184 protein-coding genes, 1 tRNA gene and 2 riboswitches (1 of these 187 running past the window's edge) are annotated in these 208000 nt (G+C 43.4%); of the genes, 78 read left to right on the top strand and 107 right to left on the bottom strand.

From position 1 onward, the window contains the following. Nucleotides 1–185: 185 nt before the first annotated feature. From B4Q04_RS16540 to B4Q04_RS16530, 3 genes are all read right to left on the bottom strand, one after another. Entirely contained in the window at nucleotides 186–779 is a 594-nt protein-coding gene (locus B4Q04_RS16540) for a hypothetical protein (RefSeq protein ID WP_013992078.1), read from the bottom strand. Between the two features lie 295 nt (nucleotides 780–1074). Further along, a complete protein-coding gene (locus B4Q04_RS16535; RefSeq protein ID WP_013992079.1) occupies nucleotides 1075–1644 on the bottom strand; it encodes a TetR/AcrR family transcriptional regulator in 570 nt (189 codons plus the stop codon). Nucleotides 1645–1874: 230 nt separating this feature from the next. After that, a complete protein-coding gene (locus B4Q04_RS16530; protein WP_088697460.1) occupies nucleotides 1875–4505 on the bottom strand; it encodes a valine--tRNA ligase in 2631 nt (876 codons plus the stop codon). A gap of 199 nt (nucleotides 4506–4704) precedes the next feature. Here B4Q04_RS16530 and B4Q04_RS16525 point away from each other — a divergent pair, with 199 nt between their 5' ends. Next, entirely contained in the window at nucleotides 4705–5079 is a 375-nt protein-coding gene (locus tag B4Q04_RS16525) for a DUF1573 domain-containing protein (RefSeq protein WP_013992081.1), read from the top strand. Between the two features lie 61 nt (nucleotides 5080–5140). Here the strand turns inward: B4Q04_RS16525 and B4Q04_RS16520 are convergent, their stop codons facing one another. Continuing rightward, nucleotides 5141–6472, bottom strand: coding sequence for a PDZ domain-containing protein (locus tag B4Q04_RS16520; RefSeq protein ID WP_013992082.1), 1332 nt, complete (start codon nucleotides 6470–6472; stop codon nucleotides 5141–5143). 142 nt (nucleotides 6473–6614) lie between these two features. Between B4Q04_RS16520 and B4Q04_RS16515 the strand changes: the two genes are divergently transcribed. The 9 genes from B4Q04_RS16515 to B4Q04_RS16475 all read left to right on the top strand — a co-directional run bounded on the left by B4Q04_RS16515 (nucleotide 6615) and on the right by B4Q04_RS16475 (nucleotide 15564). Next, nucleotides 6615–7805 (top strand): pyridoxal phosphate-dependent aminotransferase, encoded by a 1191-nt coding sequence (locus B4Q04_RS16515; RefSeq protein ID WP_046287726.1) that lies wholly within the window; start codon nucleotides 6615–6617, stop codon nucleotides 7803–7805. Continuing rightward, entirely contained in the window at nucleotides 7805–8821 is a 1017-nt protein-coding gene (gene murB / locus B4Q04_RS16510) for a UDP-N-acetylmuramate dehydrogenase (RefSeq protein WP_088697459.1), read from the top strand. Before B4Q04_RS16515 ends, murB begins: the two co-directional genes overlap by 1 nt. 202 nt (nucleotides 8822–9023) lie before the next feature. Next, a complete protein-coding gene (locus B4Q04_RS16505) occupies nucleotides 9024–9590 on the top strand; it encodes an RNA polymerase sigma factor (RefSeq protein WP_013992085.1) in 567 nt (188 codons plus the stop codon). A gap of 4 nt (nucleotides 9591–9594) precedes the next feature. After that, nucleotides 9595–10353 (top strand): anti-sigma factor, encoded by a 759-nt coding sequence (locus B4Q04_RS16500; protein WP_013992086.1) that lies wholly within the window; start codon nucleotides 9595–9597, stop codon nucleotides 10351–10353. A gap of 85 nt (nucleotides 10354–10438) precedes the next feature. Next, on the top strand, nucleotides 10439–10657 hold the full coding sequence (locus B4Q04_RS16495; RefSeq protein ID WP_013992087.1) for a hypothetical protein: 219 nt from the start codon (nucleotides 10439–10441) through the stop codon (nucleotides 10655–10657). A 25-nt stretch (nucleotides 10658–10682) separates the two neighbouring features. Beyond that, nucleotides 10683–11237, top strand: a complete 555-nt coding sequence (locus B4Q04_RS16490; RefSeq protein ID WP_013992088.1) for an RNA polymerase sigma factor — start codon at nucleotides 10683–10685, stop codon at nucleotides 11235–11237. A 121-nt stretch (nucleotides 11238–11358) separates the two neighbouring features. Next, nucleotides 11359–12234: a lipoyl synthase gene (gene lipA, locus B4Q04_RS16485; protein ID WP_013992089.1), complete on the top strand. Its 876-nt coding sequence runs from the start codon at nucleotides 11359–11361 to the stop codon at nucleotides 12232–12234. A gap of 94 nt (nucleotides 12235–12328) precedes the next feature. Further along, on the top strand, nucleotides 12329–13339 hold the full coding sequence (gene gap, locus B4Q04_RS16480; protein ID WP_088697458.1) for a type I glyceraldehyde-3-phosphate dehydrogenase: 1011 nt from the start codon (nucleotides 12329–12331) through the stop codon (nucleotides 13337–13339). Next, nucleotides 13336–15564 carry an ATP-binding protein gene (locus B4Q04_RS16475; RefSeq protein ID WP_013992091.1) on the top strand — a complete coding sequence of 743 codons (2229 nt, stop codon included), beginning with the start codon at nucleotides 13336–13338 and terminating at the stop codon, nucleotides 15562–15564. Before gap ends, B4Q04_RS16475 begins: the two co-directional genes overlap by 4 nt. Here B4Q04_RS16475 and lpxK read toward each other — a convergent pair. Next, entirely contained in the window at nucleotides 15557–16552 is a 996-nt protein-coding gene (gene lpxK, locus B4Q04_RS16470) for a tetraacyldisaccharide 4'-kinase (protein WP_088697457.1), read from the bottom strand. The genes B4Q04_RS16475 and lpxK overlap by 8 nt on opposite strands. A 48-nt stretch (nucleotides 16553–16600) precedes the next feature. Between lpxK and B4Q04_RS16465 the strand changes: the two genes are divergently transcribed. Together B4Q04_RS16465 and B4Q04_RS16460 are read left to right on the top strand one after the other, a co-directional pair. Continuing rightward, a complete protein-coding gene (locus B4Q04_RS16465; protein WP_088697456.1) occupies nucleotides 16601–17695 on the top strand; it encodes a Nif3-like dinuclear metal center hexameric protein in 1095 nt (364 codons plus the stop codon). Nucleotides 17696–17700: 5 nt separating this feature from the next. Next, nucleotides 17701–18480 carry a zinc ribbon domain-containing protein gene (locus tag B4Q04_RS16460; protein ID WP_088697455.1) on the top strand — a complete coding sequence of 260 codons (780 nt, stop codon included), beginning with the start codon at nucleotides 17701–17703 and terminating at the stop codon, nucleotides 18478–18480. A gap of 66 nt (nucleotides 18481–18546) precedes the next feature. Here the strand turns inward: B4Q04_RS16460 and B4Q04_RS16455 are convergent, their stop codons facing one another. Both B4Q04_RS16455 and B4Q04_RS16450 read right to left on the bottom strand, forming a co-directional pair. After that, nucleotides 18547–19887, bottom strand: a complete 1341-nt coding sequence (locus tag B4Q04_RS16455) for an FAD-dependent oxidoreductase (RefSeq protein ID WP_013992095.1) — start codon at nucleotides 19885–19887, stop codon at nucleotides 18547–18549. 326 nt (nucleotides 19888–20213) lie between these two features. Then, nucleotides 20214–20762, bottom strand: coding sequence for a ClpP family protease (locus tag B4Q04_RS16450; protein WP_046287315.1), 549 nt, complete (start codon nucleotides 20760–20762; stop codon nucleotides 20214–20216). Nucleotides 20763–20971: 209 nt separating this feature from the next. Between B4Q04_RS16450 and B4Q04_RS16445 the strand changes: the two genes are divergently transcribed. After that, nucleotides 20972–21652 carry a hypothetical protein gene (locus B4Q04_RS16445; protein ID WP_046287727.1) on the top strand — a complete coding sequence of 227 codons (681 nt, stop codon included), beginning with the start codon at nucleotides 20972–20974 and terminating at the stop codon, nucleotides 21650–21652. A gap of 12 nt (nucleotides 21653–21664) precedes the next feature. Here B4Q04_RS16445 and B4Q04_RS16440 read toward each other — a convergent pair whose 3' ends face one another. The 4 genes from B4Q04_RS16440 to B4Q04_RS16425 form a co-directional block, all read right to left on the bottom strand. Further along, nucleotides 21665–22810 (bottom strand): MFS transporter, encoded by a 1146-nt coding sequence (locus B4Q04_RS16440; protein WP_088697454.1) that lies wholly within the window; start codon nucleotides 22808–22810, stop codon nucleotides 21665–21667. Nucleotides 22811–22947: 137 nt separating this feature from the next. Beyond that, complete coding sequence (locus B4Q04_RS16435; protein ID WP_161496084.1) at nucleotides 22948–23997, bottom strand: M12 family metallopeptidase; 1050 nt, start codon at nucleotides 23995–23997, stop codon at nucleotides 22948–22950. A gap of 203 nt (nucleotides 23998–24200) precedes the next feature. Beyond that, the gene (kynU, locus tag B4Q04_RS16430) at nucleotides 24201–25472 is read right to left on the bottom strand and encodes a kynureninase (RefSeq protein WP_088697470.1); all 1272 of its coding nucleotides are present in this window, start codon (nucleotides 25470–25472) and stop codon (nucleotides 24201–24203) included. A 48-nt stretch (nucleotides 25473–25520) separates the two neighbouring features. Next, nucleotides 25521–25988, bottom strand: a complete 468-nt coding sequence (locus B4Q04_RS16425) for a GNAT family N-acetyltransferase (RefSeq protein WP_088697452.1) — start codon at nucleotides 25986–25988, stop codon at nucleotides 25521–25523. 68 nt (nucleotides 25989–26056) lie between these two features. Here B4Q04_RS16425 and B4Q04_RS16420 point away from each other — a divergent pair, with 68 nt between their 5' ends. Next, nucleotides 26057–26698, top strand: a complete 642-nt coding sequence (locus tag B4Q04_RS16420; RefSeq protein WP_088697451.1) for an O-methyltransferase — start codon at nucleotides 26057–26059, stop codon at nucleotides 26696–26698. On the opposite strand, the gene B4Q04_RS16415 is transcribed toward B4Q04_RS16420, so the two are convergent. The 8 genes from B4Q04_RS16415 to B4Q04_RS16380 form a co-directional block, all read right to left on the bottom strand. Next, on the bottom strand, nucleotides 26664–27236 hold the full coding sequence (locus B4Q04_RS16415; protein ID WP_088697450.1) for a phosphatase PAP2 family protein: 573 nt from the start codon (nucleotides 27234–27236) through the stop codon (nucleotides 26664–26666). The two genes, B4Q04_RS16420 and B4Q04_RS16415, sit on opposite strands and share 35 nt — an antisense overlap. Before the next feature lie 2 nt (nucleotides 27237–27238). Then, complete coding sequence (locus B4Q04_RS16410) at nucleotides 27239–27577, bottom strand: twin-arginine translocase TatA/TatE family subunit (RefSeq protein ID WP_013992104.1); 339 nt, start codon at nucleotides 27575–27577, stop codon at nucleotides 27239–27241. Between the two features lie 82 nt (nucleotides 27578–27659). Then, complete coding sequence (locus tag B4Q04_RS16405; protein ID WP_088697449.1) at nucleotides 27660–29972, bottom strand: M1 family metallopeptidase; 2313 nt, start codon at nucleotides 29970–29972, stop codon at nucleotides 27660–27662. A 60-nt stretch (nucleotides 29973–30032) separates the two neighbouring features. Further along, entirely contained in the window at nucleotides 30033–30539 is a 507-nt protein-coding gene (locus tag B4Q04_RS16400) for a DUF6702 family protein (protein WP_013992106.1), read from the bottom strand. A gap of 50 nt (nucleotides 30540–30589) precedes the next feature. Further along, nucleotides 30590–31411, bottom strand: a complete 822-nt coding sequence (locus tag B4Q04_RS16395; RefSeq protein ID WP_088697448.1) for a hypothetical protein — start codon at nucleotides 31409–31411, stop codon at nucleotides 30590–30592. 60 nt (nucleotides 31412–31471) lie between these two features. Further along, the gene (locus B4Q04_RS16390) at nucleotides 31472–32302 is read right to left on the bottom strand and encodes a carboxypeptidase-like regulatory domain-containing protein (protein WP_236631037.1); all 831 of its coding nucleotides are present in this window, start codon (nucleotides 32300–32302) and stop codon (nucleotides 31472–31474) included. Nucleotides 32303–32359: 57 nt separating this feature from the next. Continuing rightward, nucleotides 32360–33142 (bottom strand): carboxypeptidase-like regulatory domain-containing protein, encoded by a 783-nt coding sequence (locus B4Q04_RS16385; RefSeq protein WP_013992109.1) that lies wholly within the window; start codon nucleotides 33140–33142, stop codon nucleotides 32360–32362. Next, nucleotides 33129–33878 (bottom strand): hypothetical protein, encoded by a 750-nt coding sequence (locus B4Q04_RS16380; protein ID WP_088697447.1) that lies wholly within the window; start codon nucleotides 33876–33878, stop codon nucleotides 33129–33131. The genes B4Q04_RS16385 and B4Q04_RS16380 overlap by 14 nt, the downstream gene beginning before the upstream one ends. 361 nt (nucleotides 33879–34239) lie before the next feature. Here B4Q04_RS16380 and B4Q04_RS16375 point away from each other — a divergent pair, with 361 nt between their 5' ends. The 5 genes from B4Q04_RS16375 (at nucleotide 34240) to B4Q04_RS23130 (ending at nucleotide 41341) form a co-directional block, all read left to right on the top strand. Then, the gene (locus B4Q04_RS16375; protein ID WP_123772391.1) at nucleotides 34240–37857 is read left to right on the top strand and encodes a beta strand repeat-containing protein; all 3618 of its coding nucleotides are present in this window, start codon (nucleotides 34240–34242) and stop codon (nucleotides 37855–37857) included. Between the two features lie 24 nt (nucleotides 37858–37881). Next, nucleotides 37882–39033, top strand: coding sequence for a gliding motility-associated C-terminal domain-containing protein (locus B4Q04_RS16370; protein ID WP_013992112.1), 1152 nt, complete (start codon nucleotides 37882–37884; stop codon nucleotides 39031–39033). A gap of 365 nt (nucleotides 39034–39398) precedes the next feature. Continuing rightward, a complete protein-coding gene (locus tag B4Q04_RS16365; protein ID WP_013992113.1) occupies nucleotides 39399–40133 on the top strand; it encodes a M15 family metallopeptidase in 735 nt (244 codons plus the stop codon). A 37-nt stretch (nucleotides 40134–40170) separates the two neighbouring features. Next, the gene (locus B4Q04_RS16360; protein WP_013992114.1) at nucleotides 40171–40935 is read left to right on the top strand and encodes a M48 family metalloprotease; all 765 of its coding nucleotides are present in this window, start codon (nucleotides 40171–40173) and stop codon (nucleotides 40933–40935) included. A gap of 238 nt (nucleotides 40936–41173) precedes the next feature. Then, nucleotides 41174–41341, top strand: a complete 168-nt coding sequence (locus B4Q04_RS23130) for a DUF6747 family protein (protein WP_316932901.1) — start codon at nucleotides 41174–41176, stop codon at nucleotides 41339–41341. A gap of 107 nt (nucleotides 41342–41448) precedes the next feature. Here B4Q04_RS23130 and B4Q04_RS16355 read toward each other — a convergent pair whose 3' ends face one another. After that, nucleotides 41449–41841 carry an ankyrin repeat domain-containing protein gene (locus tag B4Q04_RS16355; protein WP_088697445.1) on the bottom strand — a complete coding sequence of 131 codons (393 nt, stop codon included), beginning with the start codon at nucleotides 41839–41841 and terminating at the stop codon, nucleotides 41449–41451. Between the two features lie 342 nt (nucleotides 41842–42183). Here B4Q04_RS16355 and gpmI point away from each other — a divergent pair, with 342 nt between their 5' ends. From gpmI to B4Q04_RS16340, 3 genes are read left to right on the top strand one after another with little or no spacing between them, the layout of a single operon-like run. Then, nucleotides 42184–43701: a 2,3-bisphosphoglycerate-independent phosphoglycerate mutase gene (gpmI, locus tag B4Q04_RS16350; RefSeq protein ID WP_088697444.1), complete on the top strand. Its 1518-nt coding sequence runs from the start codon at nucleotides 42184–42186 to the stop codon at nucleotides 43699–43701. Nucleotides 43702–43734: 33 nt separating this feature from the next. Next, nucleotides 43735–44553 (top strand): type I methionyl aminopeptidase, encoded by an 819-nt coding sequence (gene map, locus B4Q04_RS16345; protein ID WP_013992117.1) that lies wholly within the window; start codon nucleotides 43735–43737, stop codon nucleotides 44551–44553. Nucleotides 44554–44595: 42 nt separating this feature from the next. After that, nucleotides 44596–45366, top strand: coding sequence for a class I SAM-dependent methyltransferase (locus B4Q04_RS16340; protein WP_013992118.1), 771 nt, complete (start codon nucleotides 44596–44598; stop codon nucleotides 45364–45366). Here B4Q04_RS16340 and B4Q04_RS16335 read toward each other — a convergent pair. From B4Q04_RS16335 to B4Q04_RS16300, 8 genes are all read right to left on the bottom strand, one after another. Then, nucleotides 45363–46370 (bottom strand): FAD:protein FMN transferase, encoded by a 1008-nt coding sequence (locus B4Q04_RS16335; RefSeq protein WP_088697443.1) that lies wholly within the window; start codon nucleotides 46368–46370, stop codon nucleotides 45363–45365. The two genes, B4Q04_RS16340 and B4Q04_RS16335, sit on opposite strands and share 4 nt — an antisense overlap. Beyond that, a complete protein-coding gene (locus tag B4Q04_RS16330; protein WP_013992120.1) occupies nucleotides 46363–46731 on the bottom strand; it encodes a hypothetical protein in 369 nt (122 codons plus the stop codon). Before B4Q04_RS16330 ends, B4Q04_RS16335 begins: the two co-directional genes overlap by 8 nt. A 113-nt stretch (nucleotides 46732–46844) precedes the next feature. Further along, complete coding sequence (gene nqrF, locus B4Q04_RS16325) at nucleotides 46845–48152, bottom strand: NADH:ubiquinone reductase (Na(+)-transporting) subunit F (RefSeq protein WP_013992121.1); 1308 nt, start codon at nucleotides 48150–48152, stop codon at nucleotides 46845–46847. A gap of 2 nt (nucleotides 48153–48154) precedes the next feature. After that, nucleotides 48155–48907: an NADH:ubiquinone reductase (Na(+)-transporting) subunit E gene (gene nqrE, locus B4Q04_RS16320; RefSeq protein ID WP_013992122.1), complete on the bottom strand. Its 753-nt coding sequence runs from the start codon at nucleotides 48905–48907 to the stop codon at nucleotides 48155–48157. A gap of 21 nt (nucleotides 48908–48928) precedes the next feature. After that, nucleotides 48929–49576 carry an NADH:ubiquinone reductase (Na(+)-transporting) subunit D gene (locus B4Q04_RS16315; protein WP_013992123.1) on the bottom strand — a complete coding sequence of 216 codons (648 nt, stop codon included), beginning with the start codon at nucleotides 49574–49576 and terminating at the stop codon, nucleotides 48929–48931. A 1-nt stretch (nucleotide 49577) separates the two neighbouring features. Then, nucleotides 49578–50327 (bottom strand): Na(+)-translocating NADH-quinone reductase subunit C, encoded by a 750-nt coding sequence (locus B4Q04_RS16310; RefSeq protein ID WP_013992124.1) that lies wholly within the window; start codon nucleotides 50325–50327, stop codon nucleotides 49578–49580. 2 nt (nucleotides 50328–50329) lie between these two features. Next, nucleotides 50330–51604 (bottom strand): NADH:ubiquinone reductase (Na(+)-transporting) subunit B, encoded by a 1275-nt coding sequence (locus B4Q04_RS16305; protein ID WP_088697442.1) that lies wholly within the window; start codon nucleotides 51602–51604, stop codon nucleotides 50330–50332. Nucleotides 51605–51607: 3 nt separating this feature from the next. Further along, a complete protein-coding gene (locus B4Q04_RS16300) occupies nucleotides 51608–52960 on the bottom strand; it encodes a Na(+)-translocating NADH-quinone reductase subunit A (protein WP_013992126.1) in 1353 nt (450 codons plus the stop codon). Between the two features lie 152 nt (nucleotides 52961–53112). On the opposite strand from B4Q04_RS16300, the gene B4Q04_RS16295 reads away from it, so the two are divergent. From B4Q04_RS16295 to B4Q04_RS16275, 5 genes are all read left to right on the top strand, one after another. Beyond that, nucleotides 53113–54357, top strand: a complete 1245-nt coding sequence (locus B4Q04_RS16295; protein ID WP_013992127.1) for a DUF5103 domain-containing protein — start codon at nucleotides 53113–53115, stop codon at nucleotides 54355–54357. 36 nt (nucleotides 54358–54393) lie between these two features. Further along, complete coding sequence (locus tag B4Q04_RS16290) at nucleotides 54394–55521, top strand: DUF3667 domain-containing protein (protein WP_088697441.1); 1128 nt, start codon at nucleotides 54394–54396, stop codon at nucleotides 55519–55521. A gap of 12 nt (nucleotides 55522–55533) precedes the next feature. Continuing rightward, on the top strand, nucleotides 55534–55920 hold the full coding sequence (gene apaG / locus B4Q04_RS16285; protein ID WP_013992129.1) for a Co2+/Mg2+ efflux protein ApaG: 387 nt from the start codon (nucleotides 55534–55536) through the stop codon (nucleotides 55918–55920). Nucleotides 55921–56122: 202 nt separating this feature from the next. After that, entirely contained in the window at nucleotides 56123–57751 is a 1629-nt protein-coding gene (pruA, locus tag B4Q04_RS16280) for an L-glutamate gamma-semialdehyde dehydrogenase (protein WP_088697440.1), read from the top strand. Nucleotides 57752–57872: 121 nt separating this feature from the next. Further along, nucleotides 57873–58385: a DinB family protein gene (locus B4Q04_RS16275; RefSeq protein ID WP_013992131.1), complete on the top strand. Its 513-nt coding sequence runs from the start codon at nucleotides 57873–57875 to the stop codon at nucleotides 58383–58385. A gap of 544 nt (nucleotides 58386–58929) precedes the next feature. Here the strand turns inward: B4Q04_RS16275 and rsmG are convergent. Further along, entirely contained in the window at nucleotides 58930–59565 is a 636-nt protein-coding gene (gene rsmG, locus B4Q04_RS16270; RefSeq protein WP_013992132.1) for a 16S rRNA (guanine(527)-N(7))-methyltransferase RsmG, read from the bottom strand. A gap of 107 nt (nucleotides 59566–59672) precedes the next feature. Between rsmG and B4Q04_RS16265 the strand changes: the two genes are divergently transcribed. Further along, nucleotides 59673–60776 carry a fatty acid desaturase family protein gene (locus tag B4Q04_RS16265; protein WP_013992133.1) on the top strand — a complete coding sequence of 368 codons (1104 nt, stop codon included), beginning with the start codon at nucleotides 59673–59675 and terminating at the stop codon, nucleotides 60774–60776. Between the two features lie 63 nt (nucleotides 60777–60839). Beyond that, entirely contained in the window at nucleotides 60840–62051 is a 1212-nt protein-coding gene (locus B4Q04_RS16260; protein ID WP_088697439.1) for a pyridoxal phosphate-dependent aminotransferase, read from the top strand. A gap of 85 nt (nucleotides 62052–62136) precedes the next feature. Here B4Q04_RS16260 and B4Q04_RS16255 read toward each other — a convergent pair whose 3' ends face one another. The 3 genes from B4Q04_RS16255 to trkA all read right to left on the bottom strand — a co-directional run bounded on the left by B4Q04_RS16255 (nucleotide 62137) and on the right by trkA (nucleotide 67469). Beyond that, nucleotides 62137–64287: a reprolysin-like metallopeptidase gene (locus B4Q04_RS16255; protein WP_088697438.1), complete on the bottom strand. Its 2151-nt coding sequence runs from the start codon at nucleotides 64285–64287 to the stop codon at nucleotides 62137–62139. A gap of 342 nt (nucleotides 64288–64629) precedes the next feature. Continuing rightward, nucleotides 64630–66120: a TrkH family potassium uptake protein gene (locus B4Q04_RS16250; RefSeq protein ID WP_046287317.1), complete on the bottom strand. Its 1491-nt coding sequence runs from the start codon at nucleotides 66118–66120 to the stop codon at nucleotides 64630–64632. Beyond that, nucleotides 66120–67469, bottom strand: coding sequence for a Trk system potassium transporter TrkA (trkA, locus tag B4Q04_RS16245; protein ID WP_013992137.1), 1350 nt, complete (start codon nucleotides 67467–67469; stop codon nucleotides 66120–66122). Before trkA ends, B4Q04_RS16250 begins: the two co-directional genes overlap by 1 nt. Nucleotides 67470–67682: 213 nt before the next feature. On the opposite strand from trkA, the gene ubiE reads away from it, so the two are divergent. Together ubiE and B4Q04_RS16235 are read left to right on the top strand one after the other, a co-directional pair. Next, on the top strand, nucleotides 67683–68414 hold the full coding sequence (ubiE, locus tag B4Q04_RS16240; RefSeq protein ID WP_013992138.1) for a bifunctional demethylmenaquinone methyltransferase/2-methoxy-6-polyprenyl-1,4-benzoquinol methylase UbiE: 732 nt from the start codon (nucleotides 67683–67685) through the stop codon (nucleotides 68412–68414). A gap of 75 nt (nucleotides 68415–68489) precedes the next feature. Further along, nucleotides 68490–69209, top strand: coding sequence for a porin family protein (locus tag B4Q04_RS16235; protein WP_013992139.1), 720 nt, complete (start codon nucleotides 68490–68492; stop codon nucleotides 69207–69209). Nucleotides 69210–69216: 7 nt separating this feature from the next. Here the strand turns inward: B4Q04_RS16235 and B4Q04_RS16230 are convergent, their stop codons facing one another. Next, nucleotides 69217–69939 carry a TrmH family RNA methyltransferase gene (locus tag B4Q04_RS16230; RefSeq protein WP_088697437.1) on the bottom strand — a complete coding sequence of 241 codons (723 nt, stop codon included), beginning with the start codon at nucleotides 69937–69939 and terminating at the stop codon, nucleotides 69217–69219. Nucleotides 69940–70127: 188 nt separating this feature from the next. Here B4Q04_RS16230 and B4Q04_RS16225 point away from each other — a divergent pair, with 188 nt between their 5' ends. The 15 genes from B4Q04_RS16225 to B4Q04_RS16155 all read left to right on the top strand — a co-directional run bounded on the left by B4Q04_RS16225 (nucleotide 70128) and on the right by B4Q04_RS16155 (nucleotide 86277). After that, nucleotides 70128–72740, top strand: a complete 2613-nt coding sequence (locus tag B4Q04_RS16225) for a BamA/TamA family outer membrane protein (RefSeq protein WP_088697436.1) — start codon at nucleotides 70128–70130, stop codon at nucleotides 72738–72740. A 208-nt stretch (nucleotides 72741–72948) separates the two neighbouring features. Continuing rightward, complete coding sequence (gene fbaA / locus B4Q04_RS16220; RefSeq protein ID WP_088697435.1) at nucleotides 72949–74016, top strand: class II fructose-bisphosphate aldolase; 1068 nt, start codon at nucleotides 72949–72951, stop codon at nucleotides 74014–74016. A 36-nt stretch (nucleotides 74017–74052) separates the two neighbouring features. Further along, the gene (gene accD / locus B4Q04_RS16215; RefSeq protein ID WP_046287318.1) at nucleotides 74053–74928 is read left to right on the top strand and encodes an acetyl-CoA carboxylase, carboxyltransferase subunit beta; all 876 of its coding nucleotides are present in this window, start codon (nucleotides 74053–74055) and stop codon (nucleotides 74926–74928) included. Then, nucleotides 74925–75410: a hypothetical protein gene (locus B4Q04_RS16210; RefSeq protein ID WP_013992144.1), complete on the top strand. Its 486-nt coding sequence runs from the start codon at nucleotides 74925–74927 to the stop codon at nucleotides 75408–75410. The genes accD and B4Q04_RS16210 overlap by 4 nt, the downstream gene beginning before the upstream one ends. Before the next feature lie 106 nt (nucleotides 75411–75516). After that, nucleotides 75517–75786, top strand: a complete 270-nt coding sequence (gene rpsO, locus B4Q04_RS16205) for a 30S ribosomal protein S15 (protein ID WP_013992145.1) — start codon at nucleotides 75517–75519, stop codon at nucleotides 75784–75786. Nucleotides 75787–75981: 195 nt separating this feature from the next. Next, entirely contained in the window at nucleotides 75982–78204 is a 2223-nt protein-coding gene (locus B4Q04_RS16200; RefSeq protein WP_013992146.1) for a polyribonucleotide nucleotidyltransferase, read from the top strand. 163 nt (nucleotides 78205–78367) lie between these two features. Beyond that, complete coding sequence (locus B4Q04_RS16195) at nucleotides 78368–79231, top strand: RNA polymerase sigma factor RpoD/SigA (RefSeq protein ID WP_013992147.1); 864 nt, start codon at nucleotides 78368–78370, stop codon at nucleotides 79229–79231. A 237-nt stretch (nucleotides 79232–79468) separates the two neighbouring features. Further along, nucleotides 79469–79711 carry a VF530 family DNA-binding protein gene (locus B4Q04_RS16190; protein ID WP_013992148.1) on the top strand — a complete coding sequence of 81 codons (243 nt, stop codon included), beginning with the start codon at nucleotides 79469–79471 and terminating at the stop codon, nucleotides 79709–79711. Nucleotides 79712–79714: 3 nt separating this feature from the next. Then, nucleotides 79715–80164 carry a tRNA (cytidine(34)-2'-O)-methyltransferase gene (locus tag B4Q04_RS16185; protein ID WP_088697434.1) on the top strand — a complete coding sequence of 150 codons (450 nt, stop codon included), beginning with the start codon at nucleotides 79715–79717 and terminating at the stop codon, nucleotides 80162–80164. Between the two features lie 129 nt (nucleotides 80165–80293). Next, the gene (locus B4Q04_RS16180; RefSeq protein ID WP_088697433.1) at nucleotides 80294–81313 is read left to right on the top strand and encodes an adenosine deaminase; all 1020 of its coding nucleotides are present in this window, start codon (nucleotides 80294–80296) and stop codon (nucleotides 81311–81313) included. Between the two features lie 96 nt (nucleotides 81314–81409). Then, nucleotides 81410–82090, top strand: a complete 681-nt coding sequence (gene rpe / locus B4Q04_RS16175; protein WP_013992151.1) for a ribulose-phosphate 3-epimerase — start codon at nucleotides 81410–81412, stop codon at nucleotides 82088–82090. Continuing rightward, entirely contained in the window at nucleotides 82069–83049 is a 981-nt protein-coding gene (locus B4Q04_RS16170; RefSeq protein WP_088697432.1) for a YpdA family putative bacillithiol disulfide reductase, read from the top strand. The genes rpe and B4Q04_RS16170 overlap by 22 nt, the downstream gene beginning before the upstream one ends. 100 nt (nucleotides 83050–83149) lie before the next feature. Further along, complete coding sequence (locus tag B4Q04_RS16165; protein WP_088697431.1) at nucleotides 83150–83644, top strand: hypothetical protein; 495 nt, start codon at nucleotides 83150–83152, stop codon at nucleotides 83642–83644. A gap of 82 nt (nucleotides 83645–83726) precedes the next feature. Beyond that, a complete protein-coding gene (locus tag B4Q04_RS16160) occupies nucleotides 83727–85643 on the top strand; it encodes a sensor histidine kinase (RefSeq protein WP_236631036.1) in 1917 nt (638 codons plus the stop codon). Beyond that, nucleotides 85633–86277 carry a response regulator gene (locus tag B4Q04_RS16155; protein WP_013992155.1) on the top strand — a complete coding sequence of 215 codons (645 nt, stop codon included), beginning with the start codon at nucleotides 85633–85635 and terminating at the stop codon, nucleotides 86275–86277. Before B4Q04_RS16160 ends, B4Q04_RS16155 begins: the two co-directional genes overlap by 11 nt. Here the strand turns inward: B4Q04_RS16155 and B4Q04_RS16150 are convergent, their stop codons facing one another. The 7 genes from B4Q04_RS16150 to B4Q04_RS16125 form a co-directional block, all read right to left on the bottom strand. Continuing rightward, the gene (locus B4Q04_RS16150; RefSeq protein WP_088697429.1) at nucleotides 86278–86787 is read right to left on the bottom strand and encodes a hypothetical protein; all 510 of its coding nucleotides are present in this window, start codon (nucleotides 86785–86787) and stop codon (nucleotides 86278–86280) included. It lies immediately after the preceding gene. A 22-nt stretch (nucleotides 86788–86809) separates the two neighbouring features. Next, nucleotides 86810–89191 (bottom strand): outer membrane beta-barrel family protein, encoded by a 2382-nt coding sequence (locus tag B4Q04_RS16145; protein ID WP_088697428.1) that lies wholly within the window; start codon nucleotides 89189–89191, stop codon nucleotides 86810–86812. 134 nt (nucleotides 89192–89325) lie between these two features. After that, nucleotides 89326–91320: a heavy metal translocating P-type ATPase gene (locus tag B4Q04_RS16140; RefSeq protein WP_088697468.1), complete on the bottom strand. Its 1995-nt coding sequence runs from the start codon at nucleotides 91318–91320 to the stop codon at nucleotides 89326–89328. A gap of 313 nt (nucleotides 91321–91633) precedes the next feature. Continuing rightward, complete coding sequence (locus B4Q04_RS16135) at nucleotides 91634–91936, bottom strand: hypothetical protein (RefSeq protein WP_088697427.1); 303 nt, start codon at nucleotides 91934–91936, stop codon at nucleotides 91634–91636. 127 nt (nucleotides 91937–92063) lie between these two features. Continuing rightward, entirely contained in the window at nucleotides 92064–92231 is a 168-nt protein-coding gene (locus tag B4Q04_RS23180) for a DUF6660 family protein (protein WP_410543976.1), read from the bottom strand. Nucleotides 92232–92236: 5 nt separating this feature from the next. Then, the gene (locus B4Q04_RS23090) at nucleotides 92237–92371 is read right to left on the bottom strand and encodes a DUF6660 family protein (RefSeq protein ID WP_262508240.1); all 135 of its coding nucleotides are present in this window, start codon (nucleotides 92369–92371) and stop codon (nucleotides 92237–92239) included. 159 nt (nucleotides 92372–92530) lie between these two features. Further along, on the bottom strand, nucleotides 92531–93709 hold the full coding sequence (locus tag B4Q04_RS16125) for a DUF1624 domain-containing protein (protein ID WP_088697425.1): 1179 nt from the start codon (nucleotides 93707–93709) through the stop codon (nucleotides 92531–92533). A gap of 374 nt (nucleotides 93710–94083) precedes the next feature. Here B4Q04_RS16125 and B4Q04_RS16120 point away from each other — a divergent pair, with 374 nt between their 5' ends. The 3 genes from B4Q04_RS16120 (at nucleotide 94084) to B4Q04_RS16110 (ending at nucleotide 96481) form a co-directional block, all read left to right on the top strand. Beyond that, nucleotides 94084–95001 carry a ketopantoate reductase family protein gene (locus B4Q04_RS16120; protein ID WP_088697424.1) on the top strand — a complete coding sequence of 306 codons (918 nt, stop codon included), beginning with the start codon at nucleotides 94084–94086 and terminating at the stop codon, nucleotides 94999–95001. Between the two features lie 8 nt (nucleotides 95002–95009). Beyond that, nucleotides 95010–95351, top strand: coding sequence for a hypothetical protein (locus B4Q04_RS16115; protein WP_013992163.1), 342 nt, complete (start codon nucleotides 95010–95012; stop codon nucleotides 95349–95351). A 167-nt stretch (nucleotides 95352–95518) separates the two neighbouring features. Beyond that, on the top strand, nucleotides 95519–96481 hold the full coding sequence (locus tag B4Q04_RS16110; protein WP_013992164.1) for a tRNA dihydrouridine synthase: 963 nt from the start codon (nucleotides 95519–95521) through the stop codon (nucleotides 96479–96481). A 158-nt stretch (nucleotides 96482–96639) separates the two neighbouring features. Here B4Q04_RS16110 and B4Q04_RS16105 read toward each other — a convergent pair whose 3' ends face one another. From B4Q04_RS16105 to B4Q04_RS16075, 7 genes are all read right to left on the bottom strand, one after another. Continuing rightward, on the bottom strand, nucleotides 96640–96963 hold the full coding sequence (locus B4Q04_RS16105; RefSeq protein WP_013992165.1) for a hypothetical protein: 324 nt from the start codon (nucleotides 96961–96963) through the stop codon (nucleotides 96640–96642). Between the two features lie 199 nt (nucleotides 96964–97162). After that, nucleotides 97163–98953, bottom strand: a complete 1791-nt coding sequence (locus tag B4Q04_RS16100) for a sodium:solute symporter family protein (RefSeq protein ID WP_088697423.1) — start codon at nucleotides 98951–98953, stop codon at nucleotides 97163–97165. Nucleotides 98954–98958: 5 nt separating this feature from the next. After that, a complete protein-coding gene (locus B4Q04_RS16095) occupies nucleotides 98959–100680 on the bottom strand; it encodes an N-acetylmuramic acid 6-phosphate etherase (RefSeq protein ID WP_088697422.1) in 1722 nt (573 codons plus the stop codon). Nucleotides 100681–100785: 105 nt separating this feature from the next. After that, entirely contained in the window at nucleotides 100786–103086 is a 2301-nt protein-coding gene (locus B4Q04_RS16090) for a family 20 glycosylhydrolase (RefSeq protein ID WP_088697421.1), read from the bottom strand. Between the two features lie 66 nt (nucleotides 103087–103152). Next, nucleotides 103153–105183, bottom strand: coding sequence for a family 20 glycosylhydrolase (locus B4Q04_RS16085; protein WP_088697420.1), 2031 nt, complete (start codon nucleotides 105181–105183; stop codon nucleotides 103153–103155). 109 nt (nucleotides 105184–105292) lie between these two features. Next, nucleotides 105293–107053, bottom strand: coding sequence for a RagB/SusD family nutrient uptake outer membrane protein (locus B4Q04_RS16080; protein ID WP_088697467.1), 1761 nt, complete (start codon nucleotides 107051–107053; stop codon nucleotides 105293–105295). 27 nt (nucleotides 107054–107080) lie between these two features. Further along, the gene (locus tag B4Q04_RS16075; protein ID WP_236631034.1) at nucleotides 107081–110380 is read right to left on the bottom strand and encodes a SusC/RagA family TonB-linked outer membrane protein; all 3300 of its coding nucleotides are present in this window, start codon (nucleotides 110378–110380) and stop codon (nucleotides 107081–107083) included. A gap of 343 nt (nucleotides 110381–110723) precedes the next feature. Here B4Q04_RS16075 and B4Q04_RS16070 point away from each other — a divergent pair, with 343 nt between their 5' ends. Beyond that, on the top strand, nucleotides 110724–111521 hold the full coding sequence (locus B4Q04_RS16070; protein WP_088697419.1) for an AraC family transcriptional regulator: 798 nt from the start codon (nucleotides 110724–110726) through the stop codon (nucleotides 111519–111521). A 327-nt stretch (nucleotides 111522–111848) separates the two neighbouring features. Here B4Q04_RS16070 and B4Q04_RS16065 read toward each other — a convergent pair. The 15 genes from B4Q04_RS16065 to mraZ form a co-directional block, all read right to left on the bottom strand. Next, a tRNA-Arg gene (locus B4Q04_RS16065) sits at nucleotides 111849–111922 on the bottom strand. 4 nt (nucleotides 111923–111926) lie between these two features. Beyond that, the gene (locus B4Q04_RS16060; RefSeq protein WP_013992166.1) at nucleotides 111927–112373 is read right to left on the bottom strand and encodes a GatB/YqeY domain-containing protein; all 447 of its coding nucleotides are present in this window, start codon (nucleotides 112371–112373) and stop codon (nucleotides 111927–111929) included. 97 nt (nucleotides 112374–112470) lie between these two features. Next, the gene (gene ftsZ / locus B4Q04_RS16055) at nucleotides 112471–114432 is read right to left on the bottom strand and encodes a cell division protein FtsZ (RefSeq protein ID WP_013992167.1); all 1962 of its coding nucleotides are present in this window, start codon (nucleotides 114430–114432) and stop codon (nucleotides 112471–112473) included. A gap of 38 nt (nucleotides 114433–114470) precedes the next feature. Next, the gene (gene ftsA, locus B4Q04_RS16050; protein ID WP_013992168.1) at nucleotides 114471–115808 is read right to left on the bottom strand and encodes a cell division protein FtsA; all 1338 of its coding nucleotides are present in this window, start codon (nucleotides 115806–115808) and stop codon (nucleotides 114471–114473) included. Nucleotides 115809–115811: 3 nt separating this feature from the next. Then, entirely contained in the window at nucleotides 115812–116531 is a 720-nt protein-coding gene (locus B4Q04_RS16045; RefSeq protein ID WP_013992169.1) for a cell division protein FtsQ/DivIB, read from the bottom strand. After that, on the bottom strand, nucleotides 116521–117873 hold the full coding sequence (gene murC, locus B4Q04_RS16040; RefSeq protein ID WP_088697465.1) for a UDP-N-acetylmuramate--L-alanine ligase: 1353 nt from the start codon (nucleotides 117871–117873) through the stop codon (nucleotides 116521–116523). Before murC ends, B4Q04_RS16045 begins: the two co-directional genes overlap by 11 nt. 20 nt (nucleotides 117874–117893) lie before the next feature. Further along, the gene (gene murG / locus B4Q04_RS16035; protein WP_013992171.1) at nucleotides 117894–118997 is read right to left on the bottom strand and encodes an undecaprenyldiphospho-muramoylpentapeptide beta-N-acetylglucosaminyltransferase; all 1104 of its coding nucleotides are present in this window, start codon (nucleotides 118995–118997) and stop codon (nucleotides 117894–117896) included. Further along, a complete protein-coding gene (locus B4Q04_RS16030) occupies nucleotides 118984–120183 on the bottom strand; it encodes an FtsW/RodA/SpoVE family cell cycle protein (RefSeq protein ID WP_088697418.1) in 1200 nt (399 codons plus the stop codon). The genes murG and B4Q04_RS16030 overlap by 14 nt, the downstream gene beginning before the upstream one ends. 12 nt (nucleotides 120184–120195) lie before the next feature. Beyond that, nucleotides 120196–121530: a UDP-N-acetylmuramoyl-L-alanine--D-glutamate ligase gene (gene murD, locus B4Q04_RS16025; RefSeq protein ID WP_088697417.1), complete on the bottom strand. Its 1335-nt coding sequence runs from the start codon at nucleotides 121528–121530 to the stop codon at nucleotides 120196–120198. Between the two features lies 1 nt (nucleotide 121531). Further along, on the bottom strand, nucleotides 121532–122752 hold the full coding sequence (gene mraY / locus B4Q04_RS16020; RefSeq protein WP_013992174.1) for a phospho-N-acetylmuramoyl-pentapeptide-transferase: 1221 nt from the start codon (nucleotides 122750–122752) through the stop codon (nucleotides 121532–121534). A 39-nt stretch (nucleotides 122753–122791) separates the two neighbouring features. Then, the gene (locus tag B4Q04_RS16015) at nucleotides 122792–124255 is read right to left on the bottom strand and encodes a UDP-N-acetylmuramoyl-L-alanyl-D-glutamate--2,6-diaminopimelate ligase (RefSeq protein WP_046287319.1); all 1464 of its coding nucleotides are present in this window, start codon (nucleotides 124253–124255) and stop codon (nucleotides 122792–122794) included. Continuing rightward, nucleotides 124252–126258 (bottom strand): penicillin-binding protein, encoded by a 2007-nt coding sequence (locus tag B4Q04_RS16010; RefSeq protein WP_088697416.1) that lies wholly within the window; start codon nucleotides 126256–126258, stop codon nucleotides 124252–124254. The genes B4Q04_RS16015 and B4Q04_RS16010 overlap by 4 nt, the downstream gene beginning before the upstream one ends. Next, on the bottom strand, nucleotides 126258–126587 hold the full coding sequence (locus B4Q04_RS16005) for an FtsL-like putative cell division protein (protein ID WP_088697415.1): 330 nt from the start codon (nucleotides 126585–126587) through the stop codon (nucleotides 126258–126260). Before B4Q04_RS16005 ends, B4Q04_RS16010 begins: the two co-directional genes overlap by 1 nt. A gap of 28 nt (nucleotides 126588–126615) precedes the next feature. Further along, a complete protein-coding gene (gene rsmH / locus B4Q04_RS16000) occupies nucleotides 126616–127515 on the bottom strand; it encodes a 16S rRNA (cytosine(1402)-N(4))-methyltransferase RsmH (RefSeq protein WP_013992178.1) in 900 nt (299 codons plus the stop codon). Continuing rightward, nucleotides 127505–127978: a division/cell wall cluster transcriptional repressor MraZ gene (gene mraZ / locus B4Q04_RS15995; RefSeq protein WP_013992179.1), complete on the bottom strand. Its 474-nt coding sequence runs from the start codon at nucleotides 127976–127978 to the stop codon at nucleotides 127505–127507. Before mraZ ends, rsmH begins: the two co-directional genes overlap by 11 nt. A 254-nt stretch (nucleotides 127979–128232) precedes the next feature. Between mraZ and B4Q04_RS15990 the strand changes: the two genes are divergently transcribed. Together B4Q04_RS15990 and yihA are read left to right on the top strand one after the other, a co-directional pair. Next, entirely contained in the window at nucleotides 128233–128997 is a 765-nt protein-coding gene (locus B4Q04_RS15990; RefSeq protein ID WP_088697414.1) for an alpha/beta fold hydrolase, read from the top strand. Nucleotides 128998–129029: 32 nt separating this feature from the next. Further along, nucleotides 129030–129647 carry a ribosome biogenesis GTP-binding protein YihA/YsxC gene (gene yihA, locus B4Q04_RS15985; RefSeq protein WP_013992181.1) on the top strand — a complete coding sequence of 206 codons (618 nt, stop codon included), beginning with the start codon at nucleotides 129030–129032 and terminating at the stop codon, nucleotides 129645–129647. On the opposite strand, the gene B4Q04_RS15980 is transcribed toward yihA, so the two are convergent. Next, entirely contained in the window at nucleotides 129644–130024 is a 381-nt protein-coding gene (locus B4Q04_RS15980; RefSeq protein WP_088697413.1) for a GTPase, read from the bottom strand. The genes yihA and B4Q04_RS15980 overlap by 4 nt on opposite strands. A gap of 43 nt (nucleotides 130025–130067) precedes the next feature. Here B4Q04_RS15980 and bla point away from each other — a divergent pair, with 43 nt between their 5' ends. Further along, complete coding sequence (gene bla, locus B4Q04_RS15975) at nucleotides 130068–130811, top strand: subclass B1 metallo-beta-lactamase (protein ID WP_088697412.1); 744 nt, start codon at nucleotides 130068–130070, stop codon at nucleotides 130809–130811. A 29-nt stretch (nucleotides 130812–130840) separates the two neighbouring features. Further along, nucleotides 130841–131554 carry a pirin family protein gene (locus tag B4Q04_RS15970; RefSeq protein WP_013992184.1) on the top strand — a complete coding sequence of 238 codons (714 nt, stop codon included), beginning with the start codon at nucleotides 130841–130843 and terminating at the stop codon, nucleotides 131552–131554. An 8-nt stretch (nucleotides 131555–131562) separates the two neighbouring features. Here the strand turns inward: B4Q04_RS15970 and gldC are convergent, their stop codons facing one another. Together gldC and gldB are read right to left on the bottom strand one after the other, a co-directional pair. Further along, complete coding sequence (gldC, locus tag B4Q04_RS15965) at nucleotides 131563–131895, bottom strand: gliding motility protein GldC (RefSeq protein WP_013992185.1); 333 nt, start codon at nucleotides 131893–131895, stop codon at nucleotides 131563–131565. A gap of 1 nt (nucleotide 131896) precedes the next feature. Next, nucleotides 131897–132898 (bottom strand): gliding motility lipoprotein GldB, encoded by a 1002-nt coding sequence (gene gldB, locus B4Q04_RS15960; protein ID WP_317042124.1) that lies wholly within the window; start codon nucleotides 132896–132898, stop codon nucleotides 131897–131899. Nucleotides 132899–132950: 52 nt separating this feature from the next. Here gldB and nadE point away from each other — a divergent pair, with 52 nt between their 5' ends. Together nadE and B4Q04_RS15950 are read left to right on the top strand one after the other, a co-directional pair. Beyond that, complete coding sequence (gene nadE, locus B4Q04_RS15955) at nucleotides 132951–133739, top strand: NAD(+) synthase (protein WP_088697411.1); 789 nt, start codon at nucleotides 132951–132953, stop codon at nucleotides 133737–133739. 171 nt (nucleotides 133740–133910) lie between these two features. Continuing rightward, nucleotides 133911–134540: a response regulator transcription factor gene (locus B4Q04_RS15950; RefSeq protein WP_013992188.1), complete on the top strand. Its 630-nt coding sequence runs from the start codon at nucleotides 133911–133913 to the stop codon at nucleotides 134538–134540. An 87-nt stretch (nucleotides 134541–134627) separates the two neighbouring features. Here B4Q04_RS15950 and dnaG read toward each other — a convergent pair whose 3' ends face one another. Further along, on the bottom strand, nucleotides 134628–136607 hold the full coding sequence (gene dnaG, locus B4Q04_RS15945) for a DNA primase (RefSeq protein WP_088697410.1): 1980 nt from the start codon (nucleotides 136605–136607) through the stop codon (nucleotides 134628–134630). 171 nt (nucleotides 136608–136778) lie between these two features. Between dnaG and B4Q04_RS15940 the strand changes: the two genes are divergently transcribed. Both B4Q04_RS15940 and B4Q04_RS15935 read left to right on the top strand, forming a co-directional pair. Then, nucleotides 136779–137204, top strand: a complete 426-nt coding sequence (locus B4Q04_RS15940; protein WP_013992191.1) for a hypothetical protein — start codon at nucleotides 136779–136781, stop codon at nucleotides 137202–137204. Nucleotides 137205–137317: 113 nt separating this feature from the next. Then, a complete protein-coding gene (locus tag B4Q04_RS15935; protein ID WP_013992192.1) occupies nucleotides 137318–137881 on the top strand; it encodes an SIMPL domain-containing protein in 564 nt (187 codons plus the stop codon). Between the two features lie 100 nt (nucleotides 137882–137981). On the opposite strand, the gene B4Q04_RS15930 is transcribed toward B4Q04_RS15935, so the two are convergent. The 7 genes from B4Q04_RS15930 to rsgA all read right to left on the bottom strand — a co-directional run bounded on the left by B4Q04_RS15930 (nucleotide 137982) and on the right by rsgA (nucleotide 144591). Further along, the gene (locus tag B4Q04_RS15930; RefSeq protein ID WP_076456346.1) at nucleotides 137982–138959 is read right to left on the bottom strand and encodes a polyprenyl synthetase family protein; all 978 of its coding nucleotides are present in this window, start codon (nucleotides 138957–138959) and stop codon (nucleotides 137982–137984) included. A 179-nt stretch (nucleotides 138960–139138) separates the two neighbouring features. Beyond that, a complete protein-coding gene (rlmN, locus tag B4Q04_RS15925; RefSeq protein ID WP_088697409.1) occupies nucleotides 139139–140179 on the bottom strand; it encodes a 23S rRNA (adenine(2503)-C(2))-methyltransferase RlmN in 1041 nt (346 codons plus the stop codon). Nucleotides 140180–140262: 83 nt separating this feature from the next. Then, nucleotides 140263–141312: a tRNA preQ1(34) S-adenosylmethionine ribosyltransferase-isomerase QueA gene (gene queA, locus B4Q04_RS15920; RefSeq protein ID WP_088697408.1), complete on the bottom strand. Its 1050-nt coding sequence runs from the start codon at nucleotides 141310–141312 to the stop codon at nucleotides 140263–140265. A gap of 171 nt (nucleotides 141313–141483) precedes the next feature. Next, nucleotides 141484–142713 carry a 3-phosphoshikimate 1-carboxyvinyltransferase gene (locus B4Q04_RS15915; RefSeq protein WP_013992196.1) on the bottom strand — a complete coding sequence of 410 codons (1230 nt, stop codon included), beginning with the start codon at nucleotides 142711–142713 and terminating at the stop codon, nucleotides 141484–141486. A gap of 102 nt (nucleotides 142714–142815) precedes the next feature. Next, complete coding sequence (locus B4Q04_RS15910; protein WP_088697407.1) at nucleotides 142816–143142, bottom strand: nucleotide pyrophosphohydrolase; 327 nt, start codon at nucleotides 143140–143142, stop codon at nucleotides 142816–142818. Next, nucleotides 143142–143594 (bottom strand): D-aminoacyl-tRNA deacylase, encoded by a 453-nt coding sequence (gene dtd, locus B4Q04_RS15905; RefSeq protein ID WP_013992200.1) that lies wholly within the window; start codon nucleotides 143592–143594, stop codon nucleotides 143142–143144. Before dtd ends, B4Q04_RS15910 begins: the two co-directional genes overlap by 1 nt. Before the next feature lie 43 nt (nucleotides 143595–143637). After that, nucleotides 143638–144591: a ribosome small subunit-dependent GTPase A gene (gene rsgA, locus B4Q04_RS15900; RefSeq protein ID WP_046287736.1), complete on the bottom strand. Its 954-nt coding sequence runs from the start codon at nucleotides 144589–144591 to the stop codon at nucleotides 143638–143640. 176 nt (nucleotides 144592–144767) lie between these two features. Here rsgA and B4Q04_RS15895 point away from each other — a divergent pair, with 176 nt between their 5' ends. Continuing rightward, complete coding sequence (locus tag B4Q04_RS15895; protein ID WP_013992202.1) at nucleotides 144768–145211, top strand: hypothetical protein; 444 nt, start codon at nucleotides 144768–144770, stop codon at nucleotides 145209–145211. 63 nt (nucleotides 145212–145274) lie between these two features. On the opposite strand, the gene B4Q04_RS15890 is transcribed toward B4Q04_RS15895, so the two are convergent. The 4 genes from B4Q04_RS15890 to B4Q04_RS15875 are packed head-to-tail and all read right to left on the bottom strand — an operon-like array spanning nucleotide 145275 to nucleotide 149210. Next, nucleotides 145275–146357 carry a bifunctional 3-deoxy-7-phosphoheptulonate synthase/chorismate mutase type II gene (locus tag B4Q04_RS15890; RefSeq protein WP_013992203.1) on the bottom strand — a complete coding sequence of 361 codons (1083 nt, stop codon included), beginning with the start codon at nucleotides 146355–146357 and terminating at the stop codon, nucleotides 145275–145277. After that, nucleotides 146357–147217: a prephenate dehydrogenase gene (locus B4Q04_RS15885; protein ID WP_013992204.1), complete on the bottom strand. Its 861-nt coding sequence runs from the start codon at nucleotides 147215–147217 to the stop codon at nucleotides 146357–146359. Before B4Q04_RS15885 ends, B4Q04_RS15890 begins: the two co-directional genes overlap by 1 nt. 23 nt (nucleotides 147218–147240) lie before the next feature. Further along, nucleotides 147241–148386 carry a pyridoxal phosphate-dependent aminotransferase gene (locus tag B4Q04_RS15880; RefSeq protein WP_088697406.1) on the bottom strand — a complete coding sequence of 382 codons (1146 nt, stop codon included), beginning with the start codon at nucleotides 148384–148386 and terminating at the stop codon, nucleotides 147241–147243. Beyond that, nucleotides 148383–149210, bottom strand: a complete 828-nt coding sequence (locus B4Q04_RS15875; RefSeq protein ID WP_013992206.1) for a prephenate dehydratase — start codon at nucleotides 149208–149210, stop codon at nucleotides 148383–148385. The genes B4Q04_RS15880 and B4Q04_RS15875 overlap by 4 nt, the downstream gene beginning before the upstream one ends. A 439-nt stretch (nucleotides 149211–149649) precedes the next feature. Between B4Q04_RS15875 and gldA the strand changes: the two genes are divergently transcribed. Beyond that, a complete protein-coding gene (gldA, locus tag B4Q04_RS15870) occupies nucleotides 149650–150546 on the top strand; it encodes a gliding motility-associated ABC transporter ATP-binding subunit GldA (protein ID WP_013992207.1) in 897 nt (298 codons plus the stop codon). A gap of 57 nt (nucleotides 150547–150603) precedes the next feature. On the opposite strand, the gene B4Q04_RS15865 is transcribed toward gldA, so the two are convergent. From B4Q04_RS15865 to B4Q04_RS15795, 15 genes are all read right to left on the bottom strand, one after another. Then, the gene (locus B4Q04_RS15865) at nucleotides 150604–151071 is read right to left on the bottom strand and encodes a hypothetical protein (protein ID WP_088697405.1); all 468 of its coding nucleotides are present in this window, start codon (nucleotides 151069–151071) and stop codon (nucleotides 150604–150606) included. A gap of 101 nt (nucleotides 151072–151172) precedes the next feature. After that, on the bottom strand, nucleotides 151173–152261 hold the full coding sequence (locus B4Q04_RS15860; protein ID WP_088697404.1) for a serine hydrolase domain-containing protein: 1089 nt from the start codon (nucleotides 152259–152261) through the stop codon (nucleotides 151173–151175). Nucleotides 152262–152347: 86 nt separating this feature from the next. Then, entirely contained in the window at nucleotides 152348–153166 is an 819-nt protein-coding gene (locus B4Q04_RS15855; protein WP_231854794.1) for a head GIN domain-containing protein, read from the bottom strand. Between the two features lie 17 nt (nucleotides 153167–153183). Further along, nucleotides 153184–154278, bottom strand: coding sequence for an acyloxyacyl hydrolase (locus B4Q04_RS15850; protein ID WP_088697403.1), 1095 nt, complete (start codon nucleotides 154276–154278; stop codon nucleotides 153184–153186). 72 nt (nucleotides 154279–154350) lie between these two features. After that, the gene (gene metF / locus B4Q04_RS15845) at nucleotides 154351–155304 is read right to left on the bottom strand and encodes a methylenetetrahydrofolate reductase [NAD(P)H] (protein WP_013992212.1); all 954 of its coding nucleotides are present in this window, start codon (nucleotides 155302–155304) and stop codon (nucleotides 154351–154353) included. A gap of 192 nt (nucleotides 155305–155496) precedes the next feature. Continuing rightward, the gene (metH, locus tag B4Q04_RS15840) at nucleotides 155497–158235 is read right to left on the bottom strand and encodes a methionine synthase (RefSeq protein ID WP_013992213.1); all 2739 of its coding nucleotides are present in this window, start codon (nucleotides 158233–158235) and stop codon (nucleotides 155497–155499) included. Between the two features lie 44 nt (nucleotides 158236–158279). Continuing rightward, nucleotides 158280–159281 carry a homocysteine S-methyltransferase family protein gene (locus B4Q04_RS15835; protein ID WP_013992214.1) on the bottom strand — a complete coding sequence of 334 codons (1002 nt, stop codon included), beginning with the start codon at nucleotides 159279–159281 and terminating at the stop codon, nucleotides 158280–158282. A 108-nt stretch (nucleotides 159282–159389) separates the two neighbouring features. Further along, nucleotides 159390–159496: riboswitch (SAM riboswitch) on the bottom strand. 153 nt (nucleotides 159497–159649) lie between these two features. Next, nucleotides 159650–160711 (bottom strand): NAD(P)/FAD-dependent oxidoreductase, encoded by a 1062-nt coding sequence (locus B4Q04_RS15830; protein ID WP_013992216.1) that lies wholly within the window; start codon nucleotides 160709–160711, stop codon nucleotides 159650–159652. Nucleotides 160712–160713: 2 nt separating this feature from the next. Continuing rightward, a complete protein-coding gene (gene cobA / locus B4Q04_RS15825; RefSeq protein ID WP_201723408.1) occupies nucleotides 160714–161511 on the bottom strand; it encodes a uroporphyrinogen-III C-methyltransferase in 798 nt (265 codons plus the stop codon). Between the two features lie 2 nt (nucleotides 161512–161513). Next, nucleotides 161514–163604, bottom strand: coding sequence for a HEPN domain-containing protein (locus B4Q04_RS15820; RefSeq protein WP_088697402.1), 2091 nt, complete (start codon nucleotides 163602–163604; stop codon nucleotides 161514–161516). Between the two features lie 122 nt (nucleotides 163605–163726). After that, nucleotides 163727–164977 carry a sulfate adenylyltransferase subunit 1 gene (locus B4Q04_RS15815; protein ID WP_013992219.1) on the bottom strand — a complete coding sequence of 417 codons (1251 nt, stop codon included), beginning with the start codon at nucleotides 164975–164977 and terminating at the stop codon, nucleotides 163727–163729. Nucleotides 164978–165034: 57 nt separating this feature from the next. Next, the gene (cysD, locus tag B4Q04_RS15810; protein WP_316932907.1) at nucleotides 165035–165949 is read right to left on the bottom strand and encodes a sulfate adenylyltransferase subunit CysD; all 915 of its coding nucleotides are present in this window, start codon (nucleotides 165947–165949) and stop codon (nucleotides 165035–165037) included. 54 nt (nucleotides 165950–166003) lie between these two features. After that, a complete protein-coding gene (locus B4Q04_RS15805; RefSeq protein WP_013992221.1) occupies nucleotides 166004–166627 on the bottom strand; it encodes a phosphoadenosine phosphosulfate reductase family protein in 624 nt (207 codons plus the stop codon). Nucleotides 166628–166633: 6 nt separating this feature from the next. Next, nucleotides 166634–166897, bottom strand: coding sequence for a DUF2061 domain-containing protein (locus tag B4Q04_RS15800; protein WP_013992222.1), 264 nt, complete (start codon nucleotides 166895–166897; stop codon nucleotides 166634–166636). A 179-nt stretch (nucleotides 166898–167076) separates the two neighbouring features. Beyond that, complete coding sequence (locus B4Q04_RS15795) at nucleotides 167077–167487, bottom strand: RrF2 family transcriptional regulator (protein WP_013992223.1); 411 nt, start codon at nucleotides 167485–167487, stop codon at nucleotides 167077–167079. A gap of 208 nt (nucleotides 167488–167695) precedes the next feature. Here B4Q04_RS15795 and B4Q04_RS15790 point away from each other — a divergent pair, with 208 nt between their 5' ends. The 6 genes from B4Q04_RS15790 (at nucleotide 167696) to B4Q04_RS15765 (ending at nucleotide 174259) form a co-directional block, all read left to right on the top strand. Continuing rightward, nucleotides 167696–168352, top strand: coding sequence for a hypothetical protein (locus B4Q04_RS15790; RefSeq protein WP_088697401.1), 657 nt, complete (start codon nucleotides 167696–167698; stop codon nucleotides 168350–168352). 136 nt (nucleotides 168353–168488) lie between these two features. Continuing rightward, the gene (locus B4Q04_RS15785; protein ID WP_013992225.1) at nucleotides 168489–169070 is read left to right on the top strand and encodes a Crp/Fnr family transcriptional regulator; all 582 of its coding nucleotides are present in this window, start codon (nucleotides 168489–168491) and stop codon (nucleotides 169068–169070) included. 136 nt (nucleotides 169071–169206) lie between these two features. Next, nucleotides 169207–170046, top strand: a complete 840-nt coding sequence (locus B4Q04_RS15780; protein WP_236631032.1) for an MBL fold metallo-hydrolase — start codon at nucleotides 169207–169209, stop codon at nucleotides 170044–170046. A 68-nt stretch (nucleotides 170047–170114) separates the two neighbouring features. Continuing rightward, entirely contained in the window at nucleotides 170115–170507 is a 393-nt protein-coding gene (locus B4Q04_RS15775) for a nuclear transport factor 2 family protein (protein WP_088697399.1), read from the top strand. Nucleotides 170508–170804: 297 nt separating this feature from the next. Then, on the top strand, nucleotides 170805–173552 hold the full coding sequence (locus B4Q04_RS15770) for a right-handed parallel beta-helix repeat-containing protein (RefSeq protein WP_088697398.1): 2748 nt from the start codon (nucleotides 170805–170807) through the stop codon (nucleotides 173550–173552). Further along, on the top strand, nucleotides 173549–174259 hold the full coding sequence (locus tag B4Q04_RS15765; protein ID WP_088697397.1) for a hypothetical protein: 711 nt from the start codon (nucleotides 173549–173551) through the stop codon (nucleotides 174257–174259). The genes B4Q04_RS15770 and B4Q04_RS15765 overlap by 4 nt, the downstream gene beginning before the upstream one ends. A 74-nt stretch (nucleotides 174260–174333) precedes the next feature. On the opposite strand, the gene B4Q04_RS15760 is transcribed toward B4Q04_RS15765, so the two are convergent. From B4Q04_RS15760 to B4Q04_RS15735, 6 genes are all read right to left on the bottom strand, one after another. Further along, a complete protein-coding gene (locus tag B4Q04_RS15760; RefSeq protein WP_046287327.1) occupies nucleotides 174334–175497 on the bottom strand; it encodes a trans-sulfuration enzyme family protein in 1164 nt (387 codons plus the stop codon). Between the two features lie 34 nt (nucleotides 175498–175531). Continuing rightward, nucleotides 175532–178924: a bifunctional aspartate kinase/homoserine dehydrogenase I gene (gene thrA / locus B4Q04_RS15755; RefSeq protein ID WP_088697396.1), complete on the bottom strand. Its 3393-nt coding sequence runs from the start codon at nucleotides 178922–178924 to the stop codon at nucleotides 175532–175534. 68 nt (nucleotides 178925–178992) lie between these two features. Continuing rightward, nucleotides 178993–180267: an O-acetylhomoserine aminocarboxypropyltransferase/cysteine synthase family protein gene (locus tag B4Q04_RS15750; protein ID WP_013992232.1), complete on the bottom strand. Its 1275-nt coding sequence runs from the start codon at nucleotides 180265–180267 to the stop codon at nucleotides 178993–178995. Between the two features lie 123 nt (nucleotides 180268–180390). Beyond that, nucleotides 180391–180505: riboswitch (SAM riboswitch) on the bottom strand. 76 nt (nucleotides 180506–180581) lie between these two features. Then, on the bottom strand, nucleotides 180582–181838 hold the full coding sequence (gene metK, locus B4Q04_RS15745) for a methionine adenosyltransferase (protein ID WP_013992233.1): 1257 nt from the start codon (nucleotides 181836–181838) through the stop codon (nucleotides 180582–180584). Between the two features lie 269 nt (nucleotides 181839–182107). Next, nucleotides 182108–184786, bottom strand: a complete 2679-nt coding sequence (locus B4Q04_RS15740; protein WP_088697395.1) for a carboxypeptidase-like regulatory domain-containing protein — start codon at nucleotides 184784–184786, stop codon at nucleotides 182108–182110. Nucleotides 184787–184840: 54 nt separating this feature from the next. Beyond that, nucleotides 184841–185704, bottom strand: a complete 864-nt coding sequence (locus tag B4Q04_RS15735; protein WP_088697394.1) for a GLPGLI family protein — start codon at nucleotides 185702–185704, stop codon at nucleotides 184841–184843. 195 nt (nucleotides 185705–185899) lie between these two features. On the opposite strand from B4Q04_RS15735, the gene B4Q04_RS15730 reads away from it, so the two are divergent. Continuing rightward, nucleotides 185900–186514 (top strand): deoxynucleoside kinase, encoded by a 615-nt coding sequence (locus B4Q04_RS15730; protein WP_046287740.1) that lies wholly within the window; start codon nucleotides 185900–185902, stop codon nucleotides 186512–186514. 7 nt (nucleotides 186515–186521) lie between these two features. Here B4Q04_RS15730 and B4Q04_RS15725 read toward each other — a convergent pair whose 3' ends face one another. Beyond that, nucleotides 186522–187529, bottom strand: coding sequence for an App1 family protein (locus B4Q04_RS15725; protein ID WP_088697462.1), 1008 nt, complete (start codon nucleotides 187527–187529; stop codon nucleotides 186522–186524). A gap of 185 nt (nucleotides 187530–187714) precedes the next feature. Between B4Q04_RS15725 and B4Q04_RS15720 the strand changes: the two genes are divergently transcribed. Beyond that, nucleotides 187715–188419: an energy transducer TonB gene (locus B4Q04_RS15720; protein WP_013992238.1), complete on the top strand. Its 705-nt coding sequence runs from the start codon at nucleotides 187715–187717 to the stop codon at nucleotides 188417–188419. Nucleotides 188420–188477: 58 nt separating this feature from the next. Here the strand turns inward: B4Q04_RS15720 and B4Q04_RS15715 are convergent, their stop codons facing one another. The 4 genes from B4Q04_RS15715 to B4Q04_RS15700 all read right to left on the bottom strand — a co-directional run bounded on the left by B4Q04_RS15715 (nucleotide 188478) and on the right by B4Q04_RS15700 (nucleotide 195390). Further along, entirely contained in the window at nucleotides 188478–190853 is a 2376-nt protein-coding gene (locus tag B4Q04_RS15715) for a sodium-translocating pyrophosphatase (RefSeq protein ID WP_013992239.1), read from the bottom strand. A gap of 108 nt (nucleotides 190854–190961) precedes the next feature. Beyond that, on the bottom strand, nucleotides 190962–191489 hold the full coding sequence (locus tag B4Q04_RS15710) for an inorganic diphosphatase (protein ID WP_013992240.1): 528 nt from the start codon (nucleotides 191487–191489) through the stop codon (nucleotides 190962–190964). 207 nt (nucleotides 191490–191696) lie between these two features. Further along, the gene (locus B4Q04_RS15705) at nucleotides 191697–194198 is read right to left on the bottom strand and encodes a DUF5686 family protein (protein WP_013992241.1); all 2502 of its coding nucleotides are present in this window, start codon (nucleotides 194196–194198) and stop codon (nucleotides 191697–191699) included. Nucleotides 194199–194412: 214 nt separating this feature from the next. Further along, the gene (locus tag B4Q04_RS15700) at nucleotides 194413–195390 is read right to left on the bottom strand and encodes a pyruvate dehydrogenase complex E1 component subunit beta (protein WP_013992242.1); all 978 of its coding nucleotides are present in this window, start codon (nucleotides 195388–195390) and stop codon (nucleotides 194413–194415) included. A gap of 174 nt (nucleotides 195391–195564) precedes the next feature. Between B4Q04_RS15700 and B4Q04_RS15695 the strand changes: the two genes are divergently transcribed. From B4Q04_RS15695 to B4Q04_RS15660, 8 genes are all read left to right on the top strand, one after another. After that, complete coding sequence (locus tag B4Q04_RS15695; protein ID WP_088697393.1) at nucleotides 195565–196305, top strand: electron transfer flavoprotein subunit beta/FixA family protein; 741 nt, start codon at nucleotides 195565–195567, stop codon at nucleotides 196303–196305. Between the two features lie 87 nt (nucleotides 196306–196392). Next, nucleotides 196393–197361: an electron transfer flavoprotein subunit alpha/FixB family protein gene (locus B4Q04_RS15690; RefSeq protein ID WP_088697392.1), complete on the top strand. Its 969-nt coding sequence runs from the start codon at nucleotides 196393–196395 to the stop codon at nucleotides 197359–197361. An 84-nt stretch (nucleotides 197362–197445) separates the two neighbouring features. After that, nucleotides 197446–198075: a bifunctional nuclease family protein gene (locus tag B4Q04_RS15685; protein WP_046287741.1), complete on the top strand. Its 630-nt coding sequence runs from the start codon at nucleotides 197446–197448 to the stop codon at nucleotides 198073–198075. Nucleotides 198076–198092: 17 nt separating this feature from the next. Then, complete coding sequence (locus tag B4Q04_RS15680) at nucleotides 198093–199541, top strand: NupC/NupG family nucleoside CNT transporter (protein ID WP_013992246.1); 1449 nt, start codon at nucleotides 198093–198095, stop codon at nucleotides 199539–199541. Nucleotides 199542–199648: 107 nt separating this feature from the next. Beyond that, nucleotides 199649–200473, top strand: a complete 825-nt coding sequence (locus B4Q04_RS15675) for a thymidylate synthase (protein ID WP_088697391.1) — start codon at nucleotides 199649–199651, stop codon at nucleotides 200471–200473. Nucleotides 200474–200549: 76 nt separating this feature from the next. After that, nucleotides 200550–201716, top strand: a complete 1167-nt coding sequence (gene egtB, locus B4Q04_RS15670) for an ergothioneine biosynthesis protein EgtB (protein ID WP_088697461.1) — start codon at nucleotides 200550–200552, stop codon at nucleotides 201714–201716. A 43-nt stretch (nucleotides 201717–201759) separates the two neighbouring features. After that, entirely contained in the window at nucleotides 201760–202731 is a 972-nt protein-coding gene (gene egtD / locus B4Q04_RS15665; RefSeq protein WP_088697390.1) for an L-histidine N(alpha)-methyltransferase, read from the top strand. 67 nt (nucleotides 202732–202798) lie between these two features. After that, the gene (locus B4Q04_RS15660) at nucleotides 202799–203080 is read left to right on the top strand and encodes a DUF427 domain-containing protein (RefSeq protein ID WP_013992250.1); all 282 of its coding nucleotides are present in this window, start codon (nucleotides 202799–202801) and stop codon (nucleotides 203078–203080) included. Between the two features lie 97 nt (nucleotides 203081–203177). Here B4Q04_RS15660 and B4Q04_RS15655 read toward each other — a convergent pair whose 3' ends face one another. Both B4Q04_RS15655 and B4Q04_RS15650 read right to left on the bottom strand, forming a co-directional pair. Further along, nucleotides 203178–203477 (bottom strand): isoamylase early set domain-containing protein, encoded by a 300-nt coding sequence (locus B4Q04_RS15655; protein ID WP_013992251.1) that lies wholly within the window; start codon nucleotides 203475–203477, stop codon nucleotides 203178–203180. A gap of 167 nt (nucleotides 203478–203644) precedes the next feature. Further along, a complete protein-coding gene (locus B4Q04_RS15650; RefSeq protein WP_088697389.1) occupies nucleotides 203645–204733 on the bottom strand; it encodes an aminotransferase class V-fold PLP-dependent enzyme in 1089 nt (362 codons plus the stop codon). 58 nt (nucleotides 204734–204791) lie between these two features. Here B4Q04_RS15650 and B4Q04_RS15645 point away from each other — a divergent pair, with 58 nt between their 5' ends. Both B4Q04_RS15645 and B4Q04_RS15640 read left to right on the top strand, forming a co-directional pair. After that, the gene (locus B4Q04_RS15645) at nucleotides 204792–205181 is read left to right on the top strand and encodes a 2TM domain-containing protein (RefSeq protein WP_088697388.1); all 390 of its coding nucleotides are present in this window, start codon (nucleotides 204792–204794) and stop codon (nucleotides 205179–205181) included. Next, complete coding sequence (locus B4Q04_RS15640; RefSeq protein ID WP_088697387.1) at nucleotides 205178–205675, top strand: dihydrofolate reductase; 498 nt, start codon at nucleotides 205178–205180, stop codon at nucleotides 205673–205675. The genes B4Q04_RS15645 and B4Q04_RS15640 overlap by 4 nt, the downstream gene beginning before the upstream one ends. Here B4Q04_RS15640 and murI read toward each other — a convergent pair. Then, nucleotides 205664–206452, bottom strand: a complete 789-nt coding sequence (gene murI, locus B4Q04_RS15635; protein ID WP_088697386.1) for a glutamate racemase — start codon at nucleotides 206450–206452, stop codon at nucleotides 205664–205666. The two genes, B4Q04_RS15640 and murI, sit on opposite strands and share 12 nt — an antisense overlap. Before the next feature lie 12 nt (nucleotides 206453–206464). Then, nucleotides 206465–208000, bottom strand: partial view of an alkaline phosphatase PafA gene (pafA, locus tag B4Q04_RS15630; RefSeq protein WP_088697385.1) — the 3' portion only. The gene runs 126 nt beyond the window's last position; the window shows 1536 of its 1662 coding nt (coding positions 127–1662); the start codon falls outside the window, past its right edge; its stop codon occupies nucleotides 206465–206467.

Below are 208000 nucleotides of genomic sequence, written 5' to 3'. Positions count from 1 at the left end.
AACCCCTTTTCGGTAAAGGTATATGTGGGACTATCTCCAATTCTATGGTATCTTTGTCAAGTACTTTGTACATGGGCTATGGTATTTGCGTGTGGTAACACAAATGTCCGTAGCCCTATCTTTCGATCCAAAAAAAGTTTAAATCACTTCCATTTAAAACAATTTACACATCAACAGAACGCGGTTCAATTAAAAGGGCCTACCATTATATGCGCCCGAAAAGTACCGGGATCCATAAGCCAAGGCATACCCTTCGCATGGGGTTTTGAAGGCAAACCTGTAGATTCTACTGTAGCAAAAGGGGTATAAATTACATAACGAAACTGTCCGTCTGCCAATTCTCCGGTTTTCTTATCGTAGGCTTCGTCGCTCCCGTAATAAATATAGAGCATACTGGGCACAAGGGGCATCTGCCATTTCCCCGCCGCAACCTCGGCACCTTGAATCTCTCTTTTCTCCTTAGTGTTCTTCCCTTCGGCGGTAAGCTCCCTACCGCGTTTCATAAAAGGTTCCAAGGCCTTTGAATAACAAGCTACGCTTATCCCCTCTTTCGCAGGATCGTCTCCTATGCAAACCAAATTATTGGTACCTTCCCTCAATACCGTCAGATTTCCCGAACTATCATACCCATACACCATGGCCCCATCCTTATCCGCTTCGGGAGCGGGCAAGGTCGCCGTTTTGATCTGTATTTCAGAAGGAAGAACTTCACTACTTTTATCTTGCGATTTGGCAAAGCACACTGAGAACAAAGCTACTAGCAATAAGGTATTTTTCATAATATCAAGGTTTTACCTAAATATAGACACGAAAAATGAATTTTTAATGGATAAGGGACAAAAATTGGGAAGGAAGTCGTAAAAGAAGGACCCCTAAAGCCATAAAGTGGGGGAACACAGAACTTATGACAAATGGGGCCTCCAATGACTTAAGCAGATCAGACGAATCTCAAATAAATGTATTCCAGTAAGAATATGGAGCTATTACAAACTAATTTTCGATGCCAATCAACTGTTAAGACGATACAATATACGGTTATAAATGAATACAAATTCATTTATGAATGTTAAAATATCATGATTTTATGGCATCCCAACACAAGTGGAAGGTTTGGTCGATAATCGCATCCGTAATTTCTACCTCATCCATAGCCATTTGCCTGGCCAGATTATTGGCATAACCGTAAAACAAGGGAATGATCAAGTCACTGTCAATGTTCTTAATGATCAACTCCTCCTTTCCCTGCCCCAATAAGTTTTTGATAAAGCCCACAAATTGGTCGTCAAGCTTATGGGTTTCTTCGGAAGCATAGACAGAATACCGAAACTGGTGCATGAATATCACCTCTGAACTATTGGTTACACGAAACCACAGCACCTTTGCCCAGATGATGGAAAGTTGCTTTTTTAAAGGCAAATGCCCAATAGAAGGAAGTATGGAAAGGGTGCTACCGACAAATAGGTGCATATACAGCTCGTTCAGCAACCGCTCTTTACTATCGAAGTAAATATAAAGGGTTCCGCAGGCCATTTTGGCCCTTTGGGCAATAGATGACATCGTGAGCCGGTTCAGCCCCACTTCTGAGGTCAATGCGGTCGTTGCCTCAAAAATGGTATTGATCTTGGTATCGTCCCTTACTCTCACATTACTAATATAGCAATTAAAGTGAATCTAAATTCATTTCCCATTTATTAACCATAATAAAATAACATTCATAATTCACTGAGTACAGGTACAATGCCCCAAAAGAAACCAAAATCACCCTGCGCCCTGAATAACCAACGGTTATTGCAACACCCAAGATAACCGAAAAACAAAACGGCCGGACATCCTTCAAATAAGGATATCCGACCGCACTTATATTATAAAAAGGACTAGCCTAAACTGGCCAGACTTTTTTCCAAGGTTTCTATCTTAGCCTCGGCATCGGCCTGCTTTTGGCGTTCTATAGCAATGACTTTCTCGGGTGCATTGTTTACAAAACGCTCATTTGAAAGTTTCTTTTGAACCGACAACAAGAAGCCCTTGGTGTATTTCAACTCCTCTTCAATCTTTTTGATTTCGGCCTCAACATCGATAGCGCCGCTCATCGGCACAAAGTACTCATTGTTCTTTACACGGAACGACAACGCGCCGTCTACGGTAGCATCGACATAAGAGACTTCCGAAACATTGGTCAATTTCTCTATGACCACATCCCATGTTTTGGCCAAACCGCCCTCGTTGAGCACCAAAAGCTCCAAGTGCTCTTTCATTGGAATATTCTTTTCCTTACGGATATTTCGAACCCCAGAGACCACTTCCGCAGCAGTTTCAAAGCTTTCAATAAGAGCTTCATCCACTTTCTCCATCTTCGGCCATTGTGCCACCACTAAGGCCTCTTCAGGCTTACGTTCCGTAATGTGTTGCCAAACCTCTTCGGTCAAGAAAGGCATAAATGGATGTAACAATTTAAGGTTCTGTTCAAACAAATCGATGACCGCCTCATAGGTGACTCTATCAATAGGCTTCTGGTAATCGGGTTTTATAATTTCCAACAACCACGAACTATAGTCATCCCAAACCAATTTATAAATTGCCATTAGGGCATCTGAGATACGATACTTGCTAAAATGATCTTCAATCTCAAGCAAGGTTTTATTGAATTTGGCCTTGTACCATTCAATACCCAATCTTGACGCTTCCGGTTGTGGCAGATCGGCTATTTCCCAACCTTTCAACAATCGGAAACCGTTCCATATCTTATTGGCAAAGTTCTTTCCTTGTTGGCATAGATCTTCATCGAACATCAAATCGTTCCCCGCGGCAGAACTCAATAAAAGTCCGACACGAACACCATCTGCCCCGTAATCTTCTATCAATTTAAGCGCATCGGGCGAATTCCCTAGCGACTTAGACATTTTTCTACGTTGCTTATCGCGTACCAAGCCTGTGAAATACACATTTTGGAAAGGACGTTCATCACGGTACTCATACCCGGAAATAATCATTCGGGCCACCCAAAAGAAAATAATATCCGGCCCCGTGACCAGGTCGTTGGTAGGATAGTAGTAGTTCACCTCCTCGTTTTCGGGCTCCAAAATACCGTTAAAGACACTAATAGGCCACAACCAAGATGAAAACCAAGTATCTAGGGCATCTTCGTCTTGTTTAAGGTCGCCTACTGTCAAATTGGCGTTACCTGACTTTTCCTTGGCCAATTTCAAGGCATCTTCAACCGTTTCGGCCACGACAAAATCTTCTTGACCATCACCGAAATAATAAGCGGGTATCTGTTGTCCCCACCATAACTGGCGTGAAATATTCCAGTCGCGGATGTTTTCCATCCAATGGCGATAGGTATTCTCGAATTTTTTAGGGAAGAATTTCACCTCCTCGGTTTCAAGTACCGCCTTAATTGCAGGTTTGACCAAATCTTCCATTTTCAAGAACCACTGATCGCTCAACCTTGGCTCTATAACCGCCTTGGTCCGTTCCGACGTCCCTACTTTATTGACGTAGTTCTCCTTTTTGACCAAAAAGCCCTTTTCTTCAAGCTCTTTGGTTATTTCCTTACGGACCACAAAGCGATCCTTTCCTTCATAATGAAGTCCAAAAGAATTCAATGTAGCATCGGCGTTGAAGATATCGATGGTTTCAAGGTGGTGTTTTTCACCCAAGGCCTTATCGTTCACATCGTGTGCCGGGGTAATCTTTAAACAGCCGGTACCGAACTCGATATCTACGTATTCGTCTTCTATAATGGGGATTACCCTACCCGAAATGGGCACTATGGCTTTCTTCCCTTTCAAATGTCGGTAGCGCTCATCATTGGGATTGATACAAATGGCCGTATCACCCAAAATAGTCTCAGGTCGCGTAGTAGCAATGGTTACCCGCTCGTCGGACCCTTCTATGGGATATGAAAGATAGTAAAGAAGGCCTTGCTTTTCTTCATAGATCACCTCTTCATCGGAGAGTGTGGTCTGAGCCTCGGGATCCCAGTTGACCATACGGTAGCCCCTATATATCAATCCTTTGTTGAACAAATCGACAAAAACCTTGATGACCGATTTATACATATCGTCGTCCATGGTAAACTTGGTACGTTTCCAATCGCAGGATGCCCCTAATTTTTTCAGCTGGTCTAAAATAACCCCACCGTATTCGTCCGTCCAATCCCAAGCGTGCTTTAGGAATTCTTCGCGGCTTAAATCGGCCTTATCGATGCCTTCGGACTTCAATTTTGCAACAACTTTAGCCTCCGTAGCAATGGAGGCGTGGTCCATTCCCGGCACCCAACATGCATTTTTCCCCATTAAACGGGCCCTTCTGATCAATACATCTTGAATGGTATTGTTCAACATATGCCCCATATGAAGTACTCCGGTTACGTTTGGCGGAGGAATTACAATGGTGTAAGGCTCCCTTTCATCTGGAGTGGAAGAAAAGAAATCATGCTGCATCCAGTAATCATACCAATGGTTTTCAGCTTTTTGGGGGTCATATTTAGAAGGGATATCCATATTTTTGGAACGGTTTTTGACTAGAGTATGTCGGTCATCACAATAAAGACCGAAACATGAAGTTACATTGTTAATAAATTATGGCAATTTTGCCGCGTTTTAAATACGAAACAAAAATAAGTAACGTTAAGAGATAACAAAAGAATTTTGGAGGTTCATCTGAAAAGATTTATTTTTGAGATTCCCTAAATTTAACAAAATGAAAAAACTAGTACTTGTATTATTTGTTGGGCTAATGGGTTTTACCCTTACGGCACAAGACAAATCAGCAAAAATCGAATTCAAATCAGAGACCGTAGATTACGGTGAAATACAAAAAGGCGCCGACGGCGTTCGCGTATTTGAATTTACGAACACGGGCGAGGCACCGCTTATCATAAGCAAAGTTAGCTCTAGTTGCGGATGTACTATCCCAAAGAAACCTGAAGACCCGATTTTACCAGGTAAGACCGGTGAGATCCAGGTAAAATATGACACCAATCGTGTCGGCCCGATCAGAAAGGCCATTACCGTAATATCGAATGCCGATACACCTACAAAGGTTCTTAAGATAAAAGGTGAAGTTAAAGCCTAGGAAGGCAAACAAACCTCGAAAATAATATTGCTAAAAACCCTGCTCTAAAAGGCAGGGTTTTTTATTTGAGCATATTTTTCAGCACAAAGGAGAAGATCAAATCGGAATTGTAACGTTCTATAAGCAGTTTTACACGCTTCCCTTCGCGTTCATTGACCATTTCCAAAATATCCTGTAGTTTATAACGGTGGACCTTTTTTCCGTTTACCGCCAAAATTACATCCCCCTCTTTCAATCCCGCTTCATGGGCAGGACTACCCGCCCTGATAGCCGATACCACAATTTCAGGAACTACGCTCAATCGGGTCTGCTCCTCAAACAGTATCTGCACGTTACCAAATTCCTTTTTAGCATCATGCACCACCCCTCGGGAATCGGAAATGCTCTCGGCTATGTACCGAATACCATCGTGCTGCAGGTCTAGACCACTTAGGTTATACTGAAAGGGCTTGCCGAAATTGGAATTTTTTCTAAGTGTAATCCGGTTTTTACTATAGTCGAAGATTACGTTAAAGCGTTTGAGTACGGCCCCACCGATGCTTCCGTTGCGGTCGGTCAGGTTTTTTAATTCGCGGAAGGATTCCTTATCGGGAAAAGCCGCCTTGGCATCACTTAGGGTAAAACGACCGATGGTCAAAGCATCGACCTTAGTTCGTTTCCCGTAAATATTCCCGTTAAGGCCCCTTCCCAAGAAATCGTCATAATGCTTATCGGGCACATTAATGGTGTCGCTCTCGAACAACCATAGCGCATCGCTACTACCGGTATCGAGCAACAAGCGGACAGGAAACTCCTCTCCGTTCTTCAACGATAGACCACTATTGACATAAGCTTTTTTTGCGTTGATATACAAAGGCAAGGCCTCATACTTTCTGCCTTTGCGGTATACGTATTTCCCAGGATCATATAAACGGATGGTCTGGCTCGTATAATTGATATCCACAACAAAATCACGAAACAGGTCATAACCGATTATACCGTGTACGGGAATACCCAAGGAGGTAGAAAAATTGACGCTCTTGTCCATGACCACGAACAATCTTTGCCGGGGGTTTACAATAGACTTTATACGAAAGGCGTTTTCCCGGGAGACCAAGGCCTTTATGGGCACGTCATCGCCAAACCCCTTTATGGTAATTTCGGAAACATTGTTGATCTGCACCGAATCACGCTCCGAGATATTGAACAATATAGGCGTTCCCACCCCGGAATCCAGCAAAAACGAGAGTTCGGTACCGTTCACCTCGATAGGCACTATGATCAGATTGTTGATCAGTTGAAATTTTAGCTTTTCAAACTTTTTTCCCTCGGGCAAACTAAAGCCCTGGGCCGTCGACACCAATGCGGACAACAGCAACAAAAAGAGGACGATATGAGTTCGGACGCCATTCAACTTTTTTCATATTTACCTCTTTAATTTACGATTTTTATAGATGCACCCCCTCTTTTTTAACAAAAGACAAACAAACGAATTCGCTATGAATCATGGTTTTGTCGTTTGGTTTCCTCATTTTTGTGCCAAAATTGTAATTAACATGCCTTCAATATCACAAAAAGGGCAATTGATGCCCGAGTCCCCTATAAGAAAATTGGTCCCCTATGCCGAAGAAGCAAAGAAAAAAGGGGTCAAGGTCATTCACTTGAACATCGGCCAACCTGATATCAAAACACCACAGGTAGCCCTTGATGCAGTAAAGAACAACACTTTGGAAGTACTGGCCTACAGCCGTACCGAAGGCTCGGAGACCTATCGCGAAAAACTTGCGGCCTACTACGCCAAAAACGACATCCACGTGAGCGCAAAAGACATCATAGTCACCACCGGCGGTTCAGAGGCCTTGGCCTTTACCATGAGTACCGTTGCCGACAACGATGATGAAATTATCATTCCCGAACCGTTTTACGCCAATTACAATGGCTTTGCAACGGCCGTTGGGGTCAAGGTAGTTCCTGTTATTTCACATATCGACTCCAATTTCGCCCTTCCCCCTATCGAAGAGTTCGAAAAACTGATTACCCCACGCACAAAGGCCATCCTTATATGCAATCCGGGCAACCCTACGGGCTACCTGTACACTAGGGAAGAAATTAAGAAATTGGCAGAAATCGTCAAAAAACACGACCTTTTCCTCATTGCCGATGAAGTCTATAGGGAGTTTACCTATGACGGCAAGGAACACTATTCCATTTTACAGGAAGAAGGCCTCGAAAACCACGCCATTGTCGTTGACTCGGTCAGTAAAAGATATAGCATGTGCGGCGCCCGCATCGGTTGTTTGGTATCAAAAAACGAGACCCTAACAAAAACCGCCCTGAAATTCGCCCAGGCCCGGCTATCGCCTCCGACCTATGCCCAAATTGCCAGTGAAGCGGCCTTGGAAACGCCACAGAGCTACTTCGACCAAGTCAAGGAAGAATATGTCGGCCGGCGTGACCTTCTGATCCAAGAATTGAAAAAAATAGAAGGTGTAAAAATAGGGGTGCCCCAGGGGGCGTTTTATTGTATCGTTGAATTGCCCATAGACGACTCCGATGCTTTTGCCCAATGGCTGTTAGAGGAATTCCGACTAGACAACGAAACCGTAATGGTAGCCCCTGCTGCAGGCTTCTATGCGTCTGAAGGCCACGGAAAGAACCAGATAAGAATTGCCTACGTTCTCGACAAAGAAAACTTAAAGAAAGCTGTTCATATACTAAAGGAAGGACTAGCCAGTTATATAGGTTAATGGAAGTCAATAAAGATATATCCCTTAAAACCTATAACACCTTTGGCATTGATGCCAAGGCAAAGTTTTTTGTTGAAGTCAATAGTTTAAACGATTTAAAATCGGCACTTCAGCTAAAAGGCTACCCTGAAAAATTCATCCTCAGCGGCGGAAGCAATATGCTTATCACCAACGACCTGAACGCCCTGGTATTGCACATCAACCTCAAAGGAAAGGAGGTTGTTTCGGAAAACGACGATACCGTTAGGTTAAAGGTCATGGCCGGTGAAAACTGGCACCAAATGGTGCTGTACACCCTTGAGCGGAATTACGGGGGGCTCGAAAACATGTCGCTCATTCCGGGCAATACAGGCACCGCCCCCATTCAAAATATAGGGGCCTACGGTGTAGAACTGAAAGATACTTTTGTTTCGTGCGAGGCCATGCATATTGAGACACAGACCTTGAAAACCTTTTCCAAAGAAGAGTGTCGCTTCGGTTATCGCGATTCTTTTTTTAAAAATGAAGGCAAAGGTCGGTACGTTATTGTTTCGGTTACCTTTGAGCTCACAAAGCGCAACCATAAAAAAAATACATCTTATGGCGCAATCGAGGCCGAACTTGAAAAAAAGGGGATTACGGACCCCACGATAAAGGATATTTCAAATGCGGTTATTGCCATACGGCAAAGCAAACTGCCAGACCCAAAGGTTTTGGGCAATAGTGGCAGCTTTTTTAAAAACCCGGTAATCAGTGCCGAAGCATATCGGAAATTTTCACAGCAGCACCCCGATGCCCCATCGTACAAGGTTTCGGAAGAAGCCTATAAAATACCTGCCGGATGGCTTATTGAGCAATGTGGGTTTAAGGGGAAAAAATTCGGTGATGCCGGTGTCCATAAAAACCAGGCATTGGTTCTTGTCAACTACGGAAATGCAAGCGGAGACGAAATTTTAAACTTGGCATATAAAATTATAGAAGAAGTAGACCATAGATTCGGAATACGGATTTCACCCGAAGTCAATATCATAAAATAACCCCCGAAAAAGAATTCCGGGGGCTATACCAAACCAAACTAACCAAAAATTAAATGTGCAGTTACCAAGTGCACATTTACATTATTAATATTAACGCGGCGATATAAAAAATCTATTTTATAAATTAGCGTCAAACCATATACGGTACAATCTATCGGATTGGATGCCATAAGGTCGATTTTTTTTCGCCCCATACAGAAAAATGAGTACTTTACTTGAAAAGCACATTGTAGAACTACTGCGAGAACGAAACGATAAAGCGATTTCCCTCTTGTACGAACATTATGGCGACACCCTATTGGGAGTTGCCAATAAAGTGGTACGTGACGAGGAACTGGCCCAAGATGTCTTACAGGAAAGTTTTGTGAAAATCTGGAAAAAATCGGACTCATACGACGCTTCAAAAGCGAAACTTTTTACATGGTTATTCCGGATTACACGAAATACTGCAATAGATAAATTAAGGAGTGTCAATACAAAAAGCGACAAAGAAATCCAAATCGATGTTTCTGACGTATATAATTTAGGCGTCAACAGTACACGACCCGAGTTTATGGACGTCCGTGAGAATCTCGAAAAGATAGAGACCAAATACCAAATTGTGTTAGACGCCTTGTTTTTTCAAGGAATGACACAACAGGAAGCAAGTGATGAGCTTGACATTCCGCTGGGAACTATAAAATCGAGATTAAAGATCGGTCTGAGGGAACTCAAGAAAATTTACGGCCCTACCCTACTGTTGGTGTTATCGATTAACTTGATACCTTAAAACCATGAAAGAAAAGATAAAATTATTTTTAGACTCCGATTTACTCGAGAGCTATCTTTTAGGCACAACCACTACAGAGGAAACATTGCGTGTAGAACGCTATATCTCAATGTATCCCGAAGTAAGGGAGACCTATGAAGAACTACAGGACAATTTAGAGACCTATGCCAAGATGCATGCCGTCAAGGCCCCTGAGCAATTGAAAGACCGTATCCTTAAAAGTATTCGCAAGGAAACGGGAATGAAAAGGAATTTTTACCGAATGGCCATTGCGGCCAGTTTCACCGTGTTGCTATCGGTGGGCGCCTCATATTTCTTCTGGGACCAAAACCAGAGCCTTCAAGAAGAAAACACCATCGTTAACAATAAGATCGACGATTTAGAGGAGACCATGCGTGCCCAACTTGAAGACGTAAGAAACCAGTTTATCGTACTTCAGAACCCCGAGACCAAAAAATACACGGTCAAAGGGAACAAAAAGGCAAAAGAACTCAAAGCGGTGGCCTATATCAACCCCGTAAAACGTCTTTCTTATATAAACGTAAGCAAATTGCCACACCTACCTGAAAACCAATGTTACCAGATGTGGGCAGAGGTAAACGGGGAAATGGTAAACTTGGGCATTATCAAGGAAGCCAATAGCCAAGAGAAATTATTGGCCCTACCCTATGCGGATGATGCCATTAGCTATATCACCATAGAACCAAAGGGAGGTAACCAAAGTCCAACGGTTGAAAACATTGTTGCGAACATCGCATATTAAACCGTATCACATTTAAGATATCATTAAGCCCCGAAACTTCCGTTTCGGGGCTTAATTTTATATCTTTGCCCCAAAATAACTTAATATGAAACTTGTATTATTGACCATTGGGTTATTGGCTTTGGCATTTGCAGGAATAGCCATCAAAATATGGTCTAAAAAAGATGGCAAGTTTGCCGGAACTTGTGCCAGTCAGAGTCCTTTCCTGAATAAAGACGGGGAGGCCTGCGGTATGTGCGGAAAACTTCCTAGCGAACAAGATTGTAGAAAAGACGACAATGTAAACCTTCAGTCTTCCATATAAACTTTTATCTCAAACTTATATTCTTTTGGCAAGAGCCGGCGACCATATCCAAACTACCATTAAAAAAGCTCTTGCGGGTAGCCAAATAGCCTATAGCACGCTTTTAGATACCTTTTGGAACGAAGTCTACGGTTTTCAACTGAAGCGCACCGAGAACGAGAACGATGCCGAAGATATCACCGTTCAAACCTTCTCAAAAGCCTTCGATAAACTGAACACCTACAATGCCGATTATGAATTCAAGACATGGCTCATTGCCATTTCCAAGAACATTCATGTAGACCTCATCCGTAAGCGCAAAAAAAACCTTGAGACCGGTGGCCACCAAGACGTGGTAAAGAAAGTACTTGACGACGCCCCATCGGCGGAAGACCAATTGATCCGCGAACAGAACCTGGCCAGTCTTTTACTGCACATCAAAAAACTAAAGCCCCACTATCAAGAGGTCATCAACCTAAGGTATTTTAAAGAGTTAAGCTATGCCGACATTGCGAAAGAGCTCAATGAGCCCATAAACAACGTAAAAGTGAAGCTATTGCGCGCAAAAAAACTATTGGCAGAGGTCATTCAAAAAAAATAGCGTTCCCCCTAAAGATCTATCGCACCTTAGGTGCCCCCATAATGGCATGCCATCAAAAACCATTGGCGACCGCATGTTACTGCACGCCTAAATCGTATATTTGTATAAAATTGCACAAGCTATGAGTACGGAAACCATAACCAATGTACATCCGCCCAAGGGAAAACCCAAATGGTTAAGAGTGAAATTGCCGACCGGCAAAAAATACACCCAGCTAAGGGGACTGGTCGACAAGTACGACCTACATACCATCTGTACTTCGGGCAGTTGTCCGAATATGGGCGAATGTTGGGGAGAAGGCACCGCTACCTTTATGATATTAGGGAATGTCTGTACCCGATCGTGCGGTTTTTGTGGTGTAAAGACGGGACGACCCGACACCGTTGATTGGGCCGAACCCGAAAAAGTGGCCCGTTCGATCAAGATTATGGGCATTAAACACGCCGTAATCACCTCCGTAGACAGGGATGACCTCAAAGATATGGGCTCCATTATCTGGGCGGAAACGGTAAAGGCCATTCGCAGAATGAACCCTGAAACCACTTTAGAGACCCTAATTCCCGATTTTCAGGGAATAGAAAGACACCTAGATCGGATCGTAGCCGTAGGTCCGGAAGTGGTATCGCATAATATGGAAACCGTAAAACGACTTACACGTGAGGTACGTATCCAAGCCAAGTACGAGCGTAGTTTAGAAGTATTACGTTATTTACACGACAAGGGCGTAAACCGTACAAAGTCTGGAATAATGCTCGGTTTGGGCGAACTTGAAGAAGAGGTCATAGAGACCATGAAAGACCTAAGAAATGCAAATGTTGATGTAGTAACCATTGGACAATACCTACAACCCTCGAAAAAACATTTGCCCGTTAAAGAATTTATTCTTCCGGAACAGTTCAAGAAGTATGAAGAAATCGGTTTGGAAATGGGATTCAGACATGTTGAAAGCGGGGCGCTGGTACGATCTTCGTACAAGGCACACAAACACATTAACTAGGTTTTTGTGGGATAATCGGCTACCGTTCTAAGCATACCAAAGAAAAAACACAGAGTTAAGTAGATCATATTATTGATAAGCCCGTCCCTTTAAGATGAAAAAAACCAAGATTGGCATAAACGGATTTGGCCGTATTGGCCGTACGCTATTTAGACTGCTAGATGGCCACCCCAACTTAAACGTAGTTGCCATTAACGATTTGGCCGATGCGCGAACACTGTCCCATTTATTGAAATACGATAGTATCCACGGGGTTTTTGGAGCCGAAGTCGGCTACGAAAAAAATCAAATCCTTGTCAACGGAAACCGCATAAACCTGACCAACCATACAAGTCCGGCCGAAATCCAGTGGTCAGATTATGAGGTTGACCTTGTTGTAGAGTGTACGGGCAAGTTTAAGACCAAGGAAAGTCTAGCGCCCCATCTGGCCAATGGCGCAAAAAAAGTTATTTTATCGGCTCCCCCGGCGGACGAGGATATCAAGATGGTAGTCTTGGGAATCAACGAAGACATCTTGAACAAAGAGGATACCATTATTTCGAACGCCTCTTGCACGACCAACAATGCCGCTCCGATGATCAAGATTATCGATGAGCTATGCGGTATAGAGCAAGCCTACATTACCACCATACATTCGTATACCTCCGACCAGAGCCTGCACGACCAGCCCCATCACGACCTGAGAAGGGCCAGGGCGGCCGCTCAATCGATCGTTCCCACAACAACAGGTGCCGCAAAGGCCCTGACCAAGATTTTTCCACATTTGGCAGAGGTTATCGGCGGATGCGGAATTCGGGTACCCGTACCCAACGGTTCTTTAACCGATATCACCTTTAATGTTAAGAATGAAACATCTATAGATGAAATAAACTCTATTTTCAAGGAAAAAGCCCATAAAGAACTCAAAAACATACTATTATACACCGAAGACCCCATTGTATCCATCGATATAAACAATAGTTACCACTCTTGTACGTTTGACTCTATGATGACCTCGGTGATTGGAAAAATGGTTAAAATCATCGGTTGGTACGATAACGAAACCGGCTATAGTAGCAGGCTCGTCGACCTAATGCAATTACTGGTTCAAAAAAAATACATTTGAGGTTCAACCTACAACATATAAAACTCACGCGAATACTACTGGTATTCATCCTTATCCTGACTGCCCAAACCGGACATTCACAGGACACCCTTCACTTAAAAAACAAGGATGTCCGCATTTATTTTGAAGCCGCCCGGGCCCATCGCAACAGGGACGAGACCGACCTGGCATTGGAAGCCCTTGAAAAGGCCGCAGAGGTCGCAGAAGCCAATGCCGACGTAAAGGCCTTGGTAGACTGCTACCATAAATTCGCCTTGGTATACCTCAAACTAAAGAAGGAAGAGACCACGTATTTTTACTGGGACAGGGCCAAAGCCCTGCTAAAAGACATAGAATACCCCTATGGCCATGCCATGCAAAAGTACATCGAAGCCATATTACTCTTTCACGACGACAAGAATTTTCAGGCCATTTTTATGCTCAATGAGGCCAAGCAACTGAACAACGACCGAAACTTCTTCAATAACATATTGCTCGCTGAAGGTAATATCTACCTAAAACTGGAAAAATTCGATAGCGCGGCAAAGAATTTCAATTCACTTATTGTCAATACGGACATATACGAAAGTGACTATCTGGCGACCAGGGCACATTTGGGCCTCGCACAATTACATTTTCAAACGGAAAAGTTTAACGAAGCTGCCATAAATGCCGAGAACGCCCTCAAGCTTGCCAAGAAAAATAATTTTTTCAAGGAAATTTGGGAAGCCAATGAAATGCTCACCAACACTTACGAGCAACTGGCCCAATACCCTAAATCTTTAGAGCACAACAAAAATTTACTGCATATACGCGACTCGCTTTTCAATATTGCCAAAATGAAAACCGAGGCTAAGACTGCCGAAAAAATCCAGTTCGATTTTATGAGCGACGAGATAAAACGTCAAGAAGCCAAAATAGAAGAACTGAACGAATCAAAGAACAAATCGGACATTACGGCCATACTCACCTCCGCCCTATTGACGATCATTACCCTTTTGGCCGTTTCCCTTTTTAGGAACAACCAGATCAAACTGAAGACCAACGAGCTCTTACAGACCAAGAACAATGAACTTAAGGCCGCAAGGGATGCCGCCGTAACGGCCATGGAAGCCAAGACCAATTTCTTGTCTACCGTAAGCCATGAACTAAGAACACCGCTGTATGCCGTAACGGGCCTTACCCATTTACTCTTGGAGGAAAACCCGAGCAAGAACCAAAAAGAACACCTAAAAGCCTTAAAGTTTTCAGGTGATTATTTGTTGAATTTCATTAACGACATTCTTCAGATCAACAAGATCGATGCCGATAAGCTGGAACCCCTGAACGTACAGTTCAATCTAAAAAAGGTACTTCAAGAAGTTATCGATTCGCTCAAACAGAGCGCACAGAACAACAAAACCGAATTAATTCTCGACTACGATCCCGAGATACCTTACCACATACTAAGCGACCCCTTGAAGCTTTCGCAGGTTTTCTTGAACCTCGTAGGCAACGCCCTTAAGTTTACAAAAAACGGAGAGGTACGGGTCATTGCCAAGTTATTGAAGAAAAACGACGAAGACATTACCCTCTACTTTGAGGTTAAGGATACGGGAATAGGTATAGCCAAAGAGCAGCAGGAAAATATTTTTGACGGCTTTGAACAGGGATCCATACAGATCAACAGGGAATACGGCGGTACCGGTTTGGGCCTTACCATCGTAAAAAGCCTATTGGGCCTATTCGGAAGTAAAATCCAACTACAAAGTGAACTCGGTGTGGGAAGCTCCTTCTTCTTTGAACTGGAAGCGAAAAGCAAGGAAAGCTTGGTTGACGATATTCCATTTGCCATCACCGAGCAGGAATACGACTTTAAGGGCTTGAACATTTTAATTGTTGAAGACAACAAGATCAACCAGGTCATCACCAAAAAAATGTTGAGCAAAAAAGAGATTACGAGCGACATTGCCAACAATGGTGCCGAAGCGATCGATTTGGCCCGTGAAAATTATTACGACGCCATTTTAATGGATATCCACATGCCCGGAATCGGCGGTGAAGAAGCGACCGTTGAAATACGCAAGTTCGATATCGTTACGCCTATTATTGCCTTGACGGCTATTTCTTTAGACGATAGTTTAGAGAGTTTTTATGCGGCCGGCTGTAACGACGTAATTACCAAACCGTTCAAACCCGAGGTCTTCTACCAAAAAATCGGCGAGAACATTTTCAACCGAAAAGAACTCAAGAATTCGATTACATAAATTCTTCTAGACTTTGCTTTAGCACAGCCTCGCCATCCGCAAGGAACTTATGCCGTACGGGTATAAAATAAAGCTGGTCGACCTTATCCTTTAAGCGAACAAAATCCTTTTCGGTAGTAAGGATACACTGTTTTTGTCTCAGCATTTCCAGTTCGGTTCCAGAAAAACTATGATGATCCTTGAACTTCAGGTGTTCGAACTTCACCCCCATTTTTTCCAAATAGACCAGTAAGGGTTTCGGATTCGCAATACCTGTCACCAATGTAACGTTTTGCCCACGCAAATCTTCGAAACCTATACTGCCCTCGTTTCCTATGAGCCGGTTTCCGTAGGCCAGATAAGAGAATACAAGTCGTTGGCGGGCTTTCGGGCGAAGCTTGTTTTGTAACTCCTGTTGTGCCGCAAGACTTAAATCTTGGGGACATTTGGTCACTACGATAACTTGGGCCCGCCCCGCTTCCTTTTTACTATCCCTCAAATTTCCCGTAGGCAAATACCAATCATCTACATAAAGGTTATCGAAAGAGGTAAGGAGTATCGAAAACCCACACTTTACCTTACGGTGTTGATAGGCATCGTCCAAGAGAATAACATCGGGGCGTATTTTCTCTTCCAAAATAGTGATGCCATTGCGTCGGTCGGCATCTACGGCCAAGGCCAGATCGGTATACTTTGAAAATATCTGATAGGGCTCATCCCCTAGTGTTTCTACCGTGGCCTGGGCATCGGCCAGAACAAAGCCTTTTGATTTTCTACGATAGCCCCTGCTCAACACCGCCACTTTATGTCGATCTTTCAATAGGGCGACCAACAGCTCTACCATAGGTGTTTTTCCAGTACCGCCGGCACTCAGGTTTCCAACGCAAATGGTAGGTGTTTCAAAGCGCTTGGAACTAAAAATCCCTTGATCATATAAAAAATTACGGAGGTAGACCACCAAGGCATACACCAAGGATACGGGAAACAATATTTTTCTAAGTAGTTGCACAAAGGCGAAAATATAATATTTTATCTTTAGACCTAATAAAAAATAGACATGACCGTAAAAGAAGTCACCGAAATACTCGAAGATCTAGCTCCTCTACCCTATGCCGAAGGCTTTGACAATGTAGGCCTTTTGGTAGGCGATTCCACCTCCGAAGTTAGGGGTATTCTCGTAACCTTGGACACTATGGAAAACGTAATCGACGAGGCCATCGAAAAGAAGTGCAACCTTATCGTCAGCTTCCACCCTATCATTTTTGGGGGATTAAAAAAGATTACGGGCAAATCGTACGTTGAACGCGTAGTCATCAAGGCCATTAAAAACGATATCGCCATTTACAGCATGCACACTGCTTTGGACAATGTACCGAACGGGGTCAACGCAAAAATATGTGACGTTTTGGGCATCAAAAACACCAAAGCCTTGATTCCCCAAAAGGGGAGCATTAAAAAACTGACGACTTATGTCCCCCTAAAAGATGCGGATGCCGTTAGGGAAGCCATATTCAATGCCGGAGCAGGAAATATCGGGAATTACAGCAACTGTAGTTTTAATGTCAACGGACTGGGTAGCTATAAAGCCGGGGAAAATGCCAAGCCCACCTTGGGAGAAATAGGCAAGACCCATTATGAAGAAGAAACCCAACTGAACGTGACCTTTTCAAAGGCACACCAATCTAAAATAATGAAAGCCTTGTTTGCCACCCACCCCTATGAAGAAGTGGCCTATGAGATAAGCACGCTCGAGAACAATGACCAAAACCTGGGTATGGGCATGATAGGGACACTCGATTCGCCCATGGGGGAATTGGATTTTTTAAAACAAGTAAAGCAAACGATGTCGGCCGGAGGCATTCGGCATTCCAAACTATTAGGAAGGGAAATTCGGCGCGTTGCGGTTCTGGGGGGCAGTGGGGCCTTTGCCATCGATGCCGCCAAAGCTGCCGGCGCCGATATTTTGATCACCGCAGACATTAAATACCACGAGTTTTACAAAGCGGAAGACAAAATAGTGATCGCGGATATCGGACACTATGAAAGCGAGCAGTTTACAAAAAACCTTTTAGTTGACTATCTTACAAAAAAAATCCCTAATTTTGCAATCCGTTTATCGGAAAGTAAAACCAATCCCATCAAGTATTTATAAAGTATATGGCAAAAAAATCAGAAGCAACGGTAGAGGAAAAGTTAAGGGCATTGTACGACTTGCAATTGATTGATTCAAGAGTCGATGAAATACGCAACGTACGTGGCGAACTTCCTTTAGAAGTAGAAGATTTGGAAGATGACGTTCTTGGTCTAAAAACGAGATTGGACAAGTTAAAGACAGATATTGAGACCATCAATTTTGAGATTGGTGCCAAAAAGAACCTCATAGAAGAGGCAAAAGCGCTTATAAAGAAATACGCGGAACAACAAAAGAACGTTCGTAACAGTAGGGAATTCAACTCTATCAGTAAAGAATTAGAGTTTCAAGAACTCGAAATTCAACTTGCCGAAAAGAACATTAAAGAGTTCAAGGCACAGATAGAGCAGAAGAAAGAAGTTATTTCCGAAACCAAGGAACGTTTGGCCGAGCGTGAATCGCATTTGAAGCACAAGAAAAGTGAGCTTGACGCTATTTTGGCAGAGACCGAAAAAGAAGAAAAGGCACTTATCGAGCATTCCGAAAAATTCCAAAACGAAATAGAAGAGCGATTGGTGAAGGCGTACAAACGTATTCGCCATAATGTTAAGAACGGTTTGGCCGTTGTGCCGATCGAAAGAGGTGCCTCAGGGGGATCTTTCTTTACCATACCTCCACAGGTACAGGTAGAAATTGCCTCACGCAAGAAAATCATTACCGACGAACACAGTGGAAGAATCTTGGTAGACCCTGTTCTAGCTGAAGAAGAAGCTGAAAAAATGCAAAAAATGTTCGCCAAATTATAGTCGAACTATACCGATACAAAAAAAGCCATCATAAAAATGATGGCTTTTTTTTTGTGTTCAAGGGAACTACAACAGACTCAAAATCTTTTGCTCGACCTCGTCACTGTCCCACAGGCTTTCAATATCGGGCATTTGCATTACCTCTTTCATAATTTCCTCTTGGGCATCGCCCATGGCCAAAGCCTCGGCGTAGGGCTTATTTGAAAAAGTAACCCGCGAATAGGCCGGTATCCATTTATCAGGATGCAATTCGGCAAAACGTTTCTCTATTTTTTTCTGCAACAAAAATTTGGCATCGGCCGTTTTGCTGCTCATTTCCATAAAATTGCGATAACTCAGTTCCGCTATGGCATCGGCATTGGGCTTACGCTCCTTTTGGTAGGTTTCAAAAATAGTTCCCCAGTCATCACCGTGTTTTTCGATAATCTGCTTCAAGGCAAAAATATCTTCAAAGCCGGCGTTCATACCTTGACCATAAAAGGGCACTATAGCGTGCGCTGAATCACCTACCAAGGCTACCTTGTCCCAATAGGTCCAAGGATAACATTTGATCGTTACCATGGCGCTTGTAGGGTTTTTAAAGAAATCCCCGGTCAGGTTCTCTATCTCTTTTCGAACATTCGGGAAATAGGTCTTAAAAAAGGACGTGGCCTGTTCCTTGGTCTTAATACTTTCAAAAGACACCTCCCCTTCAAAGGGCATAAACAGGGTACAGGTAAAGCTCCCGTCAATATTCGGCATAGCGATCAGCATAAAAGTGCCCCTAGGCCAAATATGAAATGAATTTTTGTCCAGTTTATGGCTTCCGTCCTCATTGGCCGGAATCGAAAGCTCTTTATAACCTACATCAATAAAGTCTTGCGAATAATCAAATCGGCTACGGCGTTGCATTTTGTGGCGCACCCTTGAGAATGCCCCATCACAACCGAAGATAATGTCGTAATTATACGCTTTCCACTCCCCTTTTTCCGACTCTCCCGTATACAAGGTAGCCTCGGGCAAGTCTACGTTCCAGACCTTCTCATTAAAACGAAATTCCACTCCTGCCTCTTCGGCCAAGTCGATCATCTTTCGGTTCAGCACCCCTCGCGAAATAGACCATATGGCCTCGCCGTCCTTCCCGTACTTCTGAAAATACATCGGCTTCCCGATAACGTGCATGGCCCGTTTGTCTAAGGGTATGGCTATTTTCTTTATCTCATCTTCAATTCCGACTTCCCGTAACGACTGCCATCCCCGATTGCTCATCGCCAGATTAATGGATCGTCCTGAAAATTCAACATTACGTATATCGGGCCTCCTATCGAAAACGGTAATCGTATGCCCCATTTTTTTGAGGTAGATGGACAACAGCGAACCAACAAGACCGGAGCCTATTATGGCAATGTTCCTAGAACTTTGTTTCATATAAATTTCAGATAATGAGAAAGTGGTAAATGTACTAAATTCTATAAGAGTCTCTAAATACAGGACCTTAGTCCACAGAAAACTCCTACTTTGTTACGCTTGGCCATTTGCGCCCTTCGGTATCGACCGATTTAAACAGAATTCAAAACCATCTGGCCTCAGATTTGAGTTTAATATTTTTTTAACGTAAATAAAAAATCCTTGATTTGCCTTTCTTTCGTAAATACTTATGAAAATTCCGCGCAAGCGTCTATATATATCCAAAAAAAAGTCCTTCATAATTTTTAATTACGAAGGACTTTTTTCTTTTCGATACTCAAGAAGGATTATTCTAAAATGCCGTCTACGATACCGTATGCTACCGATTCTTCAGCGTTCATCCAGTAATCCCTATCAAAATCTTTCAACACCTTTTCATAGTCTTGGCCGCAATTGTCGGCAAGAATACGAGCGCTTAGTTCTTTAGTTTTGATAATTTCCTTGGCCTGGATCTCTATATTGGAAGCCTGACCTCTTGCTCCACCACTAGGCTGATGTATCATCACCTGTGCGTGAGGCTGAATAAACCTACGGCCTTTCTTTCCTACAGAAAGTAAAATAGACCCCATAGAGGCCGCAAGACCGGTACAAATAGTTGAAACGGGACTCTTTAACGACTTTATGGTATCGTACATGGCAAAGCCAGAGGTAACATACCCGCCCGGACTATTGATGAACAATTGTATCTCCTTATTATTCTGCATATCTAAATACAATAAACGGTCTATGACATGCTTGGCAGAATCATCATCTACCATGCCCCACAAGAAGACTTTGCGTTCTTCTAGTAATTTCTCGTCTATCGCTTCTTGAACTTTTCCTTTTTTAGAACTCATTTGTGATTGTTTATACCACTCAAAATTAAACAATTTATCCGTACTAAAATAGTGTATGGACATTATCGCGGAAATTACCATCCACCGCCCTATTTAACGATGGCCCCCACTTCTAACCCTGCCCTTGTTTAAAAGAGCCTTCCTATGATTTTTCAAGTATGTCCGCCCCCTTAGTACAAAAGCCATTATCTTTGACCAAAAACAGAGTCATGGCAAAGTACCTTTCCGCATATATCTTATTCACCTTCCTTTTTATCGGCTGTAAAGAAAACAAAAAGGCAGAGCCCTCCCCACCCGAAAAAGAGCTGACCGTTCTTGAAAAAATAGCCTATGCCAACGGCTATAAAAATTGGAACAAAGTCGAAGAGCTAAAATTCACTTTTAACGTCGACAGGGATACCGCCCACTTTGAGCGCAGTTGGATATGGAAACCCAAAACTAACCAAGTAACCGCCATATCGGCAAACGACACCTTGACCTATAACCGAAAGGATATGGACAGTACGGCCTATAAAACCAACGGCGGATTCATAAACGACAAATACTGGTTGATAGCCCCCATTAATATTTTATGGGACAAAAACGGAAGCACCAACGAGCTTAGTCTTAAAGCCGAAGCCCCGATCAGCAAGGAAAGTATGCAGAAATTGACCGTCGTTTACAAACAAGAAGGCGGTTACACCCCTGGTGACGCCTATGACTTTTATTTTGGCGACGACTACTTGATCAAAGAATGGGTATTCAGAAAAGGCAACCAGGCAGAACCTTCAATGACCACCACTTGGGAAGATTACAGTGAGGTTGGCGGACTAAAAATTGCAAAAATGCACCAAAACGAAGACGGCAGCTTTAAGCTCTACTTCACCGGCCTAGAGGTAAAAACAAATTGACCGAGCCCTTTCTTACCGCTTACGGTTGAGCTTAAACGTGGCGGCAAGGACCAAAAGCGCACAGGCGAACAACACTAGAAAACAAGTCTTTAAGGAAGAACTATCGGCAATATATCCTAAAATGGGCGGGGCCGTTAAAAAGCCGGCGTAGCCCGTACCCGCAATAAACGAAACCCCTTGGGAAGAATCGACCCCTTTGACCTTTCCTCCGATACGAAAGAGTTCGGGCACCATTACCGAAAAACCGAGTCCGCTTAGCGCAAAACCGGAAATGGCCCAAAAGGTATCTGCGGTCAGTACCATAAGGTAACCCGTTAACACGACCAGGGCAGCCAAGGTTACCATTTTTACCGAACCGATGTTTTCACTGAGGGCATCGCCTAGAAACCTTCCTAAGGTCATGGTAATCTGAAACCCTAAGAATCCGGCGCCCCAGAGTACTTCCGGAGCCAGACTCACCTCTTTCAAATAGAGTCCGCTCCAATCGACTATAGCCCCCTCGCTTCCCATGGAAACGAATGAAATAAGCCCCAAAAACAACATCGGTTTAAAAAGCTTTAGACTAAAGGCTTCCTTTCCTTCAGAGACGGCAACCACGTTTTTATACTTTCCATGAAATATAAAATTGACCGTAAAGACAAGAAGTACCGCAAGCCCCATGTGTAAAGGCGGATTATCGAGCGGACCGATCAAAAAGCTACCCAATCCTGCCAAAACACCGCCTAGGCTAAAAAATCCGTGGGACGCACTCATAAAACTCTTCTTATCTTCCTTTTCAAGTTCCGTTACCAAGGTATTCATGGCGATATCGGTAATACCATTGGAAGCCCCGAACAGAAACAATGCGGCCATAAGTGTATAGTAGTTGGGAGCCAACAAGGGCATAAGCGCCGCTACACAGCTCATAACGACCCCGTACCACGTAGCCCTTCCCACACCGATTCTATTGATAATCGACGATGCCATGGGGAATACCGTAAACACCCCTAGCGATAGAAAAAATATGGCCAAGCCCAATTGCGACTTATCGATTTGAAGTTGCTCCTTTACCGCCGGGATATAAATCGCCCAGGTGCCAAATAGGATATTTATACTGGCAAAGACCCAGGCAGCCCCAAAATAGCGCGAATTGGTAAGTATTAGGCGTAAAGACTTCATACAAGATATTTGACCGCGAAGGTAATTCAAAAAGCGTTTTCCAGAAATGAAAAAAGGCCATCTTATGCAGATGGCCCTTGATCACTTAATATGTATAACGGACAGTAAACCTGTCTTTGCTTTAACCCCGGTTAGAATTAATTACAAGTCTTGATATAATTCCAACGGGTATAATCCCTTTGGTACAATCTGCCATAATAGGTTACGTAGTCACCAACACTGTAAGCTTTATTCGATGAAAACTCTTCGGCAGTATCGCACAGATCCGCTCCCGGTTCAGGACTACCTCCACCATCGGTAGATGGGTAGGCCACATTGGTTCCTTCAATATCCAAAGGAGAAAGACTGGCCTGTCTTTGAGGCAAAATATTTCCGTTCAAATCGGTAATCGTAGGTTGACCGTTTTTACTGAACGTATAGCTACCGTACATCATGGTAGAGTTGATATCGAAATCACCGGTAAGATAAATAGCCGAAGTATTCTTGTAGAATTGATCAACGGCATCAGGTTGTATATTCTCTATATTGATGATGATATGATCGTCCCTATCGGCACGGTTTTGCTCATGAATATAACCCAAAGTGTGACCTAACTCATGAATGATCACCACGGCAGTCGCACGGGTACCCAGTTTGATATAACCACTGGAACCGTACATACCTAAGGTAGCAACACCTGAATTACTATTAGAACCTGAAGATGATATAGTTACGTAATTAGATTGGTTGGTACGCTCCTTAAAACGGACATTGGTCTTGCTCGTCCATTCGTCAAAGGACTTTTGCAATTCTGACCGAACACTTGAACTCAATCCGTTTATTACATAATACACGGTGTTATCGGGCCACTTTCTGATACTACCGTGCTGGGCTAAACCTGAAAGCTCTTCCCCGGGGACAGGGTTGGGATCATAAGCATCAGGAGAATCGGAAAGCTGGTCTTCGAACAATCGGATATCCGTACCCGCCAAGCTGTACGTACCATCTTCTTCCAGTTCCACCTTTACGGCATCACCCAAGAAATATTTAGTAACGAATTGAGATTCCTGTTGAGCCTCAACTTCCGCTTTGGGACGGACGGAAGTTTCGGCCTCAGGTTCCACGGCATCTTCAGTACAGGATCCTAAAACCAATGCACAGGTCGCCATAAAAAGCATAAATCGCGTAGGGAACGTTTTATTGTTCATTTTTTCATTTTTAGTTTTCATGTTCATTTTAATATTTGGGGTTAAAACTTACATTTAATGTACGGAAACAACCACTCAATTAGCCGACAAGACCCCTATAAATTCGATGAACTACACGCTTAAAAAAAACGGAAAGGGCAATAAAAACCAGTCTTAGCCCCGATAGGTCGGGGCAAGGCGATGGTTGTGAAGAAAAAATAAAATTATACGGTTTGTATTCCTTTTTTTAAGATTTGACCGAAGCGGTACATATCTTCGTAGGAACAGTAAAACGGTGCAGGAGCAAGACGGATGACATTGGGTTCCCTCCAATCGGTAATAACCCCGTTTTTCATCAAGTAATCAAAAAGGGATTTCCCCTGGCCGTGAAGAAAAACGGAAAGCTGGGTCCCCCTATCCTTGGGTGTAATGATTTCAAAGGTAGCCTTGTCGGTTTCCTTGTCTATTTCATGAAGTACAAATTCCAAATAGGCCACTATACGATCTCTTTTCTCGATCAAGGCCTCCATACCTACTTCCTCGAACATTTCCAAGGAGGCCAGATAAGGTGCTAACGACAGCACCGGTGGGTTGCTCAATTGCCAAGCGTCGGCATTGGCCATAGGTTCAAACTCGGGTTTCATCAAAAACCGTGTTTCCTTTTTGGTACCCCACCATCCTTCTAAACGAGGTATATCCTTTTTATTCAGGTGGCGTTCGTGTATAAACACGCCCGAAGCATTGCCCGGACCACTGTTCATATATTTATAACTGCACCATGCCGCAAAATCGGCATCCCAATCGTGCAATTTGAGCTCTATATTACCGGCGCCATGGGCCAAATCCCAACCAACGTTAGCACCTACGGCCTTTCCGGCCTGGGTTATGGTTTCCATATCGAACACCTGCCCATTGTAATAATTGACCCCACCGATCAGCACCAGGGCCAATTCATCACCTACTTCATTGATTTTTTGAAGTACGTCTTCGGTCCGCCAAAAATTTTCACCTTCCCTTTTTTTCACCTCTACCAATGCATCGTCAGGATCAAGTCCGTGATTGCGTACCTGACTTTGCAGCATATACTGATCCGAAGGAAAAGCCTTTTCCTCACAAATAATTTTATAACGTTTGGCAGTGGGTCTGTAAAAGGTAACCATCAAAAGGTGCAGGTTTACCGTAAGGGTATTCATCACCGACACCTCTTCGGTCTTGGCCCCGACCACTTTGGCCAAGGGGGCGGCCAATCGCTCATGGTAATCCCACCAAGGCTTATCGGAATGAAAATGGCCTTCTACGGCCAGTTCTTTCCAATCGGTCATTACCTCATCAACAAACTTTTGGGCACGCTTAGGCTGCAATCCGAGGGAGTTTCCTGTAAAATAGATGACCTCTTTTCCGTCTACCTTGGGGAAATAAAATTGATTACGATAGTTTCGCAATGGATCTTGACCATCTAGTTTTTGGGCAAAACCCAAAGTATTCTCGAACTTCATATCGGCGTTTTTTTTATAAAAATACAATTTCACAAACGATATTGGCCCCTACTCTGGCCCAACCATTCGCATCTCGATAATATGTTTTTTAAATCCTGCTTTTTCGTAGGCCTTGATGGCCCCAGTATTATCGCTATAGACGGAAAGGCGTACCTCGGAAATACCCCTTGAATCGGACCATTTTTTTAGGGCATCGATAACCATTTTGTTCAATCCTTTTCCCCTATAATCGATATGGGTATACATAAAGCCTAGATATGAATACATCCCATGGTCTAGAAACGCCTGGGCCTTTTTGATTTTGGCATAGCCCGAAGCCACAATACTTCCTTCGTGCTCGACCACTACCACCTCGGCATCATCACTATTGATCAATTCCCCCAGATCGTAATAACTGATACGACCGGCCCTAAGGGTAGGGTCATAAGGTCTTTCGGCCGCGATAATACCCTGCTCAAATTCCAACAAGGTTTCCAAATCGCTTAGAATTGCCGTTCGAATTTTAAATGTATCCATAGCTTGATCTCTTCCAATTTGAACTTCTGGAGTTCTAAAATACTATATATTTGCAGAAATTACAGCTCATGCATTTCCTATCTTCGGATTTAGAGGATTATATCCAAAACCATTCAGAGGACGAACCCCAACTACTTCAAGAACTTACCCGGGAAACGCACTTAAAAGTAGTCCGCCCCCGTATGCTCACCGGGCATTTTCAGGGAAGGGTCTTAAGCGTGCTTTCAAAGATCATCTACCCCAAGAACATCCTTGAAATCGGCACCTATACGGGCTATTCCGCCCTATGTTTGGCGGAAGGCATGCAAAAGGACGGCCAGCTACATACCATAGACATCAACGAAGAGCTGCAAGACATTCAAGAACGCTATTTTTCACGCAGTGCCTACAAAGACCAAATCGTACAGCATATTGGAGATGCCAAAACCATCATCCCCCAACTTGAAGCTACTTTTGACCTCGTCTTTATCGATGCCGAAAAAAGGGACTACCCCGATTATTTTGAACTTGCCATACAGAAGACCCGTCCGGGCAGCGTTATTTTATCTGACAACGTACTATGGTCAGGAAAAGTAGTGGAACCCGTGGAGAAAAAAGACAAGGTAACCCCCATTCTTTTGGAGTTCAACAAAAAACTAAAGGAAGACCCACGGGTAGAAACGGTATTGCTACCGATCAGGGACGGCTTAACCCTAAGTAGGGTACTATAAGCCTGAGGTAGAGCATATAAAAAAGCCAGGCCGACAAAACACCGACCAAAGAACCAACAATAATATCGGTAGGAAAATGTACCCCTATAAAAATACGGCTGCTTACGAACAATAGGGGCCATATATAGAATAGCCAGCACCATTTAAAACGCCTTCTTAAAAAGAGTACCACAATAGTGGTCGCCGAAAACGAACTTGACGAGTGGCCGGAAAAAAAACTATAGGATGAGGAAGGCTTAAGAATCCGTATAAGTGTATTCATCGTTTCATCGTTATTGGGCCGCAAACGGGCCACGACCTCTTTGGTCAAATCGGTAAGGGTGACGACGAAAAACAGCATCAAGATTATGGTAAGCACCACAAAAATGGCCTCTCTCTTGGGATATTTTATAAAAATAAGAATAAAGAATAGGGCAAAAAGGGGAATCCAAGTGGAGAAGTGCGTAACGATAATCCAAAATTGGTCGTAGTCTTCAATGCCCAGATTGTTCAGGTAGATAAAGGTTTCCCTATCCCATTCTAAAATCTTTTCGAGCAAAACTAGCTTCTTTTGATGGTTCCCGTAACATCATCGACGGTCTTTTTGACCCCGTCCATTTCTTTTTTGATGTCGGTACCGATCCCTGAGGTAATATTGTTCTTGACATCATCGATGTCTTTTTTGATATCGGTTATAAAACTCGTATCAACACCTTGTTTTTCGGCGCTCTTCTGAATTTCTTGCTTGATATCTTCCGTGGCGTCTTTCAATTGGCGCATACCCTTGCCCAGCCCCTTGGCTATGCCGGGTATCTTATCGGCGCCGAAAACCATCACCACGATAAACATGATAAAGAAGATTTCGCCCCCGCTAATAAATAAGAAGTGCAGTGAATACATACCACAAATATAATGAAGTTTACATAGAAAGACCTGTCAGGTATAGAAAACCTGACAGGTCTTTTTGTGATATTAACAAAATTTATTTGCCCTTGACAGCATTTTCCTTCATCTTCTCGAAATCGGACTTTTCCTCTTTCTTGGGCCATGCATTGTTAGACGTGTCTATATCGGCCGTTTCCGCCTTTGGGTCGACAACGATTCCGGTAAGTTCGCTCTGTGATGATATCACTACACTTACCTCTTTATCGTTCTTACGCCAAATTTCAGGTGGGTAGGTAACATTTTTGGTAGAACCGTCGGCATAGGTGTACTCCACGATCAACGGCATTGGTATGCCCCCTGGCTTATCGTAAGTAACCTCGTAGATATATTTAGGCTCTTTTACGGCGGCGCGTTCTTCGGCCGTCATATTGTCCATCATAAATTCTTTCAAAGACTGCGAACTTTCGGAAGGCGTCTTGCCTTTTAGGTTCGGATCGAGGTCGTCACTACCTTCTTCCGCCAAATACACCAAAGGAGGTAAGTCGGCCTCGGTGATGCCGCGCACCGCCATATACTCTTGCATTTTCTTGCTAGGCTTGTCGGTAACGTAGTATTTTTTGATGCCTTTGACACCTATATCCACAAAATCGGTAGTATAGAACCATCCTCTCCAATACCAGTCTAAATCGACCGCAGAGGCATCTTCCATAGTCCTAAAGAAATCTTCGGGTGTCGGGTGCTTAAACATCCAGCGTTGTGCATATGTTTTAAAGGCATGGTCGAAAAGTTCGCGGCCCATTACGGTCTCACGAAGAATATTCAAGGCCGTTGCCGGTTTACCATAGGCATTCGGGCCTAACTGGTATACGTTTTCAGGGTTCGACATGATCGGTGCAATGCTGCTTTGATCCCCTGCCATATAGGGTACGATTTTGGAAGGCTCTCCCCTTCTCGATGGGTATTTGCTATTAGGGGCAATGGCTTCAGGATATTTTTCCCCGAATTCTTGCTCCGCCATATATTGCATAAAGGTATCAAGACCTTCATCCATCCATCCCCACTGACGCTCGTCTGAATTTACGATCATCGGGAAAAAGTTGTGGCCTACCTCGTGAATGATCACACTGATCATACCGAATTTTACACGGTCTGAATACGTACCGTCTTCGTTAGGGCGACCGTAGTTCCAACAAATCATCGGATACTCCATTCCCTGTTGCTTGGCATGTACCGAAATGGCTTTAGGGTAAGGATAATCGAAGGTATGCGATGAATACGATTTAAGCGTATGTGCCACGGCTTTGGTAGAATATTCCTCCCATAGCGGGTTTCCTTCTTTTGGATAAAGCGAAACGGCCATAACGTCTTTGCTGCCCACTTTAACGGCCTGCATGTCCCAAATGAATTTTCTTGATGTAGCGAAGGCGTAATCCCTTACGTTCTCTGCCTTGAACTTCCATGTTTTTTTCTTTTTGGAAAACCCTTTTTCCGCCTTTTCGGCTTCCTCTTGGGTAACGATCACTACCGGCTTGTCATACGACTTCTTCGCCTTTTCGTAGCGCGCTATCATCTCCTTTGTAAATACATCTTTTCGGTTCTGCAAGGTTCCCGTAGCATCAAGAACGTGATCGGCAGGTACGGTAATGTTTACGTCGTAGTCACCAAAGGTAAGGGCAAACTCGCCACTACCCCAGAACTGGTGGTTCTGCCAACCTTCTACATCGCTATATACGGCCATTCTTGGAAAGAACTGCGCAATAACATAGGCCCTGTTACCATCTTTAGGGAAATATTCATAACCCGAACGTGCCCTGTTTACGGTGTGGTCTGGAATATTGTAGTCCCACTTGATGGAAAAGGAAATCTTCTCTTTACTTTTTAAAGGTTTTGGAATATCGATACGCATCATGGTCTGATTGATGGTATACTTCAACGGTTTTCCGCTGGCATCTTTCACGTACTCTATATTGAAGCCCCCGTCAAAAGGCTCGGTCATGTATTTTTGTGCGAATGACCCCACTTGTTCGGCCATGGGTACGCCTCCCCCGTCACGCAAAGGCGATTTTGAAGTCTTTGCCCTTACGTTTTGATCCAACTGAAGCCAAAGGTATTCAAGGTCATCGGGCGAATTATTGGTATAGGTAATGGTTTCCGTACCAAATATTTTCGCATTTTTATCATCAAGCTCGATATCCATTTTGTAATCGGCCTGTTGTTGGTAATAATCGGGTCCGGGTGCTCCCGAGGCGGAACGATAATTGTTCGGGGTGGCGAACTCTTCGTATAACTGTTTGAATTTACTCTGGTTGTAATGCCCTGGTTCCTTGTCCGCATTAACGCCATCTTGTGCCATCAGAACGCTGGCGAACACAAAAAATAACGATGCAAGACAATACTTCAATTTGTTCATATGTCTGTGTGGTTTTAATCCGTGAAAAATAAAATATTTTAAGGAATAGTTCCCTATATGTTACAAGTTTAACATTCCTTTAGTACGAGATTTGACCAAAACAAAGCTTTTTTTCTGGTCACCTATCTTAAAATGTACTACATTTTGTTGCTCGTCAAAGAGGTCGGTCAAGATTTCGTTCTCGATTTGCACCGATTTCAAGGTAGCCTTATCGACGTTAGGAACCTCGATATAGAAAATCACCACATCGGCGTCGTACTTCTTACCGATATAGGTATAATCGACATTGTTGCCGTTGACCTCTATTACAAATTTGGCCCTTAGGTATTTTTCTAGATAGGCGTCGGCCAATGGCGATTCTTCCCCGGTTGCCAATTGCGCCTTTAAATCGTAGCGTTCAAGCAGCAATTTGTCTAGGTCATCGATAAAAATACGGGAGGTAATCTGTAGGGCCTTATCCTTTTCGGAATAGTTTACGTTGGTTACGCTTACGTAAAACTTGTGGGCGGCCGTAAAGGCCATCAAAGGAAGCAGTAATAGTACAAGCAACTTTTTCAAAGACTTCATAATCTCATTTTCTATCGCAAAAATAGGCAAATGTTATGCCAAAAACCGCATTATTCCAAGCCGTTATTTTTTCTATACCCTGGGGCCTTTGCTTCCATCAGCCCATATACAGAAGCCATGTCGTCGGCCTTCGCACCTTCCTTAAACCCTTTATCGACCATACAGTAGTTCAAAAAATCGTTTATATGGGCTTCGGGAATTTTTAAGGTGCTTACAAAAACGAAGTCGGTAAAGAACAATCGTATCGCCTCAATTTGGTTAAGCTCGTTCTCAAGGGTTTTATACTTTTCCAAATCCTTGGTCCGCCCCGATATATCGTCGGCCAGCCTAACGATCTTTAAATCGAGACGAATATCGGGCGTTAAGGTAAGGGTATCATATCCCGTAACCAGGTTGAGGTATTTGTTCAATCGCAGGGTTTCCCCCACGCCCTTAGGCTTAAGCCTTACCTTTTTGTTCAGCAGTCCCAAGGAGTGCGATGTAATTACCGAAGTGACCGGCACCCGATCTAGGTCCCTCCCCATGTCGCCGGTCAAGTTATACGGGGTTACCACTACCTCTTCCAACTGGGTCAAGACTTCCTGCAGGGGCACTATGAGCAATTTACTTTCCATAACCGATTGGGTAACCACTACTTCCTTCCTTTTAAATTGCACGGCCGAGAAGACCAGGGTATCATTCAGGTGAACTACGATATCAAAAAAACCATCGACCGTTGTTATAGTCGCCTTTTTGCTTGTGGTGTTCAATACGTGGGTGGCGGAAACATCCATGTTCTCGCTGTACACACGGCCTTCCAAAGAAATCGGTTCTTGGGCGTATGAAGCATGAGCCACCAAGCTTATGGCAACATAAAAGCTAATTTCAGCCATGGCTTCATATGTTCTTTTTTAATCTATTCCCCAAAAGAAAAAACCACCTCAACCCTAGTGTCAATCTTCCCCTTCTTCGTACGCTTCATAATTTTTACGATAGACCACACTTTTCCGCTTCATAAAAGCCCAAATTTTCAATCGGTCGCGACCATCCACTACTTGCTGAAAATCGGCATCGACCTCACAGAAGTACAGAAAATCATCTATTTTATCTTGGGGGATCTTTAATTCGGTGCTATAGAGCGAATCTACATAAAACGCCCTTACCCTTTCGGTTCTCGAATAGGCTCGATCGCGTTTTACACGTTTCTTGAGCATTTTGGTACGGCCGGTAATTCCGTTTATAATAGGATTCAAGGAAACCGCCCCGCCCGCACCCAGGCCCGATGTGGTTCCGGTCACCGACATGGCCGAAGCCTCCCGGAGCAAACGCTCACTTTGGGTCCATCTTTTGGCATTGGCGTTGGGCAGCCCCAAGGTAGAAGCCGTCACCACCGGATCAATTTCCAGGTTTTTCAGGTCGCTCGCCATATGGCCCGATAAACTGTATGGCGTTACGACTACCTCTTCCAATTCGTTCAGGGCCTCTTTCAAGGGAACCAATAACAACTTGCTTTCAAGAACACTTTCAGAAACCACGATTTCCTTGCGTTTGTACTGTACGGCGGAAAACACCAAGGTATCATTAAGCCTTACCACAATATCAAAAAAGCCGTTGGCATCGGTTATCGTAGCCCTATTGGTCGTCGTATTCAACACATGGGTTCCCGACACATCGTTGTTATCGCTGTACACACGCCCCTCTAAAGTTTCGGAACTCTGGGCCTTTCCCACGGTAGAAACCACTAGCATTACACTTGTAAAAAGAAGTCCTTTTAAAGGTTTCATATCCGAAAGGTTTTAGCCCCACACTATTGAAGCATGACTTTTTACCAGCCAAGCCATTTACTCTTCTTCCCTATGGTTCCTGCGGTATATTACACTTTTCCGCTTCATAAAGTCCCATATCCGCAATCGGTCATGGGTATCCACAATTTGTTGGAAGGCCGAATCGACCTCACAGAAATACAGAAAATCATCGATTTTATCTTGGGCAATCTTTAGTTCTACGGTATAGAGCGAATCTACATAAAACTCGCGTACACGCTGGGTCCGTTCGTATTTCTCATTGCGTTTAACGCGGGCCTTCAACATCTTCTTGCGCCCGGTAATGGTATTGATCAAGGGATCTAAACTCATATAGGGATTTGCCGTGGCCGCCCGAAGCTCGCGTTCGGCCTTATCCATCGGCACCACAAAGGCATTGGGCAGGCCCAAGGTAGAAGCCGTTACCACGGGTTCGATTTCCAAGGTCTGAAGGTCGCTCGCCATATGTCCCGACAGGCTGTAGGGCGTTACGATTACCTCATCCAATTCGGTCAGGGCCTCTTCTAGGGGAATCATCAGGAACTTGCTTTCCAAAATGCTCATGGAAACCACAATTTCCTTACGCTTGTACTGTACGGCGGAAAACACCAAGGTATCGTTCAATTTAACGGCTATATCAAAAAAACCGTCAATATCGGTAATGGTGGCCTTTTTCGTGGTGGTATTGAGAACATGGGTAGCGGCCACGTCGCCGTCTTTACTGTAAACGCGACCCTCAAGTTCAACGGAAATAAGGTCTTGGGCAGCAAGGCGTGCCAAGACCGTAAAAAAAATAGCAAAAAGAAAACTATTTCTCTTCATTTATTTGTTCTCGATAGGCCTTACTCTTATTGACCAGAAAATCGATCAATTCAAATTCGTTCTTTTTCAAGAGCAGGGCATATTCGGGTTCGTGAGTATCTATATATTGTAAAAAATCGTCAATAGCCGCCTGTGGTAATTTAAGGTCGGCCACAAAAAACTCGTCGTCATACACCTGTCTTAGCACTTCGCTCATCTTCATACGGGGCCGACTCTCGGCGTTGTCGCCTTTCCCTGATTTGGCCAATGCCTTAAAGATGTTGACAAAATTGAGGCCATTTTTCATTCCCCTATCCGCCTGGCTCAAGGCTATATTTTCAACTTCGGTAGAGCGGTCGATATCGTACTCCACTTTTTTAAACTCTTCGTTCTGCAGCTGTATGAACTTTTCTTGGTTTTCGGGGCTTACCACCACTTCGTCGAGTTCGGTCACCTTTTCGGTCACTTCCACTACAAGGCGTCCTTTCTTTATGATCTCTTCGGTGACCTTAATCACTTCCATCTGATAGTTGATAGCGGTAAAGGCCAACTCGTCCCCAGCCTTGGCCATAATGGCAAACTGCCCTTTTTCATCTGAAATGACGGCATTCTCGGCCGTAATATTGATAACATTCTCATTAGGGACACTAATACTTCGGTAAAGCACCGTACCTCGCAACAAGGATCGATCATCGTCTTGGGCCGATATGTTTAAAAAGGCAAAAAGTATGAAAACCAGGGTAGGGATATTTTTCATTTGGTTGTTTTAATTGTAAGCGTTCTATAATTGGGTCAAAGTATTGGTCGGTTTAAAAATAGATTCGGGGCAACTTTATTCATAGTACTTTCGTACAATAGTTAAGAACAAGTTCCGTGTCGATTCCTTTTTAAACGAGTTTATAAAGAAAATACATGTTTCGGTCTTAAAAAAACCATGCCCTCTAAACTTTTGTTAATTCGTAATCGCAGCCAAAACCATGTTATCGATGACCTTTTACTACCCATTGTAATCCTTTTAGCCTGACGAACAAGTAGTTTGTCTTGTTAAATTAGATAAATTATTAGATAAGTTTATTTTTGTTGACCCTAATATGCTTAACACCTTAAATCGTAATTGTATGCAAAAGCGCATTTCAATACCCTTATTCTTAATTGGTTTCTTTATCATAGGTTTTGCCCAAGCCCAGGTAAAAATTGGCGATAACCCGCAAACCATAGACCCATCCTCTATTTTAGAGCTAGAAAGTTCGAACAAGGTTCTGGTCATAACTCGGGTAGACGAGTCGCAAATGGCCAGCATTGTACCCAATCGCGGAGCCATGGTCTACAACACCACGGCCGATTGTATTTATTATTACGACGGCACCGCCTGGATCAGCATGTGCGAAGCCGGGGGCGGCCTGATTACCGACCCGGAACTGAACGCCGAAAGTACTATAGCCATTACGCCTACGGCAAACGGGAACACGATAGAGATCGCTCCGAACAGCATCAACAGCGAACAGATCCGTGATGGGGGCATTAATGGAATAGATATTCAAGACGGTTCGATCGGCCAGGGCAAGCTTCAGGACAATTCGGTTACTCAGAACAAACTAGCGGAAAACTCCGTAGGGGCCTTTGCCCTCGATAACGACAACATCAACCTCAGCGATTTTACCAACGACCAAGGTTTTATCACAAGTGCCGATATCGTCAGTGCCAATGCAGGCAACAGCATTACGCCCGATGCCAATGGGGCGGCCTTTTTCGACGCCTCTACCTTGGAAAACAATATTGCCGCCAACACAACGGCCATTGCGGCTGACTTGGACCAAAGCATCACCAACGAACTACAGACCCTTTCCATTTCAGGAGACCAACTAACGATTACCAATGGGAATACCATCACCATACCGACCTCCAGCGGTTCGGACACCAAGATCATAGACGGGACCAACACCACCGTTAGCGGTACTGGGGTCGTAGGGGACGAATACAGGATCAACGTAGCCAACGAAGTTGACGGAAGCATTACCAATGAACTTATCACAAGTGCCGTTCTGAATGCCGCCAATGAATTGGTGATTACGGAACCGGGCAACCTTACCACGGTCGATTTAAGTCCCTTGGCCGGAGGTGGAGACGACGACCAAACGGCTGCCGAAGTACCCTTCACCGCCACAGGCAACACCACCAGTACGAACGTTCAGGATGCCATTGTAGAAATCCAGACCGAGGTTGATGGCCTTAGTGCAGGAGGTGAAGCGAATACGGCCTCTAACGCAGGTATCGGCGGGGTAGGAATAACCTTGACCAAAAGCGGTACAGACCTACCTTTTAAGAGCATAAATGCAGGTGATGCCGGAATTATTTCGGTAACGGACGATGCCGCCAACAACGAAATTGATATCGACATCGTACCCGCAACTGCCTTGCCAACACCGGCCGACCAAATGTTGATTACCAACAGCATAACCAACCAAGTGGAATGGGCCGAGATACCCTCGGGAACCACCACGCCTACCCTCGCCGAAGTATTGGCTACGGCCGGGGGCAATAGCGCAGGAAACTTGCAAATCACAGATCTGGGCGACCCGACGGCAGCCCAAGACGCCGCCACCAAAAAATATGTAGACGACAACAATGCCCTGCCCGACACCCAAATATTCGTGGGCGATGCCGCAGGCGTAAAACAGGCGGTAGCCCTAAGCGGCGACGCCACCATCGATAATGCCGGAGTGCTTACCATAGAAGAGGAAGCTGTTGACTCCGACAAAATAGCAAACGCCACGATCAAGCTAGAGGACTTAAGCGATATGGGGGCGACCGCCGATGGCCAGGTTATGCGATGGAACAACACGGCCGGAAACTGGGAAATCGCTTCCGCCGCAAGTCATTCGGGCCAATCAAAATCCCTATTCTTTGCCGATGAGAACGGTGACCCCGTCCAGGCATTTCACCCTGAGAATGGAAACCCTAGCCTTGTTTGGGATTATGATGCTCGAACAGTGGGCACCACGTCCTATGGAGCACTTGGTATCGGCCTCGATGGAGGCACCATTAACAACAACGTGAAAGTACATATTGCCGAACAAGTATTTAATAATCTTGCCTTTCCCCTAATGATTCAAAACCGCACGGGAGGCGATAATACCGGATCCGCCGTTGGTATGTTATTTGCTGTAGAAACGAATAACTTTGGTAAAGGGGCTCTTGTTTACGACCGACAAGAATCATGGGCCAGAGGCGACTTCCACTTCTTACAAGAACAAAGTGGCAATACCGACCTCCCCACCCTCGCCGACAAAGCTTTTACCGTTAAAAATAACAAGGACATTGTTCTTTACGGAGGTATTGATATCAATGGTATAGGTACCGGTACTGCCGGAGAAGTACTTAAATCTACCGGTACGGGAGTGGAATGGGGTGACGGAGGCGGACTCAGCGCTGTTACCGTTACGGCAGGTACTTTTACCGGGGACGGTACATCAGGTTCAGCCCTCGATATTGCCGACGATGCCATCGGTAGCGCCGAATTGGCCGTAAATGCCGTAATTACCGAGAACATCCTTAATGAAGCGGTCACTACCGAAAAGATCGCCAACAACACCATCCTTGCCGAAGACCTGTCCGATATGGGCGCTACGAACGATCAAGTACTCAAATGGAACGGCACCGCCTGGGCACCCGCAGACGACGATACCAGTAGCACACCCTATACCGACGGAGCTGGACTAACCCTCGCGACCGACACCTTCAGTGTCAATGTTGACGATGCCACTATTGCCGTTTCTGGTGCAGATCAATTGGAAGTAAAGGATGATGGTATCACTACGGCCAAGATTCTAGATGGCCAAGTTCAGACCGATGATATTGCGGACAACAACGTTACCATCGAAAAAATAAAGGAAAGTACCACCGACGGCCAGGTATTGACCACCAACGGTAGCGATGTGGTTTGGGCCGATGCTCAGAATATTGGCAATTCAAATCTAACTTTGACCGCTGAAAGAACTTTAAGTTTAGGGGGTAACAATTTACTTTTTAGCACAAGTGGCGGCGGCAAAATCGGTATTGGAGACCTACCCGCAGCTCCACAAGTTCAGTTGGATGTCAATGGCTCGATAAGAACCAGAGAAGGTTTTGAAGCTACGGGTGGTACTGCCGGAAGCCCTGGTTATGGTTTTTATACAAGCGGCGATACAAACACAGGAATGTTTCGAGCAGCAGCTGACCAACTGGCATTTTCTACAGGGGGATTTGAAGCCTTGCGTATCGATGCCAGCCAAAACGTAGGTATTGGAACAGCTACTCCTGTCGAAAAGCTTCATGTAGCCGGAAATGTTCAAGTAGATGGTACTGTAAGCACAACTGCTGACATAAGCTCGGGTGGTGACATACTATTGAACGGCAACACTGTTGTCCCCGACTACGTTTTCCAAAAATACTTTTTAGGAAGTTCAGACTTAAAAGAAGACTACCACTTCAATAATTTAAAGGAAATAGAAGCGTTTATAAAAAAGAACCATCACCTGCCCGGTGTTACCTCGGCCGCAAAAGCCCAAGAAGAAGGGCATTGGAACTTGAGCGAATCGAACTTGCAGAACCTCGAAAAAATAGAGGAACTTTTTCTGTACACCATTGAACAAGAAAAAGAGATCCACAAGCTAAAGACCGAAAAAGAGGCCATGGCCCAAGAATTGAAATCCATTAAAAACGACCTGGAAGAGATCAAGGCCCTTTTAAAGAAGTAATCAACGGAGTACCATCAGCAGCACATGAAGAAATACCTATACATAGCGGCACTCATTTTGGCATCGGGCGTACAGGCCCAATCGGCCCTGTACAATGCCGGCAACCTGCGTGTTCACGACGGAGGGCGAATAGGCTTTCATACCGACCTGATCAACGACGGTAGTTTTGACGAAAACCTCGGCCTGGTCGGTTTTTATGGCGATAACCTCCGCACCATTAGCGGCAGCCTGCCCGCCACCCTTTACGATGTTGAGTTCGTAACCGGTTCGGGTGCCATATTACAGACCGGCTTGAACGTATTGAACAATGCCAACTTCGTAAGCGGGGATGTCATCACCGATCGGGCACAGACCTTCAATTCCCTTAACTTTTTGAACAATGCCTTTCCTAACGGCCAAAGCGATATCAGTAAGGTAGATGGCTATGCCAGCGTAAGTGGTCAGTCCGATTTTATGTTCCCCGTAGGCGACACCCAACAGTTTCGCCCCTTGCGCTTAATTTCCGAAAGTCCGAATACCCTGGCCCGATGCGCCTATTATTTAGAAGACCCGAACAGCCCGAGCATTATACCGGGTTCGTTCAATACCGATAACAAGGCTGCCGAGATCGGCCGGATCAGCACCGTGGAATTCTGGCATTTAGAAGGCTCGGTGCCTTCTACCGTACAACTGCTTTGGAACGAAAGGAGCAACATCAGCCTTTTGACCAACGACGTTAACGAAGTGGTCATTGTCGGCTACAGCAAGTCGGAAAACCGATGGGTAAGCCTCGGAGGGCCCGTCTCTTCAGGATCCCTTAGCCAAGGGATTGCCGCTACGGGCACGATTGTCCCCGATGACTACGCCGTACTTACCTTTGCGGCCGCAGGCGAGCCCCGTGACTATCTCGACCTCGAAAATTACTTCGTCTCCCCCAATGGTGACGGAATCAACGATTTTCTCGAGATTCCCGAATTGGCGTTATCGCCCAACAACTTTATGCAGATCTTTAACCGGGAAGGACTCAAGGTTTTTGAAAAAAGAAATTACACCAATGAATTCAACGGACACTCTACACAGAACAACTTTGTGGTATCGCGCGATAAGGGACTTCCCTCGGGCGTATACTTTTACATCGTTACCCTAGATGATCTAGATCTTGAATTTCAAGGATTTTTGTATTTGGCGAACGACTGATAAAAAAAGGGGCTTAAAGGCCCTTTTTTTATGCGCCCTATTTTGCCGCACCACATAAAGCCCGGACATAGTGATACCCCTGGAACGTGCCTTTTCTTTTTTTTGTAGGATGTTGAACCTACCTCCCCTATTTCACTTTTGCCCTACTACTGTTTTCATGCCCCCAACGAGCGGCACAAATCGGCCTTAAAGCCATAGGAATCATTCCGATAGCGGGAAGCCTTAGGTTTTTTTCTTATTTACCACCGTCATTTTACACGATAATTGCTAGTTCAAACGTTATGAATTCGGTCGCGATCTATTCTTGGCATCAAATTTGGGTATCTTTGTCTAGATTGCGAACACGATTAAAACAAAATGGTAGTATGGAACGACGAGCATTCATAAAAAAGAGTGGGGTTGCAGGCCTGGCATTGGCCGCACTGCCCAATTTGGCATTCTCAAAAGATTTTGAGTACAGCATTTTAGAACTGATGGGCAAGACCGATATCAAACTCTACGGTAAGGGCATCAATTTAAGAAAAGAGGCACATGACGCCTTTGTTGAAATGAAAAAAGCCGCTTACGGCGATGGCATAGATTTAAAAGTTGTCTCCAGCTACCGCAGTTTTGAACGTCAACGTTCTATCTGGGAACGCAAATTCCTAAAATACACCGACGACGGCAACATGGCCCCGCTAAAGGCCATTGACAAGATCATAGAATATTCCACCATACCCGGCACAAGCCGACACCATTGGGGTACCGACATCGACATTGTTGACGGTAATCGCAAGGTAGAGGGCGATATGCTGGTACCTTCGAAATTCGGGGAAGGCGAACCCTATGCCGATTTCAAGAAATGGATGGATGAAAATGCCAAGGACTTCGATTTTCACTTGGTCTATACCGACACCCCCGGCCGTAGAGGCTTTAAATACGAGCCATGGCACTATAGCTATGCCCCATTATCGGTTCCTATGTTGACCGAGTTCAGAAGAAAGAACATCATGCAATTGCTAAAAAACGAAGATTTCTACGGTACCGAACATTTTACCGAAGGCTTCTTGACCAACTACATACAAGATAATATCCTGGATATCAATACCGAACTTCTTTAGGTCTTTTGTATATTGAGGTACAAAAGAACACTAAACCATGCGAAGAGGAAGTTGGAAAATTAGGATATTCATCGGCTTGGCCATTGTGGCGTTTGCCTTTATCAAGCGTTGGAGCAGCAAAGAGGAAAACCCCTATACCGGAAGGGTACAGACCATTAACATGAGTACCGAGCAAGAGATTGCCATCGGCCTGAACAGTGCCCCTGAAATTGCCCAACAATACGGAGGGCTATACCCCGATGAGAAGCTACAATCTTACGTAGACCAAATAGGGCATAAACTCGTACAGAACAGCATTGCCCGGGAAACTCCTTATAAATACGACTTTCACTTATTGGCCGACGACCAAACGATCAATGCCTTTGCATTGCCCGGCGGTCCGGTCTTTATCACCTATGCCCTGTTCAAACAACTGAACGAGGCCCAGCTCGCCGGGGTTTTAGGCCACGAGATAGGCCATGTGATCGGCCGACATTCAGCAGAACGCATTGCCGAGGGCGAATTTTGGCAAACCCTATCGACCGGAGCTTCCGTCGGTGGCGATATGGGCGGATTGGTCGGTGGAATCGGCCAAAACACCTTGCTTAAAAACGGTCGTGGCGATGAACTTGAAAGTGATGACCTGGGCGTACTCTTTATGATAAAATCGGGCTATCGCCCCGAAGAAATGATCAAGGTAATGGAAATCTTAAAAGCGGCGGCCGGCCCGAACCGGACCCCTGAATTCCAAAGCACCCATCCCGACCCTGAAAACCGGATCGAGAAAATACAGGAATCCATAGAAAAATACCGAAATCAGTAAGGCCCGACCCACTTCATACGGCTTCCCCCACAAAATCCTATCCATTGTCTCCCAATAGGTTACGATTTATTTTATAAATTCCGTGAAGAGTTGTTAAATTCGATGAACTGCAAAGGCACCGCCGTTTAATTGGCTATCTTTACACCTCCCAAAGACTACCATTGCCAGAGCACTGATTTAACCCTTATAGCTTTACAATAACCAATGCCCCTAGACAAGGCATTAAAAGAGAAACTATATGGGAACACTATTGCACTTTAAAAATTTGTACGTCCAAGCATTCGAAAATTGCAAGCCTGAAATCGTTGTATTTCTTTTAAAGGCCTATTCGGTGTTTTGTGGATTAATGTTGTTTATGGCCGTTTACGCGTTTATGCATAGGGCCTTACACGGATTTGAATTCTGATCCGTATCGTTTTACCGCTCTTTTACGAGTCACTATATGAAAAGAAACCCGGCCATAGCAATATGGTCGGGTTTTAGTTTTCATAGCAATCGGGCCAATTCAAGCTTTTAGCTTCCCATGGCCGAATCAATGACCCTTAGGGCATCGACCGCATTGGATAGCTCTGCGTATTTTTTTATGGAATACCCCTTATCGCTCTTGATCTTTAGGCTTGCCCCATTTGCAATCAACAATTCTAGGATTTCGGCCCTGTTATAGCGTGCGGCAAAAATGGCCGGTGTCATTCCCAAAGACTTTTGGTTGACGTCTTCGCCCAGTTCTATCAATTTTTTTACGGTGTCAAAATCGCCCTGCATAATTGCCTTGCAGAAAGAATTTACTTCTAAAGTCCGGTACATTTCAAATGCCGGTGCATTGTTCGTAGTAGTGTTGTCATTGGCCATTAAGGCTGTAGATCCGACCAAACAGGCCATAGCGAAAGTGAATACTGTTTTTTTCATGATGAGTGATTTTAATTGATGAATTTTTATTGATTGTACTAGATAGACTTGATTTTCGCCATCTTGTTACAAGATTTGGGGCATAATAACAGAATTTTAACAATTGGGCTTCCTACAACCCTTGATCTGCAATAGGGCTTATCGGCCCTTTACATCCATTTTCAAGCGTCTTGCCCTCGGTAGCGCTGTAATGCCGTCCTTCCCCAGAAATTTAAAAAATACTATTTCGAACAGTAAAATGTGGTATCTCTAACAATGTTGAAATCACCGTAAAAAAGCCCCGTCATAATTGGTATTTCCTCATAGATCACAGTACTTTTGAAAATCTAATTTTCAGAACCCATGAACAAGAAAGTAATACTTATGATTCTTGACGGTTGGGGCAAATCGCCCGACCCCAAGGTCTCCGCAATAGACAATGCCAATACTCCCTTTGTCGACTCCCTTTACAAAAACTACCCGAACGCCAACCTTCTTACCGATGGTATGAACGTAGGTTTGCCCGAAGGTCAAATGGGAAACAGCGAAGTGGGCCATATGAACCTTGGTGCCGGACGTATCGTATACCAAGATTTGGCAAAGATCAACTTGGCCGTAAAAGAGAACACCTTGAAAGACGAAAAGGTCTTACAAGATGCCTTTGCCTATGCCAAGGCGAACGACAAACCCGTACACTTTTTAGGCTTGTTGAGCAATGGTGGGGTACACAGCCACATCAACCACATCAAAGGACTTATTGAGGCCGGTAACGCCAGTGGCGTAAAAAATATGTTCGTTCACGCCTTTACCGATGGTAGGGACGTAGACCCCAAAAGCGGAAAAGGTTTCTTGACGGACCTGAGCGATTTCTGTAGCGATAAAAATACCAAACTGGCTTCCGTAATCGGAAGGTATTTTGCCATGGACCGCGACAAACGATGGGAGCGCGTAAAGAAAGCCTATGACCTTATGGTAAATGCCGAAGGTGATAAAACCGCCGATATTGCCGCAAAAATGCAGGAGAACTATGACAAGGGCGTAACCGATGAGTTTATCGAGCCCATTGTAATGACCGACAGTAAGGGAAGCCCCGTTGCCAAAATCTCAAATGACGATGTGGTCATCTTCTTCAATTTCAGGACCGACCGTGGACGCGAGCTTACCGAAGTCTTGAGCCAGAACGATATGCATGAACAGAACATGCACAAACTCAACCTGTATTACGTAACCCTTACCAATTACGACGATTCGTACACCGGGGTTCACGTGGTTTACGACAAAGACAATATCAAGGACACCTTGGGCGAAGTCTTGGAAAGGGCGAATAAAAAGCAAATTCGTATTGCCGAGACCGAAAAGTATCCGCACGTTACCTTTTTCTTCAATGGTGGCCGTGAAAAGCCCTTCAATGGCGAGCAACGTTTGCTATGTCCTTCCCCAAAGGTAGCCACCTACGACTTACAGCCGGAAATGAGCGCCTATGACATTAGGGACGCCATCATTCCCGAATTGAAAAAAGGAGAGGTCGATTTTGTCTGCCTAAACTTTGCCAACCCTGATATGGTAGGCCATACGGGAGTTATGTCTGCCGCTATCAAAGCGTGTGAAGTGGTCGATGAATGTGCCAAGGATGTAGTAACGGCAGGACTGGAGAACGGCTATACTTCCATAGTCATTGCCGACCACGGTAACTGTGACACCATGGTAAATCCTGACGGTAGTCCGAATACCGCACATACCACCAACCCCGTACCATTGATCTTGGTCGACAAGGAAATCAAAGAGATCAAAGACGGTGTTCTGGGTGATATCGCCCCTACCATTTTAAAACTGATGGGCGTTCCCCAACCCGAATTAATGACAAGAAAGGCTCTTGTTTAGTCAATAACATCAAATATTTTTACCTTTGCCGCTATGATCAAATTAAAAACACCCGAGGAAATAGAACTAATGCGTGAAAGCGCCTTGGTGGTATCAAGAACTTTGGGCATGCTGGCATCGGAGATAAAACCAGGTGTCACCGCCCTATATCTTGATAAATTAGCAGAAGATTTTATCAGGGAGCAGGGCGCTGAACCAGGTTTCTTGGGCATGTACGATTTTCCGAATACGTTGAACATGAGTCCGAACGCCCAAGTGGTGCACGGCATACCCAACGCAGAACCTTTGAAAGAAGGCGATATTATTTCGGTAGATTGTGGTGCCCTTAAAAACGGTTACTACGGCGATCACGCCTATACCTTTCCCGTTGGTGAAATAGCGGAAGAGACCAAAAAACTACTCAAGGTCACCAAAGAATCATTGTATTTGGGCATTGCCCAATTCAAGGCGGGAAACCGCGTTGGCGATGTGGCCTATGCCATTCAGAACTATTGCGAGAGTCACGGTTATGGCGTAGTTCGCGAATTGGTAGGCCATGGTCTGGGCAAGAAATTACACGAAGGCCCTGAAATGCCGAACTACGGTAAACGCGGTCGTGGAAAACAGTTCAAGGAAGGTCTTGTTGTTGCCATAGAGCCTATGATCAACATGGGAACACGGCGCATCAAGCAACTCAAGGACGGTTGGACGATCTTAACGGCCGACGGTCAGCCCAGTGCCCACTTTGAGCACAATGTGGCCATCGTTAACGGCAAACCCGAGCTTCTCTCTACCTATCAGTATATTTATGAAGCCCTAGGTATCGAAAGCGACGAAGAAGATCAGTTCCATCAGAAAAAATTGGTTCTTTAAGCAAGAGCGGATATAGGTAACCCGAACAAACCCGTTCCATACGTGTCCAAAATTTTCAAGTTCATTCTAAATGCCGTTCCTAGGCCGCTGCTTATCAAGTTAAGCTACCTAGTGCGACCGCTTTTAGGTCTTTGGATGCGCGGCAATCGCTATGAAGACCCTATTGACGGCAAAAGGTTCAAGCGCTTTTTACCCTACGGTTACGAAAGCCCCAGGGAAAATGTGCTTGCCCCTTACACCTTGTCTTTGGAAAGGCACCGTTTGTTATGGCTTTACCTAAAACATCGATCGAACTTCTTTACCGAAAACCTAAAGGTGCTCCATTTTGCCCCGGAACAGGCGTTTTACAAGCGCTTTAGAAAACTGAAAAACCTAGATTACACTACTACCGACCTTTTTTCGCCCCTAGCCGATGTAAAGGCCGATATCTGTAACCTACCTTTTGAAGACAACAGCTTTGATGTGATTTTGTGCAACCATGTGCTCGAACATATACCGGACGACACCAAGGCCATGCAGGAGCTCTATCGCGTCTTGAAAAAGGGAGGTTGGGGCATCTTACAGATTCCGCAAGACTTGGAACGCGAGACCACCTTTGAAGATGATAGCATCACCGACAAAAAGGAACGCACGAAGATATTCGGGCAGTACGACCACGTTCGCATTTACGGTCGCGATTATTTCGACAAGTTAAGAAGCATAGGTTTTATCGTCGAGGAAGTAGACTATACCGCCACCCTTTCGCCCGAAGACATAGACAGGTACCGATTGGCCAAGGGTGAAATCATTCCCCTGGTAAAAAAACCGGCCTAAGATTTCGTCAGCAAAGCCTCAAAACCCGGGGTCATAAACTCGTGGGTTTCCCCCTTCTCATCAAAAAAGATAATATAGGCCTCCAGCTCGCGCCTAACCGTCAAAAGCTTCAACACCTCATCTAAGTCCATTGCCATAAAGGAAGTAGCATAAGCATCGGCTTTTGCGCAATTATCGGCGAGTACGGTAGCGGCCAAGGTATTGGAGTTTTTGGTAAACCCCGTAATGGGGTCGATCGTATGCACATATTTTACCCCGCTGACCGGGTCTTCCCTAAAATGCCGGTAGTTTCCCGATGAGGCCAAGGCCTTATCCTGAAGTTGGATGGTAGCCTTCAATTTTCGATCGTCTTCAATGGTAGGATCTTCTATTCCCACGACCCAAGGCTTCCCTTTGATCTGGTTTTGACCTTTGGCCACGAGCTCCCCACCTACTTCCAGCAAGTAGTTTTCAACATCGTGCATCTCCATCAGCTTCGCCAAGCGATCAATGGAATATCCTTTGGCAATGGCATTAAAATCGAAATAGATATCGGGTTCGGTCTTTTGAACGGTAAAGCGCTCGGTAAGCTTTACTTTATTGAAACCCACATAACGCAGAAGGCTATCTACGCGGGCGCTATCCATCTCCATTTGTTTTCCCGGGCCAAAGCCCCAAGCGTTTACCAAAATCCCCACAGTGGGATCAAAATGGCCTTTCGTATGGGTGTACACTTCTTGTGACAAATTAAAAACCTCCCTGAACATATGATCCACTACCAAGGTAGAATCGCCCTTATTGATCCTCGAAATATCGGAGGTCGGAATATAGGTCGACAAGGAATGGTTGACCGCATCAAAGACCGAATCGATTTGCTTTTGCAAGTCGAGCTTTTCAGGCGACAGATATATCAGGTTATACGAAGTACCCAAGGCCGCACCCGATGCTTCGTTTCGGACCATACCACCCGGACCACCACATGAAATCAACTGCAATCCGACAAGAAACACTATCAATCTATTCATCTTCAATCTCAATTAAACCTCTATAATCAACAATATAGGCCTCGTTCAAATATACCGGTAAATCTTGGTTCTCGGCATTTGACAGTCCCACCCCCGCATAATAGGTTCGCGCTTCATGCTTATTGGCATGATCCTTCATTTTAGCCATTAAGGCCTCGTCATAAACCGTAGGGTCTTTCGGGTGCGGTACATAGCGTACCACGATAAAATGCAATACCTTATCCTTTAGGCAAACAAATTGGGGATTCTTTTTAGGTTCGCTGTTCACGCCCATAAAATCGTAGCCCTCAGCCTCAAGCTCCCGCCCCACAATGTTCATGGCCAGGTTATGCAGTTCTCGGTCCGTTAACGGTTTCCCCATAACTCTAAAAAAATTAGATCAAAAAAAACCGATGTTAGTACATCGGTTTTTATTCAATTTAAAAAGCTTGTACGATATAACATACTAAAACTCCTTTGTTGGTACGTATATGATTATCCACCAAAATCATCAAAACGGATATGCTCATCGGGAATACCAAAGTCTTCACCCATTTTCTGTACCGCCTTGTTCATCAATGGAGGTCCACAGAAATAAAGTTCTATATCTTCAGGTGATTCGTGATGGTTCAAATAGTGCTCGATCACACAGTTGTGGATAAAGCCTACGAAGCCGTCACCCGGTGCATCAATATTTTCCTTAACCTTCCAGTTATCTTCCTCCATAGGCTCAGAAAGTGCCATATAGAATTTGAAATTTGGAAACTCTTGCTCTAATTTCTTAAAGTGGTCAATGTAGAAAAGTTCCCTTTTAGAACGACCACCGTACCAATACGTTACTTTTCTGTTGGTCTTAAGGGTTTTGAACAAATGGTACAAATGCGAACGCATTGGCGCCATACCTGCCCCACCACCAACATATAACATCTCAGCATCGGACTCGTTGATAAAGAATTCACCGTAAGGTCCTGAGATAACTACATCGTCACCAGGTTTCAAGGAGAATATATAAGATGAAGCCACCCCTGGGTTAACATCCATCCACCCGTTCTTGGCACGATCCCATGGTGGAGTCGCAATACGAACGTTCAACATGATCTCTCTTCCTTCCGCAGGGTAAGAAGCCATCGAGTAGGCTCGCTCTACGGTTTCAGGGTTTTTCATTACCAAAGGCCAAAGGTTGAACTTGTCCCACTCCGCTTGAAACTTATCGGGTGTTTCATGTTCTTCCGGGTGGGCGGTAATATCGATATCGGAATACTTGATCTCACATTCCGGAATCTCGATTTGGATATATCCCCCAGCCTTGTATCCCATATCTTCGGGGATCTCAACAACGAATTCCTTGATAAAGGAGGCTACGTTATAGTTACGAACCACTTTGGCAGGCCATTTTTTGATACCGAATACCTCTTCGGGTATGGTAATCTCCATGTCTTGTTTTACTTTCACCTGACAGGCCAAACGAGCTCCCGCATTCAATTCCCTTTTAGAGAAGTGGGGTGTTTCTGTAGGCAAGGCCTCACCTCCACCGGAAAGCACATGGCACTCGCACTGAATACAGGTTCCACCGCCACCACAAGCCGACGGCAAGAAAATTTTCTGGTTACCGAGTGTAGAAAGCAATGAACTTCCCGAGCCCACCTCTATCTTCTTCTCCCCGTTGATCGTAATGGTAACGGGACCCGAAGGCGATAGTTTTTCCTTGGTGAACAATAAGAGGGCCACCAAAATCATTAAGAGTATCAAAAATGCGACTACTGTAATAAGAATAGTTCCGCCGGTACTTGCTGCTAATAGCATATCTAATTATTTATTGCGTCGTTATAAGAAATTTCCTTTTCCTCGATATCTTTCTTTTCAAGCTCTTTCTTCTCGATTTCCGATACCTTGTCGTTAACCACTTGTTGTTCTTCCTTAACAGGGGCAGCGTCGTCACCACCTGTCAACATACCTCCAAAACTTTGGAAACCGATACCCATCAAACCTGTTATAATAAAGGTTATACCCAGACCTCTTAACGGGGCCGGTACATTGGAGTATCTGATCTTTTCGCGAATAGCGGCAATGGCCAAGATGGCCAAGAACCATCCGATACCAGAGCTAACACCGTAATTGAAAGCCAAGCCCAAGGTTTGGATATCCCTTGACTGCATAAAAAGCGAGCCCCCCAATATCGCACAGTTTACTGCGATCAGAGGCAAGAAAATACCCAAGGAGTTATAAAGTGAAGGTGAAAATTTCTCCACTACGATCTCTACCAATTGTACCATAGTAGCAATGGTGGCAATGAATAGGATGAAGGAAAGGAAGCTCAAGTTGTAATCGGCGTATTCAGGTCCTAACCACACCAACGCACCATCCCTTAAAAGATACTGATCCAACAACCAGTTCAAGGGAACGGTAACGGCCAGTACAAAAATTACGGCAGCTCCCAAACCTACGGCGGTAGCTACTTTTTTAGATACTGCCAAGTAAGAACACATCCCCAAGAATACGGCGAACACCATATTATCTATAAAGATGGACTTAAAAAATAATTCAATATGCTCTAACATAATTCTATCTTTTTACCTTAATTAATGATCTTCGACCAAGGCCGGATTTCTTGAACGCTGTACCCAAATGATAATACCTACAACGATCAAAGCCGCCGGTGGAATAATCATAAATCCGTTGTTCTCGTAACCTATGGAATACAAGCCCGTCTTTTCGATCGGATTTCCTAAGACAGGATAACCGAATAAAGTTCCTGATCCCAAAAGCTCCCTAAAGAAGCCTACGATGACCAAGATAACGCCATAACCCAAGGCATTACCGATACCATCCAAGAACGACCTCCACGGACCGTTACCCAAGGCAAAAGCCTCGAAGCGTCCCATAATGATACAGTTGGTAATGATCAGACCAACAAATACCGAAAGCGTTTTACTCAACTCATAGGCAAAGGCCTTCAAGACCTGATCCACGATAATTACCAAGGTAGCTACCACGATCAACTGAACGATAATCCTAATTTTGGAAGGAATGATGTTTCGCATCAAGGAAATCACCACGTTACCCAAAGCCAAAACGAAAAGTACCGAGACCGCCATTACTACGGAAGCTTTCAACTCTGCCGTAATCGCCAGCGCAGAACATATACCCAATACCTGAATGGTAATAGGGTTGTTATCGGCTAACGGGTCTGTTATTAGACTTGCATCTTTTTTTGTTAATAGTGCCATATTATTTTGCGCTAACGGTTTTTAAATAGTCCTCATAGAGATGTACACTCTCTTTAATCATAGCCGACACCCCGTTTCCGGTAATTGTTGCTCCTGCGAGCGCATCGACTTCGTTGTCATCTTTTGTATTGTTCAAGGGGTCGTTATTTCCCTTGGCTACGGTAATACCTTCAAAGGCCGTACCCTTAAGGATGCTTTCACCAGTGAAATCATCCATAAAATAACGCTGCTTGATGTTTGCCCCTAGACCCGGTGTTTCACCTTTGTGGTCGAAATAGACCCCTTTAACGGTCATGGTCTTGTCAACTGCGATAAAACCCCAGATGGCATCCCAAAGACCTTTTCCGTACATCGGGATGATATAGAAGGTCTCCCCGTCTTTTTCCCCGATCAACAACGGAAGCTTGGGCGTTTCACCTTTGGCGGCGATAGCCATTTGCTTTTTCATATCGATCAAATACGCATGGTCGTCTTTGGTAATTTCACCACCTTCGATAACCAATTGCTCTTTGATATACTTTTTAAACTCGCCCTCTACCTTATCGGTAGAAACGAAGTTTACACTACCCTCGTCAACATTTTCGTTTACGCCCATGGCATAAAGAATGTTCTGTTGCTTTTCAAACCGTTCGTTCTCGGCTATCCTATCTTTAAGACCGGAGGCCGCAAAAGCGAGAATAGAACCTACTATCACTACCATAACGGCAGCGAAAATAACGGTATATGAATTTTTATCTGTATTGATTGCCATAACTATACGGTTTCTGCGTGAAGTTCGTTTGCCTTGCCTTCCGAATCCTTAGGCAAGATGGTTGCATTTTTGAGTCGTTTCATTCTACGTTTTACGTTTCCACGAACCACATAATGGTCAATTGTCGGAGCAAAAACGTTCATTAAAAGAATGGCCAAGAAGACCCCTTCAGGATAGGCGGGGTTGAATACCCGTATCATTACCGAAAGGAAACCGATAAAGAATCCGTAGAACCATTTCCCCCTATTGGTCTGTGCGCCCGTAACCGGGTCCGTAGCCATATAGACAATACCAAAGGCCAAACCACCAACGATCAAATGTTTCCAAAATTCAAAACTCATAAGACCGTAAAACTTGCTGGTCTCATCGATCCAGCCTGCATCGACAACTCCGTTGAAGACCAAGCCCATGACCAAGGAACCGATAACGGCACTTAGCATAATACGCCAGCTAGCGATCTTACTAAAGATCAAGAACAAGCCTCCCAAAAGAATCAAGAATGTAGGAGTCTCACCGACAGAACCCGGTATAAAACCGAAGAACATATCCGATACCGAATACGACATCTCGGCCGCTTTATTCTGTGCCAAATACCCTAAAATAGTCTCACCAGAAATAGCATCGGGGCCACCGGCGCGTTCAACCGCCTGATATACCCAAACCTTGTCACCACTCATCCATGTAGGATAAGCAAAGAACAAGAAGGCCCTTATGGTAAGCGCGGGGTTCAGGATATTCATCCCGGTACCACCAAAGACCTCTTTACCGATGACCACACCGAAAACTACGGCCACGGCCAACATCCAAAGTGGCGTATCGATAGGAACGATCAAGGGAACCAACATACCCGTTACCAAGTAGCCTTCTTCCACTTCATGCCCTTTGATTACGGCAAATATAAATTCAACTAGAAGTCCCACTCCATAAGACACCACTAATAACGGAAGCACTTTTATGATTCCGATCCAGAAGTTGTCCCAAGTAAGGAAATCGTTCATCAACGAGAAATCTTGAGGAAATCCGTTTATGGCCGAATAGTGTTGGTAGCCCGCATTGAACATTGAAAAAATCAATACCGGCACCAAGGCCATGATCACCGTGTTCATGGTACGTTTTAAATCATCTGCCGCCCTTACGTGCGAACCCGAATGCGTGGTTTCGTCAGGAGCAAACAAAAATGTATGCAACGCATTGAAGGCCGGCGCCATTTTCTTGCCACGGTAATGGTGCTTTAAAATGTGCAGCCTTTTTTTGAAAGTCAGTCTTTTATCACTCATCTTTTATCCTATTTCTTTATGCAATAGATCCAATCCTTCCCTAATGATCTGTTGATGCGGTTGTTTTGAAACACAAACAAACTCGGTCAACGAGAAATCCTCCGGCGCCACTTCATAAAGCCCCAGTTGCTCCATCTCATCCAAATCTTTCACCATACACGCCTTAAGCAACTGCATAGGATAGATATCTAACGGAAATACTTTTTCATACATACCCGTTACCACAAAAGCACGGTGCTCCCCGTTGGTATTTGTAGTCAGGTCGTATTTTTTATTGGGCTGCATCCATGAGAACGTCAATGCCCTTGTAGCCGATATTTTATTGAAAACAGGTTTGTTCCATCCAAAGAATTCGTAATCATCCCCTTCAGGAATCACCGTTACCGTGTTATTGTAGTAACCCAAGTACCCATCAGGTGCCGATTTTGAACCCGTAAGCACATCACCGTTGATTACCCTAAAATTATCACCTTCAACACCGCTACTATATAAAAAGGTAGAGATTTCGGTTCCAATTTTGGTTTTGTAGTACTTTGGCGCTTTAACCGACGATCCGGCCAAGGCCACGATACGCTCAGGGTTAAACTTACCGGTCAGCAACAACTCACCGATGATCACCAAGTCTTGTGGCGTTACCGTCCAAACGGTCTCCCCTTTGTTGATCGGATCGATTTTATTGATCTGCGTACCGACCAAGCCTGCGGGATGCGGACCCGAAACCTTATGCAGCTCCACTCCTTTTACACCGGCCAATGGGGAGTTATCGGATTTTCCGACAGAAACATGGACCTTACCGGGTGTCAATTTGCCCAAGGCGGTCAATGCGGCCTGAAGTTCTTTTTCCTTTCCTTGCAAAACGTAATTCAAATCCGCAGCAAGTGGCGCCGTAACATATCCTGAAACGAAAATCGCTTTCGGATTCACATCCGGATTCGCTATAACGTCGTACGGCCGTTGCTTGATAAAAGGCCAGCACCCTGTCTTCAACAAGTATGCCTTGACCTCTTCCTTAGAGGCGTTTTCAACATTTAACAAATCGTGGGAAACGTTGGCCTGCTCTTTATCGGCTAAAATCCTTAACGTGAGAATGCGCCTTCTTGCGCCCCTTACAATCTCTACAAGCTCACCACTTACCGGCGAGACGAAAAGCATGTTTTCCTTGTCCTTATTGTAAAAAATTGGTTCTCCCGCTTTGACTTCAGCACCTTGCTTTACCAACATTTTAGGTGTGACTCCGTGAAAATCGTTTAGGTTTATGGCATAAACGTTACTTAAAACGGCTTTTGAGGTAGTTTGATCTGCAGCTCCAACAAGATTTATGTTCAAGCCCTTTTTAATCCTGATGTCTTTAGACATATTGTTCTAGACCTTAGGTTAACAAAATTTCGAGCAAAAATAATACTAAAAGGATTGTTTTCATAATAAATGCCTAGAAATTTAGGCCACACAGCGATCTAAATTTTTTGGGCAAGCTTTTTGTTTACCTTTGCAACAAAAAATAGCTGGTAATGCGCTTGAATCTTACACTGGTTTTTTCCTTCGTTTTAGCATCTTCAATATGGGCTCAGGTTCAAGTGGAAGTGAATCCTCCGGAACATATTAAGACCGTCATCTTTGGAGGACCTACGGAAGACCAATTTCCCGTAGTAGAGCTCGGCGAGAGCATCAAGCTCGAGTTTGACGACATTACGGCGGAGGAACGGGACTATTATTACAAGATCGTCCATTGCGATTACGACTGGCAACCGTCGCAACTTTTAAAGTCGCAATACCTCAATGGGGTAGACAACCAACGCATCACCGATTACGAGAACAGTTACTCCACCCTACAGTCCTATTCCAACTACAAACTGACCATACCCAACGAAAACGTAGGATTAAAGGTTAGCGGCAATTTCATATTGGAAATCTACAACGATAGCTACGAACTTCAATTTTCAAGGCGATTTGTCGTCTATAAAAACCTCGTCACCGTAGGAGGCACGGTCAAACGTTCGCGTGATTTCAACTTCCTGAACGAAAAACAAGTGGTACAATTCAGCATCAACGCCGGAAACTTTCAGCTGGTCAACCCGAAAAAAGAAGTAAAAGTGGCCATCTTACAGAACCATCAATGGGAAACGGCACTTTATAATATAGCCCCGCAATACACCTTGGGATCCGAACTGGTCTACAAATACGACCAAGAAACCAGTTTTTATGGCGGTAACGAATTCCTGAATTTCGACACCAGCGACCTTAGGGCACCGACATCGCAAATTTCAAGAATAGAAATCGGTGAACTTTACGACCATTATTTGTTTGCCGACGAATATCGTGCCGACCAACCCTATACTTATTACCCCGACATCAACGGCGACTTTGTCGTTCGCACCCTACAAGGCGACGACAATAGCAGGGAAGCGGAGTACACCATGGTCCATTTTGCCCTACCCTACGACGAACGCCTGGCCCTAGACGAGGTCTATGTTTTCGGGAAGCACAACAATTACGCCCTGAACGAGGGGAACAAAATGACCTATAACGAAAATAACGGGATGATGGAAGCCCAAATCAAACTCAAGCAAGGCTTCTACAACTATAAATACGTTATAAAACGCGAAGATGGCAGCATAGAACTCAATACCATTTGCGGCAACTACCACTTCACCGAGAACAACTACCTTATTTTGGTATATTACAGAAACTTCGGTGACCTATATGACAGCATTATCGGCGTTGGCTCGGCCAACTCGAGGAATATCAGTAACTAAACCGCCCCCCCTTGGCCTTGTATTTTTTCAAGACAAATGAACGACAAGCCCATAATATCAGGAAAAGGAAGGTACCACCTCAAATACCGAGGTACCGAATGCCTCAATTGCGGACATCCCCTAGACCTAAGTGACAGGTATTGCCCCAATTGCTCGCAGGCCAACAGCACTAAAAAAATATCCCTCAAAGATTATGTGGACGAGTTTTTCGGCACCCTGATCGCCTACGACTCACGATTGTTCCGCACACTCTCTACCCTACTCATCAGACCGGGAAAGATTACAAGAAACTATATCGACGGCAAGCGCATTTCTTTTACCAACCCGTTTCGGTTTTTACTAAGCCTTGCCATCATCTATTTTTTGATGATAAATTTTACGGGGAATTTTTCAAAACTGGACAAATATGCCGCTCAGGACTTCTCGGCCGTTGAAGACGTGATTTCCGAATTGACGCTAGATCCGTCAAACGAAGAGGAAGTCGTATTATCACAAAAAATCGATTCCCTTAAAAAAGCGGTAAACTACGACACATACAAAGAGCGAAAGCGCAAGCGCGACTCATTGCTCTTACTCGACCCAGGCGCCCATTTAAAGAAAATAGACCAAGGTCTTTTAGGCGACCGCTTCAGCGCCAAGCACGTTTTGTTCACCACCCTTTTGAAGCACGACACCATTTACGACTACCAAGATATAGAGCAGAAATACGGATTTGCCGAAACTTTCGAGAACAAAATGGCATTCAACATCGCCAACGGGTTCTTAAAACTCCAAAAATCGCCCGGCAGCTTCCTAAGCACCTTGATCTCAAAATTACCGTTCGTCGTGTTTTTCTTTTTACCGGTCTTCACCCTATTTATCTGGCTGGTATATATCAGAAAAAAATACAGTTACACCGATCATTTGATCTTTAGTTTCCACAACACCGCTTTATTGTTTATCTTGCTCATTATTAGTTATTTGATTGACTCCGTTTTCAAAACAAACAGCAATTGGATTTTTCTAATGATTTTTTCGACATACCTTTTTGCGGCTATGCGGAATTTTTACGGGCAGAGCATATTCAAAACTATTGTTAAATATCTCTTTCTCAACACTATTTTTTTTATATTGGCTATATTTTCCACGGTAATTCTTTTTACCGGAAACATTATCACCTTTTAGAAGGAAACGCTTATGATCACACAGGTAACCAAGGGCATAAAAATTTCGGTAAACACCAGTTTTGAGGGTACATTCTTCAAGAACTATAAAATGCACTTTGCCTTTGGCTACACCATCACCATAGAAAACCAAAGTAAAGACTCCGTACAGCTGACCTCGCGTCACTGGAAAATCTACGACGCCCTTAACGAGCTAGAGATCCTTGACGGGGAAGGTGTAATCGGCAAGAAACCGGTCATCAAACCCGGCGAATCGCACACTTACACTTCCGGTTGCCTTTTAGCCTCGCCCATCGGCGCTATGAGAGGCCATTACAATATGGTAAATTTTAGTTCCACCGAAAAATTTAGGGTCTATATTCCTACGTTTAAATTTCACGCCCCTTTTGCACTGAATTAAGCCATTCCCTTTCAATATCATAGTATTTTTACGCCGATTTAAAAAAAACTGTTAGCACATTGGTTTTACAGTGGGTTCACGCCCTATGGCTTTATGCTTTTTTTAGCATAGTTTACGGGCATTATTACCCCCATAGCAATTTTTTATTCGCACTAAGAATCCTACCTTTACGCTCTATTTTTTAAAACTTAATTAAAGTATTATGAGCAAAGGTTTTTTTCAAGTACCGACAGCTATCAACGAACCGATAAAAAGTTATGCACCAGGCTCTCCCGAAAGAGAAGAAGTCTTAGAACAGTACCGTGCTTATTTTAACGGGAATGTAGACGTACCCTTATATATAGGTAAAGAAGAAATTAAGACCGGTAATACCAAGCCGATGTCTCCCCCACACGACCATAAACACATCGTAGGCCAATATCATGTAGCCGAAAAGAAGCATGTGACCCAGGCCATTGAAAACGGCTTGGCATCTCGATCGGCTTGGGCCGACCTTACTTGGGAACAGCGTGCCGCCATTTTTTTAAAGGCTGCCGAATTGATCGCAGGGCCTTACCGGGCAAAGATCAATGCCGCTACCATGATCGCACAATCGAAAACCATACATCAGGCCGAAATCGATGCAGCCTGTGAGTTGATCGATTTCCTTCGCTTTAACGTAGAGTACATGTCACAGATCTACGAAGAGCAACCTGATTCGGCCGAAGGTATCTGGAACCGTGTAGAATATAGACCCCTAGAAGGTTTTGTTTACGCCATTACCCCATTCAACTTTACCGCCATTGCCGGAAACCTTCCAGCAAGTGCCGCCATGATGGGTAACGTAGTGGTATGGAAACCCAGCGACAGCCAAGTATTCTCGGCAAAGGTAATCGTCGACATCTTCAAGGAAGCAGGTCTTCCCGACGGAGTGATCAACGTAGTTTACGGAGATCCGGTAATGATTACCGAGACCGTATTGGACAGTCCTGATTTTGCAGGTATCCATTTTACAGGTTCTACCCATGTCTTCAAAGAACTTTGGAAGCAGATAGGAACCAACATCCATAAATACAAAACCTATCCAAGAATCGTTGGGGAGACCGGCGGAAAGGATTTCATCATCGCACACCCATCGGCAAAACCACAGCAAGTGGCCACTGCCATCGTTCGTGGCGGTTTTGAATTCCAAGGTCAGAAATGTAGTGCGGCCTCGCGCGTCTACCTTCCTAAATCGTTATCGGAAGAAATTCTTGAATCTGTCAAGAAAGACGTTGCTTCGTTCAACAAACCCGGAAGCCCCGAAGATATGAGCAACTTTGTAACGGCGGTTATCCACGAAGGTTCATTCGACAAATTGGCCAAATACATCGATCAAGCCAAAAACGACGACAATGCCGAAGTAATCATCGGTGGAAACTACGACAAATCGAAAGGGTATTTTATAGAGCCTACGGTCATCCTTACCACAGACCCCAAATACACCACCATGGAAACCGAATTGTTCGGCCCAGTGGTTACGGTATATGTATATGAGGACGAAGATTGGTCCAAAACCCTTAAGCTCGTTGACGAAACCTCGGAATACGCCTTGACAGGAGCCGTTTTGTCTACCGACAGATATGCGATCGACGAAGCTACCAAAGCACTACAAAACTGTGCCGGCAACTTCTACATCAACGACAAACCGACTGGAGCCGTTGTAGGCCAGCAGCCTTTTGGCGGCGCTAGGGCTTCCGGAACCAACGATAAGGCCGGTTCGGCCCAAAACTTGTTAAGATGGGTTTCTCCCCGCCTTATTAAGGAGACTTTTGTGACCCCAACGGATTACAGGTACCCCTTCCTAGGCTAAACAAGACATCAAAACAATACTGATTATCAGTATTTTATTGTAACTTTTGCTAAATTCCCCAATTCCCGGTTTTAGAATCGGACAATTGGGGAATTTATTTAACCACTAAAATGAAAAGAAAATGAAAAAACTCGCATTAATGACATTCCTTATGGTAGCTACCATAACGTATGCACAAGAAAAATTGACCCAGAACACCATTCAGGGTGTTTTAAAGGGAAACCAAGAACAGGTAATTGCCTTAGCGGAAGCCTTTTCAGAAGAGCAATACGCCTGGCGCCCTACCGAAGGGGTCAACTCGGTTGCCGAAGCCCTGTTGCACGTTGCCGGGGGAAACTACTACCTAGCCTCTAAAATGGGTTTTGCCCCACCAGAAGAGGTTGATATGATGAACCTCTCGAAAATTACGGGCAAGGAAAACATTATAGCCGCATTGAAAAAATCGAATGAATTCGTTCTTGATAAAATAACCCAAGTAGAGAACGACCAATTTGCGGATGAAGTGGACTTTGGATTTGCCAAAATGAACAAGTTGGGCGGCCTTTTGGCCATAATGGAACACAACGGAGAGCACAAGGGCCAATTGATTGCCTATGCGCGATCTAATGGTGTCACTCCCCCATGGAGCAAGTAAGAAAAGCGTAAAACCTTCAAAAGCCTTTCGACACATGGGTGTTGAAAGGCTTTTTTTATACCCCTACCCCTCTTTTTTCCAAACCAACACAATTTACCCCTTCGAGTTAACGTTATATTTACATTAAAATAACATAACACACACATTACTTCACCAAAACGAAGTGATTTCAGTCGATGTCAATATTATAACAAACTCATTATAAGGTTTTTAAAAAACAAACCTTATCAAACAGCAAATCTGCTCCAATGAGGATATCGAAGCCCATAAATTCAATTTTATCTCCTTGATTTTAAGGAAAAAAGGCTAAAATTCGATTGAATACATACTTTTAATGTAAATTTAACGTTAAGTAATTGTAAACTAATCGTAATAATTACGTACTTTGTAGTAACTGTAAAAAAAATGAGGATTATGGATATGCAGAAAACATACAGTAAATCACGAATGATTGTAGATTGCTTACGTATACACGTATGGAGTTATTTAAAAATTTACGCGAGGAAATATAGAAAGGCGTATTACCACCTATTGAGCTTATAGACTAGCCCTTGTATTTCATGGGCAGGTAAACCACTTTTTTGGTTTCGAAAAAAGACTCTTCAAAGTAGTCGGTAAGATCATAGGTCTCTACGGACTTATAACCTTCCAGTTCTTCCGACAAGTCCCCACCTTTTAAGTAAAGAATTCCGTTTCTACGTTCGTGTAGCGAATCTTTTTTTATTCTCCCTTTGACCCAGTGCACAAAAGTAGGCATTGCGGCAACCGCTCGACTTACAATAAAGTCATGTTGTTCCTTGGTTTCCTCTACCCTGGCATTGATGGTACGTACGTTGTCTATACCAAGACCTTGAACGACCTCTTCTACCACTTTAATTTTTTTACCGATAGAATCGACCAAAGTGAACTGTACTTCAGGAAAAAGTATAGCCAGGGGCACACCGGGGAAGCCCCCACCGGTACCTACATCGAGAACGGAAGCCCCATCGTTAAACTGCTGAACTTTAGCTATTCCGGTTGAATGAAGCACATGCCTCAAATAAAGTTCATCTATATCTTTACGAGAAACTACGTTTATCTTTTGGTTCCAATCTTTATACAGTTCTTCCAATAAAATGAAGCGTTTTTGTTGAAGTTCTGATAAATTGGGAAAATATTTAAAAACTAATTCGGCAGTCATGCGTATATTTGTATAGTTACAAAACTACTATATTCATCGATGAAATAATATTTTATCGACATTTAAACCTTTGCGTTTCTACGATATTTATCAAAAATACTATTTATATGGACCAAAAAACAGTACGTTTCTCTAGAAAAGATTCCGCACAGTTCTTCAGAACCTTGAACAAGCGCGTAAACGATTATTTCAAAGAGAACAAATTAAAAAAGACGGGCAACTGGCGCTTACACCTAAAAACGGTGATTATGTTCGCCATTTTTCTGACCCCTTACTTCCTGATATTGACCCTAGGCCTTCCGACCTGGGCCAACCTGATTCTTACCATTATCATGGGAATCGGTATGGCTGGCGTTGGTATGAACGTTATGCACGATGGCAACCACGGAGCCTATTCGAACAAAAAATGGGTAAACAAACTTATGGGAAGCAGTATTTATATCCTAGCGGGAAATGTTTACAACTGGCAAGTGCAGCACAATGTATTGCACCACACCTATACCAACATCCACGAGCACGATGAAGATATGGAAGCGGGCCGCATCCTGCGCTTTAGCAAACATGCCGAATGGCGCAAGCACCATAAGTTCCAACATTTCTATTCGGTATTCCTTTATGGGCTATTGACGTTCAACTGGGCCATCACCACCGATTTTCAGCAGATGTACCGTTATATGAAACGCAAACTTTCGTACGGTAAATTACCGAACCCCGTAGTAAATTGGAGTACTTTGGTTATTACAAAGGTGCTCTATATCACCATCTGGATCGTTCTGCCGCTGATTTTTGTCGATATCGCTTGGTGGAAGGTATTGTTGGGCTTCTTTATCATGCACTACGTAGCCGGGGTTATCTTGAGCGTAGTATTTCAATTGGCCCACATCGTTGACGAGGCCGATACGCCATTACCCGACGAAACCGGTACTATGAAAAATACATGGGCCATACACCAATTGTTCACGACCGTGAACTTTGGCACCAAAAACAAATTGGTCAATTGGTTTACGGGAGGTTTGAACCACCAGGTAGAACATCATATTTTCCCTAACATCAGTCATGTACACTACACAAAAATTGCAGAAATTGTGAAAGAAACGGCAAAGGAATTTAATTTGCCCTACAACGAGTACAAAACTACCCGAAAAGCTATAATTTCGCACTTTAAACATTTGAAGGAGCTCGGTAAACGACCTACCCTGAACCTTCAATAGACCCATTGAACGTAATTTTATTAGCACACGTGTATACGTACCGTGTAAAACATTAGTTTTATTATGACATCATCGACTGCAACAACGAACCAACTGTCTGACCGCATCAACAGTCTAGCTCCCTCGGCCACTCTAGAAATGGCCTCCAAGGCCCGAGAATTGCGCGCAGCAGGAAAAGACATTATCGGACTAAGCTTGGGTGAACCAGACTTTAATACGCCCGACTACATCAAGGAAGCGGCCATTCAAGCCGTAAACGACGGCTACAATTCATACACCCCTGTTGATGGGTACGTAGAATTGAAGGATGCGATCATCACCAAGTTTCAAAGAGACAATGGTATCAGCTATGAGCGTCCGCAGATCGTTGTGTCTACCGGAGCCAAACAAGCTTTGTACAATGTAGCGCAAGTGGTATTGAACAAAGGTGACGAGGTTATTCTCCCATGTCCTTATTGGGTTAGCTATAGCGATATCGTAAAATTGGCCGATGGCGTACCTGTAGAAGTGGCCACCAGCATAGAGAGCGATTTTAAAATGACTCCCGAACAACTGGAAGCCGCGATTACGCCAAAAACCAAAATGCTTTGGTACAGTTCCCCATGTAACCCTAGTGGTTCTATTTATAGCAAGGAAGAATTACGCGCCCTTGCGGACGTTTTACAGAAATACCCACAAATTATTGTGGTAAGTGATGAAATATACGAACATATCAACTACGGCGTAACCGAGCATGCCTCTATGGCCGCATTCGAAGATATGTACGATCGTACGGTAACCGTAAACGGAGTGGCCAAGGCCTTTGCCATGACCGGATGGCGTATCGGATACATTGGAGCCCCAACTTACATAGCTCGTGCCTGTAACAAACTACAGGGCCAAGTTACCAGTGGCGCCAACTGTATTGCCCAAAGAGCGGTAATTACCGCCCTAACCGAATCTCCCGACCGCATTCAATATATGATCGATGAGTTTAAGGAACGTAGAAAAATCATTCTTGAACTTTTGAACGCTATCGACGGTTTTCGTTGTAACGAACCCGAAGGTGCTTTCTACGTTTACCCTGACGTAACCGCTTATTTTGGAAAAACCTTGAACGGGGTAACCATAAACAACGCCTCCGATTTCGCCATGTACCTTTTGGAGCATGCGAACGTAGCAACGGTGACAGGAGATGCCTTCGGCAATGGAAATTGCATCAGAATCTCTTATGCCGCGGCCGAAAAGGAAATCAGGGAAGCTATTTCCAGAATTGAGAAAGCGCTGAAACAATAAATCAAGTATAGGTTTTAACACATACAAAAAGGGTAGACGTTTCATCACGTCTACCCTTTTTTAATTGACAATATTCCCCCACGTGTCAATTACGGCTATACTTATTCAAATCCTTCTCAATTTTATTGAGCTTTGTCGCACTGTCATTTTCTTTTATAAAACCGAGAAGCTCGCTCAAATGCGCGTTGTTCGATGCAATACCATAGGTTTTAGCAAATTGCTCGGTACGGGCCGTAGCTATATCGATCAAGGCCTTTGCCTTTTTCTCATCGGCCTTTATAGTCTTGAACCCTCCTTTTTCCTCCGAGGCACTTTTTACAGCGGCCTGTGGCGCACTTTCTTCAAAATTCATCATCTTGTAATCTTTCATATAGGGCATAGCCAGTGCCATGGCCGCATGTACCGAAACATTACTTTCAGGTAGGTTATCGACTACTTTTTGCAACACCTTGTTTCCGGTGGTTAGTACGCGGCTACCATTAAAAAACAAGACTCGCGCCACCTCTTCGGTAAAGTATTGATTCGCCAATAATTGGGCTTCGGTAGTTTTAGGCAAGAGTACTTCCAACTCCACCTGATTGGAACTATAAACTTGTTCCTTGTTCTCTACCATGGCCGAAATTTTATAGCTACCACTATCTTTTATATACCAACCATCGGGACCTGCGGATATAAAATGCTTATGGGTCATGATTTCATCGGGCAGCAAGACCACGTCTTTATCCTCGAGAAGGTACTCGACAAAACTACGCACCTTAGACACCTTTCCGTTAGGGCCTTGAATAAGCACCATGACATTCTTAAGGTTGTCAATCAAGCGCTTGCTCACCGCTATGGGCGCACCGGAAGTATTCCTCAAGGTCAGCTCCAAATACACTGGTTCAAGGTATTCGGCCACTTGGTCTTCCTGCAATACGTTTATCTCCAACGCCAACCTATTATCGGTAATAGACGCTTCTTGCTCAAAAGCATGGTTCTCGAACCAGTCGCTATTTCCCATTTCGACAAAATCGTTAGGGGCATGGCGCATAAACAACAACTCGTTATCGGTAAACCTAAAATCAAAATCGGAATAGAAAGCGTTTTCTCCCCCACTAACCCTACCGGGATAGTTCATAAAACTACGGTCTTCAGGATCGTTGGTCAATGGAATCCACGAAAAGCCAAAACCGGGATAGTTTTTTTGCCACGAATGGGCCAAATTAAAGGCATGCCCCATTTCATGGGCGGCCGTCCAGAATTTTGAACGTTTGACAAAGGCTGCCGGATTGGCATCACCCACCGGAGCATTATTAATAAAGGAATCATAGAATATGGCCGTACCCTGTCTATGGTTAGGGCCGATATCATCGAACATAATCCCTCCAAGGTTCGGGCCTATATCGTGTTGTTTGGCAAAGAAGGTCCACAACGCCCACTTGGGTGCTGCGCTGAATTTAGACCAATAGGCCTGCATGGCATCATGCATTTCCATATTGCTCCAAGTACCATTGGCCCCTTTTAAAGCCGAAGGAACCTCATCACCGGCCGATCGGGTAACCGTAAAACCAGCCCGCTGATACACCTTTTCAAGTGTCAATTTTTCTTTGACCAGACTCGCAGGCCTTATCGGATGGGCATGGGTATCTATCGACAACACCGGTTTTACCCCTTCTTCGTAATCGAATTCAAAATCGACTTTTCTAAACTGACTGCTACTAAAATTATAGGTCGAAACTTTTTTGGTGTCGCCGTTTCCGTAAAAAGTAACCTTGGCTTTCTTGTTTTTTGGGAAGATTGAATTGGTCAACTCTATTTTGATATACTTGTAGGTAAACGAGGCTACATTACCATGCCTGTACCAGATCTTACCCAAATAATCATTACCCGACTTGCTCAACTTCGCTACGTAGTGAACCCCTGGAAACCTCAGGTAACCACTGGCCATCATTAACGGAAATTGACCGTCAATATCAAGCCTCAGTTCTTCGTACGTAAGAAACGGTAATATGGGTAGACTGGCCCGTTCTTCCTCGTTCAGAACGTCTAGGTCGATTGCAGTCTGAACCCCAGACGGCTTCATCTTTATCGGTATTTTAGGAAATACAGGAAAGAACCTACTCTTTTTTACGTACAAGCCACTGTTTCTGTACCAAAACGGTATCAGTTGGGCCTGTTGGCCAATTTCTTCCGGAGTTATTTCCCTTTCTAACTCCGCTACTTCCCCAATACTTGAATCTAAAACTTTTTTTCCCATGATAAAACGTATTTTATGATTAGAACTAGTAAATACAGACTAAAAACCAAATGCCCGAGGCATTGCTTATTTCAGGGGAAGGTTGACGGCACGGTAGCCAAAAACATCAAATCGATAAAGCTCCTACCGTAATAGTTACATCAAAAAAGGAATACAATGTAAGATTTTTTATACATTTATCAAAATATAAACATACAAATTATAAACTTGACAAGGCAAATGGTTCCAATAGTCTTATTGCCTTAAAAATTTGAAACTACGTGAACTGCAGACCATACTTCACAAGGCCTTTTTTTACCCTAATGTCGTTATCGAAACAATAAGGATGAGAAGAAATAATTTCTAGGTCCTCTTCCAGAAATAAGGGGTAAGTAAAATAAGAACCGTAAAGAGCTCGAGCCTACCGGCCAACATAAGAAAACCGCACCACCATTTACCCGCGTCGGGCAATCCGTTAAAATTGCTCAAGGGATAGAGTCCCCCAAAGGCCGGCCCCACATTACCTAGGGACGAGGCCGAACCACCGATGGCGGTAACAAAGTCGATTCCCATGGCCCCTAATACCAAAGCCCCTATGATGAACAACAACATGTACAGCACAAAAAACGCGATGATGTTATAAACGATCTTCTCTTTAACGGTCTTATTGTTGTAACGCACGGGGATAATGGCATTGGGGTGCAAGGTTCGCTTAAACTCCAACAGTCCGTTCTTAATAATCAAAATATGCCGCATGACCTTGATCCCACCTGAAGTAGAACCTGCCGAGCCACCGAGGAACATCAGTCCGAAAAAGAAAACGGTCATAAAGGGCGTCCAACTGGTAAAATCCGCAGAAACAAATCCCGTAGTGGTGATTACCGATATAACCTGAAACAAGGTATGTCTAAAAGCGCTTTCCGCCTGGCCTAAAACCATCGGATGGTATTCGGTAAGGGGCACTTCCGCATGAAAATAGACCACAAGGGCCGACACCAAGGTAAAAATGACCACAAAGCCGCCATAATACCTAAACTCCTCATCCCTTAACACCCGTTGCACCTTCCCTTTAAAAGCAAAGTAACTGAGTACGAAATTGCTTCCTGCAAGAAACATGAACACAATAATAATGTATTGGATCATCGGCTGATCGTTCCAATAGGCCACACTTAGGTTCTTGGTAGAAAAGCCCCCGGTAGAAAGGGTAGCCAAGGAATGGTTTATAGCATCGAAGAAACTCATGCCCGCCAATTTTAAAAGCAGGGTTTCCGCCAAGGTATATCCGACATAAATCAGCCAAAGGCGTTTGGCGGTATCGGTAATCCTCGGGTGCAACTTATCGGCGCTCGGCCCAGGGGCTTCGGCCGCGAACAACTGCATACCCCCGATACCCAATAGCGGTAAAATGGCAATGGCCAAAACAATGATCCCCATACCCCCGATCCAATGGGTAAGGCTACGCCAAAAAAGCAAGCCCTTGGGCAATACCTCAATATCATCTAAAATGGAGGCCCCAGTTGTAGTATACCCCGATACGGTTTCGAAAAAAGCATTGGTAACCGAGGGAATAGCCCCTGAAAAAAGATAGGGCAACATGCCCGAAAAAGACATTACCAGCCACCCGAAGGTCACGATAATATAACCTTCCTTACGCTTTACCTCCTTTTTATGTCCCTTGGTATAGAACATGGCAAAAATTCCGATAAACATTGTCGTTATGGCCGCCAAAGCTATACTTAGGGTAGCGCCATCATCATAGATCCCGCTTACCAAGGTCGCCAAGAGCATAAAGCCACCGTTGCAAAGCAACAGTAGCCCCATGATATGAAATATTATTTTTGAATTTAGCTGCATTAAAGAAACAATCGTTCAATTTTAGGAATGGCTTCCGGTAGACAACAGACCACTACCCGGTCGCCTGCCTGTATTTCAAAGCCCCCTAAGGCTATGATTCCTTCTTCTCCCCTGATGACCCCACCTATGGTAGCGGCCCTCGGGAAATCAAGTTCACGGATAACACTTCCCGTTACCCTTGAGTTGGGTTTGACCACAAATTCGAGTATTTCCGCGTTTAAATTGTTCAAACGCATCAAAGCTACCACTTCACCTTTTCTAATATGGCGAAATATGTTATTGGCAGCCAATAGCTTTTTATTGATCAAGGTATCTATACCTATGGAATGCGATAGTTGAAAGTAGTCCATATTCTCGACCAAGGCAATGGTTTTCTTGATACGCTTCGACTTGGCCACAAGACAAGACATAATGTTGGTTTCGGAGTTTCCGGTCACCGCAATAAAGGCATCCATAGACTCTAGGCTTTCCTCTTCCAATAGTTCAACATTTCTACCGTCTCCGTTAATGACCAAGGCATTTGGCAAATCGTCCGCAAGGTCAAAGGCCTTTTCCTTATCCTTTTCAATAAGTTTTACATTGAACTTGTTGGCACACAGGTCTCGTGCGGCCTTAAAGCCCACTTTACTACCGCCCAAGATCATTACGTTTCGAATGGACTCCTTTTTTTTACCCGTAAGCTTATACAGTTGGTCTACCCCTTCTTTCGTCGTGATAAAATAAACTTGGTCACCGTGTTTAAAAACGGTGTCCCCCCTAGGTATAACCGTATATTGGGTACCGGTTCGCTGTAAGGCGATCGGCATAAAATTGAGTTCTGGAAAAATACGGGCCGCCTCTTTTACCGTCTTTCCGACAAAGGGCGCACTGGCCAATAGCGAAACCCCGATCATGATAAGTTTACCTTCCTCGAACTCGTAGGTATCGTTAAAAGCCGACTTGTTCAACAGCAATTGTATCTCGGTCGCTGCCAGCTCTTCGGGGGAAATCAGTTCGTCTATACCAAGATCGGCAAAGCGGATGCTTTCACGTTCTTCGATAAACTCCGTGTTCGATATTCTGGCGATGGTTCTTTTACATCCCAATTGCTTGGCCAGCATACATAAGGTGATATTGGTGGTCTCCGAGGAAGTTACCCCGATTACCAACCTTGAATTTTGCACATCGGCATCCCTAAGTACGGAAAGCGAAGTGGCATCACCACGCAGCACACGAATATCCAAATGAGTATCGGCATAGGCCAAACTCTCTTTTTTAGTATCGATGAGCGTAATATCCTGTGATTCGTAAGATAGCAGTTTCGCCAAGTGAAAACCTACTTCACCAGCACCTGCGATTATAATTTTCATGTATCAGCAACTTTGTTGGGATCGGCAGCACACACCCCTCTATGAATATAAAACCAGTTTCTAGCTTATATTTTGCTGGGCAAAATTACATAATATTTCGGTTGACTTTTTAAAATGCCCATAAAATACACTTTACCCTCCTAGGCTTTCGTGGTGTTGCATAAACGTTTACTTGTCACGATATTGTATCTTTGCCCCAAAAATTGCCCAAAAATGGACAAAAAGGTTACTCCTTACAAAGATTCCGAGCTTGGAAAGAAAGACCAAGTTACGCAAATGTTCGATAACATATCAGAAAATTACGATGGCCTGAACCGTGTCATTTCCTTCGGTATAGACATCAAATGGCGCAAAAGGGTGGTGGCCATTTTGACCGCGAAGAAACCTAATAATATATTGGACATTGCCACAGGCACAGGAGACCTCGCCATTAACCTGGTGGAAACCGGCGCCGAAAAAATTGTAGGCCTTGACATATCTCCTGGAATGTTAGAGGTCGGCAAAAAGAAAATAGCCCAAAAAAACCTGGACCAAAAAATAGACATGGTCATCGGCGACAGCGAAAACCTGCCTTTTGAAGACAATAGTTTCGATGCCGTAACCGTAGCCTTTGGTGTTCGGAATTTTGAAACCTTGGAAAAAGGCCTCGCCGAAATACACAGGGTATTGGCCCCGAAAGGCACCTTTGTGGTCTTAGAAACCTCGGTACCGACCAAAACCCCGTTTAAACAGGGATATAATACGTATACCAAATATATGTTGCCCGCCATTGGCAAACTCTTTTCCAAAGACAAAGCAGCCTATTCTTACCTGAGCGAATCGGCATCTGTTTTCCCACATGGTGATGCCTTCAACAATATTTTACGCAAAATCGGGTTTATAGAGGTAGAGAACAGGCCCCAAACATTTGGGGTTGCATCGATTTACGTTGCCACAAAAAAATGACACGGTCGTTATGACCAAATAAACCAGAGGTTCGACCTTTTTAAAAGCGAAAAGCGGACGGATAATTTTTTTTGAATGAAAAGATTTTTTTTGGTTCTGGGAGGTATCTTATTCCTATCCTTACCGGCGAACGCCCAATTCAATTCCAACCCGGTTCTAAATATCGAGAACAAGGATAAAAAATTCTTGAACTACGGCTATTTTTTGGGTTTCAACCAATACGGATTCAAATTTGAATACAAACAAGATCGGGGCAACCAAGGCACCGACATACAAGTCTTGGAGTCTACCGGATTTAATGTAGGCCTTATCGGCGAGCTGCGCCTTAATGAATTTTTGGATGTAAGGCTAGAACCCGGACTATACTATAACGCCAGAACCTTGGGTTTTCCCGGATTTGCCGCAACTGACGAAGGAGAAAGCGACGCCATTACCGAAGTAAAATCGACTTACATCAATTTTCCCGTTCTTTTAAAGATCGGCACACGTCGTTTTGGCAATTTCAAACCTTTTCTAGTTGCCGGCCCATCGGCCTCACTCAACCTCGGAAGCAACGAAAAAAGTCTTGACGACAACAGCAGCGGAACCTTCCGTATGAAAAAATGGACTTACAACTACGAACTGGGCTTCGGTATAGATTTCTACCTCGAGTACTTTAAATTTACCCCATCCATACGCGGTGTCTTCGGCCTAACGGACGAACTGGTACGCGACAAGGACCCCAACAGTCCATGGACCGGAAATATCGAATCCATGAAAACACGCGGACTCTTTATCAACTTTACCTTTGAATAAAAAAGCGCTAGCCCCTTCTAATTTCATTTAACAATATAGCCGTAGCAGTTGCCACGTTAAGGCTTTCCGTAGTGTTTTTCCCGAACTGGGGTATGCTTATTTTCCGCGACACCAAAGCTTCCACTTCTTTCGACACCCCATTGGCCTCATTGCCCATTACCAATATTCCCGACTCGGGCATAGCCTTCGTATAAACACTGACACCGTCCATAAAGGCTCCATATATATCGCTGGGCACTCCCTCCAAAAAAGTAGGCAAATCGGTATAACCGATATTCACACGGGATATCGACCCCATAGTAGCCTGTAAGGTTTTAGGATTGTAACAATCTACCGTATTCAAGGAACAGACCAAATGTTCAATACCGAACCAATCGCACAACCGAATGATCGTACCCAGGTTACCCGGATCACGAACATCATCGAGCACAAGGACCCACCCCGTCAAATCGGGCTTTCGGGCCTTAGGAATCTCAAAAACCCCCAACACTTTGTTCGGAGTGGTAAGCGCACTCATTTTTTTCAACTCCACCTCTGAAACAAGCTCCACCAAACCAGCCGCACCCACCTCTATTTCGGCATCGGTACTATAAACGGCATTTACCTTGAAATCTGAGGCCACCAACTCACTTACGACCTTTATACCCTCGGCCACAAAAAGGTTGTGACGATTACGGTACTTTTTTTGGTGTAGACTTTTAACGAGTTTGATCTGATTTTTTGAAACCATGGAGTTCTGTACGTCTTACTATGAATATATCCAGACTGCAAATATGCTATTTTGAAGCTACAATTTATACCCAAACACTAAAATTAAGGTCATAAATTTCCCCCAAAAAAGTGTATCCCTACAGAAAACCCTATATTTTCGACTCCAAATAAAAAAGTTTAAATGAAATCAATGTATTTTTGACCTCTATGGGCAAAACGTTTCGCTTTACTAAGTCCACTATTAGAATAAGCCTATTGCTTATAGCTCTCGTGGTCAACTCGTGCAACACGCTAAAGCGCGTGGATGACGATGAACTTTTGCTCAAAAAAAACACCATTTACGCCGACAGCATTGAAGTCAAGAGCGAAGAAATAAAAAGTTTGATCGTTCAAGAGCCGAACACCACACTTTTAGGCTACCCGTTACGACTGAACCTACACAACCTCGCTAAAAAAAATCCGGATTCATCTTATCAGGTCTGGCTTCACGAAAGTGCCCAACGAGAACAGAGGCTGATCAATTTCCTTTCCAAAAAACAGGTAGACCGACTCGGTAAATCTTTTCTGGTAAGCGGCCTGAGCGAATGGCTCAAAAAGGTCGGCGAGGCCCCGGCCATTTTAGACACCACAAAAACCAGACGCACCTTGGAAAGGCTGCGCGCCTATTACGGAAGCAAAGGTTACTTTAACAATAACACTACATACGAGATAGACACGCTCAGTAAAAAAAGAAGGGCCATGGTTGCCTATAAAGTCGATCTCGGCCATCCCTTTATGATCGATTCGGTATCCAAAAAGATTGCATCAAGGGCCATAGACTCCATTTACACCCTCCACAAGGCGGAATCGTTCGTTAAGAGCGGAGACCAATTCGACCTTACGAAATTTGCCAGTGAAAGGGAGCGCCTCAGCACTATTTTTAGAAATTCGGGCATCTATAACTTTCAAGAAAGCTCAATTTCTTACGACATCGCTACCGATACCACTAAATTGGCCAATGATCAAAAAATGAACATTGAGCTGAACATCGACAACTTTAAAAGACGGGGCGACAGTGCCGTAACCAGTGCCGAATACAAAGTGTACAAATTTGACAAGATCAATATTTACACCGATTATTTATATGACGAACGCGATAGCGAACAAAAGTTCATCCGTTATGGAGACTACACCATTTTTTACCGCAACAAACTAAGGTTCAAGCCCAAGACCTTGGCCAATGCCGTATTTTTCGAAAAAGACAGTATTTATAAAGATATAGACCGTACCCGAACCTATAGGCAAATTACCAGCTTGGGCGTTTTTAAATATCCTACGATCACATCAACACCCAACGATAGCGCAGCGGTTTTAGACGCCAACATTTATCTGGCGGCGCGACCCAAGTATTCGCTGGGAACCTCATTTGAAGTCACCCGATCCAACATTCAGCAGGTAGGCTTGGCGCTAAGTCCTTCCTTACAGGCGAGAAACTTGTTCGGAGGTGCCGAGAACTTGAATTTGGCGGGCAGATTGAGCATTGGCTCATCGAACGACCCCAGTATAATAGACAGTAGGTTCTTTAACATTCAAGAGTTCGGGGCCGACCTCACCTTAGACATACCCAGGTTCTGGTTTCCCTTTATCAACACCAGTAAAATCATACCGAGCTATACCCTGCCCAGAACACGGATTTCCGTCGGAACGAGCTTTCAGAAAAACATAGGCCTAGATAAACAGGCCTTCAGTACGGTCTTGGGCTATAACTGGACACCTTCGGACTTTATCAAACACAACATTGAACTGCTCAACATACAGTTCGTAAAGAACGTAAACCCCGACCGATTTTTTAATGTCTATCAAAACTCCTACGAACAGTTAGATGCGGTAGCCGATAATTTTGACAGCTATAACGACGCTATAAACTACCCCGAACTGACACGTAATTTTGAAACCTCGGAAAGTTCGGACGACCCAAGCCTTCGCATCCCTTTAGGAACTACCGATTTCACAAATGCCATTCTTAATGGAACGGTGTCGAGTACCGCTGATGAATTTCAAACCGTAAGCCGTATCGAAGAGCGAAGACAACGGCTTACCGAAGACAACCTGATCTTTGCCAGCAATTACACCCTGAACCTGAACAACCGCGAAGGGCTTACCGACAACCAATTCTATCAATTCAGGTTCAAGTTCGAAAGTGCGGGCAATGTTTTATCCTTGCTCTCGAACATTGTCCCCTTCAATGAAAATGACAGCGGAGACCAATTGGTCTTCAGCGTTCCTTACAGCCAATACCTTAAAACAGAATTCGACTATGTAAAATATTGGGCCACATCGCGTACCAACGTATTGGCCTTTCGTAGCTTTTTCGGCATAGCCATTCCTTACGGAAACTCCGACAACATTCCCTTCGTTCGCAGCTATTTTGCGGGAGGGGCCAACGACATCAGGGCCTGGTCTCCCTATTCCCTTGGGCCTGGAAGCACCGACGCCATTAATGACTTTAACGAGGCCAACCTAAAAATTGAGCTCAACCTTGAATATCGCTTCCCCGTAATCGGAAATATGAAAGGGGCACTTTTTGCCGATGCCGGAAACATTTGGAACGTTTTCGACAACGTAGAAGACCCGGCGGCCACCTTTACAGGATTCAAATCCTTGGAAGACGTTGCCCTAGGGACCGGTTTCGGACTCCGATACGATTTCACCTATTTTATCTTACGGGCCGATTTGGGCTTCAAAACCTATAATCCAGCGGAAGAAATGTCAAAACGATGGTTCAGGGACTACAATTTCGCCAACGCGGTACTCCAAATTGGAATCAACTACCCCTTCTAAAATGGCCGTAAATTATTTTTTCACCCCACCGTGCAGAAACAGGCACATCTTTTAAAACACTCATAAAACAGGGCGGCAAAAGGCTAATTTTATCACAATATTCGGCCTTATAGGGTATAAACTTATAAACACCCATCTTTTTAGACCTATTTATTTTATTACATTTGCCCTATTCATTTTTTACATAACTATATAGACCAGAAATATTATGGCCCACAGTATAAAACCAGGTGTCGCAACAGGTGACGAAGTACAAGCGATTTTCAATTATGCCAAGGAGAAAGGATTTGCCCTTCCGGCAGTGAACGTTATCGGCTCAGATACGATTAACGGTGTTCTAGAAACAGCGGCAAGTTTAAACGCCCCTGTAATCATTCAATTCTCTAATGGCGGTGCTCAGTTTAACGCTGGCAAAGGTCTATCCAACGATGGTCAAAAAGCAGCTATTCTTGGTGCCGTTGCCGGAGCAAAACACGTTCATCAATTGGCAGAGGCCTATGGCGCTACCGTTATTCTTCACACCGACCACTGTGCCAAAAAATTATTGCCTTGGATAGACGGACTTTTAGATGCCAGTGAAAAGCATTTCGCCGAAACCGGAAAATCCCTTTTCAGCTCGCACATGATCGACCTTTCAGAGGAGCCTCTTGAAGAGAACATTGAAATCTGCAAGGGCTACTTAGAGCGCATGAGCAAGATGAACATGACCCTAGAAATCGAACTTGGCATTACAGGTGGTGAGGAAGATGGTGTTGACAACTCAGATGTTGACGATTCTAAATTGTACACCCAGCCCGAAGAAGTTGCCTACGCCTACGAAGAGCTTTCTAAAGTAAGTCCGAAATTCACTATTGCTGCCGCTTTTGGTAACGTTCACGGTGTATACAAACCAGGTAACGTTAAGTTGACCCCAAAAATCCTTAAAAACTCCCAAGAATACATTTCCGAAAAATACGGTGTAGAGCATAACCATATCGATTTTGTTTTTCACGGAGGATCGGGTTCTACCGTTGAAGAAATCAGGGAAGCTATTGGCTACGGGGTTATAAAAATGAATATCGACACCGATTTGCAGTATGCATTTTTAGCTGGGGTACGTGATTATGTCCAAGACAACAAAGACTACCTACAATCACAAATAGGAAACCCAAAAGGTGCCGACGAACCTAACAAGAAACATTACGACCCAAGAGTTTGGCTACGTGAAGGAGAAAAATCTTTTATCGAAAGATTGAAGAAAGCCTTTGAAGACCTAAACAACGTTAACACCCTATAAAGTAGAAATACATCCCCACACTAATTTATGGAAGATATGACGGCTTGGTTCAGAAGAAAGGAAAAGGGAATACAAACGGCGACGGAAGAGAAAAAAGACACCCCAAAAGGGTTGTGGTACAAATCTCCAACGGGAAAGATCGTTGAGTCTGAGGTACTCGCCAAAAACTTTTATGTAAGCCCTGAAGACGACTACCATGTTCGCATCGGGAGTAAAGAGTATTTTGAAATACTTTTTGACGACAACAAATTCAGGGAACTTGATGCCAAATTGACTTCTAAAGACCCTTTAAAATTCGAGGATACCAAAAAATATTCAGAACGCTTAAAGGCCGCCCAGAAGAAAACAGGACTCAAAGACGCCGTTAGAACCGGCTTTGGAAAGTCTATGGGCAAAGACATCGTCATAGCCTGTATGGATTTTAATTTCATAGGCGGCTCAATGGGCAGTGTGGTAGGCGAAAAAATCGCACGGGCCATAGATTATGCCATGAAAAAAAAGGTTCCTTTTGTTATGATTTCAAAATCGGGTGGGGCCCGTATGATGGAAGCCGCCCTTTCATTGATGCAATTGGCCAAGACCTCGGCCAAATTGGCACAATTGGCAGAGGCTAAATTACCGTACATATCGCTTTGTACCGACCCGACTACAGGGGGTACAACGGCTTCATATGCCATGTTGGGCGATATTAACATCTCCGAACCTGGCGCCTTGATCGGTTTTGCCGGGCCAAGGGTGGTAAAAGAAGCTACGGGAAAAGAACTTCCCGATGGTTTCCAAACGGCGGAATTTGTAAAAGAACACGGTTTTCTCGATTTTATCTCCCACAGAAGGGATTTGAAAAAGAAAATCAATCTTTATATTGATTTGATCCAGAACAACCCGGTTAGGTCTGAGGAAATTTCAGCATGAAACCTATAGTTCTTCTTATTTTCATTTCACTGGGGTTGACCTGTTGTTCTACCGATAAAGAAAAAGAGCTTGCCGCTGAAGATGCGGCAAGCTTTTTAAAAGATGGGGCTAGGGTAATCGCGGTAAAAACTACCGGAAATGAGAACGCCTATTCTTTTGAGGTTACCATTGAAAGTGCGGACACCGGTTGCGAGCAATACGCCGATTGGTGGGAAATCGTCGACCTTGACGGACACCTTATCTATCGAAGGATCCTTACCCACAGCCATGTTGACGAACAACCTTTTTCACGTACGGGTACAAACATCCAATTAAAAAAGAATACCCAAGTATACGTTCGTGCCCATATGAACGCCACCGGATATTCTACCAAGGGGCAAAAAGGTTCCGTAGAAAGCGGTTTTATACCCACGATCTTGGATGCCAAGTTCGCCAATGACCTGGAAAAAGCAGACCCGCTTCCATCAGGATGCGAATTTTAGTCCACATATTAAGAGGGCTCCCTTTAAAATATCAATTTTAATTGTATCTTTGCCGCTTGACCGAAAATCGGCCATATACATAAAAATCATTTAAAATAATATTGGCATGTATCTAACAAAAGAAGTAAAAGCCGAAATCTTTAAGAAACACGGCGGAAAAGAGGAGAACACTGGTTCTACCGAAGGACAAATCGCATTGTTTACACACCGTATCAATCATTTGACCGGCCACTTAAAAAGAAACCACAAAGATTTCAACACTGAGCGTTCGTTAGTACGTTTGGTAGGTAAGAGAAGAAGTCTACTAGATTACTTGAAAAAGAAAGATATTGTAAAATATCGTGAGCTTATCAAGGAACTAGGCATTAGAAAATAAGTATATCATAAGGGCTGAAATTTTCGGCCCTTATTTTTTTTATCTATTTTAGTAATCCTATGTATTAGGATATTTTTTTACAAAAAGCTGCACCCAGTTTTTCATTGGTCAACACAACACAACAACTTCGACCTTCAACAAGTCGATAAGACCATTGTTTAACGATTCGTCGAAAGACGTATTTAATTAAAATTTATGATTCCAAAAGTATTTAAAGAGGTCATCGACCTCGGGGACGGTAGGGAAATTTCTATCGAAACCGGAAAATTGGCAAAACAGGCCCATGGTTCTGTTGTTGTGCAATCAGGAAAATGTATGCTGTTGTGTACCGTTGTTTCCAATTACAAACAAAGTGATGTTGACTTTCTTCCACTTACGGTAGACTACCGCGAAAAATTTGCAGCAGCGGGCCGTTACCCAGGGGGGTTCTTCAAAAGAGAAGCCAGACCAAGTGATGGGGAAGTATTGACCATGCGTTTGGTGGACCGTGTACTACGCCCACTTTTCCCAAAAGATTACCACTCTGAAACCCAGGTGATGATCCAACTCATGTCGCATGACGAAAATGTAATGCCAGATGCAATGGCCGGTTTGGCTGCATCTGCCGCCATTCAATTATCCGATTTCCCATTTGAATGTGCTATTTCAGAAGCACGTGTCGGTCGTGTTAACGGTGAGTTCATCATCAACCCTACCAGAGCGCAATTAGAAGAGTCCGACATCGATATGATGATCGGTGCCTCTGCCGATTCCGTTATGATGGTAGAAGGTGAGATGGATGAAATTTCCGAAGAGGAAATGACAGAAGCCATCAAATTCGCACACGAAGCGATCAAAGAACAATGTGCCGCCCAATTAAGACTTGCCGAAGCTTTCGGAAGGAAAGAAGTTCGCGAGTACGAACCGGAAAGAGAAGACGAAGAATTGGCCAAAAAAGTTCACGACCTTGCTTATGACAAAGTATACGCCGTGGCAAAAGCCGGTTCAGCAAAACACGAGAGAACTGCCGCATTCGATGCCATCAAAGAAGAAGTAATAGCTACTTTCTCTGAAGAAGAGCAAGAAGAATACGGTTCCTTGATCTCTAAATATTTCTACAAGGCCGAGAAAGCCGCTGTTCGCGACCTTACCTTGAACGAGGGCTTACGTTTAGACGGACGTAAGACCGATGAAATCAGACCTATCTGGTGTGAAGTCGATTACTTGCCTTCAACACACGGTTCCGCTATTTTCACCCGAGGTGAAACCCAAGCCCTTGCAACCGTAACCTTAGGTACTTCTAGGGATTCCAACCAAATAGACATGCCATCGCACGAAGGCGAAGAGCGTTTCTATCTACATTATAACTTCCCTCCTTTCTCAACAGGTGAAGCAAGACCTATCCGTGGTACCTCCCGTAGGGAAGTAGGACATGGTAACTTGGCACAACGTGCCTTGAAAGGAATGGTTCCTGATGACTGCCCTTATACCGTACGTGTTGTTTCTGAAGTATTGGAATCTAACGGTTCTTCTTCTATGGCAACGGTATGTTCGGGTACCATGGCATTGATGGACGCCGGTGTTCAATTGAAAAAACCGGTATCAGGTATCGCCATGGGCTTGATTACAGATACGGAAAGTGGTAAATATGCCGTACTTTCAGATATTTTAGGGGATGAAGATCACTTAGGTGATATGGACTTTAAAGTAACCGGTACCGCCGATGGTATTACCGCTTGCCAAATGGACATTAAGGTAAAAGGCCTTTCTTACGAAATTTTGGTAAATGCCTTGAAGCAAGCCAAAGATGGTCGTTTACACATCCTTAAAAAACTGACCGATACTATCGCCGCTCCGAACCCAGACGTAAAACCTCACTCTCCGAAGATGGTAACCCGTGTAATTCCTAACGAATTCATTGGTGCACTTATCGGACCTGGTGGAAAAGTGATCCAAGAACTTCAGAAAGAAACCGGAACTACCATTGTTATCAATGAAGATCCCGTTACCGAAGAAGGTATTGTTGAAATATTGGGTACGGACCAAAATGGTATCGATGCGGTATTGACCAAAATAGACTCTTTAATGTTCAAACCTGAAGTAGGCAGTGTTTACGAGGTGAAGGTCATTAAAATGTTAGATTTCGGTGCCGTAGTCGAATATTTAGACGCCCCGGGCAATGAAGTATTGTTGCACGTGTCCGAATTGGCATGGGAACGCACCGAAAATGTTTCCGATGTTGTCAACATGGGCGATGTTTTTGACGTAAAATACATGGGTACCGACCCTAGAACCCGTAAAGAAAAGGTTTCTAGAAAAGCCTTGTTACCTAAACCCGAAGGTTTTGTAGAAAGACCACCACGTAACGACAAGGATCGTGGTCGCGGTAGGGACGATAGACGAGGTGGCGGACGTGATCGCAAACCTAGAAGAGATTAATCTCTCTAAAAGTTTAACATAATTTAAGCCCCAACTCGTTAAGTTGGGGCTTTTTTATGCGACTTATCTAAAAAATGAACTTTTTTTCACCTGTTTGTAACATTTCCGGCTTTATTACGTATAAGTATATGCAGTCTATGCAAACTGAACCTAATTTATTTACATGAGACAGCTTAAAATAACAAAACAGGTCACCAACAGGGAGACCGCATCTTTGGACAAGTACTTGCAAGAAATAGGCAAAGTAGACTTGATTACAGCAGATGAAGAAGTAGAATTGGCACAACGCATCAAGGCAGGCGATCAGGTCGCTCTTGAAAAACTCACAAAGGCCAATCTTCGATTCGTTGTATCGGTTGCCAAGCAGTACCAAAACCAGGGACTTACTTTACCCGATTTGATCAACGAGGGTAACCTTGGCCTTATTAAGGCCGCACAACGCTTTGACGAAACGAGGGGATTTAAATTTATTTCCTATGCTGTATGGTGGATTCGTCAATCGATTTTACAAGCTTTGGCCGAACAATCACGTATTGTACGTTTGCCATTGAACAAAATTGGTTCGATCAACAAAATCAACAAGACCTTTGCTTTTCTTGAGCAAGCACATGAGCGTATGCCATCTGCGGAAGAAATTGCAAAAGAGCTGGATATGACGGTGGAGGATGTGAAGCAATCACTTAAGAACTCAGGTCGTCACGTATCTATGGACGCTCCTTTGATCGACGGTGAAGATTCTAACCTATACGATGTACTTCGTAGTGGTGAATCGCCAAACCCCGACAAAGAATTGTTGCATGAATCTTTGCGCACCGAAATTGAGCGCGCTTTGGAAACCTTGACCCCTAGGGAAGCCGATGTCATCCGTTTGTACTTCGGTTTGGCCGGACAGCACTCAATGACACTAGAGGAAATTGGCGAAACTTTTGACCTGACAAGGGAAAGGGTTCGTCAGATTAAGGAAAAAGCGATCAGAAGGTTGAAACACACTTCAAGAAGTAAGATCCTAAAAACCTATTTGGGTTAATCGACCCGAGAAAATTACACGTTAAATAATCCTTAAATTGGATATTTGGCATATATATTGTAATTTTAAAAGCAACAACAGTTTATCATGACTGTTCGTTTTTTGATTGATGAATAAACTCCGGCTGATTACCGGAGTTTTTTCATTTATAACATTTAAATTACACCCGCACTACAATAGCGTATTTGCAGAATGTAGTCATGGTTCGAGACCAAAAACACTATACCTCCAACACCTATGGAATCTGAAAACAAAACACCGAAAACCCAGCCGAACAACCCCTTACATGGGGTAAAACTGGCCGATATCCTAGAAAAGCTTACAGAAAAATACACTTGGGAAGAACTGGCCGAACGCATAAACATCAACTGCTTCAAAAGCAATCCTACCATAAAATCCTCGCTTAAGTTCCTAAGGCGAACACCATGGGCCCGAACCAAGGTAGAACAGTTGTATCTCAAATCGTTTCACAAAAAATAGCCCATGTCGTTCAATATTGTACTTGTAGAACCAGAAATACCCAACAATACCGGAAATATTGGCAGACTGGCACTGGCCTCTGGCGCCAAGCTGCACCTTATAAAACCCTTTGGCTTTGAATTGGATGACAAACGCCTTAAACGGGCAGGACTTGACTATTGGCCCCATCTCGATTTGCACCTATACGATAGCTTAGACGACTTTCTGAAGCAACACGGCGACAAGAACCTCGTACTCTTTTCCAGCCATGCTTCAAAAAACCATTGGTCCATTCCTTATGAAGACGAACAATTTCTGGTATTTGGCAAAGAATCGGTGGGCCTTCCCCCTTCCCTAGTTTCGAGGTACGAAGACCACCTGTATAAAATACCCCTTTACAGCGAGCACGTTCGAAGCCTGAACCTGGCCAATGCCGTGGGCATTGCGGTTTATGAAGGCCTTAAGCACATATAAGCAAAACCCTCTTAGACGGGACCGTACACACCTTAAGGGACTACAAATTGTTAAAAGCGACAAGCTTTGTAAAAAAACGCTTAAATTGAGTGGTAAACCTCTCGTTTTCTTAACTAAATGCACTTCCCTATGAAAGACGCTTCCATTCAAACTTTTATCGAAGGCTTACCCAAAACCGAACTCCATCTACATATTGAAGGCACTTTTGAACCGGAGTTAATGTTCAAAATCGCAAAACGGAACCATCTTAAAATTGATTATGCCGATGTCGAGGCCTTAAAACGGGCCTATAGCTTTAACAACCTTCAAGAATTCCTAGACATTTACTATGCCGGAGCCTCGGTCCTTATAAAGGAAGTGGACTTTTACGATCTCACCTGGGCCTATCTGACCAAGGTAAGCGGGCAAAATGTCAAACACATAGAAATATTCTTTGACCCACAGACCCATACCGACCGTGGTGTGTCCTTTGAGACCGTCTTGAACGGAATCTACAAGGCCTTGAAAGATGGCCAAGAACAATTGGGCATCAGCTTTAAACTGATCATGAGCTTTTTAAGGCATCTCGACGAAGCATCGGCCTTTAAAACATTGGAGCAGGCATTGCCCCACAAAGACAAAATCGTTGCTGTAGGGCTTGATTCCTCTGAAGTGGGCAATCCCCCATCAAAATTTAAAAATGTCTTTAAAAAGGCCTTGGAAGAAGGCTTCTTGACGGTAGCCCATGCCGGTGAAGAAGGTCCGTCAGAATATATCTGGGAGGCTTTAGACCTGCTCATGGTCACCCGAATAGACCATGGCAACCGCTGTCTCGACGATGCGAAACTGGTAAAGCGACTAGCCGAACAACAGACTCCACTTACCCTATGCCCCCTATCGAACCTTGAGTTAAAGGTGGTTCGCGATTTAAAGGAACATCCCTTGCCCACAATGATGGCCCATGGCCTGTTGGTGACCATCAACTCTGACGACCCCGCTTATTTCGGTGGTTATATGAACGAAAATTACCAAGGCGTAGCCCAAGCCTTGAACCTTTCAAAACCCCAAATAGCGACGCTTGCCAAAAACGGATTTAAGGCGAGTTGGCTGAAGAACGACGAAAAACAAAAGTACATAGACGAAATTGATCGCTATCTTCAAAAACACTGAGCAAAACAGCAGAAATACCATTCTTTTGTCAGCATGGGATAATACGTAAAAACACAATTCACTACTTTTGTACAAACCCTTTTGAACAGACATAAAATGAGCAAGACAAAAATTGCACCTTCCCTTCTGGCGGCCGATTTCGGCAACTTGCAGCGCGATATAGAAATGGTAAACGAAAGTGATGCGGACTGGCACCATATCGACATTATGGACGGGGTATTCGTACCCAACATCTCCTACGGTATGCCCGTCGTAAAAACCATTGCCAAGCATGCTACAAAGCCCCTAGATGTGCACTTGATGATTGTAGACCCAGACCGTTATATCAAAACTTTTGCCGAGCTGGGCGCCACCCATCTGACCGTTCACTACGAAGCTTGCACACATTTACACCGAACGATACAGGCCATAAAGGCAGAAGGCATGAAGGCCGGGGTTGCCCTAAACCCGCATACCAATGTCAACCTGCTCAAAAACGTAATAAAAGATTTGGACATTGCCCTTATCATGAGCGTTAATCCGGGATTTGGGGGACAAAGTTTTATTGAAAATACCTATGAAAAGATACACAACCTCAAAGAACTGATCAAAGAATCGGACGCCCCTACCCTAATAGAGGTCGATGGCGGTGTCAATTCAAAAAACGCAAAAGCCCTGATCAAAGCCGGTGCCGATGCCCTGGTAGCGGGAAGCTTTATCTTTAATACCGAAGACCCAAAACAGACCATTTCAGAACTTAAAAAATCTACCGATAGATGGAGCATTTTCGAGTTGTAATTATAGGAGGCGGACCTATAGGAATCGCATGCGGACTTGAAGCCAAAAAAAAAGGACTGGATTACGTCATCCTTGAAAAAGGCCCTATTGTAAACTCCTTGTTCAACTACCCACAGAACATGCAGTTTTTTTCTTCTTCGGAAAAGCTTGAAATCGATGAAATACCTTTCATCAGCAAAGAGGCCAAACCCAAGCGAAACGAGGCCCTAGAGTATTACCGAAGAATAGTTAGTTCCAACAAGCTGAACATACGCCTATTCGAAAAAGTGGAAAAAGTTGAAAAGACCAACGGAAGTTTTAGCATCGCCACTAGCAAACAGAGCTATACCGCCGACAAGGTTGTCGTGGCCACAGGGTTTTACGACCTGCCCAATACCCTGAACATACCCGGGGAAGACCTACCTAAAATTGCCCATTACTACAATGACCCGCATTATTATGCCCATCAAAAACTAGCCGTTGTGGGCGCTAGTAATTCGGCCATTGACGCAGCTTTGGAATGTTGGCGCAAGGGAGCCGAAGTTTCACTGATCATAAAGGGAAACGAAGTGGGCCAACGTGTAAAATATTGGGTGCGCCCCGATATCATCAATCGTATCGAAGAGGGCAGTATCAAGGCGTATTACAATTCCGTGCTTAAAGAAGTTCGCCCAAATGAAATCGTCGTCGATACCCCTGAGGGTACTATCACTTTAGAAAACGACTTTGTATTGGCCTTGACAGGTTACAAGCCGAATTTTGACTTCTTGACACGTATGGGAGTCAAACTTTCAGATGACGAAAAAAAATTGCCCCAATACGATCCCGAGACCATGGAGACCAATGTCTCCGGAATTTATTTGGCAGGGGTTATCTGCGGAGGGATGGAAACCCACAAGTGGTTTATAGAAAACTCTAGGATACACGCCAAACTCATCATTGCCTCGATCCTTAAGGAAGAGGAAATCAGCAAAACCTAAAATTTACATATCCCCGTTTTCAGGGGGTATGATTTCACGGTTACAGGTATTTACCAGGGTGGTACAAAATATGACATTTGTACCATCAAGAACCTGAACAATGAAACACATCTACCCAACACTTTTATGCATTTGTCTAGCCGTGGCCGCGTACTACAACAACAAATCGAACAAAGCACATGATGCGGGGCATTTCGGAAAACCCGAACAGTATACCCTATTGGTCCAACGGGGTGCCTTTCATTTCGATTCGTTCAAACTTACCCGGAACAAAATTTCGCACATTCCGGGCATCGCCTCCAATTTTGAGACCTCAACCTATAACAATAACAGCCAAACCTTTTTAGACAGCTTACAGACCATCGGTTTTTTTAAGAAATTAGAGGCCAGCGGATTCTGGGACCTAGAATCCTATTACGGTACCGACACCTCTTGCACCAGTCAACTAATTGTCACCTTGCGCACGGGCAAAAAGTCAAAAACCGTAATTTGCGACGATTACCAAAGTGATTGCCCCGAATTGCTAAAATATATCGAGAAAAAAGTTGTTGAATTGGAAGGGAACCATTTAAAACGCGCGTACCTCCCAGGATAAAACCAAAGCACTGAAAACAAAATACAGCCTACATATCGCCCCTAACTTCCACCTACTCGCGATTATCACCCTGATATTCTTCTTGGGGATATCGCCCGTGAAGGCCCAAGAAGCCGATGGTGATTCAGCAAACACGGACAAGGTTCAGATAAATACCTTCTCTACCATTCCGAACAACAAGGAAGAATCGCTAACCTCATACTACGAGGCCTTAAACAATGCCGATTACGGGAGCCAGCGCTTTTCGGTTTTTGAGCAATTGGCGGAACAACATATCAAAAGGGGAAATACCGATTCTATCCTGCACTACGGCAACCTATACATGAAGGAACTCGGTAATTGGGACAAACCGGATGCCTCTAAGCAATTGCACTATGCCAAAGCACATTACTTTTTAGGTATCGGCAGCCACATCAACGGTCTCTTGGACAAATCGGTAGAGTGGCACATCAAAGGCCTAAAAGATGCCGAAGCCGCCCATTCGGAAGAGTTTCAATACAAGAACAAAATCGGCTTGGCCCATAGTTACATACAAAACTCGGAAAGCGATAAAGCCCTTGAAACCCTGACAAAGGCCATTATGGATTTTGGCACCATGTTTCCGGAACTCACCATACAGGCCCAAATATTTATGGGCAATGCCCATTTGATGAAAGGAGAATACGAGTTGGCCAAAACACAATACGACGAGGCCTTGCGAATGGCCACCGACTTTAAGGATTTTGAAAAGCTACTTGCGGCAAAACTTGAACTGGCCAAACTGGCCCAAGCAACGGGAGCTATCGAAAAGGCATTTCAAGAGTACGAATCCGTTCGAAACCAAGCTTTGGCAAACGATCTTACCGCCATATATTTTGAAGGTTCGCTGCTATTGGCCAAGCTCTATTACTTGGAAGGGATGTACGAAACCGCGAACATAGCCCTAAGCATTGCCTATATCAATGCCATAGAGCGCGAAAACTTACAGTTCCAAAAGGAGACCTTAACGATGCAGGCCAGGAGTTTTTCGCAATTGGAAGACTATAAAAACGCCTATGCGGCAATGACCCAGCTGTTCCGTGTCAACAATAAGATCACGGCCAAACAACAACGGGAAATCATTAAAGAGCTCGAAATTCAATACGAAACCCTAGAAAAAGAGAAAACGATTTCAAGTCTTGAAGAAGAACAAATCGCCAAGAACGCGGAATTAGAAAGGCAAAAAACGATTAAGAACGCATTTCTTATCGGCTTTTTAATCATATTGATCCCCATTATCGCCTTACTCTATGTTTACTATCAAAAAATTCAGGCCCAAAGCGAACTGACGAAAAAACAGGAAGTCATAAACCAGCAAAAGGTTACGGCCCTAAAACAAGAGCAAGAGCTCAACCTGATCAAGGCCGCCATAGAAGGCCAAGACGAGGAGCGCAAACGAATCGCCCAAGAATTACACGACAGTATAGGCGGAAACCTAGCCGGAATCAAGCTACAGGTAGCTTCCCTGACCAAGGAATCTTCCAAGTGGAAGGAAATTAACCATCAACTGGACGAAACCTACCAACTGGTGCGCGATATATCGCATACGCTTATCCCCAAGAAATTCAAGCAACATGCTTTTTCAGAGCTTATCAGGGAATACATTGGCTCCATTTCCCGTAGCGGAAAACTTGAAATCGGTTTTTACCCCCATCCCGAAGCGGATATCAACGGCATTGATGACATGACCCAAATGGAGCTGTTCAAGGTCATTCAAGAATTGATGACCAATACCCTCAAACATGCCGAAGCAAGTCGGGTTGACATCCACTTGAACCTGCTGGAAAAGGAATTGTCACTTCTCTTTGAAGACAATGGAAAAGGATTTGACCCATCCGACATAAAAGAAGGTATCGGTTTTGAAAATATACGGAGCAGGATAAACCATATGAACGGTACGTTTCACATCGACTCATTACAAAACAGGGGCACTGTTATTTCCATCGAAATCCCCATAAAACCCACTTCAAATGAAATATAACCTCATCATAGCAGATGACCACAAAATGTTCATTGACGGCCTCCTAAGCATCTTGAACGATGCCCCTGAATTTTCGGTAAGGACCACGGCCAAAAACGGAAAACAAGTCGTTAAATATCTAGATATCAATGGCACTGACGACCTCCATTTACTGATAACGGACCTCAGCATGCCCGAAATGGACGGCATAGCCTTAAACCGCATAGTGAAGGAAAAACACCCTAGCCTAAAGACCTTGGTAGTGAGTATGCATATTGATGGAAGTATGATCGAAAAACTGATCCAAAACAATGTAGACGGCTATGTACCCAAAAACGCAGAAAAAGACGAACTCTTAACCGCCATGCGTACCATTGTCAAGGGCGAAAAGTATTTCTCACAGGAAATCAAACAGGCCTATACCGATGCCATGTTCGAAAACAAGAAGCAAGACGAAGTGCATCTTACCGACCGTGAAAAAGAAGTCTTAAAGCTCATTGCCGACGAATACACCACCCAAGAAATTGCCGATAAACTCTATTTAAGCAAACATACCATAGAAAGCTATCGCAAGAACCTCATCTCAAAACTGCAGGTAAAAAACTTGGCCGGCCTGACCAAGCATGCCATTAAAATCGGACTTCTCGATTCTTGATCAGACAAAAAGCAAGATCAAGGTAAGAAGTAGCCCGCCCAAGGCAAAATAGAGTCCTTTTTTAAAGATCGGGGCACTGGGCCTGAACATCCAAAAGGCCGATATCACAAAGAAAAGCAAGGAAGCCCCAAAGAAAATATTCAGAAAAAACAAGGGTTGGCTAGAGGTCGCCTTATGCACCTTGGTCATTTTGTCCAAAACGAAAGGCAATGTTTTAACGGTATATGAGGCCAAGCCCGTTTTACTGTCATAAGAACCGCCTTCAAAGTGCACGATACCACCCTCTTCCTTTTCTAGCTTAAAGTGTTTTATTTTGAGCATCTTGCCTAGGTCGTCAGCCTTAACATTGGGCTGTATCGTTTTTTCAATGGCAACCTCTTTCTTGAGAAAATCGGTATCCCTAAAAATCAAGATAATACCACTTATGGCGTACATGGCCATGATACCGGCCAAGAAAAAGCCAAGGTAACGGTGATAGGTGCGCATTTTTTCTTCCGTTTTTCTTCCCATTTTTAGTCTTTAATTCGTTGATTTATCTTCTTCTACCGGAATATTCCATGGCCTCGCCTTTACCGAAACCGTAACTGAAGCCAAAAGTAATAAACCTACCACGTTGTCTTCGGCTATAACTTGAAAAATCTTCCTGTATCGTTTCCGTTTCGTTTACCCGAGAAGCGAAGGCATCTCTCACCCCTATATTCACTACGCCTTTGCCCTTCAATATTTTTTTACGGGCACCGAGGTCTAAAAACAGGTTTTCACTGGTTCTGCCCTGAATGGTTTCATAACCACTCTGATAATTTCCGGTTGCCTCGAAATCAATATCGGCCGGCATCTTGATCTTGGCCATTAGCTTTCCCGACCATCGGTCAGCGGTAAAATCGAATACTTGCTCACCTAGGCTTCCATCCCTTACAAACCTATTATAATTTAAATCGGTAGTGGCGGTAAACCATTTTACCGGACTGTATTTCCCATTAAACTCCACACCTGTGGCCTTGTTCGTTCCAATATTTTCGGGACTACTAATTTTCACGTCATCGTCGAAAGTATAGATAGATTCGATCACTTCGGTGGTGTAACGGTGATAAACGCTAAAATTGAGGGATGCCTTACCTAAAACATAAATGCTCGTTATCTCGTATGAATCGGTGAATTCGGGCTGCAAACTAGGATTACCTTTACGGATATTAAAGTTGTTCCTGATATTGAAAAAGGGGTTCAAATCCCATAAATCGGGTCTGTACACCCTGCGGGAATACCCTGCCTGCATGGAGACCTGGTCAGTGAATTTATACGACGTATGCGCACTTGGGAAGAGATTGGTATACTTTTGCCCATTCTTTTCATCGGTATTTTTCAACAAGGTATTGAGATGGGTCTGTTCCGCCCGTACACCGGCCTTTATTCCCCACTTATTACCTTCATATGCCGCTGTACCGTAAAAGGCCATAACCTTTTGGTCGTATTCAAAAACATTGGTCAAGTCTGGATTGGATTGATACTCCCCTAACACAAAATCTTCTACCTCATAATCGTTGCTGACATCGTTCATGACATATTGCCCCCCGGTTTCCATGGTCCACTCTTCATTAAATGGCCGGGTATAATCTAACTTAAAAGTATACTCGGCTTCCTTAAACTCGGTTCGCGTTCGTTGCACACCATCACGATCTTCCCCGAATACGGTCAGATCTTCAAAATCGGAAGATTGGTCCTTCCCAAAGAAATTCCCCAAGGCACTGAACAAAAGGTCGTGATCTTCGTGATCTTTAAAATCACTTTTGTACTGCAGTTCATACTGGTATTTTGGGTTGGTAGCCTCGGTCGTTTCGGTACGCTCCCATTCAGAGACCAACTCGTCATTTGCATCCCAAGCCTTAAAATTGGTGTTTGAGGGCTGATCTTCGATTTCGTAGGCAAAATTTCCCGACAAGGTCAGTACGTTATTCTCATTGATATAGTAATCCGTTCCTAGGATAACATTGTAAAATTCCTCATTCCTAAACTCCTCGCCCACAGAAGAAATGGAAGTACCATCGGTCAAATCTCGGTTAACATTCTCCACATCGCTGGGGAGTTCCCTATAACCGGCCCCTAACTGACTAAACAGATTGAAGCGTTCGGTTCGGCGGTTAAGGCTAAGTCCGAAACTATGGTTATCAGGAGAGCCCGTATTCAAACTAATGGAGCCGTTAAGTCCCTCACGTTCCTCCTTTTTTATAACGATATTGATAATTCCCGAAGTACCCTCCGCATCGTATTTTGCCGAAGGGTTGGTAATGACCTCTACCCTTTCGATCATATCGGAAGTAATCGTCCCCAAGGCATTTCCGCCCTCTCCGGTAAGGATTGAAGGTTTTCCATTTATCAAGACTTGCACGCCTTGGCTTCCGCGTAAGCTTATCTGCCCTTCAATATTCACGTTCACCGACGGCACGTTATTTAGAACCTCAAGGGCACTCGCACCTGTGCTACTGATATCCTTTCCGACATTGAATACACGTTTATCTAACTTGAACTGGGTTCGTGAAACCTCGCCTGCCACCACGACTTCGGATAACTGTTGGGCATCTTGCCCGAGTTCTACCTTCCCTAAAGCGATTTTACCGTTTGCGGGCACGAGGTCGTCAAATCTTTTTTTCTCAAATCCTATAAAACTGACTTCAACAAAGAAATTACGGGCCTCGGTCTTGAGACTAAACGAACCGTCATCTAGGGTCGTGGTACCCGTGATACCCTTTTGGGTGGCCTTATCGCCTATCAGGACCGTAGCAAAAGCTATCGGTTGCCCGCCTCCCTTTTCGACTACTGTTCCGGTAATCTCGATTTCACCATCTTGGGCCAGTCCCAATTCCGTAATCATCAATACAAAAAGAAGCACGTAAAACGTGCTGGTAAATTTTAAATGCATGGTACTAGTTGTTTGGATTATAAAAATGCGTAAAAAAACCACACCAACAGAATCCTAACTAGGCTATCTATCAATTTTAACAATATTCCCTCCATCTGAGAAATCAGTTCCCCTCAAAATAGGAACGCTTCCTCCTATTGCCATTTCATATTTTGCAATCGAACCGCGTTTAAAACGGCCAATAAAGCAACGCCCACATCGGCAAAAACGGCCTCCCACATGGTAGCGACGCCACCGGCCCCCAGAATCAAGACAATGGCCTTCACCCCAAAAGCCAAACCGATATTCTGCCAAACGATACGGCGTGTAGACCTTCCTATGGCGATGGCTTGGACCACTTTTTCCGGTTGGTCCGTTTGTATGATCACATCGGCAGTTTCAATGGCCACATCGCTGCCCAAACCGCCCATAGCAATTCCCAGATCACTGGCCGCCAAGACCGGGGCATCGTTGATACCGTCACCTATAAAGGCCACTTTTGCCCCGGCAACGCCCTTTAGTCGTTCTACTTCCTTAAGCTTATCTTCAGGCAGGAGTCCGCCCATGGCCGAATCGACATGTAGTTCTCCCGCTACTTTTTGCGTAATGGCCTCTTTATCGCCCGACAGCATCACAATTTTTGAAATGCCCATTTTCCGAATGCTTTCGACCGCCTCCATAGCGCCTTCCTTTAGCTCGTCGGCAATCACGACATAGCCTGCAAACTTTCCTTCAATAGCTACCATAACCGTGCTTTCAACGACGGCACGCGCTGCTTCAGGAACGACAATTCCATTGACGAGCATCAGGGCCTCGTTCCCCGCCAATACCGATTTACGGTCAACGGTACCTATCAGTCCCTTACCCGCAACTTCAAAAACATCTTGGGCCTTATGTCCTTCCCCATCGTTTTTATAGTCCAAAATTGCCTTGGCTATCGGATGGGTGGATTGGGCTTCAATGGCCATGAGATAATGCATAAAATCTTGTTCGGTCAAGGGGGCATTGGTGGATCCGTCCTCGGAATACACTACGATGTCCTTTATCTTGAACACGCCCTTGGTCATAGTACCCGTTTTGTCCATGGCCAAAGTGTTGATTTTGGTTATAGTATCCAAAAAGGAAGCCCCCTTGAACAGAATACCGTTGCGTGAAGCCGCCCCCAAACCTCCAAAATAGCCCAAGGGAATAGAGATCACCAAGGCACAAGGACACGAGATTACCAAGAAGATCAACGCACGGTACAGCCATTCGCTAAATATATAATCTTGCACAAAAAAGTAAGGAAACAAGGTCAGGCCAATGGCCAAGAATACCACGATCGGCGTATATATCTTGGCGAACTTTCGGATAAACAGTTCCGTTTTCGACTTACGGGCCGTAGCATTCTGTACCATGTCAAGTATACGGGCAATGGAACTATCCTTAAATTCCTTGGTCGTCACAATTTCAACGACACCGTCAAGATTGATACTTCCCGCATATACCTTATCGCCGTGAAGAATGGTCGAGGGTTTGCTTTCCCCGGAAATAGCCGCCGTATTCAGACTGGCTTTTTGCGATACCAATTTTCCATCCAAGGGCACTTTTTCACCTACCCGTACCTGAATACGCTCCCCTATTTTCACCGATTCGGGCGCTACCGAAACCGGATTGCCATCACGGAGAACGGTAGCCGATTTGGGCCTAACATCCAAGAGAGCCTTTATATTTCCCCTTGCCTTTGTCACGGCCGAATGTTGGAACAGTTCACCTACGGTATAAAAAAGCATTACCGCTACCCCCTCAGGGAACTCGCCAATGGCGAATGCCCCGACCGTAGCGATTGACATCAAGAAAAATTCCGTAAAAAAATCACCTTTTAATATACTCTCCCAACCTTGCTTCATGACCGGAAAACCTACTGGAATATATGCCGCTACATACCAAACGATTCTGAGCCAATCCTTAAAAAAACCTACATTTAAAAAATCGAGTAGAATGCCCGACATCAACAATACGAAACTTATAATTGCAGGTGTGTATTGTTTGATACGGCTCGACTTGGCATTCTTTTGGCTATCACAACAACTGCCCCCGTGGTCGTGCCCATCACCCGCGGAATGTTCATGGGCTCCAGTATCACGAAGAACGATTTTCTTTTTTTTCATCATTGTTCAAAATTATCAATTCATCCCCCCTGTTTCAAAGGGTATACCGTTAAAGCTATCTAAAGTAACGGCATCCTAATGAAAATAAGGGCCTTAAACGCAAAAAATATTGCACAAAATGGGCGGTATTTTCATCGATGGCTATGTTCCGTCTCTCCCTTTTTCATTTCCGCCATCAAATAGTAGGCATTGTTGAACGCAAATGCCACAATAGCTTCCAAGGGCCGTAAAAAATGAACAGCTGCCCAATCGCCATCTTTCACCCCTAGCGTGACCTCGTGGGGAACAAAACGGTAAGCACCCCCTTCATTCCCTACGGCAAATTCAAAACTTTTTCGCCCTCTTTGACACTAGCGCTTACGGGAAGGGCCTTTACTACATTGTTCCCTACCTGAATACGATCTTTTATGTACATTCCCGCAATCAGGTTGCCCCCCTTGTTTTCTATTTCGGTATGTTCGCGCAAGGCTTTCGGGTTCTGCTCAAAGGTAATATCAGGCACGGCATCTATAGGAACTTGGGTTATGATCCAAATACCAGCACCAATAAGTGCTAGCGTGAAGAGACCCACAATAAATTTATTATGGATTGAAAAATCAATGATTCTATTAATCATATGGGTTGCTATAATTCAGTTAGAAAATGTCTATTTCTGTCGAGAAATATTAACGTCAAAAATTAGGGTAATGAAATCTAAAACGAATTCATTACAACAGGATACAGGTATCCCCTAAAAAACTGAATTATACCTTGGGAGGTTGTAAGAGGTCTAGAGAAATATCTTTGCCCAAACTATCGAAATGGGCTAATTCTTCTTGAGGAATTGAGGGCTGAAAAGGTTCAAACGAAAAGATTTCAAAACTGACCGTATGTGTATGGCAGCAATGACAGTGGCAGAACGGAGAACACAAATCGTTTAGGGCATGCCGTAACCATCACCGCTATCCGCAACTACGGAAACTTGACCATCGGCAAGCGGTTCCATATCACTACAGGGTACCACATTGAGTGCCAGAAAGTAAATGGACAATATGAAGGTCAATAGTTTCACGAAGCAAAGATAAAAAGATTTTGATCGGTGGTTGTTCCCCGAAGCATTCATTCGGCACAAAATAAATTCACACAAACTACCGGACAAACTATTTTAGCCCCACACCATACGCTATCACCTATGCGCCCCATAACCGACATTGGGCCCAAGCCATAGAAGCTACAGATAACGCAACCACCACTTCTCCCTATGGTTGCTTTTATACCGGTCAAACCATGCGCATAAAGGATATAGGGCAACAACAAGTACCGCCCAAATTAGGTACACCACCCCTAGACCAAAACCATATCCCTTTAGGCCTGGTTGCATTGTAACCCATAGGTCCACATACATATCCGATGCCCTAAAGCCTGTTAATACCGCTGCAAATAATGCCAGTAAGTGAATAACATAAATATGGATTATATAAAAGAACATGGGCACACGACCTATGATTACCAATTTATCAAATACCCATCCCTTCCATTTTTCGGCAAAGGCCAAAAGCATAATGGATGGGCCTATCGTAATTAGCAGGAACAACAGTGAGGGCGGATATTTGGTCACATTAAAAAAGGACATCAACGTATAGCTCCACGAACCTTGTGAAGTCCACAAATACGGATCTCCATAATAATTCATAACCCGGAGTATCAAAAATGCCACGGTAATCCCAGCGCCCATTTGCAGGAGAATTTTCGCCCTGGTCTTACTATCAAAACTCTGTTTATAGATGGTTCCAAAATAATACCCTAAAGGCATCACAAAAACCCAAGGTAAAATAGGATAGGCAACAAAGATCCGAACATCGCCATAAGTCAACAATTTAAATTCATGGAGAAACGACCAAATACCGGAATTCAGGCTTCCGCCCGATTCGAAAAAATCGAATAGGTTATGTCCGCCTACAACCAAGGCGGAAAGTATCAAGACCACTCTCTTGGGCAGATGGATCAATCCTGCCAAGAAAATCATCGCCAGACCAAGAATCCAGATCACCTGCAGCATACTATAGGACAAATCGAATTTAAAAAGCCATGCGAATTTTACCACGGTAAGCTCTAAGAAAATTAACCAAAAGCCACGCTTAAGAAGCCAATTAGACAAGTATTTCAAACCTTTTCGCTGGCCGACAAAAAAAGCGGATGTTCCCGCCAAAAACACAAATACGGGCGCGCAATAATGGGTGATAAATCGCGTAAAGAAAAGAGGGCCGTTGGTTTGTGTCAAATCGGTGGGATCAAAAAGAAAGGCATCGTAATGAAAATAATCACGCACATGGTCCAAGGCCATGATCACCATGACCAAACCTCTTAACATGTCTATTGATTTAATTCTGTTATAGGTGGTTTTAATCATACCATTAATACTCGGAAATTAACAGTTTAATACATTTATAAGAAACAACAACGCTTCTTTAAGTAGGATTAAGGTAAACCAAAATGTAAGTTATTTCATAAAGTTCTTATGTGCTGCGCACAAAAATGTATAAGCTGCAGCTTTTTGCTTATAAATGGGAGGTTTACTGCATCACCTGATCCGTATCCGCTCATATTAAGACCTATGGGGAATTACGACAAAACATACGGATTAGCATACAGGATATTAGTCGTGCAGAGCCGAGGCTTAATCAAAAGGTTTACCTATTTTTATGCAATTGTGCACAAAACACAACCGTAGAATGAACCCTGGCCCCAATGGTTGGCCAAGACTTTTGACAATACATAAAGCATATGAAAATAGGAATTTTAGGAATGGGTGGAGTCGGGAGTTTCGTCGGGGCAAAACTTACGGAAAATTACAAAGACGATCCAGATACCCAGATTGTTTTTATTTGCCGCAACAAAACCAAGGAAAGCATTATCACCAATGGCCTTTCATTAACCACGGAAGGCAAAACCATTACATGCAAACCCTATTTGGTATCGGATGACAGCAAGGAAATAGGTTTACTCGATCTATTGATCGTATCGACCAAATCGTTTTCACTCGGTAACGCCATTGGCCAATATCAAGATTGCCTGAAGAAGGAAACGATAATACTTCCTATACAGAATGGGGTAGACTCAAAAAACGTAATCGAAAACAGCATTGACCACGACAATTCAAAAATACTCGAAGCCTGTATCTACATCGTTTCAAACATAGAACGACCGGGAGTAGTAAAACACCTTGGGGGCCCAGGAAAAATTTTCTTTGGAAATAGCGATGGCCAAGATTATAAATGGATAGAAGAACTATTGGTCAAAGGGGGCCTAAATGCAAGCTACACTAAGGATATCAAAACCATACTATGGAAAAAATATCTTTTTGTTTCTCCCCTGGCCGCAATGACCGCAGCGCTCGACAATACACTTGGGGAATTGGCCGAAAACCCAACACACATGGCCAAACTTGAAAAAATGATGAAAGAAGTCCAAGAACTGGCGAAGCACTTTAGCATCACCCTAAGCGATAAGGATATCAATGAGGCATTGGCAATGATCTCAAGTTTCCCCTACCAATCAAAAACCTCCCTTCAATTAGATATTGAAAGCAAGAATAAAGATACCGAAAAAGCCAATTTGGTCGATTATTTGATAACTACCGGTAAAACATTCGGGGTCAAGGTTGACCATTACGAAGAGATGAGTGCAAAAATCACGGTTTGATGTAATCCATGGATATAATAAAACAAGTTAAAGGCTATTTGGTTTGGGTGTTTATATCACTACTAGCCGGAATTGCACACATGCGTATCATCTTAGGACCAAAACCGAAACCTTCCACCGGTTTTTTAAAAATGTTTGACTGGGCTTACGGCGTCGCCCTACTTCACGTAGGGTTGGTCATTGGAAGCATCATAGCCTTTCTATTCATTATTATCGATCATTTTTACCTCAAGAAAAAACTCGCAGCCAATGCAAACCGAAGCTTGATCCGCCTTCTGGTTATTTTGATCTTGGCCCTTATCGTTGGCACAACGCATTATATATGTGAGGAAGTCATTGACATCATCTAAGAATACGATGTAAATAGGCCTGTATGTTTTTTATAGGATTAAGTCACTTCTCCCCGTCACCTAAAGATTTTACATCCCACCTTGTAAAACAATCGGAATAAAGGTCCTAAGGCCCCGTATCGAAATATCGTGATATTGCCTTATCTTTGTACGCTCAAAACCCGTTGATGTCTTACACACTCTTATCTTCCCCTTTACAAGGCTTTACCGATTTTGTTTTTCGCAATGCACAGCAAAAGTTTTTTGGAGGAATAGACACCTATTATGCCCCATACATCCGGTTTAACCGAAAGATGATCATTAAGGGGTCTTACCAGCGTGATTTGAATCCTGAGGTAAATACTTCCTTGGAACTCATTCCACAAGTAATGACGGCTGACGTCGAGCATTTTTTATTTGTGATAAAATATATTCAGTCTTTAGGATATACGGAACTGAACTGGAATCTGGGGTGCCCTTACCCTATGGTCACCAATAGCGGAATGGGCTCGGGCCTTATTTGCAATACCGAAAAAATAGACCACATATTAGATCGTGCACATAGCGAGACCGATGTTACCATTTCGATGAAAATGCGTCTCGGCTACGAGAACAGCAATGAAATATTAGAGGCCTTTCCCATACTGGAAAAGTACCCTCTTAAAAACGTGGCCATCCATGCCCGACTGGGGAAACAATTATACAAAGGAGGCGTAGACCTAGAAGCCTTCCAAAAATGCGTGGATGTAGCAAAGCACACCTTGTACTACAATGGCGATATCACTACCGTAGCACAGTTCAAGACCTTGAGGGAACGCTTCCCATCCATAAACCATTTTATGATAGGCAGGGGCCTTATCGCCGATCCGTTTTTACCCAGTATGATTAAAGCGGACACTACGGACTACCCTGTCGATCGCTGGGATATTTTCAGGGAATTTCACGATACCATCTACACACAGTACGACGCCATGCTTTCGGGACCGACCCCTATAAAGATGAAAATGCTTGGTTTTTGGGAGTTTTTTTCCCAATCTACCCACAACCCGCAAAAAGTCTACAAGGCCATAAAAAAAGCGGGGAATCCTGTGAAGTATAGACAGGCCGTAGGGGAAATCATAGCGGCACAAAAAAGACAACTCAAAGCATAACTAATTCTGGTAATATCTAACTTCATAACCAATACGAATCTTCACATTACAGCATAGAAAACAATTACGCTAAAAAAGCTTTATCATCTATATAGAAAATGATAATCAGTTACAACTAATTTATTAATGCTTACCAATTCCCTCTATATCAGTTGAAATCAAACGCCTAAACACCCACCAAAATCTGGACAAATATGCGGTAACAGAATCCAAACATGAATAAAAAATAGGATAATAAAAAGTAATCCTATTAATAAAGCATGACTAATATAAACCTCATCTCCCGCAGGCTTGATTATAGGCCACAACAATCCGAAAATTCCTGTTACAAATAAAAAGAAAGGTATACCCGAAGAAAAAATTAGAACCTGTGCACTAAATTGATCTTTCAAGGCACCGTAAAAAATAAATCCTATAATTAAAGATAGAATCAATAAAATCCAATACACTTTTTTAGCCGTACCATTTTTAACTGTAGCCATGATATATGATTTTTTAATTAGAACCACATAAATATACTGGTTATCAAGGCAGTATTAAATGACCTGTATCATACGATGGAGTTATTGAAAAAAAGTGGGTTCGTGTAATTTTATCTTAAGAATACTCATTCCCCTAATTAGCAAGACAGTTATATTGAGATATTTATATCACCCAACGCAATACTTAAAAATGAGTCTCTCAATCCATTTTAAGTTTCTTCCAGAGCATCATTAAGCACCATGTCCCTAAGAAACCTATAGATGACATGATTGCTCCTAGCTTAAAATCGCCATAAATAATATAACCGATAGCAAAGAGAATTGAAAAAACAGTCATACTTCCAACCACCATACACAATATCGCCACTGGAATATCCCATTCTTCGGAATTAAGTAAATCCTCTGTTGACTCATTTTTAACCATAGTAGAAATTTTGTCCCAACCTGGACCACCTGGTTTAATCAATCGATAGAAGGATTTTAAGGTTTCTTCGTTAGTAGGCTGCGTCATTAGCGTAATACTCACCCATGCTATTGTTGTAATCAGAACTACTATAATGAGTTCATGTGACGGTGGTATTTCCGAAAAGCCAATATTTACATGAATTAATTGAAAATATAGTGAAGCTAAAAAAGAGACCACCATGGCTGTAATTTCGCTCCAGGCATTTATACGATACCAAAACCATCGTAAAATAAATAACAACCCTGTTCCTGCTCCTATTTGAAGTAAAATATTGAATGCCTGGAGGGCATTGTTTAGAACCAATGCAAGCAATGCCGAAAAAACCATTAGCAAGACGGTACTGATTCTTGCCACCAAAACAAGCTCCTTCCCAGATGCTTCTGGGCGTATGAACCTTTGGTAAAAATCGTTCACTACGTACGAAGACCCCCAATTTAGATGCGTAGAAATAGTTGACATAAATGCTGCTATTAACGAAGCCAAGACCAAACCCAATAAGCCAGATGGCAAATACGTAAGCATGGCCGGATAAGAAAGATCATCTCTAATAATATGTGCATCTACGTGCGGAAAGGCCTTTGCCAAATCAGACACTTCGGGAAAAACAATCAAAGAAGCCAAGGCAATTATAATCCATGGCCATGGACGAATGGCATAATGAACTACATTAAAAAACAAGGTGGCCCATACCGCATTTTTCTCATCTTTAGCAGATAACATACGTTGGGCAATGTATCCACCACCTCCCGGCTCCGCTCCCGGATACCAAACGCTCCACCATTGAACGGCTATAGGTATTATAAACACTACAATAAGAGTATCCATATCTGAAAAATCAGGTAAAATGCTTAATTTATCTTTTACATTTTCATGGATGAGTAGGTTTTCTAATCCGCCAATTTCCGGTATATTTACAATTACAATAGTTGCCCAAACCGAACCTATAATCGCTATAAAAAATTGAAAAAAATCGGTTATCAAAACTCCCTTTAAACCACCTAACGAACTATATATTACAGTTACAACAGATGCAACCAACAAGGTTTGCACAGGTGTTAAACCTAATAATATCCAGCCTATTTTTATGGCAGCCAACGAGACCGTGGCCATGATTATAATATTAAAAAATACGCCAAGATAAAGCGCTCGGAAACCTCTTAGAAAAGCAGCTTCTTTTCCACTATATCTTAATTCATAGAATTCCAAGTCTGTTAGCACCTTTGACCTTCGCCATAATTTTGCATATAGAAATACGGTAAGCATCCCTGTAAGTAAAAATGACCACCAAACCCAATTACCGGACACTCCATTATTTCTGACTATATCCGCTACTAAATTTGGGGTATCTGCTGAGAAAGTAGTAGCGACCATAGACACTCCCAAAAGCCACCAAGGCATAGACCTGCCCGACAAGAAAAACTCAGAAGTATTACGCCCTGCTCGTTTTGAGACTAGAATACCAATAAGCATTGAAATTGCAAAAAACGAGCCGATGATAAACCAATCGATTGATTGTAAGGACATACGTATTAGTTTAAATCTTTAATGACATCACCTAAGTGCATATTCGCTTTCTTTAAGCGATCCATTGCTTCATTACCTTCAATATCGTACAGTGATTTTAAAATACCTTGTGCCCGCTCCACAAGCTTGTCATTGGTACAAACCACATCTATCATATGGGAGCCAATGACTTTTCCCAGCTTTATCATGAGGGTTGAAGAGAAAAAATTGAGCACTTTTTTTGTAGCAGTACCCGCTTTCATACGTGTTGACCCACCTATGAGTTCACTCCCGGAATTCAAAGGAATTATATGATCACAAAAAGGTAAGCCCTCGATTGGTGGGTTCACCTGCACCATTCCGGTAAAAGCCCCTTTTGCTTTTGCCAAGGCCAGGGCGGATTGTACATAATATGCCGAACCACTTGCCGAAATACCAATTACAACGTCATTTGTTTGGATGTTTAACAACAAAAGTTCTGGAACGGCACTTGCGTCTTCCTCAAAATCAGATTCAATTTCAAAAGCCGCATCAGATATACCACCTGCAATTAACGTTATTATTCTTTCCTCTGGAAAACCGTAGGTACAAGGTATTTCTACCGCATCCATGGCCGCAACACGACCACTTGTACCCGCACCAACATAAATTATTCGGCCTCCACTTTCAATTTTAGTTACGCACTTATCTACAATAGAAGCAATAATGTTCAGGCTTTTTTCCATTTGAAGTCCCGCTTCTTGTTCCGCCTCCCATAGCTTCTTGATAATTTCCTTACTTTTCATTTTTTCTGGGTGAAATCCACTTTCATAAGGAGTTTCTGTCTCAAGAGCCCCATACTCGTAATTCACTTTGTATTTAGCTGCAACCAATTCTCCTTGTGCCAGTGCCAAATTACCTATCAACTGAAGGTTGTTACCTTCCTTGGCAATTCGTACATGTACTGTTTTGTTGAATACCTTAAACGGACTGGACAGATACCTTTCAATTTCATGTTTCAGATCAAACCCAGCATCACGCGCAGCATCTACCAATCCTCCACATATAATAACTTCATCAAGGCCATATAGCACAGCCGAAGTTTGTATAATTGAGGCTATATTTTTTAGATAAATTTCACGTTCTGTCTGGTATTCGTCAAGCTTAAGAACTTTAATCAAGTCATTATCATCATCCAGACCCGCCAAGCGAGATGCGCTCGCCAAGGAATTATATGTTGTGTCCGCAAAGCCAATTTCCCCTAGTAACGGCAAAACTTTTCCCGGTCTCCACCTTCTCCCATTTCGCCAAATACTAAAGCCAAGGCCTGTACCTATTGGCATTACTCCATAAGTTTTATTTCCATTCAAATACCCCCTTTCTGCCAAACCTATAGCAGCCGCATCAGCATCATTTATTAAACTTACGGGGCATTTAAACTTGCTCTTGAGCTCACTCTTCCATTTAAGATTTTTAAGAACATTCAAATGTGGGCCCGCACTCACCAATCGCATGCCATGATAGTCAACAACGCCGGGCGTAGAAATTCCTATTCCCATTACATTTTCCAAATTTACCTTAAACAGTGAAAATAATTCTGATAGAGCCGCCATCACTTCTGCAACGTTGGTGTTTTCATGTAACGGACTCTTTACTCTTTTCACTACAAACAGCGGACTTTCTTTATTTTTCTCGCCATTAAAAGTGTAATTATCTACAAGGGTTCCTTTTATCCAGGTCCCTCCTATATCAATTCCTATATATTTCATTTCTTTTTTGTTAGCGTCTTAAGTTGTTGCTCCGTATTTTGATTAATTGGAAAGCCAAAAAGCACAATAAGGAATCATCTGATTTTTTTGTTATGTACGGTACTTCTAATTGTCGATAATAAGGTTATTTGACATATCTAGGACTAAATTTTCAAATGGTTCAAACTCCGACATATGTCCCACCTTATATTTAACACTTAGCCTATTTCGAATATTTTTTATATAATATTTAATCGTTAAAGCATGATTTCCTTTGGATAAAACTGTTTGAAAATGTTCCGGTGAATCAGTAAAATCTTCTCCTTTGGCTATACATTTATCGTTAATATAAATCTCTGCCAGCCCATCGTAGGTCTGCATTTCAATAGAATAATTACCCGATTCAGCAACTTCCAGTGTGCCCGATAATTCCAATAAATAAGGGTTATATTGATTGTATAAACGAGTATCTATATGACCCGGTCCAACTTTATCAAAAAGACGTCTATTTATTTGGTTTAGCCTTACTTCGTTCATTCTACCCGTATAGCCTTTACGAATAAGTTTCAATGTGTCTAAACTAGGTAAGGTTTGCCAACCCTTAAGTGGTGAGTGACCATATACTTTGTAGGTATAAGCAGGTTTTATTTTTGTAAAGTACTCTTGTACCTTATATCCTATAGGTTTGTTGGATGAATCAAAAGCCTGTGTGGTCAATACCGCCGATGACTTCAAAACAAAGGGCTCTACAAATTCTTTCGCATTTTCCATGTCAATAAAATCCCAATCTTGGGTAACCAAAAAACGAATATTTCCTTTTTGTTGAGAAGATAAATTCACCGTTACCGAATCTGTAAATGTTTGGTCCTTTTTATTGAGTAAATTTCTTGTTTCAATACGAACCGGATTGAAAATGGTTTGAAACTTATGATCTATTTTAATCAGGCCCAGTTCATTTTTCATCGTACCAATAAACTGTGGAGACCATAGTTTTTCGGCAATTAAGGGCATTTTTTTTCTTAAAATCGGCACTACCTGTTCATGGGTCTGTTCCCAAAATGTTAACTGCCCACCTATGACCGCTGTAGTATCTACAAGCTGAATTTGGGGATAGTTGGGTTGCCAATGTTCCCACTTACCAATATTCCATTCATATGCCTTTTTACTTTCAGGAACAAAGTTCATTGCCCCAACCAGATACCACGGTATCCAATTGGCATTTATTATGGTATAACCGTGATCAATTAAGTTCTGTGGTGTATTATAGGTGGTATTCCAAGCTAGAACAATAATATCTTTATCTATTGTAACACTGCCTGCTCCGGCATCGGGAAACCCTTCCCAAACAAGCGTTTTCTTACCAACAGCCTTTACCATGGTATTTAACCTATTGATAAAATGACAAAATAGCTCTTGAGGTTCTCCATTAGCCGCCTGCAATAGGCCATGTTTTTCCACATAACCTTTATAATCTGGAACTTTCATGATGTTCTTTAAAGAAACTTCATCCGCACCAATATGAATATAGGGGCTGGTGTAAAAAATAGATGCGACTTCAATAATAATATCATTGATTGCCGAATAAGTCTCCTCTTTAGCAATATTAACAACATACAATTGGTCTGCTTCTCCGGTTTTTAGATTTACGTTTCCGAAAATCTCCGGGTAGGTTTGCCACAAAGCTGTAGAGTGTCCCGGCAGTTCTATTTCCGGCACGATTGAAATGCCCCTATTTTTGGCATATTTAACCAACGCCTCCAATTCTTGCTTTGTATAATACTCCCTATGCCCCTCCCTATTTACCGTTTTTAGTTTGGGATATTTTTCTAATGGTATCGTAAACCGTTGATGGTCGGTAAAATGCAACTGCAAATATTCCAGTTTATAAAACCACATTAAATCTATAGTTTCATAAAGGGTTTCTATAGGCTGCCAAAATCTTGCCACATCAACTAATACAGCCCGGTAATCATGAACGGGATAGTCTTTAATATGTATTTTTGGAAGCGTTGCTTGTTTGTCTACCAATTGCACCAATGAAGCCAAGGCATTTGCAACGGATTTATAGTCCTTACCCTCTATATCCACGGTGTTTTCAATAATCAACAAATGTGTATTTGCAGAAAGATCTTCATTTATTTTTAGTTTGATACAATTTATATTACCCTCCTTATCACTCAAACGCAACTTGAACCCTAGGTATTTATCCAGATACTCAACCAATATACTTGCAAGAGGTTTGAGATCTGGATGGTTTATATAAACCGTAGTAGTAGCATCAATTATATATTCACCCCCCCTGTAACTTTCTTCTGCCGGTGCTGGAATAACTGTCATGTCATACCCTAAAGTATCCTGTTGTTCTTGAAAAGCCCAAACTGGTAGTATTTGAATGGTAAAAACAAGAATAAATATTAGGTTCCTCATCTATTTCCGGTTAGTTGTTTTGTTTTAAACCATTATTGGTTCGTACCATCTATAAAAAACTTAATCCTATTCTTTCCTGAATTTCCGAATCCATGGCTCCCCTACCATTTTCCCTTCTACAAACAGCCCCGCTTGCAGGATAGTATTGTCTTTTATTAATAGTGGAAAAGAATAAAGCTCCGAACTTTTGTTCAATTCACCTTCTCCCATTTTATACTTTACAACACCCTTTCTTCTTGACTCAATTTTCACCATAACCGAATCCCTATACCTCACAGTATCCGGATGTAGTGTTTCCCATAACTCATTTAGGGGTATAGAAAAATTACCGATCAAATGAACATCTAGTGGTTGCAATTCAAAATACTCCAGCATTTCGTTGCCCACGGGATTTTCACCCTTAAAAGCTCTGTACCTAATCTCAGTACTTTTATCTATGGTTATTGGCCCTGTATATTTTACCGAAGCCTCTGTCACTTTAGTATCGTCCAGACTATACCTGATTTCTAAATTCCTATCATTTTTTAACTTAATAACCAATTCATTGCTAAACCAAGTTTGTTCGTTTTTTCGGCCGTCCTTAACCTCTGGATAATTAAGACCTTCTACCTCCAATTTAACTGGAGACAACAATGAGCTTAATCTCGCATCTGTCTTCTCAAGGTTTTTTATAAACTTGTTGTAAGTATTTTTTTTTGAACGCCCCCAAGATTCTTCCACCATAGCCGGCACTCGATTTCTTAAGGATGATAATTCTACAAAGGCCGGTTGCTCCCAAGATGCCATCATAGCCCCTACAATTCCCGGATTTTCTTCTAATTGAATCGTATGATAAGAAGGTGCCTTAGGGTAGAAGTTCTCCCATTTATAAATATTCCAATTAAATATTTTTTCAGGAGTCCACTTTCTTTGATTAACCACATAAAGAGGTTTCCAGCTTACATTTATAGTAGAAAAACCTGCCTTGAGAATATCTTGTGGCAATTGATATAATGTTTCCCAAGCCATTACGGTAATGTCTCTATTGATTACCGTATTGCCTTCTTTTGAAAACCCTTCCCAGACAATAGTTTTCTTACCCGTTTTCTTTACTAATTCGTTCATCCTGTTGATGAAATACCAGTATAGCTCATCTACATTTTTGAGATTATTTTCTTGAAGGTACTCCTGAATTTCAGGATCTTCATCCATTCCCCGAAAATTAGCCTCATCACCGCCAATATGAATATACTTAGATGTTTTAAATATCTGGGCTACCTCTTGAAACAAGGTTTCTAAAACTTCATACCCCTTGACATTTCCCATATTTACTGTATTTAGATTCAACTTTTTGTTTTTGAATCCAAATTCATTGGGCAGTATACTAATGAGTTGTCCCGCATGACCCGGAACCTCTAATTCAGGTATAAGCTCTACTCCTCTATTATCTGCATATGCAACTAAATCTATCAACTCTTCCCTACTGTAGGCCCAGTTCTTAGTTGCAAGTTCAGGGTAAGCTTTTGATGGAAACGTAAATGCCTGATCATCTGTTAGGTGTAATTGCAAATAATTGACCTTATACCATTTACAGAGCGCTATAACCCTTTTAATGGTAGCTACATCGTGTTTTTTTCTTGCAACGTCGAGCAATACTCCCCTGTAGTTAAAATCTGGAAAGTCATGTATTTTACCCTTGTTCCAACACACTCTATTCTGGTTGATATGTATATACTGTAAAACTGTTGTAGAAGCTAAAACCAATGCGTCATAACTACCTCCTCTGATTTCAATTTTCTTATTGAAATCTATTTGATATTCTTCATCCTTCAAAGCATCTGAAATATGCATAGCGAGCGTACTCTTTTTTTGTGTACTTGACCTATAGATCTGCTCTCCCGTAAGTGCAAAAAAATCGTCTTTAAGAATTTCGTACAATCTGTTCAATCCATCATCATCCCAATAGACACCAATTTTATTTTCAGCACAAAAAATTTCATCATCCAGCAGAAGACTTTTGGGGGCTGGAACAATAGAAACCTCAAAATTTTGACTCTGTGCGAAGGTTAGTCCAAAGAGAAAATAGAATGTAAAAACTTGTTTAAATAATTTCATCATTAATACTTTTAATCAATAGGGTTTAAAAACTGGCCGATCCAACGATTCATTAATTTAATATGACGCCTAACCAACCAGTTCAACAACTAACTCAACTAACAATTTTCTTTTAATAACCAGGATTTTGTTTTAAAACCGGGCCTTCTGACGTGGTACTTAAATCGATTTGGCGTTGTGGAATTGGATAATAACTATTTTTTTCGTTAAAAGAAGCCCCCTTAATATCCGTTGTAATAGAACCTTCATAATTTACGTAATCAGTTAAGGTTTTTTGCGCTACACCCCATCTTACCAAATCAAAAAACCGATGACCTTCCATAGCCAGCTCAACCCTACGTTCATATCTAATGACTTCTAAAGCTTGATCTTTAGTTGTAAAATAACCTCCCGGATATAACGATATATTATAATTGGCAGCAAATTCTGTGGAAAATCCTGCTAAGGGATCTGAAGAATCGGTATAGGTCTTTAACCAATTTTCGGGGTGGTCCACCATCCTTCGACGAACCCTATTTACATATTCCAATGCTCTATCCAAGCTACCAACTTCCGCCTCTGTTTCTGCCGCCATTAACAATAAGTCAGCAAAGCGAATAACAATTACATTAATTGCACTACCAGGCGACCACGAACTTTGGTCAGAAAATTCAGCCGCATGATATTGCCAGTATATATGCTTTTTAGGCGAATATGGTCCTCCATAATCTTGTGCTCTTATCCAAAATTTCCCTGGGTGTAGACCCCAATCATGATAGGGAAGGCCACGACGTCCAACCGTCCAATCCAAGCGGGGATCTACAGACTGATCGTCAGGAGAAAAGGCCTCACTAGATAATAATCCTTGATCACTCTTTACCGGGTTATCATTATAGTCATCAAAAAAAGGCAGACCGGATACTTCATCTGTACGAAAAGAGTTGACAAGATCTTGTGTAGGTTGGTAAAAGCCGCAACAACGTAAAGGACTGTTTGGAAAAGGGTAGTTTAATCTTCTTCCTGGGTTGGCATTACCTATATCATTTGTACCATCATTGGCAACCATTTGGATAGCAAAGATTGATTCTGAGTTATTCTCTGTCTCCGCATTAAAATTATCATGAAAATTATCAACTAAATCATAAGATAAACCATTGGAGGTTACCCCAGAATTAATGACTTCGGTAAAAATAACGTTAGCTTCTTGATATTTTTTCTGGTACAGCAACGTCTTTGCCAAATAAGATCCACCTGCCCATTTGTTAGCAAAGGCAACCTCGGGTTGGGTTGCTGGCAAGTTTTCATATGCAAACAGAAAATCAGCCTCTATATTTGGCCAAATATCCGTATCGTTAGGTACATTGGTATCTTCCGTATTTTCGTCTATCCAAGGAACCATATTGAACATTTTTTTTAGTTCAAAATAATAGTGCCCTCGTAAAAACCTGGCTTGTCCTTCATAATTATTTCTATCACTATCTGAAAGGCCCTCAACCGTATTTAATAAAGACAGAACCGCATTACTCCTTGACACCCCCTCATAAAGCGCTCTCCATTTTGTATTAAAGTATTCATTATCTGAAGTAGAATTATAGTTAATAATTGAATTTAAAAGTGATTGATCACTGGGTTCACTACCTTTATGTGCATCACCCCCGGCAGCATCACCAAAATGCCAATTAGATGGTGCTGCATACCATGAAGCACCAACTCCTACATCTCCATCTAATGCCCCATAGGCTCCAATCAGCAAAGATTGTATTCCCTTTTCATCACTTAAAACCTCTTCACTAAGGCTTCCAAACGCAGGCTTGTCCAAAAAATCGTCCGTACAGCCAGAAACAATAATAGTGACGGTAATCATTAATATAAATAGTATAGCTAGATTTTTCATTTTATCAGTTTTTAGTATCATTTGTTATTAGAATTTGGCATTCAACCCTAATAGAATAGTACTTGAAGATGGGTAAGCCGTATTATCAATTCCGAATGCAGTGGGCGATCCTGTTAACTCAGGATCTACCCCTGAATAATTGGTAATCGTAAATAAGTCGGACCCCTGTAGGTATAGCCTTAAATTTTGAATTCCTAATTTTTCGGTAAGCCCGTTAGGCAGGGTAAAGCCCAGTTGTATATTTTTGAGCCGTAAATAAGACCCATCCTCAATAAAATAGGAATTTGGTGCACTGGCTGTACTGAAGTTACTGCCTGTTTCTTGAATAGGAGCTGTGGCATTTCTATTTTGAGGAGTCCAAGAATCATAGAGAGCTGTATGGCTTTTAGCACCCACAAACGTTCCATAAAAATCTGTCCATCCTTTAACATTGTTCAAAATATCATTACCTGAAACACCATAAAGGAAAAGACTTAAATCAAAGTTCTTGTATTCAAATTCCAAGTTAAGACCTGCCGTAAAATCAGGGTTAGGGTTACCTATAAAGGTACGGTCATCAGTAGTAATGATTCCATCATTATTAACATCCCTATATCGGAACCGTCCCATTCCTATATCTGTCTGATATTCAGAATCCGATTGTCCTGAAGCAGCTTGGGCACTGGCATTAGCTTGATCTATTTCTGATTGTTCATTCCAAAACCCATCAATTTGGTAACCAAAAAATTGACCTACAGACCTACCCACCTCATTACGGACGATACCGTTTCTACCAACACTTTGGTCAAAATTATTAGCACCATCCGAAATATTTACTATCTTATTCTTATAAGTTGTTAAGTTTACAGTAGCATTCATCTTAAAATCAGGAGATAAATCAAAATAACTTTTAAGCGACATATCCAGACCACTATTCTTCATTTCCGCTATATTGATAAATGGAGCTGTTGCAGCACCGGAGGTTGCTGTAAGCTCTGGATTGAAAAGCAAATCTTTTACATCTTTTCTGTAGTAATCGACCGTTAACTGTAAACTGTTATTGAACAGACTGGCATCAATACCAATATTGGCATTGATATTTTTCTCCCATTGGGCATTGGGGTTACCTATACGCACTTTTTGAAACCCTTCTACAATAGAGTTATTGGAACCGGTAGTATCATAAAAAGAAGTAGACCTATTACTTCCGAACGTGGTAAAAGCATTCGCAGGGTCTACATTAGCTTGATTACCCATAACACCATATCCCCCTCTAATCTTCAATTCTGAAACCCAGTCCACATTTCCCATAAATTTCTCTTGGGATATACGCCATCCAGCACTTATCGCTGGAAACCACCCATGTTTTGGATTTTTAAACCTTGATGTTGCATCTCTACGAACCGTAGCGCCAAAAATATATCTGTCTTTATAGATATAATCAAACCTACTGAATAAGGAAAAAAGTGCATCTTCTGAGTAAAAGCCAGTATTTGTTTGAGTTCCTGAGCCATTACTTAGATTTATAAAATCAGGATTAGGGGAATAAAAACCTTGAGCAACAGCCTGAATAATCTTATCTTGATTATGATAAGCCTCACTCCCTATAAGTAAAGAAAAGTCATGTACCTCATTAAATTTCTTTTTGAATTGCGCGGTGTTGGTCCACGTCCAATTAAAACCAGTAGATACATTTTCCGTCAATTGACTTGCCGTGATTTGATTGGCTTGATTCTCATACTCCGGAGATGAAAACACACTGCCATTTGTGTTATAAAAATTACCCCCAAAACTAGACCTAAGGGTAATAGAATTAAACACATCTAGCTCTGCAAATAGGTTTCCAAAAAATCTATTCGTACGTGAAAGGTTGTCCTTGTTTCTCTCTAAAACAGCAACAGGGTTGAGGCCACTTCCAGTATCAGGAGCAGTTGACCCTGCAAAATTTCCTGCAATATCATATACCGGAACGATGGAAAACATACGATAAGAGTGCAATATTGGATTTGTAGCGGGAATCAAATTCCTTTCTGCAATAGAATAATTTAGATTTTGGCCTACACGAAAGTTTTTAGAAAAATTATATTGACTGTTAATTCTAGCCGTATATCTCTTTAAAAAAATATGCTTCATTGTTCCTTCTTGGTTGAAGTAGTTCAAGGAAAAAAGAACATTTCCTTTATCCCCACCTTGCCCAATCGAAATATCATGGCTTTGAATGGAAGCTGGATTAAAAATTTCTTGAAACCAATTAGTACCTTCTGGATTTGCCCGTATTATTTGATTAAACGAACCTAGTTGGTTAGGATTGGAGTAAAAGGGGTCTAAAAAATAAGTAGATTCATCAACTTCTCCCTGCGCTGCACCAGCGGGTTTTATATAATAAGGTAATACAGGACTTGAACCCGAACCGTACTGTATATCATTAATAGCCGTACCTGGATTAGAATTTTGTAATGCAATCCATTTTAAATCAGCCTGTTCTTGTGGCGAAAGAATATTGTAAACATTTCCTCTAGGAGGAGTCTGTATACCTGCATAACCATTATAGCTAACGGAAAGCTTACCTGTCCCTTTTTTAGTTGTTATAAGGATTACCCCGTTTGCTGCCCTTGCACCATAAATAGAGGCCGAACCTGCATCCTTTAAAATCTGCATACTCGCTATATCATTCGAATTAATATTAGAAATATCCTGAGCAGGAATACCATCAACAACATACAGGGGGTTACCGTTCCCAAAAGTATTGATACCTCTAATACGTATTTGTGGAGATGCTCCAGGTTGACCCGATGTTGATATTGTAACACCTGAAACCCGACCTTGCAACTGTTCTGCAATTTGAGCAGAAGGTTGCCTATTAGAAGCTTCAACATCCACTACAGAAACAGCTCCTGTTAAATCTACTTTTCTTTGCGTCCCGTACCCAACAACTACAACTTCATCTAAATAAGAAGCATTTTCTTCTAGGGTTATATTAAAATTAGTTTCTCCATTAACAAGAATTTCTTGAGGAGTAAAACCTATATAAGATACATGCAAAACTGAGTTTTGGGAACTCAACTCAATGGAAAAATTACCATCGAAATCAGTTTCGGTTCCGTTAGTAGTTCCTTTTTCAACAATACTTGCTCCCGGCAACGGAGAACCATTATTGTCCATGATTGATCCCGTAATCACGAATTGTTGTATTTCAGCGGGTTTCGCTTTTAAAGATTTACTTAAGTCATTTAATGAAATATGTGCATCTATTGAGCTTGAGCAAAGCATCATAAATATGCTCATAACCATAATTCCTTTTTTATGCCTAAAACACCCCAGAGGGCTTCTGATTATATTTCCATCCATAATTTTGAGTTTTAGTTAGTTTTAGTTTTGGTCCGGTATTATTTTTTTTTAAAATGAATGAGGATACATCAACATGATATTTAGACCCGTCTTTTGTTTATTCCATACTGAACAACCTTTAACTATCTCCTATTATCAATAGGAATAGCCAACTATAGTTTTGTATCTTTCAATACCGATCGTTTATTACTTAGAGCTCTGACAATAAAGACCGAACTTCATCTCTACACCCAAAACTATACACATGCCAACCAAAACTGTTGTTAAAAAATATCAATCATTTAGCAAATAGTTGCATTGATATCTTATACTTATTGTTAATTTATTGCTTTATATACCATATATGCGCAACATTGATTATAATTTTACAGCTATAAATATCACATGTCCCGTAAGTAATATCATGGGAATGTGGGAGTTTACAAGACCTCCTTTTTTTAAGTATTTGTGTTATTCCCTTTCAGGTCATTTACTGCATTTGGTTACCAAAGGCTCATACACAGTTAAGATAAATGGTATCAAATACAATGTGAGTGAAGGCGATGTTATTTACTATTACGAATCAGAAGAAGTAGAAACAATAGGAAATAAAGAAGAGGTTATTTTTTATTCAATTAGCTATCAAGCCCCAAGCCTGTTACCCCTCCCTGTCAATAAACGCGTATTTCATGCCGATATAGAATTGAAAAAATTATTTGACCAACTCTTTATGGGGCTTTCATCTGAAGACAAAATCAATAAAAGATTCATTGTATACTCTAGTCTACTAACCATACTAAGTGAAATTGGTGGTGGACAATTAGATTATAGGAACAAAGAAGATGAAAATGAACTATGGTGGGCCATTGAAAGAAGAATTCGAAAAAATAAAACTTTTAGACCATCACTTAGCAGCTTAAGTAAGATTGCCGGGTACAGTAGAGCAACATTAATCCGATCATGTAAAAGAGCAACGGGTCTAACACCAATTAACAGGATACGGAGCATTCGTATGGAAGAAGCTAAAAGTCTCTTGAGTTTTGCAAATATGAACGTTACGCAGGTTTCGGAATATCTCGGATATAATCGTGTTCATGAATTTTCTCGTGAATTTTCCAAATACTTTAACACCCCCCCAAGTGGTATTCTAAAAAAAAGGTAGGAAAGCTGAATATAAAATCTACTGCTCAAAAGAGCTCTTTTTTCTCCTGTAAAAACCGAAAATCATCACCGCTACAGAAAACAAAAAGCTCTTTAAAACTTAATATTCAAAGAACTTTCAATAAAATTGTGACGCCAGTAGCTAAATGTGGGAGGAGGCCAAAAACAGGGAAGCCTTCAAAGTGGTATTTCGAGATTATATTTTCCAGACAAATTTACTTGAGTATTTAATTTATACACTTTATGAGATAATCCCTACCAAAAATAAGATTTCACAAAAAATAAACCTCAACAATTTGATTTACAAATAGTTGAGGTTTAAACTTAGTGACCCCGGCAGGATTCAAACCTGCAACCCTCAGAGCCGAAATCTGATGCGCTATTCAGTTGCGCCACGGGGCCAATTTTATGCTAATTTCTGTTTTACTATGGCCGAAATGGTCTTACCATCGGCCTGACCGGCCAATTCTTTGGACACCATGCCCATAACCTTGCCCATATCTTTCATACCTGACGCGCCTGTGGCGTCTATGGTCTGGACCACTACTTTTTCTATTTCTTCTTCGGTAAGCTGTTCCGGCAAAAATTGCTCGATTACGGCTACCTGTGCCAATTCGGGTTCCGCTAGGTCTTCCCTACCTTGTTCCTTAAAAATAGCGGCACTATCCTTTCTTTGCTTCACTAGTTTTTGAACCAGTTTCACTTCTTCCTCCTCGGTCATTTCACCACCCGTCCCACTGGTCTGGGCCAAAAGCAAAGCCGACTTAATGGCACGGAGCGATTCTAGCGCAACGGCATCCTTTGCCCTCATTGCCGCTTTCATCTGTTCCATTACCTTTTGTTGTAAGCCCATGCTTTTTATTTAGGACTGCGAAGATAAAAAATAAACCCGAAAAAAAACTAATTTTTTCGGGTTTAAGATTGAGTTAGTTAAGTTTATTTTGAAATCCTTAATCTACATTATCGTGTAGAAAAGAATTGTTGGAGCGCAACCTAATCTCATCGTTACTATCCTCACTTAACGTCGTTCTTGAAACCCTGGTTTCATCTCTTCTGACATCGTTTAAATCGATTCCCTGACGCCTATAGGCCGGTTCTTTTTCAATTTCATCTATACTGCTCACACTGTTCTGAAACTTATAGTTGAAATCTTTCAGCTTTCTTCTTCTCTCATCTGCCCTTTCCCTTAAAAGGTCTTCGATAGGACTGTTCATCGGATCGACTTCAACAGGAGGCTGTTCTTGTGTTTCCACCCTTCTTTCAACCGCCTTTACCTCTATTCTAGGCTCTTCCTTTACCACCTGTTGTGGTTTTGGCGCTTGCTTTTGAACCGGTTTCGCCCTGTTCAGCTTATCCTCTATTTCCATATAGTCGTCTAAGCTATAGCGCTTTTCACCTTGGTCGTTGTGTTCTAAAACAGGAATGACCTCTACATGGCTTTTTACCTCGATATCCTTGACATCATCGTCTAGGCTAAAAGTAATCACGTTCTCTTGCTCCTCTTCATCCACCTCGTCTTTTTGCGTCAAGGGCATATCAAAGCTCATCGTGATCTGCTCTTCCTTTAGATTGTCGTAAGGAACGGTCATGGGATCGACCACCTCCATATCGTTTATTGAATCTTGAGCATTTACGATTACAAAATCGTCTTCTGAAGTATCTACTTCGGCCACTTCCTCTAAAACCTCTTCATAAAAAACGTTGAAGTTTTTGATATAACTTGTGGTCTCCACTAAATCCATACCCGGCTCCTCTTTCACATCTTCCTCAAGAGTGTGTTTGATCACCGGCGCTTCTTCCTTTACTGTTTCGATCGGCATTTGATGAACGATATTCTTTCTAGCCGTCAAATCGTGTTGGGCACGTTGCTCATCTTCCAAAGTATGGATGATTTTCTTGGCCTCGGTATTGACGATATCGTTCTGCTGATCAACATCGAAACCCGTAGCAATAACGGTTACGGCAATCGCTTCTCCTAAATCTTCGTCTTCACCGACACCCATGATGATGTTGGCGCCATGGCCGGCCTCGACCTGAATATAGTCGTTGATCTCACCGATTTCATCGATAGTGATTTCTTGAGAACCTGAAACGATAAGCAAAAGTACGTTCTTGGCCCCACTGATCTTGTTATCATTAAGTAGGGGAGAATCCAAGGCTTTTGTGATAGCCTCGTGCGCCCTTGCGGAACCGGTTGCCTGGGCCGAACCCATAATGGCGGTACCACTATTTGAAAGTACCGTCTTGGCATCCCTAAGGTCAATATTCTGGGTATAGTGGTGGGTAATAACCTCGGCTATACCTCTTGCCGCGGTCGATAATACTTCATCCGCTTTAGAGAAACCTGCCTTGAAACCTAAGTTTCCGTAGACTTCACGTAGTTTGTTGTTATTGATAACGATCAAGGAATCTACATTGGAACGTAGTTTTTCGATACCGATCCTTGCCTGTTCGCAACGCATTTTACCTTCAAACTCAAAAGGCATGGTAACGATACCCACGGTAAGCACGTCCAATTCTTTTGCTTGTTTGGCTATTACCGGTGCGGCACCTGTACCGGTACCACCACCCATACCAGCGGTAATAAATATCATTTTGGTAGTAGTGGCCAACATCTGTTTGATCTCCTCCATACTTTCCAAAGCGGCCTGTTCACCTACCTCAGGGTTGGCACCAGCACCCAAACCTTCGGTCAATGAAACACCCAATTGTATTTTAGTAGGCACAGGACTATTATTTAAGGCCTGTGAATCGGTATTACAAATAACGAAATCTACGCCATTGATACCCGACTGGAACATGTGGTTGATTGCGTTGCTACCACCGCCCCCTACGCCGATTACTTTAATTACATTGCTTTGATTCTTTGGAAGATCAAATGAAATTCCATCAAATTCCGTGTTGTTGTTCATAGTGTCATTTATTACTGGTTAATGTGTGTTTCTGTCTTTTACTCGGCATTATCCAAAAAGTCCTTCAACTTTTCCGACCATTTATCAAATACCGATTTGCGCTCTTTCTTGACCTTAGGCCCATTTGACTGGGGCGCTTCCTCTTCGTGTCCCGCCATAACGAGCTCTCCTTCGTCTACGAGCGTTTCTTTGGTTTCTGCCGTTTTGATCTTTTTCTCATTGGCTACGGCGTTCATCAAAAGACCAACGGCGGTAGCGTAGAGGGGACTGGCGATTTCGGCATCTGAATCGCCTGCCAAATGTTCATTAGGGTATCCGATACGTGTATCCATACCCGTAATATATTCAACCAATTGCTTTAAATGCTTCAACTGGCTACCGCCACCTGTAAGCACTATACCTGCAATCAGTTTCTTTTTCTGTTCTTCATGGCCGTAATTCTTGATTTCCGTATAGACTTGCTCTACGATCTCAACAACCCGTGCATGAATGATTTTCGAAAGGTTCTTAAGGGTAATTTCCTTAGGCTCCCTACCACGAAGACCGGGTATGGAAACAATTTCATTATCCTTGTTTTCACCTGGCCAAGCCGAACCGAACCTTATCTTTAAAAGTTCTGCCTGCTTTTCAATAATGGAGCAACCTTCCTTGATGTCTTCGGTGATGACACCGCCACCAAATGGAATTACGGCCGTATGCCGTATGATACCATCCTTAAAAATGGCCAAGTCGGTAGTACCGCCCCCTATATCGATCAATGCCACACCGGCTTCTTTTTCTTCCTTGCTCAAAACCGCATCGGAAGACGCCAAGGGCTCTAGGGTGATGTTCCCTAGGTCTAGTCCGGCGCTCTTGATACACCGGCCTACATTCTTGATGGAAGAAACCTGGCCTACCACCACATGGAAATTAGCTTCAAGACGGCCACCATACATGCCAATCGGCTCTTTGATCTCGGCCTGTCCGTCCACTTTATACTCTTGTGGAAGTACGTGAATAATCTCTTCACCCGGAAGCATTACCAACTTGTAAACCTGGTTACAAAGCTTATCTAAATCATCATCATTGATGACCTCCTCAGAATCGGGCCTAGTGATATAATCGCTATGGTGCAGACTTCTTATATGCTGCCCGGCAATACCGACCACAACCGACCCAATCTTCAAACCGGAATTGGCTTCCGCCTCTTCCACAGCCTGCTGTATCGATTGAATGGTTTGCGTAATATTGTTTACAACACCACGGTGCACCCCTAAACTCTTAGATTTACCGATGCCCAGAACCTCAATTTTACCATACTCGTTTTTCTTACCGATTATGGCTACGATCTTGGTTGTTCCAATGTCCAATCCTACCGAATAATTACCTACTTCCATAACTTAAATTTTGGTGCACACTACTTGATTGTCAAACTCTAAACTAACAACATCATAGTTTTGCAGAGTTTTGTCTTTATTTGCCTTGGCGTAAAATGCCTTGAAATTGCTAAACTTTTCTTCCAGTCTTTCTACGTCACCTAAATCGACAACAAACTCTTCCGTACGAAAACGAAGCTGATATTCATCTTCATTCTCGATATGTAGCCCAATGATGTTTTTCTTCAGAAACTCATCCGTATTGACATAGTTCAAAATTTTATATACATCTGCCAAGCCTTTTTCCGTGGTGCGGCCCGTGATTATGGGTACGCGTGCAGAATAACTCGTTGACAGCGGCATCCGCTTTCCGTCCTCGTCAAGGTAAAATTTTGAATCCCCTTCTATACGTCCGATTGGTGTGCGTTGAATGATTTTCGACGCCAACTTACCGTTTACAGTAAGATAAACTTGGGCACTTTTCACCATTTTGTTGGCCTCAATGGCCTTCTCAATAGTATTCAAAACTAATTTTTCTTTGGGCACGTTTTCAAGACTGCCGAATTTTTGTATTAACAATTTATTAACCGCGCCTTCCGTAATGAACAAATTTTGATTTTCCACAAAATCAATAGCAATGCCGTTTATACTTCTTTTCGCACTTCTTTGGTTAGAAAATGCGTAAAGCCCCGTTATTACAACGACCAAGGCCAATAGCTTTATGTAGTTATAATTAATACGCATCTTGTAATTCTTTTGTGATTTTACTTACTTCCAATCCTATATCTCCGGCCCCCATAGTAATAAGTACCTCTGGATTTTGCCGCTTTATCTCATCTAGCAATTTGGATTTCTCGATTATTTTTCTTTTCGGGTTTGTAATTTTCCCCATCAACCATTCCGCCGTTACCCCTTCTATCGGTTTTTCGCGTGCGGGATAGATATCTAACAACAGCACACTATCAAACCTTGAAAGGCTTTGGGCAAAGGCATCGGCAAAATCCCTGGTTCTCGAAAACAGGTGGGGCTGAAAGACCGCCAATGTTTTTTTGCCCGGATGCATTTCGGCAACCGCATCGTACACCGCATTTATCTCGGTAGGATGATGGGCATAATCGTCGATAAAAACAAACTTCTCCGTCTTTATTTTATAGGTGAACCGCCTTTGCACCCCTTTGAACGTCGCCAATGCACTTGCCAATTTTTCGAGGGGCAAGCCCGCACGGGTCGCCATGGCAAAAGCCACCAATCCGTTTAAAAGATTGTGTCGGCCCGGCTTATTGAACATTACGTTGGTCAAAACGGTTTCCGGCGTCACCAAATCAAAAACATAAGTACCGTTTTCTATTCTTAGGTGCGTTATACAATAATCCGCCCCGTCTTCTATACCATAGGTTATACCTTTCAAGGGAAGACCTTTTCTCACAAAAAGGGCTCCATCCGAGGGAATCTTATCGGCAAACTCTAAAAATGACTTCTGTAACTCTTCCGGATTACCGTATATATCCAAATGGTCGGCATCCATAGACGTGATACAGGCCACATTGGGGAACAACCTCAGGAAGGAACGATCGAACTCATCTGCCTCGACCACCGAAAAGTCGGTCCCCTCAAACACAAAGTTACTATTGAAATCTTCCGATATTCCTCCTAAAAACCCCGTAAAGGCAGCACCGGACTCTTTGAGCAAATGTGCCAAAATACTTGTGGTAGTCGTCTTGCCATGGGTACCCGCAACAGCCAAACAAAAGCTGTCTTTGGTAATAAGCCCTAAAACTTCGGAGCGTTTTTTGATTTCAAAACCCTGGGCCAAAAAATATTGATATTCCGAATGCTCCAAAGGCACTGCCGGAGTATAGACCACCAGGGTGTTTTCCTGATTTTTAAAACCTTCCCCCACCGCTGAAATATCATCATCGTAATGAATGGCGATACCCAAGCCGGAAAGCTCTTCGGTAAGTGGTGTTTCGGTCTTATCATAACCTGCCACTTGCTTACCAACGAACTTAAAATAACGTGCCAAAGCAGACATACCAATGCCTCCGATGCCAATAAAATATACGTTATGTATGCGTTTTAAGTCCATTTCTACTTCTTCCCATGCCATTATTTACGGGTGGCATTCCCAATTAATTTTTCAATTTCGTCCACGATATCTTTTGTCGCGTTCGGCAAGGCCAATTTTTTAATGTTCGCCGACAAACGTTCTTGTTGCCCCTTATCATTAAAAAGCCCCATAAACACCCTTTCAAACTTGGCATCCAACTCACTTTCCTTCAACAACAATGCCGCATTATCGTTTGCCAATGCCCGGGCGTTCTTCGTCTGGTGGTCTTCCGCCACATTGGGCGAAGGAACAAATATCACCGGCTTTCCTACAATGCACAATTCAGAGACCGAACCCGCACCCGCACGTGATATGATAATATCGGAAGCAGCATAGGCATAATCCATTCGATTTAAAAAATCGAGCACCTTTACCGAATCGGAATTGTATTTCGCATATTCATCGATATAGAGCTTTCCGCATTGCCATAGAAGCTGTACCCCGTTTTGCTCAAAAAGACCGAGGTTCTTTGCCACCAATTGGTTAATTCGTCGGGCACCAAGGCTTCCTCCCAAAATCAAAAGGGTAGGCACATCGGTTTTCAATCCGAAGAACTTCAAGGCCTCGTTTTTATCGGCCGTCATTTCAACCAGGTCTCCCCTGACCGGGTTACCTGTTTTTACGATCTTATCCTTGGGAAAAAACCGGTCCATTTCATCATAGGCCACACAAATTTTGGCCACTTTATCTTTCAGTAGTTTATTGGTAATACCCGCATAGGAATTCTGCTCTTGCAATACGCAGGGCACCCCTTTTCCGGAAGCGACCTTCAACATTGGCCCACTGGCAAATCCCCCAGTACCTATGACGGCATGCGGTTTGAATTTGCGTACTATTTTTCCGGCCTGTATCAAACTACTTATTACTTTAAAAGGAAACATTAAATTTTTAAGGGTCAGTTTCCGTTGCAACCCGCTAATCCACAATCCCTCGATCTCATAACCTGCTTGAGGCACTTTTTCCATCTCCATTCTATCCTTGGCGCCCACAAATAAAAACTGCGCGTCAGGATGCCGTCTTTTCAATTCGTTCGCAATGGCGATCGCCGGATAAATATGCCCGCCCGTTCCACCACCGGAAAGTATGAATCTATAATTGCCCACTCAACACTTCTAAAGGGTTCGTTTCATCTATCTCTTCGGACGGCTTTTCTACTTTAGCCTCCTTATTGCTCACACTCAAAATAACACCGATGGCCAAGCAGGTCATCCAGCTACTGGTACCACCGCTACTGATCAGCGGCAAGGTCTGCCCCGTTACCGGAAAAAGCTCGACCGCCACGGCCATATTGATCAACGCCTGAAAGACTATGGGAAGCCCTACCCCAAGCGCTGCCAACTTACCGAAAATAGTGGCACTTCCATTGGCCACGACCACGATCCGGAACAGCAGGAACATATAAAAGAACATAAGGGCGAAACCACCCACCAGTCCATACTCCTCCACGATAATGGCATAAATAAAATCCGATGAGCTCTGTGGCAAAAAGTTTTTCTGAATGCTTTTTCCCGCACCTTTACCGATAATACCTCCCGTAGCAATGGCAATCTTGGCCCGCTCGATCTGGTAATCGGCCTCGGTATCTTCCGAATCGGCAAAATTCTCTACCCTACTGATCCACGTATCGACGCGGTTCGGGAACAGCCCTGGAATAGCCTTTGCCGTAAGTATAAAGAACGCCAAGCTCAATACACTCGCCCCAATGATACCGAACAAATATTTTAGCGGATACCCCCCTAAAAAGCAAAGCAAGAGTACCATTGAAAATATAATGGCCGCCGTTGAAAAGTTCGCGGGCAAAATTAAGGCCACCGTTAGAAAAACGGGAATCCACAAGGGCAATATACTTCTCTTAAAGGTGATCTCTTTATGCCTTACCTTACTCAGGTAGCGCGCCACATAGATCATTAGCACCACTGCGGCCAGGTTCGATGTCTGGAACGAGATACCAACTATGGGAACGCTGATCCATCGGCTTGCGTTGGCCCCGCCTATAGTAGTACCCTGGGCCAGGGTAAATACCAACAAAACCAGCACCAAAGGCATGGCGATCAAAGACAAACCCTTAAAAAAATGCGAGGGGATACGATGAACACCATAAATGATACCAAAGCCCAAAAACAATAGCAATGCATGTTTTACCAAATACCCAAACGTGGTTCCGTTACCCACTACATAGACCAAATTACTACTGGCACTATATACCGGCAAGAACGAAAACAAGCCCAAGAGGGCCGCAATGGCCCAAATAGCTTTATCTCCTTTGATATTTTCAAAAAATGCGTTCACTGCGTACTGTTTTTACAAGTTCTTTACTGCGGCCTTAAATTGGTTTCCGCGATCTTCATAGTTCTGAAACAAATCAAAACTGGCACATGCCGGAGATAACAGAACCGTGTCTCCCCTCTCGGCAATCTTATAGGCCACTTTAACCGCTTCGTCCATGGCAAAGGTTTCCACCATTAGATCCACTACATTGCCAAAGGCATCCTTTATCTTTTCATTGTCCAATCCCAAGCAAACGATAGCCTTTACCTTTTCACGGACCAAAGGCATCAGCTCCCTGTAATCGTTACCCTTGTCCTGTCCTCCGACAATCCATACAATAGGTGTTTTCACACTATCCAAAGCATAGAATACGGAGTTTACGTTGGTAGCTTTAGAATCATTTATATACTGTACATGGTGTATTTTCAATACGTTTTCAAGGCGATGGGGGGCTCCTTGAAAATTAGCGATACTATCACGTATCGATGCTTTTCGTATGCTCACCAATTTTGCCGCTGTCATTGCAGCCATAGAATTTTTTAAATTGTGTTTTCCTTCAAGTGCTAAGGCGTCTTTTGTCATTTCCAATGTCTCGTTAGTTATGTTCAGTATTATGTTATTGTTCTTTAGATATGCTCCTTCCCCCAGTTCCTGTTCTATGGAAAATGGGAGTAATTTTGATTTAACGGGATGCTTTTCAAGCCAGGCAACAATCACCGGATCGTCTGCGTCATAAATTAAAAAGTCGTCTTCGCTCTGGTTCTGTGCTATTCGGAATTTTGAAGCGACATAATTTTCAAACTTGTAATCATATCGGTCCAAATGATCCGGCGTAATGTTCGTTAGGATGGCGATATGCGGTTTAAAATCCACAATCCCGTCCAACTGAAAACTGCTGATTTCCAAAACGTAGAAATCATAATTGTTCTCAGCGACCATTTTAGCGTAGCTATCACCGATATTGCCCGCCATCCCTACGTTCAACCCACCTTCTTTTAACAAGTGGTTGGTCAACATAGTAGTGGTGGTCTTTCCGTTACTTCCGGTTATACCGATCAAAGTAGCATCGGTATATCGCGATGCGAACTCAATCTCCGAAATAACAGGAATGCCCTTATCGTGCAATGCCTTCACCAATGGAACCGTATCGGGTATACCCGGACTTTTCATGACCAGATCCGCATTCAGGATCTTTGCTTCCGTGTGCTTTTCGGCTTCCCAATCAATATCAAAATGTTCAAGAACGTCTCTATATTTCTCTTTTATCTTTCCCCGGTCCGATACAAAAACCTCGAACCCCTGTTGTTTTCCTAAGATGGCCGTACCCACTCCGCTTTCGCCTCCTCCTAAAACCACCAATCTTTTCATCTTATCTAACTTTCAAGGTAACCACGGTTATGACCGCTAAAAGGATGGCAATAATCCAAAACCGGGTAACGATCTTACTTTCGTGATATCCTTTTACCTGATAGTGATGATGGATGGGCGACATTAAAAAAACACGCCTACCTTCCCCAAATTTCTTTTTGGTATACTTAAAATAGCCTACCTGTATCATGACCGATAGCGACTCGGCAAAGAAGATTCCGCACAACACGGGAATCAACAATTCTTTTCTGATAATGATGGCGATCACGGCAATGATGCCCCCGATCGTCAAACTACCGGTGTCTCCCATAAAAACCTGGGCCGGAAAGGCGTTATACCAAAGAAAGCCCACCAATGCCCCCACAAATGCCGTTATAAAGACCACCAATTCTCCCGAATTGGGGATGAACATAATATCCAGGTAATTTGAAAAGATGACGTTACCCGACACCCAAGCAAAAACCCCCAGTGTAAAAACTATGATGGCCGACGTACCCGCCGCAAGGCCATCGATACCATCGGTAAGGTTGGCCCCGTTGGAAACCGCCGTTACGATAAGTATCACGATCGGTATGAATATCAACCAAGCGTAGTCACGGGCACCTTCTCCCGCCCAACCGATAAAATCGCTATAATCCAACTCGTTGTTCTTAAAAAAAGGAACCGTGGTGCGCACCGATTTGATTTCCTTGCCTATAACGTCACGTACGGTCAATTGCTCGGTAATAATGGTACTGGAATCGTCCCTCATGGTCACCCCGGGATGAAAGTACAAGGTCGCCCCAACCCCAAGACCAAGAACCACTTGACCCAACACCTTAAACCTACCTTTAAGACCTTGTTTATCTTTTTTGAATACCTTGATATAATCATCGGCAAAGCCTATAAAGCCCATCCAAAGCGTAGTGACGATCAGCAAAATGATGTAGATGTTATCAAGTTTTGCCAACAAAAGCACTGGAATCAAAGTAGACATGATAATGATGAGGCCGCCCATGGTCGGCGTACCCGCCTTTTGCTTTTGTCCTTCAAGACCAAGGTCACGTACACTCTCACCTATCTGCTGTCTTTGAAGAAAAAGAATAACCCGCTTACCATATACCGTTGCTATCATCAACGAAAGCAGAATGGCCATGGCCGCCCTAAAGGTGGTGAACTGAAACAAGCTCGCCCCGGGCAACTGGTATTCATTTTCTAAATATTCGAATAGGTAGTATAGCATCTTTTAAGCTTCTAGTCTTTATATTTTCTTTGGTCTTCGTTATTTATCCAAACGCTTAAGCACGTCTTTCACCGTTTCAAAATCGTCAAAGTGAATGCGCTTTCCATTCGTTTCCTGATAGGTCTCATGTCCTTTTCCGGCAATGAGTATGATATCTTCGGCATTGGCCAACTGGCATGCCGTTTTTATAGCCTGCTCCCTATTTTCTATGGATAGGATTTTCTTTACGTTCTGTGGTTCCACCCCTTTTTCCATAGCATCTATAATGGCTATGGGAGACTCCCCTCTCGGGTTGTCGGAGGTAAAAATGGCCTTATCGCTCAACTGCGAAGCAATATGACCCATAACCGGACGCTTAGAGCTGTCTCTATCGCCACCACACCCCACAACGGTGATAACGTTTTCATTTCCAGTTCTCAGCGTACTGATTGTTTCCAGCACGTTTTTTAGCGCATCCGGCGTATGGGCATAGTCAACTATAGCCGTAATTTTTTTACTCGATATAAAATATTGAAAGCGGCCGTCTACGTTTTCCAGTTCGCTCAACAATCGCAAGGTTTCCAAGGTTTCCATGCCCAACAGGTCGGCCGTGGCAAAAATCGCCAACATATTATAGGCATTGAAATGACCTATAAGCCTTGACCAGAGTTCATGTTCGTTTATTTTGAGCAACGTACCGCTAAACTGGCTCTCCAGTACCTGTGCCCGATAATTGGCATAGGTCCTAAGGGCATATGTATACTTTTTGGCCTTGGTATTCTGCAACATAACCGCTCCGTTCTTATCATCTATATTCGAAAGGGCAAAAGCAGTTTTAGGCAGCTGATCGAAAAGTATTTTTTTGGTATCCCTATACTCGGCAAAAGTCTTATGATAATCTAAGTGGTCATGGGAGAGGTTGGTAAAAATAGCCCCCTCAAAGGTCAAGCCTTGTGTTCTTTTTTGATGGATGCCATGCGAACTCACTTCCATAAAGCAGAACTCCACCCCGGCCTCGTTCATTAGGTGCAAATGCGCATTGATCGTCAATGCATCGGGAGTGGTATGACTGGTGGCGTACACTTGATCATCAACCATTATTTTAATGGTAGACAAAAGCCCTACCTTATACCCCGCCTTCTTGAACAATTGGTACAACAGACTCGATATGGTAGTCTTACCGTTGGTTCCGGTAACCCCTACCAATTTTAAGTTTTTGGAAGGATTGCCGTAAAAATTGGATGCCATCATGGCCAAGGCCGTATTACCATCCTTTACCTCTACATAGGTTACGCCATCTATTATCTGTTCCGGCAAGGTTTCGCACACAATAGCCTTTGCCCCAAGGTCAATGGCCTTGCCTATGAACAAATGGCCATCGGTCAACGTCCCTTTGATAGCCACAAAAACATCGTCCATTTCGACCTTTCTAGAATCAAAACGGATGTTGTTCACCAATACATTGGTAGAACCGATTACATCGGTCAGGCTTGCCCCGAACAATATGTCCTTCAATAGTCTCACGATAGCTCTAGTGTAATTTTTTTAGCTTCCTTAATGTTCGTTCCCTGCGAAACGGACTGTCTTTTTACTTTTCCATTGCCCTTTACCTCTACCTCCATCCCAAGGTTTTCAAGGATCGAAACCGCATCCATACCGCTCATACCCTTCACATTGGGCACTTGCTTGTAATGTTTTTGGGCTTCGGCATAATATTTTTGATACGATTTTTCCAATCGCGGGTCTTCCATCTTGTCCATATCCACCTCGTCTACCAAGGGAGAGGTCGCATATACTTTCTGCGCTATGGACTTGAATACGGGCCCCGAAACATCGGCACCGTAGTACCCCACACTTTTATCCGGCTCATGGATAACCACGATACAGGAGTACTTTGGGTTTTCAGCAGGGAAATACCCCGCAAAAGTCGATATGTACTTTAGTTTATCAGGATCTTTCGAAACGTAATTTTTTTGCGCGGTCCCCGTTTTACCCGCCATGGAAAAATTAGGCGAATACAACCGGTGGCCCGTACCGTATTTTTTTTCGACTACATTTTTCAGCAGTTCTTGCACCTTGGAAGCGGTTTCCTTTGAACAGATCGCTTCGCTGATCACCTCTTTATCGAACTTTTGAACGGTGCGGTCCCACTCCTTTACTTCCTTGATCAATCGAGGCTTTACCATTTCACCATCATTGGCAATGGCATTGTAAAAAGTAAGCACCTGCAAAGGCGTCATGGATACCTCGTAACCATGGGACATCCACGCCAATGAAATACCGGACCAACCCTTGTCGCCAGGAAACCTGATAACCGGCTCCCCTTCCCCTTTTATAGGAAGGTCCAATTTTTTATGGAGGTTCATACGCATCAAACGATTGACGAATTTCTCGGGATCGTTCTTGTAATTATTGTGGATCATTTTTGCGAAAGCCGTGTTAGAGGAAACCTCAAAGGCATGCCCTGCGGAAATCTTACCATATCCGCCCCACTTGGAATCCCTTACCGTTCTATCGTAAATTTTCCATCTTCCGTTCTCGGTATCGAGTACAGTACTGGTATCAATCACCTTATCCTCAAGGGCAGCCACAAGCGACATCAACTTAAAGGTAGAACCCGGCTCGTGCGATTCCCCTATGGCGTAATTCAAGCGCTCATAGTATTTACCGGCTTCGGTCCGTCCCAAATTCGATATGGCCTTCACTTCACCCGTTTCGGTTTCCATAACGATGACACAACCATGGTCGGCCTTATAATGCTCCAATTGCCCCAGCAAAGCGTGGTGGGCGATATCCTGAATATTAATATCGATGGTAGACACCAAATCATACCCATCTTTAGGCTCAACGATATTCTCCCACCCGATCGGCTTCCACTGGCCTTTGGCAATTTTTTGCTTTAAACGCTTCCCTTGAACACCCCTTAGGTATTCACCGTAGGCCCTTTCGAGCCCCACTCCTGAATAGTATCCGTTTTCGTCTACGTTCTCATAGCCCACACTGCGCTCCGCGATTTTACCCAACGGATGCTCCCTAACCGTTTTCTGCTCTATGATCAAACCGCCTTTGTACGGCCCCTTATTGAATAGCGGAAAATCTTTGACCGCTATGTATTCGGAGTAATCAAGGTTTCTGGCTATAAGGGCATATCTGTTCTTGTTCACCTTGGCCTTCCTCAACACTTGCTGATAGTGCGAAGACGATTTACCCAACATTTTTGAAAGCGCATTGGACAAGGGAACGATATTCCTCCTAAAGTCTTCCTCACTCACGGTAACGGCATCGAAACGGATGGTGTAGCGCGATACGGAAGTCGCCAATAGACTACCATCGTCAGAATATAGATTACCGCGATTGGGCGCTATGGTAAACATCTTTTCAGTGCGCTCCATCGCCAAGGCCTTGTACTTATCGCCTTGCACAAACTGGATATTCACCAATTTGAAAAGCACGGCAATAGCGAACAAAAACATGAACGCCGTTACAACGTACAACCGGGTCAATATGCTTTTTTCGGTTACGGCCACTATTCTTCCTTCTTATTGTTTGATTTAACCTTTATTTGTTTTGGCGGCACCTCTGACGGGTACAAGCCTTTTTCCGCCACGATCTGCATTACCGTAGATTCCAACTTTAACTGTTGCACGTCTGAGCGCACATCTACAAATTCGTTCCGAAGCTCTTTTACCTCTTCGTTCAATGCCGCTATCTGATGCACCTTTTTATCGGCACTATGCGAACTACCGATCATAACGGTGGCCAGAAAAGAGGCGAAAATGATGAACAGCCAATTTTTGGGGGCGTCGCCGCTCACCAAAAACCTACCTTTTAATATGTTCAACAATCCTTTTTTCATTGTTTCGCTTTTCTTTATTCCTTTTACTTTATTTAATTATGCGCTCCGCAATTCTCAATTTGGCACTGCGGGCACGATTGTTCCTTGCTATTTCCTCTTTGGAAGGAACTATAAGCGACCCCACTTTTTTGAACGGAACATCAACATTTCCGTAAAAATCCTTCGGCGCCTCACCTTGAAATTGTCCTTCCCGTATAAATCGCTTTACCAAACGATCTTCCAAGGAATGATAACTTATTACACTTAGCCTTCCTCCTTCATCCAACAACTCCGGAGTCTGCAATAAAAACTCCTCGATTACCGCGATCTCTTGGTTCACTTCAATGCGAACGGCCTGATATATCTGGGCCAATATCTTATGCTCTTTGGCTTTCGGCAAGAACTTCTGCAGCGCCTCTTTCAACATTTCGGTAGTCTTGATCGGCGCTTCTTCCCGTTTTGCCAAAATGGTCTTGGCCATTGCATTGGCATTTCTTAAATCCCCATACTGAAAAAGAACCCTTCTTAAATCGTCGTAATCATAGTTATTGACCACTTCATAAGCCGACAAGAGGTTCCTTTTGCTCATCCGCATATCAAGATCGGCCTCGAACCGGGTAGAGAACCCACGTTCAGCTTTATCGAACTGATGTGAGGAAACACCAAAATCAGCCAAAATCCCATCCACTTTTCGAATACCATAGAACTTCAAAAACTGCCGGATGAACCTGAAATTCTCATTGATCAGCGTAAAACGCGGATCGTCAATGGCATTTGCAAGCGCATCTTCGTCTTGATCGAAAGCGAACAACTTTCCTTCGCTTCCCAAGTACTCCAATATCTTTCTCGAGTGCCCACCGCCACCAAAGGTGACATCGACATACACACCGTTCTCTTTTATATTGAGTCCGTCAACGGACTCTTGCAACAATACAGGATTATGATACATAGCTTTCGTCATCTCCGTCATCACCCATTACCTCTTCCGCCAAATCGGCGAAATCCTCAGCGGTTTCTTCCAATACTTTCTCATAGCTATCCTTGTCCCAGATCTCTATAATGTTAATGGCCGAACTCAAAACCACCTCTTTGGAGATGTTCGCAAACTCCACCAGGTTTTTCGGTATCAACATTCGCCCCGTACCATCGATCTCAATGACTTTCACTCCGGCCGAAAAACGACGGATAAAATCATTGTTTTTCTTCTTGAAGCGGTTTTTCTTGTTCATCTTCTGCATCAGAAGATTCCACTCCTCCATAGGATACAATTCCAGACAAGGTTGAAAAACAGATCTTTTGATCACAAAGCCTTGATTCAAAATCGGTGACATCTGATTTTTTAGGGCAACCGGAATCATTACCCTACCTTTGGCATCGGCCTTACAATCGTATGTCCCAATGAAATTGATCACTTAAAAAAGCTGTTTTACAATACTATAACTCAAAACTACAAATTTTATTACCACATTTTACCACTAATTACCACTTTGTTAATAAATAGTGGGTTTTCGGCATAACTTGTGGTTAAATTTGCTTGAAAAAAAATGGCGTTTTTGACCGCTGAATGAAAAATAATGGCCAATTCTCGCTTTATTGAGCTATACTTGTAACCAAGTCATAATAGGATTATGCCTATCTTTGGCCAACAGACCAAGAAGTATCTTGAATGGAAAAAAATTTAATTAAGGAAGGAAAGTTCCGGTATATAGAGATAGGCGAAGGAACGCCGCTCATTATTTTACACGGTCTTATGGGAGGGCTAAGCAACTTTCAAGGTGTCACCGACTACTTTCCGAAAAAGGGGTATAAGGTGCTCATACCCGAGCTACCGATTTACGATATGCCAATGCTTAAGACCAACGTAAAGCAATTTGCCAAGTTCTTGGCCAAATTCATTGAGTTCAAGCAGCTTGACAACGTTATACTACTGGGCAATTCCCTTGGAGGGCATATTGGCCTCCTACACACGAAACTCTATCCGAAAATGGTAAAGGCCCTCATTATAACCGGAAGCTCCGGATTGTACGAGAGCGCCATGGGCGATGGGTATCCAAGACGAGGCGATTACGAGTTCATAAAGAAGAAGGCCCAAGATGTATTTTACGATCCCGAGATCGCCACCAAAGAAATCGTAGACGAAGTATTTACCACGGTCAACGACCGTAAAAAGATCATAAAGACCTTGGCGATCGCCAAAAGTGCCATTAGGCACAATATGGCCGACGACCTTCCTAAAATGAACACCCCTATATGTATTATCTGGGGAGAGAACGACAGTGTAACACCACCCGACGTAGCCAAACTCTTTCACGAGCTGCTACCCGACTCGGATCTTTACTGGATCGAAAAGTGTGGCCATGCCCCTATGATGGAGCATCCTGACAAGTTCAACGAGATTCTTGACAGCTGGCTGACCAAACGCAATTTCTAACAACCCTACACTTCTCTTAAACAAGCTTAAAGGTGAACATTAAATCGGCAAATTTCGTAATCAGCAATACCGATGTGGCCAAGTGCCCCAACGAACCCTTGCCCGAGTACGCCTTTATCGGAAGATCAAACGTAGGCAAATCATCTTTGATCAACAGCCTAACCGAGCGAAAAAGCCTGGCCAAGACATCGGGCCGACCGGGCAAGACCCAATTGATCAACCACTTTAAGATCAACGGTAATTGGTTCTTGGTCGATTTACCCGGATATGGTTACGCCCGAGTGTCAAAAAAGAGCAAGAACACTTTTCAAAAATACATTACCGACTATTTTATCAAGCGCGAACAACTGGTCTGCGCCTTTGTTCTAGTCGATATTCGCCACGAACCGCAAAAAATAGACATGGAATTCATGGAGTGGCTGGGCGAGAACAACATTCCGTTCTGCATTATCTTTACCAAAGCCGATAAACTCAAGCCCAAGGCCATAGAAGAAAACGTAAACAAGTATATCTCGGAATTACTGAACGGGGTATGGGAAGAAGCCCCCTCCTATTTTATCACTTCCTCATCAAAGGGCTATGGCCGTGACGACGTACTCAATTTTATAGACAACATCAATGCCGACTTTTTTAAGGCTACAAAAGCTTAGGCCTTCACCCTTTCTTCAATAAGCCGCATCAACGATTGTGCATCTTCAATGGTATTCATTTCCTCCGTAGACACAAATACCTGAAGCTCTCCATTGCCCTGGGCCAATATGATCGGAAAACTAAACTTATTACCAAACTTGGAAGCGTATTGCTTCTTGTATTCATCTTTGTGCAAAAACTCCATTTCCAAATCGGTTTGCTCCCGAAATTGCTTCCAAATTTTGTTCTCGGTAAACACCCCAAAGGTAATATCGCATAAATTACAATTGTACGTACTGGGGTTTAAAATTTTGTGGGCACTATCTAACAATGCGTTTTTCAAACCAGAATCGGCGTTGTAGATAAAAATGAGTTTTTGATTATCGGAATCTTTCATAATGCAATGTAAAACTATATATTTATGTACTTAAACAAAAGCCATGACCTATAAATCAACCGTATTACTTTTGTTCTTGATTACGGCTTTCTTTTCCTGTAAGTCACAACAACCGACCTTAACTTACAGTAGCGAGGACTTAAAAATCATCCCGCTCTCCAAAAACAGCTTCGTCCATATCTCTTACCTATCGACCGGAGACTTTGGAAAAGTGGCCTGTAACGGACTTATCTACATAAACCAAGGCCAGGCCGTTGTTTTCGATACGCCCACCGACAACGAAACTTCCGAAGAGCTCATCCGCTGGATAACCGAAACCAAAAAACAGCAGATCAAGGCCGTGGTCATCAACCACTTTCACGACGACTGCCTTGGCGGGATCGAGGCCTTTCACGAACTAAGCATTCCCTCTTACGCTAGCAATACGACCATAGAACTTGCTAAAAAAGAAGGAAACCCGGTTCCACAAATTGGTTTTGACACCACCAACGAACTGACCATTGGGAAGCAAAAAATAATCAACCGTCATTTTGGCGAGGCCCATACCAAAGACAACATTGTAAGTTACATCCCTAGCGAGCACCTCCTTTTTGGCGGATGCGCCCTTAAATCGCTCAATGCCGCCAAAGGATACCTAGGCGATGCGAACACCAACGAATGGGACAACACCATCAAAAAGATAAAAGCAGCCTATCCCGACCTTAAAACGGCCATTCCCGGACACGGGGAATACGGAGGCTCAGAATTACTGGATTATACCATTTCCCTTTTTAGCACGAAACAATAAGCCAACACAATATTCAAAGACCCAACACTATGCACACTACAATACACAAAGCAGACACCAGAGGTCACGCCAACCATGGCTGGCTAAACAGCTACCACACCTTTAGCTTCGCCAACTACCATGACCTCGAGCGCATGAATTTTGGTGTATTAAGGGTGCTAAACGACGACCAAGTAGCCGCCGGAATGGGTTTTAACACCCACACCCACAAGAATATGGAAATCATCTCCATTCCCCTAGAGGGCGACCTGGAACACAAAGACGATATGGGCAACACCACAATCATACGTCAAGGCGACATACAGGCCATGAGTGCCGGAACGGGAATACAACATAGCGAAAAGAACAAAAGTCGGGATCAGCAGGTAAAATTCCTGCAAATATGGGTACTCCCCAACAAGGTCAACGTGAGTCCACGTTACGACCAAATCAGCCTCAAGCCCGATAGCCTTAAGAACAATCTACAACAGATAGTTTCGCCCCATGCCGATGACGACGGCATTTGGATCCATCAAAACGCATGGTTTCACCTAGGCGATTTTGACAAAGGCCAAAAGACCACTTACCAACTTAAAGACCCTGCAAACGGCGTCTATATTTTTCTTTTGGAAGGAAAATGTACGGCCAACGGTATTGCCCTGGACAAAAGGGACGGATTGGGAATAGAGGAAGCCGAGCGTATAGACCTCTCCTATCTTGAAAATTCAAAAATCCTTTTAATGGAAGTCCCTATGGCCAATTAGAAAAGCCCTTATTTTAAATCCAATTTTTCCGCAAAATAATCGCAAAAATCTTTCATCGTTGCGGTCATTTTCTCGTCTTGGGTGGCTTTCATAAAGGTATCGGACAAAGAAACCAAAGTCTGATGGAAGAATATTTTCATTTCATCAACGGGCATATCTTTTGTCCACAAGTCTATCTTGAGCGATTCTTTCGACTTACTGTCCCAAACCGACAAAAGCATGGCCTTAGCCTCTTCGTTGTCTATTCCCCCGTCTTGAGCCGACCATGTAAGTTCTTCGGGTACGCGGTTTTCGTCTAAACCAACTTTCAACGTTATTTCTGAAGTGTGCAACTTTGCCATATTATTTCTTCGGTTTGTAATTTGATTTTTTAAATATTTCCTCTGCCGGCAAATTGAGCATTTGCTGCAAGCTTAACTCGTTCCTATCCATAAACGCCCTTACGATCTGCCAACCTATAAACCGGCCTATACGTCCTGGCGACTCATTATCGAGTTCCAGTCCGAACTTCGAAAAAGGAGCCAGATCAAGAAAGCGAGGCCCTAACTTATTATCGGTACTATATAAATATTCCCTTTCAATAAAATTCCGCCATATAGGCTCTTCATTGGCTATGGCCCAGGCCAATTGCTCTTCGGAATAATTGATCCGCTGGGCTTCCGAAACCAAGGGCAACAATCTATCCTTAAGGTAGAGTTCTTTGCCGTAGTAGATCATTTGCTCCAAAAAGCTTCTGTCGTTTGGGGCGGGCACCACTTTTTTGGCAAAGGCACTGGCCACATCAACCGTCAAATAGCGTTTGTCAAGATCTGCCCTGATGTACTTTTGAATATCGACGTAAAACCTATGGTCGGCACCCAAGTAGTTATCGAGACCTATAAGCAATAGCGTATCGGTCAAAATAACACGGTTGCTATAATCGACATCGGAAGTCACCGTTACGACCTTTGGCGCATCGAATTGCGGGAAATAATATTTTATATGCTTGAACAAAAGCTCGAGCGACTGCTCTTCTTCCGAAAAATCGGAAAAGGCCTTTTCCACCTCGTCTAAAAGTTCCACCTGAACCGTATCCTGCATTTTAGCTATCCAAACACTATCTGAATACTGTTTCGGGAACAGATAGGGGTATTTTTTCTTCAATACCGGCAAATCTTCGGGTCGGGCCGCCGCAAATTCCTTATCGAACCTATCGATTTGCACATCTAATTTTATCTTCTTGACATCTTCAGACAGCTTTACACTTTCTTTACACCCGATAAATGAGGTAGAAATTGTAAAAATGACAAAAAACGTCGCCAGTTTAGAAAGTAATTTCCGATTGATTTCAATATTTAACCTCAAGACATTAATTTTAGGGCACAAAGTTAGTCGATTCCGACAAAATGAACATCCTATGCAGACAGAAAAGGTAATAGATTATATTGTTGACTGGTTAAAAGAATATGCCGTAAACGCGAAAATGAAAGGATTTGTCATCGGCATATCAGGAGGAATCGACTCTGCGGTAACTTCTACGCTCTGTGCCAAAACAGGCCTTGAGCTTTTATGTCTTGAAATGCCGATACATCAGGCCGAAAATCAGGTTACCAGGGCTTCCCGACATATTGAGTGGCTACAGCACAACTTTAAAAATGTAAAACGGCAGGCCGTAAACCTAACACCGGTATTCGACAGCCTTATTGCCGCGCTCCCTCCCGTCGAAAACGAAGAGGAGCGTTTTATGGCCTTGGCGAACACGAGGGCACGTTTACGCATGAGCTCACTTTATTATTTTGCGGCCCTTGACGGCTACCTGGTTGCCGGAACGGGAAACAAGGTAGAAGATTTCGGCGTAGGATTTTACACCAAGTACGGGGACGGCGGTGTCGACCTTAGCCCGATTGCCGACCTATTAAAGACCCAAGTATACGAAATAGCCCGTGTTCTAGGGATTAACGACGATATTCAAAAAGCGGCACCAACAGACGGCCTGTGGGGCGATGACCGTACCGACGAAGATCAGATAGGTGCAAGCTATCCCGAACTGGAATGGGCCATGAAAATGCAGGAAGAAGGTAAAACCGCCGATGATTTTACTGGTCGTGACAAGGAAGTCTTTCTAATCTACACGAAGTTCAATTCCGCTAACCGCCACAAGATGATTCCGATACCCGTATGCGAAATACCACACAGCTTATTATAGTAACTTGACCTAAAAGGTGGTAGTCTAATCGAATAAATTCATAAAAAGCCCGTTTTTTATGAAAAAAATAGCAAATTTGTTTAAAGAATTAGATTTTTAAGCCTTACATTGCATGTCAGTATTTTTAGACGGGCTAACAAGCGTTTATTGATCTAGATTAAAACTATCAACATGATAAAAGTATTAATTGCGGACAACCATCCCATTATTAGAATGGGTGTGACTAATGTTCTTGAATCTGCAAATGGGTTTGAAATGGTAGGTGCAGTATCAACGACTTCGGAACTTTTCAAAAAATTGGAAAGTACAAGTCCCGATGTCGTAATGCTGGAAATGGACATTCCTGAAATCAATGGAATAGCCACGCTAAGAAAAATCAAAAAAGAACACCCTAACGTAAAAGTACTAATGTACAGCGGTCAATCTGAAGACGTGTATGCATTAAGTACGATTCGCGCCGGTGCCTTTGGATATCTTTCGAAAGCTTCTGACATCGATTACATTATCACTGCAGTAAAAAAAGTAAGCGAAGGTAACATGTTCATCACGAACGAACTCGCCCAACGATTGGCTTTCGACGAAGGTACACAGAAACCAAGAAGGTTCTTTAGAAAACTTTCTACACGTGAGGTGGAAGTACTGAAATTACTAGCTAGCGGGAAGCGAAACAAAGATGTTGCCATCGGTTTGAACTTAAACGAAAAAACGGTCAGCACCTATAAGGCGCGTTTGATGAAAAAGTTAAACGTAGACAATATGGTAGACCTTTTGCAACAGGCAAAAGCGTTAGAATTGTACTAACAAGACCCTTCGTAAGACGTACAGACCCTGATGATTTCATTAGGGTTTTTTTATGCCCCAATATTTCGTTTTCACCTTAGCCAATAATCAAGAAAGCACTCGGTTCAGTTTTTTGTTCAACAACTTATTGAGTTGCAGGTAGTTCATAATCTCCTCAAGGGTTTCCCTATGGTCTTGCTGGCTTTCCTTCGTATGTTCTTGCAATGACGTCATCCGCTTCTTTATAAGAAAACAACGCAAGGTCAAAATGGTCTCACTTACCAATTGGGCCACCCCCTCTTTCTTCTCTTTCGGGTAAATATCCTTTCTTTCCCAACTATGGAGCACATACTTTTCCTCTTCCATCAATATGGAGGAAATTTCCGACACCAACGGTTGGTCCAAGCCACTTAAAAACGTATTTATCGTAAAATTGGCATCTTGGTTCAATGCCTCGATGAGTTTATAATAAATGTTTCGAAACTGCTCGTTCGCCAATTCGATTTCATCATCTTGCAGGTCCAAATAAATTTTTTCGTATACCTTGGACTCTATCGACTCAGGCTCAAGTATCAGATCGCCCTTCTCGTTTTCTTTGAGCACCAAATCTTCAAACTCTTGTTTTTCATCCCCATAAAGCAACAACAGTTCAATAATCTTACGTTCGAGCAAATATTGTACATCTACCTTCTCTTCGGGTGCATCGTTCTTTACAACATCAAATGCCGTCTGCGGAGGCTGTTGTTTTTTTGCGGTATCAGAGGCTACCTTCTTGCCCATTTGCGCCAAAGTACTGAACAACACCCCTTCGGATACCTTCATGATATTGGCACATTCCTGAACATATATCTCCCGCTTGATCGCATCGGGTATCTTCGAGATACTCTGTACGATATCGCGAACCGTATCGGCCCGCTTTATAGGATCGTTGGCCGCCTCTTGAGCCAATAAACCGGCTTTAAACTGAATAAAGTCTTGTGATTTCTCCTCGAGATAGCGCTGTACATCTTCAAGGGCATTATTTTTGGCAAAACTATCTGGGTCTTCCCCTTCCGGAAAGGTACAGACCTTAACGTTCATACCCTGTTCCAAAATTAAGTCGATACCGCGCAAAGATGCCCGTAGGCCGGCAGCATCGCCATCAAAAAGAACCGTAATGTTTTTTGTCAACCTATTGATCAGCCGTATCTGCTCAGGTGTTAGGGCCGTACCACTAGACGATACTACGTTGTGAATTCCCCTTTGATAGAACTGTATCACATCGGTATACCCTTCTACCAAATAACAATTATCTTCTTTGGCTATGGACTGTTTGGCATAATAGATTCCGTAAAGCACCTTGCTCTTGTGGTAGATATCGCTTTCGGGGGAATTTAGGTATTTGGCGGCCTTTTTATCATTACCAAGAATACGCCCTCCAAACCCTAAGACCCTACCGCTCATGGAATGTATCGGAAACATTACCCGGCCCTTAAACCGATCAAAGGTTTTTGGGTTATTCGGGTTTTGACCATCGTGTTTTACAATGGTAAGTCCGGTTTTCTCAAGGTAGTTCAGCTTGTAACCTTCCTCTAGGGCAGCCTTGGTAAAACCGTCCCACTGATCAAGACAATACCCAAGATTGAATTTTTTTATAGTGTCTTCGGTAAAGCCCCTTTCCTTAAAATAACTCAATCCAATGGCCTTGCCTAGCTCACTCTCCCATAACATTTGGGCAAAGTGCTTCTGTGCATATTCGGAAACCAGGTACATACTCTCACGCTCATCGGCCTCTTGCCGTTGCTCATCGGTCCGTTCGGTCTCCTCTATCTCTATATTGTATTTTTTCGCCAAGTATTTTATGGCTTCCGGATAGGTAAAATGTTCGTGCTCCATTAAAAAGGCCACCACATTCCCGCCCTTTCCACTACTAAAATCCTTCCAGATCTGTTTTACGGGAGACACCATAAAACTAGGTGTCCGCTCGTCGGAAAAAGGGCTGAGCCCCTTAAAGTTAGACCCCGACTTTTTCAATTGCACAAAATCTCCGATAACCTCTTCTAAACGGGCAGTTTCGTATACTTGGTCAATTGTGGTTTTAGAAATCAATTTTGGTGATTTTTATGTGAAAACGAATCTCACAAAGATAAAAAGAAAAGTACTCTACCCTATTTTCAGCGATATCATTTTAGCTAGCAAAAGGGTATTTTACACCCAGCCATTGTCTCAACTTTGCCCCATAGATTTTTAACCCTATTACAAACCTAAAAAAACAACATTATGATCTGGGGAATTACATTAATTTTATTGAGTATCGTAGCCGTACCATCATTACTGCTATCAAAAAAACCGAACGCCGAAGAACTCTTGGAAAAAATAGAGCCCTACCAAGGATGGATCGGTATTGTATTTTGCTTCTGGGGCGTGTGGGGCATTATTAGCGCCATCTTAAACCTAGGATGGCTGACCTCCGCTCCGGTCTGGTGGATTACCTTTCTTGCCGGCAACATTGTTTCGGCAGGACTTGGTTTTATGTTGGGCTCAGGGCTCATTAACAAACTATTTCTATCAAACCGCCAAGATGCACGTGCGAAAGCCGAAGAGCTACGCCAAAAAATTGCACCGAAACAAGGCAAATTGGGGATATTGGGCATATTCATAGGTAGCTGGATGATTGTCGCCTCATTTTTATACTCCGTTGCATAAGTTTAAGGCACCTGAAACGTTTATTCAAAAAAATACATACTTTTTTACATCACCCAAAAGTCGATTCCATGAAAAAAGCAATAACAAGTTTAACCTTAATTTTTTTCTCATTTATGACATTTGCACAAAACAGCCATCCGAACAGTATTAACGTCAACGGTACTTACGAATACAGTATAACACCGGAATACAGCTGTAGAATGGTCGTAAGCCTAAACAATGTGTATTACGATTCACAAACCATGAGCCTTGAAGAGGTAAAATCGGGATACTTCGAAAAACTGACGAAAGCCGGTATCAAAAAAGAGCGCCTTAAAGAATCGACCCTGTATTACGAGCTATTGGGCTACGAGAAAGAAGGTACCGTAATCGAGTTCAGGACCAAGTCCCTCGATGAAATGCAAAAATTCCTTCATGTAAAATCGATTGGCGTTACCCGTTCCGATACGAATTTTGAAGTAGAGCTAAGTGAGGACGAAATGGCCGATTTTGCAAAACACGCCTATGAAGACGCGAAGAGCAAGGCTGCATCGATTGCCCAAAAAATTGGGCGAAAAATAGGCAAGGCCTTATACATTAGCGATACCAACCCCAGCAGGATTTCAGAATCTTTGTATTACGGCCATACCGACGAGAAGAGGTTGTACGCGATCTCCGTATCGTTTGAGCTCTTATAAAGGGAATACACTTATTCTAAGGACTATTTTACGACTCCTCGACTTAAGATAAGTCGAGGAGTTTTTTTATGGAAAGGCTTCCGGTAAAAATTTGATCCACCTACTTTTTCCGGTCGACAACGTAGTTGACCATCAACTCAAGGGAATCCCTATAGCTTGACGGCGGATAGCTGGCAAGGATTTTCAAGGCCTCCTCCTTAAAGAAAAGCATTCGTTGTACGGCGTAATCCAATCCCCCATTATTTTTCACGAAGGCAATCACCTCCTTGACCCGCTTCTTATCTTTGTTGTGGTTCTTTACGGAATTGATCAGCCATTTTTTTTCGGCCTTAGAACAAGTGTTAAGCGTATGGATCAGTGGTAGGGTCATTTTTTGCTCCTTGATATCGATCCCTGTAGGCTTTCCTATCTTGTCCTCCCCATAATCAAAAAGGTCGTCCTTTATTTGAAAGGCCATACCACAAAGCTCCCCGAACCTACGGAAGGTCTCTACATCAGGTGAATCCGGCTGTACGGAACAAGCCCCCAAACTACAACAAGCCGCAATCAGGGTCGCCGTTTTCTGTCTGATAATATTGTAATACACCTCTTCGGTAATATCTAGGCGACGCGCTTTTTCTATTTGCAATAGTTCACCCTCGCTCATTTCACGTACCGCTACCGAAATAATTTTTAAGAGATCAAAATCTTCGTTATCTATGGAGAGCAACAAGCCCTTTGATAGAAGATAGTCACCGACCAATACGGCAATCTTATTCTTCCATAGGGCGTTTATCGAGAAGAAGCCCCTGCGCTTATTACTTTCATCAACCACGTCGTCGTGGACCAATGTGGCGGTATGTATCAATTCGATTACCGATGCCCCACGGTAGGTACGCTCGTTTACCACTCCATTATTGAGCATCTTGGCGGTAAGAAATACGAACATAGGCCGCATTTGCTTTCCCTTACGATTAACGATGTAATAGGTAATACGGTTCAGCAGCGCCACTTTAGAAGACATGGCCTCGCGGAACTTCGTCTCAAAAAGCTCCATCTCTTGGTTTACTGGCTCTTTTATTTGCGCTACTATTTTCAAAAAAATCGGTTTAGCTGGTTACCTACTTAAGCGCATAAATTTAAGGAAAAAGAAATGAGTACATCCTATGCTTCCCCTAGTAATCGCAAAAAGCACAAAAGATAGTCTGATCGTACGATTTACCCTATAAAAAACAGATAAGTTGAATACACGTTCCACCTCAGAAATACGCGAATTCCCTATTGTTTATTAGCCAACTGACCACAGGCGGCATCGATATCCTTGCCCCGCGACCTTCTCACCGTAACTACTATACCGTTTCTTTCCAAGGTATTCACGTACATGTCTATGGCACTGTTCGAAGCCTGTTGAAATTCGCCGTCATCTATGGGGTTATACTCAATAAGGTTCACCTTTGAAGGGGCAAACCTACAGAAATCAACCAAGGCATCGACATCGGTCTGCGAATCGTTTATACCTTGCCATACGACATATTCGTAGGTTATTCTACTTTTTGTCTTTGCATACCAATACTCCAAGGCCTCTCGAAGGTCGGCCAAAGTAAAGGTAGCGTTAAAAGGCATAATAGAGGTACGGATATCATCAATAGCGGAGTGCAACGATACCGCCAATTTAAACTTCACCTCATCATCGGCCATTTTTCGTATCATCTTCGGCACACCTGAAGTGGAGACCGTAATACGCTTTGGCGACATACCCAGACCTTCTGGGGAAGTAATCTTATCTATGGCCTTCAATACATTATTGTAATTCATGAGCGGCTCTCCCATACCCATAAAAACAATATTGCTCAAAGGTCTATCGAAATACAGGCGACTCTCATTATCGATTGCCACCACCTGATCATAAATCTCATCAGGATTGAGGTTTCGCATCCGCTTTAAACGGGCCGTAGCGCAAAACCGGCAATCGAGACTACATCCTACTTGACTCGAAACACAGGCCGTAGTTCTGGTCTTTGTGGGAATAAGCACCGATTCAACCACCAAATCATCGTGCAAACGGACGGCATTCTTGATCGTACCGTCATTGCTACGCTGCATTTGGTCTACCTTTATATGGTTGATTACAAAATTGGCCTCGAGCATATCCCTGGTTTCCTTTGAAATATTGGTCATACCCTCAAAGGAGTGGGCCGCCTTTTGCCATAGCCACTCGTAGACCTGATTGCCCCGAAAAGCCTTATCCCCTTGTGAGACAAAGAAATTTCGCAATTGCTCTTTGGTCAATGCCCGTATGTCTTTTTTTTGTGCCTTCACATTTTAGAAGCTAAAAACCCTTCTTTACTTAATATACAAATAAAGAAGGGCTTGAAATTTATGCTTTTGCCAGCTTGGCAAAATTAGATTATTAGCATGGCATCACCATATGAATAGAACTTGTACTGCTCTAAAATGGCTTCCTTATAAGCTTTTTTCATCAAATCATGACCAACAAAGGCAGACACCATCATCAACAAAGTTGATTTAGGTAAGTGAAAATTGGTCACCATACAGTTGGCAATACTGAAATCGTAAGGAGGGAGGATAAATTTATTCGTCCATCCATCAAAAGTATTCAGGGTATGCTCAGAAGAAACGGCACTTTCAAGTCCGCGCATAACGGTAGTACCTACGGCACAGATGCGTTTTTTCTTCAACTTGGCATTATTGACAATTTCCGTAGCCTTTTCATCTATGACCAGTTCTTCACTGTCCATTTTATGCTTGGACAAATCTTCTACCTCAACAGGGTTGAAGGTACCCAAACCTACATGTAAAGTTACCTCGGCAAAATCAACTCCTTTGATCTCAAGGCGTTTCAGCAAATGCTTTGAAAAGTGAAGCCCTGCTGTTGGTGCCGCAACCGCTCCTTCATGCTTTGCATAAATGGTTTGGTAACGCTCCTCATCTTCCGGCTCTACGTCTCTCTTTATATATTTTGGCAATGGTGTTTGACCAAGCTCACGAAGTTTTCTTCTAAAATCGATATATGAACCATCATAAAGAAAACGCAAGGTTCTTCCTCTTGACGTGGTGTTATCTATAACTTCCGCTACCAAGGTTTCGTCTTCACCAAAATACAATTTGTTTCCGATACGTATTTTACGTGCAGGATCAACAAGAACATCCCAAAGGCGTTGTTCCTCATTTAATTCCCTCAACAAAAACACTTCGATCCTTGCCCCGGTCTTTTCCTTATTACCGTATAAGCGGGCAGGAAAAACCTTAGTATTGTTCAAAACCATTACATCGCCTTCATCAAAATAATTGATAAGGTCTTTGAACATTTTATGTTCTATTTTTCCGGTTTCTCGGTGAATGACCATTAACTTGGACTCATCCCTATTCTCAGCTGGGTATTCGGCCAATAAATTATCAGGTAATTCAAAATGGAAGTGCGATAGTTTCATTTATGAAATTTAGTTAAAAGTTTTGCGGTTGCAAATATACGATGTGTGGATAGGGGTTGTCAAGTAAAACACCGATTATATTGATTCTTATTGCATTGCACGGCATCACCAACCGATGCATCTCCTCCAAAAAATCAAAAATATTTTTACAACACCCTAAAGTACAATCGATTACACCTCATCAACCAAGAAAGTCAATTTTTCAAGATCTTTCCAAAAATCAGGATATGATTTTGAAACCACCTCGGCGTCGTTCACATACAGCGGTATTTTCATGGCCAAGGGAGCAAAAGCCATGGCCATTCTGTGGTCATTATACGTATCTATGGCCACTTCGGCCTTCATGGTTCCCGAGAGCCCCAGGGTCAAGTCCTTGTCCGTTACGGAAATATCGGCACCCAGTTTCGACAGTTCGGTATGCAAAGCTTCCAAGCGATCGGTCTCCTTGATCTTTAAGGTATGCAAGCCGGTCAAGTGGCAACCCATTCCGAGTCCGAAACACGTAACGGCAATGGTTTGCGCTATATCGGGTGCGTTGCCCAAATCAAACTGTACCGTTTGTCCCTTTGGGGCCCCAACTTTCCTTAAGACAAGGGTGTTCCCTTCAAAACGGGTCTCCACACCAAATTCGGTATACAATTCCTGAAGAACACTATCTCCCTGTAGACTATTATCTTTATAGGCAGACAAGCAGATTTCACTACCGACCTCGCTCAAGGCAACAATGCTATAATAGTAAGAGGCAGAGCTCCAATCGGATTCCACCACCAAATTAACAGGACCTACCTTTGCTTTGGGCGACACTTTTATAGTATTGCCCTCGAAAGAGTTTTCCACCCCTATCTGAGACAAAAGGGCCAGGGTCATTTTTATATAGGGTACTGAAGTAATCTTACCGACCAACTCCAATTCGAGTCCGTTTTCAAGACTAGGCGCAATCAATAACAAGGAAGAGATATACTGGCTACTGATATTGGCAGGAAGGCTCACTTGACTTTTCTCCAGTTTCTTTCCCTTGATCAAGATCGGGGGATAGCCCTCATTTTTTCCATATGAAATCTCCGCTCCTAAATGCCGCAAGGCCTCAACAAGCACCTTGACCGGTCTTTCGGTCATACGTTTTGAGCCGGTGAGCGTTACCTGTTTGCCCTCTTGTGAAGCAAAAAATCCGGTAAGAAAACGCATAGCGGTACCCGCATGGTGAATATCCACTACCCCATTTCCTATTTTCAACCCCTTTTGCATCACCTCTGCATCATCGGAGTTCGAAAGATTGTCAATGCTGATATTCGGATACAAGGCCTGCAGCAACAAAGACCGATTCGACTCACTTTTTGAGCCTGTAATCTGTATATTGTTACGCAATAATTGGTTTGACGGAGCGGATAGGTGTAGTTTCAAAAGTTGTTCTCTTTAATAGGTTCTTAAACCGGACAGATCACTTGGCGACCTATACGTTTGCCCTATGCTGATAGGGTATAATTTAAGTTGCCAAATATAATACTATTTGAGCTTTTCATTGTTGTGATGACGGTCATGATCTCGTTTTGTTTTCAAATCGAGCTTTTTATCAAAAGCCTTTTGAAGATCCACCCCGGTTTGATTGGCCAAACAGAGGGTTACAAAAAGAACGTCGGCCAATTCTTCACCAAGGTCTTTGTTCTTGTCCGACTCTTTTTCACTTTGTTCGCCATACCTGCGGGCAATAATACGGGCGACCTCGCCTACTTCCTCGGTAAGCTGTGCCATATTGGTCAATTCGTTAAAATAACGCACCCCGTGTTCTTTAATCCACTTATCTACTTGTTCTTGTGATTTTTTAATACTCATTATTCCTTGTTTTTTGTATCTATTGCAATGGTAACCGGACCATCATTGAGCAAATCGACCTTCATATCGGCGCCAAAAATTCCCGTACCTATTTTTTTGCCCAAATCGACCTCCATTTGCTGCACGAACTTTTCGTATAAGGGAATCGCCACATCGGGTTTGGAAGCTTTGATATAAGATGGCCTATTGCCTTTTTTAGTAGCGGCATGCAAGGTAAACTGACTGACCACAATGGCATCGCCCCCTACAGCTTTGAGCGACTCGTTCATGACCCCATTGGCATCGTTAAAAATTCTAAGGTTCACGATTTTACGTGACAACCATTCAATATCCTCTTGCCCGTCGGCATCTTCAATGCCCAGTAAGATCAAAAGTCCGTTCCGTATTTCTGATATTATTTGGCCGTCTACCCTTACACTGGCCCTTGACACTCTTTGAATAATGGCTCGCATCGTTCTTAAACTGATTTCTTATTTTCTGATTCTACACCAAGAGCTACTTTTTTACGTCGTGGATATCGACCCTATAATTTTCCTCTTCTCCGGTTACCATTTGCACATAGCTCCTATAACGGCTCCATGCGACCTCCTCGTTTTCCAAGGCTTCCTTCACGGCACACTTTGGTTCATCGAGGTGTAGGCAATTGTTAAATTTGCAATTCCCCTTGAGTTTGAAAAATTCCGGAAAATAATCCCCAATTTCCTCCTTTTCCATATCCACGATACCAAAGCCCTTAATACCCGGCGTATCGATAATACGCGCCCCAAAATCCAAGTCGAACATTTCGGCAAATGTAGTGGTATGCTGGCCTTGTAGATGTTGCCCGGAGATTTCGGTAGTTTTCAAATTGAGTTTTGGCTCCAGGGCGTTCACCAATGTAGACTTTCCTGCACCGGAATGCCCTGCAAACATACTGGTTTTACCGACCATCATTTCCTTTACCTTATCTACATTTTTACCAGACTTGGCCGAAATACCGATACAGGTATATCCCACATTTCTATAAAGCTCGGCCAGGTATTTAATTTCCGCCAGTTCTTCAATAGTATAGCTATCCACTTTATTAAAAAGTAGAACGGCAGGAATATCATAGGCTTCGGCAGTAGCGAGAAAACGGTCTATAAAAATCGTATAGGTGGTCGGGTTGTTTAAAGTGACCAATAGAAACACCTGATCTAAATTGGCCGCAATAATATGCGTTTGTTTTGAAAGGTTTACCGATTTTCGAATGATGTAGTTCTTACGATCGTCAATACCGTGAATGGTGCCTACGGTATCATCGCCCAATTGTTCTATTTTGAACGCCACCTCATCCCCCACGGCGATGGGGTTCGTACTTTTTATCCCCTGAATCCTAAACTTACCCTTAATACGGCATTCGTAAAATTCGCCATCTTGCGTTTTTACGGTATACCAACTTCCGGTAGATTTATATACAGTTCCTTTCATTCTTTTCAATTTCATTACAAAGAAACAACTTTACTTCATACTATCAGCGTAAAACAGGCTGTCTTAAAGCTTGTTCCAACAAAAAAAGCCCCTATTCCCCCTCTGTTTTTTCACTATAAATGCAACCTTTTAGACTTTACTTTTGTCTTTACTAAACCTAATTTAAATTTTAAACGATGAAAAAGATAGCCGTAATAGCCTTTGTTTTAATTGCCACAACCCTCAGTGTGAACGCCCAAGAAATAAAAATAATTACCAGTGTCGAGTCTATTGTACCCAGCGGACTAGGGCGCTCAAGAATCATTGATGCCCAAGAGGAAAAGGATTTTGAAGAATATACCTCTGAACAGACCGAGGAAGACAATACCCGAAACAAATCTAAAAGGGGCACTATCAGGGTAAAGAATTTTGAGGAAACCAAACTCCTCAACTTTTACAATATTGCCGGTATCCGCTTTCAAAATATTGCCGCGAACGATGCCGTTATCTCCTCGAAACTTACGAATATGCTTCAAGAAGGATGGGAGCTGGTCTTTGTAACCAGTGGCGTAGAAGCCGATGCCGGCGACAACGATGCCCAGGGAATTTTCATTACGCGATATATTTTCAGAAGGGACTAAAAACACATAAAACGGCTTGTCTTTCGACAAGCCGTTTTATTATAGTATATCGAATAGGTACTACTATCCGTTTACAATCTTCTCTTGATGATTGATCGACTCTTGGTGAATGGCCTTGAACATTTTAAGGACAAATTCTTCACTCAATCCGCGAGATTCCCCTTCCAAGATCATGGCTCCCAAAATCTGGTTCCAACGGTTCGACTGTAGTACGGCTACATTCTTCTGTTTTTTAAGCTCACCAATACTATCCGACACCTTCATACGTTTGCCCATAGTATCGATCAACTGGTTGTCGAGAATATCTATTTGCGCCCTAAGGTTGCTCAATTTAGCATTGTATTCGGCTTCGCTGTCGGTCTCTTTCCTGATACGCAAATCTCTCATGATCTGCACCAACTTCTCCGGAGTAACCTGCTGAGCGGCATCACTCCAAGCATTGTCGGGATCAAAATGGGTCTCGATCATCAATCCGTCGAAGTTCAGATCAAGTGCCGTTTGCGAAACATCAAAGATCATATCACGCTTACCGGTAATATGCGATGGGTCATTGATCAAAGGCAAATCGGGAAACTTGTTTTGGAACTCGATGGCCAATTGCCATTCGGGAATGTTCCTGTACTTCGTTTTCTCATAGGTAGAGAATCCTCTGTGGATGGCCCCTAACTTTCTGATCCCGGCGGTATGCAAACGTTCGATACCACCCAACCATAAAGCCAAATCAGGGTTTACAGGGTTCTTCACCAATACGATCTTATCAGTACCTTCCAAGGCATCTGCCAATTCTTGCATGATAAACGGACTCACGGTCGAGCGCGCTCCGATCCACAATAGATCTACATCATACTCCAATGCCAATTCAACATGGGCACGATTGGCTACCTCTGTGGCCGTTTTTAATCCGGTTTCTTCCTTAACCTTCTGTAACCACTTCAAACCAAGTGCGCCAACACCTTCAAAGTTTCCTGGTCGTGTTCTTGGTTTCCAGATACCCGCACGGTAGTAGTTTACGTCGGTATCTTTTAACTCGTGAGCAATACGCAACACTTGTTCTTCGGTTTCAGCACTACATGGCCCTGCTATTACTAGTGGATGGTCTAAACCCATATCATCCAACCATGTTCTCATTTCTTTTGAATTCTCCATTACTTCTTGTTTAGTGGTATTCCGTTTAAAATTTCCTTTATTTTATTAGTATCGTTCATTTCGTTAAAAATTCCCGTGTAATCTCCTTTTTCCAATAGTTGTTTAAACTCTTGGAGGTTCTGTATATATTCGGTCAAAGTTTCGACCACATTGTCTTTATTCTGTTTAAAAATTGGCGTCCACATGGCCGGCGAACTCTTGGCCAACCTTACCGTACTCTCGAAACCACTGCCCGCCATGTCAAAAATATCACGTTCATTTTTCTCTTTATCGATTACGGTCTTTCCCAACATAAAAGAGCTGATATGTGACAAATGCGACACATAGGCAATGTGCTTGTCATGGGCATCGGGGTTCATGTACCGAATACGCATTCCTATCTGCTGAAAAAGTTCCAGGGCCTTTTCCTGAAGCTTAAAGGCGGTTTTCTCTATCTCGCAGATAATATTCGTTTTACCCACGTATAAATTTTCAATGGCCGCCGACGGTCCCGAATGCTCCGTACCCGCAATGGGGTGCGCCGCCAGGTAATTTCTTCGTTTAGGGTGCGAATCTAAGGTTTTACAGATCAAACTTTTTGTAGACCCGCCATCAAAGACCACACAATCATCGTTAACCGCATCCAATATCTTAGGAAGCTCGGTAACCATAACATCTACGGGAATGCTAACAATGACCATATCGGCCACCCCTAGATCGTCGTAACTCGACTCTACATCGATGATCCCCAGATCCAAGGCTTCGCGCAAATGCGAAACATTCGTATCTATACCGTAAATCTTGCACTCTGGGCGCAGGCGTTTGATATCCTTTGCAAAGGAACCTCCTATCAACCCGACACCAACTATAAAAACATTCATTTTATCAACTCTTGTTCGTCATTCTAAAAACGGCTTATCGCCTCTTCGATCTTTTCTTCGGGCACACACAATGAAAATCGTATATACCCTTCGCCCTTACTTCCAAAAATGGTTCCCGGGGTTATAAAAAGGTTCTTTTCGTACAGTACCTCATCTATAAACTCTTCGGCAGATTTGCTTCCTTCCGGCAACTTTGCCCAAAGGAACATTCCAACCGCATCGGTATCATAGGTACAGTTCAATTTATCGGCCAATTGACACATAAGCGCCTTTCTAGAGCGATATACCTCATTCAGCCTATCGAACCAATCTTGATCACTTTTCAGGGCCTCTATGGCTCCTTTCTGAATTCCGTAGAACATCCCCGAATCCATATTACTTTTTACCTTTAGCACGGCATTGATATGTTCGGCCCCGCCCAATACCATTCCTACGCGCCAACCGGCCATATTAAAGGTCTTGCTCAAGGAGTTTAGCTCTATGGCCACCTCTTTCGCCCCATCGACGGCCAAAATACTTACCGGCGCATCGTTAAGCACGAAACTATAGGGGTTGTCGTTTACCAAAAGGATATCGTTCTTTTTGGCAAATTCCACCAATTTTTCAAACTGCCCTTTTGTCGCCGTGGCCCCGGTCGGCATATGGGGGTAACTTGTCCACATGATCTTTACCTTTGACAAATCGTGTTCCTGCAATTCTTCCAAATCGGGAAACCATCCGCTTTCGGCACTTAGGTTATAATATTTTGCCTCTGCCCCTACCAACTTCGTGACCGAGGTATAGGTAGGATAGCCCGGATTGGGTATCAAGGCAACATCGCCCTCGTTCAAAAAGGCCATGCTAATGTGCATAATACCTTCCTTTGAACCCATTAAGGGTAAAATCTCGGTCAATGGATCTACCGTAACATCGAATTTTTCACTATAAAAACCCGCTACACCCTGACGCAGTTCGGGCAAACCCTGATAACTCTGATACTGGTGCGCACCTTCTTCCAAGACCGCATCTTGAATACTCTTTATGATCGCTTCGGAGGGGGCCAGATCCGGACTTCCGATACCCATATTGATCACGGGCCTTCCTTCGGCGATCAAACCTCTTACCTCTCGCAACTTTTTCGAGAAGTAATATTCTTCAACTGTATGTAAACGATTTGCCGTTCGTATCATATTCTCGCATTTTTATATTCACCCAACACCTTAAAGTCTTCCGACATGATGTTCAACAGTGATTTTGCCTTGTCAAAACAATCATAACCATCAAAAGTCACGTCAACAAAAAAGGCGTATTTCCATGGTGTCTCAATTATGGGCAGCGACTGTATTTTGGTCAAGTTCAAATTGCAATCACTCATAACATTAAGCACAGCCGCAAGACTTCCGCGTTTATGGTCGGTAACAAAACGTACCGAGGCCTTGTTGATCTCTTCCTTCGGAAGCACTTTATTTTTTGTCTTTACAATAATAAAGCGGGTTGCATTGTTTTGAATGGTCTGTATGTCCCGTGCTACGATGTTCAAATCGTATAAATCGGCGGCAACTTCCGGAGCTATGGCCGCAATATGCCTTAACTGTTGCTCTTGAATCCGTTTTGCCGTTTCGGCCGTATCAACATCTTCCACCATTTTAATGTGTGGATAATCGCCAAAAAATTCCTTGCACTGCAACAGGGCCATAGGGTGCGACCTCACTTCTTCAATATCGGCTATTTCCTGTCCCTTTAAGGCCATTAAATGGTGATGGATATTAAGGTAGTGCTCCCCAATAATATGCAAATCCTTATGGTAAACCAGGGCATAGTTCGGTATGATCGAGCCAGCAATTGAATTCTCAATGGCCATTACACCTATATCAGCGGTCTTTTGCAGCAATTGATCTACCAAGAAATCAAACGACATACATTCTACCAAATCTACATTATCATCAAAATACTCTCGGGCTACTTGGTGGTGGTTAGACCCCTTAATTCCCTGAATGGCTATTTTTAGCTTCATAACTGGCTTTCTGCCTTATGGGAAACACTTTTAAACGATAATTCCCAATAGGTATTGAACAAAAAAAGTCCCGTTTTTCACGGGACTTCAATTGGTTTATATCATGCAATATTTTACAACAGTCCCGTACCTCTCTCAAAAAAGAAGTAAAAATAAAAACCGTTGAAAAAGAATCGCTTTGTCATAACACACTTAAACTTCGGCTAAAGTAACAATTAAATTTAAAAATAAACGGGTAGAACCGATTTTTTTCCAATTTATATGTATCTCGCACTCAGGCATTGGTCTATTTTTATATTTCATAGTTCGCAGACACCTTTTTAAAAAATACGATATTACTTAATTGTTTATTTTTGATGGATGAACCGAAAGTACCCTTAAAAAGTACATCGTTAAAATCTACATTCAGAACAACTATCTAACTTTCATTTGTCCCAATATGTCTATAAGCGTCTACAAAATCAGCAAAACTTTCGGAAGCCAAAAAGCTTTGAAGAACATCAGCTTTAAACTTCAAAAAGGGGAAATCGTTGGTTTTTTAGGGCCGAACGGCGCCGGAAAGTCAACCATGATGAAGATACTGACCACCTATTATACGGCCGATAAAGGTGAGGCTTCGGTCAACTCCTTCGATGTTCTGACGGAAAAGAAAAAAGTTCAAGAGAGTATCGGCTACCTGCCCGAGCACAACCCCCTATATCTAGACATGTATGTAAAGGAATACCTTGCCTTTAACGCAGATGTCTACAAAACGGACAAAGCCAGGATACCCGAGGTCATTGATCAAACCGGACTATCACCTGAAGCCCATAAAAAAATCGGGCAACTGTCTAAGGGCTACCGCCAACGTGTCGGACTTGCCGCCGCCTTATTGCACGATCCCGAAGTACTGATCTTAGACGAACCCACCACCGGACTCGACCCCAACCAACTATTGGAAATCAGAAAACTCATCAAAGAGATCGGAAAGGAAAAGACCATACTGCTCTCGACCCACATCATGAAAGAGGTAGAGGCCGTTTGCGACCGCGTTCTGATCATCAACAAAGGTGTACTTGTAGCCGACAAGAAACTTAGCGAACTACGCGATGCCGAAGAACAGATCATTGAGGTGGAGTTCGATTACCGGGTAGAAGAGGCCTTCTTGAACAAGTTGCCCAACGTAAGCCATGTAAAAAACACAGGTGGTTTTGTCTATGAAATCACGTTCAGCACCTCCAAAGACATGCGCCCGGCCGTTTTCGATTTTGCGCACGACAACCAACTGAAGACCTTGCAACTGAGCCGCAAGAACAAAAACCTCGAAAGCCTGTTCACCGAACTTACTTCCGACTAAAAACAAAAAATCCGGAAGCCCTATGTGGAATTCCGGATAGGGTTACAGTAGTCCGAATCAAAACTTCAGGGCCAAGCCGACTCCGTTTTCATTAACGGCGGGCTCCATACGGAACGACGTTCCGTTACCCAAACTATCGTTATAATTGAGTATGGCCTCCTTTTTGTTTTTCATGGCGTGGTGAAAGAAAATAGAGCCAATGATCCCGGTTCCTGCAAAAGCGATGGCAGGTGCCGTAACACTCTTGTCATCGTTCTCGTTCACCAAAAACCAAATGGCCGTACCAAAATTGGCGGCCCCGGCAATCATACCTCCCATCATTTGTTTTTTCGATTTTTCCCAGTTCATTTGGGCCACTTGACTTTCCGACATGATCTTATCGATTTCCTTCCACGTCAACTTTTGTCGATCTTGATAAAATTCAGGTCCCCACATGCCCGAAAAAGAGGTTATCTCTTGGGCACTTAAGGTAAATGCAAAGAGCCCGCATCCGAGGGTCAAAATAATTGATTTTAGATTTTTCATAGCTTTTTATCTAAAGCTAAACGATTTCAAGGCAAGTAACAAGCTTATACCCCTTCAAAAAGCTTATGCATTAACTATTTCAGCATTTAAGTCAAAACCCGCTACAATGGGCCGGACTGCCCTTCCTTAGACCGTATCAGGCTATCGATAACCACATCCAGTTCCGGTTGCACCTTGGGATCGGTACAATTGATCAATATGGAAAATACCATTTCCTCTTCAGGGTAGACGAAGAAATTGGAGTATCCGCCCACGCCATTGCCCACATGGCCATAGTAAGGCCTTCCTTGGGCATCTTGGCTTACCTGCCATCCCAGACCGTAATAAATAGAGCTACCATCGACCTTTTGAGCACTGAGAAACTCGTTCCGAAGCCCAGGTGTCAATACCCGGCCCTCAAGATAGGCCTGCCCGAACTTGGCTATATCGGGCGTTGTAGAAAGAAAGCCCCCGCCCGCCATTTTATAATAGTTGTTCACGGGAATGGCCTTACGAAAGCCCCTTTTGTTTTTAGAGTAGAAACATGGTTCCGCTTGGGTATGCCCTAAATCGGGCCATGACGTACGGTCCATCCCCAAGGGCACCAAAACCTTCTCTTGCACATAGGTCTCGAACGGTATTCCACTGACCTCTTCCATGGCCAAGGATATCAACACCCAATCAAAACTATTATAAAGATAGTCCGTTCCGGGCTTAAAGAGCAATTCATCGTCTTTAAAGATTTCAATACTCTCCTTGATGGTATAAGGCTTGTTCAGGCCGTACTCAATACCCCTATACCCTCTTATACCAGCGGTATGACTCGCCAATTGACGAATGGTAAAATCGTATTTTTTCTTCGGGTAATAAGGTACATAAGTGTAAAAGGAAGCATCTAGATCGATCAAGTCATCGCCCACCATATAGGCCAAGGCGGTAGCCGCAATAGGCTTTGAAACACTGGCAATGCGAAACACGGAACTTTGAGGGTCTACCGGAAGCTTCCTTTCCAGATCGGCAAGGCCGTATCCCTTTTGAAAAAAGGGCTCCCCCTGCTTGAGTACCGTAATGGCCAGACCGGGGACTTTCTCTTCCGACACCAGATCTAACAACAGGCGATCGGCCTCCACCAATCCGTTCAACAATGGATCATTGCCCAACACACGCTTCTTAGCGAACAGGTTTTCTATATACTTGAGTATCGGATTCATATCGGGTTTCGGTCGGCACAAAGTTACAGATTGCATTTGTGCCCGTACCGCTCTTATGGGCAGAAGTTGAACCTTAACCCGGGAAACTACTCAAAAATGAGGCGCCCTTTGTATAATTCTTCCACATCTACCTCTGTCGGCCGGTTTGAACTAAAGACGTCACCAACCCCGCGAATTACCCCTTTAATGGACTCTTGCGGATTCACGTACATATCGTTCGACCCCCTATGGTTCAAGGTCACGCTTTGGGCGACCAGGTCCGCGGCCTCTATGCGCGAATCGCCCGCAGCAATAGTCAAACTTAAATTATCGACCGTACCTTTCAACTTAAAATAAGCGATTCCGTTCACTATCACGTTCAGGTCGGTAGCCGCCACCTCCAAATCAAACTCACCATCGGTGGTTTGTGCTTCGGGGTCGGCAAAACTTTCAGACAATAGGTTCAATCTCGAATACGCCAAAACGCCATCGCTTGAAATAGGCCAGCCGGTGCTGCTTCGTATCTCGGTAATATCGGGGGCGGTCACGTAAATTTTTGTAACGCCATAATCCCTAAAATAATTACAATCATTGGTATCGCGTAAAATCAGCCGCCCATCTACCACCTCGGCCGTAACCTCGTTCCGCAATACACTTCCCGTTTCAATCTCTACCTTTTGAACGGCACCTTGCTTTACGACCAAGCTTACATTCTCGTAAACGGTAATCTGGGTAAAATTATCAACCACTACCTCTTCACGAACGATATCACCGGTATTCTGAAAACAGTCGGAAGCATTTTCACCATTACAGGAAACAAGCACAACGGTACAACAAAGCATCGCAAAAAAACGAGACCAGCGCACCACTCTACCACTGCCCAAAGGCACGGTTTCACTATCCCTATCTTTTAATCCTATTGCCATATTTTATACCTCTTTCATTATAATCGTATCCCTACACCGAATTCCACCGCTTCGGCTGCGGCGGCATGTGATTTCAGGCTTACCACCCCAAATACCTTATCACCAAAATAACGTTTGAGACTAAGGCGGTTATACACCTTTCCCTCAAAATCAAAGGGGTAATACACATAATACCCGAGCTGTGTTTCAATGGAAAGCTTATTGATAAAAAGTTCATGTCCCACAAATACTCCCACCCGTTTAAAATCGGTATCGGGATCTATGTCATTTTCAGGAAATGAAATCGATTGATACCTTATCAATTCCTTCAAAAAATTGCTAAAAAACACATCCGCTCCCAATTGAACGGCACTTTTTCGCCCTAGGCGTTTATCGGCATAAGCCGAAAAAATATAGAACGGATATTGTCCGTGGCCAATATTGTCGCTCTCGTTGACACCTCCCCTAAAGACCAAATTGTATTTGACAGGCTCGGTAAGCCTTACCTTTTCCCGTCGAATATATTCCGTGTCCTTACCTTCCAAGGTATACGTTAGCCCCAAATTAAAGGCGAAGGTATTGGTAGAGGTATTGGGTGCCTTTACATTGGCATTGGAGAAATGCATGATAGAAATACCCGCCTTAAAGCCCAAGCCCTTATAAATATTCTCCTTATGGTAATTTATCATGGCATAGTTAGAGCTCAACAATCGCGTACCGTAGGCATTGTTCCTAAAATTGGTCTCCCGATCGTAGGGGTTGGTCATATAGGCCAGCCCCTGGGCCACCCGAAACTGAAGGTTGCGCTTTAAAAAGTAAAAGTTGAAATGGGCGTACACAGCATAGGCCTCACCGAGAACCGAACTGTTCGTGTTGTGATAGATAAACGAGCCCCCCAAATCAGGATAGTTGTACCACTCCTCCCATTCCTTTAAACCAAAAGTCTTTCGATTGTACGCAAGAACAACACCCGCAGGGTGATCTGTAATCAAATGCGAAATATCAGGATTGTGAAGTATAATGGAACCGTAAAACTGGTTCGCTTCAAACGTATAAGTATGGGCTTTTTCGGACTCTTGTGAAAAACAATATCCGGCACACATCAGAAAAAATAAAAACACCCTTGGGCTCATGGAGCGCAAAAATAATATTATTCGTTATTTTAAGCCCAAGGTTCGCCTTTATTTTCTTACAAAGCCCTTTATTTAAAAAATCTCCTCGGCAATGGCCTTGATATTATCCGATTTACCCATGGAGTAATAGTGCAGTACGGGAACCCCGGCCGCTTTCAACTCCTTTGATTGCTGAATGGCCCACTCAATACCCACTTGACGCACCTCTTTGTTCGAGGCACAATCGTCAACGGCATCGATCAGGTCTTGCGGCAAATCTATCCGAAATACCTGTGGCAGCAACTGCAAGTGTCTTTTGACCGCAATAGGTTTGATTCCCGGAATGATCGGAATGTTTATGCCCATTTTTTTGGCTTCCTCTACAAACTGAAAGTATTTTTTATTATCAAAAAACATCTGGGTCACCACATAATCGGCACCGGCATCTACCTTTTCCTTCAATCGTTTTAAGTCCGATTTCAAAGAAGGCGCCTCCAGGTGTTTTTCAGGATATCCGGCCACACCAATACAGAAATCGGCACAATTATCGGTCTCTACCGTATCGTGCAAATAATTACCACAATTCAGTTCGTGTACCTGCTTCACCAAATCAACGGCATAGGCATGCCCTCCCTTGGTCGGCTGAAAATATTTTTCGTCTTTCATGGCATCGCCACGAAGGGCCATAATATTGTCGATGCCCAAATAATGGCAATCTACCAACAGATACTCGGTCTCTTCCCGTGTAAACCCACCACAAAGCACATGGGGAACGGTATCTACATTGTACTTGTGCTTTATAGACGCACAAATACCAACGGTACCGGGACGCATACGGGTCAACTTCTTATCCAACAGACCGTCACGATCAATATACACATACTCCTCCCGCGACGTGGTCACATCAATGAACGGAGGCTTGAAATCCATCAAGGGATCGATATTATCGTAAAGTTGTTGAATCTGATGTCCTTTTACAGGCGGTATAATTTCAAAGGAAAATAAAGTTTTGCCCTTTGCATTCTTTATATGGTCCGTTATTTTCATGTATGCTGCCCCTTGACCGGGAAATTTAATGTTTATGCTCTTTTATGGCGTTCGGGCGGGCTATCCGCTAAATTTTTTAAAGCCTGTCGGACTTTAAAAAGATACCGCTCCTATCCCTAACGCATTATTCTGTTTTCTCAATCGACTACACCGCTAAAAGCATCCGCTTTACCTCGGCATATGTGTTCTATTTCAATCGTCCGCTATATTCGGTGCCAACCACTTGGTCGCCTCTTCTAGGGAAATGCCCTTCCGTTCGGCAAAATCGGCCACTTGGTCTTCCTTTATTTTTCCCAACCCGAAATACCGGGCTTCGGAATTCCCAAAATAATAGCCCGAAACCGATGAAGCCGGCCACATGGCCAGACTGTCGGTAAGTTTCACACCGATCCGCTCCTCTACCTTGAGCATATCCCAAAGGGTCAGCTTTTCAAGGTGGTCGGGACAGGCCGGATATCCTGGTGCGGGACGGATACCCTTATATTTCTCATCGATCAACTCGTCGTTTTTCAAATGCTCATCGGCGGCATAGCCCCAATGCTCCCTTCGCACCTCTAGATGCAAGTATTCGGCAAAAGCTTCGGCCAAACGGTCGCTCAGCGCCTTTACCAAAATGGAGTTGTAATCGTCTAGGTTCTTACGGTAGGCATCCGCCAGTTCGTCGGTTCCAAAACCTGTAGTCACACAAAAGCACCCTACATAATCTTGCTTACCCGATTCTTTTGGCGCCACAAAATCGGCCAGTGCGTAATCTGGCACGCCCTCGCGACGTTTCAATTGCTGGCGCAAGGTTCTAAAGACATATGTTTTATCCTCTTGGCCGTCGTTGACCTCTACTTCAATATCGTCATGGTTCTCCAAGGTATTGGCCGGAAAGAGTCCGAAAATCCCTTTACCCGTCAATTTTTTATCCTTTAAGATAGATTGCAGCATTTTTTGTGCATCGGCAAAAAGCTCGGTGGCCTGTTCGCCTACAATCTCGTCGGTTAGAATATCAGGGTATTTTCCATGCAGTTCCCAACTTCTAAAAAAGGGAGTCCAGTCTATAAAGGGCACCAGTTTTTCAAGATCCACATCTTCGATTACCTGAATACCAAGCTGACGGGGCTTTACGATCGAACTGGCTTCCCAGTCGATCTTAAATCGGTTTTCCCTAGCGGCTGCAAGGCTTTTGTATTCCTTCTTTTTGGTACGGCTCAAGAACTTTTCCCTGAACACGTCATAGTCTTCCTTGATCGTCTTCTTATATTTCTCCGAGGTATCTTTCTGCAACAGGTCGCCCACTACGGTAACGGCCCTTGACGCATCGTTTACGTGCACCACGGCCTCACTGTATTGTGGGTCTATTTTTACGGCCGTATGGGCCTTACTCGTCGTTGCCCCTCCTATGAGCAAGGGCACCTTAAAGTTCTTGCGTTCCATTTCCTTGGCCAAGTGCACCATCTCGTCAAGCGAAGGCGTAATGAGTCCGCTCAACCCGATAACGTCAACATTGTGGGCTATGGCCTCGGCAATTATCTTTTCGGGCGGAACCATGACCCCCAAATCGACGATCTCGTAATTGTTACAGGCCAAGACTACACTTACAATGTTTTTTCCAATGTCATGCACATCGCCCTTAACGGTGGCCATTAAGATTTTTCCATTGCCCTTATCGTCCCCTACTTGCGGATTCTTCAATTTTTCCTCTTCGATATAGGGCAACAAATACGCCACGGCCTTTTTCATGACACGGGCCGACTTCACCACCTGGGGCAGAAACATTTTTCCACTACCGAACAGGTCGCCCACCACGTTCATACCTATCATAAGGTGGCCTTCGATTACCTCAATAGGCTTATCGGCGGCCATACGGGCCTCCTCTACATCTTCTACTATATATTGATCTATTCCCTTGACCAGGGCCCTCGTAATCCTGTCCTGCAAGGGTTCTTCACGCCACGAAAGGTCTATTTTACTTTCCTTGGCCTTACCTACTACCGATTCGGCAAAATCCAATAACCGTTCGGTCGCGTCTTCCCTACGGTTGAGAATAACATCTTCTACGTGCTCTAATAAATCTTTGGGAATGTCGTCATAAATCTCCAACATGGTCGGGTTTACGATCCCCATGTTCATACCCGCTTTGATGGCATGGTACAGAAAAACCGAATGCATGGCCTCACGCACGGGGTTGTTCCCCCTAAACGAAAAGGAAACATTGCTCACCCCTCCGCTCACACTGGCATAGGGCAGATTCTCACGCACCCATTTGGTGGCCTTTATAAAATCTAGGGCATTGAGCTTGTGCTCGTCCATACCCGTGGCAACGGGGAAAATATTAAGGTCGAAAATGATATCTTCCGGCGGAAAACCTACTTGGTTCACCAAAATATCATAGGATCTTTTTGAAATTTCTACGCGCCTATCATAATTGTCGGCCTGACCAACCTCGTCAAAGGCCATTACGATAACGGCCGCGCCATATCTTTTTATTAATTTGGCGTGATTGATAAACTCTTCCTCACCTTCTTTCAGACTGATGGAGTTCACCACACACTTCCCCTGAACGACCTGCAAGCCTGCCTCGATAATATCCCATTTAGAGCTATCGATCATTATAGGCACCTTGGCAATATCAGGTTCGGCAATAACCAGGTTCAAGAATTTGACCATGGCCTCTTTTCCATCGATCAGGCCGTCATCCATATTAATATCGATGATCTGGGCCCCACCTTCAACCTGATCTCTTGCAACGTCTAGCGCCTCTTCGAACTTACGCTCCTTGATCAGACGTAAAAAACGTTTAGACCCGGCCACATTGGTACGTTCGCCCACGTTTACGAAATTACTTTCGGGGGTGATCACCAAGGGCTCCAAACCCGATAGTTTTAGGTAGCGGGCGGCCGAGGGCCGGGTATCGGTTATCGGTATGTTCGAGTCGTTACTCATAATATCTCCATCATTTTTTTATACTTGACGAATCTGCATTCCCTTCAAGATTCTACGGCAATCTTCCGTGGGTCGTATTTTCTCACTAGATCCGCAATGGCCGTAATGTGCTCAGGCGTTGTACCACAGCACCCGCCAACGATATTGACCAGGCCTTTTTCCACATATTCCTTTATCTGCTCGGCCATTTGCTCGGGGGTTTCATCATATTCCCCAAAGGCATTGGGCAAGCCCGCGTTCGGGTGGGCCGAAACGGCATGCTCCGTTCTGGTAGACAAAACCTCCAAGTGTGGCACCAACTGATTGGCCCCAAGGGCACAGTTGAACCCTACCGACAGGATCGGAATGTGTGAAATGGAAATCAAAAATGCCTCTGCCGTTTGTCCTGACAAGGTTCTTCCCGAGGCATCGGTAATGGTACCGCTCACCATAATGGGCACCTCTATATTCCGTTCCTCCTTTACCTCTTCAATGGCAAAAAGGGCGGCTTTGGCATTAAGCGTATCAAAAATGGTCTCTACCAAAAGAATGTCGGCCCCACCATCTAACAAGGCTTCCACCTGTTGTTTGTAGGCAATTCGCAATTCATCGAAAGAAACGGCCCTATAGCCCGGATCGTTTACATCGGGAGACATGCTGGCCGTTTTGTTCGTCGGCCCTATACTCCCCGCTACAAACCTTGGTTTATTGGGCTCTTTGGCGGTAAACTCATCGGCCACCTCCTTGGCAATACGTGCGGACTCATAATTGAGTTCGTACACCAAATCTTCCATATGGTAATCGGCCATGGCGATAGTAGTACCCGAAAAAGTATTGGTTTCGACAATATCGGCGCCTGCGGCAAAGTATTTACGATGCACATCGGCTATGGCCTCGGGTTGGGTCAGCGACAATAGATCGTTGTTCCCCTGCAAGGGGTGTTCCCAGTCTTTAAAACGCTCACCGCGGAAATCTTCCTCGGTAAATTTATAGCGTTGGAGCATGGTACCCATGGCACCGTCCAATACTAAAATGCGTTCCTTTAATATCTCCTGAATTTTTTTCATTTCCTTATTTCCTTCTTATGTCGCACGTTCATGCACAAAGGCCCCTCTTAGACCAATCTACAAACAACTATCAAGCAAAGGAATAAGGACAGACAATCTTGCCTCTCTTTGTTATCTGTCCCACAAATACTAGGATAGAATGTAGCACCTTCTTTATAAGAAAAGGGTTGCCAAGGTTTCACTGGGTCTATTCCCTCCACCTTTCTTGATAACAGTCTTGTTATTTTTATGAACGATTTGCAAAGTAACGCCACATATGGTTCAAAACCAAAGAAACCTTCCGGTTTTTGGCGGCTTGCATTTAATAAAAGCCTTCTGTTCAAATACTACAACAGAAGGCCTTTATCGATATATACACTAATAGCTAATTAAGCAATACTTTGAACGACCTCTTTTTTGGCCTCTTTTTTACTTCCGTCAAAACCTTCTACCCCACCTACAGTGGTGTATTTCATAACGTATCTTTTACCTGGGTTTATCAATTGATAAGCGAACTGACACATTACGGCCGCCTCATGGAAGCCCGATAAAATCAATTTCAATTTACCTTCATAGGTATTTACATCGCCGATCGCAAAAACACCAGGTATGTTGGTCTGATAATCTTTAGCGTTGTTTACCTTAATGGCATTTCGTTCTATTTCAAGACCCCAATCACCGATCGGACCCAATTTTGGGGAAAGACCGAACAAGGGAATAAAGTTATCAACCTCAACATAGGTCTCCCCTTTTTCGGGATCGTTATGCTTTACGACCACTGCTTCCAAATGATCATCACCGTACAGTTTTTTCACTTCGGCTTCGGTAAACAGTTTTATTTTTCCTGCCTTTGCCAATTCCGCTGCTTTTTCTACGGAATCCAAGGCGCCCCTGAACTCGTTTCTACGGTGCACCAAGGATACTTCCGAAGCCACGTCGGCCAAGAAAATTGCCCAGTCCAAAGCAGAATCGCCACCACCGGCTATCACCACTTTTTTGTCGCGGTATACTTCGGGATCTTTAATCATATAGGCCACCCCCTTATCTTCAAAATCGGTAATATTCCCAATAGGCGGTTTTCTAGGCTCAAATGACCCAAGTCCACCTGCAATAACCACTACCGGGGCATGGTGTTTTGTACCCTTATTGGTCGTTACTATAAAAGAGCCGTCTTCTTGCCTATCTAATGTTTCCGCACGCTCACCCAAGGTAAAACCTGCTTCAAAAGGCTTAATTTGCTCCATTAGGTTGGTCACCAAATCTCCCGCGAGAATTTCTGGAAAAGCGGGAATATCATAGATCGGTTTCTTTGGATATATTTCCGAACACTGACCACCTGGTTGTGGCAAAGCATCTATCAAATGGCATTTTAACTTCAACAAACCTGCTTCAAATACCGTAAAAAGACCTGTTGGGCCTGCGCCAATGATGAGAATATCTGTTTTTATCATAACTATTTACTTAACTGTAATTCTTGATTTTGGGCAATGGATAGAATGCTCGCCCTGTGTTTTACTACTTCACCTATTATAATTATTGCCGGATTGGCCAACTCTTGTTTTTCTACTTCCCCTTCTATGGAAGCAATAGTGCCTATGGCAACTTTTTCATCCGTTCTCGTCCCGTTTTGCACAATGGCCACCGGGGTTTCAGATTTGCCCTCTGCCTTGAACAGTTCCACTATTTGCGATAGTTTCGACATTCCCATCAAAATAACCACCGTAGCATTGCTCTTTGCGGCCAAAGCCACATCACTTGACAGCTTGTGCGCCTTTGTTGTTCCGGTAATCACCCAAAAACTCTCGGTAGCGCCCCTTTTGGTAACTGGAATGTTCTGGGAAGCCGGCACCGACAAACAAGACGATATACCCGGCACCATAGCCACTTGCACCCCGTGAGACGCGGCGTACTCCATTTCTTCGGCACCACGGCCAAATACAAAGGGATCCCCGCCTTTTAAACGTACCACACGGGCATTGGCCTTGGCCCGGTTTACGATCAATTCATTGATCTGTTCCTGCTGATAGGCATAACAACCTTTTCGCTTACCCACAAAAATATGTTCGGCCTTGGGCGCATAGTCTAACAATTCAACCGACACCAACGCATCGTACAACACCACATCGGCGTCGGCAAGTGCCTTTATGGCCTTGAGGGTGATGAGCTCCACATCACCGGGACCGGCACCTACAACCGTAAGTCGACCACCCGAATGAGGTAAATTGTTAGATATTTCGTTGGAGTGTTTCATGGTTAAACCTCTGCCAATTCTTGTTTTCTAAACGTTTCCACCGCTTTCAAAAATGCCTTGGCATCTTCCAAATAACTTTTTGCAAAAGCTTCCGTTGGCTCGTTTTTGTTCAATTGTAGCACCAATTCTTCAAACCCCCTTCCGAGCTCGATCCTGCCCGAGGCTATGAATTTTTGATCAAAATCCTTGATAATGGTAGCATGGGTGTTCACTTTCGCTTTTTCCGAGGTCAATAAGGCCTTGGCCGAATTCACCATGGAAGAATAGGAATGATAGATACTGGCCGCCCATTTCTTTTCATCGAATGACTCTTGTGCATTCTGTATTTTTTCTTCGCTTTCAAACAGCAAGGTGGCAATAAGGTCTATCACTACACCTGCACATTCACCGACACCAATGGCCTTCTCATAGCGCTCCGTATTTCCCCAGTCGATAAAGTCGTCCGGCGTAAGATTTTCAATATCGGATAAAGGAGTTAGAAAATCGTAGAAATACATTTGCCCCTTTTCCTCGTAATAATCGGCATACGACTTTCCGTTGCCATTTTTATCGTAATCGTCCAAAATCAACCGTAAGGCCTGAGGACCTCTTTTAGAAGGAACCTTCACCACTTTATCGGCAAATCTTCCGTTTCCATCACCATCGGTACCACCGCCCAACAAAACTTGAAGCGCCGGCGCCACCAATTTATCCTTGGTTCTGATACTCATCCCCTGAAAACCGATATTCGCCATGTTGTGCTGACCACAGGCATTCATACACCCACTGATCTTAATGGCCACATCCGGGTTGCTGATGTACTGCGGGTACTCGGTTTTTATTATACGTTCCAATTCTTCGGCAATACCGGTACTACTCGCAATACCCAAGTTACAGGTATCCGTACCCGGACAAGCCGTAATATCAACCGCCCTGTTATAACCGGCCTCTACAAAGCCTAATTTTTTCAGTTCCGTATAAAAGAAGGGAATCAGTTCATTGGCCACATAAGGAATCAAAATATTCTGACGAAGGCTCAACCTTAGTTCACCCGCAGCGTATTGATCCACCAAATCAGCCAACAACCTAGCCTTATCCGTATAGAAATCCCCTAGCAGTACTTTAATACCGATAGCGGTATAGCCCTCCTGCTTTTGAGGTATAAGGTTCGTAGATTTCCAGATTTCAAAAGCTTCGGTATCCTCTATTTCTACTTGCGGCGCCTCAACTTTGGCTACCTCAACCTTAGGATAGGCCTCGGCATCTATAGGATAGGTTTGGTAAGGAACGGCCTTTTGCTCTTCGGCCAACAAGGCTTTGAATCCGTCAAGCCCCAAGTCCTTCAACAAGAATTTCATTCTGGCCTTGGCCCTACTCTTTCTTTCCCCGTAACGGTCAAAGACACGAACTACACCATCCATCAAAGGAATGATCTTATCTGCGGCAAGAAAATCAAAAAGCAAATCGGCGTGACGTGGTTGAGACCCCAGACCACCGCCCAACATCACTTTAAACCCTCTTACCCCATCTTGTATCTTGGCTATAAAACCAAGGTCGTGCATGTATGAAAGACCCGTATCGGCATCACTGGCAGAAAAAGAAACCTTGAACTTACGCCCCATTTCCTGACTGATAGGGTTACGCAAAAAATACTGAAAAAGTGCGTGCGCATAGGGCGAAACATCAAATGGTTCATCTACATCAATCCCGGCGGTTTCACTAGCGGTTACGTTACGGACCGTATTACCACAAGCCTCACGAATGGTAACATCATCTTTTTCGAGTTCCGACCAAAGTTCGGGCGTACGGTCTATATCCACATAGTGGATCTGGATGTCTTGACGCGTAGTAATATGCAATCTACCTCTAGAATATTCATCGGAAACGTCGCTAATGCGCCTAAGTTGCCGTGAGGTAACTTTTCCGTAGGGCAATTTAATACGGATCATCTGCACGCCAGGTTGACGTTGACCGTAAATACCCCTGGCCAGACGCAAACTACGAAACTTTTCCTCGTCTAAATTACCTTCCTTGAACTGGCGTATTTTAGCCTCTAGGGCCAAAATATCCTTCTCAACTACGGGGTTTTCTATTTCTGTTCTGAAACTTTGCATGCTATCTCTATTCTAGTTTCTCACCGTTTTGACGGCAGATTGTTAATTATATATTTTTCCTATAGGTTTTATAGGGATAATTGAATCAAAACCCCAACCCTTGTTCTTTTTTTACGAACTTCTTAACTTATGAAACCCGCGCCGACCGTATTATTGGTTTGTGTATCGATCAAGATAAACGAACCGTTGGTACGGTGATCTTTGAATTTATCGTAGAAAATAGGCTTGTTCAATTTGAAGGTTACCTGGGCGATATCGTTCATACCCAATCCCCCGTCAACGTTGGTATCGATTCCCGAATAATCGGGATTGATCTTGTGATGGATGTTATCGACCTTGGCCAACACTTTGTTCACCCCGTGTTGCACCACATATTTTTTACCGGCGGTCAGGTTATCGGAATCCATCCAAGAGATAGTAGCCGTAAACTGCTTATCGATCGTAGGCAAATCTTCGGCCTTGACCAACATATCGCCTCGACTCAAATTGATCTCATCTTCCAAAGTAATGGTTACCGAAGACCTTCTTGAAGCGGTATGGTATTTTTTATCGTAAAAATAGATATCCTTGATCTTAGACCGTGTTTGCGATGGTAAGGCAACTACCTCATCACCTACGCTAAGCTCCCCACCGTAAACCTTACCGGCAAAGCCCCTAAAGTCATGGTGCTCCTCCGTTTTTGGACGGATTACGTACTGCACGGGAAAACGTGGTGTACCCACATTGAAAATATCCTTGCGATCTAGGGCTTCAAAATGCTCTAACAAAGTAGGACCCGTATACCAAGGCGTCTTATCCGTTTTATTCACTACGTTATCACCCTTCAAGGCGCTAACGGGAATAAAGGTGATCTTCTGGTCTTGATAATCCCTTTTGGCCATCAATTCCTCGAAATCGGCCTTAATGGCATTATAAGTTTCCTCGGAATAATCTACCAAGTCCATTTTATTAATAGCCACTACCACATCTTTAATGCGCAAGAGGTTATTGATAAAAAAGTGACGGTTGGTCTGTTCGATAACCCCTTTTCTCGCATCGATCAAAATAATCGCCGCTTGAGACGTAGAAGCCCCCGTAACCATGTTACGCGTGTACTCTACATGGCCGGGAGTATCGGCTATGATGTAACTTTTCTTTGCTGTTGAAAAATAGATATGTGCCACATCTATGGTGATACCTTGCTCACGCTCGGCCACAAGACCATCTGTAGCCAATGAGAAATCGAGATAATCATACCCCTTGCTCTTACTGGTCTTTTCTATGGCTTCCAACTTATCGCTGGTCAATGATTTTGTATCGTACAGAATTCTACCGATCAAGGTACTTTTTCCGTCATCTACACTACCTGCTGTTGCTATCTTTAATACGTCCATCTTCTTTGGCTGTAATTTTTAATCAAATTTTTTAAACTAATTCCCTAAACGAGAATCCTAAAAGTATCCCTGTTGTTTTCTCTTCTCCATTGCCGCTTCAGACCTTTTATCGTCTATACGGGCCCCTCTTTCAGAAATACTGGAATCGCGAATCTCCTCAACAACGGACTCAATATCGGTCGCATTGGAAAAAACGGCCGCGGTACAGCTCATATCGCCCACGGTACGGAAACGCACCATACGTTCTAAAACCTCTTCGTCTTCCTCTTGGTACACATAATCGGAATGTGACCAGATCAAGCCGTCACGCAAGAATACTTTACGCTTGTGTGCAAAGTAAATGGAAGGTATTTCAATTTCTTCCTCTTTGATATAAGACCAAACATCAAGTTCCGTCCAGTTTGAGATTGGAAAAACACGTACGTTTTGTCCCAATTCTATCTGACCGTTCAACATATCAAAAAGCTCTGGGCGTTGGTTACGCTCATCCCACTGGCCAAAATCGTCACGCACCGAAAAGATACGCTCCTTGGCCCTTGCCTTTTCCTCGTCCCTACGGGCACCCCCTATACAGGCGTCGAACTTGAATTCCTCAATAGCATCCAACAAAGTAGTGGTCTGCAAGGAGTTTCTACTCGAGTACCGACCCGACTCTTCCTTCACCTTACCCTGGTCGATAGAATCTTGAACATTTCTAACGATAAGTTCCAGACCCAGCTCTTCGACCAACCTATCCCTAAACTCGATAGTTTCAGGAAAGTTATGCCCGGTATCGATATGCATTAAAGGAAAGGGAATCTTGGCAGGCCAAAATGCCTTTTGCGCCAAACGTACCAATGTAATGGAGTCTTTTCCTCCCGAAAACAAAAGTACGGGTCGCTCAAATTGTGCCGCTACTTCCCTAAGAATATAGATGGCCTCATTTTCTAAGGCGTTTATGTGTGATGTATCTTGGCTCATAATTTCTTGAATATATTTTTCGCTACTGTGCTTCGATTATTTTTTTCGCTTAAAGCGGAATGTCGTTTAGGTATGCAACCCACACTCACGGTTCTCAAGAACCTTGGTCGGATCAAAGTATTTATGTTCGTTAGGCAATTGCCTTTCTTCCAAATAGGCATCGAGTTGGGCATCGCTCCAATAATAGAACGGACTTACCTTAAGTACTCCGTCTTTGCTCAAACTGAGAATATCCAAGGAATCCCTTAGCGCGGTCTGCCCCTTTCTTAGGTTGGTAAACCAAACATCGGGCTTATGCGCCGCCATTGCCCTTTTAAAAGGCTCCAATTTCACCTGCTCGGTAAACTCGGCATGCCTTGGGTCATCAATTTGCGGTATGCCCATTACACTATCGCGATGCGCACTGGTCTGCTTCGGCACGTACAGGTCGATGTTCAAATCCAAACGCTTGATCAAGTCCTCTGCATGCTTATAGGTGTTAGGGGTATTGTACCCCGTATCGCACCATATTACAGGTATATCGCCTTTTACATTCGAAACCGCATGCAAAATGGCCACTTCATAAGGCCTAAAATTCGTAGTGACTACGGCATTCTCGGCATTTTTGATGGCCCAGTCTATAATTACGGCCGGATCGGCATCCTTAAACTGCTCATTAAGCTTCTTTATCTGTTCTTCTGAAAAACCCATAGCTTATTATTTACCCCAGTTAATTTTATTCCACAAACGCTCGTGAAAGAAGTACAAGAACATCTTGGTCACAAAGTCAATGGATGCGATAGAGGCCGCAATGGCCACCTCACCAGTCAACAAATACGAAACCAATAAGGTATCTAAAGTACCGATTACCCGCCAGCTTACCGCCTTGGCGATACTACGGATAGGTCTTTCAGATTTTTGATCTTCTGAAAACTTTTTCTTGGGAGCTGCTTTATCTAAAATCAATTGATCTACAATCATTTTCTCGTTAATCTAATTACCCTATCAATCTAATAGAGTAAACAAATATAGTATATTTTTATTGTGTTAGACGCCACAAATTAAAAGAATTTACGTTTACCCTATAGATTTAGTAGATTTATAATAAACCGTAAATAAAATTGCAGAATTTTCAGCACTTCTTCCAGAAGATCGGGAAATCAGGCTATTAAATCGGCCAAGGTATGGTTGCGGTACACCTCAAGATTGGCATCACGCACCATCAGCATCAACTTGTTTACCGAACAACTGGCCTCATCTGGGCAATCGGTACACTTTTCATAAAAATTAAGGCTTACACAAGGTACCATGGCTATGGGACCTTCAAGAATACGCATTACATCGGTCATCAGCACCTCATGGGGGTCTTTGATTAGATAGTAACCTCCCCCCTTACCCTTTTTCGAGCCCAAAAATCCACTTTTACGAAGAGACAATAGGATGCTCTCCAAGAATTTTTGCGAAATATTCTCGGCCTGAGCAATTTCAGAGATCTGCACCGGCTGTTGGTCTTTCTGTGAAGCCAAGTAAGTCAGGGCCTTTAAGCCATATTTTGTCTTTTTTGAGAGCATGGGGTAAATATAACAAAAATTGGGACGAGTAAATAGTGCCATAGACCTGCCTGAAGATTATAAAAACGTCCGATACCCACCCCAAGAACACCCCCAACTAAAATGTTACTCTTTTCAATTCATCCCTCAATAACTACAGTTCGGCAATAGCTTCTTTTGAAAACCAAGGCATTACCCAACCTTTGCCCCCGTAACCAATACAAATACCATGGAACAAACCATCACTTTCTTCATTTACCTACACGCATTCCTAGGAGGGATAGGCCTAGTTTCGGGAATAGGCAGCACCATTGCCAAAAAAGGAAGCCCTCTACACCAGAAATTGGGAAAACTATTCTCTATAGGCATGATCGGCAGTTCAATCATATCTATACCCATAGCCATGATGCCCAACCACGAAAACCTATTTTTACTACTGATCGGGCTATTTACCATCTACCTTGTACTGGTAGGCAATAGGGCATTGCAATTCAAAACAAGAAGCAATGCCGATATAGTAGACAAAGCAATATCGGGAAGTATGCTTTTATTTTCGATAATCATGCTGGGTATCGGAATGTACAGTCTTATGAATACCGTCACTACTGGTGTATTATATATATTCTTTGGAGGGTTTGGACTGCTCTTAACCTTGAAGGATTTTCAGTTTTACAAAAATCCCCAGAAGACCAAAAATGGATGGCTCCTGTCCCATATCGGAAAAATGATCGGAGCTTTGATCGCTTCCATTACGGCATTTATTATTGCGGGTCTCAGTATAGGAAACCTCATGGCATGGACGCTTCCTACCGTACTTGGCACTATTTACATTATGTATTGGAAAAGGAAGGTCAACCCCAAAACTGTAGCCTCCAAAAAAATATAATCACCTACATAAAGAACACATTAGCCCCTCCCTTTATATATTTCTTTTCAAGAAATCGGGTTTAATCCTTATGTTTATCTTTGACAGGACTTTCCCCGTAAAAGATATGGGGCCACACGTATAGTTAGAACTAAAAATGTCGATAGAGCGCTTACAGCAAAACGTTTTAAAAAATGCGGCACTGAACAAAGAGGAGCTCCATACTTTTTGCGAAGCCTTTTACCCTAAGTCCATTGCAAAAAAACAATACCTCCTACGGCAGGGTGACATCTGCAAGTTCGAAGGTTATGTAACAAAGGGCTGTTTTCGGGTTTTCACCCTAGATGAGCAAGGTAAAGAACACGTGCTTTATTTTGCCATTAAAGACTGGTGGATAACCGACATTGACAGTTTCACCAACCAAAAGCCTTCTTTTTTAACCATACAGGCCTTAGAAGACAGTGAGGTACTTCTCGTAGACCACCAAGACAAAGCGCGCCTTTATACCGAAATACCCCAGATAGAACAACTGTTCAGGGTGATGACCCAAAAGACCTTGGTCGCCTTGCAAAGAAGAATGATCAGCAACCTGAGCCAGACCGCAGATGCCCGCTATCTCAATTTTATTGAAAAATACCCCCAAATCGCCCAAAAGCTCACCAATCTCCAACTGGCTTCCTACCTAGGGATCTCCCACGAATTTTTAAGTAAGATCAGAAGCAAGACCGCTTCAAAATAATCCTTGTACTTCATTTATTGAACTAGTTCAATGTTTTGAGTGGCCTTGGTATGCACCTTTGTTCCCTCAAATTAAAACAAGTAAAATGAAAACCATTTTTTCCACACTAGTATTAACAACAATAATTTTATTTCATATGGAAGTACAAGCCCAGAACCCAAGAACCATCAAAACCGGCAATTTTGACTTACAGGTCTATAATGCCTCCGAAAACAGCTTTGGCGTGGCCTCGATTTTGGTCTCGGGAAAGCAAGATGCCATTCTGATCGATGCCCAATTCACCTTGGCAGATGCCGAAGCAGTGGCACAGGAAATCAAAGCATCAGGTAAAAATCTAAAAACCATTTATGTATCGCATGGTGACCCCGATTTTTACTTCGGATTGCAAGTTTTTAAAACCTATTTTCCAGAAGTTACCGTATATGCCACTCCGGCAACCGTAGAACACATCAAGGCCACTGCCCAAAAGAAACTAGAGGTTTGGGGGTCGCGATTAGGGAACATCATTACCACCAATATTATTTTACCACAGGTACTTCAGGAAAATGCATTGGAACTGGAAGGGGAAAAGCTTGAAATTATAGGTTTGGAGGACTTCCCTAAAAGAACTTTCATCTATATCCCTTCAAGCGAGGCCGTCGTCGGTGGCATCAATATTTTCTCGGATAATTTTCATGTATGGATGGCCGATGCCCAAACCAAGGCAACTAGAAAAGAATGGGTTTCCATTCTAGACAAAATTGAAAGCTTAAACCCGAAAGTGGTTATTCCCGCTCACGGAAATAAAGATACCCAACTGAATTTGACCTCTGTGGCCCACACTAAAAACTACATCGCCTTCTATGAAGAGGCCTTAAAAACCAACACTACTTCAGAGGACTTGATCCATACAATGAAAAAGCAATACCCCAACGCCACTTTTGAAACTGCTCTTCAAATCGGCGCCAAGGTGAACACAGGCGAAATGAAATGGTAAAATCAGTAAGAATGGGTTACTTGACGATCCTTATGGCATTGTCAAGTTGCCCATTTAACAAAAATAACATGACGAATCTAGACATAGTTAAAAGTACCTACGAGGGCAAAACCTCTGAAGAAAACGGAAAGAACCTGGCCAAGTATGTAGCAGAAGACATTCAATGGACGGAAGCCAAAGGCTTTCCCTATGCAGGCACCTATATAGGCTTGGAAGATATCACCAAAAATGTATTCTCTAGATTAGGTTCTGAATGGATTCACTACCAGTTTAGCCCAAAACAATATGTTGCCGAGGGAAATACGGTCATCGCCATTGGAAACTATACCGGGGTTTATAAAAAAACAGGCAAAGGCTTTGAAGCACGAGTGGCACACGTATGGACTTTAAAGGATAGTAAAATCATTAGGTTCGAACAGATTGTCGACAGTAAAACCGTTACCGACGCCATGACCAAATAGAAAATTATAGCTGACTCAAAACAAAAATGCTTCCTAACGGGAAGCATTTTTGTTTACACACAATAGCTCTTCCCATAAGCCTCCCCACCTTCAACAAACCATGATTTTCAAGATTTTGGCTCCAAAAAACTAAAAATCCCAGCAATGCCAACTGATCAAAAACTTGACAAATAAGCTACCGCCTTCATAAAAAATCATTTGTTGTATCGTTTTGATCATTTACTATTTGAAGCAACCCCCCTTTCATTTAGATTTGGTAACACACCCATGGGTTGAACCTACCTAAATCTATTACATATGTCCATAAAACAGAATTATCGTTTCTCCTTTTTATTCTTATTCCTAATAGGTATAAGCTCTTTTGCCAGAGACATCTACGTAGCCAAAAACGGCGACGACACCAACCCGGGCACTTTGGAGAGCCCGTACTTGACCATTTCAAAAGCAGCGAGCGAAGCGGTTGCAGGCGACATCGTATATATCAGGGCCGGCACCTACGAGGAGACATTGACCCCTGCGAATTCCGGAAGCCCTGGTCAGCCCATTGTCTTTCAATCGTATCCCGGGGAAAAAGTCATTATTTCGGCCATGGATGCCTTATCCGGTTGGACGCAAGACAGTGGCCCTATTTACAAAACCACCATTTCCTTCCCTTCCCTAGGCCAAGAAAATTTTATCATGAACGATGCTACCGCATTGGACCTGGCCCGATGGCCAAATAAAACGGACGACGACCCCTTTGCCTTGGGAACTATCCGAAATACCGGAGGAAGCAGTGGCGATGTCATCAATGGGGCCTATTTGACAGAATCCACAATTCCGGGTATTGACTGGACCGGTGGCGCACTTTGGTTCTATGGTGATAAGGGCGGTAGCGGTTGGCTCGCCTGGAAAAGAAAAATTACGGGCAGCTCTGCCGGTAGGGTCAATTTTAATCACACCACCACGAACAACGAGACTTGGGTGCGAACCTTTCATGCCCCGGCTGATTTGGGCGATTTTTATCTCGAAGGGGTCAAAGACGCCCTAGACTATCAAAATGAATGGTACTTCGATGAAAGTACAAGCACCCTATACGTTCAGCTTCCCGGAGGCAAAGCCCCGGTCGATGGCAAGGTGAAGATGAGACGCCGTCTGGAAACCATCAACCTAAAAGACAAAAAATACATCGAAATACGGAATTTGGCCGTATTCGGCGGCAGCATCAATATGGAGGACAGCTCCACTTGGTGGGCCTCCAATGCCAATAGCAAAACCACGAACAACCTCCTCTATGGCGTAACTTCCCTTTACGGCAACCATACCCAAGGGATTACCGATAGCTCACGTACCAACAATGCCAATGTACATGTACAAGGCTCGAACAATAGAGTTGAAAAATGCGAAATCGCATTTAACGCAGGGGCCGGATTGGTGGTAAGGGGAAACAACCAACAAATTATAGACAACTATATACATGACTGTAACTTTCTAGGTTCCTACGATGGCCCATTGGTAATCAGGGGCATAAAGAACAGTTTAGTAAAGAACAATACGGTATTCAGGGGAGGACGGGACGCCGTACAGTACAATGGCTCCGACAACGAGTTTTCCTATAACGATATCTCCCGAAGCAACTTGATCGCCGATGATTGCGCCCTTTTCTATACGGTAGGAGCACAATACACAACGGAAATCCACCATAACTGGTTTCACGATACCGCTTCCGGCGGCACAAAATACAAAGCTGCCGGAATTTACCTAGACAACAATGCAGCGGGCTTTGTCGTCCACCATAATGTAGTCTGGAATACCGAATGGACCAGCGTACAGATCAATTGGAACGGAACGGATATCGATATTTTCAACAATACCCTTTGGAACGGTTCCGCAGTAATGGGAGCATGGCATAAAGATGGAACGGCCTTCTCTAACGTTCGGGTTTGGAACAATCTAGGAAGCGATACCAATTGGGAGCCGCAGTCGGACAAACAGAATAATTTAACCGTCACTTCCGAAGTGTTCGTAAACGCCGCCAATGGCGATTTCAAACTAAAGAGCGGAGCTTCACCCATTGACCAAGGGAAGGGTATTCCGGGTATAACCGACGGCTTTACGGGCGACCACCCCGATGTCGGGGCCTACGAAAACGGAGGTGAGCAATGGATCGCAGGTATTACCTGGCAGCCGCTTTATGGGGCTGCAGGCCTAGGCTGTTACGGATTGCCCGGGGAAGACTGTATCGCCTTCGACCCTAATGATGACGACAATGACGGCGTAGCCAATGCCGATGACGAATGCCCCGAAACTCCCTTAGGAAGTACCGTAAACACCAAGGGCTGTAAAATATTCAGTCTTGCCGCCGATAATTTTAAGGTGAAGGGAACCGATGAATCATGCAGCAGCAGTAATGATGGAACGATTTCCATACATTCAAAAGATAGCTCACTTCAGTTTAAGGGAAAAATAAAGGAGACCGGAGCAGAAAAGGATTTTACTTCAGATGCCTTGTTCGGGCAGTTGGGCGCCGGTGACTACACCCTGTGCATTAGCACGCCCTCCGATGCCAACTTCGAGCAATGCTTTGTTATATCGATAGACGAGCCCGAAGACCTATCCGTAACATCAAAGGTCGACAATAGCACAAATCAACTTACCTTAAGCTTGAAAGGGGCCACCAACTATAGCATTGACCTAAACGGGGTGGTTACCCATACTACCGAAGATGAAATTACACTTGACCTATCGAAAGGCCAGAACAAACTTTCCGTTAAGGCAGATAAGCTTTGCCAGGGCGAGTATAGCGAAATCATCAGTGTTTTTGACGGCGTCACCGTGTTTCCGAACAAGGTAAAAGACCAACTGAACGTTGCCTTCTCCCACAAGCTTGATTCCTTGGTCACCCTTGAACTGATTTCGGCAACGGGCAAGGTCATTCTAAGCAAAACCGAATCGGTCGTGAACCAGATTACGACCCTAGACACCTCCAATCTAAGTTCGGGCATTTATTTCCTGAACATCACAGCTACAAATATCAAATCCCAAGCCAAAATTGTCAAACAATGAGACCCAATACCTATATTCGATCAAGCCTATTCCTTCTTCTTATCGCCTTTTGCAGTTGTAGCAGTAGCGATGACGGAGCTAAAGACCCTACGCCCCAAGAAAGCCTACCGCCCGAAGCCTCGGTTTTGGTTTTTCCGAAGAAAGATGAAGAATGTAACCAAGGCGACATCATCTCCGCCACCCAAAGCAAAGTAACTTTTAAATGGAAGGCTTCGGACCATACGGACAGCTATACCTTGGTGCTAAAAAACTTAGAAACCAACGAAACGAGCGAAAACGATACTTCGACCAATTCGCTTGCCCTGACCATTTTGAGAAATACGCCCTATTCTTGGAACATTATTTCAAAATCTGACGAAACGGCCACGACCGCAACTAGCGAAACCTGGAAGTTTTACAATGCCGGCGAAGGAAATGAAAATTATGCCCCCTTTCCAGCGGAGGCCGTAGCCCCGACCATGGGGGCCAGTGTGAGCCAACCCCTAACCCTAAGTTGGAAAGGGAGTGATGTTGACAACGATATCGCTTCCTACGATATATACCTAGGTACCGACAATCCACCGACCACCTTACATGCAAGCACCTCGGATTCAGAAATAGATGACATTGCGCTCAATCCTGCCACCGTTTACTATTGGAGGGTAGTCACTACCGACGAAAATGGTTCCAGTTCCCAATCGCCGGTCTTTGAGTTCAAAACCAAATAAACCCAATTCCAAGGCATAAAAAAACCAAAGTCAAAAGCTTTGGTTTTTTTTATTTACAGAAATCTTATTCGTCCTTAGGCCAGTGCCTGCGAAATATCGGCGATAATGTCGTCTATATGCTCAAGCCCCACCGATACGCGTACCATTCCGTCCGTAACGCCCGTTTCTGCACGCTCTTCTACCGAGAGTTTGCTATGAGTTGTTGACGCCGGATGTGTTACAATACTACGTGCATCGCCCAAATTGGCCGAAAGCGATAGCATTTTTATAGAGTCGAAAAACTTCTGGCCGGCTTCCAATCCGCCTTTTACCTCAAAAGCTACGACACAGCCACCGGCTTTCATCTGCTTCTTGGCTATTTCATATTTGGGATGCGACTTTAAAAACGGATATTTTACCCAATTGACCTTTTCGTTGCCTTCTAAAAACTCGGCTAATTTCAGTGCATTTTCACAATGGCGATCCACCCTTACGGCCAAGGTTTCCAAACTTTTGGAAAGTACCCAGGCATTGAAGGGAGATAGGGCCGGACCTGTAATTCTTGAAAAGCGGTAGACCTTATCGATCAATTCCTTCTTTCCTACGGTAACGCCGGCCAATACACGACCTTGTCCGTCCATTAATTTCGTTCCGGAGTGGATGACCAAATCGGCCCCGAACTTGATCGGTTGTTGTAAATAGGGCGAAGCAAAACAATTGTCGATCACCAAAATCAGATTATGCTTTTTGGCAATCTTTCCTAAAGCTTCCAAGTCGAGGATGTCTACCCCAGGATTGGTCGGTGATTCCGCATAGATAATTTTGGTCTTTGGCGTAATCAAAGCCTCTATCCCATCTAAATCATCAATCTTAAAATAGCTGTGATCAATATTCCATTTAGGAAAAAAATTCGTGAACAACGAATGCGTCGACCCAAAAATACTCCGCGCCGACAATACATGGTCACCACTATCCAAAAGGGCCGCCAAAGTAGAGAATACCGCTGCCATACCCGAAGCAAAAGCAAATCCGTTTTCAGCTCCTTCCATCTGACATACCTTCTCTATAAACTCAGAGGTATTCGGATTGGAATAGCGCGAATAAACATTACGTTCTTTCTCTTCGGCAAACGAAGCGCGCATATCTTCCGCATCTTCAAATACAAAACTCGAAGTCATGTACATCGGCACCGAATGCTCCAAATTTTTAGTGCGTTCCAATTGCGTTCTGATAGCGTTCGTTTCAAATTTATTTTCCATATGCATATAATTTGCTGAAAGCGGACTTTCTCTATTATTTATATCCTTTTTCTGCTATTCGTAAAATATCGCCAAAAACACCCCTTGCCGTAACGGCTGCACCTGCACCCGCCCCTTGAATCACTAATGGATTTTCGCCATATGACTCGGTATAGATCTCTATAATGGAATCGGATCCTTTTACCTGTCCCAAGGCACTTTCTTTGGGCACCGATATGAGTTTGACGTCCAAAATACCCTTCTCTTCCTGAAGGTTACCGTGCAAATCGCCCACATACCGCAGTACATGGCCGGGCTTTTGGTTCTTTTTAATTTCGTTGAACTTGGCATCTACCAAATCGAGATGGTCCAAGAAATGCTGTACATCGCCATCCCTCAACTCCTCGGGAATCAAGTTTTCAATGTTTACATCGGAAAACTCGTTGCGCAGATCGAGTTCCCTGGCAAGGATCAACAATTTTCGGCCCACATCGTTACCCGATAGGTCTTCGCGGGGATCCGGCTCGGTAAAGCCACTTTTCATTGCCGTCCTTAAAATATTGGAAAAGGGTTCCTCGCTCTCTGAAAAGGTATTGAAGATATAACTCAAGGAACCTGAGAACACCCCTTTGATACCGGTAATGTTTTCACCCGAAAGGTGTAACAAACGTATGGTATCTATCAAAGGAAGGCCTGCCCCCACATTGGTTTCGTACAAATATTGTTTCTGGTGCTTATCCAACTCATCGCGCAACAACTGGTAGTAATCGAAACCGAGCGTATTGGCTATTTTATTGGACGACACAATATCGAAACCATTCTCTACAAACTCAAAGTAATGGGCTACAAAATCGCTATTAGCCGTATTATCGACCAAAATGAGGTTCTCTAGATGGTTTTCCTTGGCATATGCGATAACATCGCCTACCTTATATGGAGTACCCTTTTCTTCTATGGCCGTTTTCCAATTTTTAGGAATACCCTTTTTATCCAATAGGATTTTCCTCGAATTGGCCACAGCAAAAACGTTGAGGTCTATCCCCTTTCGCTTTTGAATGGTCTTGGTAGATTTCAAAATTTGGTCAATAAGCGTTCCGCCCACATTTCCATGTCCAAAAATCACCAAATTGACTTTTTTACTGATTCCGAAAATCTGTCCGTGCATTACGTTCAAGGCCTTGTTCAGGTCCGATTTTCTAAGTACCAAACTTACATTCCTGCCCGATACCGTATTATTAAATAGCAATGGGGCAATCTGGTTCTTTATCAAGGCATTGTACGGTCTATGGAAGGTACTCAAATCTTGACCTACGATAGAAATGACCGAGACCTCATCGAGTACGGTAATCATATTAATGTCCTTCGACTGGTAATCGCTTTCGAATTCCCTGTCCAAAGCCCTCTTGGCCTCTAGGGCCCGGTCGGCATTTACGACCAGGCCAATGCCTCGCTCCGAAGAGCCTTGGGAGATGATACTTACACTAATATTACTTTTCTGAAGCGCACTGAAAATACGTGCATCGACCCCAACTTTCCCTAGGAGTCCCCTACCCTCTACATTGATCAAGGATACGTTTTCAATAACCGACAAGGACTTAATACCCCCCTCTTTGGTCTTGGCACTGATCAAGGTTCCCTCATTGTCGTTATTGAAGGTATTTAAAATACGAAGGGGTATATTTTTTTCTATTAACGGAATAATGGTCTTGGCATGCAAAATGGTCGCCCCGAAATTTGCCAGTTCGTTCGCCTCTCCATAGGAAAGGTGCGAAATGCGCTTGGCATCGGATACCAAATCGGGATTAGCCGTATATATTCCGTCTACATGCGTAAAGTTTTGAAGCTCCTCCGCATTCAGGAAATTAGCGAATAGGGCCGCCGAATAATTACTGCCATTACGACCCAAAGTGGTAGTTTCCCCATTTTCATCAGAAGCGATAAAACCTGTAATAATCGGTACCGCATCGGCATCTAACTTGGCAAAACGGCGTAAAACGTTTTCTTTTGAAAGCGTTTCGTTGACCGTGGCATCCCCAAAATTAGAATCGGTTTTTATCAATTCCCTAGAATCGAGCATTACCGCATTTATCCCTTTTCCTATAAGCAGTTTGGTCACCAATTTTGCAGAAATAAGCTCCCCGAAGGCCAATAACTGGTCTTTTATCTTTAAGCTGTAATCGCCCAAAAGCGAAACCCCTTCGAGTAATTTTGCCAAATCTTTAAACTCGGCCGAAAGGTTGACATTCTTAAAGACACTCTTTTGGTACTTTTCAAAAGCCTCAAAATCTTCATAGTAATTTTCGCCCCTTGCGGCCTTTTCCAATATAGCTTCCAGTTGGTCGGTGGCCTTTTCACGGGCAGAAAGTACCACGGCAATATTTTCACCTTCTTCTACTTTTTTCGAAACAATACCCAAAACACGTTCCAATCCCTCGCCATTGGCCAGTGATTTTCCTCCAAATTTCAAAACCTTGATATGTTTTGACTTTCCATTTCTACTGAAAACCGGCTCCAGCAATTGTTCCATCTGCTCAAATTCTATCAAAAAGGCATCGTGACCGTGGAGGGAGTGCACCTCACCGTAAGTAACGTTACCATTGGCCTGTGCCAAGCGTTTAAAGGTCTCCTTGTTTTCCTTGGCCGTAAAGAACAAATCGGAATCAACCCCGATAATATGGATATTCACATCGCTGTTCTGAAGGTCGATAAAATTCTGCTCCCCGTTCCTCATGACATCTATGGTCTTGAGCAACTGGTTCATGAGCTTATAGGCCGAAAGTTGAAATCGTTCCTGTAACTTTTCCCCGTGATGCATCAACCAACTTTCCACGTTAAAAACCTGAAGTTCCTCATTGGTACTCCGTTTAAAACGCTCTTTGAAAGACTCGGGTGTACGATAACACAACATGGCGTGCATACGCGCATCGTGAACGGGCTTTTTGCTATTGACCAAAAACTGTTCTTGTATCTGGCAATTACCGATCAACCAATCCGTAGATTTCCAGTCCGATGCAACAGGAATCAGATGCTCCATGATCTTCGGGTTAAGCGCTGCCATTTCCCAGGCTATACCTCCTCCCAAAGAGCCGCCGATAAGGGCGAACAATTTGTTGATCTCAAGTTTTTGGAGGCCCAACAAGAAGATTCTTGCGATATCGCCTGCCACGAAATCCTTATAATTATCGATAACGAATTTATCGTATCCGTTACCAGGAATATTAAAGGACAGAATGGTGTACTTATTGGTATCGATACACTTGCCTTCGCCAATAAGGGCGGACCACCAGCCATCATCACCCGTAACATTGGAGTTACCGGTCAAGGCATGGTTGACCTGCACTATGGGCGCAGTGTGCAATTCTTTCCCGAACAACTGATAGGAAAGCTCAATATCTTGAGTTACCCCACTGATCGTAGTATAGTTCGATAATTTCAAATGGTGAAGCATACGGCATATATTAGACCTCACCGGCGTTGTGCCGGCCAGGTCTTATTAATTTCTAAAAATAGTATCGGTTAAAGCGCTGCGAATGCGTTTGCCAAATCGGCTTTCAAATCTTCAATATCCTCTAGACCCACTGACAAACGAATCAAATCTTGACCCACACCGGCGGCTTCCTGCTGCTCGGCGTTCAACTGCTGGTGCGTTGTACTGGCAGGGTGGATGATCAATGATTTTGTATCGCCAATATTGGCCAATAGGGAGAAAATCTTGGTAGCATCGGTCACTTTTTTAGCGGCCTCAAAACCACCTTTTATTCCGAAAGTCACCAAACCACTTTGTCCTTTAGGCAAATATTCTTGGGCAAGATCGTAGTATTTACTACTCTTAAGACCTGGGTAATTTACCCATGCCACTTCGTCCCTTCCTTCCAACCAGGTCGCCAATTCCAAAGCATTGGCACTGTGCTGTTTGATACGCACGTTCAAAGTCTCCAAGCCTTGTATGATCTGGAATGCGTTAAACGGACTCAAAGCCCCTCCAAAATCGCGCAATCCTTCCAAAATCAATTTAAAGGTAAAGGCCGCCGCACCTAGGGCTTCGCTATACACTAAACCATGGTAGCCCGCAGAAGGCTCGGTAAACTCAGGAAATTTTCCGTTGGTCCAATCAAACGTTCCCGCATCGATTATAGCACCACCTAAAGAAGTACCTTGACCACCGATATATTTAGTTAAGGAATGAATCACCAAGTTGGCCCCATGCTCAATAGGGTTCAAAAGGGCCGGTGAAGCTACTGTATTATCTACTATAAAAGGAACCTGAGCCGCCTTGGCCTGTTTTGAGATTGCTTTTAAGTCAAGCACGTCTAGTTTAGGGTTGCCCAAAGATTCTACAAAGAAAGCCCTTGTATTGTCTTGCACCGCCTTACCAAAATTTTCAGGATCGGAGGCATCTACGAAAGTAGTAGTGATTCCCATCCTTGGCAAGGTAACGTTCAACAAATTGAAAGTTCCCCCATACAGACTACTAGAAGCTACAATATGATCTCCTGCCTTTAAAAGCGTCATTAATCCGGTAGAAATCGCGGAAGCCCCTGAAGCAAAAACTACAGCGCCAATACCGCCTTCAACGGCCGCCAATCGCTCTTGTAAAATTTGATTGGTAGGGTTGTTCAGACGAGTATAGATAAAACCGAGTTCGGCCAAAGAAAAAAGATTGGCAGCATGGTCGGTATCGTTAAAAACGTAGGATGACGTCTGGTAGATAGGGACTGCACGTGTTCCAGCGGTTTGCGCCGGATCGTGCCCAGCATGTAGTGCATTGGTTGCAAGTTTAAGATCACTCATAATTCTAGATTTTTAATTGTTATTTAAAATAATTAAAAGCCCAACCATAGACTACGGCCTTGTAGTTAGGTATAATATCAAAAAAGTTATAAGAAAGTAAAAGATTAGGATGAGTAATCTATTTCGTTATCTGTCCTAATAATTATTTCAGGATAGAATGTAGCACCTTCTCTGTATAAGAAACAAAGGGTTGCTAAGGTTTCAAAGGGTCTATTCCCTCCACCTTTCTTGATAACTGATCAATACGTGTTTGAACTTTTGGAAATACAAATATATGGTCGGTGAATTTAAATTCACCAACATTTTTGAAAAATTTATAAATTAAACGCCTTTTTTACCTCATCTACCCGGTCTAACTTCTCCCAGGTAAACAATTCGACTTCTTTTTCGATACGACCGTTGTAGGGCGATTCAAAAACCTTTTTGATCGTTTTAGGCGTTTTGCCCATATGTCCGTAAGCTGCCGTTTCCAAATAAATGGGGTTACGCAACTTTAGTCGTTCTTCAATGGCAAACGGACGCATGTCGAACAAGTCTTTTGTCTTGTTGGCAATCTCACCATCGCTAAGGTCAACATTAGACGTTCCGTATGTATCGATATAAATGGAAGTAGGCTCAACTACACCAATGGCATAACTCACCTGCACCAAAATTTCATCGGCCACTCCGGCCGCCACTAAATTCTTGGCGATATGGCGTGCGGCATACGCGGCACTTCGGTCTACCTTACTTGGGTCTTTTCCACTAAAAGCCCCTCCACCGTGGGCACCTTTACCCCCATAGGTATCAACAATTATTTTCCTTCCCGTAAGTCCCGTATCACCATGTGGCCCACCGATAACGAATTTGCCGGTAGGGTTGATATGGTATTTGATCTTATCGTCGAACAAATTCTGAATCGCTTCGGGCAATTGCTCTATAACCCTAGGTATCAAAATCTCCACAAGGTCTTTTTTGATCTTGTCCAACATTTTGGCATCGTCGATATCAAAAGCGTCGTGCTGCGTAGATATTACAATGGTATCGATTCGCTGGGGCACATTGTCGTCGGAATATTCTATGGTTACCTGCGACTTGGCATCTGGTCTAAGATAATCTATGATCTTACCTTCCCTACGCAACTCCGCCAAGTTTTGGAGGATCTTATGCGATATATCCAAGGCCAATGGCATGTAATTTTCGGTTTCTTTAGTCGCATAGCCGAACATCATACCTTGGTCTCCCGCTCCTTGTTGCTCTTTTTGACCACGGTCTACCCCCTGACTAATGTCTTGCGATTGCTCATGGATCAATGAAATGACCCCACAAGAATCTCCACTAAACTGGTATTCGCCCTTGGTGTAACCGATGGAATTGATCACATCCCTAGCAATGGTCTGCACGTCTAGATATGTATCGCTCTTAACCTCTCCGGCCAATACGACCTGACCTGTGGTAACCAAAGTTTCACAAGCAACCTTGCTCTCTGGGTCAAAGGCCAAAAAGTGATCTAACAAGGCATCGCTTATTTGATCGGCAACTTTATCAGGGTGTCCTTCACTAACGGATTCGGAAGTAAATAAATACGGCATAACAAACTTTTATTTTTTCGTAAAAGGATCTGAAAGGAATGCCGGAAGAAGATGATGTGAATCGAATCTACATCAACTGCTTTAGCATTTTTTTTGTTTTTATCACCCTACTCAGGTTTAAAACAGAGGTTGCAATCAGTCAAATCCCTCCTCTTTAATTTAATTAGGACGCAAAAGTATAAAAAATGTTCAGTTCAAAATATTATTATCGGGTTAATTATTTCCCTAAGTTGCATATTGGGGTTTTCACGACATGCTATTCGAGCAAATTACAGATCGTATTTTATGGAGAAAAGCAAGTAACGCGGTTGCACGAAATAGGCCTGTGTCGTAAAGAACAGGTCATTGGTACTGTCTCTGTTCAGCGTAGTGGTATTTAATAGGTTGGTACCTTTAATACCATATTCCCATCGGCTATCCCTTTTCTGATAAGTCAAGTTGGCCTCTAAAAAACTATATTGGTTTTCGATGGTATTTTCCTTATCCGTATAATTGTAGTAATCATAGTCTACGTTAAAGATAAAGTTCTTTAAAAAAGTGGCATCGAAACGGGCATAGGGCCTGCTCGTAAAATAAGTAGTCTCCAAATCACCGTTTTCATAATTGTTTACGGTATACCTGTACCCTACTTCCAAATTGGGGGCATTCTTAAAATTGGTAGATAAGGCTCCCCTATAGTTCTGGGTAAAAGCATTCGACATGCGTTGCTCATTGCTCACCAAGTTATAGGTAGTCGACCACGCCACATTACCCCTTACCGAAGCTTTTATCTTCCCGAAGGTACGCTCATAATTGCCGCTGGCGGACAATGACTCGTCTTCAAAATTGGAATTGATCGTAGTACTCACCCTGTTTATCCCGATAATATCGGCACTACTCTTTAGGGCGTCTATTCGCTTTGTATAGGCTATGTTCGCGAAAATATTGGTGAAATTGAACATATTGAAGCTAAAGAAATTTAGCGAAAGGTTATGGTTAAGGGCACTCTCCAAATCCCTATTACCACTGTAAAGCGAGTTGTAGTTATTGAGCACATAGCCTTGTGCAAATTTGCTCACATCGGTAAAGGATCGGGTAACGCGGTAGTTAAACCGGATATTTTCCGACTTCTTCAACTGTGCATTGATATACACATCGGGCAATAATGAAGTAAGATTGTCTTCCACCACGGTGTTCAATTGCTCATTTTTCACATTGAACTGATGCAAGGTCACCCCTGGATTAAAGGTGAAAATTCCCGAAATAACCTTATAATGAAATCCTAAATACAGATCGGAAACATTAAAGGTAACATCGTTCCCAAACGCCTCTCCGCTCATATCGAAGCTTTCCTCATTATCTAAAATCTGAAAGATTCCCGAGTTAAAATTCTGGTGGCTTTGCGTGGTTCCCAAGGTTAAATTCAGATTGCTTTTGGTGCCGAGTACATAGTAATAATCAACCTTGGCATCTACTTTATTCGTCACCACATTTTTGACCTGATTTATATTGTACCCCTCTTGCCCTTCATCTACCGGGAATATATCAACGTAGGCAAATTCATTTCGGATAGCCTCGTAAAAGGGGTCCTCGTCTTGGTACATATGTTGTGCCTCTACGGCAAAAATATTCTTTTCGTTCAGCGTATAATAGAGATTGAGGTTTTGGTTTACGGCTAAAGGCTTTTGTTTTTTTACCTCTGAAATTTCATCGGTTATATCGGATACCGAAAGCACATCTACCTTTTCATTATCGTCCGATTGTTTCAAAAGGGCATCGTAATCGAACTGAAAATCGGCATTGGGTTTATATCGGGCACTGAATTTTGCCAAACCTAGATGTACGGTCTGATCTGTATTGGTGGTCGCATTTTCTACATCGTTACTGGCTATATAGGCCGTATTTCGTTGTGACTTCATCAAGGTCCCCGTATACGAGTAAATTCCGAAACCGCTCAAATCTAAACTCTCCGTTGGGGAATAGCTAAAATTGGCTGCGGCAAACTTGGTATCTATATCGTTGGCCCTATTGTTTTGGGCCGTAGAAAGACCGAGCCCATCGGCACCTGTGGCAATTGAACTGCCTCCCCTTGCATTTATGTTCCTAAAGCCCCCGGTAAAATTCCTATAGTCGTTTCGTGTAAACGGAACTTCCCCCAAGTTATTCAGGTCGGTAATAATATTGATGCTGTATTTAGGACTATAATAGAACAACTTCGGGTGGGCCAAATACCTATCATCAGGCCCGTAGCCTGCGGTTAGTTCGCCAAACCAAAAGTTCTTTTTACCCTCTTTCAACCTTATGTTCAAGGCCACGTTATCATCGTCATTGGTAAGTCCCTTCATTTGCGACACCTCGTTAAAATTCCGCAGTACCTCAACCTTACTAAGGGCATTTGCCGGAATATTCTCAACGGCCAATTTAGAGTCTCCATCAAAAAAATCCTTCCCTTCTACCATCACCTTGCTTACGGTCTTCCCCTCTACCTCTATCTGCCCATCATCGTTGATCTCGATCCCAGGAAGGTTTTCAAGCACATCTTTTAGCTTCTTCTCGGTTCCCGAAACAAAGGAGTCGGTATCATATACAATAGTATCGCCTTTGACCGATACGGGCATTTCATAGGTTACCTCAACCTCATCCAATTGATTGGCCTGTTCGTGCATGACGATGTCTTTTACCGCATCGACCTCACTGGCAGTAAACGTAAACGACTCCGTTTTAAACCCAAGATAACTAACTTTTACGGTATATTGATGTCCCGATTTCAGCTTCAACTTATACAGTCCCGCATGATTGGTAATACCGTAAGACTCCAAGCCCTTGGTCTCGGTATTAATAGCGATAACATTGGCCATATCGACACCGGTACCCAAACTATCCTTAACCATACCGGTAAGCGCAATTTCTTGGGCCCAGCTAGCGGCTGCCACGCTAAGGAATACGACAAACAACAATATATTCTTCATTATCAATGAATTAGATGCAACAAGTATTTCTAAAATAAAAAAGGGAGACGACCATTACGATCGGCCGTTTCGTCCTCCACCCCTTCTGTTTCTGAAGTTTTCACGCATCTCTTTCATTTTCTTCTTCGAGATTTGGTCGTATTCCTCTTGGGTTACTTTTTTGCCTTTGGTCGGGGCCTTTATAGTGACTTTCTCCGATGGATTCAGGGTAATCTGCGAACAAACTATAGTCGTAATGTCGTCGCTTACGGCCAAGATAAGCCCCGGAAGCCCCCAATAGGATGAAGGACCTTGATTGACCGGTATTTCAGGGGTATACCAAGCTACGATTTCGACTTCCTTTTCTACGAATTCCTCATTCTTTTCGCCCTCGTCTTTTTTGTCTCCTTCCTTACCATCGTTCGGACGGCGGAAAATAGCCCGCATATTGGGGCGTTTTATGGTTTTTAAAGCTGTTGCCTTAAATGCCGTATAGTTTCCTATTTGCTTGGTTTCGCTTCCCAATTTCCAATCGAGTTTCTCGAGTGTATCGTCGATCAAGAATATCTTTCCGAACAAATCGTTTTTTACCAGATACCGTTCTTCCTTTATATTCTTGTACAGGTCACCACCAGAATTGGAAAAAGCTCCAAAACGTGGACCCCTTCCGCCTTCCCTGCCTCCAGGTTGCTCCAACTGCTCTTCTTCCTTATAAATAGATTCGGTCTGATTGAAATTGAGCTCGTATGTTTTTTCATTGGCTCTTTTCATCCGTTCCAAGATTTCCTTCTTACGGTCTTCCGGTATTTTTCGGTTGCCGAAATCCATATTCACTTGGGTTTTACTCAAATATGTTGCTTTCCCCTGAAAATCCTGTGCGTATGAACTTGCGCAGAAAAAGACAAGAACCATTGCTATTGACCATGTATATTTCATCATAATAACGTGTTAGAATACTTTTAAGACTATGATTGACGCATATGGTTTAATCTGAATTTCAAAAGAAAAGGGATTTCTTATACAACTTTTTTCCACTGTACTTAAAATATGTTTTTACTTCATATACTTATCTTGTATCTTGTACCTTCTAATTTTAGTAAAAACGACAACACAACCATTAATTCATTTATCTCTATGCACATAGCAGTTGCCGGAAACATCGGTGCAGGAAAAACGACACTAACTAGGTTACTTGCAAAACATTACAACTGGGAAGCCAATTTTGAAGATGTTGTAGACAACCCGTATCTAGACGATTTTTACAATCAAATGGAGCGTTGGAGTTTTAACCTTCAGATTTATTTTTTGAACACGAGGTATCGTCAAATTCTTCAAATTAGGGAAAGTGGCAAAGAAATCATTCAAGACCGGACCATTTACGAGGATGCCTATATTTTTGCCCCTAACTTGCACGCTATGGGCCTTATGACCAATAGGGATTTTGAAAATTACCAAAGTCTCTTTGAATTGATGGAAAGCTTGGTTCAGCCTCCAGACCTCCTTATCTATTTGAGAAGCTCTATTCCTAATTTGGTAAAACAGATCCACAAAAGAGGGCGTGAATACGAGAACAGTATTTCCATAGACTACCTAAGCCGCCTCAACGAACGGTACGAAGCCTGGATCCATGGTTACAAAAAGGGCAACCTATTAATTGTAGACGTAGATAATTTAGATTTCGTAGACCAACCGGAAGATTTAGGCACGATCCTGAATATGATCGACGCAGAGATCAACGGCTTGTTTTAGGGCAATATCACTTTATAAAACCGTTTTCCTTGGCATGGGCAATGGCGCTTTCACTGTTTTCGACCAATAATACGGGAGTGGTCTCGTAGGCTTTGAACAGCCCCCGCACCCTTTCCATTTTCCCCTTATGGACTACACTCCTTAAGTAGATTGCGCTTATCTGTTCAGGATATAGCTCCGCAATTTCCTTATAGATATCGGCATCGTGCTCACCGCTATCGCCGATCAGGATAAACTTGAGTTTGGGATAAGTCTTAAGGATATTGAGGATTTCCTTTTGTTTTTGAGGTTTTTCGCCCACTGACCGAAGGCTTTCCAGCTTTGGAAAATTTCGCAAAAGAATCGGCCCCTTGGGAAAATTGTTCTTTTGAAGAAAAAGCTCAAGATAGCGATACAGGTTCCATGGGCTATGGCTCACGTAAAAAATAGGATTGGCCGCCGTGCCCGAGCCTCCCCTATGCAAAAGGTTATACAATTCTGAAGCCCCTTTGAGGGGTGTACGCTTACCCGGGCGTTTAAAAAGGGTATTGACCACTACTTTCCACTTTAATGAAGACACCACTCCCGTATGTAAAATGGTATCGTCGATATCACTGATTACCCCAAACTCGGCTGTGGCCGAAGGAATCAATAATTCACCGGGAAAGCGGTTTTGGTGAAGGATCTCCCTTCGAAGGGCATGGTCATCATACGAAACCTCATACTGCAACCATCCTTCCCCATTGGTAAGTGGGCGTAAATTTTCAATGGACTCGTCAAAGAGGTAATAGCCCCTTGCATCGGTTTTTCCAACAAGCACCCTACCGTCTGAAAGCTTCACCCTCACTGGGGTGTTTCTGATTTCATCGGTTTCAAACCGCTTATAACTGTTCCAAATCAAATTGAAGAAACCCTTTTTCGACAAATCTATTTCTTCATCCTCCAAGGCCCGACCACGCGCATAAAAATGCGAATCGGCACCATAACCCTGAAAAGCGATGATCTGTAACTTGTCTTTCTTCCCGAATAAACCCATAGGGTCAAATATACTTAAATATAGCATTTCAATTGCCCTCCGAACAAATCGGCCCGCACCCAAAAGTAGCGTTCACGCATTGGAAAGGATACTTCACTCATTTTCGGTTTTTACTATAGGTATCGCGATGTAGGTTTGGGTATGTTTAACCTGTCCTTCGTTGAAAGACATAAAATCCATACCCTATGAAACCCAAGAAAAACCCACAAAAGGACCTTAACGGAAAACGGCCTATTTACTTTTTATTCGGACTACTGTTCGCACTTATGTTGACCCTAGCCGCATTTGAATGGAAGACCTACGACCGTACCTACGACTACGACACTTCGATGAATATTGAGGACGAACTCACAGAAGAACTGCCAATTTTGGTCGAGTTTAAAACGCCGCCCCCTCCCAAGCAAATTCAAGCCCCCCCGATTATCGAGATAATCGATGATGACGAGGAGGACATAGAAGACGTAATCGAATCTACCGAAACGGACCAAGAAGAAAAGATATTGGATGTATCGGATATAGAGGTAATGGAGACGGATGAGCCCGAGGAATTTTCATTTATGGTCATTGAAGACGTTCCCGTTTTTCCCGGATGCGAAAAAGCAAAAGACAAACGTGCCTGCTTTCAAACCATGATGAACAAGCATATCGCCAAGAATTTCAGGTATCCGGAGTCCGCTCAAGAAATGGGCATACAAGGCAGGGTAAACATTATGTTCGTCATTCAAAAAGACGGCAGCATCGACAACATACAGTTGCGGGGACCGGACAAAAGCCTTGAAAAGGAAGCGAAAAGAATTATTGACAAACTACCCCGTATGGAGCCCGGAAAACAACGAGGCACACCGGTCAGGGTACCCTTCAGTATTCCAATCGTTTTCAAACTACAATAAAAAAATCAAAAAAAAGGGACCCCATAAAAAGGTCCCTTTTTCATTCAAATGGGTTTGGTTACTTTCGGATATCGACCTTTTCTATGGTGATTTCCTTTTCTTTTCCTTTGCTCGATTCCACCTTCTTTTCAAAAGCGATCAATTGATTTTTAACAGCGGATTCAGTACCCGTAAAAACTTCCTCTTGCAAGAACTTTTCACCGTTTACCACCGTTGTATAAGCTATTGTTGCTTCGGCGGTATCCATATCAAGGGCACTCATCTCGATCTTGATTTCCTTTTCTTGATCAAGCACGGCCACTCCCGTAGAACTTATAGCAATACTCGGAGCGATAACCAAGGCCACCACCGACATTAACTTTAAGAGAATGTTCAACGAGGGTCCCGAAGTATCTTTAAACGGATCACCGACAGTATCCCCTACAACCGCTGCTTTATGTGCATCGGTACCTTTGCGACCTTCCGATTCTATCATTTTCTTGGCATTGTCCCATGCACCACCGGCATTCGACTGAAAGATTGCCATAAGCACCCCACAGGTAGTTACACCGGCCAAAAGCCCTCCTAGCATTTCCGCCCCACCAATAAAACCAACGGCTACAGGAACCGCAATGGCCAACAAGCCAGGCAATACCATTTCCTTTATCGATGCCTTAGTAGAAATATCCACACATTTATCATATTCCGCATAACCATCTGCAGCATCAAATATGGCCCTTTGTTCCGGGGTTGCCTTTGACATATCGGAATCGACCTCCCTCATGACCTGTAAGGCCGCCTTCAACTGTGGAATATCCCTAAACTGACGTCTTACCTCTTCAATCATGGCCATGGCCGCACGACCCACCGCGTTCATCGACAAGGCCGAAAAAACGAAGGGCAGCATACCTCCGACCAATAGACCGGCCATAACGGTCGGTTTTGAAACGTCGATAGCGGATACATTGGCCACCTTCATAAAGGCCGAAAACAAAGCCAAGGCCGTCAAGGCCGCGGAAGCAATGGCAAAACCCTTACCTATGGCCGCAGTAGTGTTACCAACGGCATCTAATTTATCGGTACGCTCACGAACTTCCGAAGGCAATTCGGCCATTTCCGCAATACCACCGGCATTATCGGAAATAGGTCCGTAAGCATCGACCGCCAACTGAATACCCGTATTGGCCAACATACCTACTGCCGCAATGGCAATACCGTATAATCCCGCAAAATGGAAAGACACTATAATAGCTATGGCAATCAATAAAATAGGAATCATGGTAGACATCATTCCGACGCCAAGACCTGCAATAATGTTCGTTGCCGCCCCGGTCTCCGACTGTCTAACGATGGAATTCACCGGTTTTGTACCGGTTCCCGTATAGTATTCCGTGATTTTCCCAACACCTAGACCAGCAACCAGACCGGCCAAAGTGGCCCAGAAAATTCCCATGGCCCCACTTGGAAGTCCCTCTACACTCTCAGGAATCAAAGCGTTTATAATAAAATATGAGGCCACCACCATAAGACCGGCAGAACCAAATTCACCGATATTCAAGGCTGTCTGTGGGTTTCCACCATCTTTTACCCTTACAAAAAAGGTTCCGATAATAGACATAATAATACCGACAGCCGCAAGAACCAATGGCAGGTAAACGGCACCCAAGCCCTCAAAATCGGGCGTAATTATAAAGGCACCCAAAACCATGGTTCCGATAATGGACCCAACATAAGATTCAAATAAATCGGCACCCATACCGGCAACGTCACCAACATTGTCACCAACATTATCCGCAATGGTTGCAGGATTCAACGGGTGATCCTCAGGAATACCTGCCTCTACCTTACCTACCAAATCGGCCCCAACATCTGCAGCCTTGGTATAAATACCTCCGCCCACACGGGCAAAAAGGGCAATGGAAGAAGCCCCTAGGGAAAATCCGGAGAGCACGTTCAGGACCAAGCCCAAATTATCGGCCCCGGGCCAAATGCTTTGATATATCATAAAAAGACCACTGAGCCCCAAGACGCCAAGACCCACAACGCCAAGACCCATTACGGCCCCTCCTGCAAAGGCTACCTCTAGCGCCTTACCTAACGATGTACGTGCGGCCTGTGTAGTTCTTACATTGGCCTTAGTAGCGACCTTCATACCTATAAAGCCAGCCAAGGCCGAACAAATGGCCCCAACAATAAACGATACGGCCACCATACCATTCGAACCTTCTTCGTTACTCCCTTTAAAATAGAGGAGTACTGCTACGGCCAATACAAAAATTGCTAGAATCTTGTATTCTGCCTTCAAGAAAGACATGGCTCCGTCAGCAATATTCTTCGCGATGCGCGCCATCTTGGCGTCACCTACGTCTTGTTTGCCTACCCATAAGTTCTTGACAAAAACGAACACTAGCGCCAGTATTCCAAATACAGGCAAAAATTTCACTACTAAATCCATTCGAGAAGTTATTTAAAATTCCTAATGTCTACTAAAGTAATGAAATTGATCTTATAAAAAAAAGCCTTTTTTATTGCTAAAAAAGGCTTTTTAAATCGTGATAATTATTTATATCGTAAAAGTGCGTTTCTTCTTTAAATCGCTCTCATCATAACGTTGTACACATTCATGGTAGATTTTGACGGCCTCTTCGGCATCGCCCCATCCACCGGTATCGACTTTCTTCTTTTCCAAATCTTTATACACCTTAAAGAAATGCTCGATTTCCTTTAAACGGTGTGGATTCAAATCACTGATATCATGATTATTACTCCATATCGGGTCAGAAACAGGTACACAGATAATTTTTTCATCCGGGCCCTTTTCATCGGTCATATGAAAAACACCGATCGGCCTTACCTCCATAACCACCATAGGATAGGTAGGTTCGGCGCCCATGACCAAAACATCTAGTGGATCTTTGTCCAATGCTAAGGTCTCTGGGATGAAACCATAATCTCCAGGATACATCATGGATGAGAAAAGCATACGGTCAAAACGTATCTTATGCAATGCAAAATCGTACTCGTATTTGTTTCTACTTCCTTTTGGAATCTCTATTAAAACATCAAAAGTTATATCAGCTTTTTTTCCCATTTTTTTGGTTTATTTTACAGCTGCGAAGGTACAAAAATGCTCACGTGCCACCCTTGAAATATTGAAAAAACATCGGGTTTTCCTATAAATATTAGAATATTTGAATTCTAGCCTGCTTCCTTTCCCGAATACGAATCAACGGACACCAAACCCTAAGCAATTCGAAATGAACAAACTACAAAAAATCGACAGTATTTGGAGCTTTATTTAGAAATCAAAGCCAAAGGTTCCTGTGATACTAAAAGGACGGGCATCGGGCGCATCTAGGTAATTGCCCCTAAAATTAAAATCTATCCTTAGGATTTTGAATATGTTTCCGATCCCAAAAGAATACTCATAATAGATTTTCTCCGACGGAGCCCGTAGCGGGGTATTTATCGTTGCCGGCATACTCAAGGCGATATTCTCATCTGACAAATCGCCCCAAACACCCCTAAGACCGATAATTTCACGCAAATTCAATTTTCTCAATAACGGCACCCTTGAAAAGAGGCGCCCGTTAAAATTGTGCTGCAGGTGCAAGGCCACATAGGTATCGGTTACGAACTCGTAAAAATCGAGGTTAGGAAAGGTTCCGTAGTTCGAGAAAAAAGTCTGGTTCCCCGGCACCACATTGAGCAGCCCCAAAGGCACCGTATTGAATGTCTTACCCATTTCCAAGGTCGAGAACAAGCGGCCAAAGCCTCCAATTTGCCAAGGCTGGCTATAAGAGAACTGTAATTTGCTATAGCTAAAATCACTATCAAAAACGACATCTACACCCTTGGTATAGCTCAACAGCAAAGTACTGTAATCATCGTTCATACCTTTCCGTTCCACCCCATATCCAATAGTTCTTTTACCGGGCGTATAGATCATCAATGCATTAAAATCGAACTGTCGTATCTCTGAGGAAACCCCGGTCGGCGAGTCGGGATCTATGTAGTCTAGACTAAAATCATCGGGCAGGGCCGAACTTAGGGTGCGAAACGTTCCCCCTATCCCAAACCTTACGTTGGTAATAGGCTCCATCTCTATATTGAACTTACTCAAATTAATGTTGGTCAAGCGGTTATTGGCCCCTACGGTCACCAATGACGACGAGGCAATACTACGCCCGAGCACATCGTTCGTAGCGGTCAGGCTCACCCCTAGCTGCTCTATGTCACGCCGATTACCGCCCGAGACAATAAGCCTGTTCTTTCTGTCGAGCAATATTTTTCCCGAAACACCGTGTTTAAACTTTTGGTCGGTAAAACCATAGGCCGTATAACCCTCTACCCTCCAAAGGTCGTTCTCCCCAAAATAAGAACGGGCACCGATACGCAAACGGGGGCCTTCGGCCTGGTTGTATCCAAAAACATCGTAGACCGAGCCTATATCCATATTCCATTTATCGATCTCTACATAGCCACTGCCCAAAATACTGACCAAATTATAATACGACTTAAACTTAGGTACGGTCTTGAGGGTATCGAGCAATTGATATATCCCTTTTTCATCTTTGTTCAAGGTCTCCAAGCGGTTGTTCTGCCAAAAGGTAGAATCGCGATTCAAGACCACGGGATCGTACGGATTGCTTTCTTGCTTGTAAAATTCCTTCGGCTTTTCTTGATCAAAGACGTAGTCGTCAAAGACCGTTGTACGTTTTCCGTACATGCCCCGCGATTCTTCCTTTTTCTGAAAACTGAAATCGCTCATCATATAATCGCGCTTCAAGAGAAAAACGGAATCGTTGACCACCTCGAAATCTTGCTCTATATATATTTCCTTTACCCAATTGATATTGGCACTTTTGGTAACCTCAAGATTGATGTTTTTGATGGCATAGGTAGTATCGTTCACCCAAAAGTCCCCCTTAAAGGTAAGCTCGTTCTTGCGCCTTGGATAATACACGATATTATAACACCATTTGTTATCGATAAATGCACTATCCCGTAGGGCATAATTATACGTATCTACACCAGTTCTCGATAGTGGACTAGTAAAGCTCTTATCGAAAAATTTCAGGTAGTTATCGTAAATATCATATTCTTGATAGAGATCGGCCACAAAGGCTATTATCGCCTGGTTGTTATCAAATCCGGAATTTTTGTTTCCTAAAATATCTTCTTTTTCCTCATCTAGAAGATTATCGCCATAGACCTTACTAAAGGTCTCGTTCAAGAAAATAGGCAAATAGGTCTTACCCGTTATACGCGAAGTATCGAGGTCATCAAACACAAATTCAAGTCCTTTGAAGATCTTTTTCTTCATCAAGGCACTGTCAATGGTATTGAGGTCGAACTCTACTTTCTCATATTTCTTAAAAGCGTACTGTTTGAACTTTCGGAGTCCGTTCTCACGTTTCTTAGCCCATATTTTCTTGAGAATTTCTACCGCGGGATTGTTTTTCTTCGGCTGCTTTCCGCCAACAAGTACGATTTCGTCCAATTGCTGGGCAGCTTCCTTCAGTTTGACCTTCATGTCATAAGTCACCTTCGCAGTCAAAGGGATTTCCACGTTTTCATAGCCAATAAAGGAAACCACGAGGGTCTTATGGCTACCGTCCGATTCCATATAGAAATGGCCGTTATCATCGGTAATCGTTCCCTCGTAAGAATCTTTAAAGAGAAGATTGGCAAAGGCGACCGGTCGATCATCTTCATCTACAACAACGCCTCCTACCTTGGTCTGTGCACTGGCAACAGAAGTAACAAGCAACAGTATGGCTAAAAGAATGTTTTTCATTTATAATGTTGTTCTCGGCACTATATAGACAAATAACGTACCAGAAAAGAATATATTAGCAAAACCCAATAGTTTTACCCATTTTTTTCAGTGAAAAAGCTGACCTAGGGGGGACGATTGAACAACAAAGGGCATCTTCAACAAAACTCCTTAAAAAAAAACTTCGCCAACACAGTGTCGGCGAAGCAAAAGTACCCTTACTGAATTGTTATACTTACTTGTATAACACTTTCTTAACAGAATTTACCACATCTTCATGGTTCGGAAGCCATTCGGCCAATAGTACCGGTGAATATGGGGCTGGTGTATCTGCCGTATTTATTTTTTGAATAGGCGCATCCAAATAATCGAATGCATTGGCCTGAATATGATAGGTAAGCTCGGTAGCTACGTTACCGAAAGGCCAAGCTTCTTCTAAAATCACCAATCTATTGGTTTTTTTCACCGATTTTAAGACCGCATCGTAGTCTAAAGGCTTAACGGTACGCAAATCTATGATTTCACAGCTGATACCTTCCTTTTGAAGTTCATCGGCCGCTTTATCGGCTTCTTTTATAATCTTTCCGAAAGAAACAATGGTAACATCGCTACCTTCCCTTCTGATGTCGGCAACACCCAAGGGAATGGTGTACTCACCTTCCGGCACCTCGCCTTTATCTCCGTACATCTGTTCCGACTCCATAAAAATTACGGGATCGTCATCGCGAATAGCCGATTTCAACAAACCTTTTGCATCAGCAGGGTTTGAAGGTACGACCACTTTTAGGCCAGGACAGTTGGCATACCAGCTCTCAAAAGCCTGGGAGTGCGTTGCGGCCAATTGGCCCGCGGAAGCCGTTGGCCCCCTAAAAACGATCGGACAGGGAAACTGACCCCCCGACATTTGACGGATCTTGGCAGCGTTATTGATAATCTGATCGATACCCACCAAGGCAAAATTAAAAGTCATAAACTCGATTATAGGTCGACAACCCGTCATGGTTGAACCGACACCTATACCAGCAAAGCCTAACTCGGCTATCGGCGTATCTATCACGCGTTTGGGTCCGAATTCATCGAGCATTCCCTTTGATGCCTTGTAGGCGCCATTGTATTCGGCAACCTCTTCACCCATCAGGTAAACGGACTCATCTCTTCGCATTTCTTCCGACATCGCCTCGACAATGGCTTCCCTAAATTGTAATGTCTTCATATTATATGGAGTATCTTTTTGTTATGAACGTTAAAAACGCAAGCAAAAATAGGAAATTATATATCAAAACATAGGCTCTCAGAATCAAAAAAAGTTACAAAAAATACTATGCATGCATAGTATTTTCGAAAAAGATTACATATCTTCGTGTAGATTAAAAACAGCTTTATAGACATGAAAATATTAGTTTGCATAAGTAATGTTCCTGACACGACGTCTAAAATCAACTTCACCGAAGGCGATACCAAATTCGACACTAACGGTGTTCAGTTCGTAATAAACCCTAATGACGAATTCGGTTTGACCCGTGCCATGTGGTTCAAAGAGAAGCAAGGTGCCACCGTACATATAGCCACGGTTGGCGAAGCATCGGTAGAGCCGACCATGCGAAAGGCCCTGGCCATAGGTGCCGACGAGGCCATTCGCGTCAACGCCGTACCTGCCGACGGTTTTTTCGTAGCCGAACAATTGGCCCATATTATTAAGGATGGAGCCTACGACCTTGTTATTGCAGGCAGGGAATCTATCGACTACAATGGCGGTATGGTACCTGGAATTTTAGCCACTTTATTAGGAATGAACTTCGTAAACTCATGTATCAACCTAGAAGTTGACGGAAACACAGCTACCGCAGTGCGTGAAATCGATGGCGGAAAGGAAACCCTTCAAACCACATTGCCCCTAATTATTGGTGGACAAAAAGGACTTGTTGAGGAAAGCGACCTTAAAATACCGAATATGCGCGGTATCATGATGGCCCGGAAAAAGACACTTACAGTGGTGGAGCCCATTGAGGCTACCAAAGCCACCAACGATGCGAAATTCGACAAACCCGCGGCAAAAGGCGCCGTAAAACTGGTCGACTCGGTAGACGAACTTGTAAACTTACTACACAACGAAGCCAAAGTAATCTAAGCCATTCCTTTGGTTTTTGAGACCTACACCGGTTTGAAGGGGTAGCCACTCAAATATTTGTTTCTAAAAAATTAAAAAATATACACCATGTCAGTATTAGTATATACAGAATCCGAAAACGGAAAATTTAAAAAAAGTGCCTTTGAAGTCGCGTCTTACGCCAAGGCCGTGGCCGACCAATTAGGCTCCTCGGTAACGGCAATTTCATTCAACGCCGAAGACAATGAAAGTCTTGGCGCATTTGGTGTTTCAAAAGTATTGAACGTATCGGACGACAAGCTGGCCACCTTTAACGCGCAGGCCTACGCCAATAGCATTGCTCAGGCCGCGAGCAAAGAGGGCGCCAAGGTAATTGTATTGAGCTCAAGTACCAACAGTAAATTTTTGGCCCCAATCCTTACGGCCAAACTCAGGGCCGGGTATGTTCCCAACGTAGTGGCCGCCCCAGACAGCACAGCTCCCTTCACCGTTAAACGTACCGTTTTCAGCAACAAAGGTTTTGCCCATACCGAAATCGCCACCGATGTAAAAATCGTCGGGGTATCGAACAACTCATTCGGTATAAAGGAAAACCAGACCACTGCAGCGGTCGAAGCCTTTAATGCCGATCTTGGCGATGGCGACTTCGCCGTGAAATCGAAAGAAATCGATAAGGTTGCCGGTCAAGTTACTATTGCAGATGCAGATATCGTAGTTTCTGGAGGAAGGGGCCTAAAAGGTCCTGAAAATTGGGGAATGATTGAAGAACTTGCCGGAGTACTCGGCGCTGCCACCGCATGTTCGAAACCTGTTTCGGATATGGGATGGAGGCCCCATGGCGAGCATGTGGGCCAAACCGGTAAACCCGTAGCCTCAAACCTATACATCGCCATAGGCATCTCTGGTGCCATTCAACACTTGGCGGGAGTGAGTGCTTCTAAAACCAAAGTAGTCATCAACTCAGACCCTGAGGCCCCATTTTTCAAAGCCGCAGATTACGGAATCGTAGGCGATGCCTTTGAAGTGGTACCGAAACTGATTGAAAAATTAAAGGAATTTAAGGCGCAAAACGCTTAATTTTTGTTAATTTGCGCTCATTAAAGGGCTGTTTAAATGCATGGTACGCCCATCTTTAAACAGCTTTTTCTATTTAATGAATATATGAGCTTAGTCAGGTTAAAAATAAAAGGTATTTCTTATAGCCAAACACAAAATGGGGCCTATGCCCTAATTTTGAACGAAGTGGAAGGTGACAGAAAACTCCCCATCGTTATTGGTGCTTTTGAAGCGCAGTCCATAGCCATTGCCCTTGAAAAAGAGATTAAACCACCTCGACCACTGACGCACGATCTGTTTAAAAATTTCGCAGACCGTTTCGATATCATCGTAAAACAGGTCATTATTCACAAATTGGTAGACGGTGTTTTCTATTCGAGTATTATTTGTGAACGCGATAAGATCGAAGAAATTATTGATGCAAGAACCAGTGATGCCATTGCCTTGGCCCTACGGTTCAACGCCCCGATATTTACGTACAAAACGATTTTGGACAAGGCGGGCATCTTTTTAAAGTTTTCGTCAAAAGACAAGGCAAAGGAAGAAACCGACGACAGTATAGTCGTCGATGAAATCCTTCAAGAAGGTGAGACCGTTGAAATAGAATCAGGAGCCTCCGATGGCTATACCGAACTTTCCATCGAAGAACTTCATAAAGAACTCGATCAAGCAGTGGCCAATGAAGATTACGAAAAAGCTGCCAAACTACGTGATGAGATTTCTAAAAGAAATTGATAATTAGCAAGTACCTTATGAAAATCAACCCGTGGATCGTTCTGCTTGCCCTTTGTATCTTCTCCCCATCACTAGCACAAGAAAGCACATCGATACCCGCGGTCGAAACCACTGCTATCAATGATGTCATTGCCCAAAACACCCCTAGCATTATCCCAAACGAAGGGTTTAGCCTAAATAGCCTCTCCCGTGGAATATTAGGGATGGCCGTTTTATTGCTCATTTCATATCTGTTCAGCGCCAATCGAAAAGCAATCAATTGGAGAACCGTAGGAATCGGACTCGCACTACAACTACTGATAGCCATTGGCGTACTGAAAGTGCCCTTTATCCAAAAAGTATTTGAGTCGGTCGGCGAGGTCTTTATCAGTATTTTGGGCTTTACCCGGGCAGGGAGCAAGTTTCTGTTCGAAGGATTGGTCGTTGACACCAATACCTTCGGCTATATCTTTGCCTTTCAGGTGTTGCCTACCATTATTTTCTTTTCCGCACTTACGTCTTTGTTATTCTATTTGGGCATAATACAAAAAGTCGTTAAGGCCTTGGCGTGGATGCTTTCCAAATCTTTGGGAATCTCCGGTGCCGAAAGTCTTTCCGTTGCGGGAAACATCTTTTTAGGACAGACCGAAGCACCATTATTGATTAAAGCTTACTTGGAGAAAATGACCAAGTCAGAGATTCTTCTAGTAATGATAGGAGGGATGGCTACCGTTGCCGGTGCTGTTTTGGCCGCCTATATCGGGTTCTTAGGAGGGGAAGACAAGGTATTGCAATTGGTATTCGCCAAACATCTTTTAGCGGCATCGGTCATGGCTGCACCAGGTGCCATTGTCATTTCAAAAATACTATATCCACAAACAGAGGCCGTAAATACAGAGGTGGCCGTATCTTCCGAGAAGATTGGCTCTAACGTCTTGGATGCTATCGCCAATGGCACAACCGAAGGCCTAAAATTGGCGGTCAACGTGGGTGCCATGCTCTTGGTTTTTGTGGCCATGATCGCCATGTTAAACGGAATTTTAGATTGGATCGGCGATATGACCACCCTAAACCAATGGGTCGCCCACAACACCTCGTACGAGAAGTTTTCATTAGAGGCCATTCTTGGGACTATCTTTGCCCCATTGATGTGGCTTATTGGCGTTGCCAATGAAGATATTATGCTCATGGGGCAACTCTTGGGAATTAAGCTTGTTGCCAGTGAATTTGTCGGTTATATTCAATTGGCGGAATTAAAAGACATGGCGACAGGCGCAAGTTTCACCTATAATAAATCGGTGATTATGGCCACCTATATGCTTTGTGGCTTTGCCAATTTTGCGTCTATAGGGATACAGATCGGCGGAATTGGCTCATTAGCACCCGGACAACGTAAAACGCTTTCCGAATTTGGCCTTAAGGCCGTTCTTGGCGGTTCTATCGCTTCATTGCTATCTGCCACTATCGCAGGGATGATTTTAGGCTAAAACAACACCCTTTACTTCAACGGATACTATTTTGGTTAATAAATCTCTGATAACTACCACAAGTAGTTTTTGAGCTTTAACCTACAAAATTCTATTTTTACCCCACTATGAAGCAATACCACGACTTACTAAAGCACGTACTCGATAACGGCAATCAAAAAGGAGACCGAACAGGAACAGGAACCCTTAGCGTTTTCGGATATCAAATGCGTTTTGACCTCAGCGAAGGCTTCCCTATGGTAACTACTAAAAAGTTACACCTGAAGTCTATTGTTTATGAATTGCTTTGGTTTTTGAAAGGTGATACGAACATTAAATACCTTCAAGAAAATGGTGTGCGTATCTGGAACGAATGGGCCGATGAAAATGGCGATTTAGGTCCTGTTTATGGCCACCAATGGCGTAACTGGAACAATGATGAAATTGACCAGATCAAAGATGTTATTGAATCATTAAAAAACAACCCTAACAGTAGACGTATGTTGGTTTCCGCATGGAACCCGAGCGTACTTCCCGACACATCAAAATCATTCTCTGAAAACGTAGCCAACGGTAAAGCTGCGCTTCCACCATGTCACGCTTTTTTCCAATTTTACGTGGCCGACGGCAAGCTTTCATGCCAGTTATACCAACGCAGTGCGGATATCTTCCTAGGGGTACCTTTCAATATAGCCTCTTATGCCTTATTCACTATGATGATGGCACAGGTATGCGGCTATGAAGCGGGAGAATTTATCCACACTTTTGGTGATGCCCATATTTACAACAACCATATGGAACAGGTAGAATTGCAATTGAGTCGTGAAACCCGTCCCCTACCCAAAATGGTTATCAACCCTGAAGTAAAGGATATTTTTGACTTCAATTTTGAAGATTTTACCTTAGAGGATTACAACCCGCATCCACATATTAAAGGGGCCGTAGCGGTTTAACGTTCGTCAAAAATCCTTTTGGGTCATTCCTGCCCTTTCTATATTCCTTATATTTATAGGATATTATAGAATGGATATGACCCTGACCGATTCCCTTTTGGATTTCTTTTTAGAGACACGTGAACACACCGAGACGATTTGTTCCCCCTTAGAAATTGAAGATTACGTAGTACAGCCCATTGTTGACGTATCGCCACCAAAATGGCACTTGGGCCATACCACTTGGTTCTTTGAAGAATTCATATTAAAAACCCACGCCAAGGGATACCAAGTCTTTAACGACGATTTCTCATTTGTATTCAACAGTTATTACGAAACCGTAGGCAAACGGGTAGTCCGATCCGACCGCGGCAATCTATCACGCCCATCGGTAGAAGGGGTATACGCCTACCGCACACACGTAACCCAAGCCGTTAAAGAACTATTCTCATCGCCCCAGGCCAACGAATTATACCTTCTTTTGGAAATTGGCATACACCACGAGAAACAGCATCAAGAATTACTCTTGACCGACATCAAGTACATATTGGGCAACAACCCCTTACTTCCTTCCTATTCCGATAGTTTTGAAGAGCATCCTATTACCCCCGAATCCGAAGAATGGATTCCCATGGATGAAGGTATCTATGAAATCGGCCATGCTTCGGACAGCTTCTGCTATGATAATGAATTGGGAAGGCACAAAGTATACCTTCATCCTTTTGAAATATCGAGTAAACTGATCAGCAACCGTGAATTTATCGCCTTTATTGAAGCAGGAGGGTATCAAAGATTCGATTTATGGCATGCCGAAGGATGGGATTGGGTAAACCAAAACCAAATTTCCGCTCCTTTATACTGGCACTTAATCGATGGGCTTTGGCACAATTACACGCTAAACGGACTCCAAAAAGTTACACCCGAAGCTCCGGTGACCCACATATCGTATTTTGAAGCCTTTGCCTTTGCCCAATGGAAAGGATGTCGCCTGGCTACTGAATTTGAGTGGGAAGCCGCCCAATCGGCATTTAATTGGGGCCAACGATGGGAGTGGACGGAAAGCGCCTACCTTCCCTACCCTAATTACAAAAAAGCCGACGGCGCCCTAGGTGAGTACAACGGCAAGTTTATGGTCAACCAAAAGGTATTGCGCGGAGGCTCCGTAGCGACCCCCATACGACATACGCGCCCTAGCTATCGCAATTTTTTCCAGACCCACCTGAGATGGCAATACACCGGATTACGGTTGGCCAGAAATATTTAACCCCCTTCCGTATAGTTTTCAGAACCTTTTCGACTTAAACAATATGCAAAAATCCACCCAAGTACTTTTTAAGACTCAATTTGAGGAAGATGTCTACAAAGGCCTAAGCGACTTTCCGAAGCATTTGTCCTCTAAATATTTTTATGATCAAAAAGGGGACAAACTGTTTCAAGACATCATGCACATGCCCGAATATTATCTTACCCGAAAAGAGTACGATATATTAAAACAGCATACGACAGAAATAGCTGAGAAGTTCGCCATGGGCAACCCCAAGTTCAAGCTGATCGAATTGGGCGCAGGTGACGGAAAAAAGACCAAGATCCTTCTAAAATACCTTTCAGAAAATAATTTTGACGTCAAATACCAACCCATAGACATCAGTCAAAGCGTACTTGACGGTCTTGAAAAATCACTTCACAAAGAATTGCCCGACTTGCAGGTAGAACCTCAGCACGGCACCTATTTTGAAGCCTTAGAAAAAATAAATTTAGAAAACGGCACTAAGAAAGTTATTCTATTTTTAGGTTCCAACATTGGCAATTTGCTTCACGAACACGCCATTGCCTTTTTAAAAAATGTTCAAGAGCTCATGCAAGAAGACGACCTTTTGTTTATCGGTTTCGACATGAAGAAAAATCCGCAGACCATACTAGACGCCTATAATGACCCTTCGGGGATTACCGAGGCGTTCAACAAAAATGTGCTGGCCCGCATCAATACCGAACTCGATGGCAATTTCGACCTCGATAAATTTCTTCACTGGGAAGTCTATGACCCCGAAACAGGTACGGCAAAAAGTTATTTGGTAGCCAAAGAAGCCCAAACTGTAAGTATTGACAAGTTAGGCCTACTAATAGATTTTGCCCCATGGGAAACCATACATACTGAAATCTCACAAAAATACGACGACAAGGTAGTAGCATGGTTGGCCGACAATGCCGGCCTAAAAATAGAGACCGAGTTTTCCGATCCTGAAAAGGAGTACAAAAATTTCGTTTTCAAAAAGTGCTAACCCCTTTGTTTCGTCCAAAATCCATTTTAAACTACCTTGTTCGCACGAGGTCAATACCCATATTCATATGAAAGCAATTTGGAACGGTACCGTAATCGCCGAGAGCGACGACACCCTGGTAGTCGAAAACAACCACTATTTTCCAGCGGAAAGTATAAAAAAGGAATATTTTAAAGCCAGCAACACACATACCACCTGCCCATGGAAAGGCCAAGCCCATTACTACACCCTATCGGTAGACGGGAAAGAAAACCCCGATGCGGCATGGTTCTATCCCGAAGTCAGTGAACTGGCCAAGGGAATAAAGGGCCGCGTGGCATTTTGGCGTGGAGTGACCGTAGAAAAATAGAACTCCCCTTGCCATAAAGCCCAAGCCTTAGACATGAAACAAAAAGCCAGACCGTAAAATCACGATCTGGCTTTTTCAATTTTAAAATACCGATCGCCTATAGGTCTAGAACCGCGTTCTCCCCACCTGCGTAATCATTCCACTGGTAACGATCCGCTTCGGTTTCATTAACGTAATTACCGTCAACGATGTACTTAAATTCAAACGAACCTTCTTTAGGAAGTTCTATAGTACCTTTGAAATTTCCATTTTTCAATTTTTTCAACGAACTGGCCTTATCAGCCTTCCAGTTGTTAAAATCACCAACAACGGCCACTTTTTTCGCATCTTCTGCGGGCACGGTAAAGGTTACTTTACAAACGGGTTTTGTTTTGAGATACTGTTTTGAGATTGCCATTATATATAATTTTTAAATTGATTTTCAGTGCTATATCAAAGAGCAAAACTACCATATTAAAGCGCTCATATACAATGATTAACGCATTTTTATCATTTTCGCAATATTCACATAACAAATAGTCGTTTGACGTAAAAAAAGCTCATGGTATTGGCCACATCACTATGTTATAATGCTGTTTTTAAGATTCTTAGAACTTCATCGATATCCCCTTCATTGTTATAAAAATGAAAACTCAACCGAATACCCTTCCCCCGTTGCGAACAGATAACCCCGTACTCTGTCAACTCTTGAAACAGCGCATCATTTCCTTGTATATTAAATATGGTACTATGTTCTTTCCTTTTTACAATGTCATCGGACAAAAGTCCTAATCCCCCAAAACCTTCCATCGCATAGCGCGAAAGGGTTTGAAGCCGCCCTTCAATGGCCCCCTTGCCCAATTTAGTCAGGTAGTCCAATGAAAATTTCATGCTTCCGAAAGTCAAGGTATCAAGGTGTCCAGGTTCAAAATGACGGGCAAAAGACAGCTTATCGCGTGCGCCAAGGTCGTGACCGGATCCATTAAAACCAATCGTTTTCACGCTAAACATGTCTTGTACACCATCCTTAAACAACATAAATCCGTTACCATAACCCGACAACAACCACTTATAGGCACTGGCGCCAAGCACGTCTATAGGTGAACTTTCAAAATCAAAATCGCATGTTCCACAATATTGCGTTCCATCTGCAATGATTTTCAAGTTAGGAAATTCTTCTTTAATTTTTGAAAGAAATTTCATGTTAATTTTAAATCCATTGGTCCATTGCACCAAACTCAAGGCCAATACCGATATATCTTCACTTTTAAGCTTATGGAGGATATTGGCTTCGAGATTCTCGCTCAAGGCAACATACGACAGGGGAAAACCACGGTATTCAAACGGCCAGTTTACCGACGGATAGTCATCTTTAACCAGTAAAACACGCTCCTTTTTATCCAAACCCTCCAATAACATGTTCAAGCCGAGTGTAAAATTCTGTACCAGCGCGGTATTTTCTTTTTTGGCCCCAAAGAAGCCCGCTACGGTCTCACGGGTCTCGCCGATCAATTTTTCGGCCACCTTGTTTCTAAAATTGCTACCTCCGATCAGATAATCCATATCATGCTCTTGTCTCCATTCCATCAAATCGTCGTTTAGCAATCCTGCAGAAGCGGTATTGGCGTATACATATTGACTTAAAACCGGAAAGTGTTTACGGGTATTTACCATAGCTTATTCTCTGTATCGGCAATTGCCTTATCTTTGTTCTATAAAGGTACTAATTCGTATGTTCTCTAAAAACAAAAACCATTCAGAAGTAGGCCTTGAGCAACATGAAATGCTCGAGAATGCCCAAAACCGCATCAAACAAAAAAAACGCCTGTACGTTCATTTTGTCATCTTTCTTATTGGCAGTGTATTTCTCATTCTGGTCAACAAGATATTAAAGTATGGCGCCACCTATGATTGGTTTATATGGGGCATTACGTTCTGGGCCTTTTTATTCGTCCTTCATGCCTTCAATGTTTTTGTGACCCAAAAATTCATGGGTAAGGACTGGGAACGCACCCAACGTGAGAAACTGGTGGCCAAGCAAAAAAAACGCATAGCCGAAATACAAAAAGAGATCGAAACCGATTTTCCCCTCTCCCAATTAAATAAAAAAAAGGACATATGAACATCATAGCCTTGATAGCGGCAGCGGCCGACAACAATGCCCTAGGAAAGGACAACGACCTACTATGGCATTTACCGGATGATTTTAAGAGATTTAAAAGCCTTACTTCCGGGCACACCATTGTCATGGGCAGAAAAACATACGAGAGCTTTCCGAAACCCCTGCCCAATCGCAAGCACGTGATCATTACCCGCGACAAAAATTACACTGTAGACTACGATGTATGTGTTGTGGTACATTCCTTAGAGGAAGCTTTGGAACTGGTAAAGGACGAAGACTTATCCTTTATAATCGGAGGCGGCGAAATCTACAAACTGGCCATGGAGCACGCCAATAAAATTGAACTCACCCGCGTACACGGCGTTTTTGAAGATGCCGACACCTTCTTTCCGGAAATACCCGAAAGCCAATGGGAACTTGCCACCGAGCAATACCATCCCGCGGATGAAAAGCACAAATACGCCTTTACTTACCGCACCTATTTAAAAATCTAACTTTTCAACCCGAATATCGGGGGCGACACCGCTAACGAAATTACGTAGTACCTTCGGATCAATATTGGTATAAAACCGATGCCCCTTATGGCTTGTGGCCGTATTGAGCATAGCGTTCTTTTCCAAAATGGCCTTTACTTGGCGCGCAACGGCCTCACCCGAATCGATAATTTTGACCCCCTCGGGCATTATCTTTTGCAGTACCGGCACCAAATACGGATAATGGGTACACCCAAGAACCAAATGGTCCATACCTTGATCAAGCATGGGATCAATATACTTCCTCAAAAGCGTTTCCGTTTCTTTTGAATCTATATTCCCACTCTCTACCAAGGGAACCAGACCGGTGCCTTCTTGCTCAATTAATTTTATACCGTTTGCGTGGTTTTCCGTGGTACTATGAAAAAGACTACTGGAAAGTGTTCCCTTGGTCGCTAGTACGCCTACGACCTTTGATATGGAATTCAGGGCCGCAGGTTTTATAGCAGGCTCTATTCCGATGAACGGCAGTCCATAATGCGTTCTCAGATATAAGATGGCGTTGGTAGTGGCCGTGTTGCAGGCCACAACGATAAGCTTACACCCCATATCCATAAGCAACTCGGTATTCTTGATACTCAGTTCAAGAATCTGTTGTTGTGACTTTTCCCCATAGGGTGCATTCTTGCTATCGGCCAAGTATATGGTTCGCTCCCGCGGTAACAGTTTGTGGATTTCCTTCCAGATAGAAGTACCTCCAACACCTGAATCAAAAACACCTATCGGGGCCTCGCTCATAATTCCTTAGGTTTATTTCAATACTTGGGTTATAGGGCTACCCGTAGTTCCACTTGGAAAAGCGACCCCCAGTAGAGCGGCTATGGTGGGCGCAATATCATCTATTTCGGTTCGCTCTACCGTGCTCCCTTGTTTTATTCCCGCACCGTAAAAAAGTAGAGGCACATGTGTATCGTATATTTGTGGCGACCCGTGGGTCGAACCTGTTTTTTGATATGAAATGGTTCCTGGGGCCAAAACGACCAATACATCACCGGAACGCTTTTGGTTGTAGCCGTTCTGCAAGATATAAGGTATACCATGCGTATAATCGTTCTGCCACATCTGATAGGCGGTATAGGTTCTATCGATACCCTCGTAGCTCAAAACTTCCTTGGCAATGGCTTCCTGAACCTCTTGAACGCTTAAATCAAGGTTGTTTATAATATCATGATCAAGAAAATACTGATAATTGGAAAAATTCTTTACAATATCGGTAGTGCCGTAATTAAACTCCAAGAACTGGGCAAAATCATTTTTCATAGCATCCCAAGAAACATAATCGGCCGGTATCTTTTTATCCTTTAAATACGAAGGCACCTCTATTGCAGCGTGGTCGGCACTTAAAAATACGGTATACTCCCCTTTACCTACTTTTCGGTCAAGTTCCTTAAACAGACGCTCCAAATCACGGTCTAATCTCAAATAGGTATCTTGAACCTCTTTGGAAGCTACCCCAAACTTGTGGCCGACATAATCCGTACTTGAAAAACTAACGGCCAAAAAGTCGGTAATATCGTCCGATCCCAAAGCTTCGGCATCTAAGGCCGCCAAGGCAAAATCAGTGGTCATACTATTTCCAAAAGGTGTGGCCTTAAGCATTTCGTACTTTCCATTGTTGTCCCATAACGCAGGAAGATCGTGCGGAAAGACCGGGGACTCCTCTCCTTTGAACTTCCCTTCATAGGCATTGTAATCAGAAGCACTTTCTACGTATTCATTTATATTCTTTAGAGTCTTCCAAGGTTTTTTATACGCATCGACAGACTTCTCGGCATTAAATTTTTCGACCCACACGGGCAACTTATCCATATAGTATGAACTGGTAATCCATGAACCTTCACTAAACCAATAGGCAGCGTTCGCCGTATGGCCTCCCGGCAAAACCGCCCCCCTATCCTTTAGGGCTACGGCAATGGTTTTTCCCCGCATTTGCGTATGTAAACGCAATTCATCGGTAATAGTGGTTACCGTCATTCTATGGGGTGACATCTTTCCCGCATCCGACGTAGTTCCGACTGACTCGTAATCGGGATCTCCGGCACAATACACGCTTGTTTCAGTAGCTTTATCGTACCAGTTATTTCCTATTATACCATGCACGGCCGGAGTGGTACCGGTATAGACCGATGTATGTCCCGGGCCTGTGCTTGTAGGAGCGTAGTTATAGTGGTTGTTCTTACAATTGAAACCTTCGTTTACCAAGCGTTTAAAACCGCCTTCACCGTAGTGGTTCCAAAAACGGGTGATATAGTCGTATCGCATCTGATCAACGATAATACCTACCAC

This window comes from Zobellia sp. OII3, assembly GCF_002211465.1.
Taxonomy (GTDB): domain Bacteria; phylum Bacteroidota; class Bacteroidia; order Flavobacteriales; family Flavobacteriaceae; genus Zobellia; species Zobellia galactanivorans.
Note: the sequence above shows the minus strand (reverse complement) of the source record. Positions and strands in the feature narration are given on the sequence as shown.

Coding starts and splice junctions, on each gene's coding strand:
- lipA (WP_013992089.1), top strand. CDS start 11,359: ATGAGTACGGAAACCATAACCAATGTACATCCGCCCAAGGGAAAACCC.
- B4Q04_RS15740 (WP_088697395.1), bottom strand. CDS start 184,786: ATGAAGAATATATTGTTGTTTGTCGTATTCCTTAGCGTGGCAGCCGCT.
- B4Q04_RS16170 (WP_088697432.1), top strand. CDS start 82,069: ATGGAGCATTTTCGAGTTGTAATTATAGGAGGCGGACCTATAGGAATC.
- B4Q04_RS16455 (WP_013992095.1), bottom strand. CDS start 19,887: ATGAAACAAAGTTCTAGGAACATTGCCATAATAGGCTCCGGTCTTGTT.
- B4Q04_RS15865 (WP_088697405.1), bottom strand. CDS start 151,071: ATGAAAAATCTAAAATCAATTATTTTGACCCTCGGATGCGGGCTCTTT.
- B4Q04_RS15730 (WP_046287740.1), top strand. CDS start 185,900: ATGCACATAGCAGTTGCCGGAAACATCGGTGCAGGAAAAACGACACTA.
- metK (WP_013992233.1), bottom strand. CDS start 181,838: ATGCCGTATTTATTTACTTCCGAATCCGTTAGTGAAGGACACCCTGAT.
- bla (WP_088697412.1), top strand. CDS start 130,068: ATGACCTATAAATCAACCGTATTACTTTTGTTCTTGATTACGGCTTTC.
- B4Q04_RS15690 (WP_088697392.1), top strand. CDS start 196,393: ATGTCAGTATTAGTATATACAGAATCCGAAAACGGAAAATTTAAAAAA.
- murB (WP_088697459.1), top strand. CDS start 7,805: ATGGAAGTCAATAAAGATATATCCCTTAAAACCTATAACACCTTTGGC.
- B4Q04_RS16190 (WP_013992148.1), top strand. CDS start 79,469: ATGGAATCTGAAAACAAAACACCGAAAACCCAGCCGAACAACCCCTTA.
- rsgA (WP_046287736.1), bottom strand. CDS start 144,591: ATGAAAGGAACTGTATATAAATCTACCGGAAGTTGGTATACCGTAAAA.
- B4Q04_RS16260 (WP_088697439.1), top strand. CDS start 60,840: ATGACATCATCGACTGCAACAACGAACCAACTGTCTGACCGCATCAAC.
- B4Q04_RS16355 (WP_088697445.1), bottom strand. CDS start 41,841: ATGAAAAAAACAGTATTCACTTTCGCTATGGCCTGTTTGGTCGGATCT.
- egtB (WP_088697461.1), top strand. CDS start 200,550: ATGACCCTGACCGATTCCCTTTTGGATTTCTTTTTAGAGACACGTGAA.
- B4Q04_RS15910 (WP_088697407.1), bottom strand. CDS start 143,142: ATGAGTATTAAAAAATCACAAGAACAAGTAGATAAGTGGATTAAAGAA.
- B4Q04_RS16085 (WP_088697420.1), bottom strand. CDS start 105,183: ATGATGAAATTATTTAAACAAGTTTTTACATTCTATTTTCTCTTTGGA.
- B4Q04_RS16120 (WP_088697424.1), top strand. CDS start 94,084: ATGAAAATAGGAATTTTAGGAATGGGTGGAGTCGGGAGTTTCGTCGGG.
- murD (WP_088697417.1), bottom strand. CDS start 121,530: ATGAAAAGATTGGTGGTTTTAGGAGGAGGCGAAAGCGGAGTGGGTACG.
- gldA (WP_013992207.1), top strand. CDS start 149,650: ATGTCTATAAGCGTCTACAAAATCAGCAAAACTTTCGGAAGCCAAAAA.
- B4Q04_RS15895 (WP_013992202.1), top strand. CDS start 144,768: ATGAAAAAGATAGCCGTAATAGCCTTTGTTTTAATTGCCACAACCCTC.
- B4Q04_RS15680 (WP_013992246.1), top strand. CDS start 198,093: ATGAAAATCAACCCGTGGATCGTTCTGCTTGCCCTTTGTATCTTCTCC.
- B4Q04_RS15760 (WP_046287327.1), bottom strand. CDS start 175,497: ATGGAAAATAAATTTGAAACGAACGCTATCAGAACGCAATTGGAACGC.
- B4Q04_RS16255 (WP_088697438.1), bottom strand. CDS start 64,287: ATGGGAAAAAAAGTTTTAGATTCAAGTATTGGGGAAGTAGCGGAGTTA.
- nadE (WP_088697411.1), top strand. CDS start 132,951: ATGCAGACAGAAAAGGTAATAGATTATATTGTTGACTGGTTAAAAGAA.
- B4Q04_RS16105 (WP_013992165.1), bottom strand. CDS start 96,963: ATGGCTACAGTTAAAAATGGTACGGCTAAAAAAGTGTATTGGATTTTA.
- B4Q04_RS16230 (WP_088697437.1), bottom strand. CDS start 69,939: ATGGTTTCAAAAAATCAGATCAAACTCGTTAAAAGTCTACACCAAAAA.
- cobA (WP_201723408.1), bottom strand. CDS start 161,511: ATGAAACACTCCAACGAAATATCTAACAATTTACCTCATTCGGGTGGT.
- B4Q04_RS15980 (WP_088697413.1), bottom strand. CDS start 130,024: ATGAAAGATTCCGATAATCAAAAACTCATTTTTATCTACAACGCCGAT.
- metF (WP_013992212.1), bottom strand. CDS start 155,304: ATGAAAATAACGGACCATATAAAGAATGCAAAGGGCAAAACTTTATTT.
- gap (WP_088697458.1), top strand. CDS start 12,329: ATGAAAAAAACCAAGATTGGCATAAACGGATTTGGCCGTATTGGCCGT.
- queA (WP_088697408.1), bottom strand. CDS start 141,312: ATGAAACTATCGCACTTCCATTTTGAATTACCTGATAATTTATTGGCC.
- B4Q04_RS15645 (WP_088697388.1), top strand. CDS start 204,792: ATGTTCTCTAAAAACAAAAACCATTCAGAAGTAGGCCTTGAGCAACAT.
- B4Q04_RS15795 (WP_013992223.1), bottom strand. CDS start 167,487: ATGCTCTCAAAAAAGACAAAATATGGCTTAAAGGCCCTGACTTACTTG.
- mraY (WP_013992174.1), bottom strand. CDS start 122,752: ATGCTATACTACCTATTCGAATATTTAGAAAATGAATACCAGTTGCCC.
- B4Q04_RS16390 (WP_236631037.1), bottom strand. CDS start 32,302: ATGAAACCTTTAAAAGGACTTCTTTTTACAAGTGTAATGCTAGTGGTT.
- rpe (WP_013992151.1), top strand. CDS start 81,410: ATGAGCAAGACAAAAATTGCACCTTCCCTTCTGGCGGCCGATTTCGGC.
- map (WP_013992117.1), top strand. CDS start 43,735: ATGATCAAATTAAAAACACCCGAGGAAATAGAACTAATGCGTGAAAGC.
- B4Q04_RS16290 (WP_088697441.1), top strand. CDS start 54,394: ATGAACGACAAGCCCATAATATCAGGAAAAGGAAGGTACCACCTCAAA.
- B4Q04_RS15715 (WP_013992239.1), bottom strand. CDS start 190,853: ATGGATTTAGTAGTGAAATTTTTGCCTGTATTTGGAATACTGGCGCTA.
- B4Q04_RS16385 (WP_013992109.1), bottom strand. CDS start 33,142: ATGAAGAGAAATAGTTTTCTTTTTGCTATTTTTTTTACGGTCTTGGCA.
- B4Q04_RS16250 (WP_046287317.1), bottom strand. CDS start 66,120: ATGCAGCTAAATTCAAAAATAATATTTCATATCATGGGGCTACTGTTG.
- B4Q04_RS16210 (WP_013992144.1), top strand. CDS start 74,925: ATGAAACCTATAGTTCTTCTTATTTTCATTTCACTGGGGTTGACCTGT.
- B4Q04_RS16305 (WP_088697442.1), bottom strand. CDS start 51,604: ATGAGTGATAAAAGACTGACTTTCAAAAAAAGGCTGCACATTTTAAAG.
- B4Q04_RS16315 (WP_013992123.1), bottom strand. CDS start 49,576: ATGGCACTATTAACAAAAAAAGATGCAAGTCTAATAACAGACCCGTTA.
- B4Q04_RS16500 (WP_013992086.1), top strand. CDS start 9,595: ATGAAAGAAAAGATAAAATTATTTTTAGACTCCGATTTACTCGAGAGC.
- B4Q04_RS16495 (WP_013992087.1), top strand. CDS start 10,439: ATGAAACTTGTATTATTGACCATTGGGTTATTGGCTTTGGCATTTGCA.
- B4Q04_RS15940 (WP_013992191.1), top strand. CDS start 136,779: ATGATCTGGGGAATTACATTAATTTTATTGAGTATCGTAGCCGTACCA.
- ftsA (WP_013992168.1), bottom strand. CDS start 115,808: ATGGAAGTAGGTAATTATTCGGTAGGATTGGACATTGGAACAACCAAG.
- kynU (WP_088697470.1), bottom strand. CDS start 25,472: ATGAAGTTCGAGAATACTTTGGGTTTTGCCCAAAAACTAGATGGTCAA.
- B4Q04_RS15750 (WP_013992232.1), bottom strand. CDS start 180,267: ATGAGTGATCTTAAACTTGCAACCAATGCACTACATGCTGGGCACGAT.
- pruA (WP_088697440.1), top strand. CDS start 56,123: ATGAGCAAAGGTTTTTTTCAAGTACCGACAGCTATCAACGAACCGATA.
- B4Q04_RS16155 (WP_013992155.1), top strand. CDS start 85,633: ATGAAATATAACCTCATCATAGCAGATGACCACAAAATGTTCATTGAC.
- B4Q04_RS16310 (WP_013992124.1), bottom strand. CDS start 50,327: ATGGCAATCAATACAGATAAAAATTCATATACCGTTATTTTCGCTGCC.
- ftsZ (WP_013992167.1), bottom strand. CDS start 114,432: ATGAACAACAACACGGAATTTGATGGAATTTCATTTGATCTTCCAAAG.
- accD (WP_046287318.1), top strand. CDS start 74,053: ATGACGGCTTGGTTCAGAAGAAAGGAAAAGGGAATACAAACGGCGACG.
- B4Q04_RS16540 (WP_013992078.1), bottom strand. CDS start 779: ATGAAAAATACCTTATTGCTAGTAGCTTTGTTCTCAGTGTGCTTTGCC.
- gldC (WP_013992185.1), bottom strand. CDS start 131,895: ATGGCAAAGTTGCACACTTCAGAAATAACGTTGAAAGTTGGTTTAGAC.
- rsmH (WP_013992178.1), bottom strand. CDS start 127,515: ATGTATCATAATCCTGTATTGTTGCAAGAGTCCGTTGACGGACTCAAT.
- egtD (WP_088697390.1), top strand. CDS start 201,760: ATGCAAAAATCCACCCAAGTACTTTTTAAGACTCAATTTGAGGAAGAT.
- B4Q04_RS16330 (WP_013992120.1), bottom strand. CDS start 46,731: ATGGGGAAACCGTTAACGGACCGAGAACTGCATAACCTGGCCATGAAC.
- B4Q04_RS16060 (WP_013992166.1), bottom strand. CDS start 112,373: ATGGGCTTACAACAAAAGGTAATGGAACAGATGAAAGCGGCAATGAGG.
- B4Q04_RS16360 (WP_013992114.1), top strand. CDS start 40,171: ATGCGAAGAGGAAGTTGGAAAATTAGGATATTCATCGGCTTGGCCATT.
- B4Q04_RS16405 (WP_088697449.1), bottom strand. CDS start 29,972: ATGAACAAATTGAAGTATTGTCTTGCATCGTTATTTTTTGTGTTCGCC.
- B4Q04_RS16425 (WP_088697452.1), bottom strand. CDS start 25,988: ATGGATACATTTAAAATTCGAACGGCAATTCTAAGCGATTTGGAAACC.
- B4Q04_RS15775 (WP_088697399.1), top strand. CDS start 170,115: ATGACGAATCTAGACATAGTTAAAAGTACCTACGAGGGCAAAACCTCT.
- nqrE (WP_013992122.1), bottom strand. CDS start 48,907: ATGTTAGAGCATATTGAATTATTTTTTAAGTCCATCTTTATAGATAAT.
- B4Q04_RS15830 (WP_013992216.1), bottom strand. CDS start 160,711: ATGATAAAAACAGATATTCTCATCATTGGCGCAGGCCCAACAGGTCTT.
- B4Q04_RS15890 (WP_013992203.1), bottom strand. CDS start 146,357: ATGGAGAATTCAAAAGAAATGAGAACATGGTTGGATGATATGGGTTTA.
- B4Q04_RS16140 (WP_088697468.1), bottom strand. CDS start 91,320: ATGAAAAAAAAGAAAATCGTTCTTCGTGATACTGGAGCCCATGAACAT.
- B4Q04_RS16370 (WP_013992112.1), top strand. CDS start 37,882: ATGAAGAAATACCTATACATAGCGGCACTCATTTTGGCATCGGGCGTA.
- B4Q04_RS16005 (WP_088697415.1), bottom strand. CDS start 126,587: ATGAAAAAAGGATTGTTGAACATATTAAAAGGTAGGTTTTTGGTGAGC.
- B4Q04_RS16375 (WP_123772391.1), top strand. CDS start 34,240: ATGCAAAAGCGCATTTCAATACCCTTATTCTTAATTGGTTTCTTTATC.
- B4Q04_RS15970 (WP_013992184.1), top strand. CDS start 130,841: ATGCACACTACAATACACAAAGCAGACACCAGAGGTCACGCCAACCAT.
- B4Q04_RS15850 (WP_088697403.1), bottom strand. CDS start 154,278: ATGAGCCCAAGGGTGTTTTTATTTTTTCTGATGTGTGCCGGATATTGT.
- B4Q04_RS15695 (WP_088697393.1), top strand. CDS start 195,565: ATGAAAATATTAGTTTGCATAAGTAATGTTCCTGACACGACGTCTAAA.
- nqrF (WP_013992121.1), bottom strand. CDS start 48,152: ATGCTATTAGCAGCAAGTACCGGCGGAACTATTCTTATTACAGTAGTC.
- B4Q04_RS16125 (WP_088697425.1), bottom strand. CDS start 93,709: ATGATTAAAACCACCTATAACAGAATTAAATCAATAGACATGTTAAGA.
- B4Q04_RS15820 (WP_088697402.1), bottom strand. CDS start 163,604: ATGCAAAGTTTCAGAACAGAAATAGAAAACCCCGTAGTTGAGAAGGAT.
- B4Q04_RS15780 (WP_236631032.1), top strand. CDS start 169,207: ATGGAAGTACAAGCCCAGAACCCAAGAACCATCAAAACCGGCAATTTT.
- B4Q04_RS16185 (WP_088697434.1), top strand. CDS start 79,715: ATGTCGTTCAATATTGTACTTGTAGAACCAGAAATACCCAACAATACC.
- B4Q04_RS16135 (WP_088697427.1), bottom strand. CDS start 91,936: ATGATTAATAGAATCATTGATTTTTCAATCCATAATAAATTTATTGTG.
- B4Q04_RS15700 (WP_013992242.1), bottom strand. CDS start 195,390: ATGAAGACATTACAATTTAGGGAAGCCATTGTCGAGGCGATGTCGGAA.
- B4Q04_RS15735 (WP_088697394.1), bottom strand. CDS start 185,704: ATGATGAAATATACATGGTCAATAGCAATGGTTCTTGTCTTTTTCTGC.
- B4Q04_RS16440 (WP_088697454.1), bottom strand. CDS start 22,810: ATGAAGTCTTTACGCCTAATACTTACCAATTCGCGCTATTTTGGGGCT.
- B4Q04_RS16450 (WP_046287315.1), bottom strand. CDS start 20,762: ATGAGTTCTAAAAAAGGAAAAGTTCAAGAAGCGATAGACGAGAAATTA.
- dtd (WP_013992200.1), bottom strand. CDS start 143,594: ATGCGAGCCATTATTCAAAGAGTGTCAAGGGCCAGTGTAAGGGTAGAC.
- B4Q04_RS16265 (WP_013992133.1), top strand. CDS start 59,673: ATGGACCAAAAAACAGTACGTTTCTCTAGAAAAGATTCCGCACAGTTC.
- B4Q04_RS16080 (WP_088697467.1), bottom strand. CDS start 107,053: ATGAAAAATCTAGCTATACTATTTATATTAATGATTACCGTCACTATT.
- B4Q04_RS15790 (WP_088697401.1), top strand. CDS start 167,696: ATGGAACAAACCATCACTTTCTTCATTTACCTACACGCATTCCTAGGA.
- B4Q04_RS16530 (WP_088697460.1), bottom strand. CDS start 4,505: ATGGATATCCCTTCTAAATATGACCCCCAAAAAGCTGAAAACCATTGG.
- B4Q04_RS16145 (WP_088697428.1), bottom strand. CDS start 89,191: ATGCATTTAAAATTTACCAGCACGTTTTACGTGCTTCTTTTTGTATTG.
- apaG (WP_013992129.1), top strand. CDS start 55,534: ATGATCACACAGGTAACCAAGGGCATAAAAATTTCGGTAAACACCAGT.
- murI (WP_088697386.1), bottom strand. CDS start 206,452: ATGAGCGAGGCCCCGATAGGTGTTTTTGATTCAGGTGTTGGAGGTACT.
- trkA (WP_013992137.1), bottom strand. CDS start 67,469: ATGAAAATTATAATCGCAGGTGCTGGTGAAGTAGGTTTTCACTTGGCG.
- B4Q04_RS15785 (WP_013992225.1), top strand. CDS start 168,489: ATGTCGATAGAGCGCTTACAGCAAAACGTTTTAAAAAATGCGGCACTG.
- B4Q04_RS16235 (WP_013992139.1), top strand. CDS start 68,490: ATGAAAAGATTTTTTTTGGTTCTGGGAGGTATCTTATTCCTATCCTTA.
- B4Q04_RS16165 (WP_088697431.1), top strand. CDS start 83,150: ATGAAACACATCTACCCAACACTTTTATGCATTTGTCTAGCCGTGGCC.
- B4Q04_RS16400 (WP_013992106.1), bottom strand. CDS start 30,539: ATGAAGTCTTTGAAAAAGTTGCTTGTACTATTACTGCTTCCTTTGATG.
- B4Q04_RS15805 (WP_013992221.1), bottom strand. CDS start 166,627: ATGGGTTTTTCAGAAGAACAGATAAAGAAGCTTAATGAGCAGTTTAAG.
- rpsO (WP_013992145.1), top strand. CDS start 75,517: ATGTATCTAACAAAAGAAGTAAAAGCCGAAATCTTTAAGAAACACGGC.
- ubiE (WP_013992138.1), top strand. CDS start 67,683: ATGGACAAAAAGGTTACTCCTTACAAAGATTCCGAGCTTGGAAAGAAA.
- gpmI (WP_088697444.1), top strand. CDS start 42,184: ATGAACAAGAAAGTAATACTTATGATTCTTGACGGTTGGGGCAAATCG.
- B4Q04_RS15675 (WP_088697391.1), top strand. CDS start 199,649: ATGAAGCAATACCACGACTTACTAAAGCACGTACTCGATAACGGCAAT.
- B4Q04_RS16335 (WP_088697443.1), bottom strand. CDS start 46,370: ATGAATAGATTGATAGTGTTTCTTGTCGGATTGCAGTTGATTTCATGT.
- B4Q04_RS15655 (WP_013992251.1), bottom strand. CDS start 203,477: ATGGCAATCTCAAAACAGTATCTCAAAACAAAACCCGTTTGTAAAGTA.
- B4Q04_RS16275 (WP_013992131.1), top strand. CDS start 57,873: ATGAAAAAACTCGCATTAATGACATTCCTTATGGTAGCTACCATAACG.
- fbaA (WP_088697435.1), top strand. CDS start 72,949: ATGGCCCACAGTATAAAACCAGGTGTCGCAACAGGTGACGAAGTACAA.
- B4Q04_RS15835 (WP_013992214.1), bottom strand. CDS start 159,281: ATGAAAAAAATTCAGGAGATATTAAAGGAACGCATTTTAGTATTGGAC.
- B4Q04_RS16150 (WP_088697429.1), bottom strand. CDS start 86,787: ATGGGAAGAAAAACGGAAGAAAAAATGCGCACCTATCACCGTTACCTT.
- B4Q04_RS16295 (WP_013992127.1), top strand. CDS start 53,113: ATGCGCTTGAATCTTACACTGGTTTTTTCCTTCGTTTTAGCATCTTCA.
- B4Q04_RS23130 (WP_316932901.1), top strand. CDS start 41,174: ATGGGAACACTATTGCACTTTAAAAATTTGTACGTCCAAGCATTCGAA.
- B4Q04_RS16445 (WP_046287727.1), top strand. CDS start 20,972: ATGGCAAAGTACCTTTCCGCATATATCTTATTCACCTTCCTTTTTATC.
- thrA (WP_088697396.1), bottom strand. CDS start 178,924: ATGCTTCACCATTTGAAATTATCGAACTATACTACGATCAGTGGGGTA.
- B4Q04_RS16090 (WP_088697421.1), bottom strand. CDS start 103,086: ATGAGGAACCTAATATTTATTCTTGTTTTTACCATTCAAATACTACCA.
- B4Q04_RS15650 (WP_088697389.1), bottom strand. CDS start 204,733: ATGGTAAATACCCGTAAACACTTTCCGGTTTTAAGTCAATATGTATAC.
- B4Q04_RS16110 (WP_013992164.1), top strand. CDS start 95,519: ATGTCTTACACACTCTTATCTTCCCCTTTACAAGGCTTTACCGATTTT.
- B4Q04_RS16075 (WP_236631034.1), bottom strand. CDS start 110,380: ATGGATGGAAATATAATCAGAAGCCCTCTGGGGTGTTTTAGGCATAAA.
- B4Q04_RS16365 (WP_013992113.1), top strand. CDS start 39,399: ATGGAACGACGAGCATTCATAAAAAAGAGTGGGGTTGCAGGCCTGGCA.
- B4Q04_RS15720 (WP_013992238.1), top strand. CDS start 187,715: ATGAAACCCAAGAAAAACCCACAAAAGGACCTTAACGGAAAACGGCCT.
- rsmG (WP_013992132.1), bottom strand. CDS start 59,565: ATGACTGCCGAATTAGTTTTTAAATATTTTCCCAATTTATCAGAACTT.
- B4Q04_RS16465 (WP_088697456.1), top strand. CDS start 16,601: ATGACCGTAAAAGAAGTCACCGAAATACTCGAAGATCTAGCTCCTCTA.
- B4Q04_RS16380 (WP_088697447.1), bottom strand. CDS start 33,878: ATGAAAAATATCCCTACCCTGGTTTTCATACTTTTTGCCTTTTTAAAC.
- B4Q04_RS16180 (WP_088697433.1), top strand. CDS start 80,294: ATGAAAGACGCTTCCATTCAAACTTTTATCGAAGGCTTACCCAAAACC.
- B4Q04_RS16420 (WP_088697451.1), top strand. CDS start 26,057: ATGCATTTCCTATCTTCGGATTTAGAGGATTATATCCAAAACCATTCA.
- B4Q04_RS15800 (WP_013992222.1), bottom strand. CDS start 166,897: ATGATTGTAGATCAATTGATTTTAGATAAAGCAGCTCCCAAGAAAAAG.
- B4Q04_RS15855 (WP_231854794.1), bottom strand. CDS start 153,166: ATGGCAATAGGATTAAAAGATAGGGATAGTGAAACCGTGCCTTTGGGC.
- B4Q04_RS15705 (WP_013992241.1), bottom strand. CDS start 194,198: ATGAAAAACATTCTTTTAGCCATACTGTTGCTTGTTACTTCTGTTGCC.
- B4Q04_RS15935 (WP_013992192.1), top strand. CDS start 137,318: ATGACATTTGCACAAAACAGCCATCCGAACAGTATTAACGTCAACGGT.
- B4Q04_RS15770 (WP_088697398.1), top strand. CDS start 170,805: ATGTCCATAAAACAGAATTATCGTTTCTCCTTTTTATTCTTATTCCTA.
- B4Q04_RS16200 (WP_013992146.1), top strand. CDS start 75,982: ATGATTCCAAAAGTATTTAAAGAGGTCATCGACCTCGGGGACGGTAGG.
- B4Q04_RS16195 (WP_013992147.1), top strand. CDS start 78,368: ATGAGACAGCTTAAAATAACAAAACAGGTCACCAACAGGGAGACCGCA.
- B4Q04_RS16460 (WP_088697455.1), top strand. CDS start 17,701: ATGGCAAAAAAATCAGAAGCAACGGTAGAGGAAAAGTTAAGGGCATTG.
- B4Q04_RS15860 (WP_088697404.1), bottom strand. CDS start 152,261: ATGAATCCGATACTCAAGTATATAGAAAACCTGTTCGCTAAGAAGCGT.
- B4Q04_RS16395 (WP_088697448.1), bottom strand. CDS start 31,411: ATGGCTGAAATTAGCTTTTATGTTGCCATAAGCTTGGTGGCTCATGCT.
- B4Q04_RS15950 (WP_013992188.1), top strand. CDS start 133,911: ATGATAAAAGTATTAATTGCGGACAACCATCCCATTATTAGAATGGGT.
- B4Q04_RS16505 (WP_013992085.1), top strand. CDS start 9,024: ATGAGTACTTTACTTGAAAAGCACATTGTAGAACTACTGCGAGAACGA.
- B4Q04_RS15725 (WP_088697462.1), bottom strand. CDS start 187,529: ATGGGTTTATTCGGGAAGAAAGACAAGTTACAGATCATCGCTTTTCAG.
- B4Q04_RS15990 (WP_088697414.1), top strand. CDS start 128,233: ATGGAAAAAAATTTAATTAAGGAAGGAAAGTTCCGGTATATAGAGATA.
- B4Q04_RS15815 (WP_013992219.1), bottom strand. CDS start 164,977: ATGGACGTATTAAAGATAGCAACAGCAGGTAGTGTAGATGACGGAAAA.
- B4Q04_RS16115 (WP_013992163.1), top strand. CDS start 95,010: ATGGATATAATAAAACAAGTTAAAGGCTATTTGGTTTGGGTGTTTATA.
- B4Q04_RS16100 (WP_088697423.1), bottom strand. CDS start 98,953: ATGTCCTTACAATCAATCGATTGGTTTATCATCGGCTCGTTTTTTGCA.
- B4Q04_RS16045 (WP_013992169.1), bottom strand. CDS start 116,531: ATGCGTATTAATTATAACTACATAAAGCTATTGGCCTTGGTCGTTGTA.
- B4Q04_RS16070 (WP_088697419.1), top strand. CDS start 110,724: ATGCGCAACATTGATTATAATTTTACAGCTATAAATATCACATGTCCC.
- murC (WP_088697465.1), bottom strand. CDS start 117,873: ATGGACTTAAAACGCATACATAACGTATATTTTATTGGCATCGGAGGC.
- B4Q04_RS16225 (WP_088697436.1), top strand. CDS start 70,128: ATGGGCAAAACGTTTCGCTTTACTAAGTCCACTATTAGAATAAGCCTA.
- B4Q04_RS16410 (WP_013992104.1), bottom strand. CDS start 27,577: ATGTATTCACTGCACTTCTTATTTATTAGCGGGGGCGAAATCTTCTTT.
- B4Q04_RS16515 (WP_046287726.1), top strand. CDS start 6,615: ATGCCTTCAATATCACAAAAAGGGCAATTGATGCCCGAGTCCCCTATA.
- B4Q04_RS16300 (WP_013992126.1), bottom strand. CDS start 52,960: ATGTCTAAAGACATCAGGATTAAAAAGGGCTTGAACATAAATCTTGTT.
- B4Q04_RS15660 (WP_013992250.1), top strand. CDS start 202,799: ATGAAAGCAATTTGGAACGGTACCGTAATCGCCGAGAGCGACGACACC.
- B4Q04_RS16095 (WP_088697422.1), bottom strand. CDS start 100,680: ATGAAATATATAGGAATTGATATAGGAGGGACCTGGATAAAAGGAACC.
- B4Q04_RS16525 (WP_013992081.1), top strand. CDS start 4,705: ATGAAAAAACTAGTACTTGTATTATTTGTTGGGCTAATGGGTTTTACC.
- B4Q04_RS15880 (WP_088697406.1), bottom strand. CDS start 148,386: ATGATACGAACGGCAAATCGTTTACATACAGTTGAAGAATATTACTTC.
- B4Q04_RS15710 (WP_013992240.1), bottom strand. CDS start 191,489: ATGGGAAAAAAAGCTGATATAACTTTTGATGTTTTAATAGAGATTCCA.
- B4Q04_RS15885 (WP_013992204.1), bottom strand. CDS start 147,217: ATGAATGTTTTTATAGTTGGTGTCGGGTTGATAGGAGGTTCCTTTGCA.
- B4Q04_RS15765 (WP_088697397.1), top strand. CDS start 173,549: ATGAGACCCAATACCTATATTCGATCAAGCCTATTCCTTCTTCTTATC.
- B4Q04_RS16435 (WP_161496084.1), bottom strand. CDS start 23,997: ATGAACAATAAAACGTTCCCTACGCGATTTATGCTTTTTATGGCGACC.
- B4Q04_RS15685 (WP_046287741.1), top strand. CDS start 197,446: ATGAGCTTAGTCAGGTTAAAAATAAAAGGTATTTCTTATAGCCAAACA.
- B4Q04_RS15875 (WP_013992206.1), bottom strand. CDS start 149,210: ATGAAGCTAAAAATAGCCATTCAGGGAATTAAGGGGTCTAACCACCAC.
- B4Q04_RS15640 (WP_088697387.1), top strand. CDS start 205,178: ATGAACATCATAGCCTTGATAGCGGCAGCGGCCGACAACAATGCCCTA.
- metH (WP_013992213.1), bottom strand. CDS start 158,235: ATGAGTAACGACTCGAACATACCGATAACCGATACCCGGCCCTCGGCC.